The 230,686-nt window shown below is 73.8% G+C and carries 71 protein-coding genes, 1 tRNA gene and 11 pseudogenes (2 of these 83 only partly in view); 38 read left to right on the top strand and 45 right to left on the bottom strand.

From position 1 onward, the window contains the following. The 8 genes and pseudogenes from JE024_RS41320 to JE024_RS42670 all read right to left on the bottom strand — a co-directional run. Window positions 1-22,433 carry the 5' portion of a type I polyketide synthase gene (locus tag JE024_RS41320; RefSeq protein WP_244883271.1) on the bottom strand. It extends 2,155 nt beyond the left edge of the window, so only the first 22,433 of its 24,588 coding nucleotides appear in the window; the start codon lies at window positions 22,431-22,433; the stop codon falls past the left edge of the window. Between the two features lie 36 nt (window positions 22,434-22,469). After that, window positions 22,470-22,688 (bottom strand): annotated as a pseudogene (locus tag JE024_RS42700) (hypothetical protein); the annotation flags it as partial. A 42-nt stretch (window positions 22,689-22,730) separates the two neighbouring features. Next, a pseudogene (locus JE024_RS42695) lies at window positions 22,731-32,999 on the bottom strand (type I polyketide synthase); the annotation flags it as partial. A gap of 66 nt (window positions 33,000-33,065) precedes the next feature. Further along, window positions 33,066-38,159 (bottom strand): annotated as a pseudogene (locus JE024_RS42690) (SDR family NAD(P)-dependent oxidoreductase); the annotation flags it as partial. 213 nt (window positions 38,160-38,372) lie between these two features. Beyond that, window positions 38,373-39,119 (bottom strand): annotated as a pseudogene (locus tag JE024_RS42685) (SpnB-like Rossmann fold domain-containing protein); the annotation flags it as partial. Between the two features lie 63 nt (window positions 39,120-39,182). Next, a pseudogene (locus JE024_RS42680) lies at window positions 39,183-49,034 on the bottom strand (type I polyketide synthase); the annotation flags it as partial. 57 nt (window positions 49,035-49,091) lie between these two features. Beyond that, window positions 49,092-50,996, bottom strand: a pseudogene (locus JE024_RS42675) (acyltransferase domain-containing protein); the annotation flags it as partial. A gap of 75 nt (window positions 50,997-51,071) precedes the next feature. Next, window positions 51,072-56,768: pseudogene (locus JE024_RS42670) on the bottom strand (type I polyketide synthase); the annotation flags it as partial. 834 nt (window positions 56,769-57,602) lie between these two features. On the opposite strand from JE024_RS42670, the gene JE024_RS30610 reads away from it, so the two are divergent. The 4 genes and pseudogenes from JE024_RS30610 to JE024_RS42570 all read left to right on the top strand — a co-directional run bounded on the left by JE024_RS30610 (window position 57,603) and on the right by JE024_RS42570 (window position 106,484). After that, window positions 57,603-87,863, top strand: coding sequence for a type I polyketide synthase (locus JE024_RS30610; RefSeq protein WP_244883270.1), 30,261 nt, complete (start codon window positions 57,603-57,605; stop codon window positions 87,861-87,863). A 156-nt stretch (window positions 87,864-88,019) separates the two neighbouring features. Next, window positions 88,020-101,117, top strand: a pseudogene (locus JE024_RS41315) (type I polyketide synthase); the annotation flags it as partial. A gap of 135 nt (window positions 101,118-101,252) precedes the next feature. Further along, a pseudogene (locus JE024_RS42575) lies at window positions 101,253-105,581 on the top strand (type I polyketide synthase); the annotation flags it as partial. 105 nt (window positions 105,582-105,686) lie between these two features. Next, the gene (locus JE024_RS42570) at window positions 105,687-106,484 is read left to right on the top strand and encodes an alpha/beta fold hydrolase (protein WP_443742875.1); all 798 of its coding nucleotides are present in this window, start codon (window positions 105,687-105,689) and stop codon (window positions 106,482-106,484) included. Between the two features lie 87 nt (window positions 106,485-106,571). Here JE024_RS42570 and JE024_RS30555 read toward each other — a convergent pair whose 3' ends face one another. Then, complete coding sequence (locus JE024_RS30555) at window positions 106,572-107,678, bottom strand: cytochrome P450 (protein ID WP_205377180.1); 1,107 nt, start codon at window positions 107,676-107,678, stop codon at window positions 106,572-106,574. Between the two features lie 358 nt (window positions 107,679-108,036). On the opposite strand from JE024_RS30555, the gene JE024_RS41310 reads away from it, so the two are divergent. From JE024_RS41310 to JE024_RS41970, 6 genes are all read left to right on the top strand, one after another. Next, window positions 108,037-124,710, top strand: a complete 16,674-nt coding sequence (locus JE024_RS41310) for a type I polyketide synthase (protein ID WP_443742874.1) — start codon at window positions 108,037-108,039, stop codon at window positions 124,708-124,710. A gap of 18 nt (window positions 124,711-124,728) precedes the next feature. After that, window positions 124,729-129,408, top strand: coding sequence for a type I polyketide synthase (locus tag JE024_RS41975; protein ID WP_205377179.1), 4,680 nt, complete (start codon window positions 124,729-124,731; stop codon window positions 129,406-129,408). Beyond that, complete coding sequence (locus tag JE024_RS41295) at window positions 129,383-153,868, top strand: type I polyketide synthase (RefSeq protein WP_244883267.1); 24,486 nt, start codon at window positions 129,383-129,385, stop codon at window positions 153,866-153,868. Before JE024_RS41975 ends, JE024_RS41295 begins: the two co-directional genes overlap by 26 nt. A gap of 240 nt (window positions 153,869-154,108) precedes the next feature. Continuing rightward, window positions 154,109-155,356: a cytochrome P450 gene (locus JE024_RS30445; protein ID WP_205377178.1), complete on the top strand. Its 1,248-nt coding sequence runs from the start codon at window positions 154,109-154,111 to the stop codon at window positions 155,354-155,356. Window positions 155,357-155,644: 288 nt separating this feature from the next. After that, the gene (locus tag JE024_RS30440) at window positions 155,645-156,433 is read left to right on the top strand and encodes a thioesterase II family protein (RefSeq protein ID WP_280521579.1); all 789 of its coding nucleotides are present in this window, start codon (window positions 155,645-155,647) and stop codon (window positions 156,431-156,433) included. A gap of 351 nt (window positions 156,434-156,784) precedes the next feature. Further along, window positions 156,785-159,589: a helix-turn-helix transcriptional regulator gene (locus JE024_RS41970; protein WP_205377177.1), complete on the top strand. Its 2,805-nt coding sequence runs from the start codon at window positions 156,785-156,787 to the stop codon at window positions 159,587-159,589. Window positions 159,590-159,895: 306 nt separating this feature from the next. On the opposite strand, the pseudogene JE024_RS42565 reads toward JE024_RS41970, so the two are convergent. From JE024_RS42565 to JE024_RS30425, 3 genes and pseudogenes are all read right to left on the bottom strand, one after another. Continuing rightward, window positions 159,896-160,066, bottom strand: a pseudogene (locus tag JE024_RS42565) (helix-turn-helix domain-containing protein); the annotation flags it as partial. A gap of 771 nt (window positions 160,067-160,837) precedes the next feature. Continuing rightward, a pseudogene (locus tag JE024_RS42560) lies at window positions 160,838-161,506 on the bottom strand (ATP-binding protein); the annotation flags it as partial. A gap of 137 nt (window positions 161,507-161,643) precedes the next feature. After that, complete coding sequence (locus JE024_RS30425) at window positions 161,644-162,501, bottom strand: metallophosphoesterase family protein (protein ID WP_244883266.1); 858 nt, start codon at window positions 162,499-162,501, stop codon at window positions 161,644-161,646. Window positions 162,502-162,830: 329 nt separating this feature from the next. On the opposite strand from JE024_RS30425, the gene JE024_RS30420 reads away from it, so the two are divergent. Then, the gene (locus tag JE024_RS30420; protein WP_205377174.1) at window positions 162,831-163,358 is read left to right on the top strand and encodes an EF-hand domain-containing protein; all 528 of its coding nucleotides are present in this window, start codon (window positions 162,831-162,833) and stop codon (window positions 163,356-163,358) included. A gap of 67 nt (window positions 163,359-163,425) precedes the next feature. Here JE024_RS30420 and JE024_RS30415 read toward each other — a convergent pair whose 3' ends face one another. The 4 genes from JE024_RS30415 to JE024_RS30400 all read right to left on the bottom strand — a co-directional run bounded on the left by JE024_RS30415 (window position 163,426) and on the right by JE024_RS30400 (window position 167,871). Beyond that, window positions 163,426-164,343 carry a class I SAM-dependent methyltransferase gene (locus JE024_RS30415; protein ID WP_205377173.1) on the bottom strand — a complete coding sequence of 306 codons (918 nt, stop codon included), beginning with the start codon at window positions 164,341-164,343 and terminating at the stop codon, window positions 163,426-163,428. Next, the gene (locus JE024_RS30410) at window positions 164,340-165,446 is read right to left on the bottom strand and encodes an NAD(P)-dependent alcohol dehydrogenase (protein WP_205377172.1); all 1,107 of its coding nucleotides are present in this window, start codon (window positions 165,444-165,446) and stop codon (window positions 164,340-164,342) included. The genes JE024_RS30415 and JE024_RS30410 overlap by 4 nt, the downstream gene beginning before the upstream one ends. Then, window positions 165,443-166,762, bottom strand: coding sequence for an aldehyde dehydrogenase family protein (locus tag JE024_RS30405; protein WP_244883265.1), 1,320 nt, complete (start codon window positions 166,760-166,762; stop codon window positions 165,443-165,445). Before JE024_RS30405 ends, JE024_RS30410 begins: the two co-directional genes overlap by 4 nt. Window positions 166,763-167,109: 347 nt before the next feature. After that, window positions 167,110-167,871 (bottom strand): (5-formylfuran-3-yl)methyl phosphate synthase, encoded by a 762-nt coding sequence (locus JE024_RS30400; RefSeq protein ID WP_205377171.1) that lies wholly within the window; start codon window positions 167,869-167,871, stop codon window positions 167,110-167,112. 227 nt (window positions 167,872-168,098) lie between these two features. Between JE024_RS30400 and JE024_RS30395 the strand changes: the two genes are divergently transcribed. Then, entirely contained in the window at window positions 168,099-169,310 is a 1,212-nt protein-coding gene (locus JE024_RS30395; protein WP_205377170.1) for a metallophosphoesterase, read from the top strand. A gap of 12 nt (window positions 169,311-169,322) precedes the next feature. On the opposite strand, the gene selB is transcribed toward JE024_RS30395, so the two are convergent. From selB to JE024_RS30380, 3 genes are all read right to left on the bottom strand, one after another. Continuing rightward, complete coding sequence (gene selB / locus JE024_RS30390; RefSeq protein WP_205377169.1) at window positions 169,323-171,092, bottom strand: selenocysteine-specific translation elongation factor; 1,770 nt, start codon at window positions 171,090-171,092, stop codon at window positions 169,323-169,325. A 2-nt stretch (window positions 171,093-171,094) separates the two neighbouring features. After that, window positions 171,095-172,414 (bottom strand): L-seryl-tRNA(Sec) selenium transferase, encoded by a 1,320-nt coding sequence (gene selA / locus JE024_RS30385; protein ID WP_244883264.1) that lies wholly within the window; start codon window positions 172,412-172,414, stop codon window positions 171,095-171,097. 23 nt (window positions 172,415-172,437) lie between these two features. After that, window positions 172,438-172,531, bottom strand: a tRNA-Sec gene (locus tag JE024_RS30380). A 56-nt stretch (window positions 172,532-172,587) separates the two neighbouring features. Between JE024_RS30380 and selD the strand changes: the two genes are divergently transcribed. Beyond that, complete coding sequence (gene selD, locus JE024_RS30375) at window positions 172,588-173,631, top strand: selenide, water dikinase SelD (protein WP_205377167.1); 1,044 nt, start codon at window positions 172,588-172,590, stop codon at window positions 173,629-173,631. A gap of 129 nt (window positions 173,632-173,760) precedes the next feature. Here the strand turns inward: selD and JE024_RS30370 are convergent, their stop codons facing one another. The 10 genes from JE024_RS30370 to JE024_RS30325 form a co-directional block, all read right to left on the bottom strand. Continuing rightward, window positions 173,761-175,509: a glycoside hydrolase domain-containing protein gene (locus JE024_RS30370; RefSeq protein ID WP_205377166.1), complete on the bottom strand. Its 1,749-nt coding sequence runs from the start codon at window positions 175,507-175,509 to the stop codon at window positions 173,761-173,763. Between the two features lie 143 nt (window positions 175,510-175,652). Then, complete coding sequence (locus JE024_RS30365; RefSeq protein WP_205377165.1) at window positions 175,653-176,387, bottom strand: D-Ala-D-Ala carboxypeptidase family metallohydrolase; 735 nt, start codon at window positions 176,385-176,387, stop codon at window positions 175,653-175,655. A gap of 183 nt (window positions 176,388-176,570) precedes the next feature. Next, window positions 176,571-177,074, bottom strand: a complete 504-nt coding sequence (locus JE024_RS30360; RefSeq protein ID WP_244883263.1) for a hypothetical protein — start codon at window positions 177,072-177,074, stop codon at window positions 176,571-176,573. A gap of 72 nt (window positions 177,075-177,146) precedes the next feature. Beyond that, window positions 177,147-177,335 (bottom strand): hypothetical protein, encoded by a 189-nt coding sequence (locus JE024_RS30355; protein ID WP_205378598.1) that lies wholly within the window; start codon window positions 177,333-177,335, stop codon window positions 177,147-177,149. Beyond that, complete coding sequence (locus tag JE024_RS30350; RefSeq protein ID WP_205377164.1) at window positions 177,336-178,250, bottom strand: peptidoglycan-binding domain-containing protein; 915 nt, start codon at window positions 178,248-178,250, stop codon at window positions 177,336-177,338. Then, complete coding sequence (locus tag JE024_RS30345; protein ID WP_205377163.1) at window positions 178,247-178,795, bottom strand: hypothetical protein; 549 nt, start codon at window positions 178,793-178,795, stop codon at window positions 178,247-178,249. Before JE024_RS30345 ends, JE024_RS30350 begins: the two co-directional genes overlap by 4 nt. Next, a complete protein-coding gene (locus JE024_RS30340; protein WP_205377162.1) occupies window positions 178,771-179,406 on the bottom strand; it encodes a MauE/DoxX family redox-associated membrane protein in 636 nt (211 codons plus the stop codon). Before JE024_RS30340 ends, JE024_RS30345 begins: the two co-directional genes overlap by 25 nt. A 7-nt stretch (window positions 179,407-179,413) precedes the next feature. Beyond that, complete coding sequence (locus JE024_RS30335; RefSeq protein ID WP_205377161.1) at window positions 179,414-180,115, bottom strand: hypothetical protein; 702 nt, start codon at window positions 180,113-180,115, stop codon at window positions 179,414-179,416. A 274-nt stretch (window positions 180,116-180,389) separates the two neighbouring features. After that, complete coding sequence (locus JE024_RS30330) at window positions 180,390-183,641, bottom strand: GH92 family glycosyl hydrolase (protein ID WP_244883262.1); 3,252 nt, start codon at window positions 183,639-183,641, stop codon at window positions 180,390-180,392. A gap of 354 nt (window positions 183,642-183,995) precedes the next feature. Then, entirely contained in the window at window positions 183,996-184,418 is a 423-nt protein-coding gene (locus JE024_RS30325) for a YjbQ family protein (RefSeq protein WP_205377159.1), read from the bottom strand. Window positions 184,419-184,603: 185 nt separating this feature from the next. Between JE024_RS30325 and JE024_RS30320 the strand changes: the two genes are divergently transcribed. Then, on the top strand, window positions 184,604-185,833 hold the full coding sequence (locus tag JE024_RS30320) for an NAD(P)-binding domain-containing protein (protein WP_205377158.1): 1,230 nt from the start codon (window positions 184,604-184,606) through the stop codon (window positions 185,831-185,833). On the opposite strand, the gene mltG is transcribed toward JE024_RS30320, so the two are convergent. After that, window positions 185,796-186,656: an endolytic transglycosylase MltG gene (gene mltG, locus JE024_RS30315; protein ID WP_205377157.1), complete on the bottom strand. Its 861-nt coding sequence runs from the start codon at window positions 186,654-186,656 to the stop codon at window positions 185,796-185,798. The two genes, JE024_RS30320 and mltG, sit on opposite strands and share 38 nt — an antisense overlap. Window positions 186,657-186,812: 156 nt before the next feature. Here mltG and JE024_RS30310 point away from each other — a divergent pair, with 156 nt between their 5' ends. After that, window positions 186,813-186,950: a hypothetical protein gene (locus JE024_RS30310; RefSeq protein ID WP_205378597.1), complete on the top strand. Its 138-nt coding sequence runs from the start codon at window positions 186,813-186,815 to the stop codon at window positions 186,948-186,950. An 82-nt stretch (window positions 186,951-187,032) separates the two neighbouring features. Here the strand turns inward: JE024_RS30310 and JE024_RS30305 are convergent, their stop codons facing one another. Together JE024_RS30305 and JE024_RS30300 are read right to left on the bottom strand one after the other, a co-directional pair. Beyond that, on the bottom strand, window positions 187,033-187,626 hold the full coding sequence (locus JE024_RS30305; RefSeq protein ID WP_205377156.1) for a hypothetical protein: 594 nt from the start codon (window positions 187,624-187,626) through the stop codon (window positions 187,033-187,035). Beyond that, window positions 187,623-189,524 (bottom strand): ABC transporter ATP-binding protein, encoded by a 1,902-nt coding sequence (locus JE024_RS30300; RefSeq protein ID WP_244883261.1) that lies wholly within the window; start codon window positions 189,522-189,524, stop codon window positions 187,623-187,625. Before JE024_RS30300 ends, JE024_RS30305 begins: the two co-directional genes overlap by 4 nt. A gap of 91 nt (window positions 189,525-189,615) precedes the next feature. On the opposite strand from JE024_RS30300, the gene JE024_RS30295 reads away from it, so the two are divergent. The 3 genes from JE024_RS30295 to JE024_RS30285 all read left to right on the top strand — a co-directional run bounded on the left by JE024_RS30295 (window position 189,616) and on the right by JE024_RS30285 (window position 193,886). Then, window positions 189,616-190,065, top strand: coding sequence for a MarR family winged helix-turn-helix transcriptional regulator (locus tag JE024_RS30295; protein ID WP_205377155.1), 450 nt, complete (start codon window positions 189,616-189,618; stop codon window positions 190,063-190,065). Window positions 190,066-190,281: 216 nt separating this feature from the next. Then, on the top strand, window positions 190,282-192,108 hold the full coding sequence (locus JE024_RS30290) for an ABC transporter ATP-binding protein (RefSeq protein WP_205377154.1): 1,827 nt from the start codon (window positions 190,282-190,284) through the stop codon (window positions 192,106-192,108). Further along, window positions 192,105-193,886 carry an ABC transporter ATP-binding protein gene (locus tag JE024_RS30285; protein ID WP_205377153.1) on the top strand — a complete coding sequence of 594 codons (1,782 nt, stop codon included), beginning with the start codon at window positions 192,105-192,107 and terminating at the stop codon, window positions 193,884-193,886. Before JE024_RS30290 ends, JE024_RS30285 begins: the two co-directional genes overlap by 4 nt. A gap of 39 nt (window positions 193,887-193,925) precedes the next feature. On the opposite strand, the gene JE024_RS30280 is transcribed toward JE024_RS30285, so the two are convergent. Continuing rightward, window positions 193,926-194,717 (bottom strand): metal-dependent hydrolase, encoded by a 792-nt coding sequence (locus JE024_RS30280; protein WP_205377152.1) that lies wholly within the window; start codon window positions 194,715-194,717, stop codon window positions 193,926-193,928. Window positions 194,718-194,841: 124 nt separating this feature from the next. Between JE024_RS30280 and JE024_RS30275 the strand changes: the two genes are divergently transcribed. The 3 genes from JE024_RS30275 (at window position 194,842) to JE024_RS30265 (ending at window position 198,828) form a co-directional block, all read left to right on the top strand. Then, on the top strand, window positions 194,842-197,355 hold the full coding sequence (locus JE024_RS30275; protein ID WP_205377151.1) for a DEAD/DEAH box helicase: 2,514 nt from the start codon (window positions 194,842-194,844) through the stop codon (window positions 197,353-197,355). A 54-nt stretch (window positions 197,356-197,409) separates the two neighbouring features. Beyond that, on the top strand, window positions 197,410-198,279 hold the full coding sequence (locus JE024_RS30270) for an acyl-CoA thioesterase (protein ID WP_205377150.1): 870 nt from the start codon (window positions 197,410-197,412) through the stop codon (window positions 198,277-198,279). A 63-nt stretch (window positions 198,280-198,342) separates the two neighbouring features. After that, a complete protein-coding gene (locus tag JE024_RS30265) occupies window positions 198,343-198,828 on the top strand; it encodes a glutathione peroxidase (protein WP_205377149.1) in 486 nt (161 codons plus the stop codon). Window positions 198,829-198,894: 66 nt separating this feature from the next. Here the strand turns inward: JE024_RS30265 and JE024_RS30260 are convergent, their stop codons facing one another. Continuing rightward, window positions 198,895-200,121 (bottom strand): acyl-CoA dehydrogenase family protein, encoded by a 1,227-nt coding sequence (locus tag JE024_RS30260; RefSeq protein WP_205377148.1) that lies wholly within the window; start codon window positions 200,119-200,121, stop codon window positions 198,895-198,897. 162 nt (window positions 200,122-200,283) lie between these two features. Between JE024_RS30260 and JE024_RS30255 the strand changes: the two genes are divergently transcribed. Beyond that, a complete protein-coding gene (locus JE024_RS30255) occupies window positions 200,284-200,922 on the top strand; it encodes a TetR/AcrR family transcriptional regulator (RefSeq protein WP_205377147.1) in 639 nt (212 codons plus the stop codon). A 47-nt stretch (window positions 200,923-200,969) separates the two neighbouring features. Here JE024_RS30255 and def read toward each other — a convergent pair whose 3' ends face one another. Then, window positions 200,970-201,539 (bottom strand): peptide deformylase, encoded by a 570-nt coding sequence (gene def / locus JE024_RS30250; protein ID WP_205377146.1) that lies wholly within the window; start codon window positions 201,537-201,539, stop codon window positions 200,970-200,972. 114 nt (window positions 201,540-201,653) lie between these two features. Here def and JE024_RS30245 point away from each other — a divergent pair, with 114 nt between their 5' ends. The 5 genes from JE024_RS30245 (at window position 201,654) to JE024_RS30225 (ending at window position 206,274) form a co-directional block, all read left to right on the top strand. Further along, window positions 201,654-202,889, top strand: coding sequence for a MurT ligase domain-containing protein (locus tag JE024_RS30245; RefSeq protein WP_205377145.1), 1,236 nt, complete (start codon window positions 201,654-201,656; stop codon window positions 202,887-202,889). A gap of 29 nt (window positions 202,890-202,918) precedes the next feature. Next, entirely contained in the window at window positions 202,919-203,647 is a 729-nt protein-coding gene (locus tag JE024_RS30240) for a type 1 glutamine amidotransferase (RefSeq protein ID WP_147990953.1), read from the top strand. 278 nt (window positions 203,648-203,925) lie between these two features. After that, window positions 203,926-204,951 (top strand): 6-phosphofructokinase, encoded by a 1,026-nt coding sequence (locus JE024_RS30235; RefSeq protein WP_205377144.1) that lies wholly within the window; start codon window positions 203,926-203,928, stop codon window positions 204,949-204,951. 106 nt (window positions 204,952-205,057) lie between these two features. Beyond that, the gene (locus tag JE024_RS30230; RefSeq protein WP_205377143.1) at window positions 205,058-206,011 is read left to right on the top strand and encodes a cytochrome c oxidase assembly protein; all 954 of its coding nucleotides are present in this window, start codon (window positions 205,058-205,060) and stop codon (window positions 206,009-206,011) included. A 104-nt stretch (window positions 206,012-206,115) separates the two neighbouring features. Beyond that, a complete protein-coding gene (locus JE024_RS30225; protein ID WP_205377142.1) occupies window positions 206,116-206,274 on the top strand; it encodes a hypothetical protein in 159 nt (52 codons plus the stop codon). An 89-nt stretch (window positions 206,275-206,363) separates the two neighbouring features. On the opposite strand, the gene JE024_RS30220 is transcribed toward JE024_RS30225, so the two are convergent. The 5 genes from JE024_RS30220 to JE024_RS30200 all read right to left on the bottom strand — a co-directional run bounded on the left by JE024_RS30220 (window position 206,364) and on the right by JE024_RS30200 (window position 212,773). Then, entirely contained in the window at window positions 206,364-206,792 is a 429-nt protein-coding gene (locus JE024_RS30220) for an SSI family serine proteinase inhibitor (protein ID WP_205377141.1), read from the bottom strand. Window positions 206,793-206,974: 182 nt separating this feature from the next. After that, complete coding sequence (locus JE024_RS30215; RefSeq protein WP_205377140.1) at window positions 206,975-207,952, bottom strand: oligopeptide/dipeptide ABC transporter ATP-binding protein; 978 nt, start codon at window positions 207,950-207,952, stop codon at window positions 206,975-206,977. After that, the gene (locus tag JE024_RS30210; protein WP_205377139.1) at window positions 207,949-210,039 is read right to left on the bottom strand and encodes a dipeptide/oligopeptide/nickel ABC transporter permease/ATP-binding protein; all 2,091 of its coding nucleotides are present in this window, start codon (window positions 210,037-210,039) and stop codon (window positions 207,949-207,951) included. The genes JE024_RS30215 and JE024_RS30210 overlap by 4 nt, the downstream gene beginning before the upstream one ends. 1 nt (window position 210,040) lies before the next feature. Next, the gene (locus tag JE024_RS30205) at window positions 210,041-210,991 is read right to left on the bottom strand and encodes an ABC transporter permease (RefSeq protein ID WP_205377138.1); all 951 of its coding nucleotides are present in this window, start codon (window positions 210,989-210,991) and stop codon (window positions 210,041-210,043) included. 186 nt (window positions 210,992-211,177) lie between these two features. Then, complete coding sequence (locus tag JE024_RS30200) at window positions 211,178-212,773, bottom strand: ABC transporter substrate-binding protein (protein WP_205377137.1); 1,596 nt, start codon at window positions 212,771-212,773, stop codon at window positions 211,178-211,180. Between the two features lie 177 nt (window positions 212,774-212,950). Here JE024_RS30200 and JE024_RS30195 point away from each other — a divergent pair, with 177 nt between their 5' ends. The 3 genes from JE024_RS30195 to JE024_RS30185 all read left to right on the top strand — a co-directional run bounded on the left by JE024_RS30195 (window position 212,951) and on the right by JE024_RS30185 (window position 216,356). Continuing rightward, a complete protein-coding gene (locus JE024_RS30195; RefSeq protein ID WP_205377136.1) occupies window positions 212,951-213,673 on the top strand; it encodes a FadR/GntR family transcriptional regulator in 723 nt (240 codons plus the stop codon). Between the two features lie 138 nt (window positions 213,674-213,811). After that, window positions 213,812-214,774 carry an acetylxylan esterase gene (locus JE024_RS30190; protein ID WP_205377135.1) on the top strand — a complete coding sequence of 321 codons (963 nt, stop codon included), beginning with the start codon at window positions 213,812-213,814 and terminating at the stop codon, window positions 214,772-214,774. Between the two features lie 115 nt (window positions 214,775-214,889). After that, complete coding sequence (locus JE024_RS30185; protein ID WP_205377134.1) at window positions 214,890-216,356, top strand: exo-alpha-sialidase; 1,467 nt, start codon at window positions 214,890-214,892, stop codon at window positions 216,354-216,356. A 76-nt stretch (window positions 216,357-216,432) separates the two neighbouring features. Here JE024_RS30185 and JE024_RS30180 read toward each other — a convergent pair whose 3' ends face one another. Then, window positions 216,433-217,125 (bottom strand): FadR/GntR family transcriptional regulator, encoded by a 693-nt coding sequence (locus tag JE024_RS30180; protein ID WP_205377133.1) that lies wholly within the window; start codon window positions 217,123-217,125, stop codon window positions 216,433-216,435. Window positions 217,126-217,283: 158 nt separating this feature from the next. On the opposite strand from JE024_RS30180, the gene JE024_RS30175 reads away from it, so the two are divergent. The 4 genes from JE024_RS30175 to JE024_RS30160 are packed head-to-tail and all read left to right on the top strand — an operon-like array spanning window position 217,284 to window position 221,404. Further along, entirely contained in the window at window positions 217,284-218,243 is a 960-nt protein-coding gene (locus tag JE024_RS30175; RefSeq protein ID WP_205377132.1) for a dihydrodipicolinate synthase family protein, read from the top strand. Next, window positions 218,240-219,184 carry an ROK family protein gene (locus JE024_RS30170; protein ID WP_205377131.1) on the top strand — a complete coding sequence of 315 codons (945 nt, stop codon included), beginning with the start codon at window positions 218,240-218,242 and terminating at the stop codon, window positions 219,182-219,184. Before JE024_RS30175 ends, JE024_RS30170 begins: the two co-directional genes overlap by 4 nt. Then, entirely contained in the window at window positions 219,181-219,867 is a 687-nt protein-coding gene (locus JE024_RS30165) for an N-acetylmannosamine-6-phosphate 2-epimerase (protein WP_205377130.1), read from the top strand. Before JE024_RS30170 ends, JE024_RS30165 begins: the two co-directional genes overlap by 4 nt. 55 nt (window positions 219,868-219,922) lie before the next feature. Further along, window positions 219,923-221,404: a sialate:H+ symport family MFS transporter gene (locus JE024_RS30160; RefSeq protein ID WP_205377129.1), complete on the top strand. Its 1,482-nt coding sequence runs from the start codon at window positions 219,923-219,925 to the stop codon at window positions 221,402-221,404. Between the two features lie 77 nt (window positions 221,405-221,481). Here the strand turns inward: JE024_RS30160 and JE024_RS30155 are convergent, their stop codons facing one another. The 3 genes from JE024_RS30155 to JE024_RS30145 all read right to left on the bottom strand — a co-directional run bounded on the left by JE024_RS30155 (window position 221,482) and on the right by JE024_RS30145 (window position 224,294). Then, the gene (locus JE024_RS30155; RefSeq protein ID WP_205377128.1) at window positions 221,482-222,468 is read right to left on the bottom strand and encodes a DUF8832 domain-containing protein; all 987 of its coding nucleotides are present in this window, start codon (window positions 222,466-222,468) and stop codon (window positions 221,482-221,484) included. A 152-nt stretch (window positions 222,469-222,620) separates the two neighbouring features. Further along, window positions 222,621-223,337 carry a class F sortase gene (locus JE024_RS30150; RefSeq protein ID WP_205377127.1) on the bottom strand — a complete coding sequence of 239 codons (717 nt, stop codon included), beginning with the start codon at window positions 223,335-223,337 and terminating at the stop codon, window positions 222,621-222,623. Between the two features lie 111 nt (window positions 223,338-223,448). Continuing rightward, window positions 223,449-224,294 carry a hypothetical protein gene (locus tag JE024_RS30145; RefSeq protein ID WP_205377126.1) on the bottom strand — a complete coding sequence of 282 codons (846 nt, stop codon included), beginning with the start codon at window positions 224,292-224,294 and terminating at the stop codon, window positions 223,449-223,451. Between the two features lie 385 nt (window positions 224,295-224,679). On the opposite strand from JE024_RS30145, the gene JE024_RS30140 reads away from it, so the two are divergent. From JE024_RS30140 to pdxR, 3 genes are all read left to right on the top strand, one after another. Beyond that, complete coding sequence (locus JE024_RS30140; protein ID WP_205377125.1) at window positions 224,680-225,285, top strand: LysE family translocator; 606 nt, start codon at window positions 224,680-224,682, stop codon at window positions 225,283-225,285. Between the two features lie 2 nt (window positions 225,286-225,287). After that, window positions 225,288-225,992 (top strand): B3/B4 domain-containing protein, encoded by a 705-nt coding sequence (locus tag JE024_RS30135; protein ID WP_205377124.1) that lies wholly within the window; start codon window positions 225,288-225,290, stop codon window positions 225,990-225,992. Window positions 225,993-226,066: 74 nt separating this feature from the next. Then, window positions 226,067-227,554 carry a MocR-like pyridoxine biosynthesis transcription factor PdxR gene (gene pdxR, locus JE024_RS30130; RefSeq protein ID WP_205377123.1) on the top strand — a complete coding sequence of 496 codons (1,488 nt, stop codon included), beginning with the start codon at window positions 226,067-226,069 and terminating at the stop codon, window positions 227,552-227,554. A gap of 508 nt (window positions 227,555-228,062) precedes the next feature. On the opposite strand, the gene JE024_RS30125 is transcribed toward pdxR, so the two are convergent. After that, window positions 228,063-229,031: an acetylxylan esterase gene (locus JE024_RS30125; RefSeq protein ID WP_205377122.1), complete on the bottom strand. Its 969-nt coding sequence runs from the start codon at window positions 229,029-229,031 to the stop codon at window positions 228,063-228,065. Window positions 229,032-229,297: 266 nt separating this feature from the next. On the opposite strand from JE024_RS30125, the gene JE024_RS30120 reads away from it, so the two are divergent. Then, window positions 229,298-230,686, top strand: the 5' portion of a protein-coding gene (locus tag JE024_RS30120; protein WP_205377121.1) for a beta-galactosidase. The gene runs 576 nt beyond the window's last position; the window shows 1,389 of its 1,965 coding nt (coding positions 1-1,389); the start codon lies at window positions 229,298-229,300; its stop codon lies beyond the right edge, outside the window.

Below are 230,686 nucleotides of genomic sequence, written 5' to 3'. Positions count from 1 at the left end.
CGGGCACCGACCGTCCACAGGCGGCCGAGCGCGGTCAGCGCGGTGTCGGTCTCGTCGCGCTCCTTGCGCAGGAACGGCACGAACACCGCGTCGTCGCCGACGGTTTCCCGGGCCATGCCGGACAGCACTCCGTCCGGGCCCAGCTCCACGAAGCGCGTCACACCCATCTCCGCGACGGCCGTGACGCCGTCGGCGAAACGGACCGCCTGGCGGACCTGACGGAGCCAGTACTCCGGCTCCTGCATCAGCCCGGGCTCGGCCACCGCACCCGTCAGGTTGGACACGACCGGGATCCGCGCCGGGCTGAAGGTCAGCCCGTTCAGCACCCGGCCGAACTCCGCCAGCATCGGCTCCATCAGCACGGAGTGGAACGCGTGCGACACCGACAGCACGGTGAACCTGCGGCCCTGCTCGGCGCATTCGGCGGCGTAGCGCTCGATCGCCTCGACGCTGCCGGACAGGACGACGGAGGTCGGGCCGTTGACGGCGGCGATGTCCAGACCGGAGTCCGCGACCTCGGCCTCGGCGGCCTGGACGGCGAGCATGCCGCCACCCGCGGGCAGCGCCTGCATCAGGCGACCGCGCTCGGCCACCAGAGCGCACGCGTCGTCCAGGGACAGGATCCCGGACACATGCGCGGCACTGATCTCGCCGAGGGAGTGGCCGAGCAGGACATCCGGGGTCACGCCCCAGGACTCGACGAGGCGGAACAGGGCGACTTCGAGGGCGAACAGGCCCGCCTGCGCCCACATCGTCCGGCCGAGGCCGGCACCGTCGGTCAGAACCTCCCGCAGCGAACGGTCCATGCGCACGTCGAGCCTCGCGCACACCGCGTCGAAGGCGTCCGCGAACACCGGGAACTGCTCGTAGAGTCCCAGGCCCATGCCGGCGCGCTGCGATCCCTGGCCGGTGAACAGGAACGCCGTCCGGCCCTCGCCCGCGACACCCGCCGCGAGTTCGTCCCCATCGGCGGCGAGCACCACACGGTGCTCCAGCGCCGCTCGGGACGTCGCCAGCGACCAGCCGACATCCGCCGGAGCCAGCTCCGGACGCCCGGCCGTGAACGCCCGCAGCCGCTCGACCTGAGCCCGCAGCCCGGCCTCGGACTTCGCCGACACGACCCACGGCGCCGACCCCGGCACCTGCCGCGACGGAGCAACCGCCACTGCCACGGGTTCCGGAGCCTGCTCCAGGATCACGTGGGCGTTCGTCCCACTGATCCCGAAGGCCGACACCGCCGCACGTCGCGGACGGTCCACCGCCGGCCAGGGACGCGCCTGCGTCAGCAGCTCGACCGTGCCGGAGGACCAATCGACCTGCGGCGACGGCTCGTCCACATGCAGCGTCGCCGGCAGGAATCCATGTCGCAGGGCCATCACCATCTTGATCATTCCGGCCGCGCCCGCGGCCATCTGCGTGTGGCCGATGTTCGACTTCACCGAGCCCAGCCAGAGCGGCTCGCCGCCCTCGCCACGCTCCTGGCCGTAGGTCGCCAGCAGCGCCTGCGCCTCGATCGGGTCGCCGAGCCGCGTGCCGGTGCCGTGTGCCTCCACCGCGTCGATGTCGGCGGCGGTGAGCCGCGCGTTCGCGAGCGCCTGACGGATCATGCGCTGCTGGGACGGACCGTTCGGCGCGGTCAGACCGTTGGAGGCGCCGTCCTGGTTCACGGCGCTGCCGCGCACCACCGCCAGGACCTGATGCCCGTTGCGCTGCGCGTCCGACAGGCGTTCCACCAGCAGCAGGCCGACGCCCTCGCCCCAGCCGGTGCCGTCGGCGGCCGCCGCGAACGCCTTGCACCGGCCGTCGGCGGCGAGTCCGTCCTGGCGGTCGAACTCCGTGAAGACGCCCGCGTTGGCCATCACCGTCACACCACCGACAAGCGCGAGTTCGCACTCGCCTGCGCGCAGTGCCTGCCATGCCCAGTGCAACGCCACCAGGGACGAGGAGCACGCCGTGTCCACGGTGACGGCCGGCCCCTCCAGTCCGAACACGTAGGCGACACGGCCCGAGGTCACACTCGGAGCGTTACCGGTCAGCAGATGCCCGTCCGCGTCCGGCACCCCGGAGGTGCTGTATCCGGACGACGAGGCTCCCGCGAACACGCCCACGCTGCGGCCGCGCAGCGACCGGGGGTCCATACCGGCCGACTCGAACGTCTCCCACGCGGCCTCCAGCAGCAGGCGCTGCTGCGGGTCCATGGCAGCGGCCTCGCGCGGCGAGATGTTGAACACCGCGGCGTCGAAGCGGTCGGCGTCGTGGACGAACCCGCCCTCACCGCCGGCGACACCGTGCAGCTCCGCCGGCCAGCCCCGATTCGTCGGGAACGCCGACATGGCGTCCACACCCTCGGAGACCAGGTCCCACAACTGCTCGGGCGAGGCGGCCCCGCCCGGGAAGCGGCACGCCATGCCCACGATCGCGAGCGGCTCGTCGAGCGGAACGACCCGCGCCGGCGCCGCCGACTCCGGTTCCTTCGCACCGAAGAACTGCTCGGCCAGATACTCGCCGAGGACGGTCGGGGTGGGGTAGTCGAACACCAGCGTCGCGGGCAGACGGAGCCCGGTGGCGGTGTTGAGCCGGTTGCGGAGCTCGACGGCCATCAGCGAGTCGAAGCCGAGGTCCTTGAACGCCTGGCCCTCGCCCACGGCATCGGCCGCCGCATGCCCCAGAACAGCCGCCGCGCTGCCGCGCACCAGTTCCAGCAGCATCTGCACGCGCTGAGCCCCGGACACCGACCGCAGTCGCTGGGCAAACGCCAGCCCTGCGCCCGAGGCCTGTGCGACCCCGCGCCGCACCCGGCCCGTCACCAGACCACGCAGCAACGCCGGCACCTCGCCGGCGGCCCGCACCGCACCAGGATCGAGGTTGAGGAGCACCAGGTGCGCCGACGGACTCGTCAGGGCCGCGTCGAACAGAGCGAGGCCCTGCTCGGCGGACAGTCCGCGCGCCAGCTGATCCTTGAGGTGACCGGTCATCGCGCTGGCCCGCTGCCACATGTCCCACGCCAGGGACAGGCCGGGCAGCCCCTCCGCCCGGCGGCGGACGGCGAGTGCGTCGAGGAACGCGTTGGCGGCCGAGTAGTTGGCCTGGCCGGCCGTGCCGAACGTCGCCGATGCCGAGGAGTAGAGGGCGAACAGGGCGAGGTCCGCGTCGCGGGTGAGTTCATCGAGGTTCACGGCTGCCGACGTCTTCGCCCGCAGCACCTTCTCCAGGCGCTCCTGGGTGAGTGCGGTGAAGACGCCGTCGTCGAGGACACCGGCAGCGTGCACGACACCCGTGAGCGGCGCCTCGGCGGGAATGTCCGCGAGGACCGCCGCGAGGGCGTCACGATCGGCCGCGTCACACGCCACGACCTGTGCAGTCGCGCCGAGTTCGGCGAGTTCGGTGGTCAGGTCGCGGGCACCGGGGGCGTCGGGCCCCTGACGGGACAGCAGCACCAGGTGCCGCACGCCGTGCTCGGTGACCAGATGACGGGCGAGCAGGCTCCCGAGAGTGCCCGTGCCGCCGGTGACCAGGACGGTGCCGCCACCGTCCAGGGACACGGACTCGTCCCCGCCCGAGGCACGGGCGAGGCGGGGCGCCAGCAGCGCGCCGTCACGGATCGCGACCTGCGGCTCGTCCACGCCGGCCAGCAGGGACAGATCCGCCGACGAGTCGTCGGCCGGGTCGGTGTCGACGAGGACGATGCGGTCCGGGTGCTCCGACTGCGCCGAGCGCACCAGACCCCACACCGCCGCACCCACGGCATCCACCGCACCGGGACCACCGGCCGGCATCGCACCGCGCGTCACCACAGCCAGACGCGACCCGAACGAAGCCTCGTCGGCCAGCCACTCCTGCACCCCGTGCAGGACCTCACCGAGCACCCGCTCCACCGGACCGTCACCGGCCTCCAGGACGGTCCACTCCGGCGTCTCCGCCGCGTCCGCCGCGTCGACGTCGGTGACGTTCGACGGCAGCGCGACCCATTCCACCGCGAACAGCGCGTCGTCGACACGCACAGCAGGAGACAACTGCTCCGCCGCCACCGCCCGCAGCATCAGTGAGCGGACGGCCGCAACCGGCGCACCCGCGCCATCGGCCGCCTGGACGGAGATGCCCTCACCCGACGGGCGGATGGCCACCCGCAGCGTGGTGGCCCCCACAGCGAACAACTCCACGCCCGACCACGCGAACGGCAGCCGAGGCCCGGAAGCCTCACCGTCACCGAGCACGAAACCGGAGGGGTGCAGTGCGGCGTCCAGCAGGGCCGGATGGATGCCGAGCGTGTCGACCTGGTCCACGGCGGACTCCGCCAGCACCACATCGGCGTAGACGCCCGACTCGTCACGCCAGGCCGCCTGCACGCCCTGGAACACCGGACCGTAGCCCAGACCCGCGTCGGCCATCGCGTCGTAGAGCCCGTCGACGTCCACCGCGACCGCACCCTGCGGGGGCCACACACTCAGGTCGAAGTCCGCAGGCGCGGCGGCCTGCATAGCCAGGGAACCCTCGGCATGGAGCACCCACTCGTCGGTGCCCTCGGCACGGGAATGGACCTGCATCGACCGGTCGCCCGAAGCGTCCGGGCCCTCGACGCGCACCTGGACCTGGACCTCGCCGGACTCCGGCAGTACCAGCGGCGTCTGGAGCACCAGTTCCCGGAGCAGACCGCAGTCCACTTCCTGGCCGGCCCGCAGCGCCATCTCCACCACAGCGGTACCGGGTACCACGATCCGGCCCAGCACCATGTGATCGGCCAGCCACGGCTGGGCACTCACCGACAACAGGCCGGTCAGCACAGCGCCGTCGCCCTCGGCCAAGGAGACAGCCGTCCCCAGCAGGGCGTGCCCCGTACCGGAGTGACCGGTCCCGCCGCGCAGCGGGTGCAGCCAGTACCGTCGGTGCTCGAACGCGTAGGTCGGGAGGGGGACGCGGCGGCCGGTGAGGACCGTCGTCCAGTCCACGTCGACGCCCGCGACCCAGGCCTCGCCGAGCGCGGACAGCACCCGGCGCAGTCCGCCCTCGTCCCGGCGCAGGGTGCCGAGGACGGCGGCGTCGGTGCCGGTCGCGTCGACGGTCTCCTCGATCCCGACCGTGAGGACCGGGTGGGCGCTGACCTCGATGAACGTGCGCATGCCCTGGTCGACAAGGGTGCGTACGGCGGTCTCGAACTCCACCGTGGAGCGCAGGTTGTCGAACCAGTACTGGGCGTCGAGTGCGCCGTCGACGGCGGCACCGGTCAGCGTGGAGAACATCGCCACCGAACCGACCGCCGGACGCACCTCGGCCAGATCCGTCAGGATCCGCTCCCGCAACTCCTCCATCTGCGGCGAATGCGACGCGTAGTCCACCGGAATCCGCCGCGCACGGACACCTTGGCGCTCGCACTCCGCCACCAGCGCGTCCAGAGCCTCCACGCCACCCGAGACGACGGTCGACGAGGGGCCGTTCACCGCCGCCACGGACACGTTCAGGCCGGAGGCCAGTTCCTCAACCGCCGCGCGCCCGGCCGCGACGGACACCATGCCGCCACCACCCGCGACCGCCAGCAGCGCCCGCGACCGCAGAGCCACCACCCGAGCCGCATCCTCCAGCGACAACCAGCCCGACACACACGCCGCGGCGATCTCACCCTGCGAATGCCCGACCACCACCGACGGCGAGACACCGGCCGACCGCCACACCTCGGCCAGCGACACCATCACCGCCCACAACACCGGCTGGATCACATCCACCCGGTCCAACGGCCCATCGTTCAACAGCACAGCCGTCAACGACCAGTCCACATGCGGAGCCAACGCGGCCTCGCACGCCACCAGCCGCTCCCGGAACACCGGAGACGACTCCCACAACTCCCGCGCCATCCCCAGCCACTGCGAACCCTGACCCGGGAACACGAACACCACACCACCGGCACCATCGGCAGCCGCACCGGCCCCCGAGACCGCGGACAGGCCGGTAAGAAGCTCGTCCCGGCCCTCACCCACCACCACCGCACGGTGCTCCAGCGCTGCCCGGCCCGTCGCCAGCGACCAGCCCACATCCACCGGAGCCAGCTCCGGCCGCTCCGACACGAACGACCGCAACCGCTCGACCTGCGCCCGCAACCCCGCCTCGGACTTCGCCGACACCACCCACGCCGACGCACCGGCCACCGGCGCCGCTGCAACGGACTCCGACACAGGCTCCGGCTCAGGAGCCTGCTCCAGGATCACGTGCGCGTTCGTCCCGGACATCCCGAACGACGACACACCCGCACGCCGCGGACGACCCACCTCAGGCCACGAACGCGCCTCGGTCAGCAACTCCACAGCACCGGCCGACCAGTCCACCTGCGACGACGGCTCATCGACATGCAACGTCGCCGGCAGCACACCCTGCCGCAACGCCATCACCATCTTGATCACACCCGCGACACCAGCCGCCGCCTGCGTATGACCGATGTTCGACTTCACCGACCCCAGCCACAGCGGCTCACCGCCCTCGCCACGCTCCCGGCCATAGGTCGCCAGCAGCGCCTGCGCCTCGATCGGATCACCCAGCCGCGTGCCCGTCCCATGGGCCTCCACCGCGTCCACGTCCGCACCCGTCAACCGGGCATGCGCCAGCGCCTGGCGGATCACCCGCTGCTGCGACGGACCGTTCGGCGCCGTCAACCCGTTCGACGCACCGTCCTGGTTCACCGCACTGCCCCGCACGACCGCCAGCACCTCGTGCCCGTTCCGGCGCGCGTCCGACAACCGCTCCAGCATCACCAGGCCGACGCCCTCGGACCAGCCCGTGCCGTCCGCCGCCGCCGAGAACGCCTTGCAGCGCCCGTCGCCGGCCACAGCGTCCTGCCGGTCGAACTCGACGAACGCACCCGGCGTGGCCATCACCGTCACGCCTCCTGCCAGCGCCATGTCGCACTCACCGCTGTGCAGCGCCTGCGCGGCCAGGTGCAGGGCCACCAACGACGAGGAGCACGCGGTGTCGACCGTGACCGCCGGGCCTTCGAGCCCGAAGACGTATGCGGCCCGGCCGGAGATCACGCTGCCCGCCGTGCCGGTCAGCAGGTGACCGTCCGTGCTCGGCGCACCGCCCAGTCCGTACCCGGACGAAGCCGCGCCGGCGAACACGCCCACACTTCGGCCGCGCAGCGACCGGGGGTCCATGCCCGCCGACTCGAAGGTCTCCCAGGCGGCCTCCAGCAGCAGGCGCTGCTGCGGGTCCATCGCCAGGGCCTCGCGCGGCGAGATCCCGAACAGGCCGGCGTCGAACCCGGCCGCGTCGTGGACGAAACCGCCCGAGCCACCGGCGATGGCGGCCACGTCGCCCGGCCAACCGCGGTCGGTCGGGAACGGCGACATGCCGTCCGTGCCGTCGGCGACCAGGTCCCACAACTGCTCCGGCGACGTGACCCCGCCCGGGAAGCGGCACGCCATGCCCACGATCGCCAGCGGCTCGTCGGAGGCACCGACACGGGTCGGCACGAGGTCCGCGGACTCCGCCGTACCGAGCAGCTCGGACCGGAGGTACTCGGCCAGGACGCGCGGCGTGGGGTAGTCGAAGACCAGTGTCGCGGGCAGCGTCAGCCCGGACTGCGCGGACAGCAGGTTGCGGAGTTCGACGGCCATCAGCGAGTCGAAGCCCAGGTCACGGAACGCCCGGCCCGGTTCGACCTCTGCGGTGCCGGAGTGACCCAGCACGCTCGAAGCGAGGCTTCGTACGAGGTTCAGGAGCATCTCCTGCTGCCGTGCCTCGGATGCCGCCGCCAGTTCGCCGCGCAGCGGCAGGCTTTCGCCCTCGGTGACGTCGAGGGCCGCTCCGGCCCGGTCGGCCTCGGGCAGGTCGGCGAGCAGCGGACTGGGCCGGGCCGAAGTGAAAGCGGAGACGAAGGTGTGCCATTCCACGTCCGCCACGGTCAGGGTGTCCGGTCCCCCGTCCACCGCGTCGGCCAGCGCCTGCATCGCGAGCGCCGGATCCATGGCGCGCAGCCCGCGGCGGCGGAGATAGTCCTGCGTCTCGCCCAGCGTCGCCAGCCCCACCTCGGCCCACGGGCCCCAGGCGATGGACGTGCCCGGCAGCCCGAGGTCGCGGCGGTGCTGCACCCAGGCGTCCAGGAACGCGTTGCCGGCCGCGTAGGCGCCCTGACCGCCGCTGCCCCAGGTCGCCGCGATCGACGAGAAGACGAGGAACAGGTCGATCGGGAGGTCCCGGGTCAGTTCGTCCAGGTGCACCGTCCCGGTCACCTTGCTCCCGAGCACCTTCCCGACGGCGTCCAGGCCGGTCTGCTCCAGCCGCTCCGGAGTTCCGACACCGGCGGCGTGCACGATGCCGGTCAGCGGCCATTCCGCCGGCACACCGGCGATGACGTCGGCGAGGGCGTCGCGGTCCGCGACATCGCACGCTGCCACGGTCACCCGGGTACCGGACTCGGACAGTTCCTCGATCAGCCCCTCCGGGGCCACGCCGCTGCGGCTGGTCAGGACCAGATGCGGAACTCCCCGGCCGGCGAGCCAGCGCGCCACGAGGGAACCCAGCGCTCCGGTGCCACCGGTGACCAGCACCGTCCCCGACGGAGTCCACGTCCCGCTCGTCGGCGCGACGGGGGCGGCGCGCAGCACGCGACGACCGTGGACGCCGGACGCGCGAACGGCGACCTGGTCCTCGCCACCGTCGGCCAGGACGGCGGCCAACCCGCGCGCCGCGCGGGCGTCCAACTCGGCGGGCAGGTCCACCAGGCCGCCCCAGTGCTGGGGGAACTCCAGTGCCGCGACCCGGCCCAGACCCCAGACCGCCGCCTGGCTCGGGCTGCGCAGAGGATCCGACCGCTCGATCGACACCGCACCTCGGGTCGCCGTCCAGAGCGGAACGGCAAGCCCTGCATCGGTCAGCGCCTGCACCAGGGACAGCACGACCGCCACCGGGGCCGGAACACCCTGCTGTGCGGGCAAGGTGTCGACCGCGTCGGCCCGCACCACGATGCCGGACAGGTCGTCGAAGTCCTCGGCGAGGCGGGCGAGTGCCCGTGCCGACTCCTCCCGCCCGGTGGCGACGTCTCCGAAGGGCACGCCGATCACGGTCGCGCCTGCGGTGGTGAGGGCGGTGGTGATGTCGGTGTCCTCGGGTCCGATGAGGGCCCAGGTGCCGGTCAGTGGTGTCGGCTGGTGGGTGTCGAGTGGTGTCCAGGTGATGCGGTAGCGCCAGGAGTCGGTTCGGGAGCGTTCGCGTCGGCGTCGTCGCCAGGCGGAGAGGACGGGGAGGACGTCGCCGAGTGCGGCGGGGGTTTCGGGGAGGTCGAGTTCGGTGGCGAGTTGCTGGAGGTCTTCGCGTTCGACGGCGTCCCAGAATCCGGTTTCGGTGGTGGGGGTGGTGAGGGTGTCGGGTGCGGGTTCGGGCCAGTAGCGCTTGTGCTGGAAGGGGTAGGTGGGGAGGGTGATGACGCGTCCGCCCCAGCCGGTGTGCAGGGTCGTCCAGTCGACGGTGGCGCCGGAGGTCCACAGGCGGCTGAGTGCGGTGAGGGCGGTGTCGGTCTCGTCGCGGTCCTTGCGCAGGACGGTGGCGAACACGGCGTCGGTGGTGGTGTGCTGGGCCATGCCGGAGAGGACCCCGTCCGGGCCGAGCTCCAGGCAGCGCGTGACGCCCATGGTCTGGAGGGTCGCCACGCCGTCCGCGAAGCGGACCGTCCTGCGGACCTGCTCCAGCCAGTACTCCGGTCGCTGCATGGCCCCCGGTTCGGCCACCGCGCCGGTCAGGTTCGACACGATCGGGATGCGTGCGGGGTGGAACGTCAGGCCGTCCAGGACCTGTGCGAACGCGTCCAGCATGGGTTCCATCAGGGCGGAGTGGAACGCGTGCGACACCGAGAGGCTGTTGTGCCGGAGGCCCTGCTCGGCACAGTGGGCGGCGTAGCGCTCGATGGCGTCGATGCTGCCGGAGAGGACGACGGAGGTGGGGCCGTTGACGGCGGCGATGTCGAGTCCGGAGTCGGCGGCGTCGGCTTCGGTGGCCTGGACGGCGAGCATGCCGCCGCCGGCGGGGAGTGCCTGCATCAGGCGGCCGCGTTCGGCGACCAGCACACACGCGTCGTCGAGGTCGAGGATACCGGCGACGTGCGCGGCGGTGATCTCGCCGAGGGAGTGGCCGAGCAGGACGTCCGGGACCACGCCCCAGGACTCGACGAGGCGGAAGAGGGCGACTTCGAGGGCGAAGAGGCCGGCCTGCGCCCACATGGTCCGGTCGAGGTCGGCGCCGTCGGTCAGAACCTCGCGCAGGGGGCGTTCGAGGCGCAGGTCGAGGCGGGCGCAGACCGCGTCGAAGGCGTCGGCGAACACCGGGAACTGCTCGTAGAGCCCCAGGCCCATGCCGGCGCGCTGCGATCCCTGACCCGTGAACAGGAACGCCGTCCCGCCCTCGCCCACCACACCCGCGGCGAGCACATCCCCGCCGGAGGCGAGCACCACGCGGTGCTCCAGTGCGCTGCGGGTGGTCGCGAGGGACCAGCCGATGTCCACCGGGTCCAGCTCCGGGCGCTCCGCGACGAACTCCCGCAGCCGCTCGACCTGTGCCCGCAGTGCGGTCTCGGTCTTCGCCGACACCGGCCACGGCACGAGGCTCGGCATCTGCCGCGTCTCGACAGCCGGAACGGGCTCAGCGTCCGGTTCCGGGACGTGTTCGAGGATGACGTGGGCGTTGGTGCCGCTGATGCCGAAGGACGACACCGCCGCGCGGCGCGGACGGTCACCGGTTTTGGGCCAGGGGCGTGGTTCGGTGAGGAGTTCCACCGAGCCGGTGGCCCAGTCGACCTGAGACGTGGGCTCGCCGACATGCAGGGTGGCCGGCAGATGGCCGTGCCGCATCGCCATGATCGTCTTGATGACGCCGGCGACTCCTGCGGCGGCCTGGGTGTGGGCGATGTTGGACTTGACGGATCCGATCCACAGCGGTTCGCCTTCGGTGCCCCGGTCCTGGCCGTAGGTGGCGAGGAGTGCCTGGGCCTCGATGGGGTCGCCGAGGGGGGTGCCGGTGCCGTGGGCCTCGACCATGTCGATGTCCGCGGTGGTGAGGCGGGCGTTGGCGAGGGCCTGGCGGATGACCCGCTGCTGGGCGGGGCCGTTGGGTGCGCTGAGGCCGTTGGAGGCGCCGTCCTGGTTCACGGCGCTGCCCCTGAGGACGGCGAGGACGTGGTGCCCGTTGCGCCGTGCGTCGGAGAGCCGTTCGACCAGCAGCAGGCCGACGCCTTCGCCCCAGCCCATGCCGTCGGATCCGGCGGCGAAAGCCTTGCACCGGCCGTCGGAGGCCAGTCCGCCCTGCCGGTCGAACTCCGCGAAGACTCCCGCGTTGATCATCACGGTCACGCCTCCGGCGAGGGCGAGGTCGCATTCCCCGGTCCGCAGTGCCTGGGCGGCCAGGTGCAGGGCGACCAGGGAGGAGGAGCAGGCGGTGTCGACGGTGACGGCGGGGCCTTCGAGGCCGAAGGTGTAGGCGACGCGGCCGGACATCACGCTGGTCGCGTTGCCGGTCAGCAGGTGTCCTTCCGCGCCTTGCGGCATCTGCATGCCGGTGCCGTATCCGGAGGTGGTGCCGCCGACGAACACGCCGGTGGACGTGCCGCGCAGGACCGCCGGGTCGACCGACGCCGATTCGAACGTCTCCCAGGCCGCTTCCAGGAGCAGCCGCTGCTGGGGGTCCATCGCCAGGGCCTCGCGCGGGCTGATCCCGAACAGGCCCGCGTCGAAGTCGGCGGCGGCGTCGAGGAACGCGCCTTGGCCGGCCAGTGCGGCGGGCCAGCCCCGGTCCGTGGGGAAGGGGCCGACGGCGTCGCGCGCGTCCTCCACCAGGTTCCACAGCGCCCCGGGTGAGGTGACGCCGCCGGGGAAGCGGCAGGCCATGCCCACGATCGCGACCGGCTCGTCCACCGCCACCGCCGTGGGCACCGTCTGCGCGGGTGCCGCGGCCGCGCCGCCGTCGAGGTGGGTCAGGAGGAAGTCGGTCAGGACGAGCGGGGTGGGGTGGTCGAAGACCAGGGTCGCGGGCAGCCGCAGACCGGTCGCCGACTGAAGACGGTTGCGGACCTCGACCGCCATCAGCGAGTCGAAGCCCAGATCCCGGAACGCCCTGGACGGCTCCACGGCCTCCACGTCGGCGTGTCCCAGCACCGCCGCCGCGTGTGTCCGCACGAGTTCCGCGACCAGCTTCTGCCGCTGTCCGGCGGGAACGGAGGCAAGGCGCTGCCGCAGGCCCGCCGAACCCGCGGTTTCCTGCCCCTCCTCCAGCGACTCCGCAGAGGCGAGAGCCTCGGGCAGTGCGGAGAGCAGTGCGCTGGGGCGGATCGCGGTGAACGAGGGCGTGAAGACGGGCCAGTCGATGTCGGCGACGGTCAGGTGCGACTCTCCGGCGTCGATGGCGGCGGCCAGGGCCCGCATCGCCGACGTCGGGTCCATCGGGACCAGCCCGCGCCGGCGCAGTTGCTCCAGCGCACCGCCCCGGACGGCCATTCCGGCACCGTCCCAGGCTCCCCACGCCACCGACGTCCCGGCCAGCCCGCGCTCACGGCGCCGCTCGACCCAGGCGTCCAGGAACGCGTTACCTGCCGCATACGCGGCCTGTCCACCGCTGCCCCAGACAGCGGCACCCGAGGAGAACACCACGAACAACTGAAGCGGCAACCCCTCCGTCAGCTCGTCCAGGTGCACGGTCCCGTCGACCTTGGCCCGCAACGCGGAGGCGAAGGCATCGTCGGTGGCATCCTCCAGCCTCTCAAGAACATCGAGTCCGGCCGCGTGGACGATGCCGGTCAACGGCACGTCGGCGGGGACATCCGCGATCACCTGAGCCAGTGCGTCGCGGTCGGCGACGTCACATGCAGCGACCGTCACCCGAGCGCCCAGGGTGGCCAGTTCCTCGACCAGGCCCTCGGGAGCGACACCGCCACGGCTGGTCAGCACCAGATGCGGAACACCCCGCCCGGCCAGCCAACGTGCGGCTTCCGATCCCAGGGCGCCCGTGCCGCCCGTCACGAGTACCGTCCCGGCCGCGTCCGCGTTCCACGGCGATTCCGGTGTCCCGGACGGCGTTGCCCGGACGAGGCGGCGGCCGAACAGGCCGGACCCGCGGACCGCGATCTGGTCCTCCCCGTGACCGGCGGCGAGGACGGCGGCAAGCCGGTCACCCGCCCGCGCATCGATGGTCTCGGGCAGGTCGACGAGACCGCCCCAGCGCTGCGGATACTCCAGCGCCGCGACCCGGCCCAGACCCCACACCGCCGCCTGCACCGGATCACCCGCACGATCCGACGCACCCACAGCCACAGCGCCCCGCGTCACCACCCACAACGGCGCACCCGACCCCGCATCGCCCAACGCGCGCAGCAGTACCACCACACCCGCGAGCTCCTCGGACACCACCGAGGCCGCGCCGGTCACCAGCACCACACCGGACACGTCCCCGAGCGCCGTGATCCGCTCCGCCAGCACATCCCGCTGCGACAGCGCGTCCACCGGCAGACCCACCACCGAGGCACCCGCACCCGACAGCGCCGCGACCACCCCATCCTCCACCCGGCCCGCCACCACCCACGTGCCGGACAGCCCCACAGACGCCGGAAGACCGGCCAGCGGACTCCACGTCACCCGGTAACGCCAGGTGTCGACCATCGAACGCTGACGGCGTTCGCGCCGCCACGACGCCAGCGCCGGGACCACCGACCCCAGCACCCCCGGCGCCTCCGACAGTTGCAGGGTGCCCGCGAGTTCGTCCAGGTCCTCCCGCTCGACGGCATCCCAGAAACGGGACTCCACCGGGTCGCCGGCGGCCCCCTGAACCGGCAGTACCGGGGCGTCCAGCCAGTACCGCTGGCGCTGGAACGCGTACGTCGGCAGCGCCACACGACGACCCGTCAGGACCGTCGCCCAGTCCACGTCGACGCCCGCCACCCACGCCTCGCCGAGCGCGGACAGCACCCGGCGCAGCCCGCCCTCGTCCCGGCGCAGCGTGCCGAACACGGCGGCGTCGGTGCCCGTCGCGTCGACGGTCTCCTCGATCCCAACCGTCAACACCGGGTGGGCACTGACCTCGATGAACGTGCGCATGCCCTGGTCGACAAGGGTGCGCACGGCGGTCTCGAACTCCACCGTGGAACGCAGGTTGTCGAACCAGTACTGGGCATCCAGTGCGCCGTCGACGGCGGCACCGGTCAACGTGGAGAACATCGCCACCGAACCGACCGCCGGACGCACCTCCGCCAGATCCGTCAGGATCCGCTCCCGCAACTCCTCCATCTGCGGCGAATGCGACGCGTAGTCCACCGGAATCCGCCGCGCACGGACACCCCGGCGCTCACACTCAGCCACCAGCGCGTCCAGCGCCTCCACGCCACCCGAGACGACGGTCGACGACGGGCCGTTCACCGCCGCCACGGACACATGCCCGTTCAGGCCGGAGGCCAGCTCCTCAACCGCCGCGCGCCCGGCCGCGACGGACACCATGCCGCCACCACCCGCGACCGCCAGCAACGCCCGCGACCGCAGAGCCACCACCCGAGCCGCGTCGTCCAACGACAGCCAGCCCGACACACACGCCGCGGCGATCTCACCCTGCGAATGCCCGACCACCACCGACGGCGAGACACCGGCCGACCGCCACACCTCGGCCAGCGACACCATCACCGCCCACAACACCGGCTGGATCACATCCACCCGGTCCAACGGCTCATCGTTGAGCAGGACAGCCCTCAACGACCAGTCCACATGCGGAGCCAACGCGGCCTCGCACGCCACCAGCCGCTCCCGGAACACCGGAGACGTCTCCCACAACTCCCGCGCCATCCCCAGCCACTGCGAACCCTGACCCGGGAACACGAACACCACACGGCCGGAACCCGCCGCACCCGCCGCACCCGTCGCGGCGACCACGGAGGACGCCGTGGACAGGTTGGCCAGCAGCTCCTCGCGGCCCTCCCCCACCACCACCGCACGGTGCTCAAGACCGGCACGCCCCGTGGCGAGCGACCAGGCCACGTTCTCCGCGTCCAGCTCCGGCCGCTCCGCCACGAACGACCGCAACCGCTCGACCTGCGCCCGCAGCCCCGCCTCGGACTTCGCCGACACCACCCACGCCGTCGCACCCGTACCCGGCACCGCCGGAACCGGCTCCGACACAAGCTCCGGCTCCAGCTCAGGAGCCTGCTCCAGGATCACGTGCGCGTTCGTCCCGCTGATGCCGAACGCCGACACGCCCGCGCGCCGCGGACGACCCACCTCAGGCCAGGAACGCGCCTCGGTCAGCAGCTCCACCGCCCCGGCCGACCAGTCCACCTGCGGCGACGGCTCGTCGACATGCAGCGTCGCCGGCAGGACGCCGTGCCGCAGGGCCATGACCATCTTGATCACACCCGCCGCACCCGCGGCCGCCATCGAGTGGCCGATGTTCGACTTGATCGAACCGAGCCAGAGCGGCTCGCCGTCCTCGGCGCGTTCCTGCCCATAGGTCGCGAGGAGCGCCTGCGCCTCGATCGGGTCCCCGAGACGGGTACCGGTTCCGTGGGCCTCCACCGCGTCGATGTCGGCACCGGTGAGGCGGGCGTTCGCCAGCGCCTGGCGGATCACCCGCTGCTGCGACGGACCGTTCGGCGCCGTCAGACCGTTCGACGCACCGTCCTGGTTGACCGCACTGCCCCGGACGACCGCCAGCACCTCGTGCCCGTTGCGGCGCGCGTCCGACAACCGCTCCAGCAGCAGCAGGCCGACGCCCTCGGACCAGCCCGTGCCGTCCGCCGCCGCGGCGAACGCCTTGCAGCGGCCGTCCGACGCCAGTCCGTCCTGTCGGTCGAACTCCGCGATCATGCCCGGGGTGACCATCACCGTCACGGCTCCGGCCAGCGCCATGTCGCACTCGCCGCCGCGCAGTGCCTGCGCCGCCAGATGCAGGGCCACCAGCGACGACGAACACGCCGTGTCCACCGTCACCGCCGGGCCCTCCAGCCCGAACGAGTAGGCGATGCGGCCGGAGACGACGCTCGTCGTGGTGCCGGTGAGCTGGTGCCCATCGGCACCCTCCGGCAGCCTCGCGTTCATGCCGTAGCCCGAGGAAGCCGCACCGGCGAACACGCCGACGCTACGCCCCCGCAGCGACCGCGGATCCATGCCCGCGGACTCGAACGTCTCCCAGGCCGACTCCAGCACCATCCGCTGCTGCGGGTCCATCGCCAGGGCCTCGCGCGGCGAGATCCCGAACAGCTCGGCGTCGAACTCGTCCGCGTCATGGACGAATCCGCCCACACCCGCGCCCCGAGCGGCCAGTTCCGCCGGCCAGCCACGGTCCGTCGGGAACGGCGACATGCCGTCCACTTCGTCGGCGACGAGGTCCCACAGCTGCTCGGGCGAGGTGACCCCGCCCGGGAAGCGGCACGCCATGCCGACGATCGCGATCGGCTCGTCGGTCCCGACCGCGGTGAGCTGCTGAGCGGTCTCTCCGCCCGCCTCGAACTCACCGAAGTACTGCGACAGCAGGTGGTCACCCAGGACCGTCGGGTTGGGGTAGTCGAACACCAGCGTCGCCGGCAGCCGGAGCCCGGTGACCGCGGTCAGCCGGTTGCGGAGTTCGACCGCGGTCAGCGAGTCGAAGCCGAGGTCCTTGAACGCCTGACCCTCGCCGATCGCATCGGCCGAGGCATGCCCCAGGACCGTCGCCGCGCTGCCGCGCACCAGCTCCAGGAGCATCTGCGCGCGCTGCGTCCCGGACACCGACCGCAGCCGCTGCGCGAACGCCAGCCCAGCGCCCGCCGACTGCGCCACCCGCCGTGTCCGGTGCGAGACCAGTCCGCGCAGCAACGCCGGCACCTCGCCGGCGGCCCGCACCGCCCTCGGATCCAGGTTCAGCAGAACCAGCTGCGCCGCCGGATTCAGCAGGGCCATGTCGAACAACGACAGCGCCTGCTCCGTCGACAGCCCGCGCGCCAGCCGGTCCTGCAGATGGCCGGTCATCGCGCTGGCCTGCTGCCACATGTCCCAGGCCAGGGACAGACCGGGCAGGCCTTCGGCGCGGCGCCGGACGGCGAGGGCGTCGAGGTAGGCGTTCGCGGCCGAGTAGTTCGCCTGCCCCGCCGTGCCGAACGTCGCCGACGCCGACGAGTACAGCGCGAACATCGACAGATCCGCGTCGCGGGTCAACTCGTCCAGGTTCACCGCCGCGGTCACCTTCGCCCGCAGCACCGTCTCCAGCCGCTCCTGGGTCAGGGCCGTGAACAGCCCGTCGTCGAGGACGCCGGCGGCGTGCACGACACCGGTGAGCGGGGCCTCGGCGGGGATGTCCGCGAGGACCGCCGCGAGGGCGTCGCGGTCGGCGGCGTCGCACGCCACCACCCGTGCGTCGGCGCCGAGTTCGGCGAGCTGGGCCGTCAGGTCGGCCGCCCCGGGGGCGTCGGGCCCCTGGCGGGACAGCAGGACGAGGTGGCGGATGCCGTGTTCGGCGACCAGGTGGCGGGCGAGGAGTCCGCCGAGGGTGCCGGTGCCACCGGTGATCAGGACGGTGCCGTCGCGGTCGAGGGGCGTGGGGACGGTGAGGACGTTCTTGCCGATGTGCCTGGCCTGGGCCATGTGCCGCCAGGCGGTGACGGCTTCGCGCGTGTCCCACACGGTCAGCGGCAGCGGTGCGAGTGTGCCCTGTTCGAAGAGGGCCACGATCTCGGTGAGGATGGCGCCCATGCGGTCGGGGCCCGCGTCGGACAGGTCGAAGGCGTGGTACGGGACGTCGAGTCCCGTCCGCACATCGGTCTTGCCCATCTCGACGAACCGGCCGCCGGGGGCGAGGAGGCGCAGGGAGGCGTCGAGGAAGTCGCCCGCGAGGGAGTTGAGGACGATGTCGACACCGCGCCCGCCGGTGGCGGTGCGGATGTGCTCCTCGAAGGCCAGGTCGCGGGAGTTCGCGACCCGTGCCGGGTCGACGCCGTTGGCGACGACGGTGGGCCACTTCCCGGGGCTTGCGGTGGCATACACCTCCATGCCCCAGTGGCGGGCGAGTTGCGTGGCGGCCATGCCGACACCGCCGGCCGCGGCGTGGATCAGCACCGCATCACCCGCGTCGGCCCCTGCCAGATCCCGCAGGCCGTACCAGGCCGTCGCGAACACCACCGGCAGCGACGCCGCCTGCGCCCAGGACCAGCCCTCCGGCACCCGCACCAGAAGCCGCCGGTCGGTCACGGCCTCGGTGGCGAAGACGCCCGTGAAGAACCCGAACACCCGGTCACCCACGCGCAGATCCTCGACACCGGGGCCGACTTCCACGACCACACCGGCCGCCTCGGAACCCATCACACCCGGCTCCGGATACATCCCGAGCCCGAGGAGGACATCGCGGAAGTTCACGCCCGCGGCACGGACCGCGATCCGCACCTGACCGGGCGCCAACCGCGGTACCACGAACGTCTCGACGCTCAACGACTCCAGCGTGCCGTCGGCGCCCGGCAGCAGACGCCAGTCCCCGTCCGGCAGCACCAGTCCGCCCGACGCGTGGGTCAGCCGGGGCACCAGCAGCGCGCCGTCGCGGATCGCGACCTGCGGCTCGTCCAGGCCGGTCAGCAGGGACAGATCCGCCGGAGAGTCGTCGGCCGGGTCGGTGTCGACCAGGACGATGCGGTCCGGGTGCTCCGACTGCGCCGAACGCACCAGACCCCACACCGCCGCACCCACGGCATCCACCGCACCGGGACCACCGGCCGGCATCGCACCGCGCGTCACCACAGCCAGACGCGACCCGAACGAACTCTCGTCGGCCAGCCACTCCTGCACCCCGTGCAGGACCTCACCGAGCACCCGCTCGACCGGACCGTCACCGGCAGTCAGCACGGTCCAGGCCGAGGGATCCGTCTCCTCGGCAGAGGCGGCACCGCCCGAAGGCATTGCTGTCCACGCCACCGCGAACAGCTCGTCATCGGCGCGTCCGGCGGCCGAGAACTGGTCCGCCGTCACCACGCGCGAGACCAGCGAACGCACCAGTGCGACGGGCAGCCCGGCGCCATCCGCCGCCTGGACGGCGATGCCCTCGCCCTCCTTGCGGATCGCCACCCGCAACGCCGTCGCGCCGACCGCGAACAACTCCACGCCCGACCACGCGAACGGCAGCCGCGGCCCCTCGTCCCCGGGTGCGTCGGACAGGAGATTGGCCGAGTGCAGCGCGGCATCCAGCAACGCCGGATGAATACCGAACCCGTCGGCGGACTCGGAGAAGGCGACCTCCGCGTACACACCCGAGTCATCACGCCAGACCGCTCGCACGCCCTGGAACGCCGGACCGTATCCGAAGCCCGCTTCGGCCAGGACGTCGTAGAACTCCGCCACGTCCACCGAGGTCGTTCCCTGCGGCGGCCACACGCTCAGGGAGAAGTCCGCCTCCGAGCCGACCTGCCCGGCCAGCAAACCCGAAGCATGCAGCACCCACCCGTGCGTGCCGTCCACCCGGCCGTAGATCTGCACCGGCCGGTCACCGGACTCGTCCGGTCCGGCGACGCTCACCTGAATCTGTGCCCCACCGAACTCCGGCAGCACCAGCGGGGCCCGCAGCACCAGTTCCCGGAGCAGACCGCAGTCCACTTCCTGCCCGGCCCGCAGCACCATCTCCACCAACGCCGTGCCCGGCACCACGATGCGTCCGGACACGACATGGTCAGCCAGCCACGTCTGGGTGCTGGTCGACAGGCGACCCGTCAGCAGGACGCCGTCGCCCTCGGCCGGCGTCACCGCCGCGCCCAGCAGGGGGTGGCCGGTGCCCGTCAGCCCGACGGCATGCAGGTCACCGGCGCCGATCTTCGGTCGCGGCCAGTACCGCTGGCGCTGGAACGCGTACGTCGGCAGCGCCACACGACGACCCGTCAGGACTGTCGTCCAGTCCACGTCGACGCCCGCCACCCAGGCCTCGCCGAGCGCGGACAGCACCCGGCGCAGTCCGCCCTCGTCCCGGCGCAGGGTGCCGAACACGGCGGCGTCGGTGCCGGTGGCGTCGACGGTCTCCTCGATCCCAACCGTCAACACCGGGTGGGCGCTGACCTCGATGAACGTGCGCATGCCCTGGTCGACAAGGGTGCGTACGGCGGTCTCGAACTCCACCGTGGAGCGCAGGTTGTCGTACCAGTACTGGGCGTCGAGTGCGCCGTCGACGGCGGCACCGGTCAGCGTGGAGAACATCGCCACCGAACCGACCGCCGGACGCACCTCGGCCAGATCCGTCAGGATCCGCTCCCGCAACTCCTCCATCTGCGGCGAATGCGACGCGTAGTCCACCGGAATCCGCCGCGCACGGACACCCCGGCGCTCGCACTCCGCCACCAGCGCGTCCAGCGCCTCCACAGAACCGGAAACCACCGTCGAGGAGGGGCCGTTCACCGCCGCCACGGACACATGCCCGTTCAGGCCGGAGGCCAGTTCCTCAACCGCCGCGCGCCCGGCGGCGACGGACACCATGCCGCCGCCACCCGCGACCGCCAGCAGCGCCCGCGACCGCAGAGCCACCACCCGAGCCGCGTCCTCCAGCGACAACCAGCCCGACACACACGCCGCGGCGATCTCACCCTGCGAATGCCCGACCACCACCGACGGCGTAACACCGGCCGACCGCCAGACCTCGGCCAGCGACACCATCACCGCCCACAACACCGGCTGGATCACATCCACCCGGTCCAACGGCTCATCGTTCAACAGAACAGCCGTCAACGACCAGTCCACATGCGGCGCCAACGCGGCCTCGCACTCGGTGAGCCGCTCCCGGAACACGGGCGACGTCTCCCACAACTCCCGCGCCATCCCCAGCCACTGGGACCCCTGACCCGGGAACACGAACACCACACCACCGGCACCATCGGCAGCCGCACCGGCCCCCGAGACCGTGGACAGCTGGGCCAGAAGCTCGTCTCGGCCCTCCCCCACGACCACCGCGCGGTGCTCCAGCGCGGCCCGGCCCGTCGCCAGCGACCAGCCCACGTCCGTGACGTCCAGCTCCGGACGCTCCGCCACGAACGACCGCAACCGCTCGACCTGCGCCCGCAACCCCGCCTCGGACTTCGCCGACACCACCCACGCCGACGCACCGGCCACCGGCGTCGCTGCGACGGGCTCCGACACAGGCTCCGGCTCAGGAGCCTGCTCCAGGATCACGTGCGCGTTCGTCCCGCTGATACCGAAGGACGACACACCCGCACGCCGCGGACGACCCACGGTCGGCCACGCCCGGTTCTCCGTCAGCAGCTCCACCGCGCCGGCGGACCAGTCCACGTGCGGTGACGGCTCGTTCACGTGCAACGTCGCCGGCAGCACACCGTGCCGCATTGCCATGACCATTTTGATCACACCCGCCGCGCCCGCGGCGGCCTGCGTGTGACCGATGTTCGACTTCACCGACCCCAGCCACAGCGGCTCGCCGCCCTCGCCACGCTCCCGGCCGTACGTCGCCAGCAGCGCCTGCGCCTCGATCGGGTCACCCAGCCGGGTGCCCGTCCCGTGGGCCTCCACCGCGTCCACGTCCGCACCGGTGAGCCGGGCATGCGTCAGCGCCTGGCGGATCACCCGCTGCTGCGACGGACCGTTCGGCGCCGTCAGACCGTTCGACGCACCGTCCTGGTTGACCGCACTGCCCCGCACGACCGCCAGCACCTCGTGCCCGTTCCGCCGGGCATCCGACAACCGCTCCAGCAGCAGGAGCCCGACGCCCTCGCCCCAGCCGGTGCCGTCGGCCTCCGCGGCGAACGCCTTGCACCGGCCATCGGCGGCCAGACCGTCCTGGCGTTCGAACTCCCTGAACGCTGCCTGGGTGGTCATGACCGTCACACCGCCGGCCAGCGCGAGCTCGCACTCCCCCGCCCGCAGGGCGCGCGCCGCCAGATGGAGGGCCACCAGCGACGCCGAGCAGGCCGTGTCCACCGTGACCGCCGGGCCCTCCAGCCCGAACGAGTAGGCGATACGGCCGGAGATCACACTGGCGCTGGCACCGGTGGAGACGTACCCCTCCACCTCGTCGGCGTTCGGCAGCGTCGCGTAGTCCTGGCCATTCGTCCCGACGTAGACGCCGGTCTGGCTACGCCGCAGCGAGCGGGGAGCGATCCCTGCGGACTCGAACAGCTCCCAGGCCGACTCCATCAGCAGGCGCTGCTGCGGGTCCATCGCCAGCGCTTCACGCGGCGATATGCCGAACAGCGCCGCGTCGAACTGGTCGGCTTCGTGGAGGAATCCGCCCTGGCGGACGAAGCCGCCCTCGTCGCTCCAGCCACGGTTGGTCGGGAAGTCGCCGATGCCGTCGACTCCGTCGCGGACCAGCCGCCAGAAGTCCTCCGGGGACCGGACCCCGCCGGGAAAGCGGCAGCTGATGCCGACGATGGCGATCGGCTCGTGCTGGCGTTCCTCGACCTGGCGCAACGAACGCTGGGCCTGGCGCAGCTCAGTGCTCATCCACTTCAGCTGGCTGAGGAGCTGTGCTTCATCCGCCATGGCCGTCACCCTTCCTGGGGGGATCCTGAAGGATTCTCACTTCGGACCCCCAAATTCCTTCTGGATCAACTGCAGTACTTCGTCGGCGCTGGCCGCTTGGTCCAGCGCGTCGTCGGCAACGACTTCTTCATCCGAGGCAGTGCCCTTCCGCCAGTTGGCGAGAAGGGTCTGCAGCCGGCCCCCGACGTCGAAGCGGTCGCCTTCGGCACGGGAGAGCGTCAGGAGGGTGGCTTCGAGGCGGTCGATCTCTTCGGCTATCGAGAGCGTCTGCCGGGCGCTGACAGGGGCGAGCTCCCTGTCGAGGTAGTCGACGAGGGCGTCCGGGGTCGGGTGGTCGAAGACGAGAGTGGTCGGCAGCGACAGCCCGGTGGCCGCGGCGAGCAGGTTGCGCAGTTCGACCGCCATCAGGGAGTCGAAGCCGAGGTCCCGGAACGCGCGCTGCGGCTCGACCGCCTGCGCACCCGAGTGCCCGAGAACCGTGGCGGCCTGCCCCCGCGCCACATCCAGGAGGATCTGGCGTCGCCTGTCCCCCGGCACACCGGCGAGCTGCTCCCGCAGTCCGGACCCGGCGCCTTCGGGCGACAGCAGCGTCACAGCGGCCTCGGCCACCTCGGTCAGGAGCCGGCTGGGACGCACCGACGCGAACGCGGCGGCGAAACGCTGCCAGTCGATGTCCGCGACGGTGATGTCGGTGCCGCCGAAGTGGATGGCTTCGGCGAGCAGACGCAGGGCGAGGTTGGCGTCCAGCGGCCGCACGCCGGTGCGGTGCAGGCGTCGGACGAGGGCGCTGTCGGCGGCCATGCCGCTCTCGGCCCACGGGCCCCAGGCGATGGACGCGGCCGGCAGACCGCGCTCACGGCGCTGCTGGACCCAGGCGTCCACCCAGGCGTTCGCGGCGGCGTAGTTCGCCTGCCCGGCATTGCCGACCGTTCCCGCCATCGACGAAAAGACGACCAGCCACTCCAGCGGCAGCCCCGCCGTCACGGCGTCCAGGGCGGCAAGGCCGTCGGCCTTCGGCCTCATCACCGACGCCAGTCGCTCCGGGGACAGACCGTCCAGCATGCCGTCGTCCAGCACACCCGCGGCATGCACGACGCCGGTCAGCGGCCACTCGGCGGGGACGGCCGCGATGACGGCGGCGAGAGCATGGCGGTCGGCCACATCGCACGCGGCGACCGTGACCTGGGCGCCCAGCGCGGCCAGTTCCTCGACCAGGCCGTCGGGCGCGACACCGCCGCGGCTGGTCAGGACCAGATGCGGGACGCCCCGGCCGGACAGCCACCGTGCCACCTCGACGCCCAGGGCCCCGGTACCGCCGGTGACCAGCACGGTGCCGGACGGGCTCGGGTTCCACGCCTCGTCCACCACCCCGACGGACACGGCACGGGCCAGGCGGCGGCCGAACACACCGGAGGCGCGCACCGCGACCTGGTCCTCACCGGCACCGGCGGCGAGAACGGCGGCGAGCCAGGTGCCGGACCGGGTGTCCAGGGCTTCGGGCAGGTCGACGAGACCGCCCCAGCGACCGGGAACCTCCAGCGCCGCGACCCGGCCCAGACCCCACACGGCCGCCAGATCCGGACGCGCCGGCCGGTCGGAACCGCCCACCGACACCGCGCCACGCGTCAGCACCCACAGCGGCGCCGACACCTCACTCAGTCCTTGCACGGTCGCCAGCGTCTCGGTCACGTCACCGGCGACCAGGACGACACCGGCAACCCCCGGGAGCTGCGCCACCTCGTCCACCGGCGCGGTCACCACCGTCGCGCCGGCATCGGACAACGCGTCGGACACCTCGGCGTCCTCGGAGCCGACAACCGCCCACAGGCCGGACAGTGCGGCCGGTGGCATGCCGTCCAGCGGCTTCCAGGTGATCCGGTAGCGCCACGAGTCGAGCGTCGACCGCTCCTGGTGGCGCTGCCGCCACGCCGACAGGGCCGGCAGCGCCGACTCCAGGCCCGCGAGCTCCTGGAGATCCCCACGCTCCACCGCATCCCAGAACGCGGCATCGACCTGGTCTCCGACGCCGGCGGAGGCGACCGAAGCCTCCGGCCAGAACCGCTCGCGCTCGAACGCATACCTCGGCAGATCGACGGTCCGCCCGCCCCAGCCCGCGAACACCCCGGGCCAGTCGACATCCACACCCGCCGCCCAGAGGCGGCTGATGGCGGTCAGCGCGGTCTCGGTCTCGTCCCGCTCCTTACGCAGGACGGGGACGAACACCACCCCGCCGACGGTCTCCTGGGCCATCCCGGACAGAACGCCGCCGGGACCGAGCTCCACGTAGCGGCTCACACCCAGCTTCGCGGTGGCCACCACGCCGTCGGCGAAGCGGACCGTGTCGCGGACCTGGTTCAGCCAGTACTCCGGCTCCTGCATCAGCCCCGGCTCGGCCACCGCACCCGTCAGGTTGGAGACGACGGAGATGCGTGCGGGGTGGAACGTCAGGCCGTTCAGGACGCGGCCGAACTCCTCCAGCATGGGTTCCATGAGGGCGGAGTGGAACGCGTGCGACACCGAGAGGATGTTGTGCCGCAGACCCTGCTCGACGCATTCGGCGGCGTAGCGCTCGACGGCTTCGATGCTGCCGGAGAGGACGACGGAGGTGGGGCCGTTGACGGCGGCGATGTCGAGTCCGGAGTCGGCGATGTCGGCTTCGGTGGCCTGGACGGCGAGCATGCCGCCGCCGGCGGGGAGTGCCTGCATCAGGCGGCCGCGTTCGGCCACCAGCACGCACGCGTCGTCGAGGGACAGGATCCCGGCGACGTGGGCGGCGGTGATTTCGCCGAGGGAGTGGCCGAGCAGGACGTCCGGGGTCACGCCCCAGGACTCGACGAGGCGGAACAGGGCGACTTCGAGGGCGAAGAGGCCGGCCTGGGCCCACATGGTCCGGTCGAGGTCGGCGCCGTCGGTGAGGACGTCGCGCAGGGGGCGTTCGAGGCGCAGGTCGAGGCGGGCGCAGACGGCGTCGAAGGCGTCGGCGAACACGGGGAACTGTTCGTAGAGCCCGAGTCCCATGCCGGTGCGCTGGGAGCCCTGGCCGGTGAACAGGAACGCGGTCCGGCCTTCGGAGGCGATGTCCGAGGCGAGGATGGTGGTGTCCGAGCCGAGGACTGCGCGGTGCTCCAGGGCGGCGCGGGTGGTCGCCAGCGACCAGGCGATGTCCACCGGGTTCACCTGGGTCTGGCCGGCCGTGAACGACCGCAGGCGCTCGACCTGTGCCTGGAGCGCGGTCTCGGTCTTCGCCGACACCACCCACGGAACCAGGTCGGGTCGCGTCACCGACGGCTCGGTGATCAGTTCCTTCGCCGCGGGTTCCGGTGCCTGCTCCAGGATGACGTGGGCGTTGGTGCCGCTGATGCCGAAGGAGGACACGCCCGCGCGGCGCGGACGGTCGGTCTCGGGCCACGAGCGTGCCTCGGTGAGGAGTTCCACCGAACCCGCCGACCAGTCGACCTGCGGGGAGGGCTCGTCGACGTGCAGGGTCGGGGGCAGCACTCCGTGCCGCAGCGCCATGATCATCTTGATGACGCCGGCGACACCGGCGGCGGCCTGCGTGTGGCCGATGTTCGACTTGATCGACCCCAGCCACAGCGGCTCGCTGTCCTCGCGGCCCTGGCCGTAGGTGGCGAGCAGGGCCTGGGCCTCGATCGGGTCACCGAGGCGGGTACCCGTGCCATGGGCTTCGACCGCGTCGATGTCGGTGCCGGTGAGCTGGGCGTTCGCCAGTGCCTGGCGGATGACCCGCTGCTGGGAGGGCCCGTTGGGGGCGGTGAGGCCGTTGGAGGCGCCGTCCTGGTTGACGGCGCTGCCCCGGACGACGGCGAGGATGTGGTGTCCGTTGCGCTGGGCGTCGGAGAGCCGCTCGACGAGGAGGAGGCCGGCGCCTTCGCCCCAGCCGGTGCCGTCGGCCGCGGCGGCGAAGGCCTTGCAGCGGCCGTCGGAGGCGAGTCCGTCCTGGCGGTCGAACTCGGCGAACGCACCCGGCGTGGCCATGACGGTGACACCGCCGACGAGCGCGAGTTCGCATTCCCCGGAGCGCAGTGCCTGACCGGCCCAGTGCAGGGCCACCAGGGACGACGAGCAGGCGGTGTCGACGGTGACGGCCGGGCCTTCGAGGCCGAAGACGTAGGAGATCCGGCCGGAGAGCACGGCGGCCGCGTTGCCGACGGCGGCGTGTCCGTCACCCTGGTCGTCGGAGACGGCGAGCAGGTGCATGTAGTCCTGGCCGTTCGTGCCCGCGAACACGCCCACGCTTTGTCCGCGCAGCGACCGGGGGTCCATGCCCGCCGACTCGAACGTTTCCCACGCCGCTTCCAGGAGCAGGCGCTGCTGCGGGTCCATGGCCAGGGCCTCGCGCGGGCTGATCCCGAACAGGGCGGGGTCGAACTGGTCGGCGTCGTGGACGAATCCACCGACACCACCCGCGACACCGGCCAGTTCCGTCGGCCATCCGCGGTCCGCCGGGAACACCGACAGACCGTCCACCCCGCCGGCCACCAGGTCCCACAACTGCTCCGGCGAGGTCACCCCGCCCGGGAACCGGCACGCCATACCCACGACCGCCAGCGGCTCGTCCGCACCCACCGGAGCCGCCACCGCTGCCGGCACCACCACACCGCCGGTTCCGGCGAGTTCGGTGAGGAGATGACCGACCAGGGCCTCGGGGGTCGGGTGGTCGAAGACCAGGGTGGTCGGCAGCGACAGCCCGGTGGCCGCGGTCAGCAGGTTGCGCAGTTCGACCGCCATCAGGGAGTCGAAGCCCAGATCCCGGAACGCGCGCTGCGGCTCCACCGCCTGCGCACCCGAGTGCCCGAGAACCGCGGCAGCCTGCCCCCGGACCACATCCAGAAGCACCTGACGACGCTTACCCTCCGACAGACCCGAAAGCTGCTCTTGCAGCTCGGATCGGGCAGCGGTCGGCAGGGGTATGGCCGCCGTTGCCGTGGACGAGGTGATCCCGTCCAGTAGCGGGCTGGGGCGCACTGACGCGAAGGCGGGGGCGAAGCGTTCCCAGTCGATGTCCGTGACGGTGATGTCCGTGCCGCCGAAGTGGATGGCTTCGGCGAACAGGCGCAGGGCGAGGTTCGCGTCCAGCGGACGTATTCCGCCGCGGTGCAGGCGTCGGACGAGGGTGCTGTCGGCGGCCATGCCGCTCTCGGCCCACGGGCCCCAGGCGATGGACGCGGCCGGCAGACCGCGCTCACGGCGCTGCTGCACCCAGGCGTCCACCCAGGCGTTCGCGGCAGCGTAGTTCGCCTGCCCGGCATTGCCCACGGTTCCCGCTATCGACGAGAACACCACCAGCCACTGCAGCGGCAGCCCGGCCGTCACGGCGTCCAGGGCGGCAAGGCCGTCGGCCTTCGGCCTCATCACCGACGCCAGGCGCTCCGGGGACAGACCGTCCAGCATGCCGTCGTCCAGCACACCCGCAGCGTGGACCACGCCGGTCAGCGGCCATTCCGTCGGGACACCCGCAACCACCCGGGCGAGAGTCTCCCGGTCGGCGGCGTCGCACGCGGCCACCGTCACCTGGGCGCCCAGCGCCGCCAACTCCTCGACCAGGCCCTCGGGTGCGACACCACCACGGCTGGTCAGGACCAGGTGCGGGACGCCCCGTCCGGCCAGCCAACGGGCCACCTCCACACCGAGTGCTCCTGTGCCGCCGGTGATCAGCACGGTGCCGGACGGGCTCGGGTTCCACGCCTCGTCCACCACCCCGGCGGACACCGCCCGTACCAGACGGCGGCCGAACACACCGGTCCCACGCACCGCGACCTGGTCCTCACCGCCACCGGAGGCGAGGACACCGGCGAGCTGGGAACCGGCACGGGTGTCCAAAACCTCGGGCAGGTCGACGAGACCGCCCCAGCGACCGGGTACTTCCAGTGCCGCGACCCGGCCCAGACCCCACACCGCAGCCAGATCCGGATTGCCCGGCCGGTCGGAACCGCCGACCGACACCGCGCCACGCGTCAGCACCCACAACGGCGCCGACACCTCACCCAGCCCCTGCACCACGGCCAGCGTCTCGACCGCACCAGTGGCGACGAGCACCACACCGGCCACGTCCGACAGCTGCGCCACCTCGCCCACCGGCACGTGCACCACGGTCGCGCCCGCGGCGGCCAGCGCGGCCGAGACTTCCGCGTCCTCCGTGCCGACGACCGCCCACAGGCCGGACAGTGCGGCCGGCGGCATGCCGTCCAACGGCTTCCACGTGATCCGGTAACGCCAGGAGTCCAGCGTCGACCGCTCCCGGTGACGCTGCCGCCACGCGGACAGCGCGGGCAGCGCCGACTCCAGCCCGGCGAGCTCCTGAAGATCCTCACGCTCCACCGCGTCCCAGAACGCGGCGTCCACCAACTCGCCCGCACCAGCGGCCGCGATCGCAGCCTCCGGCCAGAACCGCTCACGCTGGAACGCATAAGTCGGCAGATCGACAAACCGGCCGCCCCAGCCCGTGAAGAGCGTGGCCCAGTCGACGGGGACACCCGCCGCCCACAGACGGCTCAGCCCGGTGAGTGCGGTGTCGCTCTCGTCCCGCTCCTTGCGCAGAACCGGCACGAACACCGCGTCGCCGACGGTCTCCTGAGCCATCCCGGACAGCACTCCGTCCGGGCCCAGCTCCACGAACCGCGTCACACCCAACTCCGCGACGGCCGCGACACCATCCGCGAAGCGCACCGTGCCACGGACCTGGTTCAGCCAGTACTCCGGCCGCTCCATGTCACCGGCCTCGGCCACGGCGCCCGTCAGGTTCGACACGACCGCAATCCGCGCCGGGTTGAACGTCAACCCGCCCAGCACCCGGCCGAACTCGTCCAGCATGGGTTCCATCAGGGCGGAGTGGAACGCATGCGACACCGAGAGGATGTTGTGCCGCAGGCCCTGCTCGACACATTCGGCGGCGTACCGCTCGATCGCCTCAACGCTGCCGGACAGCACGACGGAGGTCGGGCCGTTGACGGCGGCGATGTCCAGACCCGAGTCCGAGACGTCTGCCTCACTCGCCTGCACCGCGAGCATCCCGCCACCCGCCGGCAGCGCCTGCATCAACCGGCCCCGCTCGGCCACCAGCACACACGCATCGTCCAGGTCGAGGATCCCGGACACATGCGCGGCACTGATCTCACCCAGCGAGTGCCCCAACAGCACATCCGGCGTCACGCCCCACGACTCCACGAGCCGGAACAGCGCCACCTCCAGCGCGAACAGCCCCGCCTGCGCCCACACCGTCCCGTCGAGACCGACACCGTCGGCCAGAACCTCCCGCAGCGGACGCTCCAACCGGGCGTCCAGCCGACCGCACACCGCGTCGAAGGCATCCGCGAACACGGGGAACGCCTCGTACAGCCCCAGGCCCATACCGGCCCGCTGCGACCCCTGCCCCGTGAACAGGAACGCCGTCCGCCCCTCACCCGCGACACCCGCGGCCAGCACATCCTCACCGGAGGCCAGCACCACCCGATGCTCCAACGCCGCACGCGTGGTCGCCAGCGACCAGGCCACGTCCACCGCGTCCAGCTCGGGGCGCTGCGCCGTGAACGACCGCAGCCGCTCGACCTGCGCCCGCAGCCCGGCCTCGGACTTCGCCGACACCACCCACGGCACCTGCTGCGGCACCACCGGCGCCCGCTCCGGCAGCCGGGTCGGCTCGGCGGGCTCCGGCGCCTGCTCCAGGATGACGTGGGCGTTGGTGCCGCTGATGCCGAACGAGGACACCGCCGCGCGCCGCGGACGGTCACCGGTCTCGGGCCACGAACGAGCCTCGGTCAGCAGTTCCACCGCACCGGCGGACCAGTCCACCTGCGGCGACGGCTCGTCCACATGCAGCGTCGCCGGCATGAGCCCGTGCCGCAGGGCCATCACCATCTTGATCACACCCGCGGCACCCGCGGCCGCCTGCGTGTGGCCGATGTTCGACTTCACCGACCCCAGCCACAGCGGCTCGCCGCCCTCGCCACGCTCCCGGCCGTACGTCGCCAGCAGCGCCTGCGCCTCGATCGGATCACCGAGACGCGTGCCGGTGCCATGGGCCTCGACCACGTCCACATCCGCACCGGTCAGGTGGGCGTTCGTCAGCGCCTGGCGGATCACCCGCTGCTGTGACGGACCGTTCGGGGCCGTCAGACCGTTCGACGCGCCGTCCTGGTTCACCGCACTGCCGCGGACCACGGCCAGCACCTGATGCCCGTTGCGACGTGCGTCCGACAGCCGCTCCACCAGGAGCACTCCGATGCCCTCGGACATGCCGGTGCCGTCGGCGGCGGACGCGAACGACTTGCAGCGGCCGTCCGATGCGAGGTTGTCCTGCCGGTCGAACTCGGTGAAGATCCCGGGCGTCGCCAGCACGGTCACACCACCGGCGAGAGCGAGCGAGCACTCGCCGGCGCGCAGCGCCTGGACCGCGGAGTGCAGGGCCACCAACGACGACGAGCACGCCGTGTCGACGGTGATCGCCGGCCCTTCGAGGCCGAAGGCGTAGGCGACGCGGCCGGACAGGACGCTGCCGGCGTTGCCGGTGCCGAGGAAGGCGTCGACTCCCTCCGGGACGCGGCCCATGCTCGCGGCGTAGTCGTGGTACATCACGCCGGCGTAGACGCCGGTCCGGCTGCCGCGCAGTGACGTCGGGTCGATGCCCGCCGATTCCAGCGTCTCCCAGACCGTCTCCAGGAGCAGCCGCTGCTGGGGGTCCATGGCCAGGGCCTCGCGCGGCGAGATGCCGAACAGCTCCGCGTCGAAGCGGTCCGCGTCGCGGACGAAGCCGCCGACCGGTGCGAACGGCGCGCCCCGCAGGGCTTCTTCCCAGCCCCGGTCCGCCGGGAAGTGGGACATCGCGTCGCTGCCGCCGGCCACCAGCCGCCACAGGTCGTCGGCGGAGGCGACGCCGCCGGGGAGGCGGCAGGCCATGCCGACGATCGCGATCGGCTCGTCGGATGCGGTGCCGGTGACGGTGGTCGGGGTGGCGGGGGTCGGGCTGGTTCCGGTGATCTCGCCGTGCAGGTGTTCGGCGAGGACGAGGGCGGTGGGGTGGTCGAAGACGAGGGTGGCCGGCAGGCGCAGGCCGGTCGCCGTCTGGAGGCGGTTGCGCAGGCGTACGGCGAGGAGTGAGTCGAAGCCGAGGTCCTTGAAGGGGCGTCCGGGTTCGACGTCCTGCGGTCCGGCGTGTCCGAGGACCGCGGCGATCTCGGTCCTGACGAGGTCGAGCGCGGCTCGTGTCCGTTCGGCCTCGGACAGTCCGGCCCATTGCGCCGTCCACGCACCGGCACCGTCGCCGGCCGCGTCCGCGGCGCGGCGCAGTCGGCGGCGGGCCAGGGCCCGGAGCATCGGCGGTGTGTCGCCGTCGACGGTCACCGCGGTGTTCAGCCGGACGGGCAGGACGTGCGGGCGGATCGAGGCGCGGGCGACGTCGAACAGGGCCATGCCGTCCTCGGAGGACAGCGTGCCCGTCAGCTCGGCAGCGCGGGCCGCCTCGGCTGCCGCCAGGTGGCCGGTCATTCCGGTCGCCTGCTGCCACAGGCCCCAGCCGATCGAGACGCCGGGTCGGCCCTCGGCGCGGCGTCCGTGCGCCAGGGCGTCCAGGAACGCGTTCGCCGCGGCGTAGCCGGCCTGGCCGGCGGCCCCGAAGGTGGCGGCGGCCGACGAGTAGAGGGCGAACAGGCCGAGGTCGGTGGCCGCGGTGAGTTCGTGCAGGTTGACGGCGCCGTCGACCTTGGCGCGCAGTACGGTTTCGACGCGCTGCGCGGTGAGCGATTCGATCATGCCGTCGTCGAGCGCCCCCGCGGCGTGGATCACCCCGGTCAGGGGGGCGTCGTGCGGGATGGCGGCCAGGACGTCCGCGAGGGCGGCCCGGTCCGCGATGTCGCAGGCCACGATGTCCACGGCGACGCCGGTCGCGCGCAGGGTGTCCGCCAGCTCCGTCGCACCGGGTGCGTCGGGGCCCTGCCGGCCGAGCAGCAGAAGACGCCGGACGCCGGGTTCGTTCGCGAGGCGCCGGGCCACCAGGCCACCGAGGACGCCGGTCCCGCCGGTGATCAGCACGGTGCCCTGGAGGCGCCCGGGGTCCGGCACCGCCCGGCGTTCGGCCGGTGTCGTCCGGACGACGCGCGGGACGAGGATCTCACCGCCCCGCACGGCCAGTTGTGATTCGCCGGCCGCCACGGCGCGCGCGATCCGCTCCCAGTCGGGCAGCGGCGCGGCCGGGTTGTCGGTGTCGAGCAGGACGAAGCGGCCGGGGTGCTCGGTCTGTGCGGTCCGGGCCAGGCCCCACACCGCTGCCGCGGCGGGGTCGGCGGGCGCAGCGGCGGGGTCGGTCGGTGCGCCGGCGGGGTCGGTCGCCATGGCGGAGCAGGTCAGCAGAACCAGCGGGGTGGACTGCTCGCTCTCGTCGCGCAGCCGCTGCTGGATGACGTCCAGCGCGCGGAGAACCAGGGTGCGTGCGCGGTCGGCGGTCGAGGCATGTGCCGGGGCGGACGCGGTGGAGGTGAGGTCGGTGAGCTGCCACGGTGTGTCCGGGGCCGTGTCGCCGGGAAGGGCGTCGGTGGCGTGGACGATCGGCAGAGGCTGCCATTCGACGGCGAAGAGTGCGTCCCCGACGGCCGGCCCGGTGTCATCCGCATTCCACGGACGCACGGTCAGTGAGCGGACCCGGGCCAGCGGCGCGCCCGTGCCGTCGGCGATCTGGAGCGAGACGGTGTCGGCGCCGGCCGGGGACAGCCTGACGCGCAGGACGGACGCACCCGTCGCCTGCAGCGACACCCCGGACCACGCGAAGGGCACGGGGGTCGCGCCGGAGTCGTCGAGGAGGCCACCGGCACCGAGTACGTGCAGTGCGGCGTCCAGCAGGGCGGGGTGCAGCCCGAAGCGGGCGGCGTCCTCGCCTGTCGACGCGGGCAGCCGCACTTCGGCGAGGGCGTCGTCACCGACGCGCCATGCGCGGTGCAGGCCCTGGAACGCCGGTCCGTAGCCGTAGCCCGATGCGGTCAGGGCCGGGTAGAAGCCGTCGAGGTCGATCGGCGTCGCGCCCGGCGGCGGCCACGCCGAGAGGTCGGACGCGTCGGAGACGGGGGCATCGGAAGCCGTGGCGTCGGCGAGGACACCGTCCGCGTGCAGCACCCACTCGCCACCGGCGGCGGCGTCGTTCTGTGCGTGGACGGACACGTCGCGATGGCCGTCCTGCCCCGGCGCGCCGACGCGCACCTGGATCCGCGCACCGCCGGTCGCGGGCAGCAGCAGGGGCTCGTGGAGTGTCAGTTCGAGGACTTCGTCGCAGCCGGTCTCGTGGCCGGCGCGGAGCGCCAGTTCGACGAAGACCGTTCCGGGGACCACCACGCGGCCGTGCAGCATGTGGTCCGCCAGCCAGGGCTGCGCCGACACCGACAACCGCCCGGTGAGGACGACGTCCTCGGCGGTGGCCAGGACGACGGACGCGGCGAGCAGCGGATGGTCGGCTCCCACCAGGCCTGCGGCCGCGACGTCTCCCGCACCGGCGCTGGGGCGGAGCCAGTAGTGCTGGTGCTGGAACGCGTACGTCGGGAGGGGGACGCGGCGGCCGGTGAGGACCGTCGTCCAGTCCACGTCGACGCCCGCGACCCACGCCTCGCCGAGCGCGGACAGCACCCGGCGCAGCCCGCCCTCGTCCCGGCGCAGCGTGCCGAACACGGCGGCGTCGGTGCCGGTCGCGTCGACGGTCTCCTCGATCCCCACGGTGAGGACCGGGTGGGCACTGACCTCGATAAACGTGCGCATGCCCTGGTCGACAAGGGTACGCACGGCGGTCTCGAACTCCACCGTGGAACGCAGGTTGTCGAACCAGTACTGGGCATCCAGTGCGCCGTCGACGGCGGCACCGGTCAGCGTGGAGAACATCGCCACCGAACCAACCGCCGGACGCACCTCCGCCAGATCCGTCAGGATCCGCTCCCGCAACTCCTCCATCTGCGGCGAATGCGACGCATAGTCCACCGGAATCCGCCGCGCACGGATCTCGCGCCGCTCACACTCCGCCACCAACTCGTCCAGCGCCTCCACGCCACCCGAGACGACGGTCGAGGAGGGGCCGTTGACGGCGGCCACGGACACGTTCAGGCCGGAGGCCAGCTCCTCAACCACCGCGCGCCCGGCCGCGACGGACACCATGCCGCCACCACCCGCGACCGCCAGCAGCGCCCGCGACCGCAGAGCCACCACCCGAGCCGCATCCTCCAACGACAACCAGCCCGACACACACGCCGCGGCGATCTCACCCTGCGAATGCCCGACCACCACCGACGGCGTAACACCGGCCGACCGCCACACCTCGGCCAGCGACACCATCACCGCCCACAACACCGGCTGGATCACATCCACCCGGTCCAACGGCCCATCGTTGAGCAGGACAGCCGTCAACGACCAGTCCACATGCGGCGCCAACGCGGCCTCGCACTCGGTGAGCCGCTCCCGGAACACCGGAGACGACTCCCACAACTCCCGCGCCATCCCCAGCCACTGAGACCCCTGACCCGGGAACACGAACACCACACCACCACCGGCACCATCGGCAGCCGCACCGGCCCCTGAGACCGTGGACAGGCTGGCCAGAAGCTCGTCCCGGCCCTCACCCACCACCACGGCACGGTGCTCCAGCGCGGCCCGGCCCGTCGCCAGCGACCAGCCCACATCCGCCGGAGCCAGCTCCGGCCGCTCCGCCACGAACGACCGCAACCGCTCGACCTGCGCCCGCAACCCCGCCTCGGACTTCGCCGACACCACCCACGCCGACGCACCGGCCGCCGGCGTCGCTGCAACGGACTCCGACACAGGCTCCGGCTCAGGGGCCTGCTCCAGGATCACGTGCGCGTTCGTCCCGGACATCCCGAAGGACGACACACCCGCCCGCCGCGGACGACCCACCTCAGGCCAGGAACGCGCCTCGGTCAGCAACTCCACAGCACCGGCCGACCAGTCCACCTGCGACGACGGCTCATCGACATGCAACGTCGCCGGCAGGACGCCGTGCCGCAACGCCATCACCATCTTGATCACACCCGCGACACCGGCCGCGGCCTGCGTGTGACCGATGTTCGACTTCACCGAACCCAACCACAGCGGCTCACCGCCCTCGCCACGCTCCCGGCCGTACGTCGCCAGCAGCGCCTGCGCCTCGATCGGATCACCCAGCCGCGTGCCCGTCCCATGGGCCTCCACCGCGTCCACGTCCGCACCCGTCAGCCGGGCATGCGCCAGCGCCTGGCGGATCACCCGCTGCTGCGACGGACCGTTCGGCGCCGTCAGACCGTTCGACGCACCGTCCTGGTTCACCGCACTGCCCCGCACGACCGCCAGCACCTCGTGCCCGTTCCGGCGCGCGTCCGACAACCGCTCCAGGACGAGGACGCCGACGCCCTCGGACCAGCCGGTGCCGTCGGCGGCCGCCGAGAAGGTCTTGCAGCGGCCGTCGGCGGCGACGCCGCCCAGGACCTGGAACTCGGTGAAGATGTCCGGTGTGGTCATCACCGTGACGCCGCCCGCGACGGCCAGTTCGCACTCCCCCGCGCGCAGCGACTGGGCGGCGAGGTGGAGGGCGACCAGCGACGAGGAGCACGCCGTGTCCACCGTGACGGCCGGGCCCTCCAGGCCGAACGTGTAGGAGACGCGGCCGGAGATCACGCTGGTGGCCGAGCCGGAGACGAGGTGTCCCTTGGCCTCGTCCGGGAGGTCGGCGCCGACACCGTAGTGGCTGGATCCGGCGCCGAGGAAGACTCCGGCCGGCTTGCCCCACAGGGTCGTGGAGTCGATGCCCGCGTCCTCGAAGGCCTCCCAGACCGCTTCCAGGGCCAGTCGTTGCTGCGGGTCCATCGCCAGGGCCTCGTGCGGGCTGATCCCGAACAGGCCGGCGTCGAACCGGGTCGCCGTGTCGAGGAAGCCGCCGCGCAGGGCGAAGCGGGCGTCGGCGAGGGCGGCTTCCCAGGAGCGGTCGGTGGGGAAGGAGGTCATCGCGTCGGTGCCGCCGGCGAGCAGGCGCCAGAACTGCTCGGCGCTGTCCGCGTGGCCGGGGTACCGGCAGCTCATGCCGACGATGGCGACGGGGTCGTCGGCGGGGGCCGGCTCCACCGCTGTCGTCGGTGCTGCCGGGGTGGCGATGTCGGTGATGCCGCCGAGGAGTTCGCCGAGCAGGAACTCGGCGAGCGGGGCCGGGGCGGGGTGGTCGAAGACGAGGGTGGCCGGGAGGCGCAGGCCGGTCTCGGCGGCGAGGCGGTTGCGGAGTTCGACCGAGGTGAGCGAGTCGAAGCCGAGGTTCTTGAAGGCCCGGCGGGGTTCGATCGCGTCGGCGGAGGCGTGGCCGAGGACCAGGGCGACCTGGGTCCGGATGACGTCGACGACGAGGTTGATCCGGTCCTCGCGCGGGAGCGCGGCGAGCCGGTGGGTGAGGGACGGGGCGTCGGCCGCGCGGGCGCTCACGGCGCGGCGCGGTGCCGGGCCGGCGAGGTCCGCCAGGATCGGCGGAACGGGGACGCCCGCGGAGCGCAGGGCGGTGACGTCGAGGTTGGCCGGGACGATGTGCGGGCGGTGGGTGGTGCTCGCGGCGTCGAAGAGGGCCAGGCCCTGCTCGGCGGAGAGCGGTGCCCCGAAGCGGGCGGCGCGTGCCAGGTCGACGTCGGTCATCCGGCCGGTGACGTCGCTGGCCTCGTTCCACAGGCCCCAGGCCAGCGACACCCCGGGCAGCCCGTGGGCGCGCCGGTGGCGGGCCAGGGCGTCCAGGAAGCTGTTGGCGGCGGCGTAGCCGCCCTGGCCGGCCGGGCCGAGCTGTGCGGCGACGGAGGAGTAGAGCACGAAGGCGGTGAGGTCGTGTCCGGCGGTGAGCTCGTGCAGGTTGACGGCCGCGTCGGTCTTCGGGCGCAGGACGTCGTGCAGCCGCTGGCGGTCGAGTGTTTCGAGGACGCCGTCCTCGGCGACGCCGGCGGCGTGGACGACGGCGGTGAGGGGGTGGGCGGCGGGGATGCCGGCGAGGGCGGTGGCGAGGGCGGTGCGGTCGGCGGCGTCGACGGCCAGGACGGTGGCGTGGGCGCCGAGTTGACCGAGTTCGGTGACGAGTTCCGCCGCGCCGGGGGCGGCGGGGCCGCGGCGGCTGAGGAGCAGCAGGTGCCGGATGCCGTGCTCGGTGACGAGGTGCCGGGCGAGGTGGGCGCCGAGGGCGCCGGTGCCGCCGGTGATGAGGACGGTGCCGTCGGGGTCCGGGGCCGCCGGGACGGTGACGACGTTCTTGCCGATGTGGCGGGCCTGGCTGATGTGGCGGAGCGCGGCGACGGTGTCGCGGATGTCCCAGGTCGTCGCCGGGGGGAGCCGGAGTGCTCCGCGGTCGAACAGGGCGAGGATCTCGGTGAGGATCTCGCCGAGGCGCCGGGGGCCGGCCTCGGTGGGGTCGAAGGCGCGGTAGCGGACGCCGGGGTGGTCGGTGGCGACCTGGTCGGGGTCGCGCAGGTCGGCCTTGCCCATTTCGGCGAGGCGGCCCGTGGGGGTGAGCAGGCGCAGGGAGGCGTCGAGGAGGTCTCCGGTGAGCGAGTTGAGGACGATGTCGACGCCGCGGCCGCCGGTGGCCGTGCGGAAGAGGGTCTCGAAGTCGGCGGTGCGGGAGGAGGCGATGTGGTCGTCGTCGAGGCCGGCGGCGCGCAGGGCGCTCCATTTGGCGGGGCTCGCGGTGCCGTAGACGTCGAGGCGGAGGTGGCGGGCGAGCTGGACGGCGGCGGTTCCGACGCCGCCGGTGGCGGCGTGGACGAGGACGGATTCGCCGGGTTGTGCCGCGGCGACGTCGACGAGTCCGTAGTAGGCGGTGACGAAGGCGACGGGCACGGTCGCGGCCTGGCTGAACGTCCAGCCGTGCGGGATGCGGGCGAGCTGTCGGCGCGGTGCGGTGGTGAGGTTGCCGAGGCCGGCGGTGACGAGTCCGAAGACGCGGTCGCCGGGGGCCAGGTCGGTGACGTCGGAGCCGGTCTCGACGACGATGCCGGCGGCCTCGGTGCCCATGGGGGCCGGTTCCGGGTACATGCCCAGGCCGATGAGGACGTCGCGGAAGTTGACGCCGGCCGCGCGGACCGCGACGCGGACCTGGTCGGGCTCCAGCGGGGGCGTGTCGGCGGGGACCAGGGCCAGGTTGGCCAGGGTGCCGGGTCCGGTGGTGTCGAGGTGCCAGGCCGGTGCGCCGGCGGGGAGCGGCAGGGCGTCCGGGGCGGGCACGCGGACGAGGCGGGGTGCGCGGAGTTCGCCCGCGCGCAGTGCGAGCTGGTGTTCGCCGCGGTCGGCGGCGTCGCGGACGGCGGCCCAGTCCGTGTCGGGGCCGGGAGGTTCCTCGGTGTCGAGGAGGACGAAGCGGTCCGGGTTCTCGGACTGGGCGGTGCGGACGAGTCCCCATACGGCGGCGCCGGCGAGGTCGGTGGCGGTGGCGTCGCCGGGTCCGGTGCCCATGGCGCCCCGGGTGGCGATGACGAGCCGCGCGGCGGCGGGCCGGTCGCCGGACAGCCAGCGCTGGATCAGTCCGAGGACGGCGGCGGTGGTCCGGTGGACGTTCTCGGTGAGGTCGCCGGCGGCCGGTTCGACGGGGCACACCACGAGGCCGGTGCCGGCCGTGTCGAGGTCCTCGGTGGCCGGTCCGTCGGGCAGGAAGCTCACGTCGGCCGGTGTGCCGGAGGCGGTGGGGGCCGGCAGCGCGGTCCATTCGACGGCGAACAGCGACGAGCCGGCCGTGCGGGCCGCCGTCAGCTGACCGGTGGCGACGGGGCGCAGGGTCAGCGACCGTACGTCGGCGACGGGGTGGCCGTCGCCGTCCGCCACCTGGATCGAGACCGTGTCGCGGCCGGCGCCGGTCAGGCGCACCCGCAGGGCCGTGGCGCCGGTGGCCAGGAGTGTCACGCCGGACCACAGGAACGGCAGGGGGGTGGCGCCGGTGTCGTCGAGGAAGCCGCCGATGGTCGCGGCGTGCATGGCGGCGTCGAGGAGAGCGGGGTGGAGGTCGAATCCGTCGGCGTCGGGTGCGGCCTGCGGCGGCAGGACGACGTCGGCGTAGACGGCGTCGTCGGCCCGCCAGGCGCGGCGCAGGCCGCGGAACACGGGTCCGTAGTGGTATCCGGCGTCGGCCAGCGTGGTGTCGTAGTAGCCGTCGAGGCCGACGGGTTCGGCGCCGGGCGGCGGCCAGGCCGTCAGGTCGACGTGTGCGGTCCCGGCGTCGGGTGCGAGCAGGCCGGAGGCGTGGTGGAGCCAGCTTCCGTCGCCCGCTTCGGGCTGGGAGTGGATCGACATCTCGCGCTCGCCGGCCTCGTCGGGGCGGCCGACGCGGACCTGGACGCGGACTCTGCCGGTCTGTGGGACGGCGAGGGGGGCGTGCAGGGTGAGTTCGCCGATGGTGGCGCAGCCGGCCTCCCGGGCGGCGCGCAGGGCCAGTTCGACGAAGCCGGTGCCGGGGAGGATCGCGGTGCCGAGGACGCGGTGGTCGTCGAGCCAGGGCTGGGCGGACAGCGACAGGCCGCCGGTGAGGACCAGGCCGCCGTCGTCGGCGAGCGGGACGGCGGCGGTGAGGACGGCGTGGCCGGTGTCGAGCTGACCGGAGGCGCCCGCGTCGCCGGCCCGGGGGGCCGACCGCAGCCAGTACCGTTCGTGCTGGAACGCGTAGGACGGCAGGCCGATGCGCTTGCCGCCGTGGCCGGCGAGTGCCGCGGCCCAGTCGACGTCGCCGCCGCGGGTCCAGGCGGTGGCGACCGCGTGCAGCAGTGTGGCGGTCTCGGGGCGGTCGTCGCGCAGGAGCGGGGTGACCGTCGTCGTGCCGGCGTCGTCGCGCTCGGCGAGGGTGTGCTGTGCCATCGCGCTGAGCACGTGGCTGGGGCCGATTTCGAGGAACCGGGTGGTTCCGTGGTCGGCGAGCCAGGACACGCCGTCGGCGAACCGGACGGCGTAGCGCACGTGGCGCACCCAGTAGGCGGGTGAGCACAGCTCGTCGACGGGCACGGGTGCGCCGGTCAGGTTGGACACGACGGGGATGCTCGGCGGGGCGAGGGTCACGGTGGCGGCGACGGCGGCGAACCGCTCCAGCATCGGGTTCATCCGCGCGGAGTGGAAGGCGTGCGAGACCCGCAGCCGGGTGGCCTTGCGGCCGGAGAGGGTCCAGCGGGCGGCCAGTTCGGCGATGGCGTCCTCGTCGCCCGACAGCACCAGGGCGGAGGGGCCGTTGAGGGCGGCGATGCCGACGCGTCCCTCGTAGGCGGCGAGGGCGTCGACCGCTTCGGCCTCGGTGGCGGCGACGGCGAGCATGGCGCCGCCGGGCGGCAGTTCGGCCATCAGCAGGGCGCGGGCGGTGACGAGCCGGCAGGCGTCGTCGAGCGACAGGACGTCGGCGACGTGGGCGGCGGCGAGTTCGCCGATGGAGTGGCCGAGGAGGTGGTCGGGCCGGACGCCCCAGGACTCCAGCAGCCGGTAGCCGGCCACTTCGAGGGCGAACAGGGCGGTCTGGGTGTAGGCGGTGCGGTCGAGGAGGGCGGCTTCGCCGGTGCCGGGTCCGGCGAACATCACCTCGCGCAGCGGGTGGTCGAGGTGCGGGTCGATGCGGGCGCAGACGGCGTCGAGGGCGTCGGCGAACACGGGGAACGCCTCGTACAGGTCGCGTCCCGCGCCGGGGCGCTGGGAGCCCTGGCCGGAGAACAGCACGGCCAGGCGGCCGTGTCCGGTGGTGCCGGTGACGACGGCGGGGTGGGGGCGGTCGGCGGCGATCGCGTCGAGGCCGGCGAGCAGGGTGTCCCGGTCGTCGGCGAGGACGACGGCCCGGTGTGCCAGGCCGGTGCGGGTGACGGCCAGGGAGTGGGCGATGTCGTGGATGGCGGGGAGGTCCGTGCCGTCTGCGGCGAACGCGCGGAGGCGGGCGGCCTGGGCGCGCAGGGCGGCGGGGCCGGCGGCCGAGACCGGCAGCGGCACGGGTCCGCGGGCGGGCTGTCCGGCGGGGAGGGTGCCGGGAGCGGTGTCCGCGCCGGCGGGGGCGGGGGGTGCCTGTTCCAGGACGACGTGGGCGTTGGTGCCGCTGACGCCGAAGGACGACACGGCGGCGCGGCGCGGCCGGCCGGCTTCGGGCCAGGCCCGGTTCTCGGCGAGCGGCACGACGGTGCCGGCGGACCAGTCGACGTGGTCGGTCAGTTCGCGCAGGTGCAGGGTGCGGGGCAGTACCCCGTGGTGCATGGCGAGGACCATCTTGATGACGCCCGCGACGCCGGCGGCGGCCTGGGTGTGGCCGATGTTGGACTTCAGCGAGCCGAGCCACAGCGGTTCGGCGTCGCCGCGGTCGCGGCCGTAGGTCGCCAGCAGCGCCTGGGCCTCGATCGGGTCGCCGAGGGCGGTGCCGGTGCCGTGGGCCTCGACGGCGTCCACGTCCGCGCCGGTGAGCCGGGCGTTCGCCAGGGCCTGGAGCACGACCCGCTGCTGTGCGGGCCCGTTGGGGGCGGTGAGTCCGTTGGAGGCGCCGTCCTGGTTGACCGCGCTGCCGCGCAGGGTGGCCCAGACGCGGTGTCCGTGGCGCCGCGCGTCCGAGAGGCGCTCCAGCACCAGGACACCGACGCCTTCGGACCAGCTGGTGCCGTCGGCGTCCGCGGAGAACGGCTTGCAGCGGCCGTCGGCCGCCAGGCCACGCTGCCGGCTGAACTCGACGAACCCGTCGGGGGTGACCATCACCGCGACGCCGCCGGCCAGGGCGACGGTGCACTCGCCGTTGCGGAGCGCCTGGCCGGCCAGGTGCAGGGCGACCAGGGAGGACGAGCAGGCGGTGTCGACCGTGATCGCCGGGCCCTCCAGGCCGTAGGTGTAGGCGATGCGGCCGGACGCCACGCTGGTGGCGGTGCCGGTGAGGATGTGGCCCTCGATGCTGTCCGGCAGCCGGGTCGCCCGGCCGTAGCCGGAGGTGGTGACGCCCATGAAGACGCCGCCGGGAACGCCCTTGAGTGCGGCGGGGTCGACGCCCGCGTCCTCCAGCGCCTCCCAGGACGCCTCCAGCAGGAGCCGCTGCTGCGGGTCCATGGCCAGCGCCTCGCGCGGGGAGATGCCGAACAGCTCTGTGTCGAAGTCCCCGGCGTCGGGCAGGAAGCCGCCGTGGCGGGTGTAGGTCGTCCCCTCGCGGTCCGGGTCGGGGTCGTAGAGCGCGTCGATGTCCCAGCCGCGGTCGGTGGGGAAGTCGGTGATGGCGTCGACGCCGTCGGACAGCAGCCGCCACAGGTGGGCCGGGTCGGTGGCGCCGCCCGGGAAGCGGCAGCCCATGCCGACGATGACGATCGGGTCGTCGTCGACGGCGGGGGCGGCCACGGCCACGGGGGCTGCGGTGCCGGCGAGGCCGCGGGCGAGGTGGCCGGCCAGGATCCGCACGCTGGGGTGGTCGAAGACGGCTGTGGCGGACACCGCGACGCCGGTCGCCGCCCGCAGCCGCTTGCCGAGGTCGACGGCTGTGAGCGAGTCGAAGCCGAGGTCCTTGAACGAGCGGCCCGGGTCGATGCTGTCGGCGTCCGAGTGCCCGAGGACCGCGGCGACCTGGGCGCGGACCACGGCGAGCATGTCCTCTTCGCGCTCGGCGGCCGTCAGGGAGGCGAGGCGGCGGGCCTGGTCCGGCTGGTGGTCCCGGCCGGCCGGCTCCGGCGCGGGCTGCATGTCCGGCAGGTCGGCGAGCAGGCGGCTGGGCCGCGCGGAGGTGAAGGCCGCGACGAACGCGGGCCAGGTGATGTCGGCGATCGTGACGCACCCGTCGCCGTGGTCGACGGCACGGTCCAGGGCGGCGCGCGCCATCCCGGGAGCCATCGCGGACAGCCCCCGGCGGTGCAGGTGTTCCAGGTCGTGGCCGTGCGACGCGCGTGCGCCGTCCTCCCAGGGCCCCCAGGCGACGCAGGTCGCCGGCAGGTTGCGGCACCGGCGGAACTCGGCGAGGGCGTCCAGGCAGGCGTTGGCGGCCGCGTAGGCGCCCTGACCGGCACCGCCCCACGTGCCGGCGACGGAGGAGAAGAGGACGAAGGCGTCCAGCGGGGTGTCGCCGAGGGCGTGGTGCAGGGCGGTGGCACCCAGGACCCTGCCTGCCAGCGCCCGGTTGCACCCTTCGGGATCGGTCTCGTGGACGGGGTCCGAGGACGGGACGGCGGCGGTGAACACGACGGCGGAAAGCGGGACTTCGGCCGGTATCGCGGCCAGCAGCTCCCGGACGGCGTCCGGGTCGGTGACACGGCAGGCGTGAACCGTCACCGGGACGCCGGTGGCGGTCAGTTCGGCGGCGAGTTCCGCGGCCGCCTCGTCGTCGGGTCCGTTGTCGCTGACGAGCAGCAGGCGTGCCGGGCCCCGGTCGGCGGCCCAGCGGGCGGCATGCGCACCCAGCGGACCGTCGGCCCCGGTGACCAGCACGGTACCGCGGGGCCGCCACCGCTCCGCGGGCGTCTCGTGCAGGGGCGCACGCCGCAGCCGGCGGGCGTAGGCGCCGGAGGGGCGCAGCGCGACCTGGTCCTCTCCGGTGCCGCCGGCCAGGAGGGCGGCGAGCCGGCCGCCGGTCCGCGCGTCGAAGGTGGCGGGGAGGTCGATCAGCCCTCCCCACAGACGGGGATGCTCCAGTGCGACGACCCGGCCGAGGCCCCAGACCTGCGCCTGGACGGGGGCGTCCAGCCGGTCGGAGCGGCCGGTCGAGACCGCCGCCCGGGTGGCGGTCCACACCGGGACGCCGAAGTCCGCGATGCCGAGGGCACGCACCAGGGTCACCGCGGCCGCGACCCCGGACGGGGTCTCCGCGGTGGGAAGGCCGTCGTCGGCGAGGGCGGCGAGGTTGAGCACGCCGGCGAGGTCCGGGCCGGCCATGTCGGCGAGCCGGGCGGCGAGTTCGGCGGGGTCGGTGTCCTGGGCGCCGATGGCGAACTCGACCACGGTGGCACCGGCGCGCCGGAGTTCGGCGGTGACGGAGCCGGCCGTGCCGGCGGTGAAGGCCGTGCCGGCCGTGCCGGCGGTGGGGAGGGCGACGAGCCAGGTGCCGGACAGCGCGGCGGACGTCGGCAGGCCGGTGAGGGGCTTCCAGGTGACCTGGTAGCGCCAGGTGTCGATGATCGAACGCTGACGGCGTTCGCGCCGCCAGGACGCCAGCGCCGGGACCACCGACCCCAGCACCCCCGGCGCCTCCGACAACCGCAACGTGCCCGCGAGTTCGTCCAGGTCCTCCCGCTCGACGGCATCCCAGAAACGGGACTCCACCGGGTCGCCGACGGCCCCCTGAACCGGCAGCGCAGGGGCGTCGAGCCAGTACCGCTGGCGCTGGAACGCGTAGGTCGGGAGGGGGACGCGGCGGCCGGTGAGGACCGTCGTCCAGTCCACGTCGACGCCCGCCACCCACGCCTCGCCGAGAGCGGACAGCACCCGGCGCAGCCCGCCCTCGTCCCGGCGCAGGGTGCCGAACACAGCGGCGCCGGTGCCGGTCGCGTCGACGGTCTCCTCGATCCCAACCGTCAACACCGGGTGGGCGCTGACCTCGATGAACGTGCGCATGCCCTGGTCGAGCAGGGACCTGACCGCGGTCTCGAACTCCACCGTGGAACGCAGGTTGTCGAACCAGTACTGAGCATCCAGTGCGCCCTCGACGGCGGCACCGGTCAACGTGGAGAACATCGCCACCGAACCGACCGCCGGACGCACCTCCGCCAGATCCGTCAGGATCCGCTCCCGCAACTCCTCCATCTGCGGCGAATGCGACGCATAGTCCACCGGAATCCGCCGCGCACGGACACCCCGGCGCTCACACTCAGCCACCAGCGCGTCCAGCGCCTCCACAGAACCCGAAACCACCGTCGACGACGGGCCGTTCACCGCCGCCACGGACACATGCCCGTTCAGCCCGGAGGCCAGCTCCTCAACCGCCGCGCGCCCGGCCGCGACGGACACCATGCCGCCGCCACCCGCGACCGCCAGCAGCGCCCGCGACCGCAGAGCCACCACCCGAGCCGCATCCTCCAACGACAACCAGCCCGACACACACGCCGCAGCGATCTCACCCTGCGAATGACCGACCACCACCGACGGCGAGACACCCGCCGACCGCCACACCTCGGCCAGCGACACCATCACCGCCCACAACACCGGCTGGATCACATCCACCCGGTCCAACGGCTCATCGTTCAACAGCACAGCCGTCAACGACCAGTCCACATGCGGCGCCAACGCGGCCTCGCACTCGGTGAGCCGCTCCCGGAACACCGGAGACGACTCCCACAACTCCCGCGCCATCCCCAGCCACTGCGAACCCTGACCCGGGAACACGAACACCACACCACCACCGGCACCACCGGCAGCCGCACCGGCCCCCGAGACCGCGGACAGGCCGGTAAGAAGCTCGTCCCGGCCCTCACCCACCACCACCGCACGGTGCTCGAAGCCGGCGCGGCCGGCCGCCAGCGACCAGCCCACGTCCGCCGCGTCCAGTGCGGGGTCGTCGGTGAGGAAGGTCTCCAGCCGCTCCATCTGGGCCCGCAGTGCGGCCTCGGACTTCGCCGACACCACCCAGGCCGTGGCACCCGCGGCCGGGGCTGCCGGAGCCGGCGCCGGTGCCGGCTCCGTGCCGGCCGCCTGCTCCAGGATGATGTGGGCGTTGGTGCCGCTGATCCCGAAGGAGGACACGCCGGCGCGTCGCGGGCGGTCCACCTCGGGCCAGGAACGCGCCTCGGTCAGCAGTTCCACCGCGCCGGTCGACCAGTCCACCTGGGTGGACGGCTCGTCGGCGTGCAGCGTCGCCGGCAGGACGCCGTGCCGCATCGCCATGACCATCTTGATCAGACCTGCCACGCCCGCGGCCGCCTGGGCGTGACCGATGTTCGACTTGACGGAGCCCAGCCAGAGCGGCTCGCCGTCCTCGTGGCGTTCCTGGCCGTAGGTCGCGAGCAGCGCCTGCGCCTCGATCGGGTCGCCCAGCCGGGTTCCCGTGCCGTGGGCCTCGACCACGTCGACGTCCGCGCCGGTGAGCCGGGCATGCGTCAGCGCCTGGCGGATCACCCGCTGCTGCGACGGACCGTTCGGCGCCGTCAGACCGTTCGACGCACCGTCCTGGTTGACCGCGCTGCCGCGGACGACGGCCAGGACCTGGTGCCCGTTGCGGCGCGCGTCCGACAGCCGCTCCAGCAGCACGAGGCCGACGCCCTCGCCGAGGCCGAAGCCGTCGGCCCCGGCACCGAAGGCGCGGCACCGGCCGTCCTGGGAGAGGGCGCGCTGGCGGCTGAACTCGACGAACAGCCCGGGGCCCGTCATCACGGTGACGCCGCCGGCGAGGGCGAGGTCGCAGTCGCCGTTGCCGAGGGCCTGGACCGCCAGGTGCGTCGCCACCAGGGACGACGAGCACGCCGTGTCGATCGTGACGGCGGGGCCCTCCAGGCCGAGGGCGTAGGCGACGCGGCCGGACGCGACGCTGCCCAGGGCGCCGATCAGCCGGTAGCCCTCGGAGCCCTCCAGCGGCTGGTCGAGTCGCGGGCCGTACTCCTGGGTGGCCGTGCCGGCGAAGACCCCGGTGCGGCTGCCGCGCAGGGTCGTCGGGTCGATGCCGGCGCGTTCGAACGCCTCCCACGCGGTTTCCAGCAGTACGCGCTGCTGGGGGTCCATGGCCTGGGCCTCCCGCGGCGAGATTCCGAAGAACGCGGGGTCGAACTGGTCGGCGTCGAGGAGGAATCCGCCGTCGCGGGTGTAGGAGTGGCCGGCCCGGTCCGGGTCCGGGTGGTAGAGCGCGTCGAGGTCCCAGCCGCGGTTGTCGGGCAGGGTGGTGATGACATCGCCCTGCTCGGTGACGAGCCGCCAGAGGTCCTCGGGCGAGGCCACGCCGCCGGGGTACCGGCAGGCCATGGCGACGATGGCGACGGGCTCGCCGGTGCGGGCCGTCGTGGGCGGGACCACGACGGCGGTCTTCGCCGGCTGCCGCAGCAGCCGGGCGATCAGTTCCTCGGCAAGGGCGTTCGGGGTGGGGTGGTCAAAGGCGATGGTGCTCGGCAGCCGCAGTCCGGTCACGGCGTTGATCCGGTTGCGGAACTCCACCGCGATGAGGGAGTCGAAGCCGAGGTTCTTGAACGCCTGGGCGGCGTCCACGTCGGCGGAGTCGGAGCGGCCCAGCGCGGCGGCGGCGTGGCGGCGGACGAGTTCGAGCACCGTGCGGTGCCGGTCGGCGTCGGGCAGGGCGACGAGGTCGAGGCCGAGGCCGGTCATGGCCTCCGGGGCGGCGGCGCGCCGGAGGGTGGCGCCGACGAGGCCGCGGAGCGGCGCGGCGACGGCGTCGGGGTCCTCCTGTGCGGCGGCCCGCAGCTGCGGCAGGCTCAGCCGGGCGGGTGCGAGGAGCGGTTCGCCGCCGGGCAGCGCGAGGTCGAACAGGGCGAGTGCCTGGTCGGGGGACATCGGGGCGAATCCGGTGCGGACCAGGCGGGCCCGGTCGGCGTCGCCGAGCCGGCCGCCCATGCCGGCGTCGTCCCACAGTCCGGACAGCAGCGAGACGGCGGGCAGGCCGAGGGCGTGCCGGTGCTGGGCGAGGGCGTCGAGGAAGGCGTTGGCCGCGCTGTAGCTGGCCTGTCCGGGGGTGCCGATGGTGCCGGCGAGCGAGGAGACGAGGACGAAGGCCGCGAGGTCGAGGTCCGCGGTGAGTTCGTGCAGGCGCCAGGCGGCGTCGGCCTTGGGCCGCAGTACGGCGGCGAGCTGGTCGGGGGTGAGGGTGTGGACGGGGGCGTCGTCGACGATGCCGGCGGCGTGGACGACCACGCGCAGCGGGTGGGCGGCGGGGATCCCGGCGAGCAGCGCGCCGAGTGCCTCCGGGTCGGCGACGTCGCAGGAGGCGATGGTGATCTCGGCGCCGAGCGCGGTGAGTTCGGCGGCGAGGTCGCCCGCTCCGTCGGCGTCCGCGCCGCTGCGGCTGGCGAGGACGAGGTGGCGGGCGCCGTGCGTGGTGACGAGGTGCCGGGCGATGAGCCGGCCGAGGTCGCCGGTGCCGCCGGTGATCAGGACCGTGCCGTCGGAGTCGACGGGGCTTTCCTGGGCGGAGGTGGTGGCGCGGGCGAGCCGTTGGGCCAGCACGCGCTCGCCGCGCAGGGCGAGTTGCGGCTCGTCGCGGTGCAGCGCGGCGGCCGGTGCGCGGTCGGCGGGGGTGTCGGCGTCGAGGTCGACGAGGAGGAACCGCCCGGGGTGTTCGGCCTGGGCGCTGCGGATCAGGCCGCGGGCCGTGGCGGCGGCGAGGTCGTGGACCTCTTCGCCGCTGCCGGTGGCGACGGCGCCGCGGGTGAGCAGGACGAGCCGGGTGTCGGTCAGCCGGTGGTCGGCGAGCCATGCCTGGACCAGGGCCAGCGTGTCGAGGGCGGTGCGGTGGGCGCCGGCGACGGGGTCTCCGGCGTTTCCGTTGTCCCCAGCACCTGCGGCGTATCCCTCGTCCCTGGTGTCTCCGGCGTCCCCGGTGGCCCCGGTGAGGTGGAGTGCGACGGCTTCCGGGGCCGCCTCTCCGTCGGTGAGGGCGGCCTGCAGCGCGGCGAGGTCGAGGTAGTGGCGGGCGAAGGCGCCGGGGGTGGCGGCGGGTTCGCCGATGAGGGCCCAGTCGCCGGGCGCGGCCGGGGCGCCGGCGTCGTGGAGCGGCACCCACTCCAGGTGCCACAGGGGGTCCGGGGAGGTCACCGCGGCCTGGAGCTGCTGCTGGTCGACCGGGCGCAGGGCGAGCGCCTCGATGGTCGCCACGGCGGCGCCCGAGGGGTCGGTCAGGTCGACGGTGACCGCGCCGTCGCGGTCGGGGGCGCCGATGTGCGCCCGCACGGCGCTCGCTCCCGTGGCGTGCAGCCGGATGCCGCTGAAGCTGAAGGCCAGCCGGGGGGCGGCCGGGGTGCCGTCGAGGGGCAGCAGGGCGTGCAGGGCGGCGTCGAGCAGGGCCGGGTGGAGTGCGAACCCGGTGCCCTGCTGCGGCTCGGCGCCGGGCAGGACGGCCTCGGCCCAGATCTCCTCGCCGTCGCGCCAGCAGGCACGCAGCCCCTGGAACGCGGGGCCGTAGGCGTAGCCGAGTGCGGCGAGCCGGGTGTAGGCGCCTTCCAGCGGGACGGCTGTCGCGCCGGGGGGCGGCCAGGCGGCCGGGGCCGGCCGGGGTGCCGGGGCGGGGCCGGTGGCGCCGAGGGCCGCGGTGGCGTGCCAGGTCCACGGCACCTGCTCGGTGCCGGTGGCGCGGCGGGAGTGCACGGTGAGGGGCCGCCGGCCGGTGTCGTCGGGCGGCAGCACCACGATCTGCAGTTGGAGCGGGCCGTCCTCGGGCAGGATCAGCGGTGTCTGGAGGGTGAGTTCGTCGACGTGGGGGTGTTCGCACCGCCGGCCCGCGTACAGCGCGAGGTCGATGAGGGCGGAGCCGGGCAGCACGGTGCGGCCGAGGAGTGTGTGTTCGGCCAGCCAGGGCTGGGTGGCCGTCGAGAGGCGGCCGGTGAGGACGAGGGTGCCGTCCTCGGCGATGTCGACCATGGCGCCGAGGAGCGGATGCCCGGCGTCGTCCAGACCGAGGGCGTCGGCTCCGGCGCGCGTCGGGGTGGCGGCGAGCCAGAAGGTCTCGCGCTGGAAGGCGTAGGTGGGCAGCGGCACCGTGCGGGCCGGTGCCGGGAACACGGTGGTCCAGTCGACGGGGACGCCGTGGGTCCACGCGTCGGCGACGGCTGAGGTGAACCGGGTGCGGTCGCCGTGGTCGCGGCGGAGGGTGCCGAGCGCGGCGCCGGGCCGTCCGACGGCTTCGAGGGTGTCGGCGACGGCCGTGGTCAGCACCGGGTGGGCGCTGGATTCGAGGAACACGTCGTGGCCCGCCGCGCGCAGGGCGCGCACCGCCGGGTCGAAGCGCACGGTCTCGCGCAGGTTGCGGAACCAGTAGTCGGCGTCCAGACGTGCGGTGTCCAGCGGCTCGCCGGTGACGGTGGAGTAGAAGGCGACGTCGCCGGTGCGGGGGGCGAGGTCGGCGAGCGCGTCGAGCAGTTCGTCGCGGAAGGGCTCCATGTGGGGCGAGTGGGAGGCGTAGGCGACCGGGAGGCGGCGGGCGCGGATGCCGTCGGCCTCGGAAGCGGCGAGGAGTTCGCCGAGGGCGTCGGCGTCGCCGGAGACGACGGTGGCGGAGGGGCCGTTGACGGCGGCGACGCCGATCCGGCCGTTCCACCGTGCCAGCCGGGCCTCCACCTCGGCGGCGGGCTGCGCGACGGACACCATGCCGCCGGTGCCGGCGAGACGGTGCACGTAGCGGCTGCGCAGGGCGACGATCCGGGCGGCGTCGGCCAGGGACAGCCCGCCGGCGACATAGGCCGCCGCGATCTCGCCCTGCGAGTGCCCGACGACCGCCGCCGGCTCCACACCCACCGAACGCCACAGCGCCGCCAGCGACACCATGACCGTGAACAGCGCAGGCTGGACCACATCGTCCCGGTCCAGCGACGGCGCACCCTCCGCACCCCGCAGCACATCGACCAGCGACCAGTCGACGAACGGCGCGAACGCCGCCGCACACGCCTCGACCTCACCCCGGAACACCGCACTGGAATCCAGCAGCGGGACGGCCATGCCGGCCCACTGGGAGCCCTGGCCCGGGAAGACGAACACGGGTCCGCCCGGGGCGCCGGCGGTGGCCTCGGTGAGGCCCGGCGCGGGAAGTCCGGCCGCCAGCGCGTCGAGCCCGGCGAGGGCTTCCCCGATGTCGGTCGCCACGACGCAGGCACGCCGGTCGAACGCGGCACGGCCGGTGGCCAGGCTGTACCCGAGGTCCGTGAGGTCGAGCTCCGGGCGGGCGCGCAGCGCCTCGGCCAGCCGGCCGGCCTGGGCGCGCAGTGCCGCGTCGCCGCGGGCGGAGACCGGCACGGGCACGGCGGCCGGCTCGCTGCCGCCGTCCGCGGCGAGCGGCCCGGCCTGGTCCGGTGCGGTGAACACGGCCCAGTCGACGGGGGCGCCGTGGGTCCACGCGGCCGCCATGGCGGCCCTGAACTGGGTGTGGCCGCCGTGGTCGCGGCGGAGGGTGCCGAGCGCGGCGCCGGGCCGTCCGACGGCGCCGAGGATGTCGGTGACGGACCTGATGAGCAGCGGGTGGGCGCTGATCTCGAGGAACACGTCGTGGCCCGCCGCGCGCAGGGCGCGCACCGCCGGGTCGAAGCGCACGGTCTGGCGCAGGTTGCGGAACCAGTAGTCGGCGTCCAGGCGTGCGGTGTCCAGCGGCTCGCCGGTGACGGTGGAGCAGAAGGCGACGTCGCCGGTGCGGGGGGCGACGGTGGCGAGCACGTCGAGCAACTCGTCGTGGAAGGCCTCCACATGGGGCGAGTGGGAGGCGTAGTCGGAGCGGACGCGACGGAGTCTGATCCCGTCGGCGTCCAGGGCTGCGAGGAGTTCGTCGAGGGCGTCGGCGTCGCCGGAGACGACGGTGGCGGAGGGGCCGTTGACGGCGGCGACGCAGATCCGGCCGTTCCACCGTGCCAGCCGGGCCTCCACCTCGGCGGCGGGCAGCACGACGAAGGCCATGGCGCCGGTGCCGGCGAGGGTTCGTCCGTACCGGCTGCGCAGGGCGACGATCCGGGCGGCGTCGGCCAGGGACAGCCCGCCGGCGACATAGGCCGCCGCGATCTCGCCCTGCGAGTGCCCGACGACCGCCGCCGGCTCCACACCCACCGAACGCCACAGCGCCGCCAGCGACACCATGACCGTGAACAGCGCAGGCTGGACCACATCGTCCCGGTCCAGCGACGGCGCACCCTCCGCACCCCGCAGCACATCGACCAGCGACCAGTCGACGAACGGCGCGAACGCCGCCGCACACGCCTCGACCTCACCCCGGAACACCGCACTGGAATCCAGCAGCGGGACGGCCATGCCGGCCCACTCGGAGCCCTGGCCCGGGAAGACGAACACGGGTCCACGCCGGTTGGCGGCGGTCCCTTCGGTGAGGCCCGGCGCGGGAAGTCCGGCCGCCAGCGCGTCGAGCCCGGCGAGGATGCCCTGCCGGTCGGCCGCGACGACGGACCCGCGCCGGTCGAACGCGGCGCGGCCGGTGGCGAGAGGGTCCCCGAACTCACCGAGGCCGGGCTCGGGCCGGGCGCGCAGCGCGTCCGCCAGCCGGGCGGCCTCGGTGCGCAGTTCGGCGCCGGTGGGTGCGGAGAGCAGCACCGGCGCGGTGGCCGGCTCGCTCCCGCCGTCGGCGCCGGACGGCTCGGCACCGCCTTCGAGGATCAGATGGGCGTTGGTGCCGCTGATGCCGAAGGAGGAGACGGCCGCGCGGCGCGGCCGGTCGCGCCGCGGCCACGGCGTCGGCTCGGTCAGCAGCCGCAGATCGCCGGCACTCCAGTCGACCTTGTCGGTGGGCGCGTCGATGTGCGGGGTGCGGGGCAGCACGCCGTGCCGCAGGGCCAGCACCATCTTGATGACACCGGCGACACCGGCGGCGGCCTGGGTGTGCCCGATGTTCGCCTTCACGGAGCCGAGGAGCACCGGGTGGCCGTCCGCGCGGCCTTGGCCGTAGGTGGCGAGCAGTGCCTGGGCCTCGATGGGGTCGCCGAGGGCGGTGCCGGTGCCGTGGGCCTCGACGGCGTCCACGTCGGCGCCGGTCAGCCGGGCGTTGGCCAGCGCCTGGTGGATGACCCGTTCCTGGGAGGGGCCGTTGGGCGCGCTGAGGCTGTTGGAGGCACCGTCCTGGTTGACGGCGCTGCCGCGGATGACCGCGAGGACGTCGTGGCCGAGGCGCCGGGCGTCCGAGAGGCGTTCGAGGACGAGCAGGCCGGCGCCCTCGCCCCAGCCGGTCCCGTCGGCCGCGGCGGCGAACGGCTTGCAGCGGCCGTCCGGGGCGAGGCCCTGCTGGCGGCTGAACTCGGTGAACATGCCCGGGGTCGCCATCAGCGTCACACCGCCGGCCAGCGCCATGTCGCACTCGTCGGCGCGCAGCGCCTGAGCGGCGAGGTGCAGGGCCACGAGCGAGGACGAGCACGCGGTGTCGATGGTCACGGCCGGGCCCTCCAGGCCCAGCACGTACGCGATGCGGCCCGAGGCGACACTCGCCGTGCCACCGGTCAGCAGGTGGCCTTCCAGGTCCGGCGGCGCCTCGTGCATGCGGGGGCCGTAGTCCTGGGCGATGGCGCCGACGAACACACCGGTCCGGCTGCCGCGGAGCGAGTCCGGGTCGACGCCCAGGCGCTCGACGGCCTCCCAGGCGGTCTCCAGGAGCACCCGCTGCTGCGGGTCCATGGCCAGCGCCTCGCGCGGCGATATGCCGAAGAACGCGGCGTCGAAGTCGCCGGCGCGTTCGAGGAAGGCGCCTGCGGGCCGCAGGGTGCCGTCGGGGTTGCGGACGGCGTCGCGGTAGATGTTCTCGGCGTCCCAGCCCCGGTCGGTGGGGAAGCCGCCGATCGCGTCGCCGTCGTCGAGCAGGAACTGCCAGAGCTGTTCCGGTGTCTCGATCCCGGCGGCGTAGCGGCAGCTCATCGCGACGATCGCGATCGGCTCGGCGGGGTCGCCGGACGCGTTCGGCGCGACGGGCGCGGTGGGGCCGGTGGTGCCCAGCAGCCGGTCGCGCAGGTGGGCGGCGAGCCGCGCGGGCGTCGGGTGGTCGAACAGCAGCGAGTCGGGCAGCGGCAGCGCGAGGGCCGTGGAGAGCCGGTTGCGCATCCCGACGGAGGTGAGCGAGTCGAAGCCGAGGTCGTGGAAGGGCAGCCGGGTGTCGACGTCGTCCGGGGTGGCGTGGCCGAGCAGGGCGGCGACGTGGTCCTGGACGAGGCGCAGGAGTGCGCGGGTGTCGGTGCCGGCCGGGGGCGGCACGGGCACCGGCGCGTCGGTGGCGGACGCGGCCGGGGAGCCGATCGCCGGCGCCGGCCGGGAGGTGTGCGGGCGGGCCGCGTGACCGTCGAGCCAGTAGCGCCGCCGCTGGAACGCGTAGGTGGGCAGGGCGACGGGGGCCGGCCGGTGGGCGGCGAGCAGTGCGGTCCAGTCCACGTGCACGCCCGCCGCGTGGAGGCGTCCCACGGCGCCCAGCAGCGACTCGGCCTCGTCGCGGCCGTCGTGGAGTGCCGCGGTCGGCACGAGGCCGCCTGCGCGGCCCGCGGCCGCCAGGCCGGCGAGGACGTCGTCGGGGACGAGTGCGAGGCAGCGGGTGACGCCCAGGGCGGCGGTGGCGGCGGCACCCTCCGCGAACGGGACGGTGTCGCCGATCCGGCGGAGCCAGTACGCGGGCTCCCGCAGGAGCTGCGGTTCGGCCGGCGCACCGGTCAGGGCGGACAGGACCGGGAGGCTCGGCGGACGGAACGTCAGTCCGGCGAGCAGCGCGCCGAATTCCTCCAGGCCCGGCTCCGCCGGTGCCGTCGTTCCGTCTCCGGCGGTCAGGGTCCCGATCAGGCGGCCGTGCCCGGCCACCAGCGCGCAGGCGTCGGCGAGCGACAGGATCCCGGACGCGTGCGCCGCGGTGACCTCGCCGAGCGCATGGCCGAGGAGCACGTCCGGGACCACGCCCCACGACTCGACGAGCCGGTACAGGGCGACGTCGAGGGCGAACCGACCCGCCCGCGCCCACACGGTCCGGCCGGCATCGGCGCCGGTTCCGGTGCCGCCGGTGGCTTCGGCGCCGTCGGTGCCGTTCATGGCTTCGGTGGCTTCGGTGCCGTTCATGGCATCGGTGGCTTCGGTGAGGATCTCGCGCAGCGGACGCTCCAGCAGGGGGTCCAGGTGCGCGCACACCGCGTCGAAGGCCTCAGCGAAGACCGGGAACGCCGCGTGGAGCGCCGCCCCCGTGCCGGGACGCCGCACCGCCTCCCCGGTGAACAGGAAGGCCTGCCCGCCGGGTTCGGCGATGCCGTCCACGACGCCCGGGTCGCGCTCCTCCCCGATCAGCTTGTCGAGCCGGCCCAGCAGGTCCTGCCGGTCCCGGCCGACCACGACCGCGCGGTGGTCGAACGCCGAACGGGTGGTGGCCAGGGAGTACCCGACGTCGGCGGGGCGCAGGCCGGGACGGTCCAGGAGGTGGTCCCTCAGCCGCCGCGCCTGGTCCCGCAGCGCCTCGCCGGTCCGCGCGGACAGCGGCCAGGCCACGGGCGTGTCCGGTGCGACGGGCCGCTCGGCGGTCTCCGGCCGGGGCCGCTCCCATCCGGTCAGCACCAGGTGGCAGTTCGTGCCGCCCATGCCGAAGGAGCTCACTCCGGCGATGCGCGCCCCCTCGTCCGAGGGCCACGGCGCCAGCTCGGTCTGGACGCTCAGACCGAGCTCGTCGAGCGGGATCGCGGGGTGCGGGCGGGCGAAGTTGAGGCTGGGCGGGAAGGCGCCGTTGCGCAGCGACAGCGCCGCCTTCAGCAGCCCGACAGCACCGGCGGCACCCTCCAGGTGGCCGACGTTGGTCTTGGCCGATCCGACCCGCAGCCTGTCGTCCGCCGGGCGTCCCGCGCCCAGCACGGTACCGAGGGCGTGCGCCTCGACGGGGTCGCCGACCGCCGTTCCGGTGCCGTGCAGCTCCACGTACTGCACCTGCTCGGGGGAGATCCGCGCAGCCCGGTACGCGGCACGCAGCACCTCGGCCTGGGCGTCGGTGTCGGGCGCGGTCAGGGTGGCGCCACCGCCGTCGTTGTTGACGGCGCTGCCGCGGATGACGCAGTGGATCTCGTCCCCGTCGGCGACGGCCCGGGACAGCGTCTTGAGGGCGACGACGACGCCGCCCTCACCGCGGACGAAGCCGTTGGCGCGGGCGTCGAAGGTGTAGCTGCGGCCGTCGGGCGACAGCGCGCCCATGGCCGCGCGCGCCACGGCGCTCTCCGCGGCGATGTTGAGGTGGACGCCGCCGGCGAGCGCGAGCGTCGACTCGCCCCGGCGCAGGCTCTCGCAGGCCAGGTGCACGGCCACCAGCGAGGACGCCTGCCCGGCGTCGACGGTCATGCTCGGGCCGCGCAGGCCGACGGCGTAGGAGACCCGGTTCGCGATGATGCCGCGCTGCACACCGGTCAGCGCGTGCTGGTTGCCGGCGGCGCGGCCGGCACGGTGGCTCAGGGTGGCGTAGTCGTCGTTCATGACACCGACGAACACACCGGTCCGGCCGCCGGTCAGCCGCTGCGGGACGATGCGCGCGTCCTCCAGGGCCTCCCAGCTCAATTCCAGCACGAGGCGCTGCTGCGGGTCCATCGCCGCGGCCTCGCGCGGCGAGATGCCGAAGAATTGGGGGTCGAACTCGTCGACGCGCTCCAGGAAACCGCCGCGACGCAGTACGGGGTCCGCTTCCGGGTCGTCCTCGGCAAAGTCCCACCGGTGCCCGGGAATTTCGCCGACGGCGTCCACGCCATTCCGGAGGAGTTGCCAGAAGGCATCCGGGGTAGGAGCACCGGGGAGCCGGCAGGCCAGTCCGACGACGGCCACCGCTTCATACGTTTCGGCAGAGATCTCAGGCATGGAAACTCGAACCACCTCTGAATGCGCCATGGATATCGCTGCCATAAACCGGCCCGGAACCAGACCCTAGCCACGCCGTGTCGGAGCACCAACCCCTATAGGTGTCTGACCAGCCCCTACGGGCCTTCCGCGGCCCTCCGGAAGAGGATTCGCACCCCCCGCGGCAGGGGGATGCGGGACGGGCCGCGGCGCGCCGCAGGGGCACCGCGCCGCCGAAGTCCCGTGTCAAGGGCGCCCTGAGCTGCCCGGCTCGACGGTTCGTGCCGTTCGGACCCGGCGCCGGGCGGACGGCCCGGGCGACGGCTTTAGGGGTTCACGGTAGGGGCGGTGCACCGGGTAGGGTCACCCCTCAGTGGCACGGTCCTTCCTCATCGGACAGGGGAAACGGGATACCACCGGGGCGGGCGACGACAAGCCGGAATCCACCTCTCCGACGACGTGACGCCGACACCGCAGCCGACCGGTCGCGGAGAATTCCCCGTGGATTTCCCATCGACCATTCGTGCGGTATTCACGTTCCATTCGCGCCGCATACGTGAAGCCGCCGCCACACCGTCGTGACGCACCCGCAGCAACGTGCTCCAGACGCACCGCCGACCGTTCACCATTCCCCGGCGGGGATTCCTTCGGGCCGGACCCGCCTGGGGTCGAATAGGGGTTGTCGAATCAATGCTTTGACCTCCTAATATCGTCCCGGTCTCTGTTCTCCGCCGCTCTCGGGCTGCTGAGTCGGGTCGCTGCGGGCTACTGGGTCTTGGCTTGACACTTCCACCCACTGCCCCGGAAATAAGGTGGATTCGGGTGGAAAACGAAGAGAAGTACGTCGAGTACCTGAAGCGCGTGATGGCGGATCTCCGTCAGACCCGCAGCCGCCTTCAGGCGGCTCAGGACCGGGAGAACGAGCCGATCGCGATCGTCGCGATGGGCTGCCGGTTCCCCGGCGACGTGCGCTCTCCCTCCGACCTGTGGCGACTGGTCAGCACCGGCGGCGACGGCATCACCCCGTTCCCCGACGACCGCGGCTGGCCCGTCGGTGAGCTCGACGGCACGGCGGCGCTCGGCGGATTCGTGCACGACGCCGGGGAGTTCGACGCCGGCCTGTTCGGCATCAGCCCGCGCGAGGCCCTGGCCATGGACCCGCAGCAGCGCCTCCTGCTGGAGACCGCCTGGGAGACGTTCGAGTCGGCCGGCATGAACCCGCGCTCGCTCCGCGGCGGACGCGTGGGTGTGTTCGCGGGCGCGTCGCCGTCCGGCTACGGCAGCAACGGCGTCCCGGGCGCCGAGGGGCACCTGCTGACCGGCACCGCGCACAGCGTGGTCTCCGGCCGCCTCGCCTACGTCTTCGGGCTGGAGGGCCCGGCCGTGACGGTGGACACGGCGTGCTCGTCCTCGCTGGTCGCCCTGCACCTCGCGGCGCAGGCGCTGCGGAACGGCGAATGCGACCTGGCCCTCGCCGGCGGCGTCACCGTGATGGTCACCCCGGGCGCGTTCGCCGAGTTCGACCGCCAGGACGGCCTCGCCTCCGACGGCCGCTGCAAGTCCTTCGCGGCCGGTGCGGACGGAACGGGCTGGGCCGAAGGCGTCGGCCTGCTCCTCGTCGAGCGACTCTCCGACGCCCGGCGCAACGGACACCAGGTGCTGGCCGTGGTCCGCGGCAGCGCCGTCAACCAGGACGGCGCCAGCAACGGACTCACCGCACCCAATGGCCCCTCCCAGCAGCGCGTCATCCAACAGGCCCTCGCCAACGCCCGCCTGACCACGACGGACATCGACGTCGTCGAGGCCCACGGCACCGGCACCCGGCTGGGTGACCCGATCGAGGCGCAGGCGCTGCTGGCGACCTACGGCCAGAACCGCGGCGACGGCCGGGAGCCGTTGTGGCTCGGCTCGATCAAGTCCAACATCGGCCACACGCAGGCGGCCGCGGGCGCCGCGGGTGTGATCAAGATGGTCATGGCCCTGCGGCACGGGCTCATGCCGGCGACACTGCACGTCGACGAGCCGTCGCCACAGGTGGAATGGTCGACCGGTGCGGTGGAACTGCTGACCGAGGCGCGTTCCTGGCCCGAGGCCGGCCGCCCGCGGCGCGCGGCGGTGTCCTCGTTCGGCATCAGCGGCACCAACGCCCACGTCATCCTGGAGCAGGCGCCGGAGCCCGCCGAGCCGGAGTCCGGCGATCGGGAACCGGGCGAACGGGAGACGGGCTCCGAGCTGTCGGCGACCCGCCCCGGCCTCGTGCCGTGGATGCTCTCGGGGAAGTCCGAGGCCGCGCTGGCGGCACAGGTCGAGCGGCTGCGGTCGTTCACGGCGCAGCGCCCCGAGCTGGACGCGGTGGACGTGGCCTGGTCGCTGGCGACCAGCCGGGCCGCTTTGGAGCACCGTGTGGTGCTGGCCTCCGGTGGGGATGCGCTCGCCGCGGGTGTCGCGGGTGAGGGGCGGACGGCGTTCCTGTTCACGGGGCAGGGTTCGCAGCGGGCCGGTATGGGCCTGGGGCTGTATGAGCGGTTCCCGGTGTTCGCGGATGCCTTCGACGCGGTGTGCGCACGGCTCGACGTGCGGCTGGAGCGTCCGCTGCGGGCAGTCCTGACCGAGGGCGCCGACCTCGATCAGACGATGTGGGCGCAGGCGGGGCTGTTCGCGCTGGAGGTGGCGCTGTTCCGGCTCGTGGAGTCGTGGGGCGTGACCCCGGATGTGCTGTTGGGGCACTCGCTGGGCGAGATCAGCGCCGCGCACGTCGCCGGCATCCTCGACCTGGACGATGCGTGTGTGCTGGTGGCCGAGCGGGGCCGGCTGATGCAGGCGCTGCCCGAGGGCGGCGGGATGCTCGCGGTGCAGGCCGGTGAAGCGGAGGTCGCGGACTCCGGTCTGGACATCGCTGCGGTGAACGGGCCGCGGTCCGTGGTCCTGTCCGGTGCTGTCGAGGCGATCGAGCGGTATACGGCCGAGTGCGCGGAGCGCGGCCTGCGGTTCAGTGTGCTGTCCGTGTCGCACGCGTTCCACTCCGCCCTGATGGAACCCATGCTGGACGAGTTCGGCCGGGTGCTGCACGGGCTGACCTTCAGCCCGGCGGAGATCCCGGTCGTGTCCAACCTGACGGGCGCCGTGGCCGAGGCCGGTGACATGGAGCGGCCGGAGTACTGGCTGAACCAGGTCCGTGGCACGGTGCGTTTCGCGGATGGTGTCGCGGCCGTCGCGGAGTTGGGTGTGACGCGGTTCGTGGAGCTGGGCCCGGACGGAGTGCTGTCCGGGATGGCTCAGGAGACCGTCGGCGACGCGGTGTTCGTGCCGGTTCTGCGCAAGGACCGCGATGAGAGCGACACCGCACTCACGGCACTGAGCCGTCTCTGGGCGACAGGTGTCGGCATCGACTGGGGCGGGGTGTACGCCGGCTGGGGTGGCCGGTTTGTCGATCTGCCGACTTATGCATTCCAGCGTGAGCGGTTCTGGCCGGAGGCTGCGATCGCGGCCGCTGGTGCGGGCGAGTTGGTGGACGCCGCGTTCTGGGACGCGGTGGAGCGTGAGGATCTTCAGGAGCTCGCCGGTCTGGAGTCGGCGCTGCCGGCCCTGTCGGCGTGGCGGCAGCGTCACCGGGAGCGGTCGACGCTCGACTCCTGGCGCTACCGCATCACGTGGAAGCCGCTGGACGGCATGCCGCCGGCCGCACTGACCGGCCTGTGGGCGGTCGTCGGCACGGAGGACGCGGAGGTCTCGGCCGCGCTGGCCGCCGCGGGCGCGACCGTGGTGCACGTGCCGGTGGGCGAGGTGGCGCAGCTGTCGGACGTGGCCGGTGTGGTGCTGATCGCCACTGGTGCGGCCGAGACGCTGGCCGTGGTGCAGGGGCTGGGCGAGGTGTCGGCGCCGCTGTGGGTGCTGACACGGGGTGCGGTGTCGGTCGGCGGTTCCGACCGGCCGGGCAATCCGGATCTGGCTGCGGTGTGGGGTCTGGGCCGGGTCGCGGCACTGGAGGTTCCCGGTCGCTGGGGCGGTCTCGTCGATCTGCCCGAGGTTTTGGACACCCGTGCCGGTTCCCGGCTCGCCGGTGTCCTCGCCTCCGGTGGCGGTGAGGACCAGGTCGCCGTGCGTGGGACCGGTGTGTTCGGCCGCCGTCTGGTGCGGGCGGTGTCGGCCGGCGTGGTGGACGAGGCGTGGAACCCGAGCCCGTCCGGCACCGTGCTGATCACCGGCGGCACAGGGGCCCTGGGCGTCGAGGTCGCACGCTGGCTGGCCGGCCAGGGTGTTCCGCACCTGGTGCTGACCAGCCGTGGTGGTGTCGCACCCGAGGGCCTGGTCGAGGAGTTGGCGGCGCTGGGCGCCCAGGTGACGGTCGCCGCATGTGACGCCGCCGACCGGGAGACTCTCGCCCGGGTGGTTGCGGGTATCCCGACGGAATGGCCGCTGACCGGCGTGGTCCACGCTGCGGGTGTGCTGGACGACGGCATGCTGGACGGTCTGTCCCCGGAGCGTCTGGCGTCGGTGATGAGGCCGAAGGCCGACGGCCTGGCCGCCCTGGACGCCGTGACGGCCAGCCTGCCGCTGGAGTGGCTGGTCGTCTTTTCGTCGATGGCGGGAACCGTGGGCAATGCCGGGCAGGCGAACTACGCCGCCGCGAACGCCTGGGTGGACGCCTGGGTGCAGCAGCGCCGTGAGCGTGGCCTGCCGGCCGCGTCCATCGCCTGGGGCCCGTGGGCCGAGAGCGGCATGGCCGCCGACAGCACCCTCGTCCGACGCCTCCACCGCGGCGGAATGCGTCCGCTGGACGCGAACCTCGCCCTGCGCCTGTTCGCCGAAGCCATCCACTTCGGCGGCACCGACATCACCGTCGCGGACATCGACTGGCAGAACTTCCTGCCTGCCTTTACCTCGGTACGCCCGAGCCCGCTGCTGACGGAACTCCTGGAATCCTCGGCCACGGTGCTGCCCGCGGAAGGTCCCGAGTCGGGGCTGCGGGAACAGCTTTCGGGTCTGTCGGAGGGCAAGCGTCGTCAGATCCTTCTGGATGTGGTCCGGGGGCAGGCTGCCGCGATCCTCGGGCACACCGGCGCACAGTCGGTGGAGCCGCAACGCGCTTTCCGGGACCTCGGCTTCGACTCCCTGATGGCGGTCGAACTCCGCAACCTGCTGACCGCCGCCACCGGGCTGTCACTGCCGACCACCCTCGTCTTCGACCACCCGACCCCCGACGCCCTCGTCGGTCATCTCCTCACCGAACTCGCCGGTGCGACTGCCGGCATCGCCGTGATGCCGCCGTCCGTGACGCAGTCGGCGAGCGACGAGCCGCTGGCGGTCGTGGGTATGGCGTGCCGGTTCCCGGGCGGGGTGACCTCGCCGGAGCAGTTGTGGGACCTGGTGGCCGGCGGGGTGGACGGTCTGTCGGTGTTCCCGGCGGACCGCGGATGGCCGACGGAACTGACCGGTGTCGCAGGTGGCGTCGGCGGATTCGTCCACGACGCAGACCAGTTCGACCCCGCCCTGTTCGGGATCAGCCCACGCGAGGCCCTGGCCATGGACCCGCAGCAGCGCCTGCTGCTGGAAGCGGCGTGGGAAACGTTCGAATCCGCCGGAATGGACCCCCGGTCGCTGCGCGGACGCAGTGTTGGCGTGTTCGCGGGCACGAACGGCCAGGACTACGCCCATCTGCTCGCCGTCTCCGACGATCAGGGTGACGGGCACGCCGCTGTCGGGAACGCGGCGGCCGTGCTCTCCGGCCGGATCTCGTACGTGTTCGGCCTCGAAGGCCCGGCGGTGACGGTGGACACCGCCTGTTCGTCGTCCCTGGTGGCCCTGCACTGGGCCGGTCAGGCACTGCGGTCCGGGGAATGCGAACTCGCACTCGTCGGCGGTGTCACCGTGATGGCTACGCCGGGTGCGTTCGCCGAGTTCGACCGGCAGGACGGACTCGCCTCCGACGGCCGCTGCAAAGCCTTCGCCGCGAGCGCCGACGGCACCGGCTGGGGCGAAGGCGCAGGGCTGCTGCTGGTCGAGCGGCTCTCCGACGCCCAGCGCAACGGGCATCACATCCTCGCCGTCGTCCGGGGCAGCGCCGTCAACCAGGACGGGGCCAGCAACGGCCTCACCGCACCCAACGGCCCCTCCCAGCAGCGCGTCATTCAGCAGGCCCTCACCAACGCACGACTGGCGACCACGGACATCGACGCGGTCGAGGCCCACGGCACGGGAACCCGCCTCGGTGACCCGATCGAGGCCCAGGCCCTGCTCGCCACCTACGGCCAGGGCCGCGAGGACAGCGAGCCGCTGTGGCTGGGGTCGATCAAGTCGAACATCGGCCACACGCAGGCCGCCGCCGGTGTCGCCGGCGTCATCAAGATGATCATGGCGCTGCGGCACGGAGTGCTGCCCCCGACCCTGCACGTCGACGAGCCCTCCCCGCAGGTGAACTGGTCGACCGGCGCGGTGGAACTCCTCACCGAGGCACGCTCGTGGCCCGAGACCGACCGTCCGCGCCGCGCGGGCGTGTCCTCCTTCGGCATCAGCGGCACCAACGCCCACGTCATCCTCGAACAAGCACCTGAACCGCAGCCTGTACAGGACTCTGCGGGGACGCACACCCCCGGACTGGTGCCGTGGGTGGTGTCGGCGAAGACCGAGACCGCGCTCCAGGCACAGGTCGAGCGCCTGCGAGCCTTCACGGCCGACCACCCGGACCTCGCCTCGGTCGATGTCGGCTGGTCGCTGGCGACCACCCGCGCCGCCCTGGAGCACCGTGCGGTCGTCACCAAGGACGTCACTACCTTCGCCTCGGACATCGCCACCGAAGGCCGGACCGCATTCCTGTTCACCGGCCAGGGCTCCCAGCGCACCGGCATGGGACTCGGGCTCTACGAACAGTTCCCCGTGTTCGCCGACGCCTTCGACGCCGTCTGCGCCCGCCTCGACCTGCGCCTCGAACGCCCCCTGCGCGACGTCCTCACCGACGGAACCGACCTCGACCAGACCATGTGGGCCCAGGCCGGCCTCTTCGCCCTCGAAGTCGCCCTCTTCCGCCTCGTCGAATCCTGGGGCGTGACCCCGGACGTCCTGCTCGGCCACTCCCTCGGCGAAATCACCGCCGCCCACGTCGCCGGCATTCTGTCCCTGGACGACGCGTGCGTAATGGTGGCCGAACGCGGCCGCCTGATGCAGGCACTCCCCGCCGGCGGCGGCATGCTCGCCGTCCAGGCCACCGAAGCCGACGTCACCGACTCCGGACTCGACATCGCCGCCGTCAACGGCCCCACCTCCATCGTCCTCTCCGGCAGCATCGAAGCCGTCGAGCGCTACGCCGCCGAATGTGTCGAGCAGGGCATCCGGCACAACACCCTCACCGTGTCGCACGCGTTCCACTCCGCCCTCATGGAACCCATGCTGGAGGAGTTCGGCCGCGTCCTGAACGGCCTGACGTTTCACCCCGCACGCATCCCGGTCGTCTCCAACCTGACCGGCGCCGCCGCCGAACCGGGGCTGATGCAGGAACCGGACTACTGGCTCCGCCAGATCCGCAACGCCGTCCGCTTCGCCGACGGCGTCACCGCCCTCCACACCATGGGCGTCACCCGCTACCTGGAGCTCGGCCCGGACGGAGTCCTCTCGGGCATGGCCCAGGACACCGACACCGCCACCGACGCCGTCTTCGTCCCCGTCCTGCGCAAGGACCGCGACGAGACCGACACCGCCCTCACCGCCCTCGGCCGCCTCTGGACGACCGGTGCCACCGTCGACTGGCCCGGGGTGTTCGCGGGTTGGGGCGGGCGGACCGTCGACCTGCCGACGTATGCCTTCCAGCGGGAGCGGTTCTGGCCGCGGCCGGGTGTGATCAGCGGGGACGCGGGGGCACTCGGTGTCGAGGCTGCCGGGCATGCGTTGCTGGGGTCGGTGGTGCCGCTGGCCGACGGTGACGGTGCGCTGCTGACCGGCCGCCTGTCGGTCGAGACACACTCGTGGCTCGCCGACCATGTGGTGCTCGGTCAGATCGTGGTCCCCGGCACGGCGCTCGTGGAGATGGCATTGCGGGCCGGGCAGGAAGTGGGCTGCGGCCTGCTCCGGGAGCTGGTGTTGCAGGCGCCGTTGGTGCTGCCGGAGTCCGGCGGGGTCCAGGTGCAGGTGCGGGTCGAGGGTCCGGACGCCTCGGGCGACCGGCCGGTGCACGTCCATGCCCGTGCCGTGGGCGCCGACGAGTGGGTCCTGCACGCGGCGGGTTTCCTCGCCGCATCGGAGACCGCGGCGGCCGGGTTCGGTCTGGAGGTGTGGCCGCCGCAGGGTGCGGTCGCGGTGGACGTCGACGGGTTCTACGACGTCATGGCGGCCGGCGCGGGCTTCGGCTACGGCCCCGTGTTCCAGGGCGTCCAGGCGGTCTGGCGTGACGAGTCCGCTGTGTACGCCGAGGTGCTCCTGCCGGAGCCGGGCGTGGCGCAGGTCGACATGCTCGGCATCCACCCGGCCCTGCTCGACGCCGCCCTGCATCCGTCCGGATTCGTACTCGGACGCGGTGACGGTGACGGTGTGACCTCCGGGCCGCGCCTGCCGTTCGCGTGGTCGGGGGTGGAGCTGTTCGCCGTCGGGGCGACCACCCTGCGGGTGGCCATCCGTCCCTCGGGCGAGGGCATCACCGTCCAGGCCGCCGACGGTGCGGGTGCGCCGGTCGCGGTCGTCCGTTCGCTGATGCTGCGGGCGGTGTCGCCGGACCAGTTGTCGCCCGCCCGGCAGGCCGATGACGCGCTGTTCGCGGTCGAGTGGGTCCCGCTGCCCTCGGGGACCGCGTCCGGCGAGGCGGACTCCGTCGAGTGGACCGTGCTGGAAGCCGGTGACGGCCCGGTCGAGCAGGTGCTCGGCGAGATCCTGCACCGGGTGCAGGAGTGGCTGGCCGAGGACGGCCCCGAACAGGCACGCCTGGCTGTGGTGACCCGCGGTGCGATGCCGGCCGGTCGTCGCGGTGCGGTGGATGCCGTGGGTGCGGCGGTGTGGGGTCTGGTGCGTTCGGCGCAGTCGGAGCACCCGGACCGCATCGTCCTGGTCGACACCGACCCGGCCGACGGCTCCCCGGCGGACCTGTCCCTGCTGACCGCCCTGGACGAGCCGCAGATCGCGGTCCGCGACGGCGCGCTGCTGGCACCCCGGCTGACCCGGCCGGCCGGTGACGGACTGGTGCTGCCGGACGGGGACTGGCGTCTGCTGCCGGGCGCCGACGGCACGCTGGAGTCCCTGCACGTCCAACCGGTCGAGATGCCGCCACCCGGGCCCGGTCAGGTGCGCATCGCCGTCCGCGCCGCCGGAGTGAACTTCCGCGATGTCCTCCTCGGGCTCGGGATGTATCCGGAGCCGGGTGTGATGGGTTCCGAAGCGGCCGGTGTGGTCGTGGAAGTCGGCCCCGGTGTCGAGGATCTGCACGTCGGTGACCGGGTGTTCGGGTTCTTCACGGGCGTCTTCGCCACCGAGGCCGTGACCGATCGGCCACTGCTGGTGCGGGTGCCGGAGGGCTGGTCCTGGGCGCAGGCGGCGTCCCTCCCGCTGGTCTTCGCAACGGCCTGGTACGGCCTGCGGGACCTGGCAGGGGCCGACGCGGGTGATGCGGTGCTGATCCACGCCGCGGCCGGCGGTGTCGGCATGGCCGCCACGCAACTCGCCCGCCACTGGGGCATGGAGGTGTACGCCACCGCGAGCCCCGGGAAGTGGCCCACCGTCGTCGCCAACGGCGTCGACCCGGCACGGATCGCGAACTCCCGGGACCTCGCCTTCGAGGACCACATCCGCACCGCCACCGGCGGACGCGGTGTCGACATCGTCCTCAACTCCCTCGCGGGCGACTTCCTCGACGCCTCCCTGCGCCTCCTCGCCCCCGGCGGCCGGTTCGTCGAGATGGGCAAGACCGACCTGCGCACCGGACTCGACGTCCCGTACCACGCCTTCGACCTGTCCGACGCGGGCCCCGACCGCATGGGCGCCATCCTCACCGAGATCGTGGCCCTCTTCGAACAGGGCACACTCGCACCGCTGCCGCTGACCGTGTGGGACACGCGCGAAGCCGTCACCGCCTGGCGCCACATGGCCCAGGCCAGGCACATCGGCAAGAACGTCCTCACCGTCCCCACGCCCCTCGACCGGGACGGCACCGTCCTGATCACCGGCGGCACCGGCACCCTCGGCGGACTCCTCGCCCGCCACCTGACCACCGAACACGGCATCCGCCACCTCGTCCTGCTCTCCCGCCAGGGGCCCGACGCCCCCGGGGCGGCCGACCTGACGGCCCAGCTCGCCGAACTCGGCGCCGACGCACGGGTGGTGGCGTGCGACGCCGCCGACCGCGACGCCCTCGCGGCGGTCCTCGCCGACATCCCCGCCGAGGCCCCGCTCACCGGTGTCGTCCACGCCGCCGGCGTCCTCGACGACGGCATCGTCACCGCCCTCACCCAGGAGCGACTGGACACCGTCCTGCGCGCCAAGGCCACCGCCGCCGTGAACCTCGACGAACTCACCCGCGGCACGGACCTGTCGATGTTCGTCCTCTACTCCTCCGTCTCCGCCACGTTCGGCGCACCGGGACAGGCCAACTACTCGGCCGCCAACGCCTACCTCGACGCCCTCGCCGTCCGGCGCCGCGCCGAAGGCCTGCCCGGCCTGTCCCTGGCCTGGGGCATGTGGCAGCAGGCCAGCACGATGACCGGCACCCTCGCCGAGACCGACCGGGCCCGGGCGACGAGCGCGGGCACCGCGCTCTCCACCGAGCAGGGCCTCGCCCTCTTCGACACTGCACTGACACGTCCCGCCGCGCACATGGTCCCGATCAACCTCGACCTCGCCGCGGTGCGGACCGCCGACCCGGCAGCCCTTCCGGCGCTGCTGCGCGGCCTGGTCTCCCGCCGTGTCCGCCGTGCTGCCGCCCAGCAGTCGGGCGCCGGTACGGCACTGGCGCAGCAACTGCAGGCCGTGCCCGAGGCGCAGCAGCGGCAGCTGCTGCTGGAGCTGGTGCGCACCAGCGCGGCGACGGTCCTGGGCCACGGCTCGGCCGACGCGGTCGGCGAGCGCCAGTCGTTCAAGGACCTCGGCTTCGACTCGCTCACCGCGGTCGAGCTCCGCAACCGGCTCAACGCCGCCACCGGGCTGCGGCTTCCCGCGACCCTGGTGTTCGACTACCCCAGTCCCGTGGTCCTCGGCGACTACCTGCTGTCGCAGTTCTCCGGTGCCTCCGACGCCCGGCCCGTCGCGCCGCGCCCCGTCTCGGCCACCGCGGACGACGAGCCGATCGCCATCGTGGGCATGGCCTGCCGCTATCCGGGCGGGGTGACCTCGCCCGAGCAGTTGTGGGACCTGGTCGCCGAGGGCGTGGACGGCATGTCGGCCTTCCCGGCCAACCGTGGCTGGCCGGTCGACCTGACCGGTGCCGCCGGCGTTCTCGGCGGATTCGTCCACGACGCGGACGAGTTCGACGCCGGCCTGTTCGGCATCAGCCCGCGTGAGGCCCTCGCCATGGACCCGCAGCAGCGGCTGCTGCTGGAAGCGGCATGGGAGACGTTCGAATCGGCCGCCATCGCGCCGGCGCAGGTGCGGGGATCCTCGACGGGCGTGTTCATCGGGTCGTCGTCCTCCACCTACGGGATGGGCATGCAGTTGCCCGAGGGAGCCGACGGCCATCTGCTGACGGGCAACGCACCGAGTGTGATCTCGGGTCGCGTCGCCTACACCTTCGGCTTCGAGGGACCCGCCGTGACGGTGGACACGGCGTGCTCGTCCTCGCTGGTGGCTCTGCACTGGGCGACGCAGGCCCTGCGCGCCGGTGAGTGCGACATGGCGCTGGCCGGCGGCGTCACCGTGATGGCCTCCCCCGGCATTTTCGCCGAGTTCGACCGCCAGGACGGACTGGCTTCCGACGGCCGGTGCAAGGCGTTCGCCGCGGCCGCCGACGGAACCGGCTGGTCCGAGGGGGTCGGTCTGCTGCTGGTCGAACGGCTCTCCGACGCTCGGCGCAACGGACACCGGATCCTCGCCGTGGTCCGCGGCAGCGCCGTCAACCAGGACGGCGCCTCCAACGGTCTGACGGCGCCGAACGGCCCGTCGCAGCAGCGGGTGATCCGTCAGGCGCTGGCGAATGCGCGACTGGCGGCCACCGACATCGACGTGGTCGAGGCGCACGGCACGGGCACCCGGCTGGGTGATCCGATCGAGGCGCAGGCGCTGCTGGCGACGTACGGCCAGGACCGGGACGAGAGCGGGCAACCGCTGTGGCTGGGCTCGGTCAAGTCGAACATCGGTCACACGCAGTCCGCGGCGGGAGTCGCGGGTGTGATCAAGATGGTCATGGCGATGCGGCACGGCCTGATGCCGGCGACCCTGCACGTCGACGAGCCGTCCCCGCAGATCGACTGGTCGGCGGGATCGGTGGAGCTGCTCACCGAGGCGCGCTCGTGGCCCGAGACCGGTGACCGTCCGCGCCGCGCGGCCGTGTCCTCCTTCGGTATCAGCGGCACCAACGCCCATGTGCTCCTGGAGCAGGCACCGGAGCCGGAGACCGAGCCGGCTGTTGCGCCGGTGCCGGTACCGGGAGTTGTGCCGTGGGCGGTGTCGGCGAAGTCCGAGGCCGCGCTCCGCGAACAGGTGGAGCGGCTGCGGTCGTTCGTGGCAGAGCGTCCGGCGTTGGAGCCGGTGGATGTCGCCTGGTCGCTCGCGACCACCCGCAGCGCGCTGGAGCACCGGGTGGTACTCGCCTCCGGTGGGGACGTGCTCGCGGCGGGCATCGCGGGTGAGGGCCGGACGGCGTTCCTGTTCACGGGACAGGGGTCGCAGCGCGCCGGCATGGGCCTGGGGCTGTACGAGCAGTTCCCGGTGTTCGCCGACGCCTTCGACGCGGTGTGCGGTCGGCTGGATACCCGGTCGGAGCGTCCGCTGCGGGAGGTTCTGGCCGACGGCGTCGGTCTCGACGGGACGGCGTGGGCGCAGGCGGGGCTGTTCGCGCTGGAAGTGGCCCTGTTCCGGCTCGTCGAGTCGTGGGGCGTGACCCCCGATGTGCTGCTGGGGCACTCCCTGGGTGAGATCAGTGCCGCGCACGTGTCCGGGATCCTGTCGCTGGACGACGCGTGCGTGCTGGTGGCCGAGCGGGGCCGGTTGATGCAGGCGCTGCCCGCGGGTGGCGGCATGCTCGCCGTCCAGGCGACCGAAGCCGAGGTCGCCGACTCCGGTCTGGACATCGCCGCCGTCAACGGCCCGAACTCCGTTGTGCTGTCGGGCACTGTCGAGGCGATCGAGCGGTATGCGGCCGAGTGCGCCGAGCGCGGCCTGCGGTTCAGTGTGCTGCCGGTGTCACACGCGTTCCACTCCGTGCTGATGGAGCCCATGCTGGCGGAGTTCGCCGGCGTGTTGTCCGGGTTGACGTTCAACCCGGCGCGGATTCCGGTCGTGTCCAACCTGACCGGGGCGGCGGCCGGGCCCGGGCTGATGCAGGAGCCGGAGTACTGGCTCCGCCAGGTCCGCCAGGCGGTCCGCTTCGCCGACGGCGTCACCGCCCTCCGCGCCATGGGTGCGACACGGTTCGTGGAGCTGGGCCCGGACGGCGTCCTCTCCGGGATGGCCCAGGAGACCGCCGGCGAGGCGCTGTTCGTCCCCGTTCTCCGTAAGGACCGTGAGGAGACCGACACCGCCCTGACCGCGCTCAGCCGCCTGTGGACGGCGGGCGTCGACATCGACTGGCACGGCGTGCTCGCCGGCTGGGGCGGCCGGATTGTCGATCTGCCGACATACGCCTTCCAGCGTGAGCGGTTCTGGCCGGAGGCTTCGGCCGTATCGGCTGGTACTGGCGCGCTGGTGGACGCCGCGTTCTGGGACGCGGTGGAGCGTGAGGACCTTCGGGAACTCGCCGGGCTGGAGTCGGCCCTGCCCGCATTGTCTGCCTGGCGGCAGCGTCACCGGGAGCGGTCGACACTCGACTCCTGGCGCTACCGCATCACCTGGAAGCCCCTCGACGGCCTCCCGTCGACGACGCTCACCGGCACCTGGGCGGTCGTCGGATCCGAGGACGCGGAGATCTCCGAGGCGTTGTCCGCGGCGGGCGCCACGGTGGTGAGCGTGCCCGTCGAGGAGGTTGCTCAGCTGTCGGACGTGGCCGGTGTGGTGCTGGTCGCCACTGACGTGGCCGAGACGCTGGCCGTGGTGCAGGGGCTGGGCGACGTGTCGGCGCCCCTGTGGGTGCTGACGCGCGGCGCGGTGTCGGTCGGCGGTTCCGACCGACTGGGTGACCCGGACCAGGCTGCGGTCTGGGGCCTGGGCCGGGTCGCGGCACTGGAAGTACCCGGTCGCTGGGGCGGTCTCGTCGACCTGCCCGAGACCGTGGACGCCCGGGCGGGCGCCCGACTCGTGAGCGTTCTCGCCGGTACGGGTGAGGACCAGGTCGCGGTGCGTGGGACCGGTGTGTTCGGCCGCCGTCTGGTGCGGGCGGTGTCCGCCGGGGTGGTGGACGAGGCCTGGAACCCGACTCCTTCGGGGACGGTCCTCGTCACCGGCGGTACCGGTGCGCTGGGTGCGGAGGTGGCCCGTTGGCTGGCCGGACGGGGTGTTCCGCATCTGGTCCTGACCAGCCGCGGCGGTGTCGCACCCGAGGGCCTGGTCGAGGAACTGACGGCTCTGGGCACACAGGTGACGGTCGCCGCGTGCGATGTGGCCGACCGCGATGCTCTCGCGGCCGTCGTCGCGAAGGTGCCGGCCGAGTGGCCGCTGGCGGGTGTGGTCCACGCCGCGGGCATCCTGGACGACGGCATGCTGGACGGCCTGTCGCCGCAGCGCCTGGCGTCGGTGATGAGGCCGAAGGCCGACGGCCTGGCCGCCCTGGACGCCGTGACGGCGGGCCTGCCGCTGGAGTGGCTGGTCGTGTTCTCGTCCATGGCGGGAACGATCGGCAGCGCCGGGCAGGCGAACTACGCCGCCGCGAACGCCGCGGTGGACGCCTGGGTGCAGCAGCGCCGTGAGCGTGGCCTGCCGGCCACGTCGATCGCCTGGGGCCCGTGGGCCGAGAGCGGCATGGCCGCCGACAACGCCCTTCTGCGGCGCCTCCACCGCAGCGGAATACGCCCGCTGGACGCGAACCTCGCCCTGCGCCTGTTCGCCGAAGCCGTCCACTTCGGCGGCACGGACATCACCGTCGTGGACATCGACTGGGACCGCTTCGCCCCCGCGTTCGCGTCGGTGCGTCCCAGCCCCCTGCTGACCGAGGTCGCGGGAGCGGCTCCACTGCCGGGAGACGCCGCCGGTCCGGGAACCGGTCTGCGGGAGCAACTCGCCGGTGTGCCGGAGGGCAGGCGGCGCCAGGTCGTCCTGGAGCTGGTGCAGGGGCAGGCTGCCGCGGTCCTCGGGCACTCGGGCGCGCAGGCGGTGGAGCCGCAGCGCGCGTTCCGGGACCTCGGCTTCGACTCCCTGATGGCGGTCGAACTGCGCAACCTGCTGGCCGCGACCACAGGACTGTCGCTGCCGACCACGCTCGTCTTCGACCACCCCGACCCGACCGTTCTCAGCGACTACCTGCTGACGCAGTTCCTCGGCGCGAACGTCGCGCTGCCGGACAGGGCGCGGTTGGTGCCCGCCGCCACCGGCCACGACGAACCGGTAGCGATCGTGGGCATGGCCTGCCGCTACCCCGGGGGTGTCACCTCGCCGGAGCAGTTGTGGGACCTCGTCGCCGACGGGGTCGACGGCATCACTCCGTTCCCGGAGGACCGGGGCTGGCCCGTCGGCATGCTGGACGGCACGGCGGCGCTCGGCGGATTCGTGCACGACGCCGGGGAGTTCGACGCCGACCTGTTCGGGATCAGCCCGCGCGAGGCGCTCGCCATGGACCCGCAGCAGCGCCTGCTTCTCGAAACCGCCTGGGAGACGCTGGAATCAGCGGGCATGAACCCTCGGTCCCTGCGCGGACGTGACGTGGGTGTGTTCGCGGGCGCGTCGCCGTCCGGCTATGGCAGCAACGGCGTCGCCGGCTCCGAGGGGCACCTGCTGACCGGCACCGCGCACAGCGTGGTCTCCGGCCGCCTCGCCTACGTCTTCGGGCTGGAGGGCCCGGCCGTGACGGTGGACACGGCGTGCTCGTCCTCGCTGGTCGCCCTGCACCTCGCGGCGCAGGCGCTGCGGAACGGTGAATGCGACCTGGCCCTCGCCGGCGGCGTCACCGTGATGGTCACCCCCGGCGCGTTCGCCGAGTTCGACCGCCAGGACGGCCTCGCCTCCGACGGCCGCTGCAAGTCCTTCGCGGCCGGTGCGGACGGCACCGGCTGGGCCGAAGGCGTCGGCCTGCTCCTCGTCGAGCGACTCTCCGACGCCCGGCGCAACGGACACCAGATCCTGGCCGTGGTCCGCGGCAGCGCCGTCAACCAGGACGGCGCCTCCAACGGACTCACCGCACCCAACGGCCCCTCCCAGCAGCGCGTGATACGCCAGGCGCTGACGAACGCCCACCTGACCGGTGCGGATGTGGACGTGGTCGAGGCCCATGGCACCGGCACGCGTCTCGGAGACCCGATCGAGGCGCAGGCGCTGCTGGCGACCTACGGCCAGGGTCGTGACGACAGCGAGCCGTTGTGGCTCGGTTCGATCAAGTCGAACATCGGCCACACGCAGGCGGCGGCGGGTGTCGCCGGCATCATCAAGATGATCATGGCCATGCGACACGGCCTGCTGCCGTCGACACTCCATGTGGACGAGCCGTCGCCGCAGGTGGACTGGTCCGCCGGTGCGGTGCGGCTCCTCACCGAGGCACGCCCCTGGCTCGCCGTCGACGACCGTCCGCGGCGCGCGGCGGTCTCCTCGTTCGGCATCAGCGGCACGAACGCCCACGTCATCCTGGAGCAGGCTCCGGAATCGGAGCCCGCGGCGCTCGACGCCGCGGGGCCGCTGCCGGGAGCGGCCCCGTGGGTGGTGTCGGCGAAGTCCGAGGCCGGGCTGCGGGCGCAGGTCGAGCGGCTGCGGTCGTTCACGGCGCAGCGCCCCGAGCTGGACGCGGTGGACGTGGCCTGGTCGCTGGCGACCACGCGTGCGGCGTTGGAGCATCGGGTGGTGCTGGCCTCCGGTGGGGATGCTCTGGCCGCGGGTGTCGCGGGTGAGGGGCGGACGGCGTTCCTGTTCACGGGGCAGGGTTCGCAGCGGGCCGGCATGGGCCTGGGGCTGTATGAGCGGTTCCCGGTGTTCGCGGATACCTTCGACGCGGTGTGCGCGAGGCTCGATCTGCGACTCGAACGCCCCTTGCGGGAGGTTCTGGCCGACGGTGTCGGTCTGGACGGGACGGTGTGGGCGCAGGCGGGTCTGTTCGCGCTGGAGGTGGCGCTGTTCCGGCTCGTGGAGTCGTGGGGCGTGACCCCCGATGTGCTGCTGGGGCACTCGCTGGGTGAGATCAGTGCCGCGCACGTGTCCGGGATCCTGTCGCTGGACGATGCGTGTGTGCTGGTGGCCGAGCGGGGCCGGTTGATGCAGGCGCTGCCCGAGGGTGGCGGGATGCTCGCGGTGCAGGCTGGTGAAGCGGAGGTCGCGGACTCGGGTCTGGACATCGCGGCGGTGAACGGGCCGCGGTCCGTGGTCCTGTCCGGTGCTGTCGAGGCGATCGAGCGGTATGCGGCGGAGTGCGCGGAGCGCGGTCTGCGGTTCAGTGTGCTGTCGGTGTCGCACGCGTTCCACTCCGCCCTGATGGAGCCGATGCTGGCGGAGTTCGGCCAGGTGCTGGGCGGGTTGACGTTCAACCCGGCGGAGATCCCGGTCGTGTCGAACCTGACCGGTGAACTGGCCGAGCCGGGGCTGATGCAGGAGCCGGAGTACTGGCTCCGTCAGGTCCGTGGCACGGTGCGCTTCGCGGATGGTGTCGCGGCCGTCGCGGAGATGGGTGTGACGCGGTTCGTGGAGCTGGGCCCGGACGGAGTGCTGTCCGGGATGGCCCAGGAGACCGTCGGCGACGCGGTGTTCGTGCCCGTCCTGCGCAAGGACCGCGACGAGACCGACACCGCACTCACCGCGCTGAGCCGTCTCTGGGCGGCGGGTGTCGATGTCGACTGGACCACGCTCTTCACGGGCTGGGGCGGCCGGTTTGTCGATCTGCCGACTTATGCGTTCCAGCGTGAGCGGTTCTGGCCGGAGGCTGCGATAGCGGCTGCTGGTGCGGGCGAGTTGGTGGACGCCGCGTTCTGGGACGCGGTGGAGCGTGGGGATCTTCAGGAGCTCGCCGGTCTGGAGTCGGCGCTGCCGGCCCTGTCGGCGTGGCGGCAGCGTCACCGGGAGCGGTCGACGCTCGACTCCTGGCGTTACCGCATCACGTGGAAGCCGCTGGACGGCATGCCGCCGGCCGCACTGTCCGGCCTGTGGGCGGTCGTCGGCACGGAGGACGCGGAAGTCTCGGCCGCGCTGGCCGCCGCGGGCGCGACGGTGGTGCACGTCGCCGTCGAGGAAGTGGCGCAGCTGTCGGACGTGGCCGGTGTGGTGCTGGTCGCCACTGGTGCGGTCGAGACGCTGGCCGTGGTGCAGGGGCTGGTTGAGGTGTCGGCGCCGTTGTGGGTGCTGACGCGCGGCGCGGTGTCGGTCGGCGGTTCCGACCGGCCGGGCAATCCGGATCTGGCCGCGGTGTGGGGCCTGGGCCGGGTCGCGGCACTGGAAGTACCCGGTCGCTGGGGCGGTCTCGTCGACCTGCCCGAGGTTTTGGACACCCGTGCCGGTTCCCGGCTCGCCGGTGTCCTCGCCTCCGGTGGCGGTGAGGACCAGGTCGCCGTGCGTGGGACCGGTGTGTTCGGCCGCCGTCTGGTGCGGGCGGTGCCATCCGGGGTGGTGGACGAGGCGTGGAACCCGACTCCTTCGGGGACGGTCCTCGTCACCGGCGGTACCGGGGCCCTGGGTGCGGAGGTGGCCCGTTGGCTGGCCGGACGGGGTGTCCCGCACCTGGTCCTGACCAGCCGCGGCGGTGTCGCGCCCGACGGCCTGGTCGAGGAACTGACGGCTCTGGGTACACAGGTGACGGTCGCCGCGTGTGACGTCGCCGACCGCGATGCTCTCGCGGCCGTCGTCGCGAAGGTGCCCGCCGAGTGGCCGCTGACCGGCGTCGTGCATGCCGCGGGTGTGCTGGACGACGGCATGCTGGACGGTCTGTCCCCGGAGCGTCTGGCGTCGGTGATGAGGCCGAAGGCCGACGGCCTTGCCGCCCTGGACGCCGTGACGGCCGGCCTGCCGCTGGAGTGGCTGGTCGTCTTTTCGTCGATGGCGGGAACGGTCGGCAATGCCGGGCAGGCGAACTACGCTGCCGCGAACGCCTGGGTGGACGCCTGGGTGCAGCAGCGCCGTGAGCGCGGTCTGCCGGCCGCGTCCATCGCCTGGGGCCCGTGGGCCGAGAGCGGCATGGCCGCCGACAGCACCCTCGTCCGACGCCTGCACCGCGGCGGAATACGTCCGCTGGACGCGAACCTCGCCCTGCGCCTGTTCGCCGAAGCCATCCACTTCGGCGGCACGGACATCACCGTCACGGACATCGACTGGGAACGCTTCGCCCCCGCCTTCGCGTCAGTGCGCCCCAGCCCGCTACTGGACGGGATCACCTCGTCCACGGCAACGGCGGCCATACCCCTGCCGACCGCTGCCCGATCCGAGCTGCAAGAGCAGCTTTCGGGTCTGTCGGAGGGTAAGCGTCGTCAGGTGCTTCTGGATGTGGTCCGGGGGCAGGCTGCCGCGGTTCTCGGGCACTCGGGTGCGCAGGCGGTGGAGCCGCAGCGCGCGTTCCGGGATCTGGGCTTCGACTCCCTGATGGCGGTCGAACTGCGCAACCTGCTGACCGCCGCCACCGGGCTGTCGCTGCCGACCACCCTGGTCTTCGACCACCCGACCCCCGAGGCCCTGGTCGGTCATCTCCTCACCGAACTCGCCGGAACCGGCGGTGTGGTGGTGCCGGCAGCGGTGACGGCTCCGGTGGGTGCGGACGAGCCGCTGGCGGTCGTGGGTATGGCGTGCCGGTTCCCGGGCGGGGTGACCTCGCCGGAGCAGTTGTGGGACCTGGTGGCCGGCGGGGTGGACGGTCTGTCGGTGTTCCCGGCGGACCGCGGATGGCCGACGGAACTGGCCGGTGTCGCGGGTGGTGTCGGTGGATTCGTCCACGACGCTGCCGACTTCGACCCCGCTCTGTTCGGGATCAGCCCGCGCGAGGCCCTGGCCATGGACCCGCAGCAGCGCCTGCTCCTGGAAGCGGCGTGGGAAACCTTCGAGTCGGCGGGCATGGACCCCCGGTCGCTGCGCGGACAGAGCGTGGGTGTGTTCGCGGGCACGAACGGCCAGGACTACATGCACCTGCTCGCCGTCTCCGACGATCAGGGTGACGGACACGCCGCCGTCGGCAACGCGGCCGCCGTGCTCTCCGGCCGGATCTCGTACGTCTTCGGGCTCGAAGGCCCGGCGGTGACGGTGGACACCGCCTGTTCGTCGTCCCTGGTGGCCCTGCACTGGGCCGGTCAGGCACTGCGGTCCGGTGAGTGCGAACTCGCGCTCGTCGGCGGTGTGACCGTGATGGCCACGCCGGGTGCGTTCGCCGAGTTCGACCGGCAGGACGGCCTCGCCTCCGACGGCCGCTGCAAGGCCTTCGCCGCGAGCGCCGACGGCACCGGCTGGGGCGAAGGCGCCGGCCTCCTCCTCGTCGAGCGGCTCTCCGACGCCCGGCGCAACGGACATCACATCCTCGCCGTCGTCCGGGGCAGCGCCGTCAACCAGGACGGCGCCTCCAACGGCCTCACCGCCCCCAACGGGCCCTCCCAGCAGCGGGTGATCCGTCAGGCACTGGCGAACGCCCGCCTCACCGGCGCCGACATCGACGCGGTCGAGGCCCACGGCACGGGAACCCGCCTCGGTGACCCGATCGAGGCACAGGCCCTGCTCGCCACCTACGGCCAGGGCCGCGACGAGAATCACGAGCCGCTGTGGCTGGGGTCGATCAAGTCGAACATCGGCCACACCCAGGCCGCCGCGGGCGTCGCCGGCGTCATCAAGATGATCATGGCGCTGCGGCACGGCGTGCTGCCCCCGACCCTGCACGTCGACGAGCCCTCCCCGCAGGTCGACTGGTCGACCGGCGCGGTGGAACTCCTCACCGAGGCACGCTCGTGGCCCGAGACCGACCGTCCGCGCCGCGCGGGCGTGTCCTCCTTCGGCATCAGCGGCACCAACGCCCACATCATCCTCGAACAAGCACCGACACCGCAGTCGGCACCGGTCGTGGAACGGCCTCACATGCCCGGACCGGTGCCGTGGGTGGTGTCGGCGAAGACCGAGACCGCACTCCAGGCACAGGTCGAGCGCCTGCGAGCCTTCACGGCCGACCAGACCCAGGTGAACCCGGTGGACATCGCCTGGTCGCTGGCGACCACCCGCGCCGCCCTGGAGCACCGCACAGTCCTCGGCTCGGACACCACCATCCTCGCCACGGACATCGCCTCCGAAGGCCGGACCGCGTTCCTGTTCACCGGCCAGGGCTCCCAGCGCACCGGCATGGGACTCGGGCTCTACGAACAGTTCCCCGTGTTCGCCGACGCCTTCGACGCCGTCTGCGCCCGCCTCGACCTGCGCCTCGAACGCCCCCTGCGCGACGTCCTCACCGACGGAACCGACCTCGACCGGACCATGTGGGCCCAGGCCGGCCTCTTCGCCCTCGAAGTCGCCCTGTTCCGCCTCGTCGAGTCCTGGGGCGTGACCCCGGACGTCCTGCTCGGCCACTCCCTCGGCGAAATCACCGCCGCGCACGTGGCGGGCATCCTCGACCTCGACGACGCCTGTGTGCTGGTGGCTGAGCGGGGCCGGCTGATGCAGGCGCTGCCCGCCGGTGGCGGCATGCTCGCCGTCCAGGCGACCGAAGCCGATGTCGCCGACTCCGGACTCGACATCGCCGCCGTCAACGGCCCCACCTCCGTCGTCCTCTCCGGCAGCATCGAAGCCGTCGAGCGCTACGCCGCCGAATGTGTCGAGCAGGGCCTCCGGCACAACACCCTCACCGTGTCGCACGCGTTCCACTCCGCCCTGATGGAACCCATGCTGGAGGAGTTCGGCCGCGTCCTGAACGGCCTGACGTTCCACCCCGCACGCATCCCGGTCATGTCGAACCTGACCGGCGCCGTCGCCGAGCCCGGCGCCATGCAGGAACCGGCGTACTGGCTGGAGCAGATCCGTCGGACGGTCCGCTTCGCGGACGGCATCGCATCTCTTCACGCCTTGGGCGTTACGCGCTACGTCGAGCTGGGCCCGGACGGAGTCCTCTCGGGCATGGCCCAGGACACCGACACCGCCACCGACGCCGTCTTCGTCCCCGTTCTACGCAAGGAGCGGGACGAGACCGAGGCCGCGCTGGCCGCGATCAGTCGCCTCTGGGCGGCGGGTGTGGATGTCGACTGGCCCGGGGTGTTCGCGGGTTGGGGTGGGCAGGTTGTCGATCTGCCGAGGTATGCGTTCGAGCGGGAGCGGTTCTGGCCGCGGGCGAACCCGGGCAGCGGTGATCTGCGGGCTGTCGGTCAGGCCGGTTCCGGGCATGCGCTGCTGGGTTCGGTGGTTCCGCTGGCCGAGGGTGACGGTGCGTTGCTGACCGGTCGTCTGTCGGTGGAGGCGCTGCCGTGGTTGGCTGATCATGTGGTGCTCGGGCGGGTCGTGGTGCCTGGGACGGCGCTGGTGGAGATGGCGCTGCGGGCGGGGCAGGAGGTGGGCTGTGGTCTGCTGCGGGAGCTGGTGCTCCAGGCGCCGCTGGTGCTGCCGGACTCCGCCGGGGTCCAGGTCCAGGTGCGGGTCGAGGACCCGGACGCCTCGGGCGACCGCCCCGTGCAGATCTACGGCCGGGTCGACGGGGCCGAGGGGTGGACGTTGCACGCGACGGGCTTCCTGGCGGCGTCGGATGCCGGGGTGCCCGGGTTCGATCTTGAGGTGTGGCCGCCGGTCGATGCCGTTCAGGTGGACACCGACGGCTTCTACGACACGCTGGCGGACGCGGGCTTCGGCTATGGTCCGGTGTTCCAGGGCGTGCAGGCCGCATGGCGTGACGGGACCGGTGTGTATGCCGAGGTGACCGTCCCGGACGCGGTGGACGGCTTCGGCATCCACCCGGCCCTGCTGGACGCCGCACTCCACCCCTCCGGTCTGATCCTCGGTGACGCGGAAGCTTCCGGGCCGCGGCTGCCGTTCGCCTGGTCGGGCGTGGAACTCTTCGCCGTAGAGGCGACCACCCTGCGCGTGGCGATTCAGCCCGACGGCGACGGCGTGAGCATCAAGGCCGCCGACGGCACCGGTACCCCGGTCGCCTTCGTTCGCTCACTGATGTCGCGGGTGGTGTCGGCGGAGCAGCTGCCCACGTCCGCCCCCTCCGATGACGCACTGTTCGCGGTGGAGTGGGTCGCACTGCCGTCCGCCCCCACCTCCGCCCAGGCGGCGGACGCGTTCGACTGGACGGTGCTGGAGGCCGGTGACGGCCCGGTCGAGCAGGTGCTCGGCGCAGTCCTGCACCGGGTGCAGGAGTGGCTTGACAACGAGAACGCGTTCGGGTCGCGTCTGGCGGTGGTGACGCGGGGCGCCATGCCCGCGACGACCGACGGTGTCGTGGACCCGGCGGGTGCGGCGGTGTGGGGTCTGGTGCGCTCGGCGCAGTCCGAGCACCCGGACCGCATCGTCCTCGTCGACACCGACCCCGCCTGGGACAAAGAGCCGGACCTGTCGCTGGTGGCGGGCGTGGACGAGCCGCAGGTCGCGATCCGTGACGGCGTGCTGTTCGCGCCCAGGCTGGTGCGTGCCAACGGCATCGGGGAGCGGGAGGTGTCCCTGGTCGGGGACGGCACCGTGCTCATCACCGGCGGAACGGGAACCCTCGGCGGGCTCCTCGCCCGCCACCTGGTCACCGAACACGGCGTGCGCAACCTGCTGCTGCTGTCCCGCAAGGGCCAGGAAGCCCCCGGCGCAGCCGACTTGGTCACCGAACTCGACGAACTCGGCGCAACCGCACAGGTCGTAGCCTGCGACGCGGCCGACCGCGACGCCCTCGCGGCGGTCCTCGCCACCATCCCCGAAACAGCGCCGCTCACGGGTGTCGTGCACGCGGCCGGTGTTCTCGACGACGGCATCTTCACCGCTCTGACCCCCGAGCGCCTGGAGACCGTGTTGCGGGCGAAGGCCACCGCGGCGGTGAACCTGGACGAGCTGACCCGCGACGCCGACCTCGCCCTGTTCGTGCTCTACTCGTCGGTCTCGGCGACGTTCGGCACCGCCGGGCAGGCCAACTACTCCGCCGCCAACGCGTTCCTCGACGCCCTCGCCGTGCGCCGCCGGGCCGAGGGACTGCCGGGTCTGTCCATCGCCTGGGGCCTGTGGGAGCAGGCCAGCGCGATGACCGGGCACCTCCAGGACCGGGCCGGCCGAGGACTCGGCCCCGGCCTGTCCAGCGAACAGGGCCTGGCCCTGTTCGACACCGCCCTGCGCACCGAGTTGGCCGGCGTGGTCGCGATGCCGATCGACGTCACCGCCCTGCGCACCCTCGACGCGGCCACACCCGTCCCGGCGCTGCTGCGCGCCCTCGCCCCCACCAGTGGTGTCCGCCGGGCCCGCCGCACCGCCGCCGCCGCGGGCGACACGCACCTGCTGCGCCGCCTGACCGGCCTCACCGGCCTCACCGGAGGCGAACGGACCGTCCTGCTCCAGGACGTGGTCCGCACCGAGGTCGCCCACGTCCTCGGACACACCACCACCGACGCGATCGGCGAACGCCAGGCCTTCAAGGACCTCGGCTTCGACTCACTCACCGCCGTCGAACTGCGCAACCGGCTCAACACCACCACCGGACTGCGCCTGCCCGCCACCCTCGTCTTCGACTACCCCAACGTCCACGCCCTGGCCACCCACCTCGACCAGACCCTCACCGGCACCGACGAACCCGCCACCACCAGGCGCCCCGCCACGCCCGCAAGGCCGGCACTCGCCAACGAACCGATCGCGATCGTGGGCATGTCGTGCCGCCTGCCCGGAGGGGTGACGTCGCCGGCCGGTCTGTGGGACCTGGTCACCGCCCGCCGCGACGGGATGAGCGCCTTCCCCGACGACCGCTGGTGGGACGTCGCCTGGAGCGGCGTCGAAGGCGTCGGCGGGTTCGTCACCGGCGCCGGTGACTTCGACGCCGCCCTGTTCGGCATCAGCCCCCGCGAAGCCCTCGCCATGGACCCCCAGCAACGCCTCCTCCTCGAAGGCGTCTGGGAAGCCTTCGAGTCCGCCGGCCTCGACCCGCTGTCCCTGCGCGGATCCTCCACCGGCGTCTACGCCGGCATCATGTACCACGACTACGCCCAGAGCCTGGGCATGGTCCCCGACGGCGTCGACGCCTTCCTCGGCACCGGCAACGCCGGCAGCGTCCTCTCAGGCCGCGCCGCCTATGTCTTCGGACTCGAAGGCCCCGCCGTCACCGTCGACACCGCCTGCTCCTCCTCCCTCGTCGCACTCCACCTCGCCGCACAAGCCCTCCGCAACGGCGAATGCGACCTCGCCGTCGCCGGCGGCGTCACCGTGCTCTCCACCCCCAGCGTGTTCGTCGACTTCGCCCGCCAGGGCGGCCTCGCCGCCGACGGACGCTGCAAATCCTTCGCCGCCGCCGCCGACGGCACCGGCTGGTCCGAAGGCGCCGCCATCCTCCTCGTCGAACGCCTCTCCGACGCCCAGCGCAACGGACACGACATCCTCGCCGTCATCCGCGGCAGCGCCGTCAACCAGGACGGCGCCTCCAACGGCCTCACCGCACCCAACGGCCCCTCCCAACAACGCGTCATCCAGCAAGCCCTCGCCAACGCACGCCTCACCGGCGCCGACATCGACGCCGTCGAAGCCCACGGCACCGGCACCCGCCTCGGCGACCCCATCGAAGCCCAAGCCCTCCTCGCCACCTACGGCCAGAACCGCGACGAGAACCACGAACCCCTGTGGCTCGGCTCCATCAAGTCCAACATCGGCCACACCCAAGCAGCCGCCGGGGCCTCGGGTGTGATCAAGATGGTGATGGCCCTGCGCAACGGCGTGCTGCCGGCGACGCTGCATGTCGACGAGCCGTCGCCGCAGGTGGACTGGTCCATCGGTGCTGTGGAGCTGCTCACCGAGGCACGGTCGTGGCCCGAGACCGGTGACCGTCCGCGCCGCGCGGCCGTGTCCTCGTTCGGCATCAGCGGCACCAACGCCCACGTCATCCTGGAACAGGCACCCGCACCTAAGCCGGCACCCAAGCGAGCCCAGGAGATCGTGCCGACTCATGCGCAGCGGCCCGTGCCGTGGGTGCTGTCCGGAAAGACCGAGGACGCGCTGCGGGCGCAGGTCGAGCAGTTGCAGTCGTTCCTGGGCGAGCGTCCGGAGGTGGACGTCCTCGACGTGGCCTGGTCGCTCGCGACCACCCGCGCCGCCCTGGAGCACCGCGTGGTCCTCGCCGCCGACGGGGACGTTCTGGCCACCGGTGTTGCTGACGAAGGCCGGACGGCGTTCCTGTTCACCGGCCAGGGATCGCAGCGCGCCGGTATGGGACTCGGGCTCTACGAGCAGTTCCCGGTCTTCGCCGACGCGTTCGACGCGGTCTGCGCCCGCCTCGACGCACGACTCGAACGCCCCCTGCGCGAGGTTCTGACCGACGGCGCCGACCTCGACCGGACGATGTGGGCCCAGGCCGGCCTCTTCGCCCTCGAAGTCGCCCTCTTCCGCCTCGTCGAGTCCTGGGGCGTGACCCCGGACGTCCTGCTCGGCCACTCCCTCGGCGAGATCACCGCCGCCTACGTCGCCGGCATCCTCGACCTCGACGACGCCTGCACCCTCGTCGCCGAACGCGGCCGCCTGATGCAGGCGCTGCCCGACGGTGGCGGCATGCTCGCCGTCCAGGCCACCGAGGCCGACGTCGCCGACAGCGGCCTGGACATCGCCGCCGTCAACGGCCCGACCTCCGTCGTCCTCTCCGGCGACCTCAAGGCCATCGAGGGCTGCGCCGCCCAATGCGCGGAGGACGGGCGCCGGTTCACCGTCCTCACGGTCTCGCACGCGTTCCACTCCGCCCTCATGGAACCCATGCTGGAGGAGTTCGGTCGCGTCCTGAACGGCCTGACGTTCCACCCGGCACGGATCTCCGTCGTCTCCAACCTGACCGGCGCCGTCGCCGAACCGGGGCTGATGCAGGAACCGGACTACTGGCTCCGTCAGGTCCGCCAAGCCGTCCGCTTCGCCGACGGCGTCACCGCCCTCGAAGCCATGGGCGTCACCCGGTACCTGGAGCTGGGACCGGACGGAGTCCTCTCCGGAATGGCCCAGGACACCACCGTCACCGACGCCGTCTTCGTCCCCGTCCTGCGCAAGGACCGCGACGAGACCGACACCGCCCTCACCGCGCTCAGCCGCCTGTGGACGTCCGGCGCGGTTGTCGACTGGACGAACCTGTTCACGGGCCGGGTCGTGGAGTTGCCGACGTATGCCTTCCAGCGTGAGCGGTACTGGCCGCGGCCCAACCTGGGCACCGGCGACCCGCGCACGGTCGGCCAGTCCGGATCCGGTCACCCTCTGCTGGGTTCCGTGGTGCCGCTGGCCGACGGCGACGGGGTGTTGCTGACCGGACGGCTCGCCGTCACCACGCAGCCGTGGCTGGCCGACCACCTCGTCATGGGCCGGGTCGTGGTGCCCGGTGCCGCGCTGGTGGAGATGGTGCTGCGGGCCGGGCAGGAAGTCGACTGCGGCCTGCTCCGGGAGCTGATCCTCCGGGCGCCGCTGGCGCTGCCCGAGACCGGCGGGATCCAGATCCAGGTGCGGGTGGAGGGCCCCGATGCCTCGGGCGACCGCCCGGTGCACATCCATGCCCGCGCCGAGGGCACCGACGAGTGGACACTCCACGCCTCCGGAGCACTGGCGGAACAGGCCGACACCGCATCCGACTTCGACCTGAGCGTCTGGCCGCCGCAGAACGCGGCCCCGGTCGGCATCGACGGCTTCTACGACGCGATGGCCGACGCGGGCCTCGGCTACGGTCCTCTGTTCCAGGGCGTGCAGGCGGCCTGGCGTGACGAGTCGGGCGTCTACGCCGACGTGGCACTCCCGGACACCAACGAGACGGTCGAAGGACTGGGCATCCACCCCGCCCTGCTGGATGCCGCACTGCACCCCTCCGGACTCCTCCCCGGCGCGGACGGCGCGGAGGCTTCCGGGCCTCGGCTGCCGTTCGCGTGGTCGGGTGTGGAGCTGTTCGCCGTCGGGGCGACCACGCTGCGCGTGGCGATCCGGCCCGACGGCGACGGCGTGGCCATCGAGGCCGCCGACGGCACCGGAGCGCCGGTCGCCCTCGTCCGGTCACTGACGCTGCGGGCGATGTCCCGGGAGCAGTTGCCCGCGGCGGGGTCGGCCGATGACGCGCTGTTCGCGGTGGAGTGGGTCCCGCTGCCCTCGGGGAACGCCTCCGGCGAGGCGGATTCCGTCGAGTGGACGGTGCTGGAGGCCGGCGACGGCCCGGTGGAACAGGTCCTCGGCGAGGTCCTGCACCGGGTGCAGGAGTGGCTGGGCGAGGACGGCCCCGAACAGGCACGCCTGGCCGTGGTGACCCGCGGTGCGATGCCGGCCGGTCGTCGCGGTGCGGTGGAGGCCGTGGGTGCGGCGGTCTGGGGTCTGGTGCGCTCGGCGCAGTCGGAGCACCCGGACCGCATCGTCCTGGTCGACACCGACCCGGCCGACGACTCGCCAGTGGACCTGTCCCTGCTGACCGCCCTGGACGAGCCGCAGATCGCGGTCCGCGACGGCGCGCTGCTGGCACCCCGGCTGACCCGGCCGGCCGGTGACGGACTGGTGCTGCCGGACGGGGGCTGGCACCTGCTGCCGGGCGCCGACGGCACGCTGGAGTCCCTGCACGTCGCGACGGTGGACGTCCAGCAGCCGGGCCAGGGTCAGGTGCGGGTCGCGGTCCGTGCCGCGGGCGTGAACTTCCGTGACGTGCTCATCGGGCTGGGCATGTATCCGGTGCCCGGTGTGATGGGTTCCGAGGCGGCCGGTGTGGTCGTGGAGGTCGGTCCCGGTGTCGAGGACCTGCGCGTGGGTGACCGGGTGTTCGGGCTCTTCGACGGCGGGTTCGTCACCGAGGCCGTGACCGACCGGCGGCTTCTGGTGCGGGTGCCGGAGGGCTGGTCGTGGGCGCAGGCGGCGTCGCTGCCGTTGGTGTTCGCGACGGCCTGGTACGGGCTGCGGGACCTGGCAGGGGCCGACGCGGGTGATGCGGTGCTGATCCACGCGGCGGCCGGCGGCGTCGGCATGGCCGGCGTGCAACTGGCGCGCCACTGGGGCCTGGAGGTGTATGCCACCGCAAGCCCCGGGAAGTGGCCCACCGTCGTCGCCAACGGTGTCGACCCGGCACGGGTCGCGAACTCCCGCGACCTGGCCTTCGAGGAGCACATCCGCACCGCCACCGGCGGGCGCGGTGTCGACATCGTCCTCAACTCCCTGGCCGGCGAGTTCCTCGACGCCTCCCTGCGCCTGCTCGCCCCCGGCGGCCGGTTCGTCGAGATGGGCAAGACCGATGTGCGGACCGGACTCGACGTCCCGTACCACGCGTTCGATGTGTGGGACGCGGGGCCGGATCGGCTGGGCGCCATCCTGGCCGAGGTCGTGGCGCTGTTCGAGCGGGGTGTGCTGGAGCCGCTGCCGCTGACGGTGTGGGACATGCGCGAGGCCGTCACGGTGTGGCGTCAGATGGCCCAGGCCAGGCACATCGGCAAGAACGTGCTGTCCTTCCCTGCTCCGGTCGACCGGGACGGCACCGTCCTGATCACCGGCGGCACCGGCACCCTCGGCGGGCTCCTGGCCCGCCACCTGGTCACCGAGCACGGCATCCGCCACCTGGTGCTGCTGTCCCGCCAGGGGCCCGACTCCCCTGGCGCGACCGCCCTCACCGCCGAACTCGCCGAACTCGGCGCCGACGCAAGGGTGGTGGCGTGCGACGCCGCCGACCGGGACGCCCTCGCGGCGGTGCTGGCCGCCATCCCCGAGACAGCGCCGCTCACCGGTGTCGTGCACGCCGCCGGCGTCCTCGACGACGGCATCGTCACCGCCCTCACCCCGGAACGCCTGGAGAAGGTGCTGCGGGCCAAGGCCACCGCCGCCGTGAACCTCGACGCACTCACCCGCGACGCGGACCTGTCGATGTTCGTCCTCTACTCCTCGGCGTCCGGGACCTTCGGCGCACCGGGGCAGGCCAACTACTCGGCCGCCAACGCCTACCTCGACGCCCTCGCCGCCCGCCGGCGGGCGGAGGGGCTGCCCGGTCTGTCCCTGGCCTGGGGCATGTGGCAGCAGGCCAGCACGATGACCGGCGCGCTCGGCGAGACCGACCGGGCGCGGGCGACCAACGCCGGTACCGCGCTCTCCACCGAGCAGGGCCTCGCCCTCTTCGACACGGCACTCGGACGGGCCGAGGCGCACCTGGTGCCGATCCATCTCGATCTGGCCGCGGTGCGGAGCGCCGATCCGGCCGGTCTTCCGGCGCTGCTGCGCGGTCTGGTGTCCGGACGGGTCCGGCGCGCGGTCGCCCAGCAGTCGGGCGCCGGTATGGCGCTGGCTCAGCAACTGCAGGCCGTGCCCGAGGCCCAGCAGCGGCAGCTGCTGCTGGAGCTGGTGCGCACCAGCGCGGCGACGGTCCTGGGCCACGGCTCGGCCGACGCGGTCGGCGAGCGCCAGTCGTTCAAGGACCTCGGCTTCGACTCGCTCACCGCGGTCGAGCTCCGCAACCGGCTCAACGCCGCCACCGGGCTGCGGCTTCCCGCGACCCTGGTGTTCGACCATCCGACGTCGGAGAAGCTCGTCGAGTTCCTCGCCGTGGAGCTGCTTCCCCGGCAGGAGATGGCCGTCACGGCCCTGCTCCTCGACAGGCTCCAGGAGATCGAGGCCGGTCTGGCGCAGACCGCCGACGCGGATGCCCGGACGAAGCTCGTCCGGCGCCTGGAATCCATGATCGCCAAGTACGGCGACGACGGCACGCAGCAGATCGCCGGCCCTTCGGTCGTCGACGCACTCGACAAGGCGACGGACGACGAGATGTTCGCGTTCATCGACAGGGAGCTCGGCGATGAGCAGCCGTAGTTCCCGGATCCGACCACGACACACCAAGAGGCCCTGATGTCCGACGAGATGAAACTGCGGGACTATCTCAAGCGGGTCACGGCCGACCTGCACACCACCAAGCAGCGGCTCCGGAACATCGAGGCGGCGGAGCGCGAGCCGATCGCGATCGTCGGGATGTCGTGCCGGCTGCCGGGCGGTGTGGTCTCGCCGGAGGGGTTGTGGGACCTCGTCGTGGACGGCGGGGACGGGATCACGGACTTCCCGGACGACCGCGGGTGGGATCTGGCCTGGGGCGGGGTGTCCGGGGTCGGTGGGTTCGTCGCCGGTGCCGGGGACTTCGACGCGGAGCTGTTCGGGATCAGTCCGCGGGAGGCCCTGGCGATGGACCCGCAGCAGCGTCTGCTGCTGGAGGGTGTGTGGGAGGCCTTCGAGAACGCGGGGCTGGACCCGTTGTCGCTGCGGGGCTCGTCGACCGGTGTGTACGCGGGGCTGATCTACCACGACTACGCGTCGAGCATGAGCGCGTTGCCGGAAGGGGTGGAGGCGTTCCTGGGCACGGGCAACGCCGGAAGTGTGCTGTCGGGGCGTGTGGCCTACGCCTTCGGGCTGGAGGGTCCGGCGGTGACGCTGGACACCGCGTGTTCGTCGTCCCTGGTGGCGTTGCATCTGGCCTGCCAGGCGCTGCGGTCGCGTGAGTGCGATCTGGCGGTGGCCGGCGGTGTGACGGTGCTGTCCACGCCGAGTGTGTTCGCGGACTTCGCGCAGCAGGGCGGGCTGGCGTCGGACGGGCGGTGCAAGGCGTTCGCCTCCGCCGCCGACGGCACCGGCTGGTCGGAGGGCACGGCCGTGCTGGTCGTCGAGCGGCTCTCGGACGCCCGGCGCAACGGGCACCATGTGCTGGCCGTGGTGCGGGGCACCGCGGTGAACCAGGACGGCGCGTCCAACGGGCTGACCGCCCCGAACGGCACCTCGCAGCAGCGGGTGATCGGGCAGGCGCTGGCGAACGCCCGGCTCACCGGCGCGGACGTCGACGTCGTGGAGGCCCACGGGACGGGCACCCGTCTGGGGGACCCGATCGAGGCGCAGGCGCTGCTGGCGACGTACGGCCGGGAGCGGGGGCCCGACGGCGAGCCGTTGTGGCTGGGGTCGGTGAAGTCGAACATCGGTCACACCCAGGCGGCCGCGGGTGCGGCGGGTGTGATCAAGATGGTCATGGCGATGCGGCACGGCGTCCTGCCGGCGACGCTGCACGTCGACGAGCCGTCCACCCAGGTGGACTGGACGGCGGGCGCTGTGGAGCTGCTCACCGAGGCGCGTCCCTGGCCCGGGGCGGGCCGTCCGCGCCGCGCGGCGGTGTCCTCGTTCGGCATCAGCGGCACCAACGCCCATGTCATCCTCGAACAGGCCCCGGATCCCGCCGACGAGGTGGCACCGGCGCGCGTGGTGCGGCCGGGGACGGTGCCGTGGCTGGTCTCGGCGAAGACGGCGGCGGGGCTCCGGGAGCAGGTGCAGAACCTGCTGTCGTTCATCTCCGAGCGGCCCGGTCTGGACCCGGTGGACGTGGGCTGGTCGACCGCGACGACGCGGGCAGCGCTGGAGCACCGCGCGGTGCTGACGGGCGCGACGGGCGAGCAGATGACGTCCGGCCAGGTCGGCGGCGGTCGGCTGGCGTTGCTGTTCACCGGCCAGGGCTCCCAGCGCGCCGGTATGGGGCTGGAGCTGTACGGCGCGTTCCCGGTGTTCGCGGGAGCGTTCGACGCGGTGTGCGCCCGGCTGGACGCGCGGCTGGAGCGTCCGCTGCGCGACGTCCTGGCCGACGGCGCCGACCTCGACCGGACCATGTGGGCGCAGGCGGGCCTGTTCGCCCTCGAAGTGGCCCTGTTCCGACTGGTCGAGTCGTGGGGTGTCACCCCCGATGTGCTGCTGGGGCACTCGCTGGGCGAGATCAGCGCCGCGCATGTCGCCGGCATCCTGTCGCTGGACGACGCGTGCGTGATGGTGGCCGAGCGGGGCCGGCTGATGCAGGCGCTGCCCGAGGGTGGCGGGATGCTCGCCGTGCAGGCGGGCGAGGCCGATGTCGCCGGCTCCGGCCTGGACGTCGCCGCCGTCAACGGCTCGGACTCCGTCGTCCTGTCCGGCGGCGTGGACGCGATCGAGCGCTACGCCGCCGTGTGCGCCGAGCAGGGCCGCCGGTTCACCGTCCTGTCGGTGTCGCACGCGTTCCACTCCGCTCTCATGGAGCCGATGCTGGAGCGGTTCGCCGCCGTGCTGTCCGGGCTGACGTTCCACCCGGCGCGGATTCCGGTGGTCTCCAACCTGACCGGCGCCGTGGCGGAACCGGGTCTGATGCAGCGCCCGGAGTACTGGCTGGAGCAGGTCCGGCGGACGGTGCGGTTCGGTGACGGCGTCGCGACGCTGGACGCCATGGGCGTGACCCGGTGCCTGGAACTGGGCCCGGACGGAGTGCTGTCCGGGCTGGCGCGCGAGACCGCCGGGGAAGCCGTCCTCGTACCGCTGCTGCGCAAGGACCGGGACGAGACCGCCTGTGCGATCGGCGCCGTGGGCCGGCTGTGGACGGCCGGTGTCGAGATCGACTGGGCCGGGGTGTTCGCGGGCTGGGGCGGGCGGGTCGTCGATCTGCCGGCGTACGCGTTCCAGCGTGACCGGTACTGGCCCGAGCAGGCCGCGGCGCCGGCCGGCCACTCCGACGTCGCGGACACGGAGTTCTGGAACGCCGTGGAGCGTGGCGACCTGCGGGAGCTGGCGGGCCTGGAGGCCGCGCTGCCGGCGCTGACGTCCTGGCGCCGGCAGCGCCGGGAGCAGGCCGCCGTCGACTCGTGGCGCTACCAGATCGCCTGGAAGCCGCTCACCGGACTGTCCTCGGCCTCTCTTTCCGGCACCTGGGTGGTGTGCGGGCGCGCGGACGGCGATGTCGTGGCGGCCCTGGAGGCGGCCGACGCGACGGTCGTGGTGGCCCCGGCCGACGAGGCGGCCTCGGTACCGGACGTCGCCGGTGTCGTGCTGGTCGCCGAGGGCTGGGCGGACGTGCTGGCCTCGGTGCACGCCCTGCGTGACGCCGCCGCGCCGCTGTGGGTGCTGACCCGGGGCGCGGTGTCCGTCGACTCGTCGGACCGGCCGGCGGACCCGCCGTCGGCGACGGCGTGGGGCCTGGGGCGGGTCGCCGCGCTCGAACTGCCGCACCGCTGGGGCGGCCTGATCGACCTGCCCGCGCAGTGGACCGAGCAGACGTCCGCGCGGCTCGTCGGCGTCCTCGCCGACGGCGCCGAGGACCAGGTCGCCGTCCGTGGGCCGGTCGTCTACGGCCGCCGCCTGGTGCGTGCCACTCCGGCGCGCCGGACCGCCCCGGAGTGGAACCCCGCCGGGACGGTCCTGATCACCGGTGGGACCGGCGCGCTCGGTGCGGTGGTGGCGCGCTGGCTCGCCGGCCGCGGCGCTCCGCGTCTGGTGCTCACGAGCCGCAGCGGCGTGGCCCCGGAAGGCCTGCTGGAGGAGCTGGCCGCGCTCGGCACGCGGGCGACCGTGGTCGCGTGCGACGTCACCGACCGGGACGCCCTCGCGGCGGTGATCGCCGCGATTCCGGAGCAGTGGCCTCTCACCGGTGTGGTCCACGCAGCGGGGATAGACGAGCCCGCGGCGCTGGAGGGGACCGGCCCGGACGCGATGGCCCGGGTGATGCGGAGCAAGACCGAGGGCACCGTCCTGCTGGAGGAGCTGACCCGGGACCTGCCGCTCGACCAGTTCGTGGTGTTCTCCTCGATCGCGGCGACCTGGGGCAGCGGCGGCCAGGGCGCGTACGCGGCCGGCAACGCGTTCCTGGACGCCTGGGCACAGGGCCGCCGTCATCGCGGACTGCCGGCCACCTCGATCGCCTGGGGCCCGTGGGCCGGGGCGGGCATGGCCGCCCGGGGCGAGGCCGAGCAGCTGCTGCGCCGTCAGGGGCTGTCCCCGATGGACCCGGACCTGGCCGTGCTCGCGCTGGCGCAGGCGATCGAGCAGCAGCAGGCTTGTGTGACCGTCGCCGATGTGGACTGGTCCCGGTTCGCCTCGACGTTCACCCTGGTGCGGCCGAGCCGGCTGCTGTCCGACCTGTCGGAAGCCGCCGCGGCGGCCGGCGGCGCCGTCCCCGGCAGCGGCTCGCACGCCGGGGACGAACTCCGGACGCAGCTCGCCGGCTCCCCCGTCGCCGAGCACCAGCGGATCCTCCTCCAGTTGGTCCGGGACGCCGTCGCGACCGTCCTGCAGTACCCCGACCCGCAGGCCCTCGACCCCGGACGCGCGTTCAAGGACCTCGGGTTCAGCTCGCTCACCGCCGTGGAGCTGCGCGACCTGCTGGTCGCCCGCACCGGGCTGCAACTGCCCACCACCCTGGTGTTCGACTACCCGATGCCGCTGGCTCTGGTGCAGTACCTGACGGGCCAGTTGCTCGGCGAGGCCGACCGCTCCCCCGCGACGCCGACGCCGACGCCGACACGGGCCGACACCCGGGAGCCGCTCGCGATCGTGGGCATGGCCTGCCGCTACCCCGGCGGCGTGACCTCCCCGGAAGCCCTGTGGCGGCTGGTCGTCGACGGGGAGGACGGCATCGCGCCGTTCCCCACCGACCGTGGCTGGCCGAGCGCCGCATCCGGCCGCATCGTGCAGCTGGGTGGATTCGTGGACGACGTCGCCGGGTTCGACGCCGGCCTGTTCGGGATCTCGCCGCGCGAGGCCCTGGCGATGGACCCGCAGCAGCGGCTGCTGCTGGAGGCCGCGTGGAGCACGTTCGAGTCGGCCGGCATGGACCCGCGGTCGCTGCGCGGCCGGAGCGTGGGCGTGTTCGCCGGCGCGGCCTCCTCCGGATATGGAGCGGCAGGAGTACCGGGTGCGGAGGGACACCTCCTCACCGGGACGGCGAACAGCGTGATCTCGGGCCGCATCGCCTACTCGTTCGGGCTGGAGGGCCCGGCGGTGACGGTGGACACGGCGTGTTCGTCGTCGCTGGTGGCCCTGCATCTGGCGGCGCAGGCGCTGCACAGCGGTGAGTGCGACATGGCGCTGGCCGGAGGCGTGACGGTGATGGCCACGCCGGGTGCGTTCGTCGAGTTCGACCGGCAGGACGGACTGGCGTCGGACGGCCGCTGCAAGGCCTTCTCGGCGGCGGCGGACGGCACGGGCTGGTCCGAGGGCGTCGGCCTGGTGATGCTGGAGCGGCTGTCGGATGCCCGGCGGAACGGGCACGAGGTGCTGGCGGTCGTGCGGGGCAGCGCGATCAACCAGGACGGTGCGTCGAACGGTCTGACGGCGCCGAACGGTCCGTCGCAGCAGCGGGTGATCCGCCAGGCACTGGCGAACGCACAGCTCACGGGCGCGGACGTGGACGCCGTCGAGGCCCACGGCACCGGCACGCGGCTCGGCGACCCGATCGAGGCCCAGTCACTGCTGGCGACCTACGGCCGGGAGCGCGGCGAGGACGGCGAGCCGCTGTGGCTCGGTTCGATCAAGTCGAACATCGGCCACACCCAGTCCGCGGCCGGTGTCGCGGGTGTGATCAAGATGGTCATGGCGATGCGGCACGGCGTCCTGCCGGCGACGCTGCACGTCGACGAGCCGTCACCGCACGTGGACTGGTCCGTCGGCGCGGTGGAGTTGCTGGCGCGGGCGCGTTCGTGGCCTGAGGTGGGTCGTCCGCGGCGTGCGGCGGTGTCGTCGTTCGGCATGTCCGGCACGAACGCGCACGTGGTGCTCGAACAGGCACCTGCGTCCGAGCCCGCTCAGGATCCCGGGCAGACCCCTGCGCCGGGGCCGCTGCCGATGTCGGGGCCGGTGTCGGGGCCGGGGCCGGTGCCGTGGGTGGTGTCGGCGGGGTCCGAGGCGGGGTTGCGGGCGCAGGTCGAGGGGTTGCGGTCGTTCGTGGCGGAGCGGCCGGAGCTGGCTCCGGCGGATGTGGGCTGGTCGCTGGCGACGGGCCGGGCCGCGCTGGAGCACCGTGCCGTGGTGGTGGGTGAGGGCCGGGACGAGCTCCTCACCGGCCTGTCCGCTGCCACCGGAGCCGGTGCTGCTGCCGGTGGTGGTGTGGTGTTCGTGTTCCCGGGTCAGGGGTCTCAGTGGCTGGGGATGGCGCGGGAGTTGTGGGAGTCGTCTCCGGTGTTCCGGGAGCGGCTGGTGGCGTGCGAGGCCGCGTTGGCGCCGCATGTGGACTGGTCGTTGACGGCTGTGCTGTTGAACGATGAGCCGTTGGACCGGGTGGATGTGATCCAGCCGGTGTTGTGGGCGGTGATGGTGTCGCTGGCCGAGGTCTGGCGGTCGGCTGGTGTCTCGCCGTCGGTGGTGGTCGGGCATTCGCAGGGTGAGATCGCCGCGGCGTGTGTGTCGGGCTGGTTGTCGTTGGAGGATGCGGCTCGGGTGGTGGCTCTGCGGTCGCGGGCGTTGCTGGCGGTCGCGGGTGGTGGCGGCATGGTGTCCGTCGCGGCCGGGCGCGCGGTGGTTGAGGAGCTGGCCTCCGGCCTGAACGGGCATGTGTCCGTGGCGGCGGTGAACGGCCCGTCGTCGACGGTGGTTTCCGGTTCTGTTGAGGCGCTGGACGAGTTGGTGGCGGAGTGTGAGCGGCGCGAGATCCGTGCGCGGCGGATTCCGGTGGACTATGCGTCGCATTCGCCGCAGATGGAGGAGTTGCGGGAGCGGATCCTGACGGATCTGGCGGAGGTGCGTCCGGCGGTTGGTTCGGTGGCGATGTTCTCCACGCTGACCGGTGCCGCCGTCGACGGCGCACTGGATGCTCAGTACTGGTTCGACAACCTGCGTTCCACGGTGGAGTTCGAGACCGCGGTCAGGTCTCTGCTCGACCAGGGCATGCGCACGTTCATCGAGGTCAGCGCCCACCCGGTGTTGACGGTTGGGATCGAGGAGACCGTCGACGCGACCGGCACCGACGCCGCCGTGTTCGGCACCCTGCGCCGGGACGAGGGCGGGCTGCGCCGGGTGCTGTCCGCGCTCGGCGAGGCGTGGGTCGCGGGCGTCGACGTGGACTGGACGACGGTCCTGACGGGTCGTCGTGTGGCGCTGCCGACCTACGCGTTCCAGCGCCAGCGGTACTGGCTGGACGCCCCGGTACTGCCGGTTCAGGGGGCCGCCGGCGACCCGGTGGAGTCCCGTTTCTGGGATGCCGTCGAGCGGGAGGACCTGGACGAACTCGCGGGCACCCTGCAACTGTCGGAGGCGCCGGGGGTGCTGGGGTCGGTGGTCCCGGCGCTGGCGTCGTGGCGGCGCGAACGCCGTCAGCGTTCGATGGTCGACACCTGGCGTTACCGGGTGACGTGGAGTCCGCTGGCCGGTCTTCCGGCGTCCGTGGGGCTGTCCGGCACGTGGGTGGTGGCGGGCCGGGTGGACGATGGGGTGGTCGCGGCGCTGTCGGGTGCGGGTGCCTCGGTGGTGGGTCTGCCGGTGGACGCGCTGTCGCAGCGGGATGTGCTGGCGGAGCGGATCACGGCGCTCGGGGACGTGTCCGGTGTGGTGCTGGTGACCGGCGCGGCCTCGGTGGTGTCCGAGGAGCTCGCGGGTGTGGTGGTACTGCTGCGCGCGTTGGGCGATGCGGGGTCGGGTGCGCCGTTGTGGGTGGTGACGCGGGGCGCTGTGGCTGTGGGTGCGTCGGATCGTGCGGGTGATCCGGTGCAGGCGGCGGTGTGGGGTCTGGGCCGGGTCGCGGCGCTGGAGTATCCGCAGCGCTGGGGCGGTCTCGTCGACCTGCCCGAGACCATCGATGCGCGGGCGGGTGACCGGCTTGCCGCCGTCCTCGCCGCCGGTCACGGGGAGGACCAGATCGCGGTCCGCGGGTCCGGCCTGTTCGGCCGCCGCCTCGTCCGGGCGACACCTGCGGCGGTGACCGATGCGGGATGGCCCCCGTCGGGCACCGTCCTGATCACCGGCGGCACCGGGGCGCTCGGTTCCGAAGTGGCACGTTGGCTGGCCGGGCGGGGCGTGCCGCATCTGGTGCTGACCAGCCGCACCGGCGTGGCCCCCGACGGTCTCGTCGAGGAACTGGCCACCCTGGGCGCTCGGGTGACGGTCGCCGCGTGCGACGTCGCCGACCGCGACGCTCTCGCGCGGGTCCTCGCGGATGTGCCCGTCGACGTGCCGTTGACCGGCATCGTCCACGCGGCCGGACTCGACGCGCCGCAACTGCTCGACGATGTCACCCCACAAGAGTTCTCATCGGTCCTGCGGGCCAAGGTCGACGGGACCGTGCACCTGGACGAGCTGACGGAGGGGTTGCCGCTTCAGTTGTTCGTGGTGTTCTCCTCGGGTGCCGCTGTCTGGGGCAGCGGAGGCCAGGCCGCGTATGCGGCGGGTAATGCGTTCCTGGACGCCTGGGTCGAGCGGCGCCGTGAGCGCGGGCTGGCCGGGACGTCGGTGGCGTGGGGAGCCTGGGACGGTGCCGGAATGGCCGTCCGGGGCGGTGCGCTGGAGCAACTGCGCCGGCGCGGGCTGGTCCCGATGGACCCGACGTCGGCGATGCGGGCCCTGGCGGCCGCCGTCGACGCCGGAGAGTCGCACCTGACCGTCGCCGACATCGACTGGCCCGTCTTCACGCCCTCGTTCACCGCGATCCGCCCCAGCGCACTGCTCTCCGCACTGCCCGAGGCTCTCGCCTCTGCGGAGTCGCTGGAGGAGGGGCAGGAAACCGCGGGTTCGGCGGGCCTGCGGCAGCGCCTTGCCTCCGTTCCCGCCGGACAGCGGCGGAAGCTGGTCGCGGAACTCGTGCGGACACACGCGGCGGCGGTGCTGGGACACGCCGACGTGGAGGCCGTGGAGCCCTCCAGGGCGTTCCGGGATCTGGGCTTCGACTCGCTGATGGCCGTCGAGGTCCGCAACCGTCTTCAGTCGGCGACCGGTCTGCGGCTGCCCGCGACCCTGGTCTTCGACCACCCCACCCCGCTCGTCCTGACCGACTTCCTCCTGACCCACCTCGACGGCGGCGCGGCCGCGGCACCCGCGCAGACGGTGCCCACGGCCGTGGCGGTGGACGAGCCGGTCGCGATCGTCGGCATGGCCTGCCGCTTCCCCGGCGGCGTCACCTCACCCGGGGCGCTGTGGAACCTGGTGGAGGACGCGCGCGACGCCGTCGGCCCCTTCCCCACGGACCGGGGCTGGCCCGCCGCACTGGCCGGCCAAGGCGCGTTCCTCGACACCGCCGCCGACTTCGACGCCGGCCTGTTCGGGATCAGCCCGCGCGAGGCCCTCGCGATGGACCCCCAGCAGCGGCTGCTCCTGGAAGCGGCCTGGGAGACGTTCGAATCGGCGTCGGTCGACCCGGCGGTCCTGCGCGGCACGTCCACCGGCGTGTTCGTCGGCGGCACCACCTCCGGATACGGCACCGGCATGCAGATGCCGCAAGGCGCGGAAGGACACCTGCTGACCGGCAACGCGACCAGCGTGATGTCCGGCCGCGTCGCCTACACCTTCGGCCTCGAAGGCCCCGCCGTCACCGTCGACACCGCCTGCTCCTCCTCCCTGGTCGCCCTGCACCTGGCCGCCCAGGCACTGCGGACCGGGGAATGCGACCTCGCCCTCGCCGGAGGCGTGACCGTGATGATCAACGCGGGAGTCTTCGCGGAGTTCGACCGGCAGGGCGGACTGGCCTCCGACGGCCGGTGCAAGGCTTTCGCCGCCGGATCCGACGGCATGGGCTGGGGCGAAGGCGTCGGCCTGCTGCTGGTCGAACGGCTCTCCGACGCACGGCGCAACGGGCACCACGTCCTCGCCGTCCTCAGGGGCAGCGCCGTGAACCAGGACGGCGCCTCCAACGGCCTCAGCGCACCCAACGGCCCCGCCCAGCAGCGGGTCATCCGCCAGGCCCTCGCCAACGCCCGCCTCACCACCGCGGACATCGACATGGTCGAGGCCCACGGCACCGGCACCCCCCTCGGCGACCCCATCGAGGCCCAGGCACTCCTCGCCACCTACGGCCAGGACCGGGGCACCGAAGGCGAACCGCTGTGGATCGGATCCGTCAAGTCCAACATCGCCCACACCCAGGCCGCCGCAGGAGTCGCCGGCGTCATCAAGACGGTGATGGCCCTGCGGCACGGCGTGCTGCCCCCGACCCTGCACGTGGACGAGCCGTCGACCCAGGTGGACTGGTCGGCGGGCGCGGTGGAACTCCTCACCGAACCACGCCCCTGGCCCAAAACCGGTGACCTTCCGCGCCGCGCGGCGGTGTCGTCCTTCGGCATCAGCGGCACCAACGCCCACGTCATCCTCGAACAAGCACCTGAACCGCGGCCTGCTCAGGAATCCGCGACGGCACCCACCCCCGGACCCGTGCCGTGGCTGGTGTCGGCGAAGACCGAGACCGCACTGCGGGCACAGGTCGAGCGGCTGCGGGAGTTCGTCGCGGAGCGCCCGGAGCTGAACCCGGTGGACATCGGCTGGTCCCTCGCGACCACCCGCAGCGCACTGGAGCACCGCGCAGTCCTGACGAAGGACACCACCCTCGCCTCCGACGTCGCCACCGAGGGCCGGACGGCGTTCCTGTTCACGGGTCAGGGATCGCAGCGCGCCGGCATGGGCCTGGGGCTCTACGAGCAGTTCCCGGTGTTCGCCGACGCCTTCGACGCGGTCTGCGCCCGCCTCGACCTGCGCCTCGAACGCCCCCTGCGCGACGTTCTGACCGACGGAACCGACCTCGACCGGACCATGTGGGCGCAGGCCGGCCTCTTCGCCCTCGAAGTCGCCCTCTTCCGCCTCGTCGAGTCCTGGGGCGTCACCCCGGACGTCCTGCTCGGCCACTCGCTGGGCGAGATCAGCGCCGCGCACGTCGCGGGCATCCTCGACCTCGACGACGCGTGCGTGCTGGTCGCCGAGCGCGGCCGCCTGATGCAGGCGCTGCCCGCCGGTGGCGGCATGCTCGCCGTCCAGGCCACCGAGGCGGACGTCGCCGACTCCGGCCTGGACATCGCCGCGGTCAACGGCCCCGACTCCGTCGTCCTCTCCGGCAGCCTCGACGCCATCGAGCGCTACACCACCCACTGCGCCCAACAGGGACGCAAGTTCACCGTCCTCACCGTGTCGCACGCGTTCCACTCCGCCCTCATGGAACCCATGCTGGACGACTTCGCGGACACGCTGGCAGGGCTGACGTTCCACCCCGCGCAGATCCCCGTCGTCTCCAACCTGACCGGCGCCGTCGCCGAACCGGGGCTGATGCAGGAACCGGACTACTGGCTCCGTCAGATCCGCAACACCGTCCGCTTCGCCGACGGCGTCACCGCCCTCGCCGCACAAGGCGTCACGCGCTGCCTGGAGCTCGGCCCGGACGGGGTCCTCTCCGGCATGGCCCAGCACACCACCACCGACGCCGTGTTCGCCACCGTCCTGCGCAAGGACCGCGACGAGACCGACACCGCCCTCACCGCACTCAGCCGCCTGTGGACCTCCGGCGCCACCGTCGACTGGACGACCCTGCACACCGGCTGGGGCGGACGCGTCATCACCCTCCCCACCTACCCCTTCCAACACAAGCGCTACTGGCCCGAACCCGCACCCGACACCCTCACCACCCCCACCACCGAAACCGGATTCTGGGACGCCGTCGAACGCGAAGACCTCCAGCAACTCGCCACCGAACTCGACCTCCCCGAAACCCCCACCGCACTCGGCGACGTCCTCCCCGTCCTCTCCGCCTGGCGACGACGCCGACGCGAACGCTCCCGAACCGACTCCTGGCGCTACCGCATCACCTGGACACCACTCGACACCCACCAGCCGACACCACTGACCGGCACCTGGGCCCTCATCGGACCCGAGGACACCGACATCACCACCGCCCTCACCACCGCCCTCACCACCGCAGGCGCGACCGTGATCGGCGTGTCGCTGGAGGAGGTGGCGGAGCTGCCCGAGCTGGCCGGTGTGGTGCTGGTCGCCGATGATCTGGCCGAGACGCTGGCCGTGGTGCAGCGTCTGGGCCCGGTGCTGGTGCCGTTGTGGGTGCTGACACGGGGCGCGGTGTCGGTCGGCGGTTCCGACCGGATCGAGAACCCGGACCTGGCGACGGTGTGGGGTCTGGGGCGGGTCGCGGCACTTGAGGTGCCGGCCCGCTGGGGCGGTCTCGTCGACCTGCCCGAGGTCGTGGACGCACGGGCGGGTGCCCGGCTCGCGGGTGTGCTGGCCGCCGGCGGCGGTGAGGATCAGATCGCGATCCGCAGTTCCGGTGTGTACGGCCGGCGGCTGGTGCGTGCGAGGCCTGCGGCCGTGGCCGGTGCGGGCTGGCAGCCCTCGGGCACGGTCCTGGTCACCGGTGGCACGGGGGCGCTCGGCTCCGAGGTGGCCCGGTGGCTGGCGGGCCGGGGTGTGCCGCATCTGGTGCTGACCAGCCGTGGCGGCGTCGCGCCCGACGGCCTGGTGGAGGAACTCGTCGCTCTGGGCGCTCGGGTGACGGTGGCCGCGTGCGACGTGGCCGACCGGGCCGCCCTCGCGCGGGTCGTCGCGGATGTGCCCGCCGAGTGGCCGCTGACCGGTGTCGTGCACGCGGCCGGACTCGACGTTCCGCAGCCGCTGGAGGACGCCACTTCGGAGGCGTTCACCACGGTGCTGCGCGCCAAGGTCGAGGGGACGAAGTGCCTGGACGAGCTGACGCGGGAGCTGCCGCTGGATCTGTTCGTGGTCTTCTCGTCGGTCTCGGCGACGTGGGGCAGCGGAGGCCAGAGCCCGTACGCGGCCGGCAACGCGTTCCTGGACGCCTGGGTGCAGCACCGCCGCGACCGCGGGCTGCCGGGCACGTCCGTCGCCTGGGGCCCGTGGGCCGGAGGGGGGATGGCGACGCCGGACGAGACGGAGGACTATCTGCGCAGGCACGGGCTGATGCCGATGGACCCGGGTCTGGCGATCCGGTCGCTGGCGCAGGCCGTCGACGCGCAGGAGTCGAACCTGACCGTCGCGGACATCAACTGGGCCGTCTTCGGGCCCCGGTTCACCGCGTATCGATCCAGTCCGCTGCTGGCGGACCACCTGGAGGCCGCCGAGCTGCTGCAGTCGGCCCCGGGCGGGGAGCCCGAGGCGGAACTGCTGCGGAAGTTCGCCTCGGCTCCGGCCGAGCAGCGTTCGCGGATGCTCCTGGACCTGGTGCGTGAGCAGGCCGCGGGTGTTCTCGGGCACGCCGGTCCGCAGGAGGTCGAGCCCGACCGGGCGTTCCGTGATCTCGGTTTCGATTCGCTGATGGCGGTCGAGATGCGCAACCTGCTGTCCGGGTTCACCGGTCTGGCCCACCCCGCGACGCTCGTCTTCGACTACCCCACTCCGCTGTCGCTGGCACGGCATCTGGCGGAGCTGCTGGCAGGCGAGGAGTCCGATGCGGGCGCAGGCGCGCCGACGTCGTGGAAGTCCGTTGACGAGCCGCTCGCGATCGTGGGTATGGCGTGCCGGTTCCCGGGCGGGACGACGACACCCGAGCGGCTGTGGGACCTGGTCGTGGGTGGTGGGGACGCCATGTCCGCCTTCCCGACCGACCGGGGCTGGCCCGAGGGGGTGTTCGGGACGTACACGCCGATCGGCGGGTTCGTGGACGACGCCGACGAGTTCGACGCGGGGCTGTTCGGGATCTCGCCGCGCGAGGCGTTGACGATGGACCCGCAGCAGCGGCTGCTGCTGGAGACCGCGTGGGAGACCTTCGAGTCGGCGGGCATGGATCCGCGGTCGCTGCGCGGACGGAGTGTGGGTGTGTTCGCGGGCACGAACGGCCAGGACTACATGCACCTGCTCGCCGTCTCCGACGATCAGGGTGACGGACACGCCGCCGTCGGGAACGCGGCCGCCGTGCTCTCCGGCCGGATCTCCTACGTCTTCGGCCTCGAAGGCCCGGCCGTCACCGTCGACACCGCCTGCTCGTCGTCCCTGGTGGCCCTGCACTGGGCCGGTCAGGCACTGCGGTCCGGTGAGTGCGAACTCGCGCTCGTCGGCGGTGTGACCGTGATGGCCACGCCGGGTGCGTTCGCCGAGTTCGACCGCCAGGACGGCCTCGCCTCCGACGGCCGCTGCAAGGCCTTCGCCGCCGCGGCCGACGGCACCGGCTGGGGCGAAGGCGCCGGCCTCCTCCTCGTCGAACGCCTCTCCGACGCCCAGCGCAACGGACACCACATCCTCGCCGTCGTCCGGGGCAGCGCCGTCAACCAGGACGGGGCCAGCAACGGACTCACCGCACCCAACGGGCCGGCCCAGCAGCGGGTCATCCGCCAGGCGCTGGCCGACGCGCAGCTCACCGGTACGGATGTCGACGCCGTCGAAGCCCATGGCACGGGTACCCGCCTCGGCGACCCGATCGAGGCACAGGCCCTGCTCGCCACCTACGGCCAGGGCCGCGGCGAGGGTGACGCACCGCTGTGGCTGGGGTCGGTGAAGTCGAACATCGGCCACACCCAGGCGGCCGCCGGTGTCGCCGGTGTGATCAAGATGGTGATGGCCCTGCGGCACGGAGTGCTGCCCGCGACGCTCCACGTCGACGAGCCCTCGCCCCATGTGGACTGGTCCGCCGGTGCGGTGGAGCTGCTGACCGGGAACCGTGAGTGGCCGGAGACGGGTCGTCCGCGGCGTGCGGGGGTGTCCTCGTTCGGGATCAGCGGTACCAACGCGCATGTGATCCTGGAGCAGGCTCCGGACCGGGTGCCGGTGGCCGCGGCGCGGCAGGTGCCGGGGGTGGTGCCGTGGGTGGTGGCGGCGAAGACGGAGGCCGCGCTGGGGGCGCAGGTCGAGCGGCTGCGGTCGTTCGTGGCGGAGCGTCCGGCGCTGGATCCGGTGGATGTCGGCTGGTCCCTCGCGAGCACCCGTGCCGCGCTGGAGCACCGGGTGGTGCTCGACGCGGGCGGGGACGTGCTCGCCGCGGGTGTGGCGGGTGAGGGCCGCCTGGCGTTCCTGTTCACCGGCCAGGGTTCGCAGCGGGCCGGTATGGGCCTGGGGCTCTACGACGCCTTTCCGGTCTTCGCCGACGCCTTCGACGCGGTCTGCGCCCGGCTGGACGCCCGGCTGGAGCGGCCCCTGCGGGAGGTCCTGACCGACGGTGCCGAACTGGACCGGACGATGTGGGCCCAGGCGGGCCTGTTCGCCCTCGAAGTGGCCCTGTTCCGGCTCGTCGAGTCGTGGGGCGTCACGCCCGATGTGCTGCTGGGCCACTCGCTGGGCGAGATCACCGCAGCGCATGTGTCCGGGATCCTGTCCCTGGACGACGCGTGCGTGCTGGTCGCCGAACGCGGCCGGCTGATGCAGGCGCTGCCCGCCGGTGGCGGCATGCTCGCCGTCCAGGCGACCGAAGCCGATGTCGCCGACTCCGGACTCGACATCGCCGCCGTCAACGGCCCCACCTCCGTCGTCCTCTCCGGCAGTCTCGAAGCCGTCGAGGCCTACGCCGCCCACTGCGCCGGACAGGGCATCCGGCACAACACCCTCACCGTGTCGCACGCGTTCCACTCCGCCCACATGGAGCCCGTGCTGGAGGAGTTCGGCCGCGTCCTGGACGGGCTGACGTTCCACCCCGCACGCATCCCGGTCGTCTCCAACCTGACCGGCGCGGTGGCCGAACCGGGGCTGATGCAGGACCCGGACTACTGGCTCCGCCAGATCCGCCGGCCCGTCCGCTTCGCCGACGGCGTCACCGCCCTCGACGCCATGGGCGTCACCCGCTACCTGGAGCTGGGCCCGGACGGAGTCCTGTCCGCGATGGTCCGGGACATCACCGCCGACGCCGTGTTCGCCGCCGTCCTGCGCAAGGACCGCGACGAGACCGACACCGCCCTCACGGCACTCGGCCGCCTGTGGACGGCGGGCGTCGCCGTCGACTGGGCGAAGCTGTACGCGGGGTGGGGCGGCCAGGTGATCCCGCTGCCGACCTATGCCTTCCAGCGGGCGCGCTACTGGCCGGAGATCTCGGCCCGGACGGTCACCGGCGGCATGGTGGACGCCACGTTCTGGGACGCCGTGGAGCGCGGTGACCTGGAGGAGCTGGCCGGACTCGAATCGGCGCTGCCCGCGCTGTCCGCATGGCGGCAGCGCCATCAGCAGCGGTCGCTCCTCGACTCGTGGCGTCATCGGGTCGTCTGGAAGCCGGTCACCGATCTGCCCGCCGTCGAGGGCTCCGCCGGTACCTGGCTGGTCGTCTCGTCCGCCGACGGTCCGCGAGCCGGGATCACCGCCGCGCTGGCCGGCGTCGGCGCCGCCGCGGTGAGCCTGCCGGTCGACGGTGCGCACATGACGCGGCAGGTCCTGGCCGAGCGGATCGAGCAGGCGCTCGCCGGGGCAGGCAGGATCGCCGGGGTCGTCTCGCTGACGGCGCTCGGCGCGCCCGACGAGAGGGCGGGCGTCGCGGGCACGCTGGAGCTGGCCCGCGCCCTCGGCGACGCGGGTGTCGACGCCCGTCTGTGGTGTGTCACCTCGGGTGCGGTGTCGACCGGTGTGTCCGATCCGGTCCGCAGTCCCGCGCAGGCGCTGGTCTGGGGGCTCGGCCGCGCGATCGACCGTGCCGGAACCGTCCCCTGGGGTGGTCTGATCGACCTGCCCGAGGAGCCCGCCGACCGTGACTGGCCGCAGTTCGCCGCCGCGCTGATGTCCGGAGCGGACCAGCTGGCGGTCCGTGACGGTCAGCTCCGGCAGCCCCGGCTGGTGCCGGACGTGCCGAACCCGGTCACCGACGACAAGCCGGTCCGCTGGCCGGAGTCCGGGACGGTGCTGGTGGTCGGCGGCACGGGCACGATCGGTGCCGGGACGGCCCGCCGGCTCGCCGACGAGGGCGTCCGGCACCTGCTGCTGACCGGCCCGGACGGCTCGGCGGCGCCCGGCGCGGCCGAGCTGGTCGGGGACCTGACCGGGCGCGGTGCGCAGGTCACGGTCGCGTCCTGCGCACCGGCGGACCGTGCGGCTCTGGCGGAGGTCGTCGCGGGGGTCCCCGGCGAGCGGCCGCTGGCCGCCGTCGTGTACGCGCCCGACATCGCCGCGGACGGCGAGGCTTCGGCACTGACGCCCGCCGGGCTCGACGTGATCGACCGGGCCGTGGCCGGGGCACGCAACCTGCACGAACTCACCGCCGGCCTCGGTCTGTCCGCGTTCGTGCTGCTGGCACCGGCCGCCGGAGTCTGGGGTGATGCCCGGCAGGCCGCCCGGTCGGCGGTCGGGGCCTACCTCGACGCCCTGGCCGCCCATCGCCGCGCGGGCGGAGCGGCCGCGGTGTCGGTGGCCTGGGGTCCGTGGACGGACGCCGTCGCCGATGATCCGGAGGAGCCGGAGCGGGCGCGGGACGGCAGCCTGCGGACGATGCCACCGGAGCTGGCGACCGGTGTCCTCGCGATGCTGCCGGACCGCCCGGACGCGGGTGTCGTCGTCGCCGACGTCAACTGGCCGCGGTTCGCCGCCGCGTACACGGTGGACCGGGACCGTCGCCTGCTGGCCGATCTGCCGGAGGTGCGCCGTCTGCGGGGCATCGGCACGGTGGACGGGGGCGAGGATCCCGGGGGCTTCCGGGAGCGGCTGGAGCGGCTGCCGCGCGCCGAACGGTATCGCGCGACGGTGCACCTGGTCCGGGCGCACACGGCGGCGGTGCTCGCCTATCCGGACGTGGAGGCGGTCGAACCGGACCGTGAGTTCCTGGAGTTGGGCATGAGTTCCCTGACGGCGGTCGAGCTCCGCGACGCCCTGCAGGTCGCCGCGGGCGTGCCGCTGGGCGGCTCGGTGGTGTTCGAGCACACCACACCGGCCGCGCTGGGGGCCCATGTGCTGCACCTGGTGCTCGGTCCGGACGCTGGCGACGCGGTGGCCGAGGAGGCCGGCGACGCCGCGCCGCGTGACGGCGGCATCCTGCGCACGCTGATGCGGGAGGCCGGGCGGGCGGGCAAGCTGCCGAAGTTCATGGAGCTCCTCATGGAGATGGCGAGCTACCGCCCGAGGTTCGAGGAACCCGACGAGCTGGAGGTGGCGCCCCGGCCGGTGTTCCTGGCCCGGGGCGACGCGCCGATGCGGATCGTCGGCCAGTGCGGCATCTCCGCCGTGGCCGGGGCCCACGAGTTCGCCCGGTTCGCCGTGCCGTTCCGCGGGCAGCGCGATGTCGTCGCGCTGCCGGTGCCGGGCTACCGTGACGGCGAGCTGCTGCCGGCCGGTCCCGACGCGGCGCTGGGCTGGCAGGCCCGGACGCTGCTGGAGGCGGTGGGCGACAATCCGTTCGTGATCGTCGGCCACTCCGGCGGCGGCCTGTTCGCCCACGCGCTGGCCTACCGGCTGGAGCAGATGGGCAGGGTGCCGGCGGGTGTCGTCCTGGTCGACTCGTATCCGCTGGACCAGCCGGTGCACTCGGAGTGGATGGACGAGTTCAGCGACGGCATGTTCGAGCGGGAGGACCTGTCCGTGCCCATGAACGACGTCCGCCTCACCGCGCAGGCGTGGTACGGGCTGATGTTCGCGCAGTTCCACCCCCGGGAGATCCAGGCCCCGACGCTGCTGGTGCGGGCGTCGGAACCGATCGGGGAGTGGAATCTCGACGGGGACTGGCGGGCGTCCTGGCGGCTGGCGCACGAGGCCGTCGACGTGCCGGGCAACCACCTCACGATCATGCGCGAGCACGGCGAGACGACCGCCATGGCGGTCGCCAGGTGGCTGGAACAGCTCGGGTGAGAACGGCGGGCGGCGGGCTCCGGCCCGCCGCCGGCCACGCGGGGCGCACGCCGGGGCGGCGGGGCGCCGGGGCGGATCGGGGGCCGGCTAGCGGCGGAAGGCGACCCGCAGCGGGAGCTTGGTGAGCCCGAGGACGAAGTGGAAGCGCGTGTGCCACTGCTGCTCGTCCGTGGCGAACTCGATGGTCTCGTAGCGCCGCAGCAGGCTGCCGAGGGCGATGGAGACCTCGGCCTTGCCGAGCATGGCGGCGATGCAGGCGTGCGGGCCCGAGCCGAAGGCGAGCGAGCGCACCCCTCGGCGGCGCACGTCGAGCAGGTGGGGGTTCTCGAACCTGGCCGGGTCGTGGTGCGCGGCGCCGGTGATGCCGAGCACCGGGGAGCCTGCCGGGATGACGGTGCCGTCGATGGTCAGGTCTCCGGTGAGCTGCCGGGCGATGATCTGCACCGTGGCGTTGTACCGGACGAGTTCCTCGAAGGCGGGCTCGACGAGTTCGGGGTGTTCGCGCAGGATCCGCAGCTGTTCGGGGTGGGTGAGCAGTGCGTGGACGGCGTTGCCGATGACGTTGAGTGTGGTCTCGTGGCCGGCGTTGAACAGCAGCAGCACCTGGGCGATGACGTCCTCGTCGCTCAGCCCGTCGCCGTCGGCGTCCTTCTGCATCAGCATGCTGAGGACGTCGTCCCGCGGGTGGCTGCGCCGCAGCTCGATCTGCTCCCGGATGTAGGCGTTGAACTGGGGCTCGGCCCGGTTCATCGCGATGCGCATCTGGGGTGTGATGAGCGGGTCGATGATGTTCGCGATGGCGTTGGTCCACTCCAGGCAGCGCCAGGCGTCCTCGATCGGGATGCCGAGCAGCCCGCAGATGACGGCGATCGGCACCGGGGTGGCGAACTGTTCGATCAGGTCGACCTCGCCCTCGCCCATCTCGTCGATGAGGCCGTCGACGATCCGGTGGACCTCCGGCCGCAGCCGTTCGACGGCGTTGGGGGTGAGGGCCCGGGCCACCAGGCGGCGCAGCCGCCGGTGTTCGGGGCCGTCCTTCCCGGCCATCCACTTGCGCATGCTGCGCATCGCGGGTGCGTCGTGTCCGCCGCGCAGGGCGGCGAAGAGCGGGTCCGACGGCGGGGCCGAGGAGGTCTGCGGCGCGCGGAGGAAGGCTTCGACGTCGGCGTACCGGGAGAGCGTCCAGAAGCCCATCGGTGAATGATGGATCGGCTCTGTTTCGCGCAGCCGCCGATAATACCCGTACCGGTCATTCATGAGGGCCGGGTCGGTGAGGTCGAAAAGCACTCGCGGCCTATCCACTGTCGCCCAGCCAATCCGATCGGAAGTAGCGGCAAAAGCTTATGACCAGCGGGTTCGGCGTCAACCCCTATATGTCCCCCTAGAAATCGGCCCCCCTAGCGTTCTTGCCGCCGGGTCGGCTCGGGCAGGGGTTGGTTCCGGCCCAGGTCCGTGACTAGCCTTCCCCCGACCGGGGTCCTGTGCATGAGGCCTTGGGCATTGCGACAGCCGGCCACTGCGTCGCCCGCGGAAATGGGGATCCCTTCAGATGGTGGACGACGGAACGCTGCGTGAATATCTGAAGCTGGTGACCGCTGATCTGCACCGGACGAAGCAGCGGTTGCGCGAGGCCGAGAAAGAGGATCGGGAGCCGATCGCCGTCGTCGGGATGAGCTGCCGATTTCCCGGTGGTGTGCGCGCGCCCGAGGACCTGTGGCGGCTCGTCCTCGCGGGCGGCGACGCCGTCGGCCCGTTCCCCGAGGACCGCGGCTGGCAGCTCGACGGGCTGTTCGACGCCGGCGCGGGTTCCGCCGGGGCGGACTCGGAGGGGTCCGGCGGGGGTCATGTCCCGGTGGGCGGCTTCGTGGACGACGCCGCCCGGTTCGACCCGGAGTTCTTCGACATCTCGCCGCGCGAGGCCCTCGCGATGGACCCCCAGCAGCGGCTGCTGCTGCAGACGTCCTGGGAGGCGGTCGAGGCCGCGGGCATCGATCCGTCGTCGCTGCGCGGCAGCCGCACCGGTGTGTTCGTCGGCGCCAACGACCAGCACTACACCTCGCTGCCGGGTGTGGCCGAGCGGGGCGGCGAGGGGTATCTGCTGACCGGGGGCGCCACCGCGGTGATCTCGGGCCGTGTGGCGTACACGCTGGGTCTGGAGGGGCCCGCGGTCACCGTGGACACGGCCTGTTCGTCGTCGCTCGTCGCGCTGCACCTGGCGTGCCAGTCGCTGCGGCGCGGGGAGAGCACCCTCGCCCTGGCCGGCGGTGTGACGGTGATGGCGACGCCCGGTGTGTTCTCCGAGTTCATCCGGCAGGGCGGTCTCGCCGGTGACGGCCGGTGCAAGTCCTTCGCCGCGGCGGCCGACGGCACCGGCTGGTCCGAGGGTGCGGGCGTGCTGCTGGTGGAGCGGCTGTCGGACGCGCTGCGGCTGAACCACCCGGTGCTCGCGGTGATCCGCGGTTCGGCGGTGAACCAGGACGGCGCGTCCAACGGGCTCACCGCCCCCAACGGGCCGTCGCAGCAGCGGGTGATCCTCCAGGCGCTGGCCGACGCCCGCCTGGCGCCCGGTCAGGTCGACGCCGTCGAGGCGCACGGCACCGGCACGAGCCTGGGCGATCCGATCGAGGCCCGGTCGCTGATCGCGGCGTACGGGCAGGACCGCCCGGCCGGCCGGCCGCTGTGGATCGGCTCGGTCAAGTCCAACATCGGCCACACCCAGGCCGCGGCCGGCGTCGCGTCGGTGATCAAGACGGTGTACGCGTTGCGGCACGGCGTCCTGCCGGCGACCCTGCACGTCGACGAGCCCACCCCGCACGTCGACTGGACGGCGGGCGCGGCGGAGCTGCTCACCGAGGCCCGGGACTGGCCGCGGACCGACGAGCCGCGCCGGGCGGGCGTCTCCTCGTTCGGACTGAGCGGCACGAACGCCCACCTGATCCTCGAACAGCCACCCGAGCCGCAGCCCGACGACGCGCCCACGGGCGCCTCCGGAACGGCCACCGCAGCAACGACCGCGCCCGGAACGGCCACCGCCGGAACAACCGCGCCCGGATCGGCCACCGCCGGTACGGCCGTCCCGGAGGCCGGCGGCGCGGCGGACGCGCCCCGGCCGGCCGGAGCGCCGCTGCCGTTCCCGGTCAGTGCCAAGACGGCGTCCGCGCTGCCCGGCCAGGCCGCCCGGCTGCGGGAACGCGTCCTGTCGGAGCCCGGTCTCGACCTCGCGGCCCTCGGACACGCGCTGGCGACGACCCGGGCGGCGCTCCCGCACCGTGCCGTGGTGACGGCGGGCGACCGCGACGAGCTGCTCGCCGCCCTCACCGCCGTCGAGCAGGGCGCCGAGAGCGGCCTCGTCCGGCAGGGGGTGGCGCGCGGCACGCGGCAGACGGCGAAGCTGGCGATGCTGTTCACCGGGCAGGGCGCGCAGCGTGCCGGTACGGGCCGCGAACTGTACGCCGTCCAGCTGGTGTTCGCCCGCGCCCTCGACGAGGTGTGCGAGGCCCTGGACCCGCACCTGGAGCGCCCGCTGCGCGAGGTGCTGTTCGCCGTGCCGGGATCGCCCGATGCCGGGCTGCTGGACCGTACCGAGTACGCCCAGCCGGCGCTGTTCGCGCTGGAGGTCGCGCTTCACCGGCTGTTCGCGCACTGGGGCGTCGTCCCGGACTACCTGCTGGGCCACTCCGTCGGCGAGCTCGCCGCCGCGCATGTGGCCGGGGTGTGGTCGCTGCCGGACGCGTGCGCCCTGGTCGCCGCCCGGGGGCGGCTGATGCAGCGGATGGCCGGCGACGGCGCGATGCTCGCCGTCGAGGCGACCGAGGCGGACGTCCGCGCGGTGCTGTCCGGCCGGACGCCCCGGGTGGATGTCGCCGCCGTCAACGGGCCCGCCTCGGTGGTCGTCTCCGGTGACCGCGACGCCGTCGGCGAGCTGGAGGCCCACTGGCGGGAGCAGGGTGTGCGGACCCGGCGGCTGCGGGTGTCGCACGCGTTCCACTCGGCCCACATGGACCCGATGCTGGAGGAGTTCCGCGGCATCGCGGCCGGGCTGACGTACGGCAGCCCGACCGTGCCGGTCGTCTCGAACCTCACCGGCGAGGTGGCCGGCGCCGGCGAGCTCACCGACCCCGACTACTGGGTCCGCCAGGTGCGCGGGGAGGTCCGGTTCGCGGACGGTGTGGCCTGGCTCGACGGACACGGCGTGACCCGGTACCTGGAGCTCGGGCCGGACGGCGTCCTGACCGCGATGGCCGGGGAGTCGCTCGCCCACCGGGGCGAACCGGCCGTGCTGGTGCCGTCGTTGCGGCGGAAGCAGGGCGAGGCGGTCGCCGCGACGGCGGCACTGGCCGAACTGCACGCGCACGGCGTGGCCCCCGACTGGCCGGCCGTGTTCCCCGGCGTCGGCGGCCGGCCCGTGGCCCTGCCGACCTACGCCTTCGGGACGGACCGCTACTGGCCGCGGCCGGTGGCGCCGGCCGGCGACATGGCGGCGGCCGGGCTCGGTGTCACCCGGCACCCGCTGCTGGGCGCCGGTGTCAGTGTCGCCGAGGGCGACGAGCTGCTGTTCTTCGGATGGCTCTCGACGGGCCGTCCGCAGTGGTCCGCCGACCACGTGGTCATGGGGCGCACCGTACTGCCCGGCACCGCGTTCGTGGAGCTCGCGATCCGCGCCGGCGACCAGGTCGGCTGCGGTCGCGTCGAGGAACTGGTGCTGCAGACGCCGCTGGTGCTGCCCGAGCGGGGCGGTGTCCAGTTGCAGGTCGCCGTCGGCGCCGCGGACGCGGGCGGGCGGCGGGACCTGGCCGTGTACGCGCGGCCCGGCGTCCCCGCGGACGAGGGCTGGCCCGAGGGGGAGTGGGTCCGGCACGCCGGCGGTGTCCTCGCCCCCGAGACCTCCGCGGACCGGGATCCGGACGCCGGCTGGGCGCGGCAGTGGCCGCCCGCCGACGCGGTCGGCGTCCCCGTGGACGGCGTGTACGACCTGCTGGACGGCTCCGGCCTGCACTACGGCCCGGCGTTCCGCGGCATCCACGGTCTGTGGCGGCGTGACGGCGAGGTGTTCGCCGAGGTGCGCCTGCCGGAGTCCGACGCGTCCCAGGCGCGCTCCTACGGCGTCCATCCGGCGCTGCTGGACGCCGCCCTCCAGGCCCAGGCCGGTGCCGCGACGGGCGCCGCGGGTCTGCCGTTCTCCTTCACCGGGGTGTCGCTGCGGGCCACCGGCGCGTCGGCGCTGCGGGTGCGGCTCACACCGTCGGACGGCGGTGTCGCCCTCGCGGCCGCCGACGACACCGGCGAGCAGGTCCTCGTGGTCGACCGGCTGGTCGTGCGCCCCGTGGCGGCGCCGGCGGAGCCCGCCGTGCGGACCGACGGTCTGTGCCGGCTCGGGTGGACCCCGCTGCCGGCCGACGGGGCCGCCGCCGCGACGGCGCCCGGTGCGGTCTTCGACGCCTTCGGGCCGGGCACGTCGCTCCCCGACGGCCCGCTGCCCCCGACCGTGGTCCTGCGGGTCACCGGCACGGCGCCCGGCCAGGGCCCGGCGGCCGGCGACCCGGCCCGGGTGCGCGCCCTGACCGGGCGGGTGCTGGAGGTGCTCCAGCGGTGGGCGGCCGACGAGCGGTGCGCCGGCTCGCGGCTGGTGGTGCTCACCCGTCACGCGGTGCTCGCCGTGCCCGACGACCGGGCACCCGACCCGGCGGCGGCCGCGGTGTGGGGTCTGGTCCGGGCCGCGCAGTCCGAGGAGCCGGGCCGCTTCCTGCTCGCGGACACCGACGGCGACGACGTGCCGTGGGCGGCGGTCGGCGCCGCGATCGGCGCGGGCGAGCCGCAGATCGCGGTGCGCGCGGGGGCCGTGTTCGCCGCCCGGCTCGTCCGGGCCGCGCAGACGGCCGGCCTGCCCGTGCCCGCGCACGCGGCGGCCTGGCATCTGGACATCCCGGAGCCGGGCACGCTGGAGAACCTGCGGCTCTCCCCCGCGGACCCGGAGTCGCCGCTCGGCCCCGGGCAGGTGCGCGTCGCCGTGCGCGCCGCGGGGATGAACTTCCGCGACGTGCTGTACGCGCTGGGCATGTACCCGGGCGAGGTGCGTCTGGGCGGTGAGGCGGCGGGCGTCGTCCTGGAGACCGGTCCGGAGGTCGCCGGCCTGGTGCCGGGCGACCGGGTGACGGGTGTGTTCACGGGCGCGTTCGGCCCGGTCGCGGTGACGGATCACCGTCTGCTCGCCCCCGTGCCGCCGGACATGACGTTCGCGGAGGCGGCCGCGGTGCCGATCGCCTACGCCACCGCGTACTACGCCCTGGTCGACCTCGGCGGGCTCCGGGCCGGCGAGGCGGTCCTCGTGCACGCCGCCGCCGGCGGTGTGGGGACCGCGGCCGTCCAGCTCGCCCGGCATCTCGGCGCCGAGGTCTTCGCCACCGCGAGCCCCGGCAAGTGGGACGCGGTGCGGGCCATGGGGGTCGCCGGGGACCGTCTCGCGTCGTCGCGGGACCTCGGTTTCGAGGAGGGCTTCGCCGCCGCCACCTCCGGGCGCGGTGTGGACCTCGTCCTCGACGCGCTCGCGGGTGAGTTCGTCGACGCCTCGCTGCGGCTCCTGCCGCGCGGCGGCCGGTTCCTCGAAATGGGCAAGAACGACGTCCGGGACGCCGGCGAGGTCGCGGCCGCCCATCCCGGCGTCCGCTACCAGGCGTTCGACCTGTGGGAGGCGGGCCCGGAGCGCATCGGGGAGATCCTGGCCGAGCTGCTGGCCCTGCTGCGGACCGGGGCGCTGCGGCTGCCGCCCGTCCGGGCGTTCGACGTCCGGCAGGCGCCGGACGCGTTCCGCCACGTCGGCCAGGCCCGCCACATCGGCAAGGTCGTCCTCACCGTCCCGCGGCCGCTCGATCCCGCCGGCACCGTCCTGGTCACCGGTGGCACCGGCGGCCTGGGCGCGCTCGTCGCCCGGCATCTCGTCACCGCGCACGGCGCCGGCCGCCTCGTCCTCCTCGGCCGCGGCGGTCCCGGCGCCCCGGGCGCCCCGGAGCTGACCGCCGAACTGACCGCGCTGGGCGCCGAGGTCGAGGTCCTGGCCTGCGACGTCTCCGACCGGGACGCCCTCGCCGGTGTCCTCGGCGCGATCCCGGCCGACCGTCCGCTGACCGCCGTCGTCCACGCCGCCGGTGTGCTCGACGACGGCACCGTCGAGGCCCTCACCCCGGCGCGGCTCGACACCGTCCTCGGGCCGAAGGCCGACGCCGCGCTCCACCTGCACGAGCTGACCCGCCATCACGACCTGGCGGCCTTCGTGCTGTTCTCCTCCGTCGCCGGGACCCTCGGTGCCGCCGGCCAGGGCAACTACGCCGCCGCCAACGCGTTCCTCGACGCCCTGGCCCAGCACCGGCACGCCGCCGGCCTGCCCGCCCTGTCACTGGCCTGGGGCGCCTGGGACGGCACCGCCGGCATGGCCGCCCGGCTCACCCCGGCGGACCGCGAGCGCATCGCCCGCTCCGGTTTCCCGCTGCTGACCGTCGAGCACGGCCTCGCGCTGCTCGACGCCGCACTGGCCTCGCCGCACGCGGCCCTCGTGCCGACCGGGCTGGACACCAAGGTGCTGGCCGCCGCCGGATCGCTGCCGCCGCTGCTGAGCGGGCTGGTGCGGGCCGGCGCACGGCGGACGGCCGGGGACGCCGGCCCCGTCGCGGGCGCCGCATCGGCGGACCGGCTCGCCGCGCTCAGTCCCCAGGAGCGTGCGCGGTTCCTGCTCGACCTGGTCCGTTCCGCCGCCGCCGCGGTCCTCGGCTTCGCCGGGCCGCAGGCCGTCGAGGCGGGGCGGGCGTTCAAGGAGCTCGGCTTCGACTCGCTGACCTCCGTGGAGCTGCGCAACCGGCTGTCCGCTGCCACCGGGCTGCGGCTGCCGGCCACCCTCGTCTTCGACCACCCGACCCCCCGGCTGCTGGCCGGAATGCTCGGCCGGGCCGTGGTCGGCGACCGTACGGACGAGGACGGCGGGGAGACGGCCGCCCTGGCCCCGGCGGGGGCGCCCGCGCCGGCCGCCGACGATCCGATCGCGATCATCGGGATGAGCTGCCGGCTGCCCGGCTCCGCCAACACCCCGGACGATCTGTGGCGGCTCGTCAGCGACGGCGTCGACGCCATCGCGCCGTTCCCCGACGACCGGGGCTGGCAGCTCGACTCCATCTACGCCGCCGACAGCCCCGACGCCGGCCGCAGCCGTGTCTTCGAGGGCGGATTCATCGACGGCATGGCGGACTTCGACGCCGCGTTCTTCGGCATCGGCCCGCGCGAGGCACTCGCCATGGACCCGCAGCAGCGGCTGCTGCTGGAGACCGCCTGGGAAGCCGTCGAGCACGCCGGGATCGCCCCCGGTTCCCTCGCCGGCAGCGCCACCGGCGTCTTCGTCGGCGCGGCGTCCACGGGCTACGGCGCCGGCGCGCTCGACATCCCCGAGGAGACGGGCCCGCACCTGTTCCTGGGCACGTCGACCAGCGTCGCGTCCGGACGCGTCGCCTATGTGCTGGGGCTGGAGGGCCCGACCCTCACCGTCGACACGGCCTGCTCCTCGTCGCTGGTGGCCGTGCACATGGCCGCCGAGGCGCTGCGCCGCGGCGAGTGCACGCTGGCCCTGGTCGGCGGCGTCACGGTGATGACCACGCCGAGCATGTTCACGGACGGCAGCCAGGGCGGCGCCCTGGCCGCCGACGGCCGGTGCAAGGTGTTCTCCGCCGACGCCGACGGCACCGGCTGGAGCGAGGGCGCCGGGATGCTCCTCACCGAGCGGCTCTCCGACGCGCGGCGCAACGGCCACCGGGTGCTGGCGGTGCTGCGCGGCTCCGCCGTCAACCACGACGGCGCGAGCAACGGCCTCACCGCCCCGAGCGGCCGGGCCCAGCAGCGGGTGATCCGGCAGGCGCTGGGCAACGCCGGCCTGCACCCGCACGAGGTCGACGCCGTCGAGGCCCACGGCACCGGCACCGCACTCGGCGACCCGATCGAGGGCCGGGCCCTGCTGGCCGCCTACGGCGGCGACCGGCCCGCGGAACGCCCCCTGTGGGTCGGCTCGGTCAAGTCCAACATCGGCCACTCCCAGTGCGCCTCCGGTGTGGCCGGCGTCATCAAGATGGTGCAGGCGCTGCGCCACGAGGTGCTCCCGGCGACCCTGCACGCCGCCGAGGCGACGCCGCACGTGGACTGGTCGTCCGGGGCGATGCGGCTGCTGACCCGGCCGGTGCCGTGGCCGCGCGACGGCGTCGTGCGCCGGGCCGGCGTGTCGTCGTTCGGCATGAGCGGCACCAACGCCCACGTCATCGTCGAGGAGGCTCCGGCGCAGCCGGCGGCGCCGCGGGATTCCGCGGCGCCGTTCACCCCTGCCGTCGCCGGCGCCCCGCTGCCGTGGGTGCTGTCCGGCCGGACGGAGGCGGCGCTGCGCGCCCAGGCGGCCCGGCTGCGCGCCCACCTGGACCGGCGGCCCGGCCTCGGCACCCCGGAGGCGGTGCCCGCCGTGGCCCGCGCCCTGGCGACCGGCCGCACCGCGTTCCGCCACCGCGCCGTGCTGCTCGGCCCCGGCCCGGAGCAGTACCTCGCCCAGCTCGACGGCCTCGCCGGCGCCCACGGCGTCAAGGGCCTGGTGCGCGGGGAGACCGGCGCGGGCGGCCCGGTCGCCTTCGTCTTCCCCGGGCAGGGCTCGCAGTGGCCCCGGATGGCCGCGGAACTGATGAGCGGCGCGCCGGTGTTCCGTGACACGCTGCGCGCGTGCTCGGCCGCCGTCGCGGAGCACGCCGACTGGTCGGTGGAGGACGTCCTGACGGGCGCCGACGGCGCCCCCTCGCTCGACCGGCTCGACGTCGTCCAGCCGGCCCTGTTCGCGATGATGGTCTCCCTCGCCGCCCTGTGGCGCGCGCACGGCATCGTGCCGGAGGCCGTCGTCGGGCACTCGCAGGGCGAGATCGCGGCGGCCTGCGTCGCCGGCGCCCTGTCTCTGGAGGACGCGGCGAAGATCGTCGTCGTCCGCAGCCGGCTGCTCGCCGCCGCCCGCAGCGAAGGCGCGATGCTGACCGTCACCCTGCCCGTCGGTGAACTCACCGAGCGGATGGCGCGGTGGCCGGGCCGGCTGCACCTCGCCGCCGTCAACGGCCCGCGGGCCACGGTGGTCTCCGGCGACCCGGAGGCGGTCGGCGAACTCGCCGCCGCGCTCGCCGCCGACGAGATCGCCGCCCACCGGGTCGCCATCACCGGCGCCGCCCACTCGCCCGAGGTGGAGAGCCTCCGCGAGGAGGCGCTGGCCGCGCTCGCCGGGATCACGCCCCGGGCCGCGGCGATCCCCTTCTACTCGGCCGTGGACGGCGGTCCGGTCGACGGCACCGCCCTGGACGCGGCGTACTGGTACCGCAACATGCGCAGCCCGGTGCGGTTCGCCCCGGCGGTCACCGCGATGCTGAACGACGGCTTCCGCGCGTTCGTCGAACCGAGCCCGTATCCGTCGCTGACCGCCGGCATCGAGGACATCGCCGACTCCGTGGACGCCGACGGCACGGTCGTCGTCACGACGCTGCGCCGTGGCAGCGGCGGCCCGAAGCGCTTCCGGGAGGCGCTGGCGACCGCGTTCGCCCGGGGCCTCGCCCCCGACTGGGACACCGTGCTGCCCCCGACCGGCGCCCCCGACGCACTCCCCGAGCTGCCCGGCTACCCGTTCCAGCGCCGGCGGTACTGGCTGGAGGCAGCCTCCGCCGCCGGCGCGCCGGCCGGTCCCGGCCTCGCCGACCCGGCCGACGAGCGCTTCTGGGCCGCCGTCGCGGGCGGCGATCCGCGGGCGCTCGCCGACGCGCTCGACGTCGTCGACCCGGGGCAGCGCGAGCTGCTGGACGGTGCCGCCGCGGCGTTGCCCGTGCTGTCCGCCTGGCGGGCCGAGCGCGGTGACCGGTCCACCGTGGACGGCTGGCGCTACCGCGTCGCCTGGCGGCGCAAGGCCCGCCTGCCGCGGCCGGCCCTGTCCGGCACCTGGCTGCTCGTCGCCCCCGCCCACGACCCGGACGACATCGCCCGTCGGTGCGTGCGGGCCCTGGCCGCGCGGGGGGCCGCCCAGGTCGTGACGGTGTCCGCGGCCGACGGCGATCCGTCCGGCGCGGGTCTGGCCGGCCGGCTCGGCGAGGCCCTCGCCGAGGCCGCGGCGGCGGCCGGTCCCGGCCCCGCGGGAGGCCGGGTCGGCGGCGTGCTGTCGCTGCTCGGCCTCGACACCCGCCCCGGCCCCGACGGCGTCGCGACCGGTCTCGCCGCGACGCTCGCGCTCGTCCGGGCGGTCGACGCCCTCGACGTGCCCGCACCGCTGTGGACGGCGACCCGCGGCGCGGTCTGCGTGAACGAGGCCGACCCGGCGCCGGACACCGACCAGGCCGCGCTGTGGGGCCTCGGGCTCGTCACCGGACTGGAACTGCCCGCCCGCTGGGGCGGTCTCGTGGACCTGCCGGCCGAGATCGACGAGCGGGCCGCCGACCGCCTCGCCGTCGTCCTGGCCGGCCTCGACGACGAGGACCAGGTCGCCGTCCGCCCCGCCGGGGTCTTCGCCCGCCGCCTGGTGCGCGCACCCCTCGGCCACGCCCCGCGCACCGACGGATGGCGTCCGTCCGGCACCGCGCTGGTCACCGGCGGCACCGGCGCCCTCGGCGCGCACGTCGCCCGCTGGCTGGCCGAACGGGGTGCACCCCGCATCGTGCTGACGAGCCGCCGGGGACCGCAGGCGCCGGGCGCGGCCGAACTGGTCGCGGAACTCGCCGCGTCCGGGACGGAGGTCCTGGTCGAGGCCTGTGACGTGAGCAACCGCGAAGCACTGCGGGCCATGCTCGCGGCGCTGCCCGACGGCCCGCCCGTCACCACCGTCGTCCACGCGGCGGGCGTGCCCCAGTCCACCCCCGTCCTCGACACCACGACCGAGGAACTCGCCCGTATGGTCGCGGCGAAGGCCGACGGCGCGCACCACCTCGACGAACTGCTCGGCGACGGGCTGGAGGCGTTCGTCCTCTTCTCGTCGGGCGCCGCCGTGTGGGGCGGGGCCGGGCAGGCCGCCTACGCTGCCGCCAACGCACGGCTCGACGCGCTGGCCGTGCGGCGCCGCCGGCGGTCCAGGCCCGCCACCTCGGTGTCCTGGGGCGGCTGGGACGGCGGCGGCATGGCCGACGCCACCGCGGTCGAACTCCTCGGACGGCGCGGTCTGCGCCTGATGTCCCCGCAGCTCGCGCTCGTCGCGCTCGGCCAGGCGCTGACCCACGACGAGACGCTGCTGACCGTCACCGACATGGACTGGGCCCGCTTCTCCCCCGGTTACGCCGCCGCCCGTCCCCGTCCGCTCATCGGCGAGATCCCGGAGGCGGCGCGTGCCCTGGCCGACGCCGGTGACGGCACCGGCGCCGACGGCGACGCGGATTCCGGTTTCCGCCGCCGGCTGGCCGAACTGCCCGCCGGCGAACGCCGGCCGTTCCTGCTGACCCTGGTGCGCACCGAGGCCGCGGCGGCCCTGGGGCACGAGGGGCCGGCGGACATCGAACCCGGGCGGGCGTTCCGGGAGCTCGGTTTCGACTCCCTGACCGCCGTCGACATCCGCAACCGGCTGCGCGGCGCGACCGGCCTGCGGCTGCCCACCACCATCGCCTTCGACCATCCGACACCGAACGCGCTGGCCGGCTTCCTCGCGGACGAACTGCTCGGCACGGCCGGTGCCGCCGGTGCGCCGGAGGCGGCCGGCACGCCCCGGGCGGCCGTCGCGGCCGGGCCCGCCGACGAACCCGTCGCGATCATCGGCATGGGCTGCCGGTTCCCCGGCGGGGTGCGGTCGCCGGAGGACCTGTGGGACCTCGTCCTGGACGGCGGTGACGCGATCACCCCGTTCCCCGACGACCGGGGCTGGGACCTCGACGCCCTCTACGACCCCGACCGGGAGCGGCCCGGCAGCTCGTACGTCCGCGAGGGCGGTTTCCTCGACGCGGCGGGCGACTTCGACGCCGAGTTCTTCGGCATCAGCCCCCGCGAGGCGACGGCGATGGACCCGCAGCAGCGGGTGCTGCTGGAGACCGCCTGGGAGGCGCTGGAGCGCTCGCACATCGACCCGTCGGGCCTGGGCGGCAGCCGTACCGGGGTGTTCGTGGGCACGGCGTTCCAGGGCTACGGCCTCGGCGGCGGCGACGCCCTCGGCGCCGAGGGGTTCTTCCTCGCCGGCACCGGCACGGCCGCCGTGTCCGGGCGGCTGTCCTACACCCTCGGCCTGGAGGGGCCCGCCGTCACCGTCGACACCGCGTGCTCCTCCTCGCTCGTCGCCCTGCACCTGGCCTGCCAGGCACTGCGTCAGGGGGAGTGCGACCTGGCCCTGGCCGGCGGCGTCACCGTCCTGCCGACGCCGACGTCGTTCACCGAGTTCAGCCGCCAGGGCGGCTTGGCTCCGGACGGCCGCTGCAAGCCGTTCGCCGCCGCGGCCGACGGCACCGGCTGGAGCGAGGGCGTGGGCGTCGTCGCCCTGCAGCGCCTGAGCACGGCCCTCGCCGAGGGCCACCGCATCCTGGCCGTGGTCGCCGGTTCGGCGGTCAACCAGGACGGCGCGAGCAACGGCCTGACCGCGCCCAACGGCCCGTCCCAGCGCCGCGTCATCGCCGCGGCCCTGGCCGCGGCCCGGGTGGACGCCGGGGACGTCGACTGCGTGGAGGCGCACGGCACCGGCACCCCGCTCGGCGACCCCATCGAGGCCCAGGCGCTGCTGGCGACCTACGGGCAGGGCCGGGGCGAGGGCGGCGAGCCGCTGTGGCTCGGCTCGGTGAAGTCCAACATCGGCCACGCGCAGAGCGCCTCCGGCATCGCCGGGGTGATCAAGACCGTGATGGCGCTGCGGCACGGCGTCCTGCCGCCCACGCGGCACGCCGACGAACCGACCCCGCACGTGGACTGGTCGCCGGGCACCGTCGCGCTGCTCACCGAGGCGCGGCCCTGGCCGGAGACCGGCCGGATCCGCCGGGCCGGTGTCTCCTCCTTCGGCGGCAGCGGCACCAACGCCCACGCCATCCTCGAACAGGCGCCGGACACCCCGCCCCGGGCGAGCGCCGACGCCCCGCCCGCGACCCGGCCGGCGACGCCGCCCGCAGCCCTGCCGTGGCTGCTGTCGGGGCGCACCGAACGGGCGCTGCGGGAGCAGGCCGAACGGCTGGGCGCCCACATCGGCAGCCGGCCGGGGTTCGATCCGGCCGACACCGCCTGGTCGCTGGCCACCACCCGGACCGCCTTCGAGCACCGCGCGGTCGTCCTCGACGGCTCCCCGGGCGCCCTGGCCGCGCTGGCGGCCGGCGACCTGCCCGCCGGTGCCGTCCGCGGCCGGGCCGTCGAGGGCCGCACCGCGTTCGTGTTCTCCGGCCAGGGATCGCAGTGGCTCGGCATGGGCGGCCCGCTGCTGGAGACCGAGCCGGTCTTCGCCCGGGCGGCCGCGGCCTGCGACGAGGCGTTCGCCCGCCACACCGACTGGTCGGTGCTCGACGTCCTGCGCGGCACGGACGGCGCCGCGTCGCTGGAGCGCGACGACGTCGTGCAGATCTCCCTGTTCACCGTGATGGTGTCGCTGGCCGCGCTGTGGCGCTCGTGGGGTGTGGAGCCGGACGCCGTCGTCGGCCACTCGCAGGGCGAGATCGCCGCCGCGTACGTCGCCGGGGCGCTGTCGCTCGACGACGCGGCCCGGGTCGTCGCCCTGCGCTCCGAACTGCTGGGCCGGATCGTCGGCCGCGGTGGCATGCTGTCGGTCGCGCTGTCCGTCGAGGAGATCGACAAGCGCATCGCGGCGTGGGACGGCCGGCTCTGCCTCGGCGCGCGCAACGCGCCCCGCGCGAACGTCGTCAGCGGCGACCACGACGCGCTCGCCGCGCTCGCCGCCGAGTGCGCGGCCGAGGGCGTCCGCGCCCGGCCGGTGCGCATCGGCTACGCCTCGCACTCCCACCATGTCGAGGAACTGGAAGAACCGCTGCGGGAGGCCCTGGCGGGCATCGCGCCGCGGGAGGGCGGTGTCCCGTTCTTCTCCAGTGTCACCGGCGGCTGGACCGACACCACGGCCCTCGACGGCGCGTACTGGTACGGCAATCTGCGCCGGTGCGTCGGGTTCGAGCCCGCGGTGCGCGGCCTCGCGGAGCAGGGCTACCGGCACTTCGTCGAGGTCAGCCCGCACCCGATCCTCACCATGGGCATCCAGGAGACGCTGGAGACGATCGGCGACGACGGCGTCGGGTGGCCCGCTCCCGTCCCGTCGCTGCGCACCGGGGAAGGCGGCACGGCGCGCATGCTGGCCTCCGCCGCCGAGGCGCACGTGTCCGGCGTCCGCGTCGACTGGAGCGCCGCCCTCGGCGGACGCGGGGCGCGCACCGTCGACCTTCCCACCTACCCGTTCCAGAGCGAGCGGTACTGGATGAACTCGCTCCCGGCGGCGCCCGGCACCGACCCGTCCGGGGCGGGCCTGGACGCCACCGCGCACCCGGTCCTCACCGCCGCCGCGCCGGTGGCGGGCACCGACACGGTCCTGCTGACCGGCCGGGTGTCGACACGGACCCACCCGTGGCTCGCCGACCACGCGGTCCTCGGGACGGTCCTGGTGCCCGGCACCGCCTTCGTGGAGTTCGCGGTCACCGCGGGCGGCCGGGTCGGCTGCCCGTACGTCGAGGAGGTCACCCTCGGCGCACCGCTGGTCCTCGCCGGCTCGGGCGCCGTCCGCCTCCAGGCCGTCGTCCAGCCGCCGGACGGCACCGGACGCCGGTCCGTGGGCATCCACTCGCGGCCCGACGACGGATCCCCGGGCGCGGAGGAGGCGGCCGAGGGCTGGATCCTGCACGCCACCGCCACGCTCGCGCCCACGGCGCCCGAACCGGAGCCGGAGCCCGGCTCCCTGACGCCGTGGCCGCCGCCCGGCGCCGCCGAGATCGACCTCGGCGGCTTCTACGACGACCTCGCCGCCCTCGGCTACCGCTACGGCCCGGCGTTCCAGGCCATGCGCTCCGCCTGGCACCGCGACGGAGAGGTGTACGCGGAGGTCGCCCTCGCCCCTGACGTCCCCGACGGCTCCGACGGTCCGGACGCGGCAGGTTTCGCCGTCCACCCGGCGCTGCTGGACGCGGCGCTGCACGGCATCGGCCTGCTGCGTTCGCTGGGGTCGGGGGCCGAGCCGACCCGGGCGGAACTGCCGTTCTCCTGGCGCGGTGTGCGCCTCTTCCGGCGGGGCGTGCGCGCCCTGCGGGTCCGGCTGGTGACGGCCGGGCAGGACGGCGTCGGCGTCACCGTCACCGACGCCGCCGGTCTCCCGGTCGCCTCGGCGGACATGATCGTCTCGCGTCCCGTTCCCGACGGCTTCGGCGCGGTGCGGCACCCGGCGCACAACGCGCTGTTCCAGGTCGGCTGGGCCGCGGTTCCGCACAACGCGGCGCCCGCCGAGCTGTCGTGGACGGTGCTGGGGCCGGACCCGCTGGGCGTCGGCGGGCAGCTCCGGGAGGCCGGGGCGCAGGTCCGCCGGCACACCGACACCGACGGCGGCGACGGCGGTGGCACGGCCGTGAGCGTGGCGTCGCTGGCGGGCGCCGACGGGCCCGCGGGACCGGCCGGAGTGCTGCACGACGCGCTCGCGCTCGTCCAGCGGTGGCTGGCCGACGAGCACCGGGCCGACGCCCGTCTCGCCGTCGTCACCCGGGGCGCCGCGGCGGTCGGCGGGCACGAGGACATCGGCGACCTCGCGGCCGCCGCGGCCTGGGGGCTGATCCGGTCCGCGCAGGCGGAGCACCCCGGCCGCTTCGTCCTGGTCGACCTCGACGACCGCCCCGCCTCCCCCGCCGCTCTCTCCGAGGCGCTCAGCGGCCCGGAACCCCAGGTGGCGGTGCGCGAGGGCCGGTTGCACGCGCCGCGCCTGGTGCGCGCCGAAACGCCGGCGCAGGCGCCGGCCGACACGACGGGCACCACCCTGATCACCGGCGGCACCGGCACCATCGGCTCGGCGCTCGCCCGGCACCTGGCCTCCGTCCACGGCGTCCGCCGCCTGGTGCTCACCAGCCGGCGCGGCCCCGACGCCCCGGGGGCGCGGGACCTCGTCGCCGACCTCACCGCACTGGGCTGCGACGCCACGGTGGTCGCCTGCGACATCGGCGACCGGGAGGAGGTCGCCCGCCTGCTGCGGGCGATTCCGGCCGACCTGCCGCTGCGCGCCGTCGTCCACGCCGCTGGCGTGCTCGACGACGGCCTGGTCGCCGGTCTCGACGCCGGCCGGCTCGACCGGGCGCTGCACGCCAAGGCGAACGGCGCACGGCACCTGCACGAGCTGACCCGGGACCTGGACCTGTCCGCGTTCGTGCTGTTCTCGTCGGCGTCGGCGACCTTCGGCGCCGCCGGCCAGGCGAACTACGCGGCCGCGAACGCCTATCTGGACGCGCTCGCCCACCACCGGCGGGCCACCGGCCTGCCGGCGGTCTCCATGGCGTGGGGCCCGTGGGCGGAGGCGAGCGGTATGACCGCCGGGCTGACCGAGGCCGATGTCCGGCGCGTCAGGCGGCTCGGGCTGACACCGCTGTCCACGGAGGACGGCATGACGCTGTTCGACGCCGCGTGCGGCGCCGCCACCGCCGTCACCGTCCCGATGGTCCTCGACACCGGCTCGCTGCGTACCCGTCCCGAGGCCGTGCCGCCGCTGCTGCGCGACCTCGCCGGGGCCGGCCGCCCCGCCCCCTCCCCCGTCGCCGCGGGCGACGACGGTGCGGGGCTGCGGCGCCGCCTCGCCGACCTCGGCGACGACGAGCGCCACGAGGTGGTCCTCGACCTGGTCCGCACCCAACTCGCCGCCGTCCTGGGCCACTCGGGACCGGAGGCGATCCGCCCGGAGCGGGGCTTCCTCGACGTCGGCGTCGACTCCCTCACCGGCGTCGAACTGCGCAACCGGCTCGCCGCCCTGACCGGGCTGCGCCTGCCGGCCACGCTGGTGTTCGACTACTCCACCCCGCTCGCCGTCGCCCGCCACCTGCGCGGGGAACTGACCCCGGAGCCGGTGGCCGCGTCCGCGCGCGCCCTGGAGGAACTCGGCCGGCTGGAGGACGTCCTGGCCGCGGTGGACGCCGACGACGCCGACCGGGCCACGGTCGGCGGCCGGCTGCGCGAGCTGCTCGCCCGGTGGAACGACGCAGGGCAGCAGGCGGACGACAGCGTCAGCCTCGAAACGGCGACCGCCGAGGAGCTGTTCCAGATCCTCGACGAGTCCCACTGAGCCGCCGGGAGCGCGCGAATGGCCACCACCGAAGAGCTGCTGCGCTACCTGCGGCAGGCCACCATCGACCTGCGGGACGCCCGACGCGACCTGCGGGAGCTGGACGAGCGCGGCCGCGAGCCCATCGCGATCGTGGGCATGGCCTGCCGCTACCCGGGCGGGGTCACCTCGCCCGACGGGCTGTGGCACCTCGTGGACTCGCGGGGCGACGGCATGTCCGACTTCCCCGACGACCGCGGCTGGGACCTCGGGCAGCCGTCCGGCGGCGGCCCCCGCCAGGCCGGATTCCTGCACGACGCCGGCCGGTTCGACGCGGCGTTCTTCGGGATCTCCCCCCGGGAGGCGCTGGCGACCGACCCCCAGCAGCGCCTGCTGCTGGAGACCTCCTGGGAGGCCATGGAGTCCGCCGGCGTCGACCCGACGACGCTGCACGGCAGCCGGACCGGCGTCTACGTCGGCCAGATGTACCACGACTACATGGTCGGCACGGCCGAGGTGCCGGCCGGCAGCGAGGCCTACCTGGCGACCGGCACCGCGGGGAGCGCCGCCTCCGGCCGCGTCGCCTACTCCTTCGGCCTGGAGGGCCCCGCGGTCACCGTCGACACCGCCTGCTCCTCGTCGCTGGTGACGCTGCATCTGGCGTGCCAGGCGCTGCGGGCCGGTGAGTGCGACCTGGCCGTCGCCGGCGGTGTCACCGTCATGGCCACCCCGCAGGTGTTCGGTGCGTTCGGCGTCGAGCAGGGCCTGGCCGTCGACGGACGCTGCAAGTCGTTCGCCGCCGCCGCCGACGGGATGGGCTGGGGCGAGGGCGTCGGTGTGCTGCTGGTGGAGCGGCTGTCGGACGCCCGGCGCAACGGCCGCCGGATCCTGGCCGTGGTCCGCGGCAGCGCGGTGAACCAGGACGGGGCGTCGAGCGGTCTGACGGCGCCGAACGGCCCCTCGCAGCAGCGGGTGATCCGTGCGGCGCTCGCCAACGCCCGTCTGGCGCCGGGGGATGTGGACGTCGTGGAGGCCCACGGCACCGGTACCCGGCTCGGCGACCCGATCGAGGCGCAGGCGCTGCTGGCGACCTACGGACAGGACCGCGGCGAGGGCGGCGAGCCGCTCCTGCTCGGCTCGGTCAAGTCGAACATCGGCCACACCCAGGCCGCGGCGGGCGTCGCGGGCGTGATCAAGATGGTCATGGCCCTGCGGCACGGCGTCCTTCCGGCGACCCTGCACGTGGACGCCCCGTCGCCCCAGGTCGACTGGTCGGCGGGTGCGGTGGAACTCCTGACGGAGCCCCGGAAGTGGGCGGCGTCGGACCGGCCGCGCCGGGCGGCCGTGTCGTCGTTCGGCATCAGCGGCACCAACGCCCACGTCATCCTGGAACAGGCGCCGGAGACGGAGCCCGCCGACGTCACACCGACGGCGGCCGGTCCGGTGCCGCGGCCGGTGCCCTGGCCGGTGTCCGCGAAGTCCCCGGAGGCGCTGCGCGCACAGATCGACCGCCTGCGGTCGTACACGGCCGAACGCCCCGGGCTGGATCCGGTGGACGTCGGCTGGACCCTGGCCACCACCCGCGCCGCGCTGGAGCATCGCGCCGTCCTCACCGGTGACACGGAGCCGGCCTCCGGCGCCGCCGGTGACGGCCGCCTGGCGGTGCTGTTCACCGGCCAGGGCTCCCAGCGTGCGGGCATGGGCCTCGAACTGCACGAGCGGTTCCCGGTGTTCGCGGAGGCGTTCGACACGGTCTGCGCCCGGCTGGACGCCCGGCTGGAGCGGCCCCTGCGGGAGGTCCTGACCGAGGGCGCCGAACTCGACCGGACGATGTGGGCCCAGGCGGGCCTGTTCGCCCTCGAAGTCGCCCTGTTCCGGCTCGTCGAGTCGTGGGGCGTGGTCCCGGACGTGCTGCTGGGCCACTCGCTGGGCGAGATCACCGCCGCGCACGTCGCCGGCATCCTCGACCTGGACGACGCCTGTGTGCTGGTCGCCGAGCGGGGCCGGCTGATGCAGGCGCTGCCCGAAGGCGGCGGCATGCTCGCCGTCCAGGCGAGCGAAGCCGACGTCGCCGACAGCGGCCTGGACATCGCCGCCGTCAACGGCCCCACCTCCGTCGTCCTCTCCGGCAGCCTCGAAGCCGTCGAGGCCTACGCCGCCCACTGCGCCCAGCAGGAACGCAAGTTCACCGTCCTCCAGGTGTCGCACGCGTTCCACTCCGCCCTGATGGAACCGATGCTGGAGGAGTTCGGCCGCGTCCTGGACGGGCTGACGTTCCACCCCGCACGCATCCCGGTCGTCTCCAACCTGACCGGCGCCGTCGCCGAACCGGGGCTGATGCAGGACCCGGACTACTGGCTCCGCCAGATCCGCCGGCCCGTCCGCTTCGCCGACGGCGTCACCGCCCTCCACACCATGGGCGTCACCCGCCACCTGGAGCTCGGCCCCGACGGAGTCCTGTCCGGCATGGCCCGCGAGGCCGGCCGCGAGGGGGTGTTCGCCCCGGTGCTCCGCAAGGGCCGGGGCGAGGTCGAGACCGCCGTGACCGCGGTGAGCCGGCTGTGGACGGTGGGGGTCGGCGTCGACTGGACGAAGGTCTTCGCCGGCTGGGGCGGCCGGGTGGTCGACCTGCCGACGTACGCGTTCCAGCAGGAGATGTACTGGCCGCGGCCGTCCGCGACCGCCACCGCGGACCCCTGGCGGTACTCCGTCGTCTGGAAGCCCGCGGCGCCCGCCCGGACGTCGCCGGTTCTGAGCGGGACGTGGCTGGCGCTGCTCCCGGACACGATGCGGCACCCCGAGGTGGCCGAGCGCTCCGTGCGGGCACTCACCGAGGCCGGGGCGCATGTCGTCACGGTCCGGGCGCGGACGGCCGTCCTCGGGGAGCGTCTGGCCGCGGCGTGCGCGGACGGCGTCGAGCTCGCCGGGGTGCTGTCCTTCGCCGGCCTGACGGCGGACGACGCCACCGACGACTCCGACGCCGCAGACCGCTCCGAGGAATCCGGCAGCACCGACCGCTCCGGCGGCTTCGCCCCGCCGGCGCCGGTCGCCGCCATGCTGGCCACCGTGGACGCCCTGCTGCGCGCGGGCGTGCGGGCCCCCGTCTGGTGGGTCACGTCCGGCGGAACCGCCGTCGACGGCGGCGAGCCGGTCGACGCCGGCCAGGCGCAGGTCTGGGGTCTCGGCCGGGTGGCGGGTCTCGAACTCCCCGAGTTGTGGGGCGGGCTGGTCGACGTCGCCGACGCGGCCTCGGGCGAGGGGCTCGCCGGGGTCCTGGCCGGCGGCGCCGAGGACCAGGTGGCGCTGCGGCCGGACGGCGCGTTCGTCCGGCGGCTGGCGCGGGCCGGCGCTCCCCCCACGGGCCGGTGGCAGGGGCGCGGCACGGTGCTGATCTCCGGCGGCACCGGAGGGCTGGGCCGCGAAGTCGCGCGGTGGCTGGCGGATTCCGGGGTCGAGGAGCTGGTGCTGGTCTCGCGGCGGGGTCCGGCGGCGCCCGGTGCCGAGGGCCTCGTGGCCGAGCTGGAGACCGCCGGTACGCGGGTGTCGGTCCTCGCGGGCGACATCGGGGACCGCGCGTTCGTGCGGTCGCTCGTCGACCGGTATCCCCTGTCCGGCGTGGTCCACGCGGCCGGCGCGGGCGACCCGACGCCGCTGGACACCTCGGGCCCGGCGGACTTCGCGCGGGTGATGGCCGCGAAGGTCGACGGCGCGCGTCTGCTGGACGAGGCGCTGGGGGACGCCCCCCTGGACTTCTTCGTGGTGTTCTCCTCGATCGCCGGCGTCTGGGGCAGCGGCAGCCAGGGCGCCTACGCTGCGGCCAACGCGTACCTGGACGCGCTGGTGGCCAACCGGCGCGCCCGCGGTGCCGTCGCGACCTCGGTGTCCTGGGGGCCGTGGGCGGGCGACGGGATGGCCGGCGGGGCCGAGGCGTCGGACTACCTGCGCCGCCGCGGCCTGCGGGCGATGGCGCCCGGGTCGGCGGTCCGCCGGATCGGCACCGCCCTGCTCGCCGACGACGCCTGTGTCACGGTCGCCGACGTCGACTGGGCGGCGTTCCTCCCGGCGTTCAGCGCCCGCCGGGAACGCCCGCTGATCCACGACATCCCCGAGGTCGCCGCGCAGCTCGCGGTGGCCGCCGCGACCCCGGACGACGCGCTCGCCGCCCGTCTCCGCGACCGGCTGGCGGATCTGACCGGCGAGGAGCGGGAGACGGCACTCGTGGGCATCGTGCAGCAGCACGCCGCCTCCGTGCTGGGATATCCCGCCCCCGAGGCCGTGGCCGCCGACAAGGCCTTCCGCGACCTCGGCTTCGACTCCCTCAGCGCCGTCGAACTGCGCGACCGGCTGGCCGCGGAGACCGGCCTGGCCCTGCCCACGACGCTGCTGTTCGACTACCCCAGCGCGCGCGCCGTCGCGGGCCGTCTGCGGTCCGGGATGTTCCCGGACGGCGACGAGGAGATCGGCGAGGAGCGCGCCGCGGCGGTACGCCGGGCCCTGCGGTCGATCCCGTTGTCCCGTCTGGCCGACGCGGGCCTCATCGCCCCGCTGCTGCGGCTCGCCGGGGACGACCTTCCGGGCGACGGCACGGACCCGGTCACGGACTCCGGCCCGGACCCCGACGACATTCAGAATTCGATCGACTCCATGGACGGCGAGAGCCTGCTCAGGCTCGCTCTCGGCGGTTCGGAGTCGGATGGACAGACAGATCGAGGAGCTTGACATGGCCGCCGCCTCCATAGAGGAATACGTCAACGCGCTGCGTACTTCTCTCAAGGAGACAGAACGGCTGCGGGCGGAGAATCGCGAGCTCACCGCAGCGGCGCGCGAGCCCATCGCGATCGTGTCGATGGCGTGCCGCTACCCGGGGGGCGTCCGGTCGCCCGAGGACCTCTGGAACCTGATCGCCGGCGGGTCGGACGCCATCACCCCGTTCCCCACCGACCGCGGATGGCACGTCGACCCCGCCGACGCCGCCGACGAGGCCGCGTCCGGCGGATTCCTCGACGCCGTCGGCCGGTTCGACCCCGCGTTCTTCGACATCTCCCCGCGTGAGGCGCTGGCCATGGACCCCCAGCAGCGTCTGCTGCTGGAGACCTCCTGGGAGACCTTCGAGCACGCCGGGATCCTGCCGCCCGCCCTCAAGGGCAGCCGCACGGGCGTCTTCGTGGGCGCGGCACCCTCGGGCTACGGCATCGGACTCCAGCCGACCGACGCCGGGCAGGCGTACGCCCTGGCCGGCGGTGCCACGAGCGTCCTGTCCGGTCGCGTCTCCTACACGTTCGGCCTGGTCGGCCCCGCCGTCACCGTCGACACGGCCTGCTCCTCGTCGCTGGTCGCCATCCACCTGGCCGCACAGGCCCTGCGCGCCGGCGAGTGCTCGCTGGCCCTGGCCGGCGGTGTCACCGTCATCGCGACCCCCGACGTCTTCGGGGCCTTCAGCGTCGAACAGGGCCTGGCGTCCGACGGGCGCTGCAAGTCGTTCGCCGCCGCCGCCGACGGCACCGGCTGGGCGGAGGGTGTCGGCCTGGTGCTGCTGGAGCGGCTGTCCGACGCCCGGCGCAACGGACACCAGGTCCTCGCGGTGCTGCGCGGCAGCGCCATCAACCAGGACGGTGCGAGCAACGGCCTCACCGCGCCGAACGGTCCCTCGCAGCAGCGGGTGATCCGCCAGGCGCTGGCGAGCGCCCGGCTGACGGCCGGGGACGTCGACGTCGTGGAGGCCCACGGCACCGGCACCCGGCTCGGCGACCCGATCGAGGCGCAGGCGCTGCTGGCGACCTACGGGCAGGACCGCGGCGAGGGCGGCGAGCCGCTCTGGCTGGGCTCGGTGAAGTCGAACATCGGCCACACCCAGTCGGCCGCGGGCGTCGCGGGCGTGATCAAGATGATCATGGCCATGCGGCACGGTGTGCTGCCCGGGACGCTGCACGTGGACGCGCCGTCACCGCATGTGGACTGGTCCGCCGGCGCGGTGGAACTGCTCACCGGCTCACGTCCCTGGCCGGCGGCGGACCGGCCGCGGCGGGCCGGTGTGTCGTCGTTCGGCATCAGCGGCACCAACGCCCACGTCATCCTGGAACAGGCCCCGGAGCACAGCGCCGAGCGGGAGCCGGACGCCGAGCCGTCGGCGACGCGCCCCGGCCCGGTGCCGTGGCCGGTCTCGGCGAAGTCCGAGACCGCGCTGCGGGAGCAGGTCGAGCGGCTGCGGTCGTTCATGACGGAGCGTCCGGAACTGGACGCGGCCGACGTGTCCTGGTCGCTGGCGACCAGGCGTGCCGCGCTGGATCACCGCGCGGTGCTGCTCGCCTCCGGCGGTGACGCGCTCGCCACGGGAGTCGCGCGCGAGGGCCGGACGGCGTTCCTGTTCACCGGCCAGGGCTCCCAGCGCGCGGGCATGGGACTGGGGCTGTACGAGCAATTCCCGGCGTTCGCCGCGGCGTTCGACGCGGTGTGCGTCCGCCTGGACGCCCGGCTGGAGCGGCCGCTGCGGGAGGTCCTGACCGAGGGCGCCGGCCTGGACCGGACGATGTGGGCCCAGGCAGGCCTGTTCGCCCTCGAAGTCGCCCTGTTCCGCCTCGTCGAGTCGTGGGGCGTCACGCCCGATGTGCTGCTGGGCCACTCGCTGGGCGAGATCACCGCCGCGCACGTCGCGGGCATCCTCGACCTCGACGACGCGTGTGTGCTGGTCGCCGAGCGCGGCCGGCTGATGCAGGCGCTGCCCGCCGGTGGCGGGATGCTCGCCGTCCAGGCCACCGAAGCCGACGTCGCCGACTCCGGACTCGACATCGCCGCCGTCAACGGCCCCACCTCCGTCGTCCTCTCCGGCAGCATCGAAGCCGTCGAGGCCTACGCCGCCCACTGCGCCGAACAGGACATCCGGCACAACACCCTCACCGTGTCGCACGCCTTCCACTCCGCCCACATGGAACCCGTGCTGGAGGAGTTCGGCCGCGTCCTGGACGGGCTGACGTTCCACCCCGCACGCATCCCGGTCGTCTCCAACCTGACCGGCGCCGTCGCCGAACCGGGGCTGATGCAGGAACCGGACTACTGGCTCCGCCAGATCCGCCGGCCCGTCCGCTTCGCCGACGGCGTCACCGCCCTCCACACCATGGGCGTCACCCGCCACCTGGAGCTGGGCCCCGACGGAGTCCTCTCCGGCATGGCCCAGGAGACCGTCTCCGACGCGGTGTTCGTACCCGTCCTGCGCAAGGACCGCGACGAGACCGACACCGCCCTCACGGCACTCGGCCGCCTGTGGACGCTGGGCGCCGACGTCGACTGGACGCAGTTCACCGGCGCCCGCGGCCGGGCCGTCGACCTGCCGACGTACGCCTTCCAGGGCGAACGGTACTGGCCGGAGGACGTGACCCACCCGGTCACCGGCGACGCGATGGACGCCGCGTTCTGGGACGCGGTCGAGCGGGAGGACCTCGACGTCCTCGCGGGGCTGGAGTCGGCCCTGCCCGCGCTGTCGGCCTGGTGGCGCCGGCGCAGGGAGCAGTCCACGCTCGACTCCTGGCGCTACCGGATCACCTGGAAGCCGTTCGACCTGCCCACCGGCGCGGCGCTCGACGGCACCTGGCTCGTCGTCACGAGCGAGCCCGCCGACGGCGTCGTCGGCCGGATGACCGCCGCGGGTGCCGAGGTCGTCGAACTCCCCGTCGGCCGGGACGACACCGACCCCGGACAACTCGCCGCCCGCGTCCGCGACATCCTCGGCGACGTGCGGCCGGCCGGAGTCCTCGCGCTCACCGGCCGCGACGACCGGCCGCTGCCCGGGACGGTGCTGCCCACGGGGGTCGCGCTGACCGTCGCGCTGGTGAAGGCCATGACCGCGCTGGACCTCACGGCGCCCCTGTGGACGGTGACCTCCGGCGCGGTCGCCGTCGGCCGGTCGGACCGGCTGGAGCACCCCGGGCAGGCACAGGTCTGGGGCCTGGGCCGGGTGGTCGGGCTGGAGCTCCCCGCGCTGTGGGGCGGCCTGGTGGACATGCCGGGAACCCTCGACGACGCCGCCGCGTCCCGGCTGGTCGCGGTACTCGCGTCGGGCGTCGAGGACCAGGTCGCGGTGCGGGGCTCGGGCGTCTACGCCCGACGGCTGGTACGCGCCACCGCCGCCGACGCACTCGGCACGACCGGGCCGGACGGCGGGTGGCGCGGCCGGGGAACCGTCCTCGTCACCGGCGGTACGGGCGCCCTCGGAACCGAGGTGGCGCGCTGGCTGGCGAAGTCCGGGGTCGAGCATCTGATCCTCCTGTCGCGCCGGGGTCCGCAGGCACCCGGCGTCGACGAACTGGTCGCCGAGCTGGCCGGCCTCGGCACGACCGCGTCCGTGCTGGCCGGTGACGTCACCGACCGTGAGTGCGTACGTCGCGCGCTGGCGGAGGTCCCGGCCGGATCGGCGCTGTCCGGCGTCGTGCACGCGGCGGGCGCCGGTGACGTGACTCCCCTCGACACCGCCGGCCTGGACGACTTCGCGCACGTCGTGGCCGCGAAGGTCGGCGGCGCGATCTGCCTGGACGAGGTGCTGGACGAGGTTCCGGGCGACACTCCGCTGGACTTCTTCGTGCTCTTCTCCTCGATCGCCGGGGTGTGGGGCAGCGGCGGTCAGTCGGCCTACGCCGCGGCGAACGCCCATCTGGACGCGCTGGCCGTCGCCCGGCGGGCCAGGGGCGCGACGGCCACGGCCGTGTCGTGGGGCGGCTGGGCCGGCGCCGGCATGGCCGGCGGACCCGAGATGGCCGCGCTGCTCCGGCGCCGCGGCCTTCGCGTGATGGACCCGGAGACCGCCCTCACCGCCCTGGGACAGGCGCTCCAGGCGGACGAGACCTGCGTGACCGTGGCCGACGTGGACTGGGCCGCGTTCGCACCCGCCTTCACCGCCGGCCGCGCACGGCCTCTCATCGACGACATCCCCGAGGCACGGCCGCTCCCGGAAGCCGCCGCCGCGGCACGGCCGGGCGACGCGTCACCGCTCGCGCGCACGCTGGCCTCCCGGCCGGAGGCCGAGCAGCACCGGCTCCTGCTGGACGTCGTCCGGCAGCAGATAGCCGCCGTCCTGGGCTACCGGGGCCGGACCGACATCGCGGCCGACGCCCCGTTCAAGAATCTCGGCTTCGACTCGCTCACCGCGGTCGAGCTCCGCAACCGCCTCGCCACGGAGACGGCACTCCCCCTGCCGGCGGGCCTGGTCTTCGACCACCCCACGCCGCAGGCCCTGGCCGCCCGGCTGCGCACCGAACTGCTGGGCACCTGGACGTCCGGCGACGAGGCGGGAGCCCTGACCACCGTCGCCGGCGACGAGCCCGTCGCGATCGTGGCCATGAGCTGCCGCTACCCGGGCGAGGTCACCTCGCCCGAGGACCTGTGGCGGCTCGTCTCCGACGGTGCGGACGCGGTGACCGGCCTCCCGACCGACCGGGGCTGGCCGCAGGCCGACCCGTCCGGCGCGGTGTCCTGGGCCGGCGGCTTCGTGACCCGTGCCGCCGACTTCGACAACGACCTGTTCGCCATCTCCCCCCGCGAAGCACTCGCGATGGACCCGCAGCAGCGGCTGCTCCTCGAAGTGTCGTGGGAGGCGTTCGAGCGCGCCGGAATCCCGCCCCGCGCGGCGCACGGGAGCCGGACCGGCGTGTTCGTCGGCACGAGCGGCCAGGACTACGTCGGCATCCTGTCCGGCGGCGGTCAGGACACCGAAGGCCACCGGGGCACCGGCAACTCGGCCTCCGTGCTGTCCGGCCGCATCGCGTACACCTTCGGGCTGGAGGGCCCGGCGCTGACGGTGGACACGGCGTGCTCGTCCTCGCTGGTCGCCCTGCACCTGGCCGTGCAGACCCTCCAGAGGGGGGAGTGCGACCTCGCCCTCGTGGGCGGCGCGACGGTGATGGCCACCCCCGCCGCGTTCGCCGAGTTCTCACGGCAGTTGGGCCTGGCGGACGACGGCCGGTGCAAGTCCTTCGCGGCCGCCGCGGACGGCACCGGCTGGGGCGAGGGTGTCGGTGTGCTGCTCGTGGAGCGGCTGTCCGACGCCCGGCGCAACGGACACCAGGTCCTGGCGGTCGTGCGGGGCAGCGCGATCAACCAGGACGGCGCCTCCAACGGCCTCACCGCGCCGAACGGCCCCTCGCAGCAGCGGGTGATCCGCCAGGCGCTGGCCAGTGCCCGGCTGACGGGCGCGGACGTCGACGTCGTCGAGGCGCACGGCACCGGCACCCGGCTCGGCGACCCGATCGAGGCGGAGGCCCTCCAGCTCACCTACGGCCGGAGCCGCGGTGAGAGCGGGCCGCTGTGGCTCGGCTCGATCAAGTCCAACATCGGCCACACGCAGGCCGCCGCCGGCATCGCCGGTGTGATCAAGATGGTGATGGCCCTGCGGCACGGCGTCCTTCCGGCGACGCTGCACGTGGACGCGCCCTCGCCCCACGTCGACTGGGCCCCCGGCGCCGTCGAACTGCTCACCGAGGCACGCGCCTGGCCCGAGGTGGAGCGTCCGCGGCGGGCGGCGGTGTCGTCCTTCGGCATGAGCGGCACCAACGCCCACGTGATCCTGGAGCAGGCTCCGGAATCGGAGCCGGAGACGGCGCCGGTGGTCGCGAGCCGGCAGGCGCCGGGGGCGGCACCGTGGGTGGTGTCGGCGAAGTCCGAGACCGCGCTGCGGGCGCAGATCGAGCGCCTGCGGTCGTTTGTCGCCGGACGGCCGGAGCTGGACCCGGTGGACGTCGGCTGGTCCCTCGCGACCACCCGGGCCGCGCTGGAGCACCGCGCGGTCGTGGCCGCCGGCGGGGACGTGCTCGCCACGGGTGTCGCGGGCGAGGGCCGGACGGCGTTCCTGTTCACCGGCCAGGGTTCGCAGCGCGCCGGCATGGGCCTCGAACTGTACGAGGCGTTCCCGGTGTTCGCGGAGGCGTTCGACGCGGTCTGCGCACGGCTCGACGTGCGCCTGGAGCGTCCGCTGCGCGAGGTCCTGACCGAGGGCGCCGACCTGGACCGGACGATGTGGGCCCAGGCGGGCCTGTTCGCCCTCGAAGTCGCCCTGTTCCGCCTCGTCGAGTCCTGGGGCGTCACACCGGATGTGCTGCTGGGCCACTCCCTGGGCGAGATCACCGCCGCGCACGTCGCCGGGATCCTGTCCCTGGACGACGCGTGCGTGCTGGTCGCCGAGCGCGGCCGGCTGATGCAGGCACTGCCCGCCGGTGGCGGCATGCTCGCCGTCCAGGCCACCGAAGCCGAAGTCGCGGACTCGGGTCTCGACCTCGCGGCGGTCAACGGGCCGCGGTCCGTGGTGCTGTCCGGCAGCGTCGAGGCGATCGAGCGCTACGCGGCCGCATGCGCCGAGCAGGGACGCAAGTTCAGCGTCCTGTCCGTGTCGCACGCGTTCCACTCCGCCCTGATGGAACCCATGCTGGAGGAGTTCGGCCGGGTCCTGTCCGGGCTGACGTTCGAGCCGGCACGGATTCCGGTCGTGTCGAACCTGACGGGTGAGCCGGCCGAGCCCGGGCTGATGCAGGAGCCGGAGTACTGGCTCCGCCAGGTCCGTCAGGCGGTCCGCTTCGCCGACGGCGTCACGGCCGTCGCGAAGACCGGGGTGACGCGGTTCGTGGAGCTGGGCCCGGACGGAGTGCTGTCCGCCATGGCCCAGGAGACCTTCTCCGAGGCGGTGTTCGTCCCCGTCCTGCGCAAGGACCGCGACGAGGCGGACACCGCGCTCGGTGCGATGAGCCGCCTGTGGTCGGTGGGCACCGGGGTCGACTGGTCCGCGGTGTTCGCGGACCGGGGTGCCCGGGCGATCGACCTGCCGACCTACGCCTTCCAGCGCGAACGCTTCTGGCCGGAGTTCCCGGTGAACGCCGCCGGGGCCGGTGAGCTGGTCGATGCCGCGTTCTGGGACGCGGTGGAGCGCGAGGACCTGGCGGAACTCGCGGGCCTGGAGTCGGCGCTGCCCGCGCTGTCCGCGTGGCGGCAGCGCCACCGGGAGCAGTCGACGCTGAACTCGTGGCGCTACCGCGTCACCTGGAAGCCGCTGGACGCCCCCTCGTCGGCCGTGCTGACCGGCACCTGGGTCGTCGTCGGTGCCGAGGACCAGGACGTGTCCGCCGCCCTGTCCGCGGCGGGCGCGACCGTGGTCCACGCCGCCGTGGAGGACGTGGCGCAGCTGCCCGACGTGGCCGGTGTGGTGCTGTCCCCGTCCGGATGGGAGCAGACCCTTGCCACCGTGCAGGGGCTGGGCGAGGTGCCGGCGCCGCTGTGGGTGCTGACGCGTGGCGCGGTGTCGGTCGGCGGTTCGGACCGGCTGACACGTCCGGATCTGGCCGCGGTCTGGGGCCTGGGCCGGGTCGCGGCGCTGGAAGTGCCCGGCCGCTTCGGCGGTCTCGTCGACCTGCCCGAGACCCTCGACGCACGGGCCGGCGCCCGGCTCGTCGGCGTCCTCGCCACGCGCGGTGTCGACGACCAGGTCGCGGTGCGCGGATCCGGTGTGTTCGGCCGCCGCCTCGTGCGGGCGACGCCCGCGGCCGTGGCCGGTGCGGGGTGGCAGCCCTCGGGCACCGTCCTGATCACCGGCGGCACGGGAGCCCTCGGTTCCGAGGCGGCACGCTGGCTGGCGGGCCGGGGTGTGCCGCATCTGGTGCTGACCAGCCGCGGCGGTGTCGCGCCGGACGGTCTGGTCGAGGAGCTGACCGGGCTGGGCACACAGGTCACCGTCGCCGCGTGCGACGTCGCCGACCGCGACGCGCTGAGCGCCGTGATCGCGGCCGTCCCCGCCCAGTGGCCGCTGACCGGTGTCGTGCACGCGGCCGGTCTCGACGTGCCCCAGACGCTGGAGGACGCCACCCCGGAGGCGTTCGCCTACGTGCTGCGCGCCAAGATCGACGGCACCAGGCACCTGGACGAACTGACGCGGGACCTGCCGCTGGACCTGTTCGTGGGCTTCTCCTCGATCGCCGCGATCGGAGGCAGCGGCGGCCAGGGCGCCTACGCGGCCGGCAACGCGTTCCTGGACGCCTGGGTGCAGCACCGCCGCGACCGCGGGCTGCCGGGAACCTCGGTGGCGTGGGGACCGTGGGCCGGCGGCGGCATGGCGGTCCAGGGCGAGGCCGAACAGGCTCTGCGCCGACGCGGTCTGATCCCGATGGACCCCGCGATGGCGATCCAGGCCCTCGCCCAGGCCGTGGACGCACAGGAGACGTGTCTGTGCGTCGGCGACACGGAATGGCCCGTCTTCGCCGCGGCTTTCACCTCGGTCCGTCCCAGTGCGCTGCTGTCGGACCTTCCCGAGGCGGCGGACGCCCTCGCGACCACGTCCCACGACCTCACGTCCGGCGGCCCGGGGGCGGAGCTGCGGCAGCGGCTCCTGGACACCCCGTTCACGGAGCGGACCCAGATCCTGCTGGATCTGGTGCGCGACCGTGCCGCCGCCGTACTCGGACACACGGGTGCGGAGGCGGTGGAGCCGGGCCGGGCGTTCCGGGACCTGGGCTTCGACTCCCTGATGGCGGTCGAGCTGCGGAACCTGCTGACCACCCACACCGGGCTCACCCTGCCCGCCACCCTCGTGTTCGACTACCCCAACCCGACCGTCCTCGGGGACTACCTGCTCACCCAGTTCCTGGGCGCCCACGACGCACTCCCGGACACCACACGGCCCGCGTCCGCGGTCGCGGGCAGCGACGAGCCGGTCGCGATCGTGGGCATGGCCTGCCGGTATCCCGGCGGTGTCACCTCGCCGGAGCAGTTGTGGAGCCTTGTCGCCGGCGGGGTCGACGGCATCACGCCGTTCCCGGAGGACCGGGGCTGGCCCGTCGGCATGCTCGACGGCACAGCGGCGCGGGGCGGTTTCGTCCATGACGCGGACGAGTTCGACGCCGGCCTGTTCGGCATCAGCCCGCGCGAAGCGCTGGCGATGGACCCGCAGCAGCGACTGCTGCTGGAGACCGCCTGGGAAACCCTCGAATCGGCCGGCATGAACCCCCGGTCGCTGACCGGGCACAGCGTCGGCGTGTTCGCCGGCGCCTCCCCGTCCGGATACGGCAGCAACGGCGTCGCCGGCGCCGAAGGACACCTGCTCACCGGCACCGCGAACAGCGTCATCTCCGGCCGTCTCGCCTACGTCTTCGGGCTGGAGGGCCCGGCGGTGACGGTGGACACGGCGTGCTCGTCCTCGCTGGTCGCCCTGCACCTGGCGGCGCAGGCGCTGCGGTCCGGGGAGTGCGATCTGGCGCTCGCCGGCGGTGTGACGGTCATGGTCACCCCGGGCGCGTTCGCCGAGTTCGACCGCCAGGACGGGTTGGCGGCCGACGGGCGGTGCAAGTCCTTCGCCGCGAGCGCCGACGGCACCGGCTGGGCCGAGGGCGCAGGACTCCTCCTCGTCGAACGCCTCTCCGACGCCCGGCGCAACGGACACCACGTCCTCGCCGTCATCCGCGGCAGCGCCGTCAACCAGGACGGCGCCTCCAACGGACTCACCGCCCCCAACGGGCCCTCCCAGCAGCGGGTGATCCGTCAGGCACTGGCGAATGCCCGCCTCACCGGCGCCGACATCGACACCGTCGAGGCCCACGGCACCGGCACGCGCCTCGGCGACCCGATCGAGGCCCAAGCGCTGCTCGCCACCTACGGCCAGAACCGCGAGGACAGCGAGCCGCTGTGGCTCGGCTCGATCAAGTCCAACATCGGCCACACCCAGGCCGCCGCGGGCGTCGCCGGCATCATCAAGATGGTCATGGCGATGCGGCACGGCCTCATGCCCGCGACCCTGCACGTCGACGAGCCGTCCCCGCAGGTCGACTGGACAGCGGGCGCGGTGGAACTCCTCACCGAAGCACGCCCCTGGTCCGAGATCGATGACCGTCCGCGCCGCGCGGCCGTGTCCTCCTTCGGCATCAGCGGCACCAACGCCCACGTGATCCTGGAGCAGGCACCGGAATCGGAGCCGGCGGCTGCCGTCGCGACCCGGCAGGCGCCCGGAGCGGTGCCGTGGGTGGTGTCGGCCAAGACCGAAACCGCGCTGCGGACACAGGTCGAGCGGCTGCGGTCGTTCGTCGCCGGACGGCCGGAGCTGGACCCGGTGGACGTCGGCTGGTCGCTGGCGACGACCCGCGCGGCGCTGGAGCACCGCGTGGTGCTGGCCACGGACGGGGACGTCCTCGCCTCGGGCGTCGCGGGTGCCGGCCGGACCGCGTTCCTGTTCACCGGCCAGGGCTCCCAGCGCGCCGGCATGGGCCTGGACCTGTATGAACGGTTCCCCGTGTTCGCCGACGCCTTCGACGCGGTCTGCGCCCGCCTGGACGCCCGGCTCGACCGTCCGGTGCGCGACGTCCTGGCCGACGGCGCCGACCTCGACCGGACCATGTGGGCGCAGGCGGGGCTGTTCGCCCTCGAAGTGGCCCTGTTCCGGCTGGTGGAGTCGTGGGGCGTCACACCGGATGTGCTGCTGGGGCACTCGCTGGGTGAGATCAGCGCCGCGCACGTCGCGGGCATCCTCGACCTGGACGACGCGTGTGTGCTGGTGGCCGAGCGGGGCCGGTTGATGCAGGCGCTGCCCGAGGGCGGCGGGATGCTCGCGGTGCAGGCTGGTGAAGCGGAGGTCGCGGACTCGGGTCTGGACATCGCGGCGGTGAACGGGCCGCGGTCCGTGGTCCTGTCCGGTGCTGTCGAGGCGATCGAGCGGTATGCGGCCGAGTGCGCGGAGCGCGGCCTGCGGTTCAGTGTGCTGTCCGTGTCGCACGCGTTCCACTCCGCCCTGATGGAACCCATGCTGGACGAGTTCGCCGATGTGCTCTCCGCTCTGGTCTTCAACCCGGCGCGAATCCCGGTCGTTTCCAACCTGACCGGTGCCCTGGCCGAGCCGGGCGCCATGCAGCAGCCCACGTACTGGCTCCGTCAGGTCCGTCAGGCGGTGCGCTTCGCGGATGGCGTCGCTGCCGTCGCGGAGATGGGTGTGACGCGGTTCGTGGAGCTGGGCCCGGACGGGGTCCTGTCCGGGATGGCTCAGGAGACCGTCGGCGACGCGGTGTTCGTGCCCGTCCTGCGCAAGGACCGGGACGAGGCCGACACCGCGCTGACCGCGCTCAGCCGCCTGTGGAGCGTCGGCGTCGACGTCGACTGGGCCGGCCTGTTCGCGGGATGGGGTGGACAGATCGTCGATCTGCCGCGGTATGCCTTCGAGCGTGAGCGGTTCTGGCCGGAGGTTTCGGTCGTATCGGCGGCTGTTTCAGGTGAGTTGGTGGACGCCGCGTTCTGGGACGCGGTGGAGCGTGAGGATCTTCAGGAGCTCGCGGGCCTGGAGTCGGCGCTGCCCGCGCTGTCGGCGTGGCGGCAGCGTCACCGGGAGCGGTCGACGCTCGACTCCTGGCGCTACCGTGTCAGTTGGAAGCCGCTGGACGGCATGCCGCCGGCCGCGCTGACCGGCCTGTGGGCAGTTGTCGGCGAGGAGGACGCGGAAGTCTCGGCCGCGCTCGCGGCCGCGGGCGCAACCGTGGTGAGCGTCACGGTGGACGAGGTCGCGCAGCTCCCCGACGTCGCCGGTGTCGTACTCATCGCCGGGGATGTGACCGGGACGCTGGCCGTGGTGCAGGGGCTGGTTGAGGTGTCGGCGCCGTTGTGGGTGCTGACGCGGGGTGCGGTGTCGGTCGGTGGTTCGGACCGTCTGACGCGTCCGGATCTGGCCGCGGTGTGGGGTCTGGGCCGGGTCGCGGCGCTGGAGCTTCCCGGTCGCTGGGGCGGTCTCGTCGACCTGCCCGAGACCCTCGACGCGCGGGCTGGTGCCCGACTGGTGAGCGTCCTCACGGGTGTTGACGAGGACCAGGTCGCGGTGCGCGGATCCGGTGTCTTCGGCCGCCGCCTCGTGCGGGCGACGCCCGCGGCCGTGTCCGGTACGGGGTGGCAGCCCTCGGGCACTGTCCTGGTCACCGGTGGTACCGGTGCGCTGGGTGCGGAGGTGGCCCGTTGGCTGGCGGGCCGGGGTGTGCCGCATCTGGTGCTGACCAGCCGTGGCGGTGTCGCGCCCGAGGGCCTGGTCGAGGAACTGACCGGGCTGGGCACACAGGTGACGGTGGCCGCGTGTGACGTCGCCGACCGCGACGCGCTGGCGGCGGTCGTCGCGGACGTTCCCGCCGAATGGCCGCTGACCGGTGTCGTGCATGCGGCGGGTGTGGATGTTCCGCAGTGGCTGGAGGGTGCGACTGCTGAGGGTGTCGGGTCGGTGTTGCGGTCGAAGGTCGACGGGACCCGGTATCTGGACGAGTTGACGCGTGATGTGTCGCTTGATCTGTTCGTGGTGTTCTCGTCGATCTCGGCGACGTGGGGCAGTGGCAGTCAGGGCGCGTATGCGGCCGGTAACGCGTTCCTGGACGCGTGGGTGCAGCACCGCAGGGAGCGTGGGCTTGCGGGGACGTCGGTGGCGTGGGGTCCGTGGGCCGGTGCCGGGATGGTGGTGCGGGGCGAGGCGGAGCAGGCTCTGCGCCGTCGCGGTCTGATCCCGATGGATCCGGCGATGGCGATCCAGGCCCTTGCCCGGGCGGTGGACGGCGGGGAATCCGGCGTGACCGTCGCGGCCGTGGACTGGTCGGTGTTCGCTCCCGCCTTCACCTCGGTCCGTCCCAGTGCGCTGCTGTCGGACCTTCCCGAGGCGGCGGACGCCCTCGCGACCACCTCCGCCTCTGGTATTGCGGACGAGGGGCCGGGGGCGGAGCTGCGTCGGCGGCTCGTGGAGGCCACGGTCACGGAGCGCTCGCAGATGCTGCTGGATCTGGTGCGCGAGCGTGCGGCCGAGGTGCTGGGTCACGCGGGTGCGGAGGCGGTCGAGCCGGGCCGGGCGTTCCGGGATCTGGGCTTCGACTCCCTGATGGCGGTCGAGCTGCGGAACCTGCTGACCACCCACACCGGGCTCACCCTGCCCGCCACCCTCGTGTTCGACTACCCCAACCCGACCGTCCTCGGGGACTATCTGCTCACCCAGTTCCTGGGCGCCCACGACGCACTCCCGGACACCACACGGCCCGCGTCCGCGGTCGCGGGCAGCGACGAGCCGGTCGCGATCGTGGGCATGGCCTGCCGGTATCCCGGCGGTGTCACCTCGCCGGAGCAGTTGTGGAGCCTCGTCGCCGGCGGGATCGACGGCATCACGCCGTTCCCGGAGGACCGGGGCTGGCCCGTCGGCATGCTCGACGGCACAGCGGCGCGGGGCGGTTTCGTCCATGACGCGGACGAGTTCGACGCCGGCCTGTTCGGGATCAGCCCGCGCGAAGCGCTGGCGATGGATCCGCAGCAGCGGCTGCTGCTGGAGACCGCCTGGGAAACCCTCGAATCGGCGGGCATGAACCCCCGGTCGCTGACCGGGCACAGCGTCGGCGTGTTCGCCGGCGCCTCCCCGTCCGGATACGGCAGCAACGGCGTCGCCGGCGCCGAAGGACACCTGCTCACCGGCACGCACAACAGCGTCATCTCCGGCCGCCTCGCCTACGTCTTCGGGCTCGAAGGCCCCGCCGTCACCGTCGACACCGCCTGCTCCTCCTCCCTCGTCGCACTCCACCTCGCCGCGCAAGCCCTCCGCAACGGGGAGTGCGATCTGGCGCTCGCCGGCGGTGTGACGGTCATGGTCACCCCGGGCGCGTTCGCCGAGTTCGACCGCCAGGACGGCCTCGCCGCCGACGGACGCTGCAAGTCCTTCGCCGCGAGCGCCGACGGCACCGGCTGGGCCGAGGGCGCAGGACTCCTCCTCGTCGAACGCCTCTCCGACGCCCGACGCAACGGACACCACGTCCTCGCCGTCATCCGCGGCAGCGCCGTCAACCAGGACGGCGCCTCCAACGGCCTCACCGCCCCCAACGGGCCCTCCCAGCAGCGGGTGATCCGTCAGGCGCTGGCGAACGCCCGCCTCACCGGCGCCGACATCGACACCGTCGAGGCCCACGGCACCGGCACCCGCCTCGGTGACCCGATCGAGGCCCAGGCCCTGCTCGCCACCTACGGCCAGGACCGCGACGAGAACCACGAGCCGCTGTGGCTCGGCTCCATCAAGTCCAACATCGGCCACACCCAGGCCGCCGCGGGCGTCGCCGGCGTCATCAAGATGGTCATGGCGATGCGCAACCAGGTCCTGCCCGCGACCCTGCACGTCGACGAGCCGTCCCCGCAGGTCGACTGGACAGCAGGCGCGGTGGAACTCCTCACCACCGCCCGCTCGTGGCCGAAGACCGACCGTCCGCGCCGCGCGGGCGTGTCCTCCTTCGGCATCAGCGGCACCAACGCCCACGTCATCCTGGAGCAGGCACCGGAACCTGCGGCGAAGGAACTGATCACCGAGCCGTCGGTGACGCGACCCGACCTGGTTCCGTGGGTGGTGTCGGCGAAGACGGATGCCGCGCTGCGGGCACAGGTCGAGCAGTTGCAGTCGTCCACAGCCGAGCGACCCGATCTGGACACCATCGACGTGGCCTGGTCGCTGGCGACCACCCGCGCCGCGTTGGAGCACCGCGTGGTGCTGGCCTCCGGCGGGGATGTGCTCGCCGCAGGTGTGGCAGGTGAGGGCCGGACGGCGTTCCTGTTCACGGGACAGGGGTCGCAGCGCGCGGGCATGGGATTGGGTCTGTATGACCAGTTCCCGGTGTTCGCGGAGGCGTTCGACGCGGTCTGCGCCCGTCTCGACGTGCGGCTGGAGCGTCCGCTGCGGGAGATCCTGACCGAGGGCGCCGACCTCGACCGGACGATGTGGGCCCAGGCGGGCCTGTTCGCCCTCGAAGTGGCCCTGTTCCGGCTCGTCGAGTCGTGGGGCGTCACACCGGATGTGCTGCTGGGGCACTCGCTGGGCGAGATCACCGCCGCCCACGTGGCGGGCATCCTCGACCTGGACGATGCGTGTGTACTGGTGGCCGAGCGCGGCCGGCTGATGCAGGCGCTGCCCGAGGGCGGCGGGATGCTCGCCGTCCAGGCCACCGAAGCCGACGTCGCCGACTCCGGTCTGGACATCGCCGCCGTCAACGGCCCGACCTCCGTCGTCCTCTCCGGCGACCTCAAGGCCATCGACGGCTACGCCGCCGAATGCGCCGAGCAGGGTCTGCGGCACAACACCCTCACCGTGTCGCACGCGTTCCACTCCGCCCTGATGGAACCCATGCTGGAGGAGTTCGGCCGGGTGCTGCACGGGCTGACGTTCAACCCGGCGCGCATCCCGGTCGTGTCGAACCTGACGGGTGCGGTGGCCGAACCGGGGCTGATGCAGGAGCCGGAATACTGGCTCCGTCAGGTCCGCCAAGCCGTCCGCTTCGCCGACGGCGTCACGGCCCTCGAAGCCATGGGCGTCACCCGGTACCTGGAACTGGGACCGGACGGAGTCCTCTCCGGAATGGCCCAGGACACCACCGTCACCGACGCCGTCTTCGTCCCCGTCCTGCGCAAGGACCGCGACGAGACCGACACCGCCCTCACCGCGCTCAGCCGCCTGTGGAGTGTCGGTGCCGACATCGACTGGGCCGGCGTGTTCGCCGGGTGGGGCGGGCAGATCGTCGATCTGCCGACGTACGCGTTCCAACGTGAGCGGTACTGGCCTCGGCCGCAGATGATCAGCGGGGACGCGGGTGCACTCGGCATCGAGGGTGCCGGACACGCCTTGCTGGCTTCGGTGGTTCCGCTGGCCGAGGGTGACGGTGCGTTGCTGACCGGTCGTCTGTCGGTGGAGGCGCTGCCGTGGCTGGCCGATCATGTGGTGCTCGGCCGGGTCGTGGTGCCCGGGACGGCGCTGGTGGAGATGGCGCTGCGGGCGGGGCAGGAGGTGGGCTGCGGTCTGCTGCGGGAGCTGGTGCTCCAGGCGCCGCTGGTGCTGCCGGACTCCGCCGGGGTCCAGGTCCAGGTGCGGGTCGAGGACCCGGACGCCTCGGGCGACCGCCCCGTGCAGATCTACGGCCGGATACACGCCACCGACGAATGGACCTTGCACGCGTCCGGCGCCCTGGCAGAACAGACCGGCTACGCGCAGGACTTCGACCTCGGCGTGTGGCCGCCACACGAAGCGGCCGCAGTGGACATCGACGGCTTCTACGACGCCTTGGCGGACGCGGGCTTCGGCTATGGTCCGGTGTTCCAGGGCGTGCAGGCCGCTTGGCGTGACGGGACCGGTGTGTATGCCGAGGTGACCGTCCCGGACGCGGTGGACGGCTTCGGCATCCACCCGGCCCTGCTGGACGCCGCACTCCACCCCTCCGGCCTCATCCCCCGTGAGCCCGGGACGGAAGCCTCCGGGCCGCGGCTGCCGTTCGCCTGGTCGGGCGTGGAACTCTTCGCGGTCGGCGCGACCACCCTGCGGGTCGCGATCCGCCCGGTGGGTGAAAGCCTCACCGTCGAGGTGGCCGACGGCACCGGCGCACCGGTCGCGATCATCCGCGCTCTGATGTCGCGGGTGGTGTCGGCGGAGCAGTTGTCGACCGTCCAACGTGCCGATGACGCGCTGTTCGCGGTCGAGTGGGTCGCACTGCCGCCGAACATCACTGATGGCGAGGCGGCAGAGGCTCCCGAGTGGACGGTGCTGGAGGCCGGTGACGGCCCGGTCGAGCAGGTGCTCGGCGCAGTCCTGCACCGGGTGCAGGAGTGGCTTGACGACGAGAACGCGTTCGGGTCGCGTCTGGCGGTGGTGACGCGGGGCGCCATGCCCGCGACGACCGACGGTGTCGTGGACCCGGCGGGCGCGGCGGTGTGGGGTCTGGTGCGCTCGGCGCAGTCCGAGCACCCGGACCGTATCGTCCTCGTCGACACCTCCCCGGCTGACGACTCGCCAGTGGACCTGTCCCTCCTGACCGGCCTGGACGAGCCGCAGGTCGCGATCCGCGACGGCGTGCTGTTCGCGCCCAGGCTGGTGCGTGCCAACGGCATCGGGGAGCGGGAGGTGTCCCTGGCCGGTGACGGCACCGTGCTCATCACCGGCGGAACGGGCACCCTCGGCGGACTCCTCGCCCGCCACCTGGTCACCGAACACGGCGTGCGTAACCTGCTGCTGCTGTCCCGTCAGGGGCCCGACGCCCCCGGCGCGGTCGCGCTGACGGCCGACTTGGCCGAACTCGGTGCGGACGCACGGGTCGTGGCGTGTGACGCGGCCGACCGCGACGCCCTCGCGGCGGTCCTCGCCACCATCCCCGAAACAGCGCCGCTCACGGGTGTCGTGCACGCCGCTGGTGTCCTCGACGACGGCATCTTCACCGCCCTGACCCCGGAGCGCCTGGAAACCGTGCTGCGGGCGAAGGCCACCGCGGCGGTGAACCTGGACGAGCTGACCCGCGACGCCGACCTCGCCCTGTTCGTGCTCTACTCGTCGGTCTCGGCCACGTTCGGCACCGCCGGGCAGGCCAACTACTCCGCCGCCAACGCGTTCCTCGACGCCCTCGCCGTGCGCCGCCGGGCCGAGGGACTGCCGGGTCTGTCCATCGCCTGGGGCCTGTGGGAGCAGGCCAGCGCGATGACCGGGCACCTCCAGGACCGGGCCGGCCGAGGACTCGGCCCCGGCCTGTCCAGCGAACAGGGCCTGGCCCTGTTCGACACCGCCCTGCGCACCGAGTTGGCCGGCGTGGTCGCGATGCCGATCGACGTCACCGCCCTGCGCACCCTCGACGCGGCCACACCCGTCCCGGCGCTGCTGCGCGCCCTCGCCCCCACCAGTGGTGTCCGCCGGGCCCGCCGCACCGCCGCCGCCGCGGGCGACACGCACCTGCTGCGCCGCCTGACCGGCCTCACCGGCCTCACCGGAGGCGAACGGACCGTCCTGCTCCAGGACGTGGTCCGCACCGAGGTCGCCCACGTCCTCGGACACACCACCACCGACGCGATCGGCGAACGCCAGGCCTTCAAGGACCTCGGCTTCGACTCACTCACCGCCGTCGAACTGCGCAACCGGCTCAACACCACCACCGGACTGCGCCTGCCCGCCACCCTCGTCTTCGACTACCCCAACGTCCACGCCCTGGCCACCCACCTCGACCAGACCCTCACCGGCACCGACGAACCCGCCACCACCAGGCGCCCCGCCACGCCCGCAAGGCCGGCACTCGCCAACGAACCGATCGCGATCGTGGGCATGTCGTGCCGCCTGCCCGGAGGGGTGACGTCGCCGGCCGGTCTGTGGGACCTGGTCACCGCCCGCCGCGACGGGATGAGCGCCTTCCCCGACGACCGCTGGTGGGACGTCGCCTGGAGCGGCGTCGAAGGCGTCGGCGGGTTCGTCACCGGCGCCGGTGACTTCGACGCCGCCCTGTTCGGCATCAGCCCCCGCGAAGCCCTCGCCATGGACCCCCAGCAACGCCTCCTCCTCGAAGGCGTCTGGGAAGCCTTCGAGTCCGCCGGCCTCGACCCGCTGTCCCTGCGCGGATCCTCCACCGGCGTCTACGCCGGCATCATGTACCACGACTACGCCCAGAGCCTGGGCATGGTCCCCGACGGCGTCGACGCCTTCCTCGGCACCGGCAACGCCGGCAGCGTCCTCTCAGGCCGCGCCGCCTATGTCTTCGGACTCGAAGGCCCCGCCGTCACCGTCGACACCGCCTGCTCCTCCTCCCTCGTCGCACTCCACCTCGCCGCACAAGCCCTCCGCAACGGCGAATGCGACCTCGCCGTCGCCGGCGGCGTCACCGTGCTCTCCACCCCCAGCGTGTTCGTCGACTTCGCCCGCCAGGGCGGCCTCGCCGCCGACGGACGCTGCAAATCCTTCGCCGCCGCCGCCGACGGCACCGGCTGGTCCGAAGGCGCCGCCATCCTCCTCGTCGAACGCCTCTCCGACGCCCAGCGCAACGGACACGACATCCTCGCCGTCATCCGCGGCAGCGCCGTCAACCAGGACGGCGCCTCCAACGGCCTCACCGCACCCAACGGCCCCTCCCAACAACGCGTCATCCGCCAGGCATTGGCGAATGCCCGGTTGCACACCACGGACATCGACATCGTCGAGGCCCACGGCACGGGAACCCGGCTCGGTGACCCGATCGAGGCGCAGGCGCTCCTCGCGACCTACGGCCAGGATCGCGGCGACGGCGACGAACCGATGTGGCTCGGTTCGGTGAAGTCGAACATCGGGCACACCCAGGCGGCCTCCGGGGCGACCGGTGTGATCAAGATGGTCATGGCGATGCGGCACGGGCTGATGCCGGCGACGCTGCACGTCGACGCTCCCTCGCCCCAGATCGACTGGTCGGCGGGCGCGGTGGAGCTGCTCACCGAGGCACGGTCGTGGCCCGAGACCGGTGACCGCCCGCGCCGCGCGGCCGTGTCCTCGTTCGGCATCAGCGGCACCAACGCCCACGTCATCCTGGAACAGGCACCCGCACCGAAGCCGGCACCGACGCCGGTCGTCGCACTGCGGCAACCGCCGCAACTCGTGCCGTGGGTGGTGTCGGCGAAGACCGAGACCGCACTGCGCGCACAGGTCGAACAGCTCCGCGCGTTCACAGCGGAACGGCCGGACCTGAACCCGGTGGAGATCGCCTGGTCACTCGCGACCACCCGCGCCGCCTTGGAGCACCGCGTGGTCCTCGCCGCGGACGGGGACGTGATCGCCACGGGCGTGGAGAGCGCCGGCCGGACGGCGTTCCTGTTCACCGGCCAGGGATCGCAGCGCGTCGGCATGGGCCTGGGGCTCTACGAGCAGTTCCCGGTCTTCGCCGAGGCGTTCGACGCCGTCTGCGCCCGCCTCGACGCCCGACTCGAACGCCCCCTGCGCGACGTACTGACCTACGGCACCGACCTCGACCGGACCATGTGGGCCCAGGCAGGGCTGTTCGCCCTCGAAGTGGCCCTGTTCCGCCTGGTCGAGTCGTGGGGTGTGACCCCGGACGTGCTGCTGGGCCACTCCCTCGGCGAGATCAGCGCCGCCCACGTCGCGGGCATCCTGTCCCTCGACGACGCGTGCACCCTCGTCGCCGAACGCGGCCGTCTGATGCAGGCCCTGCCCGACGGTGGCGGCATGCTCGCCGTCCAGGCCACCGAACTGGATGTCCTCGATTCCGACCTGGACATCGCCGCGGTCAACGGCCCGAACTCCGTCGTCCTCTCCGGCGACCTCAAGGCCGTCGAGGGCTACGCGGCCGAATGCGCGGACCTCGGGCGCAGGTGCACCGTTCTCTCCGTGTCGCACGCGTTCCACTCCGCCCTGATGGAACCGATGCTGGAGGAGTTCGGCCGGGTGCTGAACGGGCTGACGTTCCATCCGGCGCAGATCCCGGTCGTGTCGAATCTGACGGGGACGGTCGCCGAGCCCGGGCTGATGCAGGAGCCTCAGTACTGGCTGCGGCAGGTCCGTCAGGCGGTCCGCTTCGCCGACGGTGTCACCGCTCTCGAAGCCATGGGCGTGACGCGCTATGTGGAACTGGGACCGGACGGGGTGCTCTCCGGAATGGCCCAGGACACCACCGTCACCGACGCCGTCTTCGTCCCCGTCCTGCGCAAGGACCGCGACGAGACCGACACCGCTCTCACCGCGATCGGCCGGCTGTGGACGTCCGGCGCGGCCGTCGACTGGACGAACCTGTTCAGTGGCTGGGGCGGCCGTGTCGTCGGGCTGCCGACGTATGCCTTCCAGCGTGAGCGGTACTGGCCCCGGCCCAACTTCGGTACCGGGGGCCTGAACAGTGTCGGTCTGACCGACTCGGGTCACCCCCTGCTGGGGTCGGTGGTGCCGCTGGCCGACGGTGACGGCGCGCTGCTGACGGGCCGCGTGTCGGTGGACACCCAGCCGTGGCTGGCCGACCACCTGGTGCAGGGCCAAGTCGTGGTGCCCGGTGCCGCGTTGGTGGAGATGGTGCTGCGGGCCGGGCAGGAGGTGGGCTGCGGCCTGCTCCGTGAGCTGATCCTCCAGGCGCCGCTTGTGCTGCCGGAGTCCGGCGGGATCCAGGTCCAGGTGCGGGTGGAGGGCCCCGATGCCTCGGGCGACCGTCCGGTGCAGGTCCATGCCCGGGCCGAGGGCACCGACGGCTGGTTCCGGCACGCGTCGGGCCTTCTCGCCCCGTCGGACACCCGGGTGCCCGGGTTCGATCTGGAGATGTGGCCGCCTCGTGACGCGGTCGCGGTCGGCATCGACGGCTTCTACGACGCCCTGGCCGACGCGGGCCTCGGTTACGGCCCCGTGTTCCAGGGCGTGCAGGCCGCCTGGCGCGACGAGACCGGTGTCTACGCCGACGTGGCACTGCCGGAATCGGGTGCGGGCAACGTCGACCTGTTCGGCGTCCACCCGGCGCTGCTGGATGCCGCGCTGCATCCGTCCGGCCTGATCCTCGGCGACGGCGACGGCGAGGTCTCCGGACCTCGGCTGCCGTTCGCCTGGTCGGGCGTGGAGCTGTTCGCCGTCGGGGCGACCACGCTGCGCGTGGCGATCCAGCCGGACGGCGACGGCGTGACCATCAAGGCCGCCGACAGCACCGGGGCCCCGGTCGCGATCGTCCGCTCGCTGATGCTGCGGGCCGTGTCGCCGGACCGGGTGCCCACGGCGGGCCCCGCCGATGACGCGCTGTTCGCGGTGGAGTGGGTCCCGCTGCCTTCGGAGCCCGCCTCCCCCCGGACGGACGCTCCGCAATGGACCGTCCTGGAGACGGGTGACGGTCCGGTGGAGCGGGTGCTCGGTGAGGTCCTGCACGGGGTGCAGGAGTGGCTGGCCGACGAGAGTTCGTTCGGGTCGCGCCTGGCTGTGGTGACGCGCGGTGCGATGCCGGCCGGTGGTCCCGGTGCGGTGGACGCCGTGGGTGCGGCGGTGTGGGGTCTGGTGCGTTCGGCGCAGTCGGAGCACCCGGACCGCATCGTCCTCGTCGACACCGACCCGGCCGACGACTCCCCGGCGGATCTGTCCCTGCTGACCGGCCTGGACGAGCCGCAGGTCGCCGTCCGCGACGGCGCGCTGCTGGCACCCCGGCTCACCAGAGCCACGGGAGGCGCTCTGGTCCTGCCGGACGGCGACTGGCACCTGCGCCAGGGCGAGGACGGCACGCTGGAGTCCCTGAACGTCGAGATCGTGGAGGTGCCGAAGCCGGGGCCCGGTCAGGTGCGGGTCTCGATCCGCGCGGCGGGTGTGAACTTCCGTGACGTCCTCCGCGGGCTCGGGATGTATCCGGAGCCGGGTGTGATGGGTTCCGAAGCGGCCGGTGTGGTCGTGGAGGCCGGTCCCGGTGTCGAGGACCTGCACGTGGGTGACCGGGTGTTCGGGTTCCTGGACGGCGGGTTCGGTGCGGAGACCGTGACCGAGCGTCAGTTGCTGGTCCGGGTGCCGGAGGGCTGGTCGTGGGCGCAGGCGGCGTCGCTGCCGGTGGTGTTCGCGACGGCCTGGTACGGGCTGCGGGACCTGGCCGGAGCCACCCCCGGTGACTCCGTTCTCGTCCACGCCGCGGCCGGTGGTGTCGGCATGGCCGCCACGCAACTCGCCCGCCACTGGGGCCTGGAGGTGTATGGCACCGCGAGCCCCGGGAAGTGGCCCACCGTCGTCGCCAACGGCGTCGACCCGGCGCGGGTCGCGAACTCCCGCGACCTGGCCTTCGAGGACCACATCCGCACCGCCACCGGCGGGCGCGGTGTCGACATCGTCCTCAACTCCCTCGCGGGCGACTTCCTCGACGCCTCCCTGCGCCTGCTCGCCCCCGGCGGCCGGTTCGTCGAGATGGGCAAGACCGATGTGCGGACCGGACTCGACGTCCCGTACCACGCCTTCGACCTGTCCGACGCGGGCCCCGACCGCATGGGCGCCATCCTCGCCGAGGTCGTGGCCCTCTTCGAGCGGGGTGTGCTGGAGCCGCTGCCGCTGACGGTGTGGGACATGCGTGAAGCCGTCACCGCCTGGCGGCACATGGCCCAGGCCAGGCACATCGGCAAGAACGTGCTCACCGTCCCCACGCCCCTCGACCGGGACGGCACCGTCCTGATCACCGGTGGCACGGGCACCCTCGGCGGACTCCTCGCCCGCCACCTGGTCACCGAGCACGGCATCCGCCACCTGGTGCTGCTGTCCCGCCAGGGGCCCGACGCCCCCGGGGCGGCCGACCTGACGGCCCAGCTCGCCGAACTCGGCGCCGAGGCACGGGTGATGGCGTGCGACGCCGCCGACCGCGACGCCCTCGCGGCGGTGCTGGCCACCATCCCCGAGACAGCGCCGCTCACCGGTGTCGTGCACGCCGCCGGCGTCCTCGACGACGGCATCTTCACCGGTCTCACCCCGGAACGCCTGGAGAAGGTGCTGCGGGCCAAGGCCACCGCGGCCGTGAACCTCGACGCACTCACCCGCGGCGCGGACCTGTCGATGTTCGTCCTCTACTCCTCGGTGTCCGGGACGTTCGGCGCACCGGGACAGGCGAACTACTCGGCGGCCAACGCGTACCTCGACGCCCTCGCCGTCCGGCGCCGGGCGGAGGGGCTGCCCGGTCTGTCGCTGGCGTGGGGTCTGTGGGAGCAGGCCAGCACGATGACCGGCGCGCTCGCCGAGGCCGACCGGGTCCGGGCGACCAGTGCCGGTACCGCGCTCTCCACCGAGCAGGGCCTCGCCCTCTTCGACACGGCACTGCGACGGGCCGAGGCGCACCTGATCCCGGTCAATCTCGATCTCGCGGGCCTGCGTGCCTCCGATGTCGAGATACCCCCGCTGGTGCGCGGGCTGCTGCACCGCCCGGTGCGGCGCGCGGTGGGTACGGCGGCGCAGGCCGGGCCGCCGCTCGCGGAGCGGCTCGCCGGGATGTCCGCCGCGCAGAGGGACTCGGTGCTGCTGGATCTGGTGGTCGCCTCCTCGGCGGTGATCCTCGGGCACGCGTCGCCGGACGCGATCGGGCCGGACCGGCCGTTCAAGGACCTCGGCTTCGACTCGCTCACCGCGGTCGAACTCCGCAACCGGCTCAACGCCGCGGCCGGAATCCGGCTGCCGGCCACGCTCGTCTTCGATCACCCGACGCCCGCCTCGCTGGCCGCGTATCTGCGCAACGAGCTCGTGCCGCCGGAGAAGACACCGGCCGAGGCCCTGCTGGAGGAACTGGCGCGCATGGAGGCCGAACTCGCCGGGATGACGGGCGGGGAGGCCGACTTGACGGTCGGCGAGAAGGCGATGGTCCGTTCGCGGCTGGAGGTGATGCTCGAACGGCTCCAGGGCGGGGACCGCCGGGCGGCCGGCGGCGACGACCGGGATCTGGAGGCCGCCACGGCCGACACCATCTTCGCGCTGATCGACGAGGAACTCGGGGGCTGAGACCGGCCCCCGGCACCACGGCCTTCCGTCTCCGGACCCCCGCCGGAGACGGAAGGCACTCCCCGCGGCGGGCCGCGCGCGGGAGGGCCGGACGGCGGCGGAGGCCGCCGCCGGGCGGCCTGACCTGGTGCCCCGCGCGCGGCCGGACGGCCGGGTTAGGGGTGTCCGGTAGGGGGCGATCATCAATACGTTCTCGACTGCGAGGACGCCATGGCGAGGCGGAGTGAGGAGCTGGCACCGATGCAGCCGAGCGAACGACAGATGCGCGCGCAGCTGGCCATCTTCCACGACTTCATCCGCACGCAGGCCGAGCGGGGTGATCCGTACTCCAAGGTGCTGGCCATCCCGGACGACCCGTATCCGCACTACGACGAGATACGGGCCCGGGGGCGTCTCTACCGGAGCGCCATCGGCTCCTGGGTGACCGCGGACCACAAGCTGGCGAACACGATCCTGCGGGACCGGCGGTTCGGGGTCCGCAAGGCCAACGGCGAGAAGCTCCCGGAGTTCATGAGCTTCGACAACTCGATGCTCGGCGTCGATCCGCCCGACCACACCAGGCTGCGCCGTATCGCGGCGCCGACGCTCAATCCGCGCACGGCCGACGGCTGGCGGTCCCGCATCCAGGAGATCTGCGACGAGCTGATCGACGGTCTCCTCGCCGAGGACAAGCCGTTCGACCTGATGACCACCTTCGCGCAGCAACTGCCCGTCGCGGTGATCGCCGACCTCGTCGGCATCCCGGAGCGCCATCGGGGTGCCTTCTACCGCATCAGCCGCCGGATGACGCCGCTGCTGGAGGGCGTGGTCACCTACGAGCAGACGCAGAGCACCCAGGCGGCGATCCGGGAGATCACGGAGCTGCTCGTCGACGTCGTCGCGGAGCGCAAGGCCGATCCGCAGGACGACATGATCACGCGGCTGCTGGCGCTGGTCGACGAGGGCAGCATGAGCATGGCCGAGCTGGTACCGATGGTCACCTTCGTGCCCCTGGCCGGCAGCGAGACCACCGTCAATCTCATCGGCAACGGCGTGCTGGCGCTGCTGACCCACCCGGAGCAGTGGCGGCTCCTCGTCGAGCGGCCGGAACTCGCGGCCGGCGCGGCCGAGGAGACCCTGCGCTTCGACCCGTCGGTGCAGACGTACCGGCGCATCGCGCACGAGCGGATCGAGATCGCGGGCTGGACGCTGCCCGTCGACGCCGAACTGGCGATCATGGCGGGCGGGGCCAACCGCGATCCCCAGGTCTTCCCCGACCCGAACCGGTTCGACATCACGCGGACCATCGGCGCCGACACGCTGGCGTTCTCGGCGGGCATCCACTACTGCATGGGTGCGTCGCTGGCGAAGCTGGAGGCGGAGGTCGCGTTCGCGACGCTGGCCACGCGGATGCCGGAGCTGCGCCGGGCGGGTCCGGTCCGACGCGGCGACTCGTTCATCATCCGCGGTCTGCGGGAGTTCCCGGTGGCGGCCCGTCGAGCCTTCTGAGGTGGCCGCGGACCGGGGGCGCCGGCACTCGGGGCACCGGCAGCGGACCGGCGGGGCGCCACTCCCGTCACAGCCGCACCGGGCGGTAACCCTGGTTACATCGGCGGCACCCACTTGGTCAACCCGTAATCTGCTTCTAGGGGCATACGATCGGCGTAGGGGTTGCTGGCTGGATCACACCCCCGCAAAATCGCTTTCGATCCTTCAAAAACCCACACATGAACGCGGTGTTCGGGCACAAACGCCTCGGCGCGCGCGGATTACGAACGTCACACAAAGGGGTCGGGAATGACAACTGCGCAGGATGACACCGGCTTGTGGATCCGCCGGTATCATCCGGCACCGGACAGCGCCGTCAGGCTGCTGTGCCTGCCACACGCCGGCGGCTCCGCCAGCTTCTACTTCCCGGTCTCCCGCTCCCTCTCGCCGGCCGTCGAGGTCCTGGCCGTGCAGTACCCGGGCCGTCAGGACCGGCGTTCGGAGCCGAACATCGACAATCTGCCCTCCCTCGCGCGAGCTGTCCTCGGCGCCCTCGACGGGTGCCTCGACAAGCCGCTGGCGATCTTCGGGCACAGCATGGGCGCGACGGTCGGCTTCGAGCTGGCGCGCATGCTGGAGCAGGAGCGGGGTGTGGTTCCGGCCTGGCTGTTCGCCTCCGGACGGCGAGCCCCCTCCATGCCGCGGGACGAGCGCAACCACCTCGCGTCCGACCCGGAGTTCATCAAGGAACTGCAGCGTCTGCAGGGCACCGCGGGCAACATCCTCGGCGACGAGGAGATGCTGCGCATGATCCTGCCGGCCACGCGTTCCGACTACCGGGCGGCGGAGACCTACACCTATGTGCCCGGCGAGCCGCTGAGCTGTCCCATCACCGCCTTCACGGGCGACGAGGACCCGAAGGTCACCGTCGAGGAGGCCCGGGCCTGGCAGAACCACACCAGTGCCGCCTTCGACTTCCATGTCTTCGACGGCGGGCACTTCTTCCTCACGGCGCATCAGTCCCGCCTGCTGAAAACCATGCTGGACCAGTTGCAGTCGGTGTCGTCTGGCGCGGGCCCGAACCGAAGCGGCCGCTAGCGGATCCCGGGCGGGCGGCGGCGGCCGAGGTCCCTCGGCCGGACGGCTGCCGCCCGCCGAAATCCGCGGCCGGAAGCGGCGGGAGGCGGCCGGAAGCGGCCGCGAGGACGAATTCGCCGCACGGCGAATTCCCTGATTCACCGTGGGTTCACTTTCGGGGAACCCCACGGAAACGGCGCGTTCCCGATACTTTCCGGACGTATCGAAATGCGCCCGCGTCCTAGCGCTCAATACCTCGCACCCTGCAGATCGCGGCATCGAGCCGCAGTGATTGTGCGGGCCACCACCACCATGCGTGGGGTGCGGAGGGAAAAACCGGTGGCCACAGGTGAGCTCACGGGGAGAGTGTCCATGGTCCGTGTCGAATGGGATGCCGAACTCGCGGTACTGCGCGCGTCCCTCGCCGCATGCGTCAGCGGAGCCGGAGGGTCGGTGGTCATCCGCGGCCCGGTGGGAGTGGGCAAGACCGAACTCCTCAGAAGCCTGGTGCGCGAGGCGGCCGTCGCCGGGGTCGCCCACGTCGGCGCCACCGGCTCCCAGGCCGAACAGACCATCCCGATGGGGGCGATGACCCAGATCTTCGCCGGGCTGGACCTGCGGGACGAGGAGGCCGCCCGCGCCCAGCGGCTGCTGGAGGCCGGCGCCCTCACCTCCATGCTGCAGGACGGCGGCGACGAGGCGAGGCCCCAGGTCGACGTGCCCGTGCTGCACGGTCTGACCGGCATCATCCTGGCCGCGGCCGAACGGGCGCCCCTGCTGATCGGGGTCGACGACGCCCACTTCGTGGACGCGGACTCCCTGGAGTGCCTTCGGTATCTGGTGCGCCGTATCGACCACGCGCCCGTCCTCGTCGTGCTGAACGACAACACCACCGTCCGGCCGGCGCGGCCGATGATCTGGGCCGAGCTGCTCAGCCAGCCGCACCGCCAGCTCATCCGTCTCAACATGCTGTCCCCGGTGGGCGTCGCCGCCGTGCTGCGGGCCGAGGCCGTCGACCTGCGGGACAACACCCCGGCGAGCCTGTACGAGGCGACCGGCGGCAGTCCGCTGCTGCTCATGGCCCTCGTCGAGGAGTTGCGGGCGGCGCAGGCGCGCCGGCAGGCCGGTCATCCCGAGACGTCGCTCCCGGCCTCCGGGCACATCTTCGGGCAGGCGGTGCTGAACTGCCTGATGCGCAGCGACCCGAGCCTGCTGCCGGTGGTGCGCGCCGTCGCCGCGCTGGACGAGGCGGTGCCCGTCGCCTTCCTGGCCGAGCTGCTGGACTGGACGACGTCCGCCACCGAGTGGGCCGTGGAGGCCGCCACCGAGGCGGGTCTGATCGCCGACGGCCGGCTGCGTCACCGGCGTTCCCGCGAGGTGGTGCTGGACCTGATGGAGCCCCGGGAGCGGGTCGCGCTGCACGCCCGGGTCGCCGGACTGCTCGACCAGGCGGGTGCGGCGCCGGTGCGGGTGGCACGGCACTGGGTGGCCGCGCGCCGGCCCACACCGCCCGGTTCGGTGCGGGTCCTGCTGAAGGCGGCCGAGCAGGCGCTGGCGCAGGACGACAGCGGCCTGGCCCTCGACTGTCTGCGGCTGGCCACCCGCGAGAAGACCGACCCGCGTGCCCGGGTGGGGATCGACGCCCTGCTGGCGCGGACGAAGTGGCGGCTCGACCCCGTCTTCGCCGAACACCATGTGGACAGGCTCCTGGACGCCTTCCGTTCCGGGCAGCTCTCCCCCGAGGACGCGCTGAAGCTGGTCGCTCCCCTGGAGTGGTACGGCCGGCCCGCCGAGGCGGAGGCGGTGCTGACCGGGGTCGAGGCGTCGGCCGGGGCCGGGAGGGCCGACGGTCCCTCGGTGCCGCTGTACAACGCGCGGATGGCGCTGGCGTACTGGTACCCGGGTGTGGTCGAGCCGGTGAAGGAGCCGCCGGCCGCCTCGTCGGCACGGTCCGTGACCGCGGCCGAGCCGAGGACCCTGGCGGCGGGCATCGTGCACACCGTCTACGCGTCCGGGTACACCGACGACGTCGTGGCCGACGCCAAGGCGCTGCTGCAGAGCTGCCGCCTGGAGGACTACACCCTCTACCCGATCATGATCGCGCTGGAGACGCTGGTCTTCGCGGACTGTCTGGACGCGGCGGCGTCCTGGTGCGACCGTCTGCTGAGCGAGGCGCGGCGGCGGTCGGCGCCCGCCTGGCTGGCCGTGCTCTACGGGCTGCGGGCGATGGTGAGCCAGCGTCAGGGCGACCTGGCCGCGGCGGAGCGGTACGCGCGCACCTGTCTGCGGCAGATCCCGCCCCGGGGGCTGGGCATTCTGATCGGCATCCCGCTGTCCGTCCTGATCACGACCGCGACCCGGGCGGGCGAGAACGAACAGGCGCTCAGCCATCTGAACATGGCGGTGCCGGACGCCATGTTCCAGACGACGATCGGTCTGCACTACCGGCGCGCCCGCGGCCACTACTACCTGGCGTGCGGCAGCCACGAGGCCGCGATGGAGGACTTCGAGGCCTGCGGGGACCTGATGCGCCGCTGGGGCTCGGACCTTCCCGGCCTGGTGCCGTGGCGCACCGACCTCGCCGCGGCCCGGCTGGCGGGCGGGCTCTCCGCGGGCACGCTCGCCGCCGACCAGGGGGCGCGGCTGGGCACCCAGAACGCCCGCACCCGGGGCATCACGCTGCGAGTGCTCGCCGCCTCCAGCGAGCTGCGCAGCCGGCCGCCGATCCTGCGGGAGGCGGTCGACCTGCTCCAGGCCTCCGGGGACCGGCTGGAGCTGGCCGAGACCCTGGCCGCGCTGAGCCACGCCCAGCACGCCCTCGGCGAGTACTCCCACGCCCGGGTGCTCGGCCGCCGGGCGCAGCAGTTCGCCGGTCAGGTGCTGGTGGCGCTGCCCGGGCAGCGCCAGGGTCCGCCGGAGGAGACGTGCCAGGCGAACGTCTCCCCCGGGGAGGTGTCCCCGGCGGACGATCCGGCGATCGTCGACCTCAGCGACGCGGAGCGCCGGGTCGCCTCGCTCGCCGCTCAGGGCTGCACCAACCGGGAGATCGCCAGGAAGCTGTTCGTCACGGTGAGCACCGTGGAGCAGCATCTGACGCGGGTCTACCGCAAGTTGCGGATCAACAGCCGCTCGGATCTGCCGGCCAGCCTGCTCTCGTGGGTGGGCAACTCTCCCTGACGCCGCTCTCCTCCCCTCTCCCCCTCTCCCCCGCGTTCCTGCTCCCCCGTCCCCTCGTCACGGCCCCGGTGGCCGGCCGGTTTCCGGTCGGCCACCGGGGCCGTGCCCGTCGGGCCCTGGCCCCGGTGCCGTGACCGTCGAGGCTCTGGCCCCGGGGTCGTGCCCGTCGGGCGGCCCGGCACCGGCCGGTCGTCATCCGCGGGGCGGCGGGGCTCCAGGAGGCGGGCCGCTGATCCCGGGCGGGGTGGCGAGCGGCCCCGGGGCGCAGTCCCGGGCCGGCTCCTGCGCACGGCCGCGGCAGGCGTTCAGGTGCTCGGGCAGGTCGGTGCGCCGCCTGACGTCCAGCTTCCGGTAGACCCGGGTCAGATGCTGCTCGACGGTGCTCACCGTGACGAACAGCGTTCGGGCGATCTGCCGGTTCGTGTCCCCCCGCGCGGCCAGTTCGGCGACGCGCCGTTCCGCCTCGCTGAGCACGTCGCCGTCGCCGTCACTCTCGCCGCCGCCCGGCTGCCCGCCGGTGTGACGGGTCGGCTCCGCGGCCGGGTCCGACCGGCCGTGGGACACCTGCTCCTCGGCGCCGTCCGCCCCCGCGGGCGCCGCCCACGGGGTGTCCGTCCACGCGGCGGCGCGGTGGTGACGGGCGATCTCGCCCGCCTCCGCGCCCCGTTCGTGCAGCGTCTCGCCGGCCAGCCGGTGCAGCCGCCGCCGTTCCTCGGCGGGCATGTCGGAGATGATCAGGTCCAGGATCCGCGGATGGCGCAGCCGCCCCGCCTCGGTGAGGCCGGCGCCGCGCAGCAGTCGCATCGCCGGGGCGGTGAAGTCCGGCGGGACGCCGAGGAGCCGGCCGATCAGTTCGGCGGACGCCCTCCGGTCGAGTACGGCCAGGGCGCGTGCCACCTGCCGGACGACGGGCTCGTGGCGGTAGAGGCAGCGCAGCACCGCCTGGTCGAAGGCGTCGCCGGGCACCGGCCCGTAGGTGCCGTCCCCTCCCGGGCCGCCCGCCTGCTCGTCGAGCAGGGCGCGCAGCAGGAGCGGGTTGCCGCCGGTGACGCCGAGGAGGCCGGCGGCCGTCTCGCGGGCCGAGGTTCCGCCGCGTCCCTCGGCGTCGCGCAGGACGAGCCGGGCGACGGCCTCGGCGCTGAGCAGCGGCAGGGTGTAGCGCCGGAAGGAGGGCTGGCTGAACAGCTCCGCCCTTAACAGGGGATGGGCGGGGCGCAGGGTGGTGGTCTCGGCGAGCACGATCGTGACGGGGGCGCGCCGGAACCGCCGGATCACGTACAGCAGGCAGTGGAGCGAGGCGGCGTCCGCGTGATGGAGGTCGTCCACGGCGACGGTCAGGGGGGCTGCGTCGTCCAGGCCGGTCAGCGAGGTGAACACGGCGTGCAGGACCCGTGCCCACAGGTCGTCGCCCGGGGGGAGTTCCTCGACCGCCCCGGCGGCCCGGTTGAGGCGGTCGAACGCGGTCTCGATGAGTTCGTCGGCCTGGGCGAGGGATGCGGCTTCCAGCGGCGCGCTGTGCAGGAGCTGCCAGATCACGCCCAGCGGGATGTCGCGCTCCGCGCGGGAGCCGGCGGCGCGCAGCACCCGGGCGCCCATCGCGGCCGCCCACTCGCCGAAGACCTCCAGCACCTCGGTCTTGCCGCTGCCCACGGGCCCGCTCAGGAGGGCCACTTGGCCGCGCCCCAGTTCCCGGGAGGTCCGGTACATCCGCCGCAGCCCGGCCAGTTGTTCCTCGCGTTGCACGAGCACTGTGCGTGTCAGCCTCTCCACCCGCGGCTCCGAGACCGGATGCCTCGTCGCGCGGTGTCCCCGTTGGTCAGCCTGTTCACCGGCCGGGGCAGGGTGGCGCGTGACACGCCGCTTCTGCGTCGGCCTTTCCGTCGATCTTCCCCGTCCGGTCTTTACCAAGTCTTTCATCTGTGTGTGTCGCGCGACAACGGCGGTCCGTGCATTGCCCGGACGCGGGCCGGCGGACGACTCCGGGACGCGGACCGGCGGACGTCTCCGGGGCGGCGGGCGCGGCTGCGGGAGCGGGGCGTCCGGCCGGGGTGCGGTCAGGACGGCTGCGCCACCGGCCCGGTGGGCACGGGGCGGAGCCGGGCCGGCGGCCCGGAACGGCGCCGCCACTCCCGCGGGTAGCCGACCGACACCTCCTCGAACCGCACACCGTCGTGCCAGGTGGTGCGGGGGATGTGGAGGTGGCCGTAGACGACCGCGCGGGCGTCGTAGCGCAGATGCCAGTCGGCGGTCAGGTCGGTGCCGCACCACAGGGCGAATTCGGGGTACCGCAGGATCCTGGTCGGTTCCCTGACCAGCGGGTAGTGGTTGACGAGCACGGTGGGCAGCCCGTCGCGCTCCTCGTCGAGCCGCCGTCTCGTCAGCGCGGCGCGGGCCCGGCACCAGTCGTCGCGGCGCGGGTGCGGGTCGGGGTGGAGGAAGAACTCGTCGGTGCAGACGACGCCGCGCTCCTCCGCCAGGGCCAGTGCCTCGTCCCGGGTCCGGGTGCCGGCGGGCCGCCAGCTGTAGTCGTAGCCGACGAACAGGGGCGCGATCAGGACGGGTTCGCCCCCGCCGTCCCAGACCGGGTACGGGTCCTCGGGTGTCACCACGCCGAGGCGGCGGCACAGCTCCACCAGGTGCCGGTAGCGGGCCTCGCCGCGCAGTTGCACCTCGTCGTCGCGGGGCGTCCAGAGTTCGTGGTTGCCGGGCGTCCAGATGACCTTGGCGAAGCGGCGCCGCAGCAGGTCGAGGGCCCATTCGACATCGGCGGCGTACTCGCCGACGTCGCCCGCGACGATGAGCCAGTCGCCGTCGTTCTCCGGGCGGAGCCGTTCGACGAGGGCACGGTTCTCGGCGTACACCACGTGCAGATCGCTGATCGCCAGCAGCCGGCGGACCTCGGACCCGGCCACCTGTAACCTCCCGCGCTCCCCCGACGGCCGCCCGCGGCGCATCGTGTCCCTGTCACCGGCACGGAGGCCGGGAGTCCGACGCTACCGACCGGCGGGCGTCCGGCACACCCCTAACGGGCGGCCCGCACCCCTAAGGCGCGCCCGGGGCGGGCGGTCCCGGCGGGGCCGCGGCGCCGGTGTGCGGGCTCCGGGGATGTTCGGGGACGCATCACTCCTTCCGGTACCGCGGCCGTCCCCGCCGTCACGTCCGGCGGTCCGCGGCGGTTGTGCAGGGCGCACTCATCGAGCCAGGTCCGTGATCGACGGACCGCAGGAGACAGGTGACGGACATGCGTACTGAGGCTGCCGAGCGGGCCGAACTGGTCTTCTCCCTCTTCGACGCCAACGGCAACGGAGTCCTCGACTCCGAGGACTTCGACCTGATGACGGGACGGGTCCTCGATGTGGCGGTCGACTCCGACGACGGCGCCAGGGAGGCCCTGCGGGTCTCGTTCCGCCGCTGGTGGACGAAGCTGACGGAGCTGGACGCCAACGGCGACGGGGTGATCAGCGTCGAGGAGTTCCGTCCGTTCGTGCTCGACCCCGACCGTTTCGGGACCACGATCGCCGAGTTCGCCGACGCGCTGTCCGTGCTCGGCGACCCCGACGGGGACGGACTGATCGAGCGTCCGCGGTTCGTGTCGCTGATGAAGGCGATCGGCTTCGCGGAGGACAACATCCACGCGCTCTTCGACGCGTTCGGCCCGGACGCCGAGGACCGCGTCACCGTGGCGGTGTGGGCCGACGGCATCCGGGACTACTACGCGCCGGACCTGGCCGGCATCCCGGGCGACCGGCTGGTGGGCGCCCGGGCCTGACCCGGCGGGCCCGGCCCGGGGCGCGCACGGGACGGCCGCCGTCCCGTGCCGCCGCCCGTGCGCGCCGTCAGGGCCGGAGCTTGTGCGCGAAGACCCAGCGGTTCCCCTCCAGCGCGTCGTTCGGCTCGGGGAGGGGGCCGCGCCCCAGCCGGCGGGTGAAGTCGAAGGGCGTGTGCGTCGAGGTCGACCAGCCCCTGGTCCGCAGGTCGCCCGCGGAGTCGGGGCGCGGCCCCGGGTCGAAGAGGCCGAGCAGGTCGATGCCGACCCGCTCCCGGGTCGCCGTGTAGATCGGGCTGTCGCGGTACGCCAGCAGGTCCTTCTCCAGCTTGGCCTCGAAGACCAGCGCGCTGCCCGGGGTGGTGAGCCGGTCCACCGTGTCGACGAGGTAGGTCTCGGCGGGGCCCGGCAGATAGAAGAGCAGCCCTTCGGCGAGCCACACGCTCGGGGCGGCCGGGTCGAAGCCGGCCGCGGTCAGGGCGGTCACCCAGTCGTCGCGCAGGTCGACGGGGACGGTGGTGCGCCGCGCCTTCGGGGCGGCCGGGAGCCGGGTGAGCACCCGCTGCTTGAAGTCGAGCACACCCGGCCGGTCGACCTCGAAGACGACGCAGTCGGGCGGCAGGTCCAGCCGGAAGGCCCGGGTGTCCAAGCCGGCTCCCAGCAGCACCACCTGTCGGGCGCCGGCACCGAGGGAGCGGACGAGGAAGTCGTCGAGGACGCGCGTCCGCAGGCCGAAGTAGCGGGCGAACCGCCCCCACAGCGGATCGGCGTCGCCGTCGGGCACCTGCTCGATGCGCACCGGCCAGTCGGCGCAGGCCCCGGCCGCGCGCACGAAGTGTTCGGCGTAGGCGTCGCGGGCGAGGCTGTCGTGGCGGTGGGTCTCGATCGCCCGCGCGGCGGCGACCAGCAGGGCGGTCAGTCCCACGCCCGCCTCCACGCCGTCCGTGCCGGGGCGTCGCGGGTCGCGGGTGGCGGTCGTTTCACTCATCGGTCTCCTCTTTCCGGCAGCAGGACGGGCTTGACCACGCGTCCGGCTTCGCAGTCGCGTTCGGCCTCGTTGACGTCGGCCAGCGGATAGGTGCGGATCAGTTCGTCGAAGGGGAGACGGCCGGCTCGCCACAGGCCGATCAGCCGGGGTACCAGCAGTCCGGGCACGGCGTCCCCTTCGCAGATGTGCCGGATGCCGCGGCCCCGGTCGAGCGTGCCCACCTCGAGCGCCAGCGGGGTGTTCAGGCGTGCCACGAGACCGAGGGTCCCGGTGGGACGCAGCGCGCGGAGCGCGTCGTTGATCAGCGGGGCGGAGGCCGTGGTGTCCAGGGCGTACTGCGCGCCGCCGTCGGTGCGGCGGCGGATGCGCTCGGCGAGTCCGGCTTTTGACGCGGACAGCGGGACGGCGCCGAACCGTTCGGCCAGCTCCAGTCGGGCGGGGCGGGTGTCGACGGCGACGGTCCGGACGCCGGCGGCGGTGGCCGCCATCACGGCGGCCAGGCCCACCGCCCCGGCGCCGAGTACGGCGAGGGTGTCGCCGGGGCCGGCGCGGAAGGTGTTGAGCACGGCTCCGGCGCCGGTGAGGACGGAGCAGCCGAGCGGTCCGAGGAGTTCGAGCGGCAGGGCGGGGTCGACCGGGACGGCGTTGCGCGCGGTGACGAGGGCGTAGGCGGCGAAGGAGGACTGGCCGAAGAACCGGGGGGCCAGCGCTCCCCCGGTGGCGTCGGTGAGGCGCCGCGGGTGCTCGTCGCGGCCTCCGAAGAGGTTGAGGGAGGCGAAGGAGTCGCAGTGGGCGGGGGCCGCGCCGCGGCAGTTCCGGCACCGCCCGCAGGAGTCGAAGCTGAGCACGACGTGGTCGCCGACGGCGACGGCGCCGTCCGGGCCGTCGCCCGATGCCACGACGACTCCGGCGCCCTCGTGGCCGAGGACCGCCGGGAGCGGGGTGCGGCCGGCGGACCGCCGGACGGCGAGATCGGTCCGGCACATGCCGCACCCGGCGATCTCGACGAGGATCTCGCCCGGGGCGGGCCCGGCGCCCAGGACGACCTCCTCGACCGTGAACGGGGTGTCGGGGGAACGGAGCACGGCGGCCCGGAACTTCATCGTCCGTCCTCCTCGGGCCGGTGGACGACGAAGGGCCGGAGGTTGCCGTAGAGGCCCCAGGGGCCGCCCGCGACGCCGACGCCGCTGTCGCCCGTGCCCGCGAAGGGCTGGGCGAGGGAGAGTTCGGCGTGGTGGTTGATCCAGACCGTGCCGCAGGAGAGCCGGTCGGCCGTCGCCGCCGCCCGGTCGGGATCGGTGCCCCACACGGAGCCGCCCAGTCCGAAGCCGGTGCCGTTGGCCGCGTCGACGGCTTCGTCGAGGTGCCGGTACGGCAGCACCGGCAGGACAGGTCCGAACTGCTCGCCGGTCACGACCGGTTCGCCGGGAGGGACGTCGGTGAGGACGGTGGGCGCGAAGAAGTGGCCCGGCCCGTCGAGCCGCCGGCCGCCGGCCGGCGCCCGGGCGCCGGCCGCCAGGGCCCGCCGGGTGAGCTCTTCGACCCGGGCCAGTTGGGGGGCGTTGTTGACCGGCCCGATGCGGGTGTCCTGGTCCAGGCCGTGTCCGACGACGACGGACCTCGCGCGCTGAGCGAGCGCCTCGACGACCCCGGCGTGCAGCCGGGCCGGTGCGTAGACGCGTTTGACCGCCATGCAGACCTGCCCGCAGTTGCGGAACGCGGCCCAGAACAGCCGGTCCGCGATCCGCTCCACGTCGACGTCGTCCATCAGGATCGCCGCGTCGTTGCCGCCCAGTTCGAGGGTGACGCGGGCCAGCGAGGCGGCCGCCGCCCCGGCGACGGCCCGCCCGGTCGGCACCGAGCCGGTGAAGGTGACGTGGCGGATGCCCGGGTGTGCGGCGAGGCGGGCGCCGAGGGGTTCCCGGCCGGTGACGACGGTCAGCACGCCCTCGGGCAGCACTCCGGCGAGTACGGCACCGAGCAGCCGGGTGGCGAGGGGCGTGCAGGGGGACGGTTTGAGGACCACGGTGTTGCCGGCCGCCAGGGCGGGTGCGAACTTCGCCGCCGCGAGCTGGAGGGGGAAGTTCCACGGCACGATCGCGGCGACGGGGCCGAGCGGGCGCCAGCGGATCTCGCTGTGCACGGGCCTGCCGTCGTCGATGCGGGTGGTGGTGGGCGTCAGTCCGGCGAAGTAGCGCAGGCGGGCCGCCGTACGGGCGACCTCCGCACGGGACTCGGCCAGCGGCTTGCCCTGTTCCCGGGTGAGCAGTGGAGCGAGGTCGTCGCCGGCGGCCTCCACCGCGTCGGCGGCGGCGAGCAGTGCGGTGGTGCGGGCGGCCGGGTCGGCGCGCCAGCCCGTCCAGGCCCGGTGGGCCCGGTCGACGACGGCGTCCAGTTCCTCCGGCCGCTGGTCGGGCACCTCGCCGACGGTGTCCCCGGTGGCGGGGTCGGCGACGGTGAGGCGAGCGGCACGGCGGTCGTCCGAGGCGGGCCGCGCGGCACGGCGGTCGTTCGAGGCCGGGCGGGTGCTTCGGTCGCCGTCGGGGGCGGCGGGGCGCCCGGTCCGATGGCGGTCCGGGGCGACGGGGCGGGCGGTTCGGTCGTCGTCGGCGACGGGGCGGGCGGTTCGGTCGTCGTCGCCGACGGGGCAGGCGGTTCGGTCGTCGTCGGGGGCGGGGCAGGTGGTTCGGTCGTCGTCGCCGACGGGGCGGGCGGTTCGGTCGTCGTCGCCGACGGGGCCGGCTTCCGGTGCCGGCGTCCCGGTGGTCAGCTGACGGCCGTGACGTCGGCGGCGGCGGCGTGCTCGCGGGCCTGCCGGTCCATCTCCGCCCGGAAGGCCGCGATCAGATGCGGCTGGATCCTGCCGGCGTTGCGGTCACCGCCGGCGCAGACCGCTCCGCGCACACCCACGATGTCCGTGCCGATGCGGGTCAGCGGGCCGAGGTCGGCCTGCCGGACGCTGCCCGCGAGGGCGGCGAGCAGCCCTCGGGCGTGGGCGCGGCGGACGAACTCGGCGCAGGCGTCGGGCGGGACGTGGTCGAAGAGCCGCGAGCCGTCCTTGATCGCGGTGTCCAGCATGGCCGCGTCGGCGCCGGCGCGGGCGGCGATGTCGGGCAGGGCGAGCGGATTGACGCAGCCGACGCGGTGGGCGTCGGCGTAGCCGGAGGCGACGACCAGCGCGTCCGTGCGGTGGTCCTTCACCGCCCGGACGACGGCCCGCATGACCTCGGTGCCCTGTTCGGGAGTGGTGCATCCGTAGAGGCCGACCTTGATGTAGGTCGCGCCGGAGACGGCCGCGCCGAGGGCGGCCTGGGCCACCGTGCCGGGCTTGTAGGGCACGTCGCCCACGGTGGCGGACACGGGCGTGTCCGCCGGTACCGCTTCGCGGATCTCCCGGATGACCCAGGGGAAGTTGGCGCCGAGCGAGCCCTCGTCGGGCTTCTTCACGTCGACGATGTCGAGGTGCTCCGCCGCCTTCGCGCAGTCGAGGGCCTCCTCGACGCCGTCCGGGGAGATGAGAAGCAACACCGTGAACTCCTTCCGCCGCGGTCCGCCCGGCCGGGGGCAGGTGGCCGCGGATCACTGGTCCATGTGCGGTGTGCTCATCATTTCCGCCGCCCGTGCGGGCCGGTAGAGCGTGCGGGAACCCCCGGACGGCGCGCGTGCGTATGCCCATGACCTGGTGTGCACCGGCGTGAACGGGGGCGGACAATGGGCTGTCCGAGTGACCGCCGCGCAGGACCCCAGGGGGAAGCGTGACCGAGACGAGCAGTTCCCGACCCGCCGCCGGTGCGCAGGAGGCGCCACCGAGCCGGCTGCACCGCCTGATGCGCTGGGTCCCCCTGGTCGCGCCCGTCCTGCTGTGGGCGGTGCCGTGCTGGGTGCTTCTGCACACCGGTCAGCACTGGCCCGGCGCCGTCGCGCCGGTCGGCACCGCGCTGTTCGTCCTCGGTCTGGTCGTCATGCCGCTCGCGATGGTCCGCGGCCACGGCCGGCGCCAGCAGGACGGGGCGGCGATCGTCGGTGACACCCTGCTGGGCGCGATCTGGGTGCTGTTCACCTGGTCCGTGCTGCTCGGTGCGCTGCTGCGTGCCGCCCTGGCGCTGACCGGCACGGGTGACGGGCAGGACCGGGCGCGCATCGTCACCTGGGCCGTCCTCGGCACGGCCGCGGTGCTGCTCGCCTGGGGATACGCCGAGGCCCGGCGGGTGCCGCGGGTGCGCCGTCTCGACGTCGAACTCCCCCGGCTGGGCGCCGCCCTGGACGGCACCCGGGTGGTCCTGATCACCGACACCCATTACGGTCCGCTCGACCGCGCCCGCTGGTCGGCCAGGGTCTGCGAGACGGTGAACGGCCTGGAGGCCGACCTGGTCTGCCACACCGGCGACATCGCGGACGGCACGGCGCGGCGCCGTCGCGCCCAGGCCGCCCCGCTGGGCACCGTGCGGGCGGCCCGCGCCCGGGTCTACGTCACCGGCAACCACGAGTACTACAGCGAGGCGCAGGGCTGGGTCGACCTGATGGACGAGCTGGGCTGGGAGCCGCTGCGCAACCGGCATCTGCTGCTGGAACGCGGCGGTGACACCCTCGTGGTCGCCGGTGTCGACGACGTCACGGCCCAATCGTCCGGGCTGGCGGGCCACGGCGCCGATCTCGGTGGCGCCCTCGACGGCGCCGACCCCGGTCATCCCGTGCTGCTCCTCGCCCACCAGCCCGCCTTCGTCGACCGGGCGGCGGCCGGCGGCGTCGACCTCCAGCTCTCCGGCCACACCCACGGCGGCCAGATCTGGCCGTTCCACCACCTGGTCCGCCTCGACCAGCCGGCCGTCGCCGGCCTCAGCCGCCACGGCGCCCGCACCCTGCTCTACACCAGCCGCGGCACCGGGTTCTGGGGCCCGCCGTTCCGCGTCTTCGCCCCCAGCGAGATCACCCTGCTGGTGCTGCGCTCCCCGCGCCGGGCGGCCTGAGAAGCGGTCGGGTCATCCGGGCGGCCGCCGGTCCGCGCAGCGGCGGCGCCTGTCCGGAAGGACCTCGGTGATGCCCTGGCCGTCGCAGTGCTCCAGCAGGGGAACGGTGACGCGCCGGGTGGTCTCCAGGGCGCGGCTCGCCGCTCCCACGGTGAACGGCTGGTCGAGTCCGCCCAGCAGGCCGGCCGCGAGCCGGGGGGCGTCCGGCAGCAGCACCACGTGCTCCGCCAGCCGCAGTACCGCCCCGTGACGGACCGCCGCGGCGAGCTCCCGGCGGCCGAAGCCGAGTTCCGCGAGCCGCCGGGCGCCGGGGGCGGCGAAGGGCCGCCCCGCGAGTTCGGCGGTGAGCCGGCCCACCGCGTCCGTCACGGCGGCGGGCAGGGCCGGGGGCCCGGCGCCCACGCGTCCGCGGCTCAGCCGCAGGGGCGGGGTGACCAGTGCCTCCACGAGTGAGGCCGCGGGCAGCGCCAGACGGTGCCGGGCGGCCTCCACCGGGATGCCGTCCTCGGTGGGCCGCTCGGCGAGGTACGCCGCCACCAGGTCGGCCAGCCGGGCGCGCAGGGCGGTCCAGTGGGCCGGGTCGGCGAGCCAGTCGCCCGCGACGGGTGCGGTGCGGACGGTCACCCCCATTGCGGTCAGCTCCCCTCGTCGGACCAGCAGCCGGCGCCGCAGCTCGGACGCCTCGCCGGGGGTTGCGCGGGCGTCGTCCAGCTCGGCGGCCCGCCGTGCCGCCGCGCCGCGGCGCCGCAGTTCCGGTGGCCGGGGGTCGAGCACCGTCAGGCCGGCGAGCACCCTCCGCAGGCCGGGATCGCGCAGCACCGAGCGGTCGCCGATCCGCAGCGGCAGGGGGTGGTGCAGGGTCAGCCGGACGGTGTCCGGACCGAGCGGCCGGACCCGTACGGGCACGGCCGCCGAGCCGATGTGGAGGACGGCGGTGCGGGGCAGTTCCGTGGCGGGCGTCGCGCCGTGCACACGCGCGTCGCAGCTCGGGCAGGCGAGGAAGCTGTCGGGTGTGAGCAGGGCGTCGCCGCGGCCGGTGGACTCCTTGTCGAGGCCCCGGAGGTTGACGGCGACGCGGGCCGTGGCCCGCACCGCGGCCGTCTCCTCGCCGAGGGCCTGGAGCCCCCTGACGCGCACCGGACGGCCGGAGCGCGCGGTCGTCAGGATGTCGCCCCTGCTGATCCGCCCCGCCCCGAGGGTGCCGGTGACCACCAGGCCGCTGCCGCGCACGGTGAAGGACCGGTCGATCCACAGCCGCACCGGTGATGCGGCGTTCCCGTCCGGCAGCCGCGCGACCAGCCGGTCCAGGGCGGCGCGCAGCCCGTCGAGTCCCCTGCCGGTGCGGGCGCTGACGGCCACGGCCTCGACGTCGCCGAGGGTGCTGGACCGGATCCGCTCGCGTGCCTCGGCCGTGGCCGGACCGGGGTCGGCCACGTCGCGGCGGGTGACGACGAGCAGTCCGTGCCGTACGCCGAGGGCGTCGAGGGCGGCGAGGTGCTCGGCGGACTGGGGCTTCCAGCCCTCGTCGGCGGCGACGACGAACAGCACGGCGGGCACCGGCCCCACGCCGGCGAGCATGGTGGGCACGAACCTCTCGTGTCCCGGTACGTCGACGAACGCCAGCCGTTCCCCCGAGGGCAGATCCGTCCACGCGAAGCCCAGGTCGATGGTCAGGCCGCGGCGCCGCTCCTCCGCCAGCCGGTCGGGGTGGGTGCCGGTGAGGGCGTGGATCAGCGTGCTCTTGCCGTGGTCGACGTGCCCGGCGGTCGCGACGACCCGCATGGTCACCGCCCCGCCGCGCGCAGCACCGCGGCGAGGACGTCTTCGTCGTGCTCCTCGGGCACGCACCGGAGGTCCAGCAGCAGCCGGCCGCGCACCACCCGTCCGAGCACGGCGGGTTCACCGGTGCGCAGGGGTCGTGCCAGGTGGCCGGGGACGCTGAGCGCGCAGGACGGCAGGACGGTCCCGGGCGCGCCGCCTCCTCCGACCACCGCCTCGTGGGGCACGACGTGCGCGTCCATGCCTCGGCGGGCAGCGTCCTCGGCCAGGCGCAGCGTGCGGGCGCGGAGCTGCGGCAGCGGCATGCGCAGGGCTGTGCGCACGGGTGGCTCGGGACCGCGCAGGGTCGCTTCCAGCGCGGCCAGGGTGAACTTGTCCACGCGCAGGGCCCGGGCCATCGGGTGGCGGCGCATGGGTTCCACGGCGGCGGCCCGGCCGAGGAGCAGCCCCGCCTGCGGCCCGCCGAGCAGTTTGTCCCCGCTGGCGGTGACGAGGGTGGCGCCGGCGCGCAGGGCCGTGGCCGCGTCGGGTTCGTCGGGGAGCAGGGGGTCGGGGGCGAGGAGGCCGGAGCCGATGTCGACGACGACGGGCGGGCCGAGGGACGCCAGTTCCCCTGGGCCCACCCCCGAGGTGAAGCCGCTGACCGTGAAGTTCGACGGGTGGACCTTGAGGATGAAGCCGGTGTCCGGGCCCAGGGCGTCCGCGTAGTCGCCGAGACGGGTCCGGTTGGTGGTGCCGACCTCGCGTATCCGGGCGCCGCAGGAGACCAGCAGTTCGGGTATCCGGAAGCCGTCGCCGATCTCCACGAACTCGCCCCGGCCGAGCAGGATGTCGCGCCCCGCGGCCAGCGTCACCGCCGCCAGGGCCAGGGCGGCGGCTCCGTTGTTGACCACGTGCACCGCTTCGGCGGCCGGTACCGCTTCCCGCAGGGCGGCCAGGGCGCCGCGGCCGCGCCGCGCCCTCTTGCCGGTGGTCAGGTCCAGCTCGACGTCCGTGTATCCGCCTGCCGCCGCCATCGCCTCCAGGGCGGTGGGCGACAGCGGGGCCCGCCCCAGATTGGTGTGCAGGACGACGCCGGTGGCGTTGTGCACGGGAGTCGGCCCGGCGGGGTGCGCGGGAAGCGCGGCGAGGGCGGCGTGGACCGCGTCCCCGGGGCCGATCCGTCCGTCGCGCACGAGCTGCTGGGCGGTGGCGACGGCTGCCTTGACGGCGGGCCTGCCCAGCCGTGCGGACGCCTCGCTCAGCAGGGGGTCGGCGAGGAGGACGGTGGTGCTCGGCACCTGCCTGCGGATGTCCGCGGGCGGCTCCTGTGTGCGGTCCGCCACCCGTGCCACCCCGATCGAAGTCAGCGGAGACGGACGGGAATCGAACCCGCCTGGCCCGGTTTCCGGACCACACCGATGTTGAAGATCGGGAGGGGCACCAGCCCGCCCAACGCCTCCGGAGCAAGATTGTGGTCCCCGCACACTGCTGGGGCAAGAGGTGAAATCATCGCCGTATGACGACAGTTGGCCCCACCGACTCACCTGTCGCGCCCGTGCGGCTGACCCGGTTCGCGCACGGCGGCGGCTGTGCCTGCAAGATCCCTCCGGGGGAACTGGAGGCGATGGTCGCGGGACTGCTGCCGCGTCGGGATCCCGGACAGGCCCCCGACGGGGGCGAGGGCCGGCTGCTGGTCGGGCTGGACGACGGCGACGACGCCGCGGTGGTGCTCACCGGTGACGGCACCGCCCTGGTGTCGACGGCCGACTTCTTCACCCCCGTCGTCGACGACGCCCGCGACTGGGGCCGGATCGCCGCTGCCAACGCCCTGTCCGACGTCTACGCGATGGGCGGCCGGCCCGTGGTGGGGCTCAACCTGCTGGGCTGGCCCCGTGACGTACTGCCCGCGGAGCTGGCCGGGGAGGTCCTGGCGGGTGCGCTCGAAGTCGCCCGGGAGGCCCGCTGCCTCATCGGTGGCGGCCACAGCATCGACAGCCCGGAACCGCTCTACGGCATGGCCGTGACGGGCCTGGTGGATCCGGACCGGATGCTGCGCAACGACGCCGGCCGGCCGGGTGTGCCGCTTACCCTGACCAAACCGCTGGGCGTCGGGATACTCAACAACCGCCACAAGCGGACCGGTGAGGTCTTCGCGCACGCCGTCGCCGGTATGGCGGCGCTCAACGACAGGGCCGCCGCGGCCGCCCTGGAGGCCGGTGCCGTGTGTGCCACCGACGTGACCGGGTTCGGGCTGCTCGGCCATCTGCACAAGCTGGCCCGGGCGAGCGGTGTCACGGCCGTGGTGGACGCCTCCGCCGTCCCGGTGCTCGACGGTGCCCGGGAGTCCCTGGCGGCCGGGTACGTCAGCGGCGGCACCCTGCGCAATCTCGACTGGGTGCGCCCGCACCTCGACGCGGGACGGGCGACCGGGGACCAGCTGCACCTGCTCGCCGACGCGCAGACCTCGGGCGGTCTGCTGGTCGCCGGGGAGGTGCCCGGACATCCGGTCGTCGGGGAACTGGTTCCCCCGGTGGCCGGCACCACGCTGGTGATCCGCTGAGCGGACGGCCGCGGGCCCGTGGGCGAGGCCCCGGGGCCCGCGGCCGGCGCTGCCGGCGGTGGATGTGCGGGTGGTTGCCGCGGCCGGGGCGGTTCGTGGCCGGTGCTTCCGGGACCGGCCGCGGCAAGCTCACTTGCCGGACTGGAGGGCGCCCCAGGTGGCGGGGCCGACGATGCCGTCGGCGGCCAGGCCGCGCGAGGACTGGTAGTCACGTGCGGCCTGGGCGGTGCCCTGGCCGAAGACGCCGTCGACGGCCACCGTCCGCCCGAGCGCGGCGGTCAGGGCGCGCTGCAGCCGGGTGACGGCCTCCCCCGTCGAGCCGTTCTGGACGGTGGGGGTGGATCCGCGGGACAGCAGGGCCGTCCAGGTCTTCGCCCCCACCACGCCGTCGGCCGAAAGTCCCTTGGCGGCCTGGAAGTTCCTGGCGGCGGCGGTCGTGTCGGGCCCGAAGATCCCGTCGGGGGCGCCCGGGTCGAAGCCGGCGGCCTTGAGCAGGCACTGGGCGGCCTTGACCTGGTTCCCGGTGGAGCCGCTCCGCACCGTGGGGTACGCGGTGAAGTCGAGGTTCGCCCCGCTGCAACTGGGCGCGGGGGTGGAGCCGTTGCCGACGTCCAGGTAGTCGCGGTCGATGTTGATCGAGTAGCCGCCCCAGGTCTCGGTGACCTCGCCCGCGTACTGGTGGATCCGCTGGTGGTCGGACCAGTAGGAGGACGGCACGTAGCTGCCGGTGTTGGTGTCGGCGGCGCCGTTCCACCACGCGTAGAAGAGGTGGTCGACGCGGGTGTAGGCGGGGTTGCCGTACTCGGAGGCGGCGTCCTTGATGCCGGAGGCGGCGCTGGAGTAGAAGCCCGACAGGTAGCCGCCGGCGTGCAGCCGTTCGGTCCAGCCGGACAGGTACGACAGCACGGCCGCCTTGCAGGAGGCCGTGGACGTGTACGCCTCGATGTCGCTGTATACGGCGCTGCCCGCCGGGATGCCGAGGTTCGACGCGGCCGTGATGGCGCCGGCGGCGGCGGTGACGCCCTGGGCCTTGGCCGTGGCCGGGTCGGTGGACATCTTCAGCGAGTAGTTGGTGCAGGGGGCCTGGCGGCCGACGTCGATGGGGATCAGGTGCCATCCGTTGCCGGTCTGGCTCGTCACCCAGCTCGCCGTCAGGTTCGGCTGGGCGCAGCCGCGGAAGGAGCCGCTGATGTAGACGCCGACCGCGCTGTAGGGCGAGCTCGCCTGCCAGGCGTTCATGGCGGCCTGCGAGGGCGCGGTGCAGGCGTCGAAGCCCTTGCCGGTGTAGGTGCCGGGCTGCGGTCCGGCCGCGGCCAGGGGTGCGGCGCCGGCGCGCCGGGCCGCGGTGGTCAGCGCGGTGCGCTCGGCGTCCCCGGTGAGCTCGGCCGAGGCGAGGACGCCGCGTACGAGGTCCTCCGTCTCCGGCGTGTGGGCGGCGGTCACGAGGACGCCGGCGTCCTCGACGGCGATCTGGATGGTGCCGTCGCCGGACACGGCGGACGGGGCGACGGCCTTGCCGCGCTGGGTCCGCGCGGTCGCCGCCGTGGCCCGGCCCGAGGAGCGGGCGGTGATGGGCTCCACGACGATGCCCGCCGTACGGCCGACGACTCCGGCGGGGCAGTCGCTCTGCTCGGCGGGCTCGCCCAGGTAGACGGTGGGTCTGTCGAACCGGAGGCAGGCACGCGGGTTCTCGGTCAGGTCGACCGTCCGCCATCCGGCGGGGACCTCGATGCGGTAGCCGTGGTAGCTGACGCTCTGCGTGCCCTCGGGCCGTGGGTCCGCCTGGGCGGGGGCGGGGGCGGTGAAGGCGCCGACACCGGCGAGGACGGCCAGCAGGGAGGTTCCGGCGCGGGCGCGCCAGGAGGTCCGGGAGGACATCGGTTCACTCCTACTCGAATGCGGGGAGGGGAGAGCGGCTCGGCGGGTCCGCTCCGGCGCGGCGGCGGGCGGCGTCTGCGCGGGCCCGGGGCCGGATCCCGGTCGGCCGCGCTCCCGGGGAGGGTGCGGTGGCGACGGGGCGGTCAGACGCCGCAGCTGGGGGCGGACCAGGAGCGGCCGGTGCTTCCGTCCACGTGGGTGTGGTCGTTGTGGTCGGGGTAGCCGGGGCCGTAGATGCCGCCGAAGCCGTGCGAGCGGGCCCGCTGGGCGAGCGCGCAGAAGGACGGGCTGCCGACCAGGTCGGCGGCGTCGCCGTAGAGGTGCCGGCTGTTCGAGGCGCCGCCCGCCGCGTTGTTGCAGGCGTAGGAGCGGAATCCGCTGGACACGACGATGGGCACGTCGCCCAGCGCGTGCCGCAGGGCCTCCAGCTTCCACATGGTGCGCAGGGCGTTGGACTTGGCCGTCGCGGCGCTCACCGCACCACCGGACCAGTCGGAGTTGCAGTTGTTCAGCTCGGCGTAGGTGAAGTGGACGGGGGTGCAGTCCGGGTCCTGGAGTTCGTAGATCTTGCCGAACGTCTGAGGGCCGGCGACGCCGTCCGCTCCGAGGCCGTACGCCTGCTGGAACTTGACGACGGCGGCCTTGGTCCGCGGGCCGAAGTTGCCGTCGACGGAGAGGATCTCGCCGAAGTCGACGTGCCCGGCCACCCGGATCTGCAGCTGGGTCACGTCGGCTCCCGACATGCCTTCGGACAGGTTGCGGCCCCAGCTGTAGCACTCGTCGGCCCGGGCCGGGGCGGCGGTGGCCAGCATTCCCCCGGCCACTGTAGCCATGATCATGACAAAAGCTAATGCGAGTTGGATCGTACGCCTCAACATGGCGCCTCCGTTGTGAGTCCTTCCCGATTCCCCGCTAGAGGGCTGAGGCGAGTCTGGCCCCCCTCTCCGTGAGGTGTCCACACCGTCACCATCTGCCACAGGACCAGACCTGCGGCACAACCGTCCCGCGGGCTCACCGGCGCGGAGGGGCTCGCGCATCGGCGGGCCGGCGGGGCGCGGGCCCTACCGCACGACCCCGCAGGCGGCAGCGGCGATCAGCACGGAGGACACGACGGTCATACCGCTCAGCCGCACCGCGAGCCGGTCGTCCCAGCGCTCCCCGTCCCCGGAGAGCCTGCGCAGGGCCGGGGTGAGCGCCCGGCCGGCCCCGAAGCCGAGCCCGGCGGCCAGGGCGGGCCCGCAGGAACCCCCGGACAGGAGCACCGCCACCGCGATCGCGTACGGCGCGCTCGCCGAGACGTAGGTGCGCACGCCGGTACCGAGCTCGAAGCCGAACTGCATCGCTCCGCGCGCGAGATGACGCCGCAGCACGTCCTGCGGTATCTGCCGGGCGTTCTGCGGCAGCCGCAGGGGCAGCCTGCCCGCGTCGCGCAGCGCGGCGAGCAGGGCGACGGCCACGATCAGCCCTTGCCGCACGCCGGCCGGAAGCGGTGTGAAGAGACCGGACGCGAGCCACAGCACCCCGGCCGAGAGCACCCCGCCGGCCAGCAGACCGCAGGTGAACACGCCGAGGACCAGCGCCTGCCTGTACGTCGCCCGCCAACCTGGCGAGGCCAGCGCGAATGCGCTGTTACGCGTTCAAACGGAGCCGGAGAGCGAGTAGCCGGCCAGACCGCCGGTGACCGCCCAGGTCAGCACGGGGGCGTGCAGGACGGCGGCGACCACCGCGACCCCCAGGGCCGCCACAGGCAGGACGGGGTCGGTGAGCAGCGCCCGCAGGGCACGGGCGCCGCGCGGCCGGTCCGCGGGACGGACGGACTCGTGCACCTAGACCGTCCCGGTCAGCGTGCGCCAGGTGTTGGGGCCGACCACTCCGTCGGTGGTCAGACCGTGCAGGGACTGGAACGCGACGGCGGCCTGCCGGGTGAGCGCACCGAAGTCGCCGTCGGCCGTCAGCGCGTAGCCGTGCTTGTTGAGCTGCCGCTGCGCGGCCCGTACGGCGTCGTTCACGTCCCCCTGGCGCACGGTGACGATCAGGACCGGCCAGGTGGCGGCGGCGACGCTGCCCGTGGGGCCGAGTCCGTTCGCCGACTGGAAGGCCTCGACCTGCGCCTCGGTGTCCGGGCCGAAGATGCCGTCGGCGTCCGTGGCATGACCGTGGTGGGTGAGCAGCAGCTGGACGGCGAAGACGTCGGGCCCGGTGGCGCCGCGGCCGATGGCGGGCCAGGTCACGGAGCCGGGGCAGTCGCAGTCGGTGGTCCAGCGGCAGATGGACTTCACCCAGCCGGAGCCGGTGTTGCGGTACCCGTCGTGGCAGCGCCGCTCGATCCCGCACCCGCAGGTGCCGCAGGCCGCGCTGCAGCGCCACAGCCAGCCGTCGTAGGTGCCCGCGTAGCACTGGTTGGGCCGCAGGATCCAGGTGACCCCGTCCGTCCGGTGGAAGCCGGTGTTCGTCCCCGTCGTCACGCACGCGTCGGCGTAGACGGTGCTGGGCCCGCAGCCCGGGGAGCAGTTGTGGTCCTCGGCATAGCTGGGGCACGCACCGGTCCAGATCTCGTATCCGTCGGCGTACGCCTCCCGGGCCGCCGAGAACACCCCCATCGCGGCGAAGCCGACGGCGGTCGCGGCCTGCAGCAGGGTGCGCCTGGAGGGCGCGAAGGAGGGGAGAGCCCCGCGCCCGGTCCGGGAGCGGCGGCCGCCGCCCGAGCGGCGCAGCGTGGGCACGTCGTCCAGTGCGGTCATGGCCGCCTCCTCGGCGTCGCGGGCGCGATGTCGTCGAGCAGCCGCAGCAGCGCCGTGGGGGAACCGAGCGGCTCGGAACGCACGATCCGGCGTTCCGGATCGACGGCCACCGCGTAGGGGGTGGCAGGGACGTCGTAGGCCGTGAACAGCTCCGGCCGGTGCGTCCTGACCGGCACGGCGCCCTCGTCGTCCCGCGGCCCCGCGCCCGCGTAGAGCGCGAGCACCCGGGGCGCGGCCCCGTCGCCCTGGCGCACCGCCCAGGCACCGGCCTCGGCGAGCACCTGGCCGCAGGTGCGGCAGTCCGCGTCGAGGAAGAGCAGCAGCGCGGCCCGGCCCGGCGTCAGGAGGCCGTCGAGGCCCGCGGGATCCGGCCGGGCCGCGTCGAGGCCGGGAGCCGGTGCGCCGGGCGCGAGGCCCACCCGCCCGGGGCGGTGGGGCGCCGTCCGTGACAGCTGGTGCACCTGTCTGATCAGCCCCGAGACGACCAGCGCGAGCAGCGCGATCGCCGCCCACGAGGCAATCAGGGCGCTGGTGGTGAAGTCCATCGCGTCGGCACTCCTTCGGCGGTCCGGTGCACGGTGGTCGTGGTCGGGTGGTGAGCGGTGGCCCTCGCGGGCGGGTGGCCGGACGCCGCGGCCGGCTCGTGCATGGCGGCGGGCAGGGACCACAGCAGCGTCGCGCAGGCGGGAGCGGCGAGCAGCAGGGTGACCAGCTCCGCCGTGGAGAGCTCCGCGGGGCCCGCCTCGACGGCGGCGGCGCCGATCGCCGCGAGCACGGCCAGCGCCGCGGCCCGCCGGGTCACCCAGCGGCTCAGGGGCACCTCCCGGCCGGAGCAGCCGCACGGCCCCCCGCGGCCGAGGGCGAGGACGTGCCGCGTGTAGCCGGCGTAGAGCGCGAAGAGGGCGGCCGCCGCGACGAGTACGGCCTGGAGCCCCCGCTGGTGCCCCATGAGGAGCGCCGCCGCGCCCGCCGCCCCGAGGACACCCTCGGCGACCGGCGGCACGACGGCCGCGAACCGCCGGAGCCGGGGGCCCAGCACTCCGTGCGCCCACAGGGCGTCGCCCAGGGCGGCCGGACTGACGGCATGCGAGCCCGCGCCCATGAGCAGCGTCAGGAGGACGACGGAGGCGGTCAGCCCGCCGAGGAACCCGGTCACCGGCGGGTCACCCGGTGCGCCGCAGCGTGAGCCGCCCGACGAGATCGGGCACCCGCTCGACGGGAGTCGACGCGAGCGGCACCAGCGTCGCCCAGATCTCGGTGGAGGAGAGCACGAAGAACGGGCTGCCGTCGGAGAGCGTGTCGCGGAACAGCTCCCCGGACGCCACCCCCACCCCCTTCCAGGGCGGGAGCTGCGCGGTGTGTTCCTTCGTGCGCCGCGACAGCTCCAGCAGCCCGAGGCCGGGCAGCTCCTTGATCAGCGTCGCCGGCCGCGCGAAGGCGCTGCCGGCCGAGGGATCGGGCCGGAGGGCGAGCCCGTGCTCGCCCTCCGCGATACGCACCGAGCGGAGCAGCCCGAGCACCGCGGCCAGGTCCATGCCGTACAGCCGGGTCACCAGCGAGTGGCGCTCGCCGCTCCACACGACGAGCACCGGCCGCTCCACGAGCCCCGAGCGCGGCTCGCGCTCGACCGACCGGAAGAGGCGCAGCGTGCCCTTCTGGAAGGTGAGCTCGGATTCGGGTGCGTCGATCCCCAGCGAGGCGGCGACGTCGTCCCCCAAAGAGGCGGGCCCGGCGGTGAATTCGACCAGCCGCCCACCGGCCACCACCTCGACGGCCGAGGTGCACGGCGCCCGGAGGTCGACGTCGCCCTCCAGGTGGTACGTCCCGCCGTCGAGCGCACGGTGGGTGACGATCGATGCGGCCATGTGCATCCTCCCGGGGCGCGGGGGTCTGGTGTGACACCGCGGCCGCTGAGGAAGCTAGACAGAAGTCATGCCCCTGTCAATCATGCAGGGAACCGGACGCCGGAACCGCCGTTCCCAGGGGCCGAGTCGACGCGGGGGCGGGCACGCGAAGGGCCCCGGCGCTTTCGCGCCGGGGCCCTGATGAGACGGGTGCGCCGATCCGGAACGGCGGACCGCCGGAACCCGGCCGGCGGTCCGCCGTCCCTCTGGACGAGCGTCATCGCGTAGATCTCGGCTAGACGAGCGTCATCGCGTAGATCTCGACGCGGGAGTCGTCCGGCAGCGAGACCGAACGGACCGTCTTGCTCCCGTCGAGCTCGGCGGCCGTACCGAAGAGCCGGATGGACGGCCCGTCGACACCGCTGCCCCGCTTGATGCGGTGCGGCATGTCGAGGACGACCGTGCCGCCGTTCGGCGCGGAGCCCGCCCAGTCGCCGAACGTCACCGGTGCCTCCGTGCTGCTGCCGTCCGTGTAGTGCACGGTCAGTGTGGTGGTCACGGGACCGTTGTGCGCCGAGCCGACCAGTCGCAGCGCACCGTGCTGTCCGGCGGGCAGCAGGAGGGCCTGCCCGCTTGCTTCGAGGAAGTTGTCCGCCGTGCCGGTCGGGTCCGGCGCGTCGTACGTCACCCCGTCCCAGGTCACCGGCCCCGCCTTCGGCAGCAGGTCGCCGTCATAGCTCCAGCCGTGTCCGTCGAAGTCGCCCTCGCCGGAGTTGGCCACCGTGGCCGTGCCGTCGTGGCCGAGGTCCGCGCTCAGGTCCACTGCGCACTGCCCGTTCTCCTCGCTCGCGCAGGTCGTGGCGGCCCCCACCGTGACAGTGGCCTTGCGGGTGACCGAATTCGCCCCCCGGCCCTCGACCTTCACCTCCACCGGGTAGGACCCGGCGACCGCGCCCGGCGGCACGGTGATGTCGAGTGTCACCTTCTTCTGCACCGGCAGGTGTCCGGAATCGATCACCAGGGGTGAACGCTGCGCCGTCGTGGCCTTCCAGCCGCCGGGCACCTTCGCCGTGACCGACACGTTCAGCTTGCCGGGTGCCTGCCCGAGGACGTCCAGTGTGAACTTCGCGGTCTGCGCGGTGTCGCCCGTGGGGACGACCGCCGAGGCGGGACGCAGCGACGCGTCGACGTGCTTGCGGCTGTCGGGGGACGCCTGGTTGACGGAGGGCGGCTGGGCACCCTTGCCCGTGCCCCACGAGGAGGGGGAGGTCCCGAGCCGGTGGGCCAGGGTTCCACCGTGCGCGAGCTTGTTCCAGCTCAGCCAGGTCTGGGGCACGTCCCGGCCGTTCAGGGCCACGCTCCGCACGTACCGCTTCGTGTCGCTCGCCCCGGGTGCCGCGATCGTCAGCGTGCCGCCCTGGCCCTTGGCGCCGGACGCCTTGGGATAGCCGCCGATCCGGACGGTCGCCGACTCGAACTGCGGGCTGGACAAGGCCAGGAAGTCACCGCCGCTCATCGTCGGGTAGAGGCCGAGGGAGGAGAAGACGTACCAGGCCGACATGGTGCCCAGGTCGTCGTTCCCCGTCATCCCGTCCGGCCCGTTGGTGAACAGCGTCATCGCCGCACGCACCACGGTCGCGGTCTTCGCCGGGGCGCCGACCCAGTTGTACATGTACGGGGCGTGCAGGTCCGGCTCGTTGTTCGGGTTGTACGTCGGCTTTCCGTAGTAGTCGTACGGCTGGGAGATCCAGTCGTTCCGAGCGGTGCCCACCGGGTCGGTGAGCAGCTTGTCGTGGACGAAGAAGGAGTCGAGCCGCTTCTCGGTGGCGCTCCGGCCGCCCATCAGGCTGACGAGACCAGCCGGGTCCTGCGGCACCAGCCACTGGTACTGGTACGCGCCGCCCTCATGGAACTGGTGCGCCGCCTCGACCGGGTCGTAGGGCGTGAGCCAGGTGCCGTCGGTCGTCCGCGGCCGGAACTGCTGGATCGAGGAGTCCCACAGGTTCCGGTACCACTGCCCGCGCGCGGCGAACATCCTGGCGTCCGAGGTGTGTCCGAGCCGGCCGGCCATGAGCGCGAGCGACGCATCGGCGGCGGAGTACTCCATCGTCGCCGACGCCGGGTGCTTGCAGTCGTTGTCGCCGCCCTTGTCCGCGCAGTCCTTGCCCAGGCCGAGACCTGACGGGATGTAGCCGCGCCCGGTGTAGTGGTCCGATCCCGAGCGTCCGTTGTACGGCGAGTCGGCGGGCGGGGTGCTGGTCGCGTTCTTCTTCAGCAACGCGTAGGTCTCCGCCTCGTGTCCGGCGAGCAGACCCTTCGACCACGCCTCCACGAGGAAGGGCGTGACCGGGTCGCCGGTCATGATGTTGGTCTCGCTGTTGGCGAGCGCCCAGCGGGGCAGCCAGCCGCCGTCCCGGCCGGCCGCGACGACCGACAGCGCGACGTCCCGGGCGACCTCCGGCTCCAGCATCTGCAGGAGCTGGTTCTGCGGCCGGTAGGTGTCCCAGAGCGAGAAGTTCTGGTACGGCGTGTAGTCCTTTGCCCTGTGCGTCTTGTTGTCGAACCCCTGGTACATGCCGTCGACGTCACCGGCGAGGTTCGGGTGCAACTGGCTGTGGTAGAGCGCGGTGTAGAAGGCCTTCTGCCGGTCCGCCGTGCCTCCGCCGATCCGGATGGAGTCCAGCTGCTTCTTCCAGGTGTCCTGCAACGCCGCACGCGTGGCGTCGAAGTCGAAGGACTCCCCGGTCTCCGCGGCCAGGTTCTTACGGGCGCCCTCCACGCCGGTGTAGGACAGCCCCACCTTCAGGACGGCGTCCCGGTCGGTGGTCGCGTCGAAGGTCACCCAGGCGCCGTTCTGGCCGTCTCCCCCGGCGTCGCGGGTGCCGGGCTCGGGGTCCGCGCCCTCCCATGTGCCGTAGGCCTGGAAGGGCCGGTCGAAGGTGGCGCTGAAGTACACCGTGTGCTCGTCGTGTCCGGCGCAGAAGCCCCCGGCACGCACCCGGCCCTCGATGGTGCGGTCGCCGACGACGTGCACCTCGGAGTCCAGCACGGGCTGGTTGGCCTTGCCCGTGTTGAACAGGACGTTGGCCGAACCGGTGGAGGGGAAGGTGTAGCGCTGCCACCCGGTGCGCGCGGTGGCGGTGAGTTCCGCGTCGACGTCGTACTTCTTCAGCCCCACCCGGTAGTAGCCGGGACTGGCCTGCTCGTCGTCGTGGCTGTACGGGGAGCGGTAGGCGTTCGGGTCCACGGAGTCGACCGCGCCCGTGGTCGGCATGACGGGCAGCTCACCCATGACGCCGCAGCCGACGCCGGACAGGTGCGTCTGGCTGAAGCCGTAGATCGAGTCCTGCTTGTAGTCGTAGCCGCCCTGGCCGCCGGTGTCCGGACTGACCTGGACCATGCCGAACGGCGCGCTCGCCCCGGGGAAGGTGTTGCCGAAGTTCTGGGTTCCGACGAACGGATTGACCAGATCGATCGGTTCCACGTCCGCGGCGGCGGCGGGCTGGGCGATGCCGACCACTCCACCGCTCACGAGTACGGCGGCCATCAGACCGGCTGTGATACCGGAAGCACGGGGACGGAACGGTCTGAAAGCAAACCGCATGGGCTATTTCCCTTCGAGTCCTGACGCGACTGACAACGTTGTCGACTGACAACGTTGTCACCCTGTTTCGTGGGCACCGTAACCCCCGCCCGCCCCGGATGTCACTGGGTGAACGGCAGGAAGTTTCCGACGCGTTGCATCGATTCCCCGGAGCGGGGCGCCGGCAAGGGGCCTGCCTGCACCTGCCGCGCGGCCTGCGGGGCGGATGCACGCCTTCGGCCTCCGCTGTTGCGCACTGCGGCATCGAGGGCAGCACGGTGGCGGCGAGCAGGACGGCCGATGACGTCGGACGCGGCACTATCCGAGGAAGCTCAGCCGCACCGTCCGCTCCGGGTTGTCCTTGTTGGTGTCGACCAGGCACACCGACTGCCAGGTGCCGAGTTCCAGGCGGCCGCCGATCACGGGGAGCGTCGCGTGGGGCGGGACGAGCGCGGGGAGGACGTGGTCGCGTCCGTGGCCGGGGCTGCCGTGGCGGTGCTGCCAGCGGTCGTCGGCGGGGAGCAGGCTGTGCAGGGCGGACAGCAGGTCGTCGTCGCTGCCCGCGCCGGTCTCGATGATCGCGATCCCGGCGGTGGCGTGCGGGACGAAGATGTTGAGGAGTCCGTCGCCGCCCTCCGCGGTGCGGGCGAGGAAGTCCTCACAGGCACCGGTCAGATCGAGGATCCGTTCCGCGGGGCCGGTGGTGAGGTTCAGGGTCGTGGTGGCGAGGTGTCCGGGCATGCGTCCCATCTTCCCGCGCCGGGCGGACGCACGCCGCCCCGGAGCGCGCCGGCTCCGGGGCGTGCTTGTTCACGGACCGGACCCCGTGGGCGAACCGGACCGCTCATGGTCCGTACCCCACACGCACCGGCCCGCTCGCGGGCGGGTGCGGGAAGATCCGGAAGCTCTCCGGAGTTGGTAGAAGCGTGAACGATTTCGGTGCGCGGGACGTGGACGTGGTGGTCGTGGGCGCGGGGCAGGCGGGCCTGTCCGCCGCGTACCACCTGCGGCGCGCGGGGCTGGTGCCCGACCGGGACTTCGTCGTGCTCGACCACGCGCCCCGCCCGGGCGGTGCCTGGCAGTTCCGCTGGCCGTCCCTGACCTACGGCAAGGTGCACGGGATGCACGCCCTGCCCGGTATGGAGCTGACCGGCGCCGACGCGGGGCGGCCCTCTTCGCAGGTGATCGGCGAGTACTTCGCCGCCTACGAGGAGCGCTTCGGTCTGCGGGTGCGGCGTCCCGTGGCCGTGCGCGCGGTGCGGGAGGGCGACGGCGGGCGGCTGGCGGTCGAGACCTCGGACGGCGTCTGGTCGGCCCGCGCCCTGGTGAACGCCACCGGCACCTGGGACCGCCCCTTCTGGCCGCGCTATCCGGGGCAGGAGACCTTCGGCGGACGCCAGCTCCACACGGCCGGCTACCCGGGCCCCGAGGCGTTCGCCGGGCAGCGGGTGGTGGTCGTGGGCGGCGGCGCGTCGGGCACCCAGCATCTGATGGAGATCGCCGAGGTGGCCGCGGCGACGACCTGGGTGACGCGCCGGCCGCCGGTGTTCCGGGAGGGCCCCTTCGACGAGGAGGCGGGCCGGGCCGCGGTCGCCCTGGTGGAGGAGCGGGTACGGCGCGGGCTGCCGCCGCGCAGCGTGGTGTCGGTGACGGGTCTGCCGCTGAACGACGCGGTGCGCCGGGCGCGCGAGAGCGGGGTGCTGGACCGGCTGCCGATGTTCGACCGGATCACACCGACGGGAGTGGCCTGGGACGACGGCCGGACGGTGGAGGCGGATGTGATCCTGTGGGCCACCGGCTTCCGGGCGGCCGTCGACCATCTCGCGCCCCTGAAGCTCCGGGAGGCGGGCGGCGGCATCCGGCTGGAGGGCACGCGCGCGGCCCGTGACGAGCGGGTGCACCTGGTCGGCTACGGCCCGTCGGCCTCGACGATCGGCGCCAACCGGGCGGGGCGGGCCGCGGTCCGGGAGATCGTGGCCCTGCTGGGGCGCACATCCCCCGGCGGCACCGTGGGCACGGAGAGCGCAGCCCGCGTCGCGAGCGCCGGCAGCGCCGCGGAAGCCGAGCGCGCCACGGAAGCCGAGCGCGCCACAGCGGCCGCAGCGGCCGCGGGAACGCTCAGCGCCCCTCCCGTTCCTGCGCCCGCCGGGCGTTGAACTCGGCCACGTTGGCACGATGTTCGGCGTAGTCGGCGGTGAAGCGGGTGTCCCCGGGGCCGACGGTGACGAAGTACAGCCAGTTCCCTTCCGGCGGTGACACGACGGCGCGCAGCGCCTCCTCGCCCGGGTTGCCGATGGGTGTGGGCGGCAGCCCCCGGCGCTGGTAGGTGTTGTAGGGGCTGTCGAGCCGGGTGTCGGCCGTGGTGGTGTCCAGGGTGCTGCGATCGAGGGCGTAGTTGAGCGTCGAGTCCATCTGGAGGGGCATCCCGCCGGCGAGCCGGTTGCGGACGACGCGGGCCACCTTGCCCATGTCGGCGGCGGTGTCGGCCTCGGCCTGGACGATGCTGGCCATGTTCACGGCCTCGTACGGGCCGAGGTCCGCGTCGCGCATCCCGGAGGCGAAGGGTTCCGCGGCGAAGCGCTGGTTGGCGGTGTTCACCATGAAGCTGAGCAGGCTCGCCGGGGTGGTGTCCGCCGCGACGGGATAGGTGGCGGGGAAGAGGTAGCCCTCCGGGTTGCCCCGGGCGCCGGCCGGCAGGGTGAGCCGCGCGCCGGCGACGGCCTCCCGGGTGGTGCCGGGCGGGCGGGAGAGGGCCTTGTCGACGGCCGCGTAGACCTGGCCCGCGCGCCATCCCTCCGGCACCACGAGGGTCGCCGTCGGCTCGGGCCGGGCGCGCTTCTTCTCCTCCCCGCCGAGCAGCACCGGCAGCAGCACGGCCGTCGCGGTGACGGCGAGGGCGGTCACGACCAGGACCAGCCGGCCGCGCCGGGTGAGGCGCGGCCGGTGCGCGGGCCCGCCCGGCGGGAGCTGCTTCGTCATACCGGCACGCTAACCCGGCGGGGCGATTCCTCCCGGTAACGAGTGATGTGCGAGGCGGCGGCCGGGAACAGGCGAACGCTCGCTCGGTTGTTCGCCGGAACAGGTGATCACCACGGAAATCGTTGCCCGGGGCCCCTGTGTCGTCGGATGCTTACGGTGCGCAAGCGACGGGCTGCAGACCGCGACGGCGCACGTCCCATCACCACGCATGTCCGCACAAGGAGAACGCTCTTCATGAACCTCATCACCGACCTGCTCGCCGGCCTCATCCACTTCGTCGGCTGGCTCGTCTGACGGACGTTCACGAAAGGCGCCGCCGCTCCCCGTCCCACGGGAGCGGCGGCGCCGCCGTGTGTGCGCGATGCCCGGCCGGCGGTCAGCCGGCGAAGGGCGGCAGGGCGGCGAAGGGCGGCTCCACCCGCACGGTGGCGGCGAGTTCGGCGAGCACCCGCCGCACCCGGCTGAGCGGGTGGTCCGGGAACTGCTCGTCCCACCGGGCGTGGTCGGCCTCGTGGAAGGGCAGCCCGCCCTGGAGGCCGGGGGCGTACGGGTGGGGGCGGAAGTAGTCGCCGGGCCCGACCCGGGCCATCACCATCGCCTCGCGCATGCCCGTCGTCCCGCGCTCGGGGGCCTGGATCTTCACGACGGTGCTGCACTCGGCGCGCGGCACGGTGAAGCTGCCGATGAACACCTGACCGTGGGCCTGTCCCGGCAGCGGGAGCTTCAGTATCTGCCGCAGCGCGGGCAGGCCGCCGAGCGGTTTGACCGAGGCCTCGATCAGCCCGCCGCCCGCCTCCGCGGTGTACGCGGCGAGGGAGGCGCGCAGGGCGGGACCGTCGTCGAGGGCCGCCGGCAGGTCGGGCTTCAGGCCGAACCAGTGCAGCGACAGGACGTCGCCCGCGTCATCGGTCCAGACGTCGTGGTCGACGGACCGGAAGCCGGGCAGGTCGACGCCGAGGAGTGCTCTCATGGGCGGCGATCATGCCCTGGCCCGCCGCCCGCTGTCACCGCCCCCGCCCGGGGCTCCGGCTCGCCGACCACGACGTCTGGACCGCCGTCGGGACCGGTGCCCGCCCGTGCGCCGGCGTCGCGGCGGACGAGGGCGGCGTACCGGCCGCCCCGCTCCAGCAGCTCCTCGTGGGTGCCCCGCTCGGCGATGCGGCCGGCGTCGAGGACGACGATCTGGTCCGCGTCCCGGACGGTGGAGAGCCGGTGGGCGATCGTGATCGTCGTACGGCCCTCGGAGAGCGCGTCGATGGCGCGCTGCACGGCGTGCTCGGTGGCGGTGTCCAGGGCGCTGGTCGCCTCGTCGAGGATGAGCACCGGCGGATCGCGCAGGATGGTGCGGGCGATGGCCAGGCGCTGCTTCTCGCCGCCCGAGAAGCGGTAGCCGCGCTCGCCGACCAGGGTGTCGTACCCGTCGGGGAGGGAGGCGATGTGGTCGTGGATGTGCGCGGCGCGGGCCGCTGCCTCGATCTCCTCGGCGGTGGCGTCCGGCTTGGCGAAGCGCAGGTTGTCGGCGACGGAGGCGTGGAAGAGGTACGTCTCCTGGGAGACCACTCCGACCGCGCGGGCGAGGGTGTCGAAGGCGAGGTCGCGGACGTCGACGCCGTCGAGGGTGACCCGGCCGCCGGTCACGTCGTAGAGCCGTGGCACCAGATAGCCGAGGGTGGACTTGCCGGAGCCGGTCGGCCCGACGACCGCGAGGGAGCCGCCGGCGGGGACGGTGACGTCGACCCCGTCGAGGGTGGGCCGGCGCTGGGCGGGGTCGTAGGCGAAGTCGACCGACTCCAGGCGCACATCGCCGGCGATCTTGTCCAGGTGGACGGGCTCGGCGGGCTCGGTGATGTCGACGCGCAGGTCGAGGTATTCGAAGATGCGCTGGAAGAGGGCGAGGGAGGTCTGCATCTGCACGCCGGTGGAGAGCAGGCTCACGGCCGGCCGGAAGAGCCCCTGCTGGAGGGAGACGAAGGCGACCAGCGTGCCGATGGAGATCGCCGGTCCGCCCGTGCCGAGGGCGAGGCCCGCGGCCCAGTAGAGGAGGGCGGGCATGGCGGCCATCACGATGCCGATGGTGGCCATCCGCCAGCGCCCGGCCATGCTGGAGCGCACCTCCAGGTCGACCAGGCGGTCGGACTCCTCCTCGAAGGCCCGGGTGAGGGAGTCGGCGCGGCCCATGGTGCGGCCGAGCAGGATGCCGCTGACGGAGAGGGACTCGGTGACGGTGGCGGCCATCGCCGCCATCTGCTTCTGGCGCTGGGTGGTGATCCGCTTGCGCTCGCGTCCCACGCGCCTGCTGATCCACACGAAGAGCGGCAGCAGGAGCAGCGAGACCACCGTGAGCCGCCAGTCCAGGGCGAGCATCGCGACCACGGTGGCGATCACGGCGGTGAGGTTGGAGACCAGGGAGGTGGCGGTGGAGGTGACCGTCGCCTGCATGCCGCCGATGTCGTTGGCGATGCGGGACTGGACCTCTCCGGTGCGGGTCCTGGTGAAGAAGGCGAGCGGCATCCGCTGGAGCTGCGCGTAGACCGCGGTGCGCAGGTCGTGCATGACGCGCTGGCCCACCGTGGTGGAGATCAGCGTCTGGAGCACGCCGAAGACACCGGTCATGACGGCGGTGGCGATCATGCCGATCACCAGCAGGCTGAGCAGTCCCGTCCGGCCCTCGGGGATCGCGGTGTCGAGGATCTCGCGCAGCATGAAGGGCGAGGCCACGGACACCAGCGAGGAGGCGCCGACGAGCAGGCCGACGACGGCCAGCCGGCCGCGGTAGGGGCGGAACAGGCGCAGGATGCGCCGGAGGTCGGCGGGCGGCTGGTCGGGGTCCTTGGGTGGCGGTGTCCAGGTGGGGTGATCGGGGCGCAATGGTCTCCCTCGGTCGGGGGCTCGGATTTCGGGGAGCCTAGCTCACTGTTACCTGTATTCACAATGAACGAGGTCCTGATATTGTTCCCGCATGACCGACCCCGACGCCGACGGCCTGCTCGCCGAGCAGCTTCTGCGGCTCACGCGACGGCTCCACCGCAGTCAGAAGCGCCAGCTCGAACAGGCGGAGATCCGGATCACCCCGGCGCAGTCCCGGCTGCTGCGGGCTCTCGCACACTACGACGCGCCGCCGAGGATGGCCGATCTCGCCGCGCGCCTGGAGGTGGTCCCCCGCGCGGTGACCAGTCTGGTCGACGGGCTGGAGGCCGTCGGGTGCGTGCGCCGCGCACCCGATCCGGGCAACCGGCGGGTCACGCGCATCGAGCTCACGGACACCGGGCGCGCCGCCCTGCGCGCCTTGCGCGACGCACGCCGGGCCGCCGCCGAGGACGTGCTGGCGCCGCTGACGGACGAGCAGCGCGAGGTGCTCGGGGGGCTGCTGTCCGCTCTGGTCGACGGGCGCGCCGAAGGCCGCTGCTGAGGGTCGCCGTCGAGGATCGCCGCTGGGCCCGGCGCACGGAGGGCGCACGCCGGGCGGCCGGTGCGCGAGTCGGGCGGGGCGGTGAGCGTACGCGGGCGCGAATGACCGAATACCGGCCGTCGTGCGTCGTCGTGCGCGGTAATTCGATTGCCCGCGGCGGGTTGAAGGGCGAACCTTGCACGGTTTGCACCACCCGTCGACGAGCCGTGGGACCTCATGCAGATTCGCGACCTTCCGTACCTCGATCCGGGCGAACCGGACACCCGCTCGGGCACCCGCTACCTGCTGTGGCTCGGCCGGGGCCAGCTCCGCGGGCAACTCGTCACCCTGGCCTGGGGACTGCTGCACTTCGTCTCGGTGATGGCGCTGCCGTACGGCGTCGGCCTCGCCGTGCAGGCCGTCGTCGACGGCTCGGGATCACGCCTCGCCGCGGCGGGCGGGGTGCTGGCGGTGTCCGCCGTCCTCATCGCCGTCGGCGACACGATGCTGCACCGCACCGCCGTCACCAACTGGATCACCGCGGCGGCCCGCACCCAGCAGCTCCTCGCCCGCAAGACCGCCTCGCTGGGCTCGGCGCTCACCCGCCGGGTGGCCGCGGGCGAGGTGGTCGCCGTCTCCACCGGCGACGTCGAGAAGATCGGCTGGTTCGTGGAGGGCGTCTCCCGCTTCCTCGCGGCGGCGATCACCGTCGTCCTGGTCTGCGTGGGGCTGTTCGTCTACGAACCGCACCTGGGTCTGATCGTGGCCGTCGGCGTGCCGGTGCTGGCGCTCGGCGTGCTGCCGCTGCTCCCCCGGGCCACCCGGCTCGCCGACGTGCAGCGCGAGAAGGCGGGCCGGGCCACCGAGCTCGCCTCCGACACCGTGGCCGGGCTGCGGGTGCTGCGCGGCATCGGCGGCGAGGAGCTCTTCCTCACCCGCTACCGCACCGCCTCGCAGGAGGTCAGGGGCGCCGCCGTGCGCAGCGCCAGGATGTGGTCGCTGATCTCCGGGATCCAGGTGCTGCTGCCGGGCCTGCTGATGATCGGGGTCGTCTGGTACGGCATCGGTCTGGTGGGCGACGGGCGGATCGAGGTCGGCGCGCTGGTCACCGTGTACAGCGCGGTGATGCTGCTGGCGTATCCGCTCCGGCACTTCGAGGAGATCGCGATGGCCTGGTCGTTCTCCCGGCCGTCGGCGCGGCGGGCCGCCCGGGTGCTGGCGCTGGAGCGCACCGCGGGGGCGGCCTCCCCCGCTCCGGCCGCCGGGGAGGCGGCACCGGCCGTGCCCTCCGGGGACCTGTACGACCCGGCCAGCGGGCTGCTCGCCCCCGCGGGCGCGCTGACCGCCGTCGTCTGCGGCGACCCGGACGCGGCGGGCCGGCTCGCCGAACGGCTGGGCGGCCACCCGGCCGACGCCGACGGCCTGCCCTCGGTGCTGCTCGGCGGGATCGCCCTGGACGACCTGCCGCTCGACGGGGCCAGGACCGCCGTGCTGGTCCAGGACAAGGACCCGGTGCTGCTCTCGGGCAGTCTCGCCGAGCTGCTCGCCGTCCCCGCGTCCGGCGCCGTCGCGCCCGAGGACGCGCTGGCCGCCGCCGAGTGCGCCGATGTGCTCGCGGCCCTGGCGCAGGCGTCCCTGGAGGGCGACCCGATGGCGGCGCCGATCACCGAGCGGGGCCGTTCGCTCTCCGGCGGGCAGCGGCAGCGCATCGCGCTCGCCCGGTCGCTGGTGACGGACCCGGGGGTGCTGGTGCTCGACGAGCCGACCTCGGCCGTCGACTCGCACACCGAGGCCCGGATCGCCGAGGGCGTCCGGGCGCTGCGCAGCGGCCGCACCACGGTCGTGCTGACCTCCTCGCCGCTGCTGCTGGACCGGGCCGACCGGGTCGTGCTGCTGCACGAGGGCGAGGTCGCCGCGGTGGGCTCGCACCGCGAACTGCTGGAGACCGAGCCGCGCTACCGCGCCGTCGTCACCCGCGAGACCGACGAGGAACGGCTCTCGCCGGTGCCCGGCGGCCCCGGGGCGGCGGCACCGAACGCCTTCGACATCGAGGAGACAGCATGATCGGCGTGGCGCCGCCGGAGTACGATCCGGCGGCCCCCCGGACCGCGAACACCCTGCCCGTGGGGTCGCCCGCGACCGTGCGGGCCTACGTGGGCGAGCTGGTGCGGCGTCACCGCGCCGCGTTCGGCGTGCTCATCGGGGTCAACACGGTCGCCGTGGTGGCCTCGATGGCCGGTCCGTGGCTGCTCGGCTCGCTCGTCGAGCGGGCCGCCGACGGGGCGCGCGACCTCCATCTGGAGCGCACCGCGGCCCTGTTCGCCGCGGCCCTGGTCGTCCAGGCCGTGTTCGTGCGGCTGGTGCGGCTGCGCGGGGCGATGCTGGGCGAGCGGATGCTGGCCGATCTGCGCGAGGACTTCCTCGTCCGGTCGGTCGGTCTGCCGCCCGGGGTGCTGGAGCGCGCCGGGACGGGCGACCTCCTGTCGCGGATCACGACCGACGTGGACCGGCTCGCGAACGCGATGCGGGAGGCCGTCCCGCAGCTCACGATCGGTGTGTTCTGGATCGTCCTGCTGCTGGGCGGGCTCACCGTGACCGCGCCGCCGCTGGCGCCCGCTGTGCTGTTCGCGGTGCCGCTGCTGGTGGTCGGCTGCCGGTGGTACTTCCGGCGGGCGCCCGCGGCCTACCGGTCGGAGGCGGCGGGCTACGCCGCGGTCGCGGCGGTGCTCGCCGAGACGGTGGACGCGGGCCGCACGGTGGAGGCGCACCGGCTGGGGAAGCGCCGGGTGGCCCTGTCGGACCGGCGGATCAAGGAGTGGACGGCCTGGGAGCGGTACACGCTGTCGCTGCGCTCGGTACTCTTCCCGGTGATCAACCTGACCCACGCGACGGTGCTCACCTCGGTGCTGATGGTCGGCGGGGTGTTCGTGCTCCAGGGCTGGATCGGGATCGGCCAGCTCACCACGTCCGCGCTGATCGCCCAGATGATGGTCGACCCGGTGAACCTGATCCTGCGCTGGTACGACGAGCTCCAGGTGGCGCAGGTGTCGCTGGGGCGGCTGGTGGGTGTGCGGGAGATCGAGGCCGGGGACGGTGACGCGGACCTGCGGCCGGACGGCCGCGCGGTGCGCGCCGACGAGGTCCGCTTCGGCTACCGCGAGGGCGTCGACGTGCTGCACCGGGTGTCGATGGACGTCGCCCCCGGGACCCGTCTCGCCCTGGTGGGCCCCTCGGGCGCGGGCAAGTCGACGCTCGGCAGGCTGCTGGCCGGGATCTACGCGCCCCGCGCGGGCACGGTCACGCTCGGGGCCGCCGAGCTGTCCCGGATGCCGGCGGAACGGGTGCGGGAGCACGTCGCCCTGGTCAACCAGGAGCACCATGTCTTCGTCGGCTCGCTGCGGGACAACCTGCGGCTCGCCCGCGCCGGGTCCGAGGACGCGGAGCTGTGGGCGGCGCTGGGCGCGGTCGACGCGGACGGCTGGGCCCGCGCCCTCGACGAGGGCCTGGACACCGAGGTCGGCTCGGGGGGCACCGCGCTGACCCCGGCGCAGGCGCAGCAGATCGCGCTGGCCCGGCTGGTGCTGGCCGATCCGCACACCCTGGTGCTGGACGAGGCGACGTCGCTGCTCGACCCGAGGGCCGCGCGGCATCTGGAGCGCTCGCTGTCACGGGTCCTCGAGGGCCGCACGGTGGTGGCCATCGCCCACCGGCTGCACACCGCGCACGACGCGGATGTGATCGCCGTGGTGGAGGACGGCCGGATCAGCGAGCTGGGCAGCCATGACGAGCTGGTCGCCGCGGACGGCGCGTACGCGGCGCTGTGGCGGTCCTGGCACGGCTAGGGCGTGTCTGACATGTCGCCGGGGCCGTGGCCTGCCGCGTCAGATGACGCCCAGCGCCGCGGCCCCGCCGACACCGCCGAGGAGCATGAACAGGGGCATGAGCACCTTCAGCTCCACCCAGCTCCCCGCGCGGAACCGGATCGCCTTCGGGGGGCCCACCGGGTACCAGCGCTTGCGGCCGATCGGGATGGGCCACAGGATCGGGCAGCCGGAGACGGTGAGGGCGTCGCCGATGTCGTGGACGAGGGCGCCGAGCACGATGGGCAGGCCCAGCCACAGGTACTCCTGGCCGGGTGCGTCGAACAGCCAGTTCGCGCCGTTGCCGGGCTGGTCGAGGACGCCGGCGAGGATCCAGGCGCTGGTCGCCCCCAGCAGCCAGACCAGCACGTCGCTGGAGACCCGGGCGGCGCGCCACAGCAGACCTTCGACGGCCAGCACCATGTGCACGAAGAGGAGACCGAGGACGGCCCACCGCCCGCCGAGGACGGCGACCGCGGAGGCGCCGCCGCCGATGAGGACGGCCCAGAGCCAGGTGTGGGTGAGGGTGCGGTGACCGCCGGTGCGCCGCGCGTCCCCGGGCTTCCTCGTCGCCTTGTAGACGGCGTAGGACAGCTTGTCGACGATCTCGCACAGCGCCCGGGATATCGGGCCGAAGGCCCGGGAGATGGTGGCGGCCTTGTGGTCGAGGTCGGGCGCCAGCGCGGCGCCCGCGCAGATCAGCGCGCCGACGACGAGCACCGGCCACGGCATCGGATGGCCGGCGGCGGCCGTCGCGGCGCCCACCCCCAGCCAGGCTGCCGCCCCGGAGAGTGAGTGCGCCGGTCCCATCATCGTCTGTGTCCCCGCCCCGTGATCCGTTGTGCCGCCCATGAGTTGACAGGTCAGCGTACCGTTCGTGATCTTCGGGTTGCCGGGCGGTTCCCTCATCCGGGGAGAAGGCAGGCAAGATGGGGGCGTGACCCTCATCGATCAGCTTCCGCCCGACGCCGACCCAGACGCCCTCTTCGAGTCCTTCTCCTCATGGGCCGAGGGTCAGGGCATCACGCTCTACCCGGCTCAGGAGGAGGCCCTGATCGAGGTCGTGTCGGGGGCGAACGTCATCCTGTCGACGCCCACCGGCTCCGGCAAGAGCCTGGTCGCGGCGGGCGCGCACTTCGCGGCGCTGGCCCGGGACGAGGTCACGTTCTACACCGCGCCGATCAAGGCGCTGGTCTCCGAGAAGTTCTTCGACCTGTGCAAGCTCTTCGGCACGGAGAACGTCGGCATGCTGACGGGCGACGCGTCGGTGAACGCGGACGCCCCGGTGATCTGCTGCACCGCCGAGGTGCTGGCGTCGATCGCACTGCGGGACGGCAGGGACGCCGACGTCGGCCAGGTCGTGATGGACGAGTTCCACTTCTACGCGGAGCCCGACCGCGGCTGGGCCTGGCAGATCCCGCTGCTGGAGCTGCCGCAGGCGCAGTTCGTGCTGATGTCGGCGACGCTCGGCGACGTGTCGATGTTCGAGGAGGACCTGACCCGCCGGACGGGCCGCCAGACGGCGGTGGTCCGCTCGGCGACCCGCCCGGTGCCGCTGTCGTACGAGTACGTCACGACGCCGATCACCGAGACGCTGACGGAGCTGCTGGAGACGAAGCAGGCGCCCGTCTACATCGTGCACTTCACCCAGGCCCAGGCGGTCGAGCGGGCGCAGTCGCTGATGAGCATCAACATGTGCACGCGCGAGGAGAAGGACCGGATCGCCGATCTGATCGGCAACTTCCGCTTCACCACCGCGTTCGGCCGCAACCTCTCCCGCTATGTGCGGCACGGCATCGGCGTGCACCACGCCGGGATGCTGCCGAAGTACCGGCGACTGGTGGAGAAGCTGGCGCAGGCGGGGCTGCTGAAGGTCATCTGCGGCACCGACACCCTGGGCGTCGGTGTGAACGTCCCCATCAGGACGGTGCTGTTCACCGCGCTGACCAAGTACGACGGCAGCCGGGTGCGGGTGCTGCGGTCGCGGGAGTTCCACCAGATCGCGGGCCGGGCCGGCCGGGCCGGGTTCGACACGGCGGGCTTCGTCGTGGCGCAGGCGCCCGAGCACGTCATCGAGAACGAGAAGGCGCTGGCGAAGGCGGGCGACGACCCGAAGAAGAAGCGGAAGGTGGTCCGCAAGAAGGCGCCTGAGGGCTTCGTCGCCTGGTCGCAGAACTCCTTCGAGAAGCTGATCGCCTCCGATCCCGAGCCGCTGACCTCGCGCTTCAAGGTCACCCACGCGATGCTGCTGTCGGTGATCGCCCGGCCGGGCAACGCCTTCGACGCCATGCGCCGGCTGCTGGAGGACAACCACGAGCCGCGCAGGCAGCAGCTCCGGCACATCCGGCGGGCCATCGCGATCTACCGCTCGCTGCTGGACGGCGGGATCGTGGAGCGGCTGGACACCCCGGACGCCCAGGGCCGGATCGTGCGGCTGACGGTCGACTTCCAGCAGGACTTCGCGCTGAACCAGGCGCTGTCCACGTTCGCCCTGGCCGCCTTCGACCTGCTGGACCCGGAGTCCCCCTCGTACGCGCTGGACATGGTCTCGGTGGTCGAGTCGACGCTGGACGATCCCCGTCAGATCCTCGCCGCCCAGCAGAACAAGGCGCGCGGCGAGGCGGTCGGCGCGATGAAGGCGGACGGGGTCGAGTACGAGGAGCGGATGGAGCGGCTCCAGGAGATCTCGTACCCGAAGCCGCTGGAGGAGCTGCTGTGGCACGCCTACAACCTCTACCGGACGTCGCATCCCTGGGTGGGCGACCACCCGGTGTCGCCGAAGTCGGTCATCCGTGACATGTACGAACGGGCCCTGTCGTTCACGGAGTTCACCTCGTTCTACGAGCTGGCCCGCACCGAGGGCATCGTGCTGCGCTATCTGGCGGGCGCGTACAAGGCGCTGGACCACACCATCCCGGACGACCTGAAGTCGGACGACCTCCAGGACCTGATCGCCTGGCTGGGCGAGATGGTCCGCCAGGTCGACTCCAGCCTGCTGGACGAGTGGGAGCAGCTCGCCAACCCGGAGGTGGAGACGGCGGAGCAGGCCCAGGAGAAGGCCGACCAGGTCAAGCCGGTCACGGCCAACGCGCGCGCGTTCCGGGTACTGGTGCGCAACGCGATGTTCCGCCGGGTGGAGCTGGCGGCGCTCGACAAGGTCGGGGCGCTGGGCGAGCTGGACGCCGCGACCGGCTGGGACGCGGACGCGTGGGGCGAGGCCATGGACGCCTACTGGGACGAGCACGACGACCTCGGCACCGGGCCGGACGCGCGCGGCCCGAAGCTGATCTCCATCGAGGAGGACCAGGCGCACGGCCTGTGGCGGGTGCGGCAGACGTTCGCCGACCCGGCCGGCGACCACGACTGGGGCATCAGCGCGGAGGTCGACCTCGCCGCGTCCGACGAGGAGGGCCGGGCGGTCGTGCGGGTCACCTCGGTGGGCCAGCTCTGAGCGGACGCCCGCCCGTGTCCCGTCCACCCGCCCTTCCGCAGTGAGAGGACTGCCATGACGAACCCGGCCGAACGGCTGGTGGATCTGCTCGACCTGGAGCGGATCGAGGTGAACATCTTCCGGGGGCACAGCCCCGACGAGTCGCTCCAGCGCGTCTTCGGCGGGCAGGTCGCGGGCCAGGCGCTGGTCGCCGCCGGGCGGACCACGGACGGCGGTCGCCCGGTGCACTCGCTGCACGCGTACTTCCTGCGGCCGGGGATCCCCGGGGTGCCGATCGTCTACCAGGTCGAGCGGGTGCGCGACGGCCGGTCGTTCACCACCCGGCGGGTCACCGCCGTGCAGGCGGGCCGGACGATCTTCAACCTGACGGCGTCGTTCCACCTCCCGGAACCGGAGAGCATCGAGCACCAGCTCCCGCCGCGGCTGGACTTCCCGGGGCCCGACGAGCTGCCGCCGGTGGCACAGGAGATCAAGGAGCACCTGGGGGCGCTGCCCGAGTCGCTGGACCGGATGGCGCGGCGGATGGCGTTCGACATCCGCTACGTCGACCGGCTGCGGTGGACCCGCGAGGAGGTCGAGGACGCGGAGCCGCGCAGCGCGGTGTGGATGCGGGCGGTGGCCCCGCTGGGCGACGACCCGCTGGTGCACACCTGCGCGCTGACCTACGCCAGCGACATGACCCTGCTGGACGCGGTGCGCATCCCGGTGGAGCCGCTGTGGGGTCCGCGCGGCTTCGACATGGCGTCGCTGGACCACGCGATGTGGTTCCACCGGCCGTTCCGCGCCGACGAGTGGTTCCTGTACGACCAGGAGTCGCCGATCGCCACCGGCGGCCGGGGCCTGGCCCGGGGCCGGATCTACGACCGCGAGGGCAGGCTGCTGGTCTCGGTCGTCCAGGAGGGCCTGTTCCGCCGGCTGCCCTGACGGCCGCCCGCGGCGCCGCCGCACGTCCGTTCACACCCCGACACGATTCCCAAGGAGTTCTCCATGTCCCTCTTCGACATCCCGCTGCGCACCCTGGACGGCACCGCGACGACGCTGGCCGAGCACCGGGGCAAGGCGGTCCTGGTGGTCAACGTGGCGTCCCGCTGCGGTCTGACGCCGCAGTACGAGGGGCTGGAGCGGCTCCAGAAGACGTACGGCGACAAGGGCCTCACCGTGGTCGGCGTGCCGTGCAACCAGTTCATGGGCCAGGAGCCCGGCACCTCGGAGGAGATCGCGGAGTTCTGCTCGGCAACCTACGGGGTGACGTTCCCGCTGCTGGAGAAGACCGAGGTGAACGGGGCGGACCGGCACCCGCTGTACGCGGAGCTGACGCGGACGGCGGACGGCGGCGGCGAGGCCGGTGACGTGCAGTGGAACTTCGAGAAGTTCCTGATCTCCCCGCAGGGCGAGGTGACCCGCTTCCGTCCGCGCACGGAGCCGGAGGCGCCGGAGGTCGTGGCGGCCGTCGAGGCGCTGCTGGCCGCCTGAGCGCGCGTACGCACCGGGCGCCGGTCCCCCCTCGGGGACCGGCGCCCGGTGCGTGCGGTGGGCGGGTCAGCGGATGGGCATGCCCGCCAGGGTGCGGGCGATGACCAGGCGCTGGATCTCGCTCGTCCCCTCGAAGATCGTGTAGATGGCCGCGTCGCGGTGCATGCGCTCGACGGGGTACTCCCGGGTGTAGCCGTTGCCGCCGAGGATCTGGATGGCCTGCGCGGTGACCTTCTTGGCCGTCTCGCTGGCGAACAGCTTGGACATGGAGCCCTCGGCCGAGGTGAACGGCTTGCCGGCGGTGGCCATCCAGGAGGCGCGCCAGACCAGCAGCCGGGCCGCGTCGATCTGGGTGCGCATGTCGGCGAGCTGGAAGGCGACGCCCTGGTTGTCGATGATCGGGCGGCCGAACTGCTCACGGGTCTTCGCGTACTCCAGGGCCTCCTCGTAGGCGGCGCGGGCCGTGCCGACGGCCATGGCGCCGACGGCCGGGCGGGACGCCTCGAAGGTGGCCATGGCCGCGTTCTTGACCCGCTCGCCGCCCGTCCTGGCGCGCTCGCGCGCCCGCGCCAGGCGCTCGTCGAGCTTCTCCTTGCCGCCGAGCAGGCAGTGGCCGGGCACCCGGACGTTCTCCAGGACGACCTCGGCGGTGTGCGAGGCGCGGATGCCGTGCTTCTTGAACTTCTGGCCCTGGGACAGTCCGGGGGTGGCGGGCGGCACGATGAAGGAGGCGTGCCCCTTGGAGCCGAGCTCCGGGTCGACGGAGGCGACGACGACGTGGACATTGGCGATGCCGCCGTTGGTGGCCCAGGTCTTGGTGCCGTTGATCACCCACTCGTCCTTGGCCTCGTCGTAGACGGCGCGGGTGCGCATGGCCGAGACGTCACTGCCCGCGTCGGGCTCGGACGAGCAGAAGGCGGCGACCTTGACGTCGTCGGCGTCGCCGTACATCTGCGGGATCCAGGTGCCGACCTGCTCGTCGGTGCCGTTGGCGATGACGCCGACGGCCGCGAGGCCGGTGCCGACGATCGACAGGGCGATGCCGGCGTCGCCCCAGAACAGCTCCTCCATCGTCATCGGGATGCCGAGGCCGGTGGGGTCGAAGAACTGCTGGGCGTAGAAGTCGAGGGAGTAGATGCCGAGCTTCGCCGCCTCCTGGATCACCGGCCAGGGCGTCTCCTCGCGCTCGTCCCACTCGGCGGCGGCCGGGCGCATGACGTCCTTCGCGAAGCCGTTCAGCCACTCACGGACCTGCTTCTGGTCCTCGTTCAGATCGAGCGTGAACTCGGCCATGTCCCCTCCAGCACTATGGCGCCGACCAGCGCGTTACTTGCGGTAACGAGAGTCTGTTACCGATGAGTAGCACCTGTCAACCGAGACGGCCGGACGACAGGTCGCGGCAGGTTGGGTGTTACCTTGCGCGTCACGCATTCGCAAGGGCGGGGAGACACGGACATGGAGACCACGCAGCAGCAGCGGTCGGCGGACGACCGGCGCCGGGAGCTGCTCGAAGCGGCCGACCGGGTCGTGCTCCGCGACGGTCCCCAGGCGTCCATGAACGCGATCGCCGCCGAGGCCGGCATCACCAAGCCCATCCTCTACCGTCACTTCGGCGACAAGGGCGGACTGTACCGCGCCCTCGCCAAGCGCCACACCGACGCGCTGCTGCGGGCGCTGCAGGTGGCCGTCGACGCCCCGGCCGACCGGCGCGAGCGGGTCGCCGGCACGCTGGACACCTACCTCGCGGCGATCGAGGCGCGCCCGCAGGTGTACCGCTTCCTGATGCACCCGGCCGAGGGCGCCCCGAACGCCTCGGAACAGGGCTTCGACGTCGGGCTGCACTCGGCGCCCCTGCTGCGGCGCCTCGGCGACGAGCTGGGCAAGGTCGTCGCCGACCGCGTCGACCTCGGCCCCGCCGGCGACATGGTGGCCCGGATGTGGGGCCACGGGATCGTCGGCATGATGCACGCGGCCGGTGACTGGTGGCTCGGCGAACGCCCCTGCACACGGGCGGAGCTGGTGGAGAGCCTGACCGACCTGCTGTGCGGCCGCCTGTTCGACGCGCCCGACCGGCAGGGCGGCCCGGGCTTCTGACCCGGCCCGCCCCCGCCCGCCGCGGCCCGCCCGGCGCACGGGCGCCCTCAGCCCTCCCGCAGCAGGGCCGTCCGCTCCGGGGTGGCCCAGGAGGACTTGCCCGCCGCCCGGGCCAGCCGGGAGCGGCGGCGCGGGGAGAGGCGGTCCGCGTAGACGAGGCCGTCCAGATGGTCGCACTCGTGCTGGAGGCAGCGCGCGAAGAAGCCGGTGCCCTCGATCCTGACCGGGCTGCCGTCGGTGCGGACGCCCTCCACGACCGCGCGGTCGAACCGCTCGGTGGGCGCCTCCAGCCCGGGCAGCGAGAGGCAGCCCTCGGGGCCGCGCACGGTGAATCCGTCGGCCTCGACCAGGCGCGGGTTCACCACGTGCCCGAGATGGCGGACGTCCTCGTCGTCCGGGCAGTCGTAGACGAAGACCCGCAGCCCCACCCCGACCTGGTTCGCCGCGAGGCCGACCCCCTGGGCCGCGTACATCGTGGCGAACATGTCCTCGACAAGGCGCGCGAGGCCGGCGCCGAAGTCGGTGACGGGCTCGCAGGGGGCGTGCAGCACGGGATCGGCGAGCAGGCTCATGGGCCTGACCAGTCCGGAACTGCCGGGGATCGGCCGGTTTCGCATGGCGCCAGCCTACGTTCCGGGTGACCTCCGCCTTTTGGGACGGTGCCGCGGTACGGCGGCCGGAGAAGACATCGATAGGCTGAGTGCGGACCGATGCAAGGAGGATCAAGGACGATGTCAGGCAACTCGGAGCTGACGCCGCGAGCCAAGCTGGCCGTGTCGGCGGGCAAGGCCGCGGCCGCGGTGTCGCGTGCCGCCGGACGCGGCAGCGGATCGGTGATCGGCGGCCGGGTGGCGCTGAAGCTCGACCCCGACCTGCTGGGGCGGCTCGCGCAGCACCTGGACGTGGTCCTCGTGTCGGCCACCAACGGCAAGACCACCACCACCCGGCTGATCGCCGAGGCGCTGCGCGCGGCCGGCCCGGTCGTCTCCAACGCCCTCGGCGCCAACATGCCCGCGGGCATCACCTCGGCGCTGGCCGGCGGCTCGGACGCCCGGTTCGGTGTGATCGAGGTGGACGAGAAGTACCTCGCCGGAGTCGCGCGCGACGTGACGCCGAAGGCCATCGCGCTGCTCAACCTCTCCCGCGACCAGCTCGACCGCGCGGCCGAGACCCGGATGCTGGCCGAGAAGTGGCGCGAGGGGCTCGCCGGCTCGAAGGCGACCGTCATCGCCAACGCCGACGACCCGCTGGTCGTGTGGGCCGCCTCCTCGTCGCCCAACGTCGTGTGGGTGGCCGCCGGACAGGAGTGGAAGGACGACGCCTGGTCCTGCCCGTCGTGCGGCGGTGTGATGCAGCGCCCCGGGGACGACTGGTTCTGCGGCGAGTGCGGCTTCCGCCGCCCCGCGCCGAGCTGGGTGCTCAGCGGGGACCACGTCCTCGACCCGCACGGCAGCGCCTGGCCGATCCACCTGCAGCTCCCCGGCCGCGCCAACCGGGCCAACGCCGCCACCTCGGCCGCCGTCGCCGCCTGCTTCGGGGTGCCGCCGCAGGTCGCGCTGGAGCGGATGTACCAGGTGCAGGCCGTGGCCGGCCGGTACGACGTGGTCTCGTTCCTCGGCCGGGACGTCCGGCTGCTGCTGGCGAAGAACCCGGCCGGCTGGCTGGAGACCTTCTCCCTGATCGACCCGCCGCCGACGCCGGTCATCCTCTCCGTCAACGCCCGCGGCGCGGACGGCACCGACACCTCGTGGCTGTGGGACGTGGACTACACCCGGCTCGCCGGCCACCCGATCTACGTGATCGGCGACCGCAGGCTCGACCTGGCGGTGCGCCTGGAGGTCGCGGGCCTCGACTTCCGTGTGTGCGAGAGCGTCGACGAGGCCGTGCAGTCGGCGCCGGGCGGCCGGATCGAGCTCATCGCCAACTACACCGCCTTCCAGGACGTGCGCCGCCGGGTCGGCAACTGAGCAGCGGACGGACGAAAAGGACCATGAGAATGAGTGACAGCAGCCTCCGTCTGGTGTGGGTCTACCCGGACCTGCTCAGCACCTACGGCGACCAGGGCAACGCCCTCGTCGTGGAGCGCCGCGCGCGGCAGCGCGGCCTCGACGTGATGCGGATCGACGTGCGCAGCGACCAGCCGGTGCCCACCTCCGGGGACATCTACCTGATCGGCGGCGGCGAGGACCGCCCGCAGCGCCTCGCGGCCGAGCGGCTGCGCCGCGACGGCGGCCTGAGCCGGGCGGCGTCGAACGGCGCGATCATCTTCTCGGTGTGCGCCGGGTACCAGATCCTCGGCCACGAGTTCATCAACGACCTCGGCGAGCGCGAGCCGGGCCTCGGGCTGATCGACGTGATCTCCACCCGCGGCGAGGGCGAGCGCTGCGTGGGCGACGTGCTCGCGGACATCGACCCGCAGTTCGGCCTGCCGCAGCTCACCGGCTTCGAGAACCACCAGGGCATCACCCACCTCGGCCCGACCGCCCGCCCGTTCGCGCGGACGGTCATCGGGCGGGGCAACGGCACCGGCGACGGCACCGAAGGCGCCTACAACGACACGGTGTTCGGGACGTACATGCACGGTCCCGTGATGGCCCGCAACCCGCAGATCGCGGACCTGCTGCTGAAGCTGGCCCTCGATGTGAACGCCCTGCCGCCCACCGACGACCGCTGGTACGAGGCGCTGCGCGCCGAGCGGATCGCCTCGGCGACGCAGCCGGCCTGACACCCGCCAAAGCCGTCCCGCGGCGCCGCTCACGGGCGGCGCCGGGGCGGCCGGGGAGGCCCTCCGGGACCCTCGCGGGGGCCCAGACGAGAGCCCCTCTCGCTCACCCGAGCACCCATTCAGACGGCCCCTCGCTCACCTGAGCGAGGGGCCGTTCGGGCCGGTCCCACCTGGCGGACGCCGGTTTAGGAACGGGCCCCGCGCGCCGGTAGGGTGACAGGGATCCAACCGGACGACGTGGTCCGGGAGTCGGCCCACGTAGTAAAGGTTTCCGGGCTATGCGCATTGGTGTGCTCACCTCCGGCGGCGACTGCCCCGGTCTGAACGCCGTCATCCGTTCCGTCGTGCACCGTGCCGTCGTCGACCACGGCGACGAGGTCATCGGGTTCCACGACGGCTGGAAGGGCCTCCTGGAGTGCGACTACCGCAAGCTCGACCTCGACGCGGTGGCCGGCATCCTCGCCCGCGGCGGCACGATACTCGGCTCCTCGCGGGTGCAGCCCGCGCACCTGGTCGGCGGTGTCGAGCGGGCCAGGGGCCATGTGGCCGACCTCGGCCTCGACGCGATCATCCCCATCGGCGGTGAGGGCACCCTCAAGGCCGCGACGCTGCTGTCCGAGGCGGGCCTGCCCATCGTGGGCGTGCCGAAGACGATCGACAACGACATCGCGTCGACCGACGTCACCTTCGGCTTCGACACCGCCGTCGGTGTGGCCACCGAGGCGCTGGACCGCCTCAAGACCACGGCCGAGTCGCACCAGCGCGTGCTGATCGTCGAGGTCATGGGCCGCCACACCGGCTGGATCGCGCTGCACTCGGGCATGGCGGCGGGCGCCCACGCCATCGTCGTGCCGGAGCGCCCGTTCGACATAGAGGAACTGACCGCCATGGTCGGCGAGCGCTTCTCGAAGGGGAAGAAGTTCGCCATCGTGGTCGTCGCCGAGGGCGCCAAGCCCCGCGAGGGCTCGATGCAGTGGGACGAGGGCGCCAAGGACATCTACGGCCACGAGCGCTTCGCCGGTGTGGCCCGTCAGCTCTCCATCGAGCTGGAGCACCGGCTCGGCAAGGAGGCCCGCCCGGTCATCCTCGGCCATGTGCAGCGCGGCGGTACCCCGACCGCGTACGACCGGGTGCTGGCGACCCGCTTCGGGTGGCACGCCGTGGAGGCCGTGCACCGGGGCGAGTTCGGGATGCTCACCGCCCTGCGCGGCACCGACATCACCATGGTGCCGCTGGCCGAGGCGACGCAGACGCTGAAGACCGTGCCCGCCGACCGCTACGCCGAGGCGGAGTGCGTGCTCTGACCCGTGCCGTCCGACGATGTGCCCCCGGCCGCGAGCGCGGCCGGGGGCACATCTAGTCTGGTCCGGACAACAGGCACGAATCGGGACGCCCTCGGGGAGTACGCAGATGGACCACAGCGGGCACGGCATGACCATGGATCTGCCGCCGTTCACGCTGGGACGGGGGCTGGCCTTCTCGCCCGACCCCTTCTTCCTCGTCGGCTGCCTGCTGGCCCTCGGCCTGTACGCCTGGGGTGTCGTCCGGCTCCGCCGGCGCGGCGACGCCTGGCCCGTGAGCCGGACGGTGCTGTTCACCGCGGGTGTGCTGAGCGTGGCGCTGGTGATGTGCACCAAGCTGAACGACTACGGCATGGTCATGTTCAGCGTGCACATGGTCCAGCACATGGTGATCAGCATGCTCTCGCCGATCGTGCTGCTGCTCGGTGCGCCGATCACCCTGGCGCTGCGCGCGCTGCCGGTCGCCGGCCGGGGCCGCACGGGGCCGCGCGAACTGCTGCTGATGCTGCTGCACAGCCGCTACATGCGGGTGATCACGCATCCGGTGTTCACCATCCCGCTGTTCATCGCGAGCCTGTACGGGCTGTACTTCACGCCGCTGTTCGACTTCCTGATGGGCTCGAAGCCGGGCCACATCGCGATGATGCTGCACTTCCTCGCCGTGGGGCTGGTGTTCTTCTGGCCGATCATGGGCGTGGACCCGGGGCCGCACCGGCCCGGCTACGTGATGCGGATGCTGGAGCTGTTCGCGGGCATGCCGTTCCACGCGTTCTTCGGCATCGCGCTGATGATGGCCACCGAGCCGATGGTCAAGGCGTACGAGAACCCGCCCGCGTCACTCGGCATCGACGCCCTCTCCGACCAGAACGCGGCCGGCGGCATCGCCTGGGCGTTCAGCGAGATCCCGTCGGTGCTGGTGCTCATCGCGCTCGTCTTCCAGTGGTACCGCTCCGAGCAGCGCGTCGCCAGGCGTCACGACCGGGCCGCGGACCGCGACGGGGACAAGGAGCTGGAGGCGTACAACGCCTATCTCGCCTCGCTCCAGGCGCGCAGCGGCCGCTGACGCCTGCGGCCCGGGAGGCGCCGGTGACGCCCGGGGAGTAGCGCCGGGGCCGTCCGGGGGGCGACCATGGCCTTGACGGTCCCCGCCGTCGGAGGAGGGCGCAGATGTCCGGTTCGACGAAGACGATGGGCGTGCTGACCGTCGGGGCCCTGGTGCTCGTGACGGCGTACACCGCGGCACTCGGCAGCAACGGCTGGCTGTGGTTCGGCTGGGTCGTGATCGGTCTGACGACGATCGGCGTGGTGTCCTCGCGCCGCACCTGAGCGCCGTCGGCCGCGGCGGTCCCGGGCACTCGCAGCACGCCCCGGGTGCGTCCCGCCCCGGTCGGGGCCGGACGCACCGCGGCGGCGGGTCAGAAGCGGAACAGCGCGCCGGTGGCCGTCGACAGCTCGCAGGCGTTGGCGAAGGTCTTGTGCCAGGCGGTCGGTCTGCCGCGCCATGCGCCGGTGGCACTCACCGTGACGGGGTCGTACTGCTTGGTGCACGGGTGCGGGTCGCCGGAGAGCAGGTCGAGGTCGCCGCGGGCCTCGTCGAGCGCCGCGCAGGCGCCGGCCGCGTCCGGGTGGGGGCCGCTCGGCTCGGGGCTGCAGTGCAGCAGGACCCCCCGGATCCAGGAGTTCTCCGCTCCGGACACCGTCAGGAACAGCCCCCGGGGCGGGGCCGGCTTCTCGGCCGCCGGGGCGGCGGCCACCGTGTCCGGCGCGGGCGATGCCGCGGCCGCCGGGACGGCCGCGGCGACGGCGAGGAGTGCCACTGCGGCGAGGGCTGCGGTGCGGTGCATCCGGTGCTCCTGGCGGGGAAGCCGGCTCACGGCCGGGGCGGGGGCGGATCTGATCCGTGGGCGGGGCCCGGCGGACAAGGAACCGCCACCGCCCGGCGCGGCGCAACGCGCCGCGCCGGGTCGTGGTGCGGACGGGTGCGCCGGATTGGCCCGTACGGCCGCCCGGCCCCCTCCCCGGCGGCTCAGACCCCTGCGGCCGCCCGCCGGGCCGGCTGCGGGTGGACGCAGTGCCAGCGGTGCTCCCCCTCCCCCGCCGTCGCCGCGGGGAAGGCCACCTCGCAGGCGTCGTCGGCCTTCCAGCAGCGGGTGCGGAACGGGCACCCGGCGGGCGGGTTGGTCGCCGAGGGGACGGGACCGTGCAGCACGATGCGCTCCGAGGCGTGGAGCAGGCTCGGCGTCGCCGACAGCAGCGCCTCGGTGTACGGGTGCCGGGGCGCGCCCGCCACCCGGGCCGCCGGGCCCTCCTCCACGATGCGCCCCAGGTAGAGGACCGCGAGGCGGTCGGCGAGATGGCGCACGGTCTGGATGTCGTGCGAGATGAAGACCATGCCGAGGCCGAGCCGCTCCCTGAGGTCGACCAGCAGGTTGAGCACCTGGGCGCGGACGGACACGTCCAGTGCGCTGGTGGGCTCGTCGGCGACGATCAGCTCCGGTTCGAGCGCGAGGGCGCGGGCGATGGCCACCCGCTGGCGCTGGCCGCCGGAGAGGCCGCCCGGCAGGGCGCCGAGGGTGTGGTCGGGCAGCCCGACGAGGTCGAGCAGTTCCTCGACCCGCTCCTCGCGCTCGCGGCGGGTGCCCCGCCCGTGCACGTCGAGCGGGTCGCGCAGGATCCGGCGCACGGTGAGGCGGGGGTTGAGCGCGGTGGACGGGTCCTGGAAGACCACGCCGACCGAGGAGCCGAAGTCGCGGCGGCGTTCGGCGCCCGGCATGTCCCAGAGGTCGCGGCCGCGGAAGCGGACGCTGCCCTCGGTGGGCCGCTGGAGCCCGGTGAGCACCCGGGCGAGGGTGGACTTGCCGCAGCCCGACTCGCCGACCAGGCCGACGATCTCGCCCTTGCGGACCTCCAGGGAGGCGTCGGTGAGGGCGTGCACGCGGTCGCGGGCGAACAGGCCGCCGCTGCGGGCCTTGTGCCGGACGTGGACGTTGTCGAGCCTGATCACAGGGCGCTCCTTTCCATCAGGGCCGCCTGCGCCGGGTGGTGGCAGGCGAAGCCGTGGTCGTCCGCCGTGCCGTCCTGCCCGGTGAGCACGGGGGCGGTCCGGCGGCACAGCGCGGTGGCGGCGGCGCAGCGGGAGGCGAACCGGCAGCCGTCGCCGAAGTTCCGGGGTGCCGGGACGACGCCGCGGATCTGGTGCAGCCGCCGCGCGCCGGCCTCCAGCGAGACCACGGAGCCCAGCAGGCCGCGGCTGTAGTGGTGGGCGGGCGCGGTGAGGACGGATCGGGTGCCGCCGATCTCGGCGACCTGCCCGGCGTACATGACCGTCACCCGGTGGGCCAGGTCTCCGACGAGTGCCAGGTCGTGGGAGACGAGGACCATGGCGAAGCCGAGCTCGTCGCGCAGTCGCACCAGCAGTTCCACGACCTGGGCCTGGACGGTGACGTCGAGGGCGGTGGTCGGCTCGTCGGCGATCAGCAGGCGCGGGCTGCGGGACAGGGCCATGGCGATGAGGACGCGCTGGCGCTGGCCGCCCGAGAGCTCGTGCGGGTAGCTGCGCAGGGTGCGTTCGGGCGAGAGCCCCACGAGTTCCAGCAGTTCCGTGGGCGTCCGGGTACCGCCCCGGGAGGTGAGCTGGCGGAGCTGGGTGCCGATGAGGACGGAGGGGTTCAGCGAGGACATGGCGTCCTGGTAGACCATGGCGATCTCGGGGCCCATCAGCGCCCGGCGCTCGCGCTCCGGCAGGTCGAGCAGGTTCCTGCCGCGGTACAGGATCTCGCCGCTCACCTCCGCGTTGCGGGCGAGCAGGCCCATCACGGCGAGGCTGGTGATCGACTTGCCGCAGCCCGACTCGCCGACCAGGCCCAGGGTTTCGCCCTCGTGGACGGTGAAGGAGATGCCGTCGACGACGCGGACGTCGCCGTAGCGGTCGGGGAAGCGGATGGCGAGGTCGCGGACGACGAGGAGTTCGGCGGCGTCGGGGGCGAGGGGGCGGACCGGCGGCTCGGTGGCGTGGATGCGTTCGGCCAGGACGGCGAGCGCGGCGTCGATGCCGTCCGGATCGGCGCTCGCGCCGGAGGCGGCGGTCTTCCCGGCGCCCGCATCAGCGCTCGATTCGGCGGACCCGGCGGAACCGGCGGACCCGGCCGCCTCCTGGGCGCCGGACCCGGCGGGGGCCGGGACGACGGCCGCGGCGGGGGCGGCGGCGAGGGCGCCGGCGCCGGGCGCCGCCGCGGGGCCGCGGTCGGGCGCGGCGGAGGCGTCGGTCATGCCCTCGGAGAGGATGTTGAGCGCCAGCACGGTGACGAGCAGGCACAGGCCCGGGAAGAACGTGGCCCACCAGCCGCCGGCCAGCAGGATCTGGCGGCCGTAGGCGAGCACACTGCCCCAGCTCGGGTCGGGGTCCTGCACTCCCGCTCCGATGAAGGAGAGGCTGGCCTCGAAGATGATCGCGTCGGCGACCATGACCGTGGCGAACACCATCACCGGCGCCGCGCAGTTGACGGCGACGTGGCGGACCACGATGTACGCGCGGCGTGCGCCCACGACCTTCTCGGCGGCGACGTAGTCCTCGCCGTACTGCGCGAGGACGTTGGCGCGGACGACACGGGCGAGGGAGGGCGTGTAGACGAACGCGATGGTGAAGATGATGACCGGGACGCTGGTGCCGAACACGGCGACCAGGACGGCGGCGAGGGCGATCGGCGGGAACGACATCACGATGTCGAGCGTCCGCATGACCGACTCGTCGGCCCACTTGCGCGAGGTGGCGGCGATCGAGCCGAGCACCGCGCCCACGAGGAGGGCCAGGCCGGTCGCGCCCAGGCCGATGACCAGCGAGTAGCGCGCGCCGTGGACGACGCGGGCGAACACGTCGCGGCCCGCCCGGTCGGTGCCGAACCAGTGCTCGGCGCCCGGCGCCTGGACGGGCGTGCCGCTGGCGAGCGGGTTCTGGGTGAGCAGCGGGGCGAACACGGCGCCGAGGGCGACGGCCACCAGGATCACGAGGGCGACCCTGGAGGTGAGGGGCAGCTTCCGGAAGCCGGTTCCGGGACGGGAGAGCGTGGTGGCGAGTCGGCCGGGGGTGAACATCTCACACCGTCCTGATGCGCGGGTTGACCAGCAGGTAGAGCAGGTCGACGATGACGTTGACGACGAGGAACGCGATGGCGATGAAGAGCACCGTGCCCTGGACCAGGGCGACGTCTCCGCCGGTGACGCCTTCGAGGATCAGCTTGCCCATGCCGGGCAGGTCGAAGATGGCCTCGATGACGACGGCGCCGCTGAGCATGTAGCCGACCTTGATGCCGAGCACCGTCAGCGGGGTGACCAGGGCGTTGCGGAGCACCGACCGGATCACCAGCGAGGGCGGCAGGCCGTTGCCGCGCGCCGTGCGGACGTAGTCGCGGTCGAGCTCGGCGACCATCGACGTGCGCACCAGACGGGCGAGGGAGGCGGCCACCGGGATGGCGAGCGAGACCGCCGGCAGGGTCATCGTCCGCAGGAAACCGCCCGGGGACTCCGCCGGGTTGATGTAGCCGCCGGTCGGGAAGAGCGGGGTGTTCAGCGCGAACTGCTGGATGAGCAGCACCCCGAGCCAGAAGGACGGGATCGCCACACCGGCCATGGACAGCACGCGGAACACCTGGTCCGGCCAGCGGTCGCGGTACACGGCGCCGGTGACGCCGAGGGCCACGGCGAGGACGACGGCGAGGGCCAGGCCCATCAGGGTGAGCTGGAGCGTCAGGGGGAAGGCGGCGGCGATGCGGTCGGCGACGGGCTGGCTGGGCGGCACGGTGACGCCGAGGTCGCCGCGCAGGAGCTGGCCGATGAAGTCGACGTAGCGCAGGGGCAGCGGGTCGTCGAGCCCGTGCTCCGCGGCGAAGGCGGCGCGCGCCTCGGGGGTCGCGCTGTCTCCGAGCGCGTTGTAGGCCGGATCCACCGGCGAGAACTGGAGCACCACGAAGACCAGCAACGCGATGCCGAGGATCATCACCGGCATCATCGCGATACGGCGCAGCGCGAGCCGGAGGAAAGCAACCATCGTCAGGTTCCTAGGAGTCGAGGGGGCCCGGCCGGCCCCCGCGCGGGGAAGCGCACGCCCGTGCGGGCGGGACGGGACGGGCCGGGCCCGGTGGCCCGCCTCGTCGGGAGCGGGCCGGTCCGGGGGCGGACGCGGTCGTGCGGGACCGGTGGGGGCGCGGTCCGGGCTCGGCCGGACCGCGCCCGGTCAGGCGCGGCCGACGTCGACGAAGGACAGGCCGGTGGTCGGCAGGGGCCTGAAGCCCGTCAGCGCCGAACCGTCCCACGCCGTGGGCAGCTTGCGGTGGAGGATCGGGTAGAGGGGGACCTCGTCGGCGAGCAGGTCGCCGACCTGCGCCCAGATCTCCTTGCGGCCGGCCTCGTCGGCGGTGCCCGCGGCCTTGTCGAGCAGCGACTTGACCTGCTTGTACCCGTCGGAGCCGCTCCAGGCGTAGCGCTTCTCGGCCCAGAAGCCGTAGTAGAACCAGCGCATCAGCAGGTCGGCGTCGTTGCCGAAGACGGACGGGTCGCCGGGGGCGACGAGGACCTCGAAGTCGCCGGCGTCCACCTTGGCGTACTGGGCGGGTGACTGGGCGATGTTCAGCTTGGCGTCGATGCCCGCGGCCGCCCAGCTCTCCTGGAGCAGCGGGGCGATGTCCTTGACCCAGCCGGTGTCCGTGGTGAGGACGGTGAACGAGAGCTTGCCGACGCCTGCCTCGGCGAGCAGTTCCCTGGCCTTGGCCACGTCGTGGGTGTAGGCCGTGGCGGCCCGGTGGTAGTCCGGGTGGGTGCGGGGGAAGTACCCGGTGGCGGCCTCGGCGTTGCCCACCAGCGCGGTACCGATGATCTTCTCGGTGTCGAGCGCGTAGTGCAGGGCCTGGCGGACGCGCTTGTCGGCGAAGCGCTTGTCCTTGCAGTTGAACATCAGGAAGAGCAGTCCGAAGGACTGGACGGACTCGACCTTCTTGTTCCCGGTGAAGCCCTTGATGTCGATGTAGGGCACGTCCTCGATGGCCTGGACGCGGCCGGACTGCATGGCGCTGACGCGGGCGGAGGGGTCGGACATCAGGCGCCAGACCATCTTCTTCGCCTTGGCGGGGCGGGGTCCGTTGTAGGCGTCGAAGGCCTCGAAGACGATCTTGTCCTCGCGGGTGGCCTCGACGAAGCGCCAGGGGCCGGAGCCGACGGGCTTGGCGTCGAAGGCCTTCGCGTCGGCGCCGGCGATCTTCTTCGGGACGACGCGGACGACGGATATGCGCGAGGGGAAGAGCGCGAAGGGGTAGGTGAGCTTGAACTCGACGGTGCTCGCGTCGACCGCGGTGACCTTGTCGACGAACGGCACGAACTGGGCCATCAGCGAGGCGTTCTCCGGGTCGAGGATGCGCTCGAAGCTGAAGACGACGTCCTCGGCGGTGACCGGGGAGCCGTCGTGGAAGGTGGCGCCCTTGCGCAGGGTGGCGCGGTAGGTGGTGGCGTTGATCTTCTGCGGCATCGCGGTGGCCAGCGCGGGACGGGCGACCAGGGTGGCCGGGTCGAGGTCGACGAGGCCCTCGAAGATGTGCATGTTGGCGGCGTAGGGGGTGGCGCCCGAGGTGATCATCGGGTCGAAGCCCGTGGAGAGGGCGTAGGAGAGCCCCGCTTCGATGGTGCCGGACGAGCCGCCCGGGGTGGCGCCGCCGCCACCGGTCGAGGCCGGTCCGCCGCAGGCCGACAGGCCGGCGGTGATCGCCGTCGCCACACCGATGGCACCGGTGTATCGCAGAAAGGTGCGGCGCTCGACGCCGGCTGGTCTCCGGTCGGACACGGGTCCTCCAGGCTGGGTGGTGAGTATCGGGAGAGGCTGGTGAAGGATCGGGCCGGTCGGCGTCCGCGCCCGGCGGCCACATCCGGCCGCATCATCAGACGTCAGATGTCCGATGCCTTGATAGCGTTGGAACGTAGCTTGACAAGCGAGAGGGGTCAAGAGGTGGGGAGTCCAGTCATGTCGGGATCACGCCCGGGACGGCAGCTGCTGCGGCAGGAGGTCGTCGACGGCATCAAGCGGTACATCCTGGAGAACAAGCTGCGCCCGGGAGACCCGCTGCCCACCGAGCCCGCCCTCTGCGAGGCCCTCGGCGCCAGCCGCTCCAGCGTCCGCGAGGCGGTCAAGATCCTCAACGCCCTGGACATCGTGGAGGTGCGCCACGGCCACGGCACCTATGTGGGCCGGCTCAGCCTCTCCGCGCTGGTCGAGAGCCTGACCTTCCGCGGACTGCTCAGCCCGGACGACGACTTCCAGGTCCTCTCCGACCTCGTCGACCTGCGCGAGCTCTTCGAGTGCGGCATGGCCGAGAGCATCGTCGGCTCACTGACCGCCGAGCAGCTCGACGGCCTCGACGCGGCGGTCCGGCGGATGGGCGAGATCGGCGCCGGCGACGGCAAGGGCTTCGTCGAGAGCGACCGGGCCTTCCACGCCCTGCTGGTCGCGCCCCTGGGCAACGCGCTCATCGGGCAGCTCTCCGTCGCGTTCTGGGACGTCTACACGATCGTCGCGCCCCATCTGGACGGCTTCACCCACGCCGACGAGACCGCGACCGTCGAGGCGCACCGGCGCATCGCCGAGGCGGCGAGGGCCGGCGACGCCGCCGCGTTCACCGCGGCGCTGCGCGAGCACTACGCCCCCGTCAGGCGGCGGCTGACGGAGGCGCGTTCGCGCCCCGCCTGATCCGCGCGACCGGGCCGAGGACGGCGCGGGCACCCTTGACGGCCGCCGCGGGCGGTCTCTAGGGTCCCGTGCAGCGACAGGACATCTGACGTCTGTCGTCTCATCACCTGTCTTCCTCGTCGCCCCGGGGGCACCTCCATGCCGTTGACGGACCTGTCTCTCGCCGAATGCCTGGCCCTGAGCCCTGCCCTGCCGGAGCCCGCGGACCTCGACGCCTTCTGGGCGGGGACCCTGGCGGCGAGCCCCCCGGCGGAGCCCGTCTTCCGGCTCGTCGACACCGGGCTGCCGCAGGTGACGACCTATGACGTCACCTTCGCCGGTCACGGCGGAGATCCCGTGCGCGGCTGGCTGCGGCTGCCGGCCGGTGCCCGGGAACCGCTCGGCTGCGTCGTCGAGTTCCTCGGCTACGGCCGGGGGCGCGGCCTCCCGCACGAGCAGCTCCTGTGGTCCTCCGCCGGGCACGCCCATCTGCTCATGGACACCCGGGGCCAGGGCTGGTCGGCCGCGACGGGCGACACACCGGACGCGGGAGCGGTGGGGGGTTCCGTCCCCGGCTTCCTGACCCGCGGCGCCGGCGGGCCCGCGGAGCACTACTACGTGCGGCTGATCACGGACGCCGTCCGCGCCGTGGACGCCGCCCGGGCCCACCCCGCCGTCGACCCCGCGCGGATCGTCGCCACCGGGATCAGCCAGGGCGGCGGGCTGGCCCTCGCCGTCGCCGCCCTCGTCCCCGGGCTCGCGGGCGCCATGCCCGACGTCCCGTTCCTCTGCGACATCCGCCGCGGCTCCCTGGTCGCGGCCCGGCCGCCGTACACCGAGGTGGCGGAGTACCTGCGCCTCCACCGGGACGACGCGGGAGCCCTGCTGGACACCCTCTCCTACGTGGACGCCGCCGTGCTCGCCCCGCGCGCCACCGCCCCCTCGCTGTTCTCGATCGCCATGATGGACGACATCTGCCCGCCGTCCACGTGCTTCGCCGCCTACCACCGCTACGGCGGCCCCAAGGACGTGCGGGTCTACGAGTACAACGGCCACGAGGGCGGCGGGGCCCACCACCAGCGGGTGCAACTCGACTGGCTGCGCGCCCTCCTGGCCTCCTGAGCCGCTCCTTCGCCCGGGCCGCCGGCGCCCGCCGTCACCCCGCGACGCGCCCCGGCCCGCCCCCGACCATTCGCATGCCGTTCCCCTCCCCTACCCCCGGAAAGAGGACCCGTCCATGCAGCGCAGAGTGTGTCTGGCCCTGTTGTCCGCCACGATGGTGGCCCTGAGCACGACCGGCGTCGCCCACGGCGCCGCGCAGCCCGCCGCAGGTCAGCTCTGGTCCCAGGACCTCGCCACCCAGGGCGTGGGCTCGCCGTACTACCGCATCCCGGCACTCACCAAGACCGGCGCGGGCACCCTGCTGGCGGCCTACGACGCCCGGCCCACCCTCGGCGACCTGCCCGGCAACCTCTCCGTCGTGCTGCGCCGCAGCACCGACGACGGCGTCACCTGGCAGGAGCAGCAGGTGATCCGCAAGGAGGCGGCGCCCAAGGGCTTCGGCGACCCGAGCCTGCTCGTGGACCGGGAGACGGGGCGGATCTTCGTCTTCTACGCCGCCTCCGTCAACCAGGGGTTCTTCGGGTCGGCGACGGGCAACGACGAGTCCGATCCGAACGTCCTCCAGGCCGACTACAGCTACTCGGACGACGACGGCCTCACCTGGAAGCACGAGCGCATCACCGCGGAGATCAAGAACCCCGCCTGGGCCGGGATGTTCGCCGCCTCGGGCGAGGGCATCCAGCTCCGGCACGGCATCCACAAGGGCCGGCTGATCCAGCAGTACGCGATCCGGAACAACGGCGCCAACTACGCGGTGAGCGCCTACAGCGACGACCACGGGGCGACCTGGCGGATGGGCACCCCGGTGGGTCCGGGCGGCGACGAGAACAAGACCGTCGAGCTGTCCGACGGCCGGATCATGCTCAACAACCGCTCGGCGCCGTACCGCACGGTCGCGTACTCCTCCGACGGCGGCGTCACGTACACCCCGTTCCAGCAGGACACCGAGCTCCCCGACCCGGCGAACAACGGCTCCGTGACGCGCTTCGCCCCGGGCGTCGCGGCGACCCATCCGCGGGCGAAGTGGCTGATGTTCTCCAACACCGCGACCACGAACAGCCGCAGCAACCTCACGGTGCGGCTCTCCTGCGACAACGGCGCCAACTGGCCGGTGCGCAGGACGGTCGCCGCCGGCTCCTCGGCGTACTCCACGCTGACGCCCCTCACCGACGGGACGCCCGCCAACCCGCGCGTCGGGCTGCTGTGGGAGCGGAACGGCTACCGCAGCATCACCTACTCCTCCTTCGACCTCCAGTGGCTCGGCGGCGTGTGCGCGCCCGTCACGGTGACCCCGCCCGCGGGCCTGAGGCCGGGCACGACGACGGAGGTGACGGTGCGTGTGGTGAGCCAGAACGACGTGCGGCTCCCGTCCGGTTCGGTGTCGCTGAGCCTGCCGGCGGGGTGGAGCGCGCCGCAGGTGACGGTGCCCGCACTCGACCCGGGGCAGGGCGCGAACATGAGGATCCCGGTGACCGTGCCGGCCAACGCCGCCGCGGGCAGGGTCGCGACGACGGCGACCTACCTGGTGCGCGGCTGGCAGCGCTCCTACGGCGAGGGCGGCCTGACGGTCACCGCCCCGTAGGCACGGCGGCCCCGGGACCGCGGCCCGGCCGGTGGACACCACGTCCCGGCCGGGCCGTGCCCGTGCGCGCGGGGTGTCACCGGCCGGGCGGGGCCAGCCGGGCGCGCAGGTCGTCGAAGTGGGTGCTCATGGCGAGCACGGCCCGGGCGCCGTCCCGGGCCGCGATCGCCTCGACGATCTCGCGGTGGTGGGCGCAGGTCTCCCCCGGGTCGGCGTGGCCGTCGCCGAGGTCGCCGCGGACCTGGTCCATGGCGGCCCAGAAGGCGTCGAGCACCTCGCTCAGCAGATGGTTCTCCAGCGAGCGGTAGAGCGCGAGATGGAAGGCCCGGTCCGTGCCGCGGTCGATGCCGCCCGCGGCGGCCTCCTCGTCCATCGTGTCGACGATGGCGTGGAGCACGTCCAGGTCCTCCTGCGGGGCGCAGGCGACCACGCTGTCGATGAGGCCGGTCTCCAGCGCCTCGCGCACCCGCATCAGCTCGTAGAGCCCCGGCTCGCCGTTCGAGTGCCGGACGACGGCGCGGAAGGCCAGTCCGCCGACGAACGGCGCGAGCGAGAGCGAGCCGACGAAGGTGCCCGATCCCCGCCGGATCTCCACGACGTGCAGCGCCTGGAGCGCCTTCAGCGCCTCGCGCACGGTGACCCGGCTGACGTCGAACAGCTCCATCAGGTCCGACTCGGTGGGCAGGGGGCTGCCGGGCCCGAGGCCCCGGTCGACGATCAGCGCCCTGATCCGGGCCTGGACGTCCTCGGTCACCGTGCTGCGCGCCACTGACGGGCTCCTCTCGTGCCGAACCGGGTCGGGTACCGATGTGCCGCGCCCCCTTGACCGCGGACGCGGGTGTCGGCCTACAGTGACAACCGACGTAGGACATCTTACGTCTCACCTCAGGTATGGCGTCCATACCCGGATCCACTGGAGTACGTCCCATGGCACTGACCGCACCCCTCCGCGGTGTCGTCCCGCCCGTCTGCACCCCTCTGACCCCGGCCGGCGAGGTGGACACCGCCTCGCTGACCGGTCTGGTGCGCCATCTCGTCGACGGCGGCGTGCACGGGCTCTTCGCCCTCGGTTCGAGCAGCGAGGTCGTCTACCTCACCGACGAGCAGCGCGCCACGGTGCTGGAGGTCGTGGTGAACGCGGCCGACGGCAGGGTCCCGGTCCTCGCCGGTGTCATCGACACCACCACCCCCCGCGTCCTGGAGCACACCCGCACCGCCCGCTCGATCGGCGCCGACGCCGTGGTGGCCACCGCGCCCTTCTACACCCGCACCCACGAGAAGGAGATCGCGCGCCACTTCCGTACCGTCCGCGCCGAGGGCGGCCTCCCGCTCTTCGCGTACGACCTGCCGGTCTCCGTGCACTCCAAGCTCTCGCCGGGACTCGTCCGGGAACTGGCCGAGGACGGCACGATCGCCGGACTGAAGGACAGCAGCGGCGACGAGGGCGGTCTGCGCCGGCTGATCGTGGCGCTCGGCGGCCGCGAGGGCCGCGCCTCGGGCCCCGCGCCCGGGTTCTCGATCCTCACCGGGTCGGAACTGACGGTGGACGCCGCGCTGCTGGCCGGTGCCGACGGCGTGGTCCCCGGCATCGGCAACGTCGACCCGGCCGGCTACGTCCGCCTCTACGACGCCGCCCTGGCGGGCGACTGGAGGACGGCGGCCGGTGAGCAGGAGCGGCTGGTCGAGCTGTTCGGGATGGTCGACGCCGGCCCGGTGGACGAGATGAGCCGCAACGCCTCGGCCATCGGCGCGTTCAAGCACGCCCTCCGGCTGCTCGGCGTCATCGCCCACGGCACGACGGCCCTGCCGCAGATCCAGCTCGACGCGGAGTCGATCGCCGTCGTCTCGCGGCGGCTGCGCGCGGCCGGTCTGCTCCCGGTCCGATGACCGTCCCCGAGCAGCCCTCCGGTCCCGTCGTCGCCCTCGACCTCGGCGGGACCAAGATCGCCGCGGCGCTCGTCGACGGCGGCGGCCGGATCACCGCCCGGCACACCCGGCCCACCCCGGCCCGGGCAGGCGCGTCCGCCGTGCTCGACGCCCTCGCCGACGCGGTCCGCACGGTGTCGGCGGGCGCCTCGCCCGTCGCGGTCGGGGTCGCCGCCGCCGGGGTCATCGACCCCCGCACCGGCACGGTCACCAGCGCGACCGACTCCCTGGCGGGCTGGGCCGGGACGGCACTCGGCCCGGACCTCGCGGCCCGCACCGGCCTCCCGGTGGCGTGCGACAACGACGTGCGCGCCGCGGCCGGGCCCGAACTCGCCGCGATGGGCCCGGACGCCACCCTGCTGTTCGCGGCCATCGGGACCGGCGTCGGCGGAGCGGTCGCCGCGGGCGGCCGGATGCTGCACGGCGCCCACGGCGTGGCCGGCCACCTCGGGCACCTGCCGAGCCCCGAGGCCGAGGGCCTGCCCTGCACCTGCGGCGGCTCGGGCCATCTGGAGGTCATCGCCTCCGGCCCGGCGATCACCGCGCTCTACGGGCGGCTCTCCGGCCGGCCGGCCGACCGTCTGGAGACGGTCGCCGCGCTGGCCGCCGAAGGCGACGCCCACGCCGTGCGGGCCGTCACCACCGGCGCCGCGGCGGCCGGCCGGGTCCTCGGCGGCCTGGCCAACGCCCTCGGCCCGGACCGGGTGGTCGTCGGCGGCGGCGTCACCGGAATCGGCCCCCTCTGGGCCCAGGCCCTGGACGCCGCCTTCGCCGGAGAGCTCATGCCCCCGCTGCGCGGCCTGCGCCCGGTGGCCCCGGCCCTCGGCCACGACGCGGCCGTGACCGGCGCCGCCGCACTCGTCCGCACCCTGCCCCTCCACTCCCCCGGAGCACACCGATGACCTCTGCGCCCGCCGGATTCACCGACACCGTCGGCGGCCGGCTGATCGTGTCCTGCCAGGCCCCGGAAGGCGATCCGATGCGGCACACCGGGACCCTGGTGCGCCTCGCCCTCGCAGCCGAGGCGGGCGGCGCCGCCGCCGTCCGCGCCAACGCGCCCGAGGTCGTCGCCGCGATCACGGCGGCCTGCCGCCTGCCGGTCGTGGGCCTGTGGAAGGACGGTGGCACCGGTGTCCACATCACACCGACCGTCCGCCACGCCCTCGCCGTCGCCGAGGCCGGCGCCGCGGTGGTGGCCGCCGACGCCACCGGCCGGCCGCGCCCCGACGGCGACACCTTCGCCGGGATCGTGGCGGCCGTGCACGCGGCCGGCGCCCTCGTCATGGCGGATGTCGCCACCCTCGCCGAGGGCGTCCGGGCCGCCGAGGAGGGCGCGGACCTGGTGTCCACCACCCTCTCCGGCTACGCCCCCGGCTCCCCCGTCCAGGACGGCCCGGACCTCGACCTGGTCGAGCGGCTCGCCGCGGCGATCGCCGTCCCCGTCGTCGCCGAGGGCCGCATCGCCACCCCCGCCCACGCCGCCGAGGCGCTCGCCCGCGGCGCCCACAGTGTCGTCGTCGGCACCGCCATCACCGCCCCCACCGCACTGACCAGGACCTTCGCCAAGGGCCTCGGCCGGCCGTAACGTACTGCCCGCGCGCCGGCTCGACGGAGAGCCCGTCCCGCATTCTGGAGAAACCGTGCACAACACCGACCGCCCCGCCGCCCGCGCGCTGCCGTGGTACCGCGAGGTCACCCCCACCCAATGGAAGTCGTTCACCGCCGCCTGGATCGGCTACGTCCTCGACGGCTTCGACTTCGTGCTGATCACGCTCGTGCTGACGGAGATCAGCGACGAGTTCGGGCTGAGCACGGTGCAGGCGGCCAGCCTGGTCTCCGGCGCCTTCATCACCCGCTGGCTCGGCGGCGCGATACTCGGCGCGGTCGGCGACCGCTACGGCCGCAAGCTGTCGATGGTGCTCAGCATCCTGCTCTACTCGCTGGGCACCTTCGCCTGCGGCTTCGCCTGGGACTACACCAGCCTCTTCGTCGCCCGGCTCGCCATCGGCATGGGCATGGCCGGCGAGTACAGCGCGAGCGCCACCTATGTGATGGAGAGCTGGCCCGCCCGCGTCCGCAGCCGCGCCAGCGGCTTCCTGATCTCCGGCTTCTCCATCGGCTCGGTGCTCGCGGCGCAGGTCTACAACTGGGTGGTGCCCGCACTGGGCTGGCGCTGGATGTTCTACATCGGCATCGTGCCGATCGTCATCGCCCTGTGGATGCGGCGCGCCCTGCCCGAGGCGGCGGAGTGGACCGAGGCCGTGGAGGAGAAGGGCGCACGCCCCAACCCGTTCCGTCCGCTGTTCCGCACGCCGGCGCTGGCCGTGGTCAACCTCGTCCTCGCGACCCTCGCCTCGGTGGCCCTGTTCGCCGTGTTCACCCCGCTCGGCGACGGCGCGGTCCCGGTCCTGTCGGTGGTGGCGGGCCTGTGCCTGGCCGCGTTCGCGGTGCAGCTCGGCGGCCGCCGCAGCTGGGTGCTCTATCTGGCGATGATCGTGACGATCTTCTTCGCCTTCCTGTACTCCTGGCCGATCCAGGCCCTGCTGCCGACCTATCTGAAGACCGAGCTCGGCTACACCACCGACCAGGTCACCGACGTGCTCTACTTCGCCGGCTTCGGCACCATGGTCGGCTGCTGGGTCGCGGGCTTCCTCGGCGACCGGATCGGCGCCCGCAAGGCGTACGCCTTCACCCTGCTCGGCTCGCTCGTCTTCGTCTTCCCGGTCTTCGCCGTCCGCGACAACCTGCTGCTGCTCGGCGCGCTGCTCTTCGTGCTCCAGGCGACCAGCTTCGGCATCTCGGGTCTGCTCCCCCGCTGGATCGGCGGCCACTTCCCGACCGAGAGCCGCGGCGCCGCGCTCGGCTTCACCTACAACGTCGGAGCGCTCGGCGGTGCGGTCGCCCCGGTGCTCGGCGCGCATCTGGCGTCGGGCATGGACCTCGGCCGGGCGCTCGCGGTGCTCACCTTCGCCGGCACGGTGATCGTGGTCGCGCTCGTCGGCTTCGACGTGCCGGGCCGGCTGAACCGGCTCACGGACCCGGACGGCCCCGCCGACCACCTGGCGGAGGCGGCATCGCCGTCCCTCGCCCCGGCGGACGGGGCCCCGGCGCCCCGGGCCTGAACACGCCCCGTACACGGCGCCGGCGGCCGCCCCCTTCGCGGGGGGCGGCCGCCGGCGCCGTGTGCGGTTGCCGCACGTCAGTGGGTGTGTCCGTCGCCCTCCGCCGGGTGGCCGCCGTCCTTTGACGGCGCCGGTGCGACGGCCCCGTCGGTGGTGACGGTGAAGGGCGCGGTGCGGACGGTGCCGCCGTGACGGAAGTCGAGGAACAGCCGGTAGGAGCCCTGGGAGGGGGCGGTCGCGGAGAACGAGACCTCCGGCCCGGGCCGGGTCGTGCCGTCCCCGGGCTCGCCGTTCGGGTGGACGTGGAGATAGGCGAGGTCCCCGGCCCGCAGCGCCACCAGGTGCCCGTAGGCGCCGAGGTACGGCTGGAGGTCGGTGACCGGCCGGCCGTCCTTGCTGACGCTCAGGGTGAGCTCCCGGGACGCGCCGGGGCTGAGGGACCCCTTCAGCGTGACCCGGTACCCGTCGACCTCCGCGGTGGCCGCCGCGCGGGGCAGCGGGGCCGGGTCGGCGGCGCCGGAGACGGCCAGGTCGGCGCCGAGGGTCAGGCCCTCGGGGGCGCCCGTGCGCGGCACGAAGTCGGCGAACACCCGGTAGCCGCCGGCCTCGGGCAGGTTCACCGGGGTGGACCAGGTGCCGTCGGCGGCGCGCTCCGGGTGGAGGTGACGGTAGGTGGAGAGGTCGCGCGAGGCGACGATCAGGTGGAGCTCCTTGCCGTGCTCGCGGCGGTAGTCGGTGACCGCGCGCCCCGTGCGGTCGTCGGTCACCGTGAAGCGCAGCTCGCCGGGGCGGCCGGCGGCGAGGCGGGGCGTCCGCAGGTCGAGGGTGAAGCCCTGGTCGGAGATCCGCAGACCGCCCGGCTCCGCCGCCGCGCCGTGGTCGCCGGTGTGCGCGGCGCCCGTCTCCCGTCCCGCCTCCGGCTGCCCCTCGGGCCGGTGGACGGTGTGCCGCGGCGGCTCGGCCTCGGCGACGACGGGGTCGATGCCCTGACCCACGCCGTACGCCGTCCCGAAGGCCGCCGCGAGCGCGGCCGCGAACGCCGTGATCCTGGCACCGGTCCTCATGACCACTCCTCGATCGGGGCCGCTCCTGCCGCGACCCATGAGCCCAACCATACCCCCTAGGGGTATGGCGTCAAGCGGGATCCGGACGGGAATCGGCACGTGGGCATACACCGTGGGGGTATCCGGTGCCGGAGATCGCGCGTGACCTGCGGCTACGGCTGCTTCACCGAGTCGAGATGCGCGAAGACCACCACGTTCTCCTTGTAGTCCTTCGCCTTGCGGTCGTACTCGCCGCCGCAGGTGATCAGCCGGAGCTGCGCGTCCGGTGTGTCCGCGTACACCCGGTCGTTCGGGAACGACGCCTTGCTGAAGTTCTCGACGGAGTCGACGACGAACGTCGCGGTGGAGCCGTCCTCCCGGACGATGTCCACCGTGTCGCCGGCCTTCAGCGTGGGCAGCAGCAGGAACACCGCCGGCCCCGTCCGGGTGTCCACGTGCCCGGCCACGATCGAGGTGCCCAGTTCGCCCGGGGTGACCCCCTCCTGCCACCAGCCGACCAGGTTGCGGTCGTCCGGCGGCGGGGCGTCGAGCATGCCGGAGGGGCCGATGGACAGGCCCATGAAGGGTGCGTCGACCGCGATCCGGGGGATCTTGATCCGCTGGGGCTCGGACCTCTCCAGGGAGAGCGGTTCGACGAGGGGCGTCGCCCTGTTCTCGGCGGCCGGGCCGGAGGCCGCGGGATCCGCGGGAGCCCTGCTCGTGGGCACGGACACGGCCGGCCCGGCGGAGGGCTTGGCGTCGGTGGAGGAGCCGAAGGAGTTGTACATCAGCAGGAAGCCGAGGAGCGCCGCCACGGCGGGCCCGAGCAGGGCGCGGGCGAGCGAGCGGGAGGTGACGGGGGGCTGCGGGGGTGAGTGGTGCGGGGCCATGCGGGCGTCGTACCTTTCGCTGCCGGGGAGGGCTGCCGGAGGGGATGAACGGACGTCGCGGCCGCCGTCCGGAAGGACGACGACCGCGACAAGGGCGTCCTCGGGGAGGGATCAGGCGGCGGTGCCGCTCACACCGCGGCGGCGCATGACCAGCGCGCCGGCGCCGATGCCGCCGAGCAGCAGGACCGCGCCCGCGGCGAGGCCGCCGCCGGACAGCGCGGTGCCGCCGCCGCCGGTGTGGACGCCGCCCTTCGGCTTGTCGTGCTTCCAGGACTTCTCCTCGTCGCCCGACTCCTTCTCCCACTTGCCGGAGCCGGACGACTCCTTGCCCTCGCGGGCCGTCTCGTCGCCCGACACGTCGGCGAGCGCACCGCCACCGGCGTGGACGCCGCCGTGGGGCTTGTCGTGCTTCCAGGACTTCTTCTCGCCGTCCGACTTCTCCGAGTCGTCCTTGCTCCAGTCGTCACCGGTCACACCGGCGAGCGCACCGCCACCGGTGTGCACACCACCGTGCGGCTTGTCGTGCTTCCAGGACTTCTTCTCGCCGTCCGACTTCTCCGAGTCGTCCTTGCTCCAGTCGTCACCGGTCACACCGGCGAGCGCACCGCCACCGGCGTGGACGCCGCCGTGGGGCTTGTCGTGCTTCCAGGACTTCTTCTCGCCGTCCGACTTCTCCGAGTCGTCCTTGCTCCAGTCGTCACCGGTCACACCGGCGAGCGCACCGCCACCGGCGTGGACGCCGCCGTGGGGCTTGTCGTGCTTCCAGGACTTCTTCTCGCCGTCCGACTCCTTCTCGTAGCCGGAGGAGTCGGAGTCCTCCTTGGAGTACTTGCCGCTGCTGGAGGAGGAGTCCTTGCCGGTGTCGTCGGCGAGGGCCATGGCGTACGCGGCGGGTCCCGAGACCGTGAGGGCGGCCGTGGCGACGGCCGAGGCAAGCAGAATGCGGGCAGAGCGCATGGTGAAGCCTTTCCTTTCGTCGCTGCTGCGCGAGCCGTCATGTCGTCGGCTCATCGGATCGCATGGGCGACGTGAATCACCGTCAGCCCGATGCCGGGAGCGCACCACCGGAGCGTGCGGCATCCGGGTCACGGCGTGGGCCCCCTGAGTGACGCGGCGTCATTTTTCACCCGGGCGACCCCACGCCACGCCGCGGCGATGTTTGACGCGGGGCCGTGCCCGTCGGCGCCGCCCCGGCCGGGGTGCCGGCAGGCCGCCCGGGCGCACCGGGCACGGTGGAGTCCGGGGTTCTTATGGACCGGTGATCAGGCCCTTCTTTGGCTCTGTGGAGCGGGCCAAGGAGACGGCAGGGTGGAGGCGTCCCCGAACATCGCGGAGGTTCCTCGTGAGTGTCGCGTTCCTGCTCACCACCCTGATCGTGGTGGTGACCCCCGGCACCGGCGTGGTGTACACGCTCGCCGCCGGGCTGTCCCACGGGCGGCGGGCGGGCGTCGTCGCCGCGTTCGCCTGCACCGTGGGGATCGTCCCCCATCTGGTGGCGACGGTCACCGGGCTCGCGGCGCTGCTGCACACCAGCGCCGTCGCCTACGAGACGGTGAAGTACCTGGGCGTCGCGTATCTGCTGTACATGGCGTGGTCGACGCTCCGTGACAAGGACGCCCTCGTCGTGGAGCGGGACACGGCACCCCGCCCCGCCGCCCGGGTCATCGCATCGGGCGTGCTGCTGAACCTGCTGAACCCGAAGCTCACGATGTTCTTCGTCGCCTTCCTGCCGCAGTTCGTCCCCGGCGGCGGGCAGGGCTCGGCGCGCGATCTGCTCGCCCTCGGCGGCGTCTTCATGGGCCTGACCTTCGTCGTCTTCGCCGTGTACGGGCTGTGCGCCGCCGCCGTACGGCACCGGGTGCTCGCCCGGCCCCGGGTGCTGACCGGTCTGCGCCGGGTGTTCGCCGTGTGCTTCGTGGGCCTGGGCGCCCGGCTGGCGGTGGCGTGATCATGCGCTTCCGGCACTCCGACGCCGTCCGGTCCGGATACCCGCGGCTCAGCGCGGGCGCGCTCAGCGCCTGCGGCGTCGACGCGGACGCCGACACCGGCGGCCTCGTCCGCGCCCACACGGCCCGCGCCGTCGCCCGCCTGGCGGGCACCACCGAGAGCGAGTTCCCCGAAGTGCTCGCCTGGCGGCGGACGTTCGCCGCCATGGGGCTCCGGCCCACGCAGTACCGGTGCGCGTCGGAGTCCCTGCTGCGGCGCCTGCGCAGGAGCGGGGACCTGCCGCGCATCCACCCGGTCGTCGACCTGTGCAACGCGGTCTCCGCCGCGTACGCCGTGCCCGTCGCCGTCCTCGACGCGGACCGGATCGCCGCTCCCCTGCTGGAGGTGCGGCACGCCACGGGCGAGGAGCACTACGAGGACTTCGGCGGCGCCGTGGACCGCCCGGCCGCGGGCGAGGTGACGTTCGCCGACTCCGCCGGGCGGGCGCACGCACGGCGCTGGACGCACCGGCAGAGCGGGCACTCGGCGGTCGGCGGGCACACCCGCAGGATCCTGGTGGTGACGGAGGCGATGCACGACGGCGGCGCGGAGACCGTGCCGCTGGTGCTGGACGCGATCGCCGCCGGCCTCCGCGCCCACTGGCCGGCGTCCGCTCCCGCGACGGCCGTGCTGACGCCCTCCGCGCCCGAGTTCGACTTCGGCGGCTGAGCCGTGCCGTGGCCGCGCGGACTCCCGGCGGCCCGCGACGGGGGCGGGCCGCCGGGTCCGGGGCGCGTGGCACCATGGGGCCGGTGAACTCCGAGGAGCGGGCGGGGACACGGGGCTCCGACTTCCTTCAGCTCGACGCCGGGGACGCCCCCGCCGGAGGCAAGGCCGACTGGCTCGCCGAACGGCTGCGCGAGGCGATGGCCGACGGCCGGCTGGGCGTGGGCGCACGGCTCCCGCCGACCCGGGTGCTCGCCGGTGACCTGCACGTCTCCCGGGGCGTGGTCACCGAGGCGTACCGGCGGCTGACCGAGGACGGCCATGTCGAGGGACGCCGGCGCGGGGGCACCGTGGTGGTCGCCGTGCCGCCCCCGCCGCCGCGGGAGCGCCGCGGCTCCCCCGTGCCCCGCGCCCGGGCGGCCGGGGGCTCGCTGTTCGCCGGTGAACCCGGCGCCGGTGTCTTCGACGCCCTGCGCTCCGCGCCCGCCCGGATCGACCTCACCCCCGGGCGGCCCGACCTCGCCGCCTTCCCCCGGACGGCGTGGCTGCGCGCCGAACGGGCCGTGCTCGCCGGGCTGTCCGCCGGCGACCTGGGCTACGGGGATCCGCGCGGCGCCGCACCGCTGCGCCGCGCCGTCGCCGCGTGGCTCGCCCGCAGCCGGGGCATCCGCGCGGACGCGGACGACGTCCTCGTCGTCGCCGGCACCGCGCAGGCGCTCACCCTGCTCCACCCGGTGCTGAAGGCGGACGGCATCGACTGTGTGGCGATGGAGGACCCCGGTTCGCTGGGGGCCCGTCAGCATCTGCTCCACGGCGGCCTCCGGGTCCGGCCGGTGCCGGTCGACGGCGACGGGGTGCGCGTCGACGCGCTGCGCGCGTCGGGCACCCGCGCGGTCCTGCTCACCCCCGCCCACCAGTTCCCCACCGGTGTCGTCACCAGTGGGGAGCGCCGCCGGGAGCTGCTGCGCTGGGCGGCCGAGGGCGGGCTGATCCTGGAGGACGACTACGACGCGGAGCACCGCTACGACCGGCCGCCGGTGCCCGCGCTGCGCGCCCTGCTCGCCGACCGGGTCTGCTACATGGGCAGTGTGTCCAAGCTGCTGGCCCCGGCGCTGCGCATCGGCTGGATGGTGCCGCCGCCGCGGCACCGGGCTGCGCTGACCGACGCCAAGCGCTTCAACGACCTGGGCAACGCGGTGCTGCCCCAGCTCGTGCTCGCCCGGCTGATGGACTCCGGCGACCTGGAGCGGCAGCTACGGCTGCTCCGCGGCCGGCACCGGCGGCGCCGCGACACGATGATCGCGGCGATCGCCCGGCATCTGCCGGGGGCCGTGGTCCACGGCGCCGCGGCCGGGCTGCACCTGACGGTCACCTACGCGGGAGACGTCCCCGACACCGAGCTCGCCGCCGCGGCCCTGGACCTCGGCGTGAAGTGCCAGCCGCTGTCCTGGCACCGGCGGCTGCCCGGCCCCCAGGGCCTCGTCCTCGGCTACGCGGCGGGCCCGCCGGGCGCCCTCACGGACGGGATCGCCGCCATCGGCGTGGCGCTGCGCGAGCTGTCCTGACCGCGACCGGGCGGGGGTGGCGCCGTGCGGCGCGACCGCCGACGGGCGGGGGCGGTGCCGTGCGGCGCGACCGCCGACGGGCGGGGGCTGCACTGCGCGGTCCGACCACACCGGCCGGGCACTGCACCGGCCACCACGACCGGGCGCCGCCCCGGAGTAGCCAACCGCCACCGACCGGGCGGTGCGTGAGCCGCACCGCACCGACCGGGCGGGGGCGGTGCCGTGCGGCGCGACCGCCGACGGGCGGGCGCTGCACTACGCGGTCCGACCACACCGCCCGGGCACTCCACCGGCCACCACAACCGGGCGCCGCCCCGGAGTAGCCAACCGCCGACGGGCGGGCGCTGCACTGTCCGGCGCGACCGCCGACGGGCGGGCGGGGGCCGCACCGGAGTACCCGGCCGCCCGCCGGGAGCCGCCCGCACCGACCAGGCGCCGCACCGGCCGCCGCGACCGGCCGCCGGGCGCTGCACCGGTCGGCCGGCGCCCGGGGCGTGCCGTGTGCGGGTCACACCGGGCAGCGTCCGGACAGCCAGGCGACGGCGGCGGCGTCCTGGTCGGGGCCGCCGCCCTCGTGGTCGTTGAAGTCGTAGACCTCGATCTGCTTGTCCTCGTGGGCCCAGGCGTTGAAGGACGCGAAGACGGTGGACGGCGGGCAGGTGCGGTCCTCCAGCGCGGTGGAGAACAGCGCGGGCGCCGTGGCGCGGGCCGCGAAGTGGACCCCGTCGAAGTAGGAGAGCGTCTCCAGCACCTCCCCGGTCCGTCCGCGGTGGGCCCCCAGCCAGTCGCCTATCTCGCGGTAGGGGCGGCGGTCGGTGAGGGTGGTCGCGCGCGGGAAGTCGCACAGGAAGGGCACGTTGACGACGGCGGCGGCGAGGTCGGGCACCAGTCCGGCGGCGGCCGTCGCGATGCCCCCGCCCTGGCTGCCGCCGGTCACGGCCGTGCGGGACGCGTCGGTCAGCGGGTGGGCGCGCGCGGCCTCCACGGCGCGCACCGCGTCGGTGTAGACCCGCCGGTAGTAGTAGGTCTCCGGCGAGTCGACGCCCCGGGTCATGAAGCCGGGCACCGCGGGCCCCGCGCCGACGGGGTCGGGGGTCGCGCCGCGGGTGGTGCTGCCCTGGCCACGGGTGTCCATCACGAAGTGGGCGCGTCCGGTCGAGGCCCAGAGCAGATGCGTCAGGGGCAGGCCGCGTCCGCCCCCGTACCCGATGAAGCTCACCACCACGGGCAGCGGGCCGTCGGCCCCGGCGGGCAGGACCAGCCAGCCCTTGACGGGGTGGCCGCCGAAGCCGTTGAAGGTCACGTCCGACACGGACACCGTGCGCAGCCCGGTGTCGACGGGCTCGAAGCGGGCGTCCAGGTCGTGCTGCCGGGCCTCCTTCAGCGTCCGGTCCCAGAAGGAGTCGAAGTCCTCCGGGGCGGTGGACTCGCTGCGGTAGGTGCGCAGTCGGTCGAGCGGGAGGTCGAACAGTGCCACGGTGCCTGCCTCGGGATCGGTGCGGGTCCGCCCGGTCGGGGTGCGGGATCGAGGGCCGCTGCACCCGGGCCGGACAGAAAACCCTTTCATGACGTCGCCCGCATCGTGCCCCGGTCACGAGCACTACGTCAATGGAGCCGGGAGGCGATCGCATCACCAGGAATCTCCCGATTAATGAAAGCGCTTGCTACGCTGCTCGGGCCCGCCGGGGGTGCGGGGCGCGCCCCCACCCGCCGACCCCGGCCCTCCCCTCGAACGGAGCACATGTGAGTAACGTCAGCGGCGACCGCTTCTGGTTCGGCGGCGACTACAACCCCGAGCAGTGGCCCGCGCACGTCTGGGACGAGGACGTGAAGCTCATGGGGCGCGCGGGCGTCACCGTCGCCACGGTCGGCGTCTTCTCCTGGTCGCGGCTCCAGCCGGCGCCGGACACCTTCGACTTCGCGTGGCTCGACGACGTGCTGGGCCGGCTCGCCGGCGCGGGCATCGGGATCGACCTCGCCACCGCGACCGCCTCACCGCCGCCGTGGCTCGTGGCCGCGCACCCGGAGATGGCCCCCGTGACCGCCGACGGCGTGGTGCTCGGCAACACCAGCCGCCAGCACTACAGTCCGCACTCGCCGGTCTACCGGGAACACGCGCTGGCCCTGGTGCGGGCCCTGGCCGAGCGCTACGGGCAGCACCCCGGCCTGGTGGCCTGGCACGTGAACAACGAGTACGCGTGCCATGTCCCCCGCTGCTACGGGCCGGACGCCGAGGCCGCCTTCCGGGTCTGGCTGCGGGCGAAGTACTCCACCGTCGAGGCGCTCAACGCGGCGTGGGGCACCGCCTTCTGGTCGCAGCGCTACAGCGACTTCGAGGAGATCATGCCGCCGCGCACCGCGCCGACGGCCTCCAATCCCACCCAGCTCATCGACTTCGACCGGTTCACCTCCGACGCGTTCCTCGACCTGTTCCGGGCCGAGGCCGAGATCGTGCGCGCGGCGTCACCCGGCATCCCGGTGACGACCAACTTCATGGGAGCCTTCCGCCCGCTGGACTACTGGAAGTGGGCGCGCGAGGTCGACTTCGTCTCCGACGACTCCTACCCGGACCCGGTCGACCCGCAGGCGCCGGCCGCCGCTGCCCTGACCCGCGACCTGATGCGGTCGCTGGGGAACGGCAAGCCCTGGGTGCTCATGGAGCAGGCGACGAGCGCCGTGAACTGGCGGCCCGCCAACGCCCCCAAGGCGCCGGGGCAGAACCGGGCGTACTCGCTGCAGGCGGTGGCCCGCGGCGCGGACGGGATCATGTACTTCCAGTGGCGCCAGTCGGCCGCGGGCGCCGAGAAGTTCCACTCGGGGATGCTTCCGCACGCCGGGCCCGACTCGCGTGTCTTCCGGGAGGTGTGCGCGCTCGGGGCGGAGCTGGCGGACCTCTCCCGGCTCCGCGGGACGGAGGTGTCCGCACGGATCGGGATCGTCTTCGACTGGGACTCCTGGTGGGCGCTGGAGCAGGAGTCCACCCCCACCCGGCTGGACTACCTGTCCCTCGTCCAGGACTGGTACCGGGCCTTCTGGGCGCGGGACGCCGTGGTCGACTTCCTCCCGGCGGACGGCCCCTTCGACGGGTACGACCTCGTCGTCGTGCCCGCCCTGCACGTCGCGGACGAGGCC

The sequence above is a fragment of the Streptomyces zhihengii genome (genome assembly GCF_016919245.1).
Taxonomy (GTDB): Bacteria; Actinomycetota; Actinomycetes; order Streptomycetales; family Streptomycetaceae; genus Streptomyces; species Streptomyces zhihengii.
This window is presented reverse-complemented; position numbering and strand designations above follow the sequence as displayed.

Coding starts and splice junctions, on each gene's coding strand:
- JE024_RS30345 (WP_205377163.1), bottom strand. CDS start 178,795: ATGGACTTCACCACCAGCGCCCTGATTGCCTCGTGGGCGGCGATCGCG.
- JE024_RS41295 (WP_244883267.1), top strand. CDS start 129,383: ATGGACAGACAGATCGAGGAGCTTGACATGGCCGCCGCCTCCATAGAG.
- JE024_RS30225 (WP_205377142.1), top strand. CDS start 206,116: ATGTCCGGTTCGACGAAGACGATGGGCGTGCTGACCGTCGGGGCCCTG.
- JE024_RS30370 (WP_205377166.1), bottom strand. CDS start 175,509: ATGTCCTCCCGGACCTCCTGGCGCGCCCGCGCCGGAACCTCCCTGCTG.
- JE024_RS30135 (WP_205377124.1), top strand. CDS start 225,288: ATGCGCTTCCGGCACTCCGACGCCGTCCGGTCCGGATACCCGCGGCTC.
- JE024_RS30305 (WP_205377156.1), bottom strand. CDS start 187,626: ATGAGAGCACTCCTCGGCGTCGACCTGCCCGGCTTCCGGTCCGTCGAC.
- JE024_RS30175 (WP_205377132.1), top strand. CDS start 217,284: ATGGCACTGACCGCACCCCTCCGCGGTGTCGTCCCGCCCGTCTGCACC.
- JE024_RS30235 (WP_205377144.1), top strand. CDS start 203,926: ATGCGCATTGGTGTGCTCACCTCCGGCGGCGACTGCCCCGGTCTGAAC.
- JE024_RS30285 (WP_205377153.1), top strand. CDS start 192,105: ATGATCGGCGTGGCGCCGCCGGAGTACGATCCGGCGGCCCCCCGGACC.
- JE024_RS30165 (WP_205377130.1), top strand. CDS start 219,181: ATGACCTCTGCGCCCGCCGGATTCACCGACACCGTCGGCGGCCGGCTG.
- JE024_RS30195 (WP_205377136.1), top strand. CDS start 212,951: ATGTCGGGATCACGCCCGGGACGGCAGCTGCTGCGGCAGGAGGTCGTC.
- JE024_RS30295 (WP_205377155.1), top strand. CDS start 189,616: ATGACCGACCCCGACGCCGACGGCCTGCTCGCCGAGCAGCTTCTGCGG.
- JE024_RS30265 (WP_205377149.1), top strand. CDS start 198,343: ATGTCCCTCTTCGACATCCCGCTGCGCACCCTGGACGGCACCGCGACG.
- pdxR (WP_205377123.1), top strand. CDS start 226,067: ATGGGGCCGGTGAACTCCGAGGAGCGGGCGGGGACACGGGGCTCCGAC.
- JE024_RS30410 (WP_205377172.1), bottom strand. CDS start 165,446: ATGAAGTTCCGGGCCGCCGTGCTCCGTTCCCCCGACACCCCGTTCACG.
- JE024_RS30190 (WP_205377135.1), top strand. CDS start 213,812: ATGCCGTTGACGGACCTGTCTCTCGCCGAATGCCTGGCCCTGAGCCCT.
- JE024_RS30555 (WP_205377180.1), bottom strand. CDS start 107,678: ATGGGCTTCTGGACGCTCTCCCGGTACGCCGACGTCGAAGCCTTCCTC.
- JE024_RS30245 (WP_205377145.1), top strand. CDS start 201,654: ATGTCAGGCAACTCGGAGCTGACGCCGCGAGCCAAGCTGGCCGTGTCG.
- selB (WP_205377169.1), bottom strand. CDS start 171,092: ATGCGGGTCGTCGCGACCGCCGGGCACGTCGACCACGGCAAGAGCACG.
- JE024_RS30420 (WP_205377174.1), top strand. CDS start 162,831: ATGCGTACTGAGGCTGCCGAGCGGGCCGAACTGGTCTTCTCCCTCTTC.
- JE024_RS30365 (WP_205377165.1), bottom strand. CDS start 176,387: ATGTTGAGGCGTACGATCCAACTCGCATTAGCTTTTGTCATGATCATG.
- selD (WP_205377167.1), top strand. CDS start 172,588: ATGACGACAGTTGGCCCCACCGACTCACCTGTCGCGCCCGTGCGGCTG.
- JE024_RS30415 (WP_205377173.1), bottom strand. CDS start 164,343: ATGAGTGAAACGACCGCCACCCGCGACCCGCGACGCCCCGGCACGGAC.
- JE024_RS30350 (WP_205377164.1), bottom strand. CDS start 178,250: ATGACCGCACTGGACGACGTGCCCACGCTGCGCCGCTCGGGCGGCGGC.
- JE024_RS30330 (WP_244883262.1), bottom strand. CDS start 183,641: ATGGCCGCCGTACTCGTGAGCGGTGGAGTGGTCGGCATCGCCCAGCCC.
- mltG (WP_205377157.1), bottom strand. CDS start 186,656: ATGACGAAGCAGCTCCCGCCGGGCGGGCCCGCGCACCGGCCGCGCCTC.
- JE024_RS30260 (WP_205377148.1), bottom strand. CDS start 200,121: ATGGCCGAGTTCACGCTCGATCTGAACGAGGACCAGAAGCAGGTCCGT.
- JE024_RS30280 (WP_205377152.1), bottom strand. CDS start 194,717: ATGATGGGACCGGCGCACTCACTCTCCGGGGCGGCAGCCTGGCTGGGG.
- JE024_RS30325 (WP_205377159.1), bottom strand. CDS start 184,418: ATGCCCGGACACCTCGCCACCACGACCCTGAACCTCACCACCGGCCCC.
- JE024_RS30440 (WP_280521579.1), top strand. CDS start 155,645: ATGACAACTGCGCAGGATGACACCGGCTTGTGGATCCGCCGGTATCAT.
- JE024_RS30220 (WP_205377141.1), bottom strand. CDS start 206,792: ATGCACCGCACCGCAGCCCTCGCCGCAGTGGCACTCCTCGCCGTCGCC.
- def (WP_205377146.1), bottom strand. CDS start 201,539: ATGCGAAACCGGCCGATCCCCGGCAGTTCCGGACTGGTCAGGCCCATG.
- JE024_RS41970 (WP_205377177.1), top strand. CDS start 156,785: ATGGTCCGTGTCGAATGGGATGCCGAACTCGCGGTACTGCGCGCGTCC.
- JE024_RS30290 (WP_205377154.1), top strand. CDS start 190,282: ATGCAGATTCGCGACCTTCCGTACCTCGATCCGGGCGAACCGGACACC.
- JE024_RS30255 (WP_205377147.1), top strand. CDS start 200,284: ATGGAGACCACGCAGCAGCAGCGGTCGGCGGACGACCGGCGCCGGGAG.
- JE024_RS30155 (WP_205377128.1), bottom strand. CDS start 222,468: ATGAGGACCGGTGCCAGGATCACGGCGTTCGCGGCCGCGCTCGCGGCG.
- JE024_RS30230 (WP_205377143.1), top strand. CDS start 205,058: ATGGACCACAGCGGGCACGGCATGACCATGGATCTGCCGCCGTTCACG.
- JE024_RS30270 (WP_205377150.1), top strand. CDS start 197,410: ATGACGAACCCGGCCGAACGGCTGGTGGATCTGCTCGACCTGGAGCGG.
- JE024_RS30145 (WP_205377126.1), bottom strand. CDS start 224,294: ATGCGCTCTGCCCGCATTCTGCTTGCCTCGGCCGTCGCCACGGCCGCC.
- JE024_RS30150 (WP_205377127.1), bottom strand. CDS start 223,337: ATGGCCCCGCACCACTCACCCCCGCAGCCCCCCGTCACCTCCCGCTCG.
- JE024_RS30445 (WP_205377178.1), top strand. CDS start 154,109: ATGCAGCCGAGCGAACGACAGATGCGCGCGCAGCTGGCCATCTTCCAC.
- JE024_RS30205 (WP_205377138.1), bottom strand. CDS start 210,991: ATGGTTGCTTTCCTCCGGCTCGCGCTGCGCCGTATCGCGATGATGCCG.
- JE024_RS30170 (WP_205377131.1), top strand. CDS start 218,240: ATGACCGTCCCCGAGCAGCCCTCCGGTCCCGTCGTCGCCCTCGACCTC.
- JE024_RS41975 (WP_205377179.1), top strand. CDS start 124,729: ATGGCCACCACCGAAGAGCTGCTGCGCTACCTGCGGCAGGCCACCATC.
- JE024_RS30240 (WP_147990953.1), top strand. CDS start 202,919: ATGAGTGACAGCAGCCTCCGTCTGGTGTGGGTCTACCCGGACCTGCTC.
- JE024_RS30335 (WP_205377161.1), bottom strand. CDS start 180,115: ATGGCCGCATCGATCGTCACCCACCGTGCGCTCGACGGCGGGACGTAC.
- JE024_RS30185 (WP_205377134.1), top strand. CDS start 214,890: ATGCAGCGCAGAGTGTGTCTGGCCCTGTTGTCCGCCACGATGGTGGCC.
- JE024_RS42570 (WP_443742875.1), top strand. CDS start 105,687: ATGCGGGAGGCCGGGCGGGCGGGCAAGCTGCCGAAGTTCATGGAGCTC.
- JE024_RS30210 (WP_205377139.1), bottom strand. CDS start 210,039: ATGTTCACCCCCGGCCGACTCGCCACCACGCTCTCCCGTCCCGGAACC.